Here is a 222,767-nt window from a genome sequence, read left to right as displayed (position 1 = left end):
CACGGCATGGGGCAGGATGATCGTGTGCGTCTCGGCATGCGGCAGGTCGAACGTGCCGCCGAGCGTGTGGCAGAGCTTATGATGCAGCCCCATGCCGACGGCGTTGAGGCAGGTGCCGCTCAGCCAGGCACCGTAGAGCGCCTCCGCACGCGCGGGCGTGTCGAGCGGCTCGGCCGTGAGAACGGGCAGTGCCCGGGCGAGCGAGCGGACGGCCTGCTCCGCCATCATGGATGTGACCGGGTTGCGATCGGCGGCATAGAGCGCCTCGACCGCATGGGCGATCGCGTTCATGCCCGACACCGCGGTCAGTCCGGGCGGCAGGGTCAGGGTCAGGTCGACGTCGTAAAGGATGACCTCCGGCAGCACTTTTGGGCTCCTGAGCGTCGTCTTCGCGCCGTCCGCGGTCTGCCCCAGGATCGAGGTCGCCTCCGACCCGGCATAGGTCGTCGGCACGACGATCTGCGGCAGGTCGGTACGGAGCGCCACCGCCTTGCCGAGCCCGATCGTCGACCCGCCGCCGACGGCGACCAGGCAGTCGGCATCGACCGCCTTCGCATGGGCCACGGCCGCTTCGCTCACCTCGACCGGCGTGTGCATCACGGCGCCGGCGAACAGGCCGGCGAAGTGCTGGCCGAGCGCGGCGCCCAGGCGCTCCGCCTCTGCCGCCTGCTGCGGCGTCGACAAGAGCAGCGGGCGGCTGCAGCCGAGCCGGGCGATCTCGTCGGCGAGAGCCGTGCGCGTGCCGTGGCCGAACACGATGCGCACGGCACTGGCGTTATAGGTGAAGGGCTCCATCCTCAGCCCGCCGTCGCTGCTTCGGTCTCGACCGCGGGAGCGGCCGCGTGGGCGCCGAGCGATGCGATCGCCAGCGCCGCCACGATCGCGGCCCCGCCGATCGCCCAGAACACCGCGTCCGGCCCGCCGGTCGCCTGCTGCAGCAAGCCGGCCGCGAACGGCCCCAGGATGGCACCGAGCCGGCCGACGCCCAGCATCATGCCGACGCCGCTCGCGCGCACGTCGGTGTCATAGGCACTGGCCGTGACGTTGTTGAAGACGTGCTGCGCGCCGACGATGCAGAAGCCGGCGAGCGCCACGATGACCAGGTTCAGCACATGGCCGCTGGCCACGACCAGGGTCACGACCGCAAGGCCGCCGACCGCCCACCAGGCCGCGAGATAGCGCGATGCCCGCGCCTGCGGCCGGTCGGCGAAGCGCGCCAGCGTCAGCCCGCCGATGAACGACATCGCCTGCATCAGCGCGCCGAAGCCAAACGACGCCGCGAAACTCTCGCCGCGCTGCATCATCACGGTCGGGATCCAGCCGGTCAGGCCGAAGATGGCGAACAAGCTCATGAAGGCGGTGAGCCAGATGGTGACCGACGGCCGCCGGTAGCGGGCGCTCAGCAGGACGGCGACCGGATTGCCCTTTGCCGCCGCCTCATGGGAGACGAAGACGGCATCCGCGTAGAGCGCCCGTCGTTCGGGCCGGAGCCGGCCCAGCAAGGCCGAAAGCTCGCCCGACCGACCGCGCTGGGCGAGGAAGCGCGGGCTTTCCGGCAGCACGCGCTGGATCACCAGGGTGAGCGGCAGGGAGAGCGCACCGACGTAATAGAGCGCCGGCCAGCCGTAGACGGGCGTCAGGAACACGCCGGCGAGCCCGGCCAGCATGCCGCCCAGCGACCAGCCGAGTGTCACGCCCCAGAGCGAGAAGCGGTTGCTGATCCGGCGCGGCGCCAACTCGTTGATGTAGGTGGCGCCGAGCGGCAGCAGCACGCCCAGGCCCAGGCCGGTCAGGAAGCGCAGCCCGCAGTAGCTCCAGAAGCTATCGGCGAACAAGGCCGTCGCGAGCGTGAAGAGGTTCACGATCCACAGGCCGCCGATGAGCGTCACCCGCCGGCCGATCCGGTCAGCGATCATGCCCTGGCCGACGGCGCCGACCAGGAAGCCGATGAGCCCGAAGCTGACGAGCAGGCCGGCCTGGCCCGGTGCCAGGCCCCACGGCTTCATCACGTAATGGATGACATAGGCCGGATTGAACGTGTCGTAGCCGTCGAACAGTGTCACCAGCGTGATGAGCATGCCCAACGTCTTGTGGAACGGGCCGAGGTCGGCCGTCGCCAGTTCCTCATGCACGTCGATCTCGGGGGTGATCGCCATGGTTTCCTCCCGGGTTGTGCCTCTCTGCCGCTTGGCCGCGGGCTTATCGGGCAGGCGTGTCGAGCTTGAAGAGCGACCAGGCGTTCGTGCGCCCGATCTTGAGCCGGTCGGCCTCGGCGATCGCGACCGTGTCGAACCATTGGGCCGCGTGATCGATGTTCTCGAACGGCCAGTCGGCGGAGAACAGGATGCGGTCGGCGCCGACCTCCAGCATCGCGTCGATCAGCGTCTGGGTCCGGAAGTTGCCGGACGTCGTGATGTAGAAATTCTCGCGGAAATAGTCGGCGATCTTCCGCTTGGCCGGATAGCGGTTCTGCTCGCTCATCCATTTGTTGCGGTTGTCGATGCGCCAGAGCGAGTAGGGCAGGCCCTCGCCCAGGTGGCCGATGACGACCTGGATCGCCGGATGCGCGTCGAACAGGCCGGAGCCCATGAGGCGGAGCGCATGGACCGCCGTCTCCTGGCCGAACGCCCAGGTCGGGCCCAGGAGCCAGGGATGGCCGTCATAGATCGGCGCGTCCTCCGGCCGGGGATTGCGCGGGTGCAGGTAGAACGGCACGCCCAGCCGTTCGAGCTCCGCCCAGAACGGCCAGAACGGCTTCGTGTCGTAGTAGATCGCCCGGGGTAGCCCATGCGCCTCGCTGAAGCCGTTGACGAGCGCGCCGCGGAATCCCAGCTCGGTCACGGCCCGGACGAGCTCGTGCGTCGCCGCGTCCGGGTCCTGCATCGGCAGGGCCGCCAGGCCCTGGAACCGATCGGGCCGGCGCTGGACCTGCTCGGCCAGGAAATCATTGGCGCGCCGGGCGAGCTCGATCGCGTCGCGCAGCACCGGCACGGCCTGCACGGCGGGTGCGTTCAGCGACAGCAGCATCATCTCGATGCCGTGCGCGTCCATCTCGCGGAGCCGCCGGTCCTGGATATCGATCAGCCGCGCCTTGAGCTCCGGCCAGTCGGCCTCGGGCGCGAAACGTGCGCTGTCCCAAAGCGTCTCCGTCAGCGCGAAATGCTCCTCGAGCGCCACCTTGCCCTGCATCGCCTCGTTCCTCGTCACCGTGATTGCCTGCTTGACAGCATCAGAGCGATCGGTGGATAACTTGTCAACGGTAATATTGCAAATGCAAGTGATGCTGATGCAAGAGTTGCGATCGGAGCGGTGCATGGTAAGCCTGGGCGGTCCCCTGTCGCCGGGAACCAAGCGCCGGAACCAACCCCATGTATCGATTGTCAGATTCCTTCCCCTACCTGATCGCTCGCCTCGGCATCCGGATGGGCGACCTGTTCGTCCAGGTCATCAAGCGCGACGGCCTGTCGCTGCAGATGTACCGGGTGCTGGCGGCGCTCGCGGAGGAGGCGCGGCCGCTGAAGCTCGGCGAGCTTGCGGCGCTCACCTCGACCGATCTTTCGACCCTGTCGCGCATCGTCGCCGGCATGCACAAGCGCGGCGTGCTCACGCGCCAGCGGCCGGAGAACGACCAGCGGAGCCTGCAGGTGACGCTGACCGAGGCGGGGCGGGCGCTGGCCGACCGCTACATGCCGGTGGCGGCGCACTACGAAGAGGTCGTGACCAGCAGCCTGACGACCGCTGAGGCGCTGTCGCTCAAGGCAACGCTGATCCAGCTCTACGAGAACCTGGATCAGCTGGAGGCGGAGATCGCCCGCGGCGAGATCGACACGCTGATCCAGACCGCGGGCAAGAAGTTCCCGGCGAGCCGGCGTACGAGCGCGGCGCCGGAACCCGGTGCGGAGAAGCAGCGGGAATAGCGAACGATCATGGAGGAGGGGACGTGGCTGAAGATCGGATCGTCGTCGCCGGTGGCGGCATAGGCGGCTTGGCCGCGGCACTGGCGCTCGCACACAAGGGCTTCGCGGTCACGGTGCTCGAACGGGCCGGCCGGTTTGCCGAGATCGGCGCCGGCATCCAGCTCGGGCCCAATGCATTCCACGCCCTCGATCGTCTCGGGATCGGCAAGATTGCCCGCGCGAAGGCGGTCTTCATCGACAAGCTGCGCCTGATGGATGCGATGTCGGGCGAGGAGATCACCCATATCGACGTCATGGGCGCGTTCCGCACGCGCTTTGGCAACCCCTATGCCGTCGTGCATCGCGGCGAGCTGCACAGCGGGCTCGTGGCCGCCTGCGAGCGGGAGGCCGCTGTCGAGCTCCGGACCGGCTGCGACGTGGTCGGCTACGAAGCGGTCGCGGACGGTGCGGCGGCGGTGCTGCGCTCGGGCGATCGCATCGCGGGCCGGGTCCTCGTCGGCGCCGACGGGCTGCGCTCGGCGATCCGGGCGCAGATGGTCGGCGACGGCGCGCCCCGGATCGAGGGGCACACGACCTATCGCTCGGTCATCCCGGTCGACCAGATGCCGGAAGACCTGCGCTGGAACGCGGCGACACTCTGGGCCGGCGCCAAGTGCCATCTCGTGCACTATCCACTCGCCGGTTGGAAGCTGTTCAACCTGGCGATCACGACCCATAACGACGCGACCGAGCTCGTTGCCGGCAAGCCGGTGAGCCATGACGAGGTCATGGCCGGCTTCCAGGGCATCCATCCGCGCGCCCAGGCGATCATCCGCCACGGCCGCGACTGGAAGGCCTGGGTAATTTGCGATCGGGACCCGGTCGACCGCTGGGTCGACGGCCGGACGGTGCTCCTGGGCGATGCCGCGCACCCGATGCTGCAATATTTCGCGCAAGGCGCCTGCATGGCGCTGGAGGACGCGGTCTGCCTCGCCGACCGGCTGGCCGACGGCGGGGCCGATCCGTCCGCGGCGCTCGACGCCTACACTGCGGCGCGCCTGCTGCGCACGGCCCGCGTCCAGCTGCAGTCGCGCGAGCTCGGCCGCCACGTCTATCACCCGGCGGGCGTGCACGCCCGGCTGCGCGACCAGATGATGCGGGACCTCGATACCGAGCGGTTCTGCCAGAGCCTCGACTGGCTCTACGGCGCCGGCCGGCGATCCGCGGCGTAGGTGGACGTCACGCCTGGGGCGGGCGCCGCGTCAGCACCTGCCCGGCCTTGGCGCCGCAATGCGCCCCCTGCCACCAGGTCAAGGCGCCGTTGACGATGACGGCCTCGATGCCTTGGGCCGGCTCGCACGGCGTGTCGTAGGTCGCCGCGTCATGCACCGTGGCCGCGTCGAAGAGGACGATGTCGGCATGGTTGCCGACGGCAATCGTGCCGCGTTCGGCGATGCCGAAATTCTTCGCGGTCAGGCCACTCATCTTCCAGACCGCGGTTTCGAGCGGGAAGAGCTTCAGGTCGCGGCTGTAGTGGCCGAGCACGCGCGGGAAGGTGCCCCACAGCCGCGGATGCGGCTTCTCGCCGAGCGGCAGGCCGTCGGAGCCGATCATGGTCTCCTCGAACGCCAGGATGGCCTGCACGTCGCCTTCGTCCATGCTGAAATAGATGGCGCTCGCCGGCTGCAGACGCTGCGCGGCCTCGACGCGATCGACGCCCCATTCGGCCGCGATGTCGGCCAGATCCCGGCCGGCGCATTCCGGATGCGGCTTGCTGGTCGCGATGCGCACCCGGCCTTCGAGCTTTTCCGCTTCCGTGTGCAGCATGGTCGAGCTGGCGTTGTACGGGTAGCAATCGAGCGCCACGCACTGGCACTCCATCGCCGCGCGGATCAGCGGCAGGGTCAGCTTCGATTTGCCGAAATTCGCCTCGCGATTCAGCTTGTGGTGCGAGATCACGACCGGGACGTCCAGCGCGCGGCCGATCTCGAACGTCTCGTTCAGCGACTCGATGCAGCCTTCCGCCTCGTTGCGCATGTGGGTGACGTAGACGGCCCCCGAGCCCTTGAGCGGTCGGCAGACCTCGATCACCTCCTCGGTCGGTGCGGCCGCCGCCGGCGGATAATAGGTGCCGGTCGAGATGCCGACGGCGCCGGCCTCGAGCGCCTCCTGGAGCATGCCCTGCATGGCCGCGATCTCGTCCGGCGTCGCGGCCCGGTCGAGGTCGGCCACGGCGCTGATCCGGAGCGTCGTGTGTCCGACCATCGGCGCCACGTTGACCGACGCTGGCGCTTGGCGCAGCGCCGCCACATAGTCGGCGAAGCGCGCGAATTCGGCTGCCGTGCCGTCTTCGTTGGCGAGCAGGGTCAGGGGCATCGGCCGCGCCGAGCCAGGCAGCAGCGGGGCGACGCTGATGCCGCAGTTGCCGGTGACGACCGTGGTGACGCCCTGCGAAACCTTGGGGATCATGTCGGGTGCCGAGAGCACGGCGCCGTCGTCATGGGTGTGGGAATCGATGAAGCCGGGCGCCACGATCTTGCCCGCGGCGTCGAGCGTCCGCCGGGAGGCCTGGCCGGTCAGATCGCCGACGGCCGCGATCCGCCCGGCCCGGATGCCGACATCGGCCTTGAAGCGCGGCGCGCGCGTGCCGTCGATCACGGTGCCGCCCAGGATGAGCAGGTCGAAGGGAAGCGTCGTCTCGTCGGTCATCGAAGGCCTCGCGGGAAAAGGTGATTACAGCGCGGGCGGCGTGGGGCCTGTCTGCGCACAGATCCGGCCGTAATGCTCGATGCGGCGGTGCCGCGCGAAATCGAAGATCGTCGTCTTGCCGAAGGTGGTCGCGTCGAGGTCGCAGGCATGGACGACAAGCTCGTCCCCCTCGGTCTTCGCCTCGGCCATGATCTCGCCGTCCGGATTGACGATCAGGCTGCCGCCGATCATGGGGAACCCGTCCTCGATGCCGGCCTTGGCGACGGCGACGACCCAGGTCGAATTCTGATAGGCGCCGGCCTGCACCGAGAGGCGGTTGTGAAACAGCCGCTGCTCGGGCCCCTCGGCGCTCTTCTGCGAATTGATCGACGGCGTGTTGTAGCCAACAAGCACCATCTCGACACCCTGCAGGCCCATGACGCGATAGGTCTCCGGCCAGCGGCGGTCGTTGCAGATGCACATGCCGAAGATGCCGCCCATGGTCCGCCATACGGGGAAGCCCAGGTCGCCCGGCTCGAAATAGCGCTTCTCCAGATGCTGGAACGCGCGCTCGGGGTCGAACTCGGCATGGCCCGGCAGATGGACCTTGCGGTACTTGCCGACGATGGCGCCGGTGCGGTCGGCGAGGACTGAACTGTTGAAGTGGCGCCCGTCCGGCGTCAGTTCGGCATAGCCCAGATACATGCCCATGCCGTATTCGGCCGCGCGCTCGAACAGCGGGCGCGTCGCGGCACTAGGCATCTCCCGCTCGAACCATTGGTCGATCTCGGCCGGATCCTCCATGTACCAGCGCGGGAAGAAGGTGGTGAGCGCCAGCTCGGGAAACACGATGAGATCGGCTTCAGCGCGCTTGGCTTCGTCCATGAGCGCCAGCATGCGGCGCACGACGTCGGTGCGCGGCTCGTTCTTCTGGATCGGCCCCAACTGGGCAGCCGCAACGGTGACCAGGCGCATGGGTGGAAACTCCTTAGTCGGGGATTTCGAAGGCGGGATTGCCGTAGGGATAGTAGGCCTGGAGATCGACGGTCTCGTACGGCAGCCCTTCGAGGCGCACCGTGCCGAGGAACGGCTCGTCGGGCTCGACCAGGAGGATGGTCCGGGCGAAGCCGGTGTCGTCGAAGCCACGCCGGAAATGGACGCGCGACTTGAGCGCGATCACGTCGAAGGCGTCGGGATCGAGCCCGGCCTCGATGAGCGACCGGGTTTCGATCACCTGGGCCAGATAGCGGCTCAGCAACAGCACGTTGCCGTCGCCGAAGCCGACGTGGATCCAATGGTCGCCGTCGTTGCGGCCGAGCCCCTTGGTCACGCGCAGCACTGTGCCCCGGATGCGCACCGGTGCGCCGGCCGAGACGTCGGCGCGCCCGCCGATCGCCCGGTCGAACGGATCGCCGGGTTTGACGCCGGCAGCCAGCAGCGCATCGACCGCCTCGGCATCCGTCACGGTCGCGATGAGCGTCTTCGACAGCGGCCGCTCGACGATCGCGCGGAGCAGCCAGGTGGCGTAGCCGGACCGGTCGCTATGGTCGGCGAGGACCACCGGCGTCCGGCCGTTGGCGACGGCTTGGGCGGCGAGCACAACGCCATACGCGATCTGGTGGATCTTCGTCGTGTGGACGAGCGCCTCCCGCTTGCGCCAGGCGGCTTCCGCCATGTCGCGGGCGATCTTGCGCGCAAGCTCCGGCTGGCCGTTGGTCTGGACCTGGAAGGTCATGCCCACGTCGGGCACGTCGGCCCAGGGAAAGCCGAAGAAGAAATTGACGTAGACATCGGGCTCGCGCGCCTCCCAGGTGAGTGCCCGCTGCACCAGATCCATCCAGGGCGAGGCGCCGGTCCATTGCAGGACGGTCGGCGAAATGATCGGCACCTTGATCGTGACGGTCGCCGGCCGGTAATCGCCGCGGATCGCCCGCACCAGAGTGCGCGCCGCTCGCTCGCCCTGCAGATAGTCGTCATAGTGCGGGAAATATTTCACGGTGAATGCCAGGTTGGCGTGGCGGAGGAACTCCGCGTCCTCGTTGCCGTGCGGATCGAAGGTCGCCGCGATGAAGGCCTCGGGTCCGACGATTGCCCGCACGCGCCGGGCGAGCTCCGCTTCCGGACGCGGCACGCCGCGCACCGCCATGGCGCCGTGCAGCGCCATGTAGACGCCGTCGAACGGGCCGTCCGCCACGATGCCCGCAATCATCCGGGCGACGAAATGCTCGTAGGTGTCGCGCGTCAGCCAGCCCGAGCCGGAGCCGGTCTTGGCCTCGAGCGGCGATTCGATGCCGATGAGCTCCACCCCGTCGAACTCGCGCGCGACCTTGACGAAGCCGCCGAGATAGGAACGTGGCTCCGCGGCCAGCAGCGCCTCGCCCTTGGCCGGCGAGCCTTCGAACGTGAAGTCGGCCTCAGTCGTGTCATAGGGCAGGAAGGTGACGGTCTCGTGCGAGAACTTGAGCACGGCGATGCGGATCGGCTTGGCCGCCATGATGGGCTTTCCTCAACGCGTCGGATCAGGCCGGGATGATATCCAGATGGCAGGCCGCCGTCTGGCCCGGTGCGGCGGTCGGCCGCAGCTCCGGCTCCTCGCGGCGGCATCGGTCGAAGGCATAGGGGCAGCGCGTCTGGAAGCGGCAGCCGGCGGGCGGGTCGATCGGGCTCGGCACGTCGCCCTTGAGGATGATGCGGCTGCGCTTCTCCGTCGGGTCCGGCACCGGCACGGCGGAGAGCAACGCCCGCGTATAGGGATGGTGCGGCTGCGCGAACAAGGTCCGCCGGTCGGCCAACTCCACGATCTTGCCCAGATACATGACCGCGACCCGATGGGTCAGGTGCTCGACGATCGCGAGATCATGGCTGATGAATAGGAGTGCCAGGCCCAGCTCGTCCTGCAGGTCCGACAGCAGATTAACGATCTGCGCCTTGACCGAGACGTCCAGGGCCGAGACCGCCTCGTCGCAGATGATGAGGTCGGCGCCCGGGGCCAATGCCCGGGCGATGCCGATGCGCTGGCGCTGCCCGCCTGAGAATTCATGCGGGAAGCGGTTCATGGCGTCGCGCGGCAGCCGCACCTTGTCGATCAAGGCCGCGACACGCTCGTCCAGTTCCTTGCCGCGGGCGAGGCCGAAATTCACGATCGGCTCGGCGATGATGTCGCGCACGCGCTGACGCGGGTTGAGGCTGGAGAACGGGTCCTGGAACACGACCTGCACCCGGCGGCGGAAGTCGCCGAGGCTCGAGCGCGGCACATTGTCGACCCGCTTGCCGTCGAGCATGACGGCACCATCCGTCGGCTCGAGCAGGCGCAGGATGGTCTTGCCCAGCGTCGACTTGCCGCAACCCGACTCGCCGACGATCGACAGGGTCTCGCCGCGGTCGAGATTGAAGCTGATGCCGTCGAGCGCATAGACGACACTTTTGCGCTGGCCGAAGAGGCCCCCTTTCAAGGGGAAATGCTTCTTCAGCGCGTGGACTTCGAGCAGGGGCCGCCCATTCGTGGAGACGGCGCTCATGCGGCCAGCTCCCGGACGGCGTGGTGACAGGCGACAAGATGGCCCGGCCGTTTCTCCTCCACCGCCGGCGCCATGCTGCGGCAGACGTCGGTCGCCTGCGCGCAGCGGGCGGCGAACGGGCAGCCGACGATGGGCTGGCGCAGCGACGGCACCTGGCCGCCGATCTCGGTCAGCTTCGTCCGCTTCGTGGTCTCGAGCGAGGAGCCGAGCTTCGGCACGGCGCCCAGGAGGCCGTGCGTGTAGGGATGGAGCGGGCGGGCGAAGATGTCGCGCACGGGGCCCTCTTCGACCTTGCGGCCGGCATACATCACGACGACCCGCTCGGCCATTTCGGCGACCACGCCCAGGTCGTGGGTGATCAGCATGATGGCGGAGCCGAGCCGGCGCTGCAGGTCGCGCATCAGGTCGAGGATCTGCGCCTGGATGGTGACGTCGAGCGCCGTCGTCGGCTCGTCGGCGATCAAGAGCTTGGGATTGCAGGCGAGTGCGATTGCGATCATCACGCGCTGGCGCATGCCGCCCGACAGTTGGTGCGGGTACTCCTTGACCCGCCGTTCCGGCGCCGGAATGCCGACGAGCGACAGAATCTCGACCGCGCGCGCCTCAGCCGCCTTCTTCGACAGGCCTTCGTGCAGCCTGAGGCTTTCGCCGATCTGCCGGCCGATGGTGAGCACCGGATTGAGGCTCGTCATCGGCTCCTGGAAGATCATACTGATGTCCTTGCCGCGGATGGCCCGCATCTCGACATCGGAGCAGGCGAGCAGGTCGCGGCCCTCAAACAGGATGCGCCCCGCCATCTTGGCCGGCGGCGTCGGCAGCAGCTGCAGGATCGACATGGAGGTCACCGACTTGCCGCAGCCGGACTCGCCGACGATGGCGACCGTCTCTCCGGCGTTGACGGTGAACGACAGGCCCTCGACGGCGCGCACCACGCCGTCGAGGGTCGCGAAATGGGTCTGCAGGCTTTCGACCGAAAGCAGGGCTGATGCGGCCATGGCTCAGATCCGCTTGGCGAGACGCGGGTCGAGCGCGTCGCGCAGCCCATCGCCCAGCATGTTGACCGCGAGCACGGTGATGGAGAGGAACAGCGCCGGGAAGAACACGATGAACGGCTTCACCTGCCAGAGCGCCCGGCCTTCGGACATGATGTTGCCCCAGGACGGGATGTCGGGCGGCGTGCCGGCGCCGATGAACGAGAGCGTCGCCTCGGTCAGCATCGCGGATGCGCAGACGAAGGTCGCCTGGACGATGATCGGTGCCAGCGTATTGGGCAGGATATGGCGCCAGATGATCTTGAGCGTGCGGGTGCCGGACGTGACCGCCGCCTCGACGTAGGGCTGCTCGCGCAGCGACAACACGACGCCGCGCACGAGACGCGCGACCCGCGGGATCTCGGCGATCGAAATGGTGATGACTACGTTCGGGACCGAGGCGCCCAGGAGCGCCATGAAGGCGATGGCGAGCAGGATCGATGGCACGGACATGAGCCCGTCCATCACCCGCATCACCACGGCATCGAGCGCGCGGATGAAGCCGGAGCAAAGGCCGATCGCCGTGCCGATGACCGACGACACCGCCGAGACGGCGAAGCCCACGAACAGCGAGATCCGCGCGCCATAGACGACGCGGGAATAGATGTCGCGCCCCAGCATGTCGGTGCCGAACCAATATTGCGCCGATGGTGCCCGCGTACGCCGGGCCGGCGACAGCGCGGTCGGGTCCATGGTGAAGAGATAGGGGGCGAGCACCGCCACCAGCACGATCAGCGCCAGCAGCAGGCCGCCCAGCACGATCGAGGGATGGCGGCGGACGAACCGCATCGCCCGGCTGCGCGCCTTGCGCGGCGGCAACACGTCCGGCAGGGCCGGCGCCGCCAGATAGGTCGGTTCGACGGGCAGGCTCAATAGCGGATCCTCGGATCGAACAGGGTATAGAGCAGGTCCACGCCCAGGTTGATCAGCACATAGACGAAGCTGAACATGAGGACGACGCCCTGGATGATCGGGTAGTCGCGCCGGGTGATCGCGTCGACGGTCAAGCGACCCAGGCCCGGGATGGCGAACACGCTCTCGGTCACGACCGCGCCGCCGATGAGCGTCGCGAAGCCGATGCCGACGACGGTGACGATCGGCACGGCCGCGTTCTTGAGCGCATGCACGAACAGGATCGAGCCCTGGCCCGCACCCTTGGCGCGTGCGGTCCGGACATAGTCCTGGCTCAGCACCTCCAGCATGGTGGCGCGCGTGATGCGCGCGATGAGCGCCATATAGACGAGGCCGAGGGCGATCGACGGCAGCAACAGGTTCATGAACCAGGGGCCGATGCCGTCCTCGATCGGCGTGTAGCCCTGCACCGGGAAAACGCCGATGCCGAGATCGAACCCGTCGAGCGCGAAGACGTAGGCCAGCACGTAGCCCACCACGTAGACCGGCACGGAGAAGCCGGCGGTCGAGATCAGCATGGCGAAGCGGTCGATCGCCGAGCCCTGCTTCCAGGCCGCCGCGACGCCGAGCGGGATGGCGGTCACGAGCGAGAACACGAGCGTCACCGCCATCAGCGACAGCGTCGGCTGAATCCGCTGGGCGATCATGGTCGTGACCGGCAGGTTGGTGAAGACCGAGTTGCCGAGGTTGCCGCGCAGCACGTCCCAGGCCCAGCTGCTGAAGCGGACCAGGAACGGCCGGTCGAGGCCGAGTGCCACGCGGATGCGCTCGATATCGGCCGGCGACGCCTGGTCGCCGGCGATGATCGCGGCCGGGTCGCCCGGCGCCAGGTAGAGCAGCGAGAACACGAGCAGGCCCACCACCACCATGATCGGGATGGTGGCCAGCACGCGGCGCAGAATATAGGCGAACATCGCGCCTAGGCCTTCTCGACCCCCCAGAACACCGGGAACGGCGCCTTGACGATGCCCGAGACGTTCTTGCGCCAGGCGGTGTGCATCAGGAAGAAGCCGGTCGGGATGTAGCTGACGTTCTCGAACGACGCCCGGTTGATCGCCTCGGCCGCGGCCTTTTCGGCAGCAGGGTCGGCGGCGCTGTACCATTGGGCGATGCCGGCCTGCACCGCGTCCGACTTCGGCCAGCCGAACCAGGCGCTGTCGCCGCCGGCGTCGAGCGCCGTATAGGGCGCCGGATTGATGCAGTCGGCGCCGGCGTGCCAGGTGTGGAAGATGTTCCAGCCGCCCTTGTCGACCGGATCCTTCTTGGCCCGGCGGGTGCCGACCGTGCCCCAGTCGGCGGCGACGTAGTTCACGTCCATGCCGATCTTCTTCAAGAGGTCGGCCGTGACCTCACCCTCCGCCTTGGTGATCGGCACGTCGACCGGCACCAGGAGCTCGATGCGCTCGCCGTTGTAGCCGCCTTCGTGGAGCGCGCGCTTCGCTCCTTCGATGTCGCGCGGCCCCTTCAGCAACTCGCCGCCCACTTCGGTATAGAGCGCCGTGCCGGGGGTAAAGAAGCTCGGACACGGTTTCCACAGCGACGGGTCGTCGCCCATGACCGCCTGCATGTAGTCGGCCTGCGACAGCGCCATCATGACCGCGCGCCGGACGGCCACCTTGTCGAACGGCGGGTTCAGGTGGTTCATGCGGAAGCTGCCGATATTGCCGAGCGGATCGCCGATATCGACGCTGATGTTGCGGTTCTTCTTCAGGAGCGGCACCACGTCGGCGATGGGATTCTCCCACCAGTCGACCTCGCCGTTCTGGAGGGCAGCACTCGCCGTGGCACTGTCGGGCAGGATGATCCATTCGATGCGGTCGAAGTTCATCTTCTTGCCGCCGGCATTCCAGGACGCCGGCTCCTGGCGCAGCGCATAGCCGTCGAACCGCTCGAACACGGCGCGCGCACCCGGGACCCACTCGTCGGCTTTGAACTTCATGGGCCCCGAGCCGACATATTCCTTGATGAGCTGGAACGGGTCGGTCTTCGCGATGCGCTCCGGCATCATCAGCGCCACCGGGGCGTTGGTCTTGCCGAGCGCGAACAGCATCTTCGGGAACGGCTTGTTGAGCCGGAAGCGGAACGTCCGGTCGTCGACCGCTTCGAGCGCGTCCATCGAGGCCTTGATGCGCTGGCCCATGGTGTCGCGCACCATCCAGCGCTGGAGGCTCGCGATCACGTCGCGCGTCGTGACCTTCTCGCCGTCATGCCATTTGAGGCCGTCCCTGAGCTTGAACGTCCATTGGGTGAAGTCGGCGTTGACCTCGTGGCCTTCGCACATCTGCGGCTTCGGCGTGACCGTGCTGTCCACGCCATAGAGCGTGTCCCACACCATCATGGCGGCGTTGCGCACGACATATTGGGTGCCGGCCACCGCGTCCATCGACGAGAGGTTGGCCTGCGGCACGAACTTCAGGACCCGCGTATTCTGGGCAAGACTGAGCCGTGGTGCTGCGAGAGCGGCGCCGGCGGCGGCGGCAGTGGTCAGGAACGAGCGACGTTTCATGGTGTGGCTTCCTCACCGCGATGTTCTGTTCGACGAGTGACCAAGCAATCTGCGTGCCTGAGCGGACCGGCGGGTTGGCGCAGCGCATTGAGCCGCTGCCGATTTCACGGGAACCCGGGACATTTCGATGAAAAGCGTGCCAGCCCCGGGCCGTGCGCCCCGGGACAAGGGCGTGGGCTCGGTCCGCGCGATCATGGAACGATTTGGCGCCGTTGTCTCTGGGCTCGTCGCCTCATGCTTGGGCAGAAGCCCCGTTTGCCGTCGCCTTCCTCGCCTCCGGCGCGGCGCGCTCGGTCACCGGCGACACGCTCAGGGTCGACGGCGCCGGCTAGAACCGCACCACCGCCTTCGCATAGAAGAACCGGCCAATGACGTCGTAGGTGTATTCGCTCGTGTTGACCGTGCCGTCGTCATAGAACGGCGGGTTCTTGTCGAACAGGTTGTCGATGCCGGCGATGAGCGTGACCCGGCCCAGCTGATAGCTGCCGACGATGTCGTGGTAGAACACGGCGGCCGTCCGGTTGCCGGTCTCGGCCAGGTCGGCACCCAGCGCGTGGACGCCGCCGATGAAGCGGGTGGTCCAGGCGAAGCGTGCGGGCCCGAGCTCGTATGACAGGGTCCCGGTCGAGCGGAAATGCGGGATCGAGCCCGGGTTGGTGGCGCTGGTCGGCTGATCGACGGTGCCGGCCAATTGGACGAACTTGCCGCCGGCGCCGGCTTGGGCGAGATAGCTGAAGGTGAAGGTCGAGGCGTCGGTCAGCTCGATATGGCCGTTGTCGCCGAGGCCGAGCGCCTTCACGTCGAAGCCATAGTCGACGGCGACGTCGAGGCCGTTGGTCTTGACCGCCCCCTGGTTCGCCTCGATGTCGTTGACGGTCGTAAGGTTGCCGGCGCCGCCGCGCGGGCTGATCAGCCGGCAGAGCGGGTCGCTCAAGCCCGCGCTCTCATAGCAGGTCTGGACGATGGTCGTGGCGCTCAGCGCCGAAATCGCATTGCGCACATAGATATTGAAATAGTCGGCCGTGATCGACAGGCCGGGAATGAAGCGCGGCGTCAGCACCGTGCCGAACGTCCAGTTCTGTGACGTCTCCGGCTGGAGCTTCGGGTTGCCGCCCAGAAGCGTGTTGTAGTTGTTGGTCGGCTGCGCGTAATTCGCCGGCAGGCCTTGCGCCCGGCAGTTCGCGGCCACGACCGGGTTCGCGGTCAGGCCGGCGCCGGCGTCGCAGGGATCGTTGAACGCGTTCGAGACCGACGTCCGGCCAAGGTAAAGCTCGCTGATCGACGGCGCGCGGAAGCCGGTCGAGCGGGCGCCGCGCAGGCGAATGTCCGGTGTCAGCTGCCAGTCGAGGCCGGCCTTCCAGGTGACCGCGTCGCCGAAGTTCGAATAGTTCGAATAGCGCATGGAGCCGCTCGCGTCGAACTCATGGACGAGCGGCAGATCGGCAAGGAGCGGCGCCTTGAACTCGAGAAATCCTTCACGCACGCTGTAGCCGCCGGCGGTTGGTTCCGTGTCGGCGCCCTGCTGGTTGCCCGCGAGCGTCACGGCGTCCGGCGTGTAGGCGCCGCTCAAGCGCCGGTAGGCGCCGCCGATGGCGAGGCTGAGCGGGCCCGCCGGCAGGTTGGCGACATCGCCCGTGATCGTGCCGTCGACCGTGTGCTGCTCGAAATCGGCCGACGATTGCGAGGTATAACGCAGATAGTCGATGGCGCCCTGCGTCAGGCTGTGCGGGCCGAACATGTTGGCGAGCCCGCAGCCGGCGGCGACATCCGCGGCGGAGCAGGGGACGAGCCCCACCTCCTGCTCCGCATGGGTGAAGTTGAGCGCGTTGGTCGTCTTGAACTGCTCGCTCGCCCGGCCATAGCCATAGGAGACGTCCCAGTCGTAGCGGCCCCAGATCGTGCCGCGCAGTCCGGAGAGGATGCGATAGGTCGTGGCGTCGACATTGCCGATCTCGTTGCCGACCTGCGAGAAGAGCTTGCTCAACACAATGTTCTCGCCGAACGGATTGCCGGGGGCGCTCGCCGGCACGACGAAGCCATTCGGGTACTTGAGCGTGACCGGCGTCAGCCCGAGCGTCGCCGGGCCCTTCTGCGTTTCAGACTGGCGGTCGGTGAACAGGATCTCGCCATAGGCGGTCACGTCGGGCGTCAGGTCCCACTGGCCGAGCGCATTGGCGCTGACGCGCGACTGGCCGATGGTGAGGCCGTTGTTGGTCGAGAGATCGTAGCGGTCGGCGGCCGAATAGGGGTGGAACGCGCCGTCGTCGCCGAACACCCATTGCTTCGAGCTGAGCCCGGTCGCGGGATCGGTGATTTTCTTGGGCAGCACGGCGATGCCGCCCGCGTTGCGGAACACGGTCAGGCTGCCGTTGGGCTCGATCGGCAGGAACTGGTCGCGCGCCCAGGTGCGCGTGCGCTGCAGGATCGGGTCGGTCTCCTGCCCTTCGACGTTCAGCATCAGGTTGCCGCGGTCGAACGTGTGGCCGACCGTCGAGCTCAGGTCCCAGCTCGTGCCGTCGGCATGGGTCGAGGTGCCGGTCTCGGCGGAGGCCTCGACGCCATCGAAATTCTTCTTCAGCACGATGTTGATGACGCCGCCGATCGCGTCGGAGCCATAGATGGTGGAGGCCCCGTCGCGCAGGATCTCGACATGGTCGATGAGCGAGAGCGGGATATTGCCGAGGTCGACCGCCTCGGACGTGCCGGTGCTGCTCGGCGGGAAGCGCTTGCCGTCGACGAGGACCAGCGTGCGCGCCGGCCCGAGGTTGCGCAGATCGACGAAGTTATTGCCCGAGCCACCGGCGGTGCCGACGGAGTTTTGCGCGCTCGTCAGGCCCTGGAAGCCCAAGGCCGGCACCTTGTCCAGATACTGCTGCAGCGTGATGGCGCTCGACTGCTGCAATTCTTCGGCGGTGACGACGGTCACCGGCTGTTCGCTCGATAGGTCCGCGGATTTGATCGCCGATCCGGTGACGACGATCGTCTCGTTGACGATCGCTTCGGCCGGCTCATCCGCGTGGCCCGGCGCTGCCGCGCCCAGGACCAGGGTTGCGGACAAGGCAATGCGAATGCGAAAGCCGTTGAGGCGCATGGGCGATCTTCCAGCATGGGGATTTTGGGAGGAATGGGCTGCGAAGATGCGTGCGCCCCGGAACGGTCGCGGGACTAAAGCACCGATTCTTTACGCTTTTTCGATGCGGGCTGTGTCTTGCCGGGGCGATCTCCTGCCCCGGTCGGGCCGGGTCCGCGCGGCGCTCAGGCCGTCCGCATGATCTCGCCGGAAATGGCGCGCGGGTCGCGCGGCAGCCAGCGGCCGGCCTCGACCTGGGCGATGAATTCGGCGAGCTGGGCGTTGAAGGCGGCCGGCTCTTCGAGATTAAGCGTATGGCCGGTCTTCGGGAAGATTGCGAGGCCTGAGGCCGGGATCGTCTTCTTGAGGAAGAGACCCGGCTGCAGGCAATGATCGTCCTCGTCGCCGACCATGACCAGGGTCGGCACCGTCATGCGTTTCAGCTCGTCCTCCAGGTCCCAGAGCGACGGCCGGCGCGCCTGCACACCGCGCATGGTGAGCGCGGCGCCCAGGTCCGAGTGGGTCGCGAGCCGGTCGGCGAACTCCTGCCAGCCGCGCGGGTCCTTGTTCTGGAATTGCACGCGGCTGGCGCCGACGGCGTAGGTCTTGGCGAAGACTTCAGCCCCCAGGCGCTCGAAATTATCCGCGACCTCGCGCGAGTTGCTGCGGAAATGCGCCTCGTACGCCTTCTCGGCACCGTAGCCGGCACCGGCGACCGTGAGCGACAGGGCCCGCTCGGGCGTGCGCAGGCCGAAATGCACGGTCGCGAAGCCGCCCATCGACAGGCCGACAATATGCGCCTTCGGGATGCCGAGGCCGTCGAGCACGGCCACAGCATCGTCGGCCGCTATCGCCTGGGAATAGGCCTCCGGATCCGTCGGGATGTCGGACGGGGCGTAGCCCCGGGCAGCGTAGACGATGCAGCGATGGCGGCGGGCGAAGAAACGCAGCTGCGGCTCCCAACTGCCGTGATTGCCGGCGAACTCGTGAATGAACAGGATGGGCGTGCCGGCGCCGGCCGCCTCCACATGCAGGCGGACGCCGTCCTTCGCGGTGACGAACATGGCGGAACTCCTCGGCGTTGCGGGGGAATTCGTTGAAGCTGCGGGGCTCCACAATGCGGGCCGGCAGCAGGCCACGGAATTGTTCCATCCAGGCGGGCGGCATGGAAGGGCTGATCTTCCCGAAAAGCCGTTCGCGATCGACGATCCGGGCGGCATGATCGGGCGCGAAATGCACCCCTGGGGCTCCATCATGGCCGCCATCGAGCGAGCCGGCGACATCATCATGGATTTCGAGCCGGCGGAGGGCGTGCCGTGAGCCCCGAAGCGCCCGGTGCTGCGGCGCCGCTCCCCAATCGCGCCGCGGCCGACGGCCTGCCGATTCCGCAGCGCTACTGGTCGGTTCTTACCATCTGGATCGGCCTCGTCATGGCCGTGCTCGATTCCGCGATCGCCAATGTGGCGCTGCCGACGATCGCGCGCGACCTCGCGGCGGAGCCGGCCGAGTCCGTCTGGGTCGTCAGCGCCTATCAGCTGACCATCGTCGTTTCGCTGCTGCCGCTCGCGGCGCTCGGCGGCGCCATTACCTATCGCCGGGTTTATTTGAGCGGCGTCGTCGCTTTCACGATCGCGTCGCTTGGCTGCTCGCTCGTCCATTCGCTGCCGGCGCTGGCGCTGATGCGGGCGCTGCAGGGCTTCGGCGCGGCCGGCGTCATGAGCGTGAACGGCGCGCTGCTGCGCTTCACCTATCCGGCCGCACGGCTCGGGCGGGGCGTGGGATTCAACGCGCTCGTCGTGTCGATCTCGGCCGCGGTCGGGCCGAGCGTGGCCTCGGCCATCCTGGCGGTCGGGCCCTGGCAATGGCTCTTCGCGGTGAACGTGCCGTTCGGCATCCTGGCGTTCCTGCTCGGCCGCGCGGCGCTGCCGGTGAGCCCGACGGCCGGGCGGCTCGACAAGCGCGGCACGCTGCTCAATATGGCGACCTTCGGCCTCTTGTTCACCGGCGTCGACGTGCTGACGCGCGGCGGCGTTGCCTGGGTCGGCGCCGTGGAGATCGCGGCCGCGCTCGGCGTCGGCGTGCTCCTGGTGCAATGGTCGCGCAAGCAGCCGCACCCGCTGGTACCGATCGATCTGCTCAAGAGCCGCATCTTCACGCTGTCGGTCGCGACCTCGATCGCATCCTTCACGGCTCAGATGCTGGCCTTCGTCTCCATGCCCTTCTTCCTGCAGGGCGTGATGCACCGCGACCAGGTCGAAACCGGCCTGCTCATGACGCCCTGGCCGTGCGCGGTCGGCGTCAGCGCCACGCTGGCAGGCCGCCTGTCCGATCGCTATCCGGCCGCCATCCTCAGCAGCGCCGGCCTGGCGTTGCTGTGCATCGGCCTGGCGTCGCTTGCCCTGCTGCCGGCCGATGCAGGCTCCCAGGACGTGATCTGGCGCATGGCGCTCTGCGGCTTCGGGTTCGGCTTCTTCCAGGCACCGAACAACCGCACCCTCTTGGCCTCGGCGCCGATCCACCGCAGCGGGGCGGCCGGCGGCATGCTGGCGACGGCGCGCCTCATCGGCCAGACGACCGGCGCCACGGTGACCGCGATCTGCTTCCGGGTCGTGGCCGACGCCGAGGGCGTGGCGCTCGCCATCGCGGCGGTCTCGGCAGGACTGGCGGCCGTCGCGAGCCTGTCGCGCCTGACGGCCAAGCCGAGGCGATCCGCCTGACGGCCCGTCGCCCCGGCATGACGTCAGCTGGCCGAACCCTGCCGCCCACCGTCCGGGGGCGTGGCGTCCGGGCCATCGGGGAAATGGCGCCGCGCCCGGTCGAGCAGCTGCAGCACCTCGTCGTCCGATACCTGATCGAAATTCCGATAGAAATGGCCGACGGCATAGAACGGCTCGGGTGTCGCGAGGCAGACGAGCTCGTCGCAGAGGTCGCGCAGTTCCCGTGTTGTTGACGGCGGGGCGACCGGTACGGCCAGGACAAGCCGTGCCGGCTGGCTCTGCGCGATGCCGGCGAGCGCCGCCTTTGCCGTGGCGCCGGTCGCAATCCCGTCATCGACGAGGATGACGAGGCGTCCGGCGGTCTCGAGCGCCGGCGCATCGCCCAGATAGAGCCGGCGCCGCCGTTCGATCTCCTCGAGCGCGCGTTCCTTCGATCCGGCGATGAACTCGGCCGGCGGTTCCAGAAGCTGCACCAGCTTCTCGTTCAGCACCAGGTGCGGATGGGGGCCGCCAACGACCGCGCCCAGCGCCAGCTCCCGATTTCCAGGCGCGCCGATCTTGCGGACGAGCACGAGACCGAGCACGCCGTCGAGCGCTGCCGCGATCTCGTAGGCGACGGGCACGCCGCCGCGGGGCAATGCCAGCACGGCCGGTGCTTCGCCTGGCGTGTTCTGCTGATCAGGCGACTTCAAATGGCTGAGCGCCTTCAAATGGCTAAGCGACCGGGCAAGTTGCCGCCCCGCATCGCGCCGGTCCTCGAAGAGGGGCTCGTCGAAGGCCATGGCATCACCTCGTCCTTCGGGTTCGTGACTTCCGGGTCACCCGCCTGCTCCCCATAATGCACCCTATCGCCGCTTTGCGGGACCCTGGGAGCGCGGCCGATCAGGCCGGGAGCCGCTGCCGGGGTTCGCGACGATGACGCGAGCCTATGGAATAGATTGCGCTATTTTACCGTCCAAGAGCGGAAGGGACCGCGATTGGTTGCGGTCGGTTTCCAGGGTGCCGAGTATGTCGATCTGTCGCGGGGCCGAGGCATGATCTATCGTTTCCCGGGCCGTCGGCGGAGCAACGGCGATGCCGCGCCCGGTATTGGCCCAGGTACTGGCCCAGGTACAGGCAATGGGGCTGACGATGGTCGAGGCGACGGGGAGGCGATGGACTTTCCCGCCCGGCTGCTGAAGGAGCTGCCGCGCCTCCATCGCTATGCAATCGCACTGGTCGGCAATCGGGCGATGGCGGAGGATCTGGTCCAGGATTGCGCGGAACGCGCGCTGCGCTACAGCGGGACGTTGCAGGATCGTTCACGGATTTTCGGCTGGCTGCGGACGATTCTCTATAATCTCTATATGAGCGCGCTCAATGAGCAGCGCAGCCGCGGCACGATGGTCGAACTGGAGCAGACGGCGAATTCGCTCGCCATGAGCCTGCCGCCCGGCGAACGGACCGCGGCCATGGATTTCGTGCGGGCGATGAACGAGCTCAGTGTCGAGCATCGCGAGGTGCTGCTGCTGGTCGGGCTCGAGGGCCTCAGCTATCGCGAGGTTGCAGCGACGCTCGACATCCCGGTCGGCACGGTCATGTCGAGGCTCGCGCGGGCGCGCGCCCAGCTGCGCGGCCGGCTCGAGCTGGCGGACGGTCGGCCACCGTCTCCGTCCAACGGAGTCCCGGCCGGTCCCTCCCATTCCGTCGAAACGGCGGAGGATTGATGATGCAGGAACAGATGATTCCGGACGAGGATCTGAACGCGTTCATTGACGGCGAGCTCGACCCGGCGCGCGCGGCCGACATCGCGGCTGCGCTGGCCGCTCGGCCGGTGCTCGCGGCGCGGGTCGCGGCCCTCCGGGCGGACAAGGCGCAGATCGCACGCATCTATGGGCGGCTTGCGGAAGAACCCCTGCCGGCGGCGCTCGGCGAGGCGATAGCGCGGACCACCATCCGGCAACAGCCGCAGGTCCGGCAGAGAGGCTGGCTACGGCCCGCCGCGTGGGCGATCGCTGCCGCCGCGGTGCTGGCCGCTCTCGGCTGGTTTGGCGCGCCGCTGCTCCGGAGTGCTCCCGCCGACCGGCTGGTCGCCGAGGCGATCGCCGCGCGGGACGGCGCCGAGCGGCCGGCCGAGACGCTCGCCGGCTCGACCTTGCCGCCTCCGGCGGCCCGGGATCAGCTCCTCAGCGCGGCGCTCAAGGTGCCGGTCAAGACACCGAACCTCGAGAAGGCGGGGTTCGCGCTCGATGCGGTCGGCATCTATGGCGACCCGCAGGCCCGGCGCGCCCTCGAGCTCAGCTATCGCGACGGGCGCGGCCGGCGCTTCACGGTCTATCTGCACGGGCCGACCGGCGCCGATGGCTTCGAGCTCCGCCAGTCCGGGGCGACCCGGATCTGCATCTGGCAGAACGACGACCTGAGCGCGGTCATGGTCGGCGAAATGTCGTCGGAGGAGATCCTGCGCGTCGCGAGCCTGACCTATGCGGACCTCAATTTCTAATCTCGCTCACCGCTCGCCGGTCACCGCGAGCGTCTCGGGCGTGAAGTCGCTGGGTGGGTGCGCTGCCGTCTCCTTGAACTGGACCGGCTCGTCGTTGAAGGTGAAGCTCAAGAGATAGCCGCCGCCCAGGAGGTCGTAGATGAACTCGCTGCCGAGCACGACGGCGGGCAGGTCCGGTACGAGATACATGGTCCCGTGACTGAATTTCCACAGCCGTCCGTCGGCGTCCCACGCATCGCAATAGACGGCGAACCAGGTGTCCTCATCCAGATAGAAGCGGCGATGGGGCGCGACGTGGCGATGGCCCGGCGCCAGTACCGCATCGACGACCCAGACGCGATGCAGCTCGTAGCGCAGCGCGTCGGGGGCCGCGTGCTGGGGACCGGCGACCGCGGCCACCGGCTTCAGATAGAAGCGGTTGTTGTTGTAGGGGATGTACATTTCCCGCTTGCCGATGAGCCGGAACTGGTAGCGGTCCGGACTGCCGCTGAAGACGTAATAATCGTCGAAGCTCTCGATGCCCGCCCCGTCTGGCGTCGGCGTGTCGTAGGCGAGCGAGGGCGACTTCCGCACGCGCCGCTCGCCGGGCAGGTATTGCCAGGCCTGCAGGTGATCGCGCGCCATGTTGTTCGGCTGCAGGAGCAGATAACCGCGGCCCGCGAGATCGGCCGGCGCGTTCGTGAGCTCGCGGCGCTTGAAATAGTAAGGGCCGAAGCTATCCGGGGTGGCGCCGGGATAGTAGTATGGGAAATCAACGATCTCCCGATATTGGTTGGTCAGTTCCCGCGTGCCGCCTGCCGCCACGAAGTAGTTGCGTATGCTGTCCTCCCGCGCGGCACCCCAAAAGGCGAGAAGATGGTTCCAGATCGCCTCGAAGCCGTCCTTCGGGATCGGAAAGGGAATGCCGCCCGCGGCCCCCTCCACGCCATAGGCGATGCCTTCCGGTGCGGCATGGGCGCGCGTCGCGTTGGCGAAGATCGCGTCATAGACCGCGCTCGGCGCCGCTGCCGTACGATGGGTCGGATAGACCTCCATGCGATAGTCCGGGAACTTCTCGAAGAGGGCTTTCTGCCCTTCCGGCAGTGCTTCGGCATGGTCCTTGTAGTTCGCTGCGGTGATCGTGAGAATTGGCCGCTCGTCAGCGAAAGGATCGGGCCGCGGCGCCCCTTCGACATAGCCGGGCGGCACGGTCGTGTAGCCGCCGGTCCAGGCCGGGATCTGGCCGTCGGCACTCCCCGCCCGCTCGGCGCCCATGGGTGTCAGCGTCGAGTGCAGCGCCGCCGCCTCCTCCGCGCTGACGGCGGCGTATCCGCGGCTGCCGCAGACGAGCAGCAGGCTCAGCGCCGCTGCGGCAAGAACGGCGGATGTCGCCATGGATCGTCCTCGATGCGGGCCCGGCCGGCGTGCGGGCGGGACACTATAGAGGCCGGCGGTCCCGTAAACTATTGTGCACACTATCGCTCGCGAGCTGCAGCATGACCGCTCGGCTCGGCACCGGTCTCGCGGCACTCGGGCTGCTCGTGACGGCGCCGCTCGCCGCGGCTGAGATCGACACCGGCACGGCCGTCGATCTCAGCTGGGACAATTCGCTGGTGCTGGGCACGATGTTCCAGCCGAATTCCGGGGACGCCAGTGACGGCGGCGGCTGTTATCTGGCGAGCGCCTATGCCCGGGCGTTCGGGACGGGGGAGGCGGGCTGCGGCCGGCGGTACGGCTTCACGTCCGCGCGCGCGACCTGGCAGTCGGAACTCGACGTCGCCTATCGCGGCTTCGGGCTCAGGGCGAGCGGTGATGCCTGGTACGACCCGGTCTACGATCGTTTCGCGACCGAATACGCGCCCGAGACGGCGCCCGAGACGGCGCAGTCGGCGGCGGCCCCTGCGCACCAGTATTTCATCCTGCGCGACGGTTATGCGCGCGACCATGAGGTGGCGCTGCGCGACGCCTTCCTCTACGGCACGATCGCGCGGGACGAGGATCAGCTCCTGTCGTTCCGCCTGGGCCGGCACACGCTGCTCTGGGGCGAAAGCCTGTTCTTCCCGGAAAACGGCATCGCGGCGGGGCAGGCGCCCGTCGACACGTATCTCTACCAGCCGAGCGGCTACGATCGGGCGAACAGTCCGTTCCTGCCGGTCGGCCAGGGCTCGGTGAGCTGGCAGCCCGCGCCCGGGGTGGCACTCGCCGCGTTCTACCAATTCGAATGGCGCCGCAGCCTGATCGCCCCTTACGGCGCCTATGCGAGCGCCGCCCAGATCCTGACCCAGCGCGACGCTGAGACGATCGGGCTCACCGTCCCGGGCGCAGGGCCGCAGCTCTTCCGCCGCGCCCAGGACCAGACGCCGGGCTCCAGCGACCAATTCGGCGTCACGGTCAAATGGACTCACGGCGAATTCGACTACGCGCTCGCCGCCTTGAGCTACAATGCGAAGGAGCCGGAGCTCTACGTCGATCCTTCGGCCGGGCGCTATCGCTTGGCATACCCGAAGGGCATCGAAAGCTTCGGTGCGAGCATCGCGGGGCCGCTCGGCGACGGCAATTTCGCCGCCGAACTATCGGCCCGGCGCGGCATGCCGCTGGTCAACGGCGGCATCCTGGTCCCGCCCGGCGTCGCGGCCGACAACAACGCCCATGCGCTCTATCCGCTGGGTGATACGCTGCATGCCCAGCTCTCCTGGACCACCGAGACGCCGCCCTTGCCCGGCATTCCGGGCGGCGCGCGCTGGAGCACCGAGATCGCGGCCAATCGCCTGCTCGAGGTCACGGCCAATTCCACCCGGCTCATCCCTGGCCGCACGGCGGATGCCGCGGCATTCCGCACAATGTTCGCGCCGCGGTTCTTCCAGGTGCTGCCCGGCCTCGACCTCACGGTGCCGGTCCAGGTCGGCTACAATTTCCTGGGCTTGTCGGAGACCGACCCGGCGATGAACCGCGGCACGGGCGACGTCGGCATTGCCGTCACGGCGACGCTCCGGCAGAGCTGGAAAGCGTCCCTGGGCTTCACCCACTATTTCGGTCACAGCAAGAACGACTTCACGCCGTTCGATCCGGTCGGCGCCCGGCGACGGCTGTCCTACTATGATTTCTTCGCGCTCACCATCGAGCGGAGCTTCTGAGGATCGCATGGCGAAACGATTGATCGCACGACGGGCGCTGATCGGCCTGATGCTGCTTGTTGCGGCCTGCTCCTCGGAACCGTCCACCGGGCCGGTCGGCCCGCAAGCCACGGCGGCGTCAGACGTCGACTGGAGCCGTGCCCAGACGATCCCGGTCCTCATGACCGATTTCGCCTTCTCGCCCGCCAAGCTTGCCCTGCAGGAGCGGACGCCGGTGCGGCTGCGCCTGGTCAACAACGGCAGCGGCGCGCATGATTTCTCGGCGCCGGCGTTTTTCGCCGCGGCCGCCTATCCGGCCGGCGGCCGCGCGCCCGACGGGGGCAAGGTCAACCTCGCCAAGGGCGAAACGGCGGATCTCCTGCTCCTGCCGACGACGCCCGGGACCTATAGCCTGGAATGCACGCACTTCCTGCATGCGCTGTTCGGCATGACGGGCAAGATCGACGTGGCGCCCGCGCGTTAGGCCGCCCCGTTATATCGCCACATCCTGCTCGAAGGCCTCGAGGTGCCGGCGCGCCTCTTCCGCCGTCTCGTAGATGTGCGGGGCGACATGCCGGCGGCTCAGCGCGTCGCCGAGCTTGACGCGCAGGAAGCCGCTCGTCGTGTAGCGCGTGACGTTCGAATAGAACCGGTCCGTCAGGTCCTTGACCATCGCGGAATAGAGGTCGAGCACGTCCGGCAGGATGCTGCAATTGTCGTAATTCACGACGGCGTAGACCTTGTGGCCGAACGGCTCGATCCGCTCTGCCACGATCGCCCGGATCCGCTCGACCTCGGCGGCCGTGCGCACTGTCAGCCCCTCGAAATTGATGAAGAACAGGTTCTGCTGCGGGTCGTAGATGAAGCGCTCTTCGAGCGGCACGGCGAGCAGCGTCTCGCGCAGCCCCATGGGCGCGTCGCGGAAGAGGTACGGGTCCATGAGGCGCGGCGCCACCGGCATCCCCGGGACGAAATCCATGTGCGCCAGGATATCCCGTTCGAGGTCGATGCCCGGCGCGATCTCGACCAGTTCCAGCCCTGCGTCGCCGAGCGTGAAGACGCAGCGCTCCGTCACGTAGAAGACCGGCTGCTGCCGCTCGCGGGCATAGGCGCCGCTGAAGGTGCGATGCTCGACCTCGCGCACGAACTTGCGGTCGCGGCCTTCCGCCAGGATGCGGATCTCACCGTCCTCGATCGCGATGCGCAGGCCGCCCGCGGTGAACGTGCCGACGAACACGACCTTCTTGGCGTTCTGGCTGATGTTGATGAAGCCGCCGGCGCCGGCGAGCTTGCGGCCGAAGCGCGAGACGTTGAGGTTGCCGGCCTGGTCGGCTTGCGCCAAGCCCAGGAAGGCGAGGTCGAGGCCGCCACCGTCGTAGAAATCGAACTGGTAGGGCTGGTCGATCACCGCCTCAGTGTTGACGGCGGCGCCGAAATTGAGGCCGCCGGCCGGAATGCCGCCGATCACGCCCGGCTCGGCCGTGAGCGTGATCAGGTCGATGATCTTTTCCTCATGCGCCACGGTCGCGACCCCCTCGGGCATGCCGATGCCGAGGTTGACGACGCTGTTCGGCAGCAGCTCGAGACTGGCGCGCCGGGCGATGATCTTGCGCTCGTCGAGCGGGGCGGATGCTGCATGGCCCGCAGCCCCCACGAGCGGCGCCTTGATCTCGCCGCTGAAGGCCGGGTTGTAGGCGACGGCGAAGGTCTGCCAATGGTGTTCCGGCTTCTCCGCCACCACCACGCAATCGACGAGGACGCCCGGCACCTTGACCTGGCGCGGGTTGAGTGAGCCGCTGTCGGCGATGCGCTCGACCTGGGCGATGACCACGCCGCCGGAATTATGCGCCGCCATGGCGATCGCCAGCACCTCGAGCGTCAACGCCTCGCGCTCCATGGTGAGGTTGCCCTGCAGGTCGGCCGTGGTCGCCCGGATGACGCCGACGTCGATCGGGAAGCATTTGTAGAGCAGCGCCTCCTGGCCGCCGAGGTTCACGAGCTCGACCAGGTCCTCGGTCGTCCGCTCGTTCATCTTGCCGCCGCCGAAGCGCGGGTCGACGAAGGTGCCGAGGCCGACCCGCGTCAGGTGCCCCGGTCGGTGCGCCGCAATATCGCGGAACAGGTGCGAGATGACGCCTTGCGGCAGGTTGTAGGCCTCGATCTGGTTCGAGATGGCGAGGCGCTGCAGCTGCGGCACCAGCCCCCAATGGCCGCCGATCACCCGCCTGACCAGCCCCTCGTGGCCCCAATGGTTGAGGCCGCGCTCCTTGCCGTCGCCCTGGCCCGCGGCATAGACGAGCGTCAGGTTCTTGGGCTTGCCGGTTGCCTGGAGGTGATGCTCCTCGGTCGAGAGATAGAGCTCCTCGAGGGCGATCGCGATGCCTTCGGCAAAGCCGATGCCGACGAAGCCGCCGGTCGCGATCGTGTCGCCATCGCGGATGAGGCGCACCGCGTCATGGGCGGCGACGAGCTTGCCGCGATCCGCGCCGCGCAGCGCCGGCAACAGGGGATGGATGGGCCTGTGCATGGATGCCTCCCCTCGTCGGGCCGTCGCCCGATCTGTTTATGGTTCAGTTGGTCAGACGATGCCGGTCACATAGTAGGTCAGGATCACGACGAAGACGGCCATCGTCTTCAAGCAGGTGACGGCGAAGATGTCCTTGTAGGACTGGCGATGCGTCAGGCCGGTGACCGCCAGCAGCGTGATGACGGCGCCGTTGTGCGGCAGCGTATCCATGCCGCCCGACGCCATGGAGGCGACGCGGTGCAGCACTTCCATCGGGATATGGGCCGCTTGCGCTGCGGCGATGAACTGCTCCGACATGGCGGCGAGCGCGATGCTCATGCCGCCCGAGGCCGACCCGGTGATGCCGGCGAGCGAGGTGACGGAGATCGCCTCGTTGACGAGCGGGTTCGGGATCGCCTTCAGCGCGTCCGAGATCGCAAGGAAGCCCGGGAGCGCCGCGATGACCGCGCCGAAGCCGTATTCCGACGCCGTGTTCATGGCGGCGAGCAGCGCGCCCGCGACCGCCGCCTTGCTGCCCTCGGCGAAGCGCCCGGCCACCTGGCGATAGGCAGTTGCGAGCACGAGCAGGATGCCGATGAGGAGCGCCCCTTCGACGGCCCAGATCGCCGTCACCTGCGAGACCTGCTGCGTCACCGGATGGGCGCCCGGCGTCAGCGTCACGTCGGCCGACGCGCCATACGCATGCGGGATGAAGTCGGTGAACTGCTTGTTGAAGAGGCCGACCGCGATGAGCGGCAGGATGGCCAAGGCGGGGTTGGCGAGCCGTTCCTGGGGCAGTGCCTCCGGCTCGTTGGTGTGGCCGGTGCCGTAGCCCTCGCCGGCGCGGACCGCGGCGCGGCGGCGCCATTCGAGATAGCTCAAGCCTGCGCCCAGGATGAACAGCGTGCCGATGACGCCCAGCGTCGGCGCCGCCCAGGTGTTGGTCTTGAAAAAGGTGGTCGGGATGATGTTCTGGATCTGCGGCGTGCCGGGCAGCGAATCCATGGTGAAGCTGAAGGATCCGAGCGCGATGGTGCCGGGGATGAGGCGCTTCGGGATGTCGCTCTGGCGGAACATCTCGGCGGCGAAGGGATAAACCGCGAACACCACGACGAACAGCGAGACGCCGCCGTAGGTCAAGACGGCGCAGACCAGCACGATCGACAGCATGGCGCGCGAGCGGCCGACGAGGCTGATGACCGACGAGACGATCGATTGCGAGAAGCCCGATAGTTCGATCACCTTGCCGAACACGGCGCCGAGCAGGAAGACCGGGAAATAGAGCTTCACGAACCCGACCATCTTTTCCATGAACAGGCCGGTGAAGATCGGCGCCACGGCCGAGGGATCGGTCAGGAGGACGGCGCCCAGTGCCGCGACGGGCGCGAACAGGATGACGCTGTAGCCTCGATAGGCGACGAACATCAGAAAGGCGAGGGCCGCCAGGCAAATGACGAGGCTCACGTTGATCTCCTCCCAGTTCCTCGGATCCGCGCTTGACGGCAGACCTTGTCCTCCCGTCTCCGGGAGCGTATCGCCGCCAAGGCAAAGGGTGCGCCAAGTGGTTATAGTGCTTTGATATCGCGCGACAATTCTCGACGGGCAGGCATGAGCGGCGAGCATAAGTGGCCGTTCGGTCTCGAAACGGAGACACCCCGGAACGGTAAACGGCCTCTTGCGCCGGGGACGCCGTTGCAGTTCTGCCGTCTCATGTGCGAGACGACAGTCTCAATATTGAGACAGGCCGAGCTTGGCCAGCTTCTTGTAGAAATTCGCCCGGGACATGCCGAGCAGCTTCGCCGCCTCGGCGGCCTTGCCGCCCGCCGCGGCAAGCGCGGTGGAGAGCGTTGTGCGCTCGAACAGGGCGAGCGCCTCGTCGTAGGACGGCAGGGATGCCGGCGGGGCCGCCCCGTCGGCCTGCTTCGGCAGGATGCCGCGGAAGTCCTCCTCCGTCAGCAGCTGGTTGTCGGAGAGGGCGGCGGCGCGCTCCATGGTGTTGCGCAATTCCCGCATATTGCCGGGCCAATGGTGCCCCGAGAGGGCGACCAGCCCACCGGGCGAGATGCTTCGCACGGCCGTGCCGGTCCGGGCAGCGATCTGGTCGAGGAAGGTCTCGCACAGCGCTTCGAGGTCCGGCTTGATCAGGCGCAGCGGCGGCAGCTCGATGCGGAGCACGTCGAGCCGGTAGTAGAGGTCGGGGCGGAAGCGGCCCTGCTCGACCAGCCGTTCGAGGTCGACATGGGTTGCCGCGATGATCCGGACGTCGATCCGGATCACCTTGTTGGCGCCGAGCGGCTCGATCTCCTGCTCCTGGAGCGCGCGCAAGAGCTTCGCCTGCACGTCGAGCGGCATGTCGCCGATCTCGTCCAGGAACAGCGTGCCGCCGTCGGCGACCTTGAGCTTGCCGTCGCGTCCCTTGCGGTCGGCGCCGGTGTAGGCGCCGGGTGCCGTGCCGAAGAATTCGGCCTCGAGCAGCGCCTCGGGCACGGCCGCGACATTGACCGCGACGAACGGCTTGTCCTTGCGCAGCGACGAGCCGTGGATCGCCTGGGCGAGCAGTTCCTTGCCGGTGCCGGTCTCGCCGGTCAGGAGCACGGTCGCGTCCTGCTGGGCCGCGCGCCGGGCGAGCCGCTTCACCTCCAGCACGGCCGGACTGTTGCCGATATAGTCGGCGAGCGAATAGCGCGGCCGGCGCTCGGCTGCCAGCCGCCGGCGCGCCTCGGCCAGCTCGTTCTGCAACTGCATGAATTTCGCGACCATGGGCTTCAGCGCATGGATCCGGTCGTAGAGCACGAAGCCCACGGCGCCGATCACCCGGCCGGCCTCGTCCTCGAGCGGCATGCGCGTCACGACCAGGGGCTGACTGCCGAACTCCATGATGTCGAGCAGGATCGGCTGGCCGGTCTGCACCACCTGGCGCATCAGGCTGTTCGGGATGATCTCCTCGACGTCGCGCCCGACCGGCGCCTCGGCGCTGGGCAGGCCCAGGAGCGTCGCGTATTTCTCGTTGACCCAGACGACCCGCGCGTGCCGGTCGACGGCGATCGCCCCTTCGCACAGGCGGTCGAGCCGGTCGAACAGCGACTGCATGGCCCGGCGATGGATCGCCGACGCGTCCTGGAAGAACTCTTCACTGGCTTTCGTCGGGTCATGGCTCGGCATGGCGCCATGGTCGGGCCCGCGCCGCCGGCAGGCAAGCAACTTCTGGATGCCGCCCCTCGCTCGTCGAGCAGGCCATGCTGACGCGCCAACACGTAAGCAATATCCAGAATTCTGGGCTGCTGCATTTTAATATAGAGTAAAAACGTAAGAGTTGTGGGGGAATTCTTCCAAGAAATTCCCGACCATATTCCTTTGCTCGGCGTCGACAATTGGCCGAATTTCGCCGAGATGACAGAGTTTGTCGAAATGCTGAACAAGCTGTTCGTGCCGATGTTCGCGGCCACGCTGGCGCTGCAGGGGGCGTTCGTGGGCGCGGTCCTTGCCGGTACGAACGATATGAATGCGAACGGCGGGAGCGGGCCGCGCGCGGCGGGGATGGATATGTCCCTTCCACCATCGCTCGGCGCGACGGCGACAAGAGAACCCGGCGCAAGCATAGGCGTGGGCGCGAGTGCCGACGCCGGCCGCCGGCCGCATTGCCTCACGGCACTCCCGGAAGCGGCCGGCGGCTCCCTCACCGCGGCCGCCGAATCACCGCGCGCGGGATATCCGGGGCGCGGCCGTGGGCGCGACATCGGATCGGTCGCGTTCGAACGCAGCAGCGAACAATTCTGACGAGGCGCATCATGTCGATCAAATTCCTGGCGGCCGTCGTTGCCCTGGCGGCCATTGCCGGCGCCGCGCGCGCCGGCGATCGCGCGGTGCTCGACGCAAACGCGCTCGATGGCGTGACGGCAGGTGCCTTTGCCGGCTTCACGTCTCCCGAACCGCCGTTCTCTCCGGTGCTCGACCCACTCCCGTTCCGCTTGCCCTCGCCGGAGGGGGGTGGCTCGGGGACGCCCGTCACAGGCGTGTCGATCCCCATGCAGACACCGCATGCGATCGTGCCGCTGCCCGTCGGCCTGACATGGTACTGATGCGGCCCCGCGGCGTCCGCGCTCTAACTATTTGATTAGAGACGGATTCACGGGATGAGCGGATCGCCAAGCGATTCCGCTCGTTCCGATGCGGCTCCTAGCTCGCCCGGACGGCTTCCATGCGGATGATCGGCGTCGCCGCGGCCGTCGACGGGTCGAAATCGGCCTCGTGGATGAGGGTGGCGTGATCGAGGATTTCCAAGGTCCCGGCACTCAAGCGCAGGATGCCCTCCTCGCGAAACCGCCGCAGCAGCCGACAGGTATGGACATGGGTTATCGCCAGCGCGTCTGCGAGCTGGACCTGGCTCAGCGGCAGTGGCATACGGTCGCCGTCCCGGTCGGGCAGGCGCCCGCGCAGCCGGTGGAAGACGGCGACGACAAAATGCGCAAGGCGACTGCGTGCCGGCCGGCAGGCGATGTTCAGGATGTGATCATGCGCGCGGCCGAGCCGGATCGACTGGATGTCGGCCATCTTGGCGAACATCGACCGGTTGGCGTCCCCCAGCTGCCATAGGTTGGCCGGAGAAATGACGCACAGCGTCGTCTCGGTCAGGCATTCCGCAGAATGGTCGGAGATGGTCTCGTGCCCCGGCCATCCACCCAAGAGATCGCCCGGCAATGCCAGATCGAAAATATGGCGGGCCGCATTCTCCAGCGTCATCTCGAGCGCCACCCATCCGGCGAGAACGAGGAAGGCATCCTGGAGCCGCTGCCCCTGGCGGTAGATCTCCGCATGCGTGCGCAACAGCTTCGTCGCGGCGCCCGCGGCCAGGAGCGACTGCCGTGCCGGCGTGTCGACGACCAACTCTTTCTCTGCCGCTTTTATGGCGCGGGACTGCAAAAACTGCTGCGCGCCGCAAGATGGCTTCGGCATGACACGCCTTCCTACGGGCGGTGGGGCAGGATGCGAAGGTGCGGCTGCAGCATCGGCGATGCCTGTGGCCTCCGGAAGACACCGGCTGAATGCCTGGGTGTCCGCGGAGGCCGTCAAGGTACCAATAGGGCGACCTGCCCAACCAAGACGCTCAACCAGCCTCAAGATCAGAGCCCCCCGCAACCGGGAACCGCGCGGCCGGGAAACCGCGCGACAGGAAACCGCGCGACAGGAAACCACGAGCGAGCGGTCCCCGATCGCAAACATGCGTGCCTGCCGGATCCGCAGCTTCGGATCCGAATGGTCTTTCCGTCCGGTTCGCTTCTTGGTCGCGATGTCAATTATCAGTCAAATTACAGTATATCAAAATCCGGAAAAATACGTAGGGTATTCTACTGCAACTCAGTACTGAATTGATTCGAAGAAAATCGCCGAAACAACTGGAAATTGCTGCGGCCTGTTCGAATAGGTTGTGTCTCTATTTCAGCAGTGCGATGCCGAGGGCGGTGCAGTTGCAGATTGCGATGGTCCCTGTCGTCGTTTTCGAGTTGAGCGACTGGACGTAATCCGCCTGGACTTCAATCTGCGCGTTGCAGTCGGCGCCACCGCTGCCCGAGGCGGAGGCGCCCGCATGGGCGAGGCCGATCACGCCATTGAAGGTCTCGACGTCGGCGGCCCATTCGATGCCGCGCACCGGTTTGGCCCAGCGGACTTTCAGGACCTGGCCTTCGGCCGTCCGCGCCTCGATCGCCTCCGACGCGACCGCGTTGGCGCCGAAGGCGATGGCGCTGGCCCTCGGCACGAGCGTAAGGCCGGCGGCCGTGATGCCGTCGAGCTGGTCCTCGGCGAGCGGATGCACCCGGGCCGGCCCATCGGCGCTCGCGATCGACGTGCCCCCAATCGATGTGCTGGGGGGATTCGTCTGGCAGCCCGCAATGACGCAAAGAAATGGGACAACGAAAATGCCGCAGCGGGCGGAACCTTGGACTCTCGATCGTCTCGAGACCGGCGGAAAAAAGCGCCGGAACATGCTGTTCATGCCAATCTCCGCAAAATGCGATGATTGCCGGAAAGCTACGCACGAAATATGCCGCGCACGGCCGTCGGCCCCGGCGGGGCGCGGCGTCGGACTGAAACATCGTCTGATAATGATGCCACGAGCGGGATGTCGGGTCGATAGCCGGGAAGCGGCAGCACCTTTGGAGGTGAGCCGATCGCAGCGCGGCTTCGTTCGCGGTCTTTGGACGTTATGGCGGTAGAATTATGCCCGTCGGTCGGGACCGCACCATGGCTTGGTGACGGTGCTCCGTCGTTCCGGTGCGGTCCGGCCGTCGATGGTGCGTTCCGCGAAGATCGAGCCGAACCTGCCCGCCCAAAGGGCATAGACGACGGCCGCGATGCCGGCGAGCCCGCACCAGGTCAACAAAATGAGCAACAGGGTCAGCATTTCGGGGGGCCTCGTCGTGACGCGATCTCGCCGCGTTGGGGGCAGGGCCCCTCGCAACCCGCCGTCTTCCGCTCAGATCGCTTGGTGTCCGCTCGCTTGATGCCCTGTTGCCGGGGCCGCGCGGCTGGGCGTCGGCCGTGATGCGCCGGCGGGTCTTGCGGCGAGCGCCAGCTTGACGAGCTGCGGCAGGCTGTTGGCCTGCAGCTTGTGCTTGATGCGCACCCGATAGGTCTCGACCGTGCGCGGGCTGATGCCGAGCTGCAGCGCGATCTTCTTGTTCGGCAAGCCGGCGACGATCCCGTCAAGCACCGCGAGCTCCCGCGGCGTCAGGCGCGCCAGGCGCTCGTCCGCGCTCTCGATCGGCTCAAGCGGCTCCGGTTCCGGCATCAGGTGGGCCTGCAGGTTTTCGATACAGGCGGCGAGCGCCTCTTCCGAGATCGGCTTTTGCACCAGATCCACAGCCCCGGCCTGGATGGCGGCGATCGCCGTGGGCAGATCCGACTGGCCCGACATGAGCGCAGCCGGGAAGCGGGCGCTCAGGCCGTTGATCCGGCGGATCAGCACCATGCCGGCCATGTCGAGCAGGACGTCGTCGACGAGAACGCCACCCGGTGCCAGCCGGGGCAGTGCCTCCAGAAAGGCCGTGCCGCTCGCGAAGCTGCGCGTCGATATGCCGAGCGTTGCGAGCTGGTCGGCGCAGTGCGCGCGATGGCTCTCGTCGCCGTCGACAATATAGGCGCGATGGCCTGCGCTTTCGCCAAGTCGGGCCATGATCCCCCCTCCCATAACCGGTCCCCCGGGCGGGATGGCGTTGGGGGCCACGGCTCGGAGAACTCAAGGCTGGTTCGATGTGCTCGCCGCCATGATGCGGGGGGACTCTCCCTCTGTCATTAACTTGAGTTAACTCGACAGTACAACAATTCCCCTACGGGCAACCACTGACGGCCTAATACTGTCAGTGTCTAACTTGGCTTCTCATCTGAAAATCGCCGTGCAATGTATTATGTGTCGCAGGGATTGAGCAGACCCCAGCGAAAACGGCTCAATAATTCACCGGCGCATTCTCAGTATATCAAGATTATCTCTTGGGCTGAGCCGCGAGTGCCCGACAGCGCCCGGAATTGGGTGACCGAAGGGAGACAGAATGATGCAACGACCTTTACGCACGGTTCCGGCGGCGGTGGCCATGATTTCGTCGCTGGCATTCGGTCAGGTTGCCATGGCCCAACCGCGCTCGCTGAGCAACGCCGAACTCGATGGCGTCACGGCGGGCGTCACGCTGAATCAGCTCAGCGCCGCCGTCGCCCTCGGCAGTCTCTACGCGGAAGCGCAGACCAATGCGGGCGGATCCACATCCTACACGCCGCTCACCGGCGGTGGCTTCGTGGAAAGCGGGGCGATCGGCGGCACGGCCTCCGCGACCTCCAATACTGGCCAGACCGCGACACAGGCGACGACGAGTGGCTCGGTCAACGGCTATCCGCTGGTCAACACCACGGTTGGCGGCAGCGTCTCGAGTCCGACGGCGCAGGCCAGTGTCAGCTTCACTTACGTTGCCGGCGGCACTTTTTTCCTGCCTCTGTAATGCCCAAGCAAAACTCCGCCGGATAACCGGGCATTACTTGGTGAGTGAAAGTATCAACCCTGAAATGAGGAAGATCATCATGAAGAAGCTCTTTGCTGCTGCCGCGGTCTTGCCGTTCCTGTCCGGCGTCGCGCTCGCCGGTCAGCCTCAGGCCCTGAGCGCCGCGCAGATGGACGAGGTCACGGCCGGCGCGGCCGGCGGCATTCTCGTGACACTGGCAGCTTCCGCGGCCGGCTCGCTCAACGCACTCGCCGACACGGCGCTCATCGCCAGCATCGTGCAGACCCCGGTCGTCATCATGGACACGTTCGGCTCCGTCACCCTGAACAAGGGCACGGCGATGGTCACGTTCTCGTCGACCTCGTCGAACTGACGCCGGTGCAAGTCGAGACCCACAACGACACGTCGTCTCCGACGACGATGCTCACCGATAAGGACATCGCAACATGATCACGAAATTTCACTCCCTCGTCGCCGCCGGTGCGCTGCTGCTCGCGGCGGGCGCCGCCAACGCCCAGCCAGCCCAGCTGAACGACAGCCAGATGGACAACGTCACCGCCGGTGCGACCTCCATCGTCGTCGGCCTGGGCGGCGCCTTCGGCACGCTGTCGGCCGGCACTGTCGCCACGGCGATCACCCAGGTCATCGGCTCCTCGGCCTATGCGGCGGCCGAAGCCACTTCGATCGGCGCATCGCTGGGGCTCGGCGGCGGTGCAGCGGCGGTCAGCCAACTGCAGGCCGTTCTGACCAGCCCGTAAGGTCAGCCCGCGAGAAATGCTAACCCCCCTCGCGCCCCGCACTCCCCTCGTGCGGGGCGCATTTTTTTCAAAGACGCCCATCCGATCGCGCCTTGTGTGTGTATGATGCTTGCGCTTGATCTGCCTCAATACCTCCCCAAGGGCCTCGGCGCCCAAAAGAAGTGAGCAGCGGGATTTCGAGCCTGAGATGAACGGGACGGCGCAAATATCAATCGATAGGCAGCCCGCGTCGGTCGGCGCGCGCCTAGTTTCGGGCGCGCGATCCATCCTTCGGGCGATCCTGGGTGTCGGCCTGAGCTTGCTCGCCGGCACGGCTGCCGCACAGGAGATCGGCCAGGGGCCGGTCCGTTCCGTCCTCGAGATGCGGCAGCAGAGTGCGGTCGTCCAGAAGTTCGACCTGAGCTGCGGGGCGGCGGCGCTGGCTACCATCCTGCGCTATCAATTCGGCGACCCGGTCACTGAGCGCGAGGTTGCCGCCGGCCTCATCCGTCGCAAGGAATATATCGAGCATCCCGAGCTCGTGCGTGCCCGCGAGGGTTTCTCGCTGCTCGACATGAAACGCTACGTCGACGGGCGCGGCTATCGCGGCATCGGCTATGGCGGCCTCGATTTCTCGGATTTGGTCACCATGGCGCCGGTCATCGTGCCCATCAGCCCGATCGGCTACAATCATTTCGTGGTATTTCGTGGCACACTTGGTGACAAAGTATTGCTGGCCGACCCGGCATTCGGCAATCGCACCATGCCGGTCGAGAAATTCCAGCGCGTCTGGATCGATTTTCCCAAAATAGGACACGTCGGGTTCGTCGTCACGATTGCGGGAATGCCGTTCCCGCCCGGCGAACTGGCGCCACATGCAGAGGAATATATTGCTCCGGCCGACGATGCCGTGCGCGAAATTCTTTTTCATCACTGACGGGATGCCTGCCGTGCGGATCAGCATTTTCCCTTCGGATTTCCGTCTTCGTTCAGATCGCCGGGCAGGCAGGCAGGGGGCGACCGCCGCCCTGCTGCTCGGCCCCTGCGCGCTTGCCGCCTGGGCGCCCGCCGCCCGGGCGGACGATGCGACGCCGGCCAATGGGAAGAAACAACCGACGATCGAGGAACTGCAGAAGCGGCTGGACGAGCGCGATGCCGTGATCCAGGAACTGCTGCTGCGGGTGATGAAGCTCGAGCGCGCGCAGGCGCAGGCCCAGGCACAGGCCCAGGTACAGGCACAAGCGACGGGACGTGTGGCGGGTGCGGCATCGGCGCCGCCGCCGTCGCGTGCGGCGAGCGCTCCGGCTGCGGTGGCGCCAATCCCGCCCAGGCCGGCCGAAGCGGCCGCCGCCGCGCAAACGGCCGTCGAGGCGCAAGCGAGCCCGCCGCCCGCCGCTCCTGCCGCCCCGCCAACGACTGCCTCGTCGCCTCCTTCGTCGCCTCCTTCGTCGTCAGGCACTTTCGAGGTCGATCCGGAGGCGGCGGAGCATGCGCTCGAGCGCGCGCTGGTCCAGACCGGCGCGCTCCTGCTGCCGACCGGCGTCTACCAGATCGTGCCGACCGTCACCTACACGCGGCGGGAGCAGACGGTGCCCGGTCCACTCGTGCTGACGACCGACGGCCGGGCGCTGACGTCCGACATCTTCACGCAGCAGGACCAGCTCGAGACCTCTCTGCTGTTCCGCGCAGGCCTGCCGTGGGACGCGCAGGTCGACATCAATCTGCCGTACGACTATCTCACGACCTCGAACACGACCCGGGCGCTCGGCGTCGGTCTCAAGGAACAGTCGGCCACGTCATGGCTGCTGGGACAGCCGAGCATCACGCTCGACAAGTTCCTCGTGCGCGAGGGCTCGTGGCGGCCGAACCTCGTAGCCAGCGTCGGCTGGCTGTCCAACATCGGCCGGCAGAGCAACAGCACCGCGATCGGCGGCGGCTTCAACCAGGTGGCGGTCACGCTGAATGCCTCGAAGCGGCAGGATCCGCTCGTCTTTACGGGATCGTTCCGCTACGCCCATTCCTTCCCCGAAAGCAGCATCGCGCCCGGCGACACCTATACCGCCGCTACCTCGGTGCTGTTCGCGGTCAGCCCGGAAACCTCGCTGAGCGTCGGGCCGCAGCTCGAGTTCCTCGGCAAGACCGAGGCGTCGGGCGTCCGCGTGCCGGGGTCCGAGGCGGCGGTCAGCCTGTTCCAGGCCGGCCTCTTCACCAACCTGGCGCCGGGCATGGCGCTCGACATGACCGCCGGCATCGGCGCCGGCAGCCGGGCGCCGCGCTACGTGTTCCAGGTGGCCCTGCCGATCCAGTTCTGACCGCGCCTGTCCAGCCCCTTCATACCTTGCCCGCGCTCAAGGTGCGGGCGGGATGGTTCGGGCCTGTCACTTATTTTCTGGTGTTTCGCTCAAGTAAAATCGCGTATAAATTGGGGTGTATGTTTGGAAAAGAATTGCTATTACATCTCTGACGCTAAGTATTTATTGGCGACGCAATTCAGGGGTGATTGAAGAAGCGCGGATCGGCGCGACGGATATGCTCGGAAAGCGCGTTGGACAACAAGGGTTTCTCGATGATCGGCACGCCGATTGCGGCAGCGCGCTGGCGCACGGAACGTCGCGGCTGCGTGGTGATCAGCACGGCCGGCAAGCGGATCTGCCGACGCCGCAACTGGTCGAGCGCGTCGAGGCCGTTCATACCAGGCAGCCGGTAGTCCACCACCAGGCAGCCGATTTCGGGAAATTCGGCCTGCTGCACCAACTCCTCGCCGGTCGCGAACGTCTCGACAGTGAACCCGTCCAGCTCCAGGGAGAATTGCAGCGCGGCGCGCAGATCGGCGTCGTCGTCCAGGATGAACACTTTGAACGGAGGCGAGCCTGGCAAGGGAGTGGAGCCTGGACTGGACATGCTCGAGACCCCGAACAGCTGCCCCGAAGCAATGAGCCCGCCGCCCGATCGGCGGGCGCGGTTCGCGGCCACTCGAGCAACGGCGCTGCACTCCCAATCCAACCTATTGCGAAGACGAAGGAAACACAAATCCGGTATTTCCCCTAAGTACTATTCCGAAGCGCGCGCGGCGCCGAAAAAACTTATGCAGTTCAAGGCGTAGCGATGGCTTCGCGACGGCGGAGCGCGACAGTGAAATGAGCCGATGGGTGCAGGACTGGCGGATCTGGTTCGGCTACGCGATCGCCGTCCTCGGCGTCATCGCCGGCCTGGCGCTGTACCTGCTGCTCGAGCTCGCGTTCGGCGAGCGGTCGGTCTATTTGTTCCTGATCCCGGCCATCGTCGCCGCGTCGGCCCTGGGCGGCTTCCGGCCTGGACTGCTCGCGACCCTGCTCTCGCTGATCGCCGTAGTCGAGACGACCTTTCCGGCGGACCAGCCGGTCGTCATGGGCGACGTGGCGAGCGTCGCCGTGTTTGCCGGCATCAGCAGCGCCATCATGGGCGTCGGATCCTGGCTGCAGCGGACCCGGCAGCAACTGATCGTCATCAACCGGTCGCTCAGGGAAAGCGAGATGCATCTGCAGACGCTCCTGCAGACGATACCGGTCGCGATGATCGTGACCGACGAGCGCGGGCTGATCCGTTCCTTCAGCCATGCGGCCGAGGACCTGTTCGGCTGGGCCGCCGGCGAAGTCCTCGGCCGTAACGCCAACCTGCTGATGCCGGCACGGGACCGCGAGACCCACGACGGCTATCTCGACCAGTACGAGCGTTCGGACGACCGACGGACGACCGGCACCGACCGTATCGTCATGGGCGAGCGCAAGAACGGCTCGACCTTCCCCATGGAGCTGACGATCAGCGAAGCGCTGACGGACAAGGGGCGCTTCTTTACCGGGTTCGTGCGCGACCTGACGGAACGGCATCGCTCGGAAGCCCGCCTGCAGGAACTGCAGTCCGAGCTCGTTCGCGTATCGCGCGTGACCGCCATGGGCGAGATGGCCTCGGCTATCGCCCACGAGCTGAACCAACCGCTGTCGGCGATCGCCAATTATCTGAAGGGTGCGGCACACCTGCTCAGCGAGCCGGACATACCGCGTGAGCGGCTCGCGGGCGCGCTCGAGAAGGCGGGGGCGCAGGCGCTCAGGGCCGGGCATATCATCCGCCGCCTGCGCGAATTCCTGGCCCGCGGCGAAACGGAGCGGCGGATCGAGAGCCTCTCGCAACTGATAGATGACGTCGGCGAGCTCGCCTTGGTCGGCGCCAAGGAGCGCGGTATAACGGTAAGGCGAAACTACGATCCCTCCACCGATCTCGTGCTCGCCGACCGGGTCCAGATCCAGCAGGTGGTGACCAATCTGCTGCGGAATTCCTTCGATGCGATGGAGGGGAGCCTGAACAAGGAATTGACGATCTCGGTCGAGCGCGTCGGCCCGGAACTGGCCCAGGTCAGCGTCGCGGATACCGGCCCCGGCATCGACTCGGAGGTGATCGACACCCTGTTCCAACCCTTCGTCACGACGAAGGCCAACGGCATGGGCGTCGGCCTCTCCATTTCGCGGACGATCGTCGAAAGCCACGGCGGCCGCATCTGGGCGGAGGCGACGCCCGGGGGCGGTGCCACATTCCGCTTCACGTTGCGAAGCGTCGAGAGGGAGGAAGACGGACGTGATTGACGGTGTGGTCCACGTGATCGACGACGACGAGGCCGTCAGGGATTCGCTTCGGTTCATGCTGGAGGCGGCGCGCTTCGACGTCCATACCTACGAGTCGGCGACCGCCTTTCTCGAGCTGCTGCCGATGCCTGCCACCGGTTGCATCGTAACCGACGTGCGAATGGCCGACACGAACGGGCTCGAGCTGATCCGGCATTTGAAGCGACGAGGCGCCGGCCGGCCGGTGATCGTCATCACCGGCCATGCCGACGTGCCGCTGGCGGTGGAAGCGATGAAGGCCGGCGTCGTCGATTTCATCGAAAAGCCGTTCGACGAGGAGCGGCTCATCGGCTCCATCCGGTCGGCCTTGAACGGTGAGGGCCGTCTCGTCGAGACCGATTCGCCTGAGGCGATCCGCGCTCGCCTCGTCGCCCTTTCCGCCCGCGAACGGGACGTGCTCGACGGCGTGGTCAGCGGGCGCTCGAACAAGGTGATCGCGTTCCAGCTCGGCATCAGCCCGCGCACTGTCGAGGTCTATCGGGCGAACCTGATGAGCAAGATGCAGGCGGGCAGCCTGTCCGAACTTGTCCGGATGGCGCTGCTCGCCGAACGGCATTGAGCCGTCTTCGTTCCTATAACGAGTACACGGTCGCACTGGCGGTGCCCAGCCAATGCGACCGTGCTCGAGGACCACGTCCGCAGCCTCGTCGCGCAAGGCGACGAGTCCGCGGACGCCCCCCTCCCCCTTAGAACGCGCCCGTGACGCCGGCGCGGATGGCACCGGTGAGCTGCGGGTCGGACAGGGTATCCTCGGCGAAGTACCACCAGAAGCCACCGCCGACGCCGAACGAATAGCCGAGGCTCGCCGAGTAGTACTGGTTCGCGACCGCGCGGCGGGTCGAGGTCGTCGGGTTGTTCGGCGAGATCGCCCACCAGGCCTGCGACGTGTCGGGCGACCAGTAGCCGAGCTCACCCAGACCGATCTTCTGGTTCGGGAATTCCGTGTGCAGCTCGTTCATGATCTGGTCGAATGCCAGGCCCATGGGCGCATCCTCGACATAGGTCGACAGCAGCACGACGTTGATCAGGTTGCGCGTCGAGGCCGGCAGGTTGGCGCGGGCCCAGTTGAACGTCGACCACTCGGGCGCGTCGGTGCCGATCTGCCAGTAGAGCGTCAGGACACGCTGGGCCTTGGGTGCGGCGGCTGCGACGTAGGACGCGGTGGCGGCGATCTTCTGGCCCATGCCCGAGCCCAGCCAGCTGCCGTTGACCTCGTTGCCGATCTCCCACGCATCCATATTCGGGAATGCCTGGATGTAGGTCTGGAAGCGGGCGACATAGGCCGACTGCGAGAAGCTGGCGGCTTCCGAGGAATCGATCGGCTGGCCGAGGACCTTCAGGCCCGCGGCATGGGCCGCGTTGACAGCCTCGGTGTAGTCGGACGGCTGAGCGCTCGGATCGAACACCATGCGGACCCAGCCGTGCGGCGTCGCCACGGTGGCGTTCGACACCGTGGTCGAGACGTTGTCGGTCGTGTCGAACGTGGTGCCGAGCCAGGTGGCGCTCCGCCCCGTCATGGCGTGGCCGTACTCGGACAGCATCAGGTCGTTGGCGATATGCGCCTGGTCGAGCGCCAGCTGGCCGTACTTGCCGCGCGTCGACTGCGCGGACGACGCGGTCGCCTGCTGCAGATCGGCGCTCATTGCGCTGTAGGCGGTCTTGAACGCGGCCGACGGCTGATAGGTCGGCCGGGCGGCCAGTGCTGCCACGAGCCGGCGCGAGGAGTCGAGGGCGGCCTGATAGGTGAAGTTCACCGTCCCGCCGTTGGAGAAGCCCTTGCCGCCGTTGTCGACGATCAGCGTCGAGTAACCGCGCGTGGTCGGCCAGTTGAGCGAGAGGGCTGCCGGCTCAGAGATCGTGTCGAAGGCCAGGCCCTGGTTCGTGTCATAGAGCGGCGTTTCTTCGAGGTCCTGCAGGTTGGTCGGATTGACCAGCGCGTCGCCGTCCCAGCCGGCATTGTTGTTGTTGAGGATGTTGCGCACGCTCGCCGACGACAGCGCGTTGCCGTTCCGGTCGAAGAACAGAAACGTGACGGTGCCGGAGGCGAAAGCCGTGCTGGCCTGAGCGAACGTCAGTGCCGTCGCGCCAATGAATAAAAATTTAGATAAATTTAATTTTAATTTCTTTTTCTCAGATAATACTTGCGAACCACCCAAGATTGTGCGAAATCGTGTAAGTAACATAGCGAGATTTCCTCCACGAGAAGACGAAAGCGCGCCGTTTATACGGAATATATTCTGGAACCGTGTGGCATTTTTGGTCTAAAAAGCGAAGTATTTGTATATAATGATATTTTATGCTGATTCTATGCTTAGAATCAGTGGGATGCGCCGTAGCGGGGTATGGGCGATTTGAGCCCGAATCGGCCGGGAGGGGGAACGAGCGATCCGGTTGAAGGCGATCGCCCTCGGAAAATGATGGGTCTGGCGGCCCCGCGATGTAGCATGATCGACCGGCGCGAGCCGAAGCGCCGGTCGAGGAGCATGTGAGGTGACCGTTCGCGGGGAATCGATGCTGAGCCGTCGGCGATTCACGCTGTGGCTGGCGCTTGCGGCGGCCGGACTGGCGAGCCGCGACGCGCCGGTTGCCGACTGGCTGCCCGCGCGGCTCGACGGTTCCTTCTTCCAGCCGTGGCGCGCCGATTTCGACGACCTGGCGATCTGGCCTGCACGGTTCGACCTGCTGCGGCACCTCGGCTGTCAGCAGCTGATCCTGCAATGGGTGGATTACGTGGACGGCACCGACCGGTTCGCCGCCTCAGCCGATACTCTCGACCGTCTGCTGGATCTGGCGGCGGCTCGGGGCCTAGCCCTCAGGATCGGCTTGCCGTTCGACAATGGATATTGGGCGGCCGCCGCTGCCGACGAGCCGAAGATGGACGCCCATCTCAAGGCGGTGCTGACCCGCCAGACGCGGCATATCGAAACTGCGTCCTATGCCCAGCACCCGGCATTCGCCGGCTGGTACCTGCCGCAAGAGCTCGACGACTATACCTGGCGGCGGTCCGGCTTCCTCGACCGTCTGCTCGACTACCTGTCGACGATCACGGCCGCGGTCGCCGGTCACGACGACCGCCTGCTGGCGGTTTCGACCTTCCATTCGGCCTTCGCGGCCAGCGGGGTCTGGCCGGACCTGTGGTCCGCGATCCTCCAGCGGGTGGCCCTCGTACCGCTGATCCAGGACGGTGCCGGTGTCGCAGCACCGACAGGTGAGGAGCACTCGGCCGCATCGGCGCAACTCGCGGAGCGGCTTCGGGCGGATGCCAAGCCGTTTGAGCTCATCATCGAACTGTTCGAGCAGTTGGATCGGGACGACGGCCGCGCCCAACAGCCGTTCACCGCCCGCGCGGCGTCGTTCGCCCGCGTGCGGACGCAGCTCGAGCGCGCGGTGGACCTGGGTCCCGGCCGCATCCTGGGCTTTGCCGTTGATCCCTACATGACCGACCGTGTCGCGGGCGGGAAGGCGCTGCGCCGGGCCTATCTCCTCGCCGCCCGCGATCCGCGGACCGCCCGCGTCGAAGACGGCTCAGAACGACAGCGTCAGCTGCAGCACGATGCCGCCAAGCCGGCCTGAGCCCGTCGCGTTGAAGCGGTACGCGAGATCGAGTTCGGCGAAGCTCGCCGGCGCGCGATAGGTCGTCTCGCGGAACCAGTAGCGCACGCCGATGCCGGGCCCGGCAGCCACCGCGGTCCGGCGATATTGCGCGCCGTCGTATTCGGCCGCGAGATCGAGGAAGCCCGTGCCGATGAGATTGGGCGAGGTGTCGAGCAGCGAGGTCGCCTCGCCGTAGCGCCCCTCGCCGTTGGCCGCGAAGCGGCGCTGGTGGAGGTAGTAGTCGGTCTCGACGTAGTATTGCGACGTCGGCCAGTAACGGCGCACCGGCTCGACCTCGAGGCCGAAGCCGCCGGATGTGGCGCCGCGGAACAGCCAGTCCTTGAGCGCGCCGTGCTCGACCGGCACGAGCTTCTCCGCCGCGATCACGATGTTCTCGGTCGAGAACGGCTTCACCCGCGTGCCGAATGCGGCCTGGGTCGAGGTGGTGGACGAGGTGCCCGCAGACGTCTGGTCGACCGCGTTGACGCCGATGCGCGCGTAGACCTGCAGGCTGTTGTTCAGGATCGGCGGTTGCCAATAGGCTTCCGTGATGGCCTGGCCCACCGTGCCATTGTCGGCGTTGTCGCGGCCGCCGCGAAAGGTGAAGCTGCCGTTGACGCCCCAGCTGCGCGAGAGCGTGTCGACTTCGCGCCGGAGGCCGAAGATGGTCCTTGTATCCGTCTCGGACTGCGTGCCGCTCGCAAGGCGCTCCTCGAGCCCGCGCTGGAAGAAATTGATCGCTTCCTCGTTCCGGCCGAGCCGCTTCGCCGCATAGCCGAAATCGACCGCGTTGGCCGGCTTGAGATCGGCGCCGCACGGGCCCTCGACATAGGTGAGCGCGTCGGCATCGTCGCCGACACGCATCATGAGATAGGCGATGTCGATGTCGCACGGTGCGCCGGCGACGTTGAGCGCCGGCAACAGCCGCTTGACCGAGTCGAGATCGCCGCGCTCGGAGTCGGCTTCCGCCTGGCCCTTCAGCGCCTGAAGCCGGTTCTCGTCGTTGGGCGCGGTCCGGGCAGCGATCGCGAAGGCGGCCGAGGCGTCGTCGTTGCGCTTGAGGCTGAACAGCGCGTAGCCGCGGCGGATCGCGACCGGGTAGCTCGCCTCACCCGCGAGCGGCTCGAGTGCGTCCAGCACCTTTTGCGGCTGTTTGCCGGCTGACGCCGCGTCGGCCTCGGCAAGGCGCAGCTTGCGCACGTCCTCGTCTGACTGGCCGGGGACGGCGAGGGCGCGGGCGAAATCGGCGACGGCCGCGTCATAGTCGTTGAGCGCATTGTCGAGATAGCCGCGGGTCGTCAAGGCGCCGGCATCCGGCGGCGCCCCGGCGAGCGACGCGTCGAGGACGCGCCGGGCCTCGTCGAGCTTGTTCTCGCGGCGCAGCACCTCCACCAGCAGGAGCGCCGTGCTGCGGCTGTCGGGGCGCAAGCCATAGGCGAGGCGCGCCTCGCGCTCGGCCGTAGGCAGGTCCTTGGCGTCGAGGGCCTTATAGACCGCGGCCGCATGCTGATAGGCTTCGCCGGTCAAGGGGGGCTCTGAGCCGAGCGCTGTGCCGGCAAGCAGAGGCAGGAGGAGCAGCATTCCCACCCCGCGTCGAACCAGGTGCTTCATGCCGCTGTGCTCTCCGGGTTGTTGACCAACTCTGGCGCGAAGCCGTTTTGTCGTTCGAGCGCTGCTTGAAGATCTTCGGCGTCAATTCTGCCGTGTGCAATCAAAAACTGGCCGAAGCGGCCGTCGCGCGCCGGCTCGTACCGGTCGAGCGCCTCCGACAGGTCCTGGCGACGGAGCGCGCCCATCTCGATGAGCAGGTCGCCCAGCAACGGCGGGGCGGCCGTGGGTTCTAGCGCCGGCTGCTGGACGATCCCGGTCACGAGCCTGAGGCCGTCGGCGATGTCGCTCTCTCGCACGATGGAGACAAGCGGCGGCTGACCGGCCTGCGCGGCCGCCGCCTCCAGCACCGCGGTGTCGGGCGGACCGGCGGCCAACAGGTGCAGGCCACCGGTCGGCGCGTCACCAGCCACCAGTACGCGGTGGCGGATGACGAGTGGCAGCGGCAGCCGCTCGCTATGGGCGAGCACGGCATCCTGATCGAATTCCGCTCGCGGCAGGCCGTGCTGGTAGGCGAGCGCGTCGGCCAGCGCATCCTCGCGCAGCCATCCCTCGCGCAGCAGCACCCGGCCGAGCGGTTCGCCCAACTCCGTCTGCCGGGCGAGCGCCTCGTCGATCTGCGCCTGGTCGATCGCCTTCCAGGCGAGCAGCACCTCGCCCAGGCGCTTGCGCGTCTCTTGCAGCTGCTCCATCGACGGATAGGCGTGGTCGGTCTTGTCCCAGGTCAGTTTCCGCCCGCCGATGACATGCACGACGAAGAGTTTCCAGGCGCGCATCGTGGCATTGAAATTGATGAGGTTATTGACCAGCAGGCGCGGCACGGTCATGACGCCCTGCCACAAACCGTAGAAGCGCGAGACGAAATAGAAGCGCTGGCCGATCCGATTGCACAGCAAGAGAAAATTGAAGGCGAGCAGCATCTGGATCCATTCGTGCGACGCGATCATGCTCGAATAGGTCATGAGGTTTGGGTCGTACCAACGGACGAGCCCGATCAGCACGAAATTGAGCAGGATGAAATAGGCGAGGATCGTGACGACAGACGTGACGACGCCCTTGCGGTCGCGGACCAGCATGTAGCGGCTGCGCCAGTCGCCCTTCCAGGCCATCTCCAGCCAGCCCTGGAACACGATGCCGACAATCCAGCGCGCGCGCTGGCGATAGGCGGCGCGATATTTGTCGGGAAAGAATTCGCGCACGGCCACATAGCTGTCGACCGACACCTCGCGCTCCCGGCCGGTCAGGAAATGGCGGCGGCGCACCTTGTATTCGATCGGGAAGCGCACGAAGACCTGGCTCATGTGGAGCTTGGCGAGGCGGTAGCTGAAGTCGTAGTCCTCGGTCAGGGTGTCGGTGTTGAACGGCTGGTTGTTGGTCTCCGCCGAGAGCGCCGCCATCGCGCGGTGGCTGAAGCAGGTGCCGACGCCGGCGCTCGGCACCTGGCCGGTGAAGCTTTCGCGGACGACCAGGTCCTTGGAATGCCACTCGGCGAAATCGTCCATGTAGGTGCCGGCCACCAGCTCGTGCCACTGGCGGTCGAGCGACAGGACGGGCAGCTGGATCAGGTCCTTGCGCGGCAGCAGGTAGTTGTAGAGCTTGAGCTCGAGCGGATCGATCACGTCCTCGCTGTCGTGCAGGACGATGCCGGCGAATTCGATCGCATGGGTGCGCTCGTTCAGAAAGATCGCCTGGATGATCCAGTTGAGGCAGTCGGCCTTGCAGGTCGGGCCGTCGTGCGGCACGGAGACGTGCACGACCTGCTTGTAGCGCCGCGCCATGCGGTCGACGATCTCGCCGGTCGCCGGGTCGTTCGGATAGGTGCCGCAGAAGATCTTGAAGTTCGAATATTCCAGCGTCGCGACGCTGTTCTCGATCATCTGCGCGATGACGGCGGATTCCTGCCAGGCCGGCACCATGATCGCGATCGCCTGCTCCGGCGGCCTTCTCAGCGCCTCGATCGGCAGCGGCTTGATGCGCCGGGCGAGAAAGGTCGCGCGATAGGCTTCGCGCACCCAGAAATAGGCGTCGATGAATGCGTCGTCGATGCCGCTCACGATGATGATGATGGCGGTCAGCACCGTCAGCCATTCAAGCGCCGCGACGTAATGGGCGAGAAGGAAGCCGTTCGAGAACATGGCGAGGGCGCCCCGCCTAGCCGCCGGACTTCCGCCGCTTGCGATGCACGACCACCGCCCGGATGAGCCGCATCACGATGAGCGCCGACAGCAGGCCGAGCCCGGACAGGATCCAGGGCTGGTAGCGGAAGAACACGGCTGACGGCGCATAGATCGCCTGGCGCAGCGCGGCCTGGTACTGGTCGGTGCCGCCGAGCTCGGCGATCAGGCCCTGGCGGTCGACGAGCGCAAGGTCGCCGTTCGACAGGCTCGGCAGCTGGATCTCGGGCAGGGCGCCCGAGGGGGGGGTGTCGACGGCGACGCCCGGCTGGTTCGCATAGTCGACGATCTGGGCCAGGACCATGTCGGCGGTTCCGGCGGCGCTCACGACAGGCTTGCCGTCGCTCGTCGCGACCGCGAGGCCGTGGCTGTCGAGCGTCGCACGCTTCACCACGCCCATAAGCTCGTGGTCGAACGCGACGAAGGCGTCGTCGGGCTGAAAGAGCGTGTTCTCGTCCAGCACTGCGAGCCGGATGGATTGCGGCGTGAAGCCGAGGGCGACCAGGAATTTCTCGACGAGCGGCAGGCTGGCCAGCGGATGGGTCAGGTAGCGCTGAGGAACGGCGACGATGCCACGCCGGGCGAAACGAGGTTCGAGCGCGAAGAACTGGTTCTTGATCTGGCGCTCGCTCAGCACGAGCCGGCTGGTCGGCAGCATCTGGGCGGGAAAGCCGCGCGGCGCCAGGCGGCAGTCGCCGGCGGCGCCGGCGCGCTGGATCGAGACCTTGAGCGTGTTGTTGGCCCGCAGCACATAGGGCGGGATCTGGGCGATCATGCGCGTGACGCCGCCGCTTGCGACCTTCTCCGCGCGCAGCAGCGTGTCGTTCAGGCTGACGCTCGCGACCGGCGCCGTGTCGGCGGGATCCGGCGCCACCGTCATCTCGAGCTCGACGGCACTGGGCCAGCGGTCGGTCGGCAATTGAGCCGTGGTGAACGACACCTGCCAGTCGCCGCGATCGACGATGTCCTGGCGTGCCAGCGCGCTGCCCAACTGGGTGAGCGGAATCCAGTTGGCCCCGGTGTCGCTGCCGCCGACACTCCGGATGTCGAGGCTGCTTGACCGGGCGAGCCGGGTCCAGGGGCTGCCGAGGAGCGCGGCGGCGACCGGCGCCGTGTCGGCGTCGAGGGCGATGACCGGCTGGCCCAGCACCTGGTGCAGGCTCAGGTTCTCGCCCGGCTCGCGCACCGTCGGATCGGCGTTGACGGCCTTGAGCCACGCGTCGAGCGCCCTGGCGGCCGCCGGGTTCTCTGGCTGCAGGCTGGCCTTGAGCTCGTCGAGGTCGGTCGCGACGAGTGCTCCGAACCAGCCGTCGCCGACCACCAGATCGGCAAGCTGCTGGTTGGCGAGGACGCGCAGGATCATGTAGGCGCCGCGCGTCGCCGGGGCGTCGAGCCGCACGGTGCCGATGGCGTTGGCGAACTTGCGGAAGACCGGAAGTGCTGCGAGCGCCGGCGGTACCGAAAGTCCGGCGACGGAGACGCTGTCGCCGATGGCCGGCAGATTGGCGAAGACGGCGTCCCGGCCGGCGGCACGGAGCGCCAGCGCGATCCGGATTGCGGCGTCATACTGCACCGGCCCCATCTCGCCCGGGGGCAGCAGCACGACGGGGCGATTCGGCAGGACGCTCCAGGCGGTCCGCACGTCGCGGATCTCGGACAGGGCCAGATGATATGTCAGCGCGGTTTCGGGCGCGATGCTGGCGCCGTTGCCGATCGCGCGCTCGTCGGTGCAGCGGTCCGTCGTCACGACCGAGGCGAAGCGCATGTCGACCTGCACGAAGCCGTCCGAATGGGTCCCAAGGGAAATCGGGATATGCTCGCTGATGACACCGCTTCCGGCGTCGAGCGGGCGGGCGACGACCGGGTTGCCGTCGATATCGACGACGAACGTCGTCCGGCCCGGTGTCGGCTGCAGATATTGGCCGACCAGGTCGAGGACCGCCGCCTCGATATGGGCGCCGCGCGGCACCGGCAAGAAGAACTGCCGCTCGGCACTGCTGCCTGTGAGGTCGATGGCCGAGGTGAAACCGAGATCGGCGAGCGCCACCCGCCGCACGATCTCCGGCCCTGCCACGCGCGGCAGGAAGAAGTCGGCCGCCGAGGCGGCCTCGGCTGGCGGTCGGGCGGCGGATGGCCCGGCCGCGGCGGCGAGCAAAGGCGCAATGCTTGCGATGAGCAGGAAGCGCCGAATGCGCGCTGACGGAATGGTGCCCAGGGTCATTGGAACGTTCCCCGCAAGAGGCTCATCGTGCAAGCCGCCTCAGAGATGCGCCGTCACGACAGCATCGGCGATGCGCGGGGCGGCATGCCCATCGCCGAACGGATTGTGCGCGCGCGCCATGGCGTCGTAGGCGCACGGATCGTCGAGCAGTTCCGACACGGCGTCGACCAGGCGGTCGGCATCGCTACCGATGAGGCGCGCGGTGCCGGCGGCGACCGCTTCGGGCCGTTCCGTCACGTCCCGCGTCACGAGCACGGGGCGGCCGAGTGCCGGGGCTTCCTCCTGGATGCCGCCGGAGTCGGTCACGATGAGCGAGGCCCGCTGCATCAGATAGACGAACTGGTGGTACTCGAGCGGGTCGATCAGGAACACGTTCGACAGGTCGCCGAGGATGCGCCGCGCCGGCTCCTGGACGTTCGGGTTCAGATGAACCGGATAGACGACCTGGATGTCGGGGCGGGTGGCGATCCGCGCCAGGCCCTCGAAGGTCGATACCATCCGCGTGCCGAAATTCTCGCGGCGATGGCCGGTCACGACGATGAGTCGCTTGTTCGAATTGAGGAACGGGAAGGCGCTCGCGCATTCGTCCCGGAAGGCGGGATCGCGATCGAAGCGCTGGGTCACCTCCAGAAGCGCGTCGATGCCGGTGTTGCCGGTCACGAAGACGCGGTCTTGCGGCACCCCTTCGCTGAGCAGGTTCTCTCTCGACGTGGTCGTGGGCGCGAAATGCAGGTCGGAGAGGACGGTCGTCATCCGCCGGTTGGCCTCTTCCGGCCACGGCGCCATGATGTCGCCCGTGCGCAGGCCTGCCTCGATGTGGCCGACCGCGACCTTGCGGTAGAAGGCGGCGAGTGCGCCGGCAAGGGTCGTGGTCGTGTCGCCCTGGACGAGGATGCGGTGCGGGGCGAAATCGGCGATGACCCGGTCGAGCGCGCCCAGCGCCCTCGCCGTCAGTTCCTGAAGGTTGGGCTTGCCGTTGATCAGGCCCAGGTCATAGTCCGGTTCCATGTCGAACAGGTGCAGGACCTGGTCGAGCATTTCCCGGTGCTGGCCGGTGACGCAGATGCGCGTCTCGACATCGGGGACGGCGCGAAACGCTCGGACGACGGGAGCCATTTTGATCGCTTCCGGTCGGGTTCCGAAGACAATTAGCGTGCGTAATTTCATGGCTCACCTGTACGAACTGCGTTTATTCGTGTGGTTGCCTAAATAACGGGGCGCAAAAGATGCCCTTCGCCCAGTTTTGGACGATGAAAATCTCTATCCAGAATTGTTATTCTCTCCCACTTATAATGTTCTGGCTGCGCTCCCGTTGTTTCTGTTATACGCGTCTGCCGTAAAGGTGCTTGCCAGCAGAGGTTGCCTGAACGCTTTACAGGCTGCCGGGCGCCACGAAGGTGTAGCCCATGTCCTTCAGGCCCGTGACGGTGTCCTGGAGGTAGCTGAGGCTGTCGGACGGGTGATAGAAGAAGCTCGCAAACCCGTCGCGCACGACCAGGTTGCGCTGCGCATCCGCCAGGATGTCCGCGGGCTGGCGCGCCGGGAAGATCTCGAACGCCTGGGGCTCGATGCCGCCGAGATTGTCGGGCAGGACCTTGCCGCCGTAGACGTCGCGGACGACGTAGGGGAAATACTGGCCGACGATCCGGGTATAGTCGGTCGGCGCTCCGGTCAAGAGGCCGCTGAAATAGAGCGACCGCTCGGCGCGCGCCTTGAAGATCGAGTTCGCCACCTCATAGTCGGTCGCCGAGGCGGCATAGCCGGGGAACGTGACGAACGACGGGAAAGCGAGCCCTGCGTTCCTCAGATCCGTTGCCGCCGATGAGAAGCGGCCCATGGCCCAGGCCTTGGAATCCGGCGGCAGCGGCCCCTGGTAGTTGAGCGTGAGATCCGAATTCTGTGTCACCCGATAGAATTCGAAATCGTCGCCCGTCACCGCGGTGAAGGGGTTCGCGATATTCGAATATTGGTGGGTCCAGCCATGGTTGATCATGGCCCCGCCCTTGGTCAGCATGTATTTGAACGCGCTGGCCACGGCCGGCATGGAGGCGAGCGGAATATTCTGCGGCACGCCGCCGGTGTAGGCGCCGTTCGGGTCGAGGTAGCGCGGAATGACCTGGAAGCCGAACGGCACGCCCTGGCTCGCGAGATAATCGGCGGCGGCGCGCAGCTGAGTGGGGTCGTAGGTCGGATCGATGTCCTCGAGCCGCACGAGGGCCCGATGCTGGGTCGGCGTGGCTGGCGCCAGCGCGTCGAACAGCAGGTCGCAGAACGCGATGTACCGGTCGCCCTCCGAGATATAGACGAGCGGGTTCTCGCCGATATAGGTGAGGTTGCCGGAACGGAGCGCCCACGGGAACGTCGTGCTGTCGGAGCGCACGCAGGTCGCGAGCACGCTCACGTTCGAGCCGACCACGGCGTAGTTCATGATGCCGGCGCCGTTCGGAGAATAGCGCTTCAGCTGCTGGCCCTTGTAGTTGACCTGCGCCACCGTCGAGAAATCGAAGCCGGACCAGTTCCAGCCGTATTGCGCCGTGAAGTTCGCGGCCTGTGCAGTCAATTGCCAGATATTGTCATAAGCCCAGATGACCGGCTGGGTCGTTGCCAGCACGTCATTCAGGAATGCAGTTGGGATCGGTTCGCCGTAAGTCGAGCCGATGTAGATCGTGCAGGAATATTGGTTGAGCATGCCGGACGTGTATTTGACGACCGGGACGGCGGTCCAAGTGCCGAAATGGCTCGCCAGGTTGGCGACCATGATGGCGTAGAGCTCGCCGAGCCAACCCCATGTATTCGTCGTGTCATAGAGGATGAGCGTCGACGGCGTCGTGCCGGCGGCCGTCGTGGCGAGCGGTGCTGCGAGGGTCGACAAGGTCGACCTGGTCGACTGCACCGTGTTCGTGACGAGAGCCGCACCGCTGCGCACGGTGTTGCTTACCGGCCGCGGACTCGAGAGCGGTCCGCCGATCGGCCGCAGGAAGGGGTTGTGCTTGTAGTCGAGCGCGGCATAGGTCGGCCGCGTCCGCGGCCTGCTCCCTTGCTTCGCCGCCTCGGCGACGCCGTGCGGCAATGCGGCTCCGGCGAGGGTTGCCCCACCGGATAAAAGCACGAAGCGTCGGGAAAGAGACTTGTCTCGTGCCATGAATTTTCTCCCCATGTGCTGTTGCTTCAATGGGAATGGCGGGCGAGACGACCACCAAACGCCAGCGGGTGCTTGTCCCGCTGGAAAGCTGCTTCGGCTTACCGCTAGAGTTCGGCTTTGCGATACCCTGCGAATTATTGTAATCGCCTTCCGTACCTTTTGTCTCAAATAAATTTTTCCCAATCAACTAGTAATTGCTCGTATATATGTCGAGACCATTGCGCGTTGTTCAAATTATTTATACGTAAGTATTTTGCGCATATTTACTTTTCGCGGAAAATTTGGTACAATTTTCTGCCAGTTATATTTGTTTTAATCTTTTATTAAGCAATTTATACGAGCGCTTCCGGCGCAAATACGGGTTGAGCTGCGACGTTGCTGATGCGTGCGCGGCCCGCTTGGTTGGGTCGACAGGTTCTTGGCCCTTGGTCCATGGCGCGTTTCGGACGCGCCGGGCGGAAGCGGCAAGCAATCGTCACACGTGCGGTGCGGGTCAGTCGGGTTTCGACGACAATGAGTGTGCGTATTTCCATGGCGCACCTGAATGAACGCAGTTGATTTGGGTCGAGGCCCAAGTAACGCGCGCAAACGCCGTCGTTCGCCCGCCTTGGGCCAACAAAACTCCCTTCCATCGATTTTGTTTTGCTGTCTGAGATAATGTTCTGGCCGCTTACCCCCTCATGTTCGTCAAGGCATCCGAGAGATGCCAAAGCGCTTGCTGGCAGGCGATTGGGCAGCCTAGAGGCTGCCCGGCGCCACGAAGGTGTAGCCCATGTCCTTCAGGCCCGAGACAACGGTCTCGAGGTAGCTGAGGCTGTCGGACGGGTGATAGAAGAAGCTCGCGAACCCGTCGCGCACGACCAGGTTGCGCTGCGCGTCGGCGAGGATGTCCGCCGGCAGGCGTTTCGGGAAGATCTCGAACGCCAGGGGCTCGATGCCGCCCAGATTGTCGGGCAGGACCTTGGTGCCGTAGACGTCGCGGACGACGTAGGGGAAATACTGGCCGACGATCCGGGTATAGTCGGTCGGCGCCCCGGTCAGCAGGCCGCTGAAATAGAGCGACCGTTCGGCGCGCGCCTTGAAGATCCCTGCCGCCACCTCGTAATCGGTCGCCGTCGCGGCATAGCCGGGGAACGTGACGAACGATGGGAAGGCGAGCCCTGCGGCCCTCAGATCGGTTGCCGCCGAGGTGAAGCGGCCCATGGCCCAGGCCTTGGAATCCGGTGGCAGCGGCCCCTGGTAGTTGAGCGTGAGATCCGAATTCTGCGTCACCCGATAGAATTCGAAATCGTCGCCCGTCACGGCGGTGAAGGGGTTGATGATATTGGAATATTGGTGGGTCCAGCCATGATTGATCATGGCCCCGCCTTTGGTCAGCATGTATTTGAACGCACTGGCCACGGCCGGCATGGAGGCGAGCGGAATATTCTGCGCCACGCCGCCGGTGTAGTAGCCGTTCGGGTCGAGATAGCGCGGAATGACCTGGAAGCCGAACGGCACGCCCTGGCTTGCGAGATAGTTCGCGACGGCGCGCAGCTGAGTGGGGTCGTAGGTCGGGTCGATGTCCTCGAGCCGCACAAGTGCCCGATGCCGGGTCGGTGTGGCCGGGGCGAGCGCATCGAACAGCAGGTCGCAGAACGCGATGTACCGGTCGCCCTCGGAGATGTAGACGAGCGGGTTCTCGCCGATATAGGTGAGGTTGCCGGAGCGCAGCGCCCACGGGAATGTCGTGCCGTCGGAGCGGACGCAGGTCGCGAGCACGCTCACGTTCGAGCCGACCACGGCGTAGTTCATGATGCCGGCGCCGTTCGCGGAATAGCGCTTCAGCTGCTGGCCCTTGTAGTCGACCTGTGCCACCGTCGAGAAATCGAAGCTGGACCAGTTCCAGCCGTATTGCGCCGTGAAGTTCGCGGCCTGCGCGGTCAATTGCCAGATATTGTCATAGGCCCAGATGACCGGCCGGGTTCCGGCTAGCACGTCATTGAGGAACGCGGTCGGGATCGGTTCGCCGTAAGTCGAGCCGATGTAGATCGTGCAGGAATATTGGTTGAGCATGCCGGACGTGTATTTGACGACCGGGACGGCGGTCCAGGTGCCGAAATGGCTCGCCAGGTTGGCGACCATGATGGCGTAGAGTTCGCCGAGCCAGCCCCATGTATTCGTCGTGTCGTAGAGGATGAGCGTCGACGGCGTCGTGCCGGCGGCCGTCGTGGCGAGCGGCGCCGCCAAGGTCGACATCGTCGAATTGGGGGTCGACGGGGCGCTGTTCGTAAGGAGAGCGGCGCCGGTCTTCGCGGTGTTGGGCGTCGGCCGCGGGCCGGGGAGCGGACCGCCCTGCGGCCGCAGGTAGGGATTGGTCGGATAGTCGTGGACCGCGTAGGTCGACACCGACCGCGCTTGTCTCGTCGGCTTTGCGGCGGCGGCCGTCCCGCGCGGCAATGCGGTTCCGGCGAGGGCCGCCCCGCCGGACAAAAGCACGAAGCGCCGGGAAAGGGGCTTGTCTCGTGCCATCAGTTTTCTCCCATGCGCTCTTGCTTCGACGGGAATGGCGGGCCGGACGACCGCCAGGGGCCGGCGGGCACTTGTCCCGCGGGAAAACTGCTTCGGCTTGCTGCGAGAGCTCTGCTGTATGGAACCCCGCTGATTAGTGTAATCGCGTTTGATCGGTTTTGTCTCAAATAAATTTGCTATACCAACTACTAATTGTCGACTTATATGCTGATTTCTATTGTCCGTTGCTCAAGTTATTTTTACGTAAGTATTTTGATCGTATTTACCTTGTTCGGAAAGTTTGTTATAATCTGTTGCTATTTATGTTTGTCTTAATCTTTTATTAAGCAATTTATACGGGCGTCGCACGCGCAAATACGGGTTGAGCGGCCGCGTTATAGTCATCGGCGCCATTCTCTTGATTCGATGATGGATTCTGGATCCACCGGACGATCCGGGCGCGAGCGACGCGTAATCGTCGCTCGCCCCCGGCCCCGGATCAGTTCCTTGGATCAGTTCCCCGGATCAGCCCTTGATCGGGAGGACGATAAGGAACGTGCGCTGCGGTTCCCTGGTCGGCACGCCGTTGCGGATCGCCCGCGTGCACGTGCCTCAAGGAACGGCCTTCCCCCTTACCTCGTGCTCCGGCAAAGCGCATGGGCTGCGAAGGTACTTGCCATCAAATGATTGCGCAGCGCCGTTAGAGGGTGTCGGGTGCCACGAAGGTGTAGCCCATGTTCTTCAGCCCCGTGACGGTCTCCTGGAGGTAGCTCAGGCTATCGGACGGGTGATAGAAGAAGCTTGCGAACCCGTCGCGCACGACCAGGTTGCGCTGCGCATCCGCCAGGATGTCCGCGGGCAGGCGTTTCGGGAAGATCTCGAACGCCAGGGGTTCGATGCCGCCCAGATTGTCAGGCAGGGTCGTGCCGCCGTAGACGTCGTAGACGACATAGGGGAAGTACTGGCCGACGAGCCGGGTGTAGTCGATCTTCGCGCCGTCCGTCAGTTGCCCGCTGAAATAGAGCGACCGCTCGGCGCGCGCATTGAAGATTCCGGCCGCCACTGCGTAGTCGGTTGCCGTGGCGGCATAGCCGGGGAACGTGACGAGCGCCGGCAAGGAGAACCCCGCGGCCTGGAGATCCGCTTGTGCTGATTGGAAGCGGCCGGTTGCCCAGGCCGTGGAGTCCCCCGGCAGCGGCCCCTGGTAATTGAGGGTCAGGTCGGAGTTCTGCGTCACGCGATAGAATTCGAAATCGTCGCCGGTCACGGCGGTGAAGGGGTTTTTGACATTGGAATATTGATGGGTCCAGCCGTGATTGATCATGACCCCGCCAGCGTCCAGCATGTACTGGACCGCGCTGGCGAAGGTGGGCACGGAGGCGATCGGAATATTCTGTGCTACGCCGCCGGTGTAGAAGCCATTCGGATCCAGGTAGCGCGGGATGATCTGGAAGCCGAACGGCACGTTCTGGCTTGTGAGATAGTCCGTGACCGCTTGCAACTGCGTGGGGTTGTAGGTCGGGTCGATGTCCTCGAGCCGGACGAGGGCTCGATGCTGGGTCGGCGTGGTGGGGGCCAACGCGTCGAACAGGAAGTCGCAGAACGCCAGGTACCGGTCGCCCTCCGAGATATAGACGAGCGGGTTCTCGCCGATATAGGTGAGGTTGCGCGAACGCAGCGCCCAGGGGAACGTTGTGCCGTTGGAGCGGACTGCAGTCGCGAGCACGGTCACGTTCGAGCCTACGACGGAATAAGTCATGATGCCGGCGCCGTTGGGGGCATAGCGCTTCAGCTGCTGGCCCTTGTAGTTGACCTGTGCCACCGTCGAGAAATCGAACTGCGCCCAGTTCCAGCCATAGAGTGCCGTGAAGTTCGCGGCGCGCGCGGTCAATTGCCAGATGTTGTCATAGGCCCAGATCACCGGCCGGGTCCCGGTCAGCACGTCGTCAAGGAACGCGGTCGGAATCGGTTCGCCATAGGTCGAGCCGATATAGATCACGCAGGTATATTGGTTGATCTCGCCAGTTTCGTACTGGACGACCGGCATGGCGGTCCAGTCGGCGAAATGGCTCGCCAGGTTGACGGACATGATGGCGTAGAGCTCGCCGAGCCAGCCAAATTGGTTGGTCGTGTCGTAGAGGACGAGCGCCGAGGGTACCGCGGGCGCGGCCACCGTGGCGAGCGGTGCCGCGGCAAGTGGCGCCGCGAGGTGTGGCGCGGCAGACCTCGTCGTCGCCGGCTTATGGCGCCGGATGAGCGCCGGGCCTTTCTTCGGGGTCCTGGACGTCTGCCACGGGTGCGAGAGTGGTCCGCCCTGCGGTCGCAGGTAGGGGTTGCCGGGATAGTCGAGGACAGTATAGGTCGGCAGCACCTGCCGCGACTTCCCGGCCAGCAGCGTCGCCGCGGCTGTGCTGCGCGGCAGCGCTGTGCTGGCGAGTGTGGCGCCGCCGGACAGCAGCATGAAGCGTCGAGTCAGGGATTTATCATGTGCCATTCGTTCTCTCCCCACCTGCTCGCGCGCCGGCGGGAATGGCGGACGTGACGACCACCATGTGCCAGCGGGCGCATGTCCCACCGGAAACTACATTGGCTTCCCACTAAAATTCGACTTTACGAATTTTCGCTGTGCAGTGTAACAGTCTTTCGCCTAGTTTTCTTCAAATAAATTTGAACATACAATCGGTAATTGCTTATTCATATATTGCGGTATACTGTTCGTTGCTTGTGATAAATATACGTAAGTATTCTGGTCGTATTTACATTTCCTTGGAATTTTGCTAGGATTTTGTGGTGTCTGCGTGTGTCGTAGTGATCTTCCGAGCAATCTATGAAAAAAGCGGAGCGCAAACGAGGGTTGCGCAACGGCATTATTGAAAATCGCCTTACTTCATTGATTCGATTGAGCGGTTTGTGACTGGGCGCGCGATCGAGTGCGCTGGGTGTACAAGCGACAAGTAATCCTCGCTTGTACACCGCCTTCGGATCAGTCCTTGATCGAGAAGATGATGTGGAACGTGTGGTGCGGTTCCTTGATCGGCACGCCGTTGCGGATCGCCGGCTTGTAGCGCGCCCGCTCGACATAGGCTAACGCGGCCTCGGAGAAGGCGCTGCCGCCCTGGGCGCTTGTGACCGCGCAGTTGCGGGTCGTGCCGTCCGCGTCCACATCACAGCTGATGTCGACCTTGCCTTCGCGCTGGGCTTCGAGCATGCGCGGCGGATAGGCAAGCGGCGGCCCGGCGATCGGCTTGGCACTCACCTCGCTGTCCGGGACCGCCGGCGCCGGCGTCGGTGCTGGCGCCGGTGGCGCCACGACCATCGGGATCGGCGCCGGCGGTGCTGCCGTGGTGACGACGGCGATCGGCCGTTGCGGCGGCGGTTGCGCGATCTGGACTTCCGGCGGCGGGATATAGGGCGGCGTCGGCGGTGTCACCAGCTGCGGCGGCGGCGGTGGCGGCTGTTCCGGCGGCGGCGGTTTCGTGTCCTGGATGATCTTCGTCATGACCGGCGGCCGCACGATCTCGACAACGCCTTTGCCGAGGCCGGTGACAAGGACATAGAGCAGGGCCAGGTGCACAAGTGCCGCGAAGACGATCCCCGCCGCATAGCGGCCGGGGGTCGCCGGGTTCCACGTCTGGTGCCATTGCCCGTGGGTGTAGGTCACCCCATTTCACACGCCTCCTGCCCAGTCAGCCCCCCGGTCAGCCGCCTGCGCGGTATTCCCTGTGGTCTTGTGGGCGGTCTTCCCCCTGGTCTTGCGGGCTGTTGCCGCCCGCCGGCGGCGCATTGATCAGCGGCACCAGGGACGGGTTGAGCGCCTTCAGCAGCTGGACCGCAAGCGCGCTCGTGAAATGATAGTCGGCCGCCTGGGCGCCCGGCACATAGGCGGTGATCGTGCCGTAGAACCGGTCGCCCAGGAAAAACACGAAGGTGGCGGTCCGGTCGACCACGCGGGAATCGATCAGGCGGCCGCCGCCGGCGAAACTCTCGAAGCGATTGTCGCCGGTGCCCGTCTTGCCGCCGACCGGCAGCGGCTTGCCGTCGGCCATCAGATAGGTGCCGCGGACGCGCATGCCGGTGCCCTGGGCGACGACACCCATCAACGCCCGCCGGACCGTCTGCGCCACCTCCGGCGGGAAGACCCGACGCGGCGTCTTTGGCGCCATCGTCAGCGTGGTCTCATAGGGCGTGCCCGCCGCGAAATCCAGCCGGTCGAGATCGGTCGTCGGCAGCTCCACGCCGTCGTTCAGGATGATGCCCATGAGATGGGCGAGCGCGTCCGGCCGGTCGCCGGAACTGCCGATGGCGCTCGCGTATGACGGCACCATCTGGCCGAACGGATAGCCTTGCGCGCGCCAGTCCTGCAGGATCTGGTTGAACGCGTCCTCCTCGCGCAGGATCTGGATCCTGACATCCTGCTTGCGTGCGTTGCGCGTCTTGAACAGCCAGGCATAGACCTCCTGCCGGACCGCGGCACTCGCCTTCATGACCTCGCTGCGCGAGGCACCCGGATGCCGGTGCAGATAGGCCACGAGCCAGAGCTCGAGCGGGTGGACGCCTGCCAGGTAGCCCCGGTCGTTGAGCGAGAACTGGTCCTCGCCGTACTTGGCATAGAGCGCATTCGCCGTCGCTTCGTCGACGGCAAGGTTGCGGGCGCGCGCGGCGAGGAACTCCTGGAGGGCCGCGACCGATGCTCGCGGCCGGGCGGAGCGGAACGCGACCGCCAGGCGATAATCGACCGGCCGCGTCCGGCTGGCGAGCAGCGCCATGGCCTCCTCGTCGTTGAGCCCGTGGTAGTCGCCGTAGAAGTGATTGAGGTAGGTGCGCCCTTCCTGGTCGGCGAAGCGCCGGAGGTAGGCCTCGCGCTCGGCGCCGTGTGCGTTGTCGGCCAGCTGCTTCAGGGTGCCGTTTTGCGCCTCGTAATAATGCACGATGTCGCGCATCAGCCGGATGAAGGCGAGGTTGACCGACTTCTCGATCCCCTGCTCGACAGTGAACACCTGGTAGTTTTCCGACTTCTCGAAATTGTGGAAGACATGCCGCCCACTGCCGGTGAAGAAGCTCTCGCCCGGGTTGCCGGAATAGTGCCGCTGCATCGCCGCATCCAGCATCGGCTGCAGGCTGCGGTCCTTGGTGCCGGCCAGGTACGAGGCGGCCCAGCGGCTCAGCACATCCGGTCCTTGGACTGCTTCCGCCTCCAGCTCGTGCGCCGGCCGGTCGGCATAGCGGTCGTGCAGCGTCACCATGATGTCGAGATATGTGACGAGCGTCCGCAGCTTGGCGGTCGAGCCCAGAATCAGCTTGGCGCCGGAATTGATGTCGAATGGCTCGTCCAGGCTGTCGGCATGGACGCGGACATAGTTGCGGTCGGCGCCGCGCTCGTAGAGCACGACGCTGTAGTTCACGTGCGACGGATCCTCGGTGCCGAGCAAGTCGTGGCCGACCAGGCCCAGCGCCTTGACCGCGTCGGGCTGGCCGAGCGTGGCGAGGATGCTGTTAATGCGGTCCTGCGTCGCCGCGTCGATGGTCGTGCGGACGGAGAGATCGAGCCGGTCGAGGTTGTAGAGATTCTGGGTGCGCAGCAGGGCCAGGAGCTCCGTGCGGACCGAATCGCTCGCCTTGCGGCCGGCGAAGGCGACGCGCATCGGCGCCGGCGCCTCGGCCTGGAAGCGCAGCTTGGCCTCGAGGGCCGCATCGCGCAGTGCCGGCGCAATCACGCCGGCATTGCCGAGCGCACGGAGATAGCGGTCGGTCAACTCTGCCAGCGCATCCGGGTCGACCGTCAGATAATAGGACGGCCGTCGCTGGGCCAGGAGCAGGCTCAGCACTTGCTTATAGATCGTCCCCTTGCGGGCAATGGCCTGCGGCGTCTCGGCGGCGGTCGCGAGCACGCGGTTCGCCTCGTCGAAATCCGTGCCGTACCAGACCCGGAGCCCGTCGCCGATACCAATGATCTCGCCATAGCCGGGGCGCGAGCCGAGCGGCGTCGCGTTCAGATAGTCCGCGAGCAGGTGCCGGCGCGCCGCCATCGTGTCGGGACCGCCGAGATAGGCCCGCATCGCGGCGCTCACCATCTGCCGGAGCTTCTCGGCGGCGTTGCCGGTGCGGCCGCCGGGCGAGTGCTGGAACTTCTCGATCTGGGTGGCAAGCGTGCTGGCGCCGCCCTGACGCAGCGAGGGATCGGCCCAGCCGAGCACACGGCCGCCGATGGCGAGCACGAAACGGTTCCATTCGACCGCCGGATCGCGCCGCGGCTGGTCGGTCGAGAGCAGGTCGCGGTCTTCGATGAACAGCAGGCTGTTGGTGACGATCGGGGGGACGGCCTGGAAATCGGCATAGGTCCAGCCGGGATAGCGGACCTGGTAGAGCGGGGTGCCCGTGCGGTCGACGAGCGTCAGGCCGGCCTCGGCCTTCTCGGCATAGGGAGCATAGAAGCCGGCGCCGGCGAACTGGTCGAGCCGGGGCGACAGGCGGGCCTGACGCTCGACGCGGAATTGCCGGCCGGCGAGCTCGTCGATGAACGACGGCAGGTCGACGTAGCCCAGCCGCTCGTCATAGGGGCCAGAGTGGGGGAAACGGATACTACCGCTCGGTCCAGGCTCGACCGCGACGTGCATCTCGCTGGCCAGCCGGGAGAACACGGCGGACTGCAGGAACGAACTGCGTGCTTCGAGGACGGCCAGCCAGCCGATCAAGGTTACGGTCGCGAGGCGCAGGCCCCAATGCAACACAACAAGCCCGCGGAGCCGAAATCTGACTGGTTTCGGCGCTGTTTTGCCCGGCGGGCCGGGCGGGGCGCTGGGTCTCGAAAGTACTGCAGCCATGGCTACGTACTCGGCTATGCACTTATTATATGGAGATTTTTATCTCCGTAACAGGGGCAGGGATCCCTTCCGGGTGCATGAGGGGCTGCCGAGGCATGCGGTTCGAGAGGCTTGACTCCTCGGCAGCCCGCTGCGGCGTGCCTTATTGCCGTGCGACCAGGGGCGACGCCCCGGCCGTGGCCGGCGCTGGGGCCTCCGCCAGTTTGTCCCGCAGATGCCGGGCGCCGATGCGCACGCCTTCCCGGGCCGCGTCGAGGGTGCCGAAGCTCGCCGTGACGTCGAGCGCGTCGGGCGTCTGCCGCGTGACATAGGCGTAGAGCAATTGCCCGCTCGATGCGTCGGTGAGCTCGACGGCATAGGTGACGGAACCGAGGAACGTGCCGTTACGGTCGGACGCCTCGAGCCCGGTGTTGACGACGAGGCCGACCGGCATCAGGTGCGTGACCGTGGAGAGCACGGGCGTCGACCGCTCGATCCCGGTCAAGGTCAGATGCAGCCGCAGCGTACCCGGCTCGGGTGCCGCGACGATCTGGTGCTTGGTGCCGAGGCTCTCGCGGAACTGCTGCTGCATATAGTCGGCGATGATCTGCCGGTCTTCCGCCGAGACCGAGCCGAACTGACCGTCCGCGCCCGTGTAGAGCTCGACCGGGTCGATCATCAGCTTGCCGTAGCCGCCGAGATCCGCGGCCGGCGCGCGGTACTGGAACGGCGCCTCGGCATCCGCGGCCGGCGTGAGCCGGTCGGCCGACGACAGGCCCCGATAGGCGACCGGCGCCGAGGACGCGCACCCGGCGAGGGCTGCCGCCAGAACCACCGAAATGAACGCCATCGAGCAAGCGGCCAGGTGCAGCCGACGAGGCCGCGGGGGAAGTCGCAAACGGGCGGGCACGGGAACGCGATCCATCGGAGCGATCTCCTCTCAGCCAAGGGGGGCTTGGAAATTTTATATGATCATTGATTAGTGATCATTGATCATATATCTCTGAAGCCAAGGCCCGTCAAGGCCGGCTCGGCGCCGCGGGTCTTGCACCCACTTCCGAGAGGGGATCGACGATGTTCACGAGACGACAGACGATCGGCCTGCTGGGCGGCGGCGGCGCCACGCTGGCCCTCGGCACCTGTGCCGCTGAAACTGCGGCACAGTCGGCGGCAGCGCCGCTTGCCGACGATCGGCGATGGCTGGCGAAGCTCGGGGAAGGGCTTCGACAGGAGTACGACTATGCGCCCGACGTCGAAGGCCGGCTGCCGGACGGGCTAGCCGGCACGCTCTACCGCAACGGCCCTGGCCTGTTCGAGCGCGATGGGGCCAAGAAGCGCAACCTGCTCGACGGCGACGGCATGATCCGGGCGACCAGCTTTGAGAGCGGCCGGGTGCGCTTTCGCACCCGCTTCGTCCGCACGCGCAAGTATCTGGCCGAGGAGGAGGCCGGCGCGTTCCGCTATCCGACCTGGACGACGCCGGCGCCCGGCTTCCTCGACAATATCCCGTGCATCCCGAGCCGCAGCCAGGCCGGCATTACGCCGGTGGTCAAGGACGGCGTGCTCTATGCCTTCGACGAGGTCGGCGGCCCGTACGGCCTCGACCCGGCGACACTCGAGACCCGGCGCGAGATCGATCCCTACGAGGGGGCGGCGGACAGCGGTCCCGCCAACTACAAGGCGCACACCAAGACCGATGGGGCGACCGGTCGCTGGGTCCTGGTCGGCCAGCGTGGCCGTGTCAGCCCTGAGCTGCACATCATGGTCAAGGACCGCGCCGGCCGGCAGGAGCGGCACGTCGCCCAGCCCAACCCGCGCGGTGCAGCCTATTTCCACGATTTTTTCTGGGCCGAGCCCTATGTCGTCTTCTACCTGCAGCCGGCCTTGCTGTCGCCGCTGCCGATGCTGGCCGGCTTTCGGCCGTTCGCCGAAAGCCTGGATTGGCGGCCGGACGAGGGCGGCCTGCTGTTTGTCGTGGATACGACAGGGGCGCGCCCACCGCTCACGGTCGAGGTGCCGGCCGTGTGGATGTGGCACGCGCTCAACGCCTACACGGCGGGCGACACGATTGTTGCCGATTTCGTCGGCTATGACGCGCCAGACCATTTCCTCGGGCCCAACGCCGCCCTCCACGCGATCATGCAGGGGCGCGAAGGCACGGCCGAGGCGCCCGGTACACTCCGGCGCCTCACGATCGATCTCACGGGCCGGCGGGCACGGCTCGAGACGGTTGCCGCGGGCCGCTACGAGTTTCCTGTCGTGCCGCCCGCGCGGGCGGGCCGGAAGCACCGCTACGGCTACGTCGCCTCGCTCGACTCGGGCCAGGGCTGGTTCCACGACGGACTCGCGCGCATCGACACGGCGACGGGTGCCATCGCGGCGTTCCACTTCGGACCCGGTCATTACGTGAGCGAACCGGTCTTCGTGCCGGATCCGGCTGGTGCCGCATCGACGGCGGCGGAAGATCGCGGCTGGCTGCTCGCAGAAGTGCTCGACGGGGCGAGCGGGACGAGTGCTCTCGCTGTGTTCGACGCTGCCGGGCTCAAGGCGGGGCCGATCGCCAAGGTCCGGCTCAGCCACCACCTGCCCATGAGCTTCCACGGCTGGTGGCAGGCTGCGTAAGTTGGAAGACGGGGGCGCCGGCGACGGCGCCCCATTCCACCGATATACTGCCCGGGATCAGCCGCACCTTGGCGGCCGCATGCCCCTGGACCCGATGCCGAACAATCCGAAACCAGACAAGAAGACGAAGCTGGACCGCACCTACACGATTTCGCTGGCCAACAGGAAGGCGCGAGGCTCTGGCCACGAGCGCCTGGGCGAGATCCTCGTCGCCGCCAAGGCGCTCTTCCTCGAGCAGGGTGTCGAGAATGTCACCACGCGCCGGATCGCCGAGCGCGTCGGCATCTCGCAGGCGGCACTCTTCACCTATTACAAGACCAAGGACGACATCCTGGGTCAGCTGATGCTGAACGCGTTCCAGGAACTGGCGCGGGCGATTGCCGAGGTCGATCGCACGGCTGCCGACACGCTCGACTGGCTCCGGCGCGGCATCGCGGGCTACATCGCCTTCGGCCTCCAGCATCCGGACGAGTACCGGCTCGCCTTCATGGTCATGAAGCAGCACAAGAACGCCCCGGACGATGAGCCGGGCGAAGGCCACCGGGTGGGATTCCCTGTCTTCCTGCAGCTGGAGCGACGGGTCGCCGACGCCATGGCCGAAGGCTTGGTGCGGCGCGATCTTGGACCCTCCATGCTGGTGACGCAGGCGCTCTGGGCCTCGATCCACGGGCTCGTCGCCATTCTCATCGCGCGTCCGCGCCCCCATTTCCCCTGGGAAGATCACGACGCCCTCATCAAGGTCCAGACCGAGCTGCTGCTCACCGGGCTGCTGCAGGGCGCCCAATCCCAGGGCGCCCAACCCTGAGATGGCTGAGCGCCGGGTGCCCGACTGTGGACTCATGCCGGAGATGCCGATGCCGCTCGTCCTGCTCACCAACTGCCACCAGTACACCGGGCCCGGCGCGCTCGCCGCCCTCATCGAAGAGGGCCATACGGTGCTCTGCCAGGACGCGGCCTTTGCCGATGCCGCCGTCCGCGCGGCGTTCGACCGGCAGCACGGCACGGCGCTGGCGCTTGCGGCCCAGACGCCGGAGGCGATCCACGAAGAGGTCGTCCAAAGGTGGGGCGTGCCCGACGCGATCGTGCTGAACGACGTGTATCCGAACGCCCCGACCGACATCGAGGCGATCCCGCCCGACGACTTCCGCCGGACGTTCGAGGCGGTCGTGATGATCCCGATACGCCTCACGCAGCTGTTCCTGCCGGCCATGAAGGCGCGCCGCCGCGGTGCGTTCGTCTTCGTCACCTCGGCGCGCGAGGCGCGGCCGGAGCCGGGCTTCGCGGTGGCGACGACATTGCGTGCCGCGACGACCGCCTTCGCCAAGGCGCTGGCCAAGGAAGCGGCACCATTCGGCATCCAGGCCAACGTCGTGGCGCCGAACTATCTCTACAGCGAGATGTACTACCCGCGCGCCCGCTTCATGGACGACCCGGCCGGACGCGAAGCAATCGCGCGCCTTGTGCCGTTCGGTCGCCTGGGCGAGCCCGCGGAAGTGGGCGCGCTGATTGCATTCCTCGCGTCCGGCAAGTCGCCGTTCACGACCGGGCAGGTGATCCATTTCACCGGCGGCTGGCCGTGAGCGCGGGGCTCCGCGTCCGGCCGGATTAAACACGTCGATCAGCGAGAAAGCACCCGGCATCACGGCCGGATCTCGACCGGCGTGCCGTCGTCGACCGCGTTCCAGATTTCCTCGATCGCGATATTGCCGACCGCGATGCAGCCGTTGGTCCAGTCGCGGAAGAAGCGGACCGGATCGGTTCGGCCGAAGCGCGCGGGCATGCCATGGATGAAGATTTCGCCGCCGGGGGGAAAGCCGGATGCGGCGGCCTGCTCCCGGTCGATCGGGTCGGGATACGATATGTGAAGCGCCAGATGATAAGGTGTATGATCTAGACGGCTGTCGATGACATAGACGCCCTCTGGCGTCCTGCCGTCGCCGAGCCGGCGTTTGGCGCCGTGTGGATGGCGGCCGAGCGCGATCGGGTAGGCCTTGAGCACGACGCCGTCGCGAAGCAGATCGAGCTCGCGCTGGGCCTTGAGCACGATGATGCGATCGGCCTTGCCGTCCGGCGCCCCGGCGTATGTGGCGGGGGCATACGTGCCGGGTGCCACGCCGATGAAAACAATTGCGATTGAGAAGCAGGCGCAGCGGCGAAATGACACGTGGCGGCCTCCTCCGGCGAATCCCCATCTCCGTTTCCATCGGTGCGGGCATCTCATGCATTGACCGAAATCAATGACCGCGCCCTGGCCGTGATCTTCCGTCAGAGACGGCCTTTCCAAGGTGCGAGACCGGCGTGAGACGGATGGTACATATCGCCGTCGCGGCGATGATCGCGGGGAGCCAGCCGGCGTCGGCTCAGCCCGTGAGGCATGACGACGTGATCGGCATCCCGGCAGTTTACCGGACGCGATCTTCGGATACGCTACTCGACATCGCGCGCACCTACGACCTTGGCTACGTCGAGATCCGCGCGGCCAATCCCGGCGTCGATCCGTGGCTCCCGGGCGAGGGGACGCCCATCGTGCTGCCGACGTGGCACGTGCTGCCCGACGCGCCGCACCGCGGTCTCGTCATCAACCTGCCGGAGCTCCGGATCTATTATTTCCCGCCCGGCGACGCGCCCGTGAGCTTCCCGATCGGCATCGGCGGCGAGGGCAAGGAAACGCCGGTCGGCCAGACCCGGATCGCTGCCAAACGGACGCACCCCACATGGGTTCCAACGGCGTCCGAGCATGCGGAGGAGCCGGATCTTCCGGCCGTCGTCGGTCCGGGTCCCGACAATCCGATGGGCGACTACGCGCTCTATCTCGGCTGGTCGGGCTATGCGATCCACGGCTCGAACAAGCCCTACAGCATCGGCCGGCGCGACAGCCATGGCTGCATCCGCCTCTACCCCGAAGACATCGAGCGATTATACCGCAGCATCGCCGTTGGCGTGCCGGTCACGGTGGTCAATCAGCAGGCAAAGGTCGGCTGGTCGGGCAACGAACTCTATCTCGAAGTCCATCCGACCCAGTCGGATGCCGACGCGCTCGAGACGACCGGCGCGCCCCGATCGACCACGCCGGTCGATGCCGACGACCTCGTGCGGCGCAAGGCCGGCTTCGAGCTGGAACGGGTCGACTGGACGGTGGTCCACGAGGCGGAGGCGCGCCGCGACGGCGTCCCGGTCCAGGTGACGCGGGCGCTGGGCGATTGATCTGCTTCGAAGAATACCCGGCTGGACGACGGTGGCTTCGTCCAAAAAAACGTGAAGGAGGAAGAAATGACGCGGATCAAGATGCTTTCGCTGGTCGTGCCCCCGCTCCTGGCGCTCGGTGCTTGCAACTCGCTCAGCGATCAGGATCGTGCTTTGTTGAACTCCGCGAGTCAGAATGCCGAAGCGGCGAAGCAGCAGGCGGCACAGGCGGCCGCCACGGCCCAGCAAGCGCTCGCCGCTGCGCAGGCCGCTGAGGCCGACGCCAAGTCCGCCAACGAGAAGGCGGACCGCATGTTCCAGCGGTCGCTGCGCAAATAGATGGGCCGATATCGGGAGGACTAGGCCGATGATTAAGCGCAAGGTGACTTGGTTCGTGCTGGCCGATGGCGCGCACGCCCGGGTGCTGACGCGGTCGCGGACGAGTTCCGGATACGATGTCGTCGCGGAATATGCATCGCCCACGGCGCAGCCCCTCGAGCACCTGCTCGAGGCTGATCATCCGGCGCGCGCGCACGAAAATGCCGCCGTCGACCATCACACGATGGTGCTCCGTCACGATGGGCAGCGTCTGCGCAAGGCCGCGTTCGCGCATGAGGTTGCAGCTCATTTGAACGAGGCGAACAACGCCCACCGGTTCGACAAGCTGGTGCTGTTCGCGGCGCCGCGGTCCTTGCCGGATTATCTGGCGGCCCTCGACGAGGCGACCCGCGCCAAGCTCGCGGCCGAGGTGCCGAAGGACCTGACCAGGTTGCCGGTCGCGGAGCTGCCGCGGCACTTCGCGGCGTTTCGGTAACAGGCGCCGGGCGAGCGGTGATACCGCTCGCCCGGCGATGGGAGGCGGGTCATGACGATGTTCGACGACCGCGAGCGGGCGGAGGAACACCGGTTTATCCAGCAGCGGGAGTTGCCGTTCAGGATCGCCGCGCGGCGCAACCGGCTGCTCGGCCTCTGGGCCGCCGAGCGGTTGGGTCTGACCGGCGAGGCTGCGACCGGTTATGCCCAACGCCTGGTCGTGGCGGAAGCGACGTCACCGGGCGAGGACGCCCTTGTCCAGAAGGTTGCATGCGATCTGGAGGCCCATGGCTACTGGCCGGCGGCGGCAGAGGTGGCGGAGCATCTTCGGCACTATGCCGCTGAGGCGGCCCGGGAGCTGGGCGAGGAGATCGCGTCAGCCTAAAGGGCGCGGGTTCGCCGCCCTGCTCAAGCGAATTGCAGCCGCATGCCGCACATCGCGAGGATGATGAGCGCCGCGACGAGGCCGCCGGTCGCAGCACCGCCAATCATCACCCTGTCGGCAGTTTCTTTGCGCATGCCGTGCGCGAGGAGCACGACCCGCAGCCCTGCGGCCAAATGGGCGAGGACGAAGAACACGCCCAGCGCGCAGTGCGGGACGAGGCGGATGTTCCAAGCGTCCTTCACGAGCCCGGTTGGGGCACCCGTGGCGAAGCCCCAGCCCGTATCGATGCCGAGATAGGTCCGCGCGAAGATGAAGACCGAATCCATGTGGCCGACGACATAGAACGCGAGATACATGCCCGACGCGACCTGGAATGCGCGGAAGCGATCCATCGGTTTCGCCATGTGACGAAAGGCGAAATAGAGCCCCGATCCGACCTGGAAGAAGAACAGCGCTACCAGCAAAGGCTCGACGATCCTGGCGCGGTACACGTGGCGCACCACCTTCTGGAACGCGGTGTGCGCCTCGGGTCCGGAAAGGCCGGCGAGGTGGTTCGTGAGGTGGAAGCCCAGAAAGATGAGGATGATCGCCAGTGCCGCGATGCCGTGCGCGACGCGCAGCGCCGCCGCGATCGGCTTTGCCTCCAAGATGGCCGGCGCACCATTGTCAGCACGAAGCACCAACAACGTGAGCACAGCCCAGAAGGCGACCCACGCCCAGGTATCGGGGATCGGGTCGCCGGCCATGTAGAGCAGCACGCCGATAAAGACAAAGATTGTCGGCGCGGCGACCGAAAAGATCGCAATCCGCTTGGCGCGCAGCTGTGCCGCCGTGGGCATCTCCAGCTCGGCAAGGCGCGTCGCGGATACGAGGGTCGCGGCCGGCAGCGCGAAGGAGAGAAACAGCGCGAACGCAGCGAGCGCAACGTCGCTTGCGGAACCGTCCGAGGCCGCGCGGGCGGTGACCGCAAAATTGAAGAGCTTGAGTGTGAAGGGATAGATCAGCGCCGCTACCGGGGCGATGCACAGGGCCGCGCGGTTTCTGAGGCCATAGGAGCCGGATCGGCGGGTTGAGATGGCGATGGTCATGCTTCCTCCTGCGCGACGGCTGCGGGCGATCGCTGTGCTGCTCGTGGGTGGATCGAACTGGCCGGCCGGGCGAGCCTTCCAGCACATTGTCCGCCGCGCGCGAGGAGGAACAAGCAATATATTGCACTATGAGCGATCGGAACCACTATTTCGCTCGGACAGGAGGCCACTTTTCACGCGGTATCTCGCATGAAATCGCGAGCTTCGGTCCACGAGCCGTGGATAAAGTAGTACTATATTGCATATTTCCGATGTGGCCGTGCGTTGGCAGGCTTACGAGGTCGCTTTCATCGCGCCATGACCTGCGGCTCGCACTTCGCCGCTTTCTGCCAGGAGGGCGGCAAGACGGCCAAGGCCGTCTCGGATGAGGGCTACAGGCAGGTTGCCGAAGCCGAAGAGAAATCCGGGCGGGCGAACGGCGATCCCGAAGCCCGACAGGGGATAGAGCCCGACGCCGACCTCGCGCGCCCGGGCGGCGAGATCGGTCTCATCGAGAGCGTCGGCAAGCAGGGCCGTGAGGTGCAGCCCGGCGTGGGAGGGGATGACGCGGAGCGCCCTTGGAGCGATGCGCGCCAGCCCTTCCGACAGGATCGCGTGCCGTTCCGCATAGATCCGGCGCATGTGACGAAGGTAGCTAGCAAAGGACCCGTCCGACATGAACTCGGCCAATGCCATTTGCGCCAGACTTGGAACGTGACGGTCGCTGATCCATTTGGCTGCCAGCAGGGGGCCTCGCAGATCGGGCGGTGCTACGAGATAGCCGAGGCGGAAACCCGGGAGCAGGGTCTTCGAGAAGGTCCCGACATAGGCAACTGAGGAACTCCCGTCCAGCCCCTGGAGCGCTTCCAGAGGCCGCTCGCTGTAGCGGTACTCGCTGTCGTAGTCGTCTTCGATGATGAGCGCGTTGCGGGCTCGCGCCCAATCGAGCAGGGCCAGGCGCCGCGTCAGAGACATCGTGTAGCCCAGCGGGAACTGGTGCGAGGGCGTCACGTAGACGATCGCCGCATCGTCGGGGAGCCGCGATACGATCAGCCCTTCCTCGTCGACGGGAACGGGGACCAGCCGCGCCCCCGCGGCCTTGAGCGCAACCACGGCACCCGGGTAGCAGGGGTCCTCGACGGCGACGCAAAGACCCGGACAGACGAGAAGCCGTGCAAGCAGATCAAAGGCTTGCTGTGCCCCATTGGTGATGATCACGTCGCGCGCGGTCGCCTTCAGGCCGCGCGACAGGGCAAGGTGCTGCGCCAGCTCCTCGCGCAGGATGCTGTCGCCGGCCGGGTCGCCGTAGAAGCCGATCTGCCGGCGTGCGTCCTGCAGTTTGCGTGCTGAAGCGCGCCGCCACGCCTCCGCCGGAAACGACTTGAGATCGGGCAGTCCGGGACGGAAATCGATCGGCGCATCGAGGGCGCTGGCGATGGTGGGAATTGCGGGCAAGGCTTCCGCCCAGGGGCTGAGGCGGCGCGATCTCACCACGGGCGACTTCGGCGCCGCCAAATCGTTCGGTTCGATGGCCACAAAGGTGCCGGATCCGTGGCGGGTGGCCAGATATCCCTCCGCCGTGAGCCGGGCGATCGCCTCGAGCACCGTCTTGCGCGATAGCCTGAGCGTCAGGGCGAGATCCCGGCTCGAGGGCAGTTTCTCGCCATGGCGAAGGCGCCCTTCGAGAATGAGCCGGCGCAGCTCGCGATAGAGCTGGGCTCCAAGGGCGGCATCCCCCTTGATACGAATAGCCAGTTCGAAGGCACGCATGGCAGCCGGCCGCGGCTCGTGAGAGGGATTGCGGAATTGAGGAGACAGCAGAAAACGCTAGGCTGCTGCCGGGGGCTTAGCAAGCGGCCTTGACGTCACAGCATGCGGGACCAGCCTACCGCGGGACCAGCACCGCGGCGCCGGTCAGGTCGCCCCTGCGCAGGGCGGCGAGCGCCTCGTTCGCGTCGTCAAGCGCGAACGGCTGGGTCGTCGTCCGCACCGGAACCTTGGGGGCGAGCGCCAGGAACGCCTCGCCGTCCTGCCGCGTGAGGTTGGCGACGGAGCGGATTGTCCGCTCGCCCCACAGCCATTCATAGGGGAAGGACGGAATGTCCGACATGTGGATGCCGGCGCAGACGACCGTGCCGCCCTTGGCAGTCGCGCGCAGGGCCTGCGGCACCAAGGGGCCGGCGGGCGCGAAGATGAGCGCCGCGTCGAGCGGCACCGGCGCCGGCGCATCGGAGGGGCCCGCCCAGGCGGCGCCGAGCGACCGCGCGAAGCGCTGCGCCGCCGTATCGCCGGGGCGGGTGAAGGCGAACACCTCGCGCCCCTCGAAACGCGCCACCTGCGCCACGATATGGGCGGCGGCGCCGAAGCCGTAGATGCCGATGCGGCCGACGTCGCCTGCCATCCGGAGCGCCCGGTGGCCGATCAGGCCGGCGCAGAGCAGCGGCGCCGCCTCGACGTCCTGGTAGCTCTCGGGCATCGCGAAGCAGAAGCGCGCGTCGGCCACCGTGTATTCCGCATAGCCGCCGTCGATCTGATAGCCGGTGAAGCGCGCCTGGTCGCACAGGTTCTCGCGCCCCGACCGGCAATAGCCGCAGGTGCCGCAGGTCCAGCCGAGCCAGGGCACGCCCACGCGATCGCCCGGCCCGAACCGTTCGACGCCCTGACCGGTCGCGATCACGATGCCGACGATCTCGTGCCCCGGCACGACATGGGGCTTGGGTGCCGCAAGCTCGCCGTCGACCACGTGGAGGTCGGTCCGGCAGACCGCGCAGGCCCTGACCTCGATCAAGACCTGTCCCGGCCCGGGCGCCGGCGTCGGCAGCGTCGTGGCGACGAGGGGGGACCGCGGTTTCTCCAGGGTCATGGCGCGCATCGACGGCTCCTTCGCTCTCGGCCGGCCAAAAATGATCCCGTGCGCAGTTGCCGGTATTGATCTAGGTCAAGGCACGCGCGCCGATCGGACCTTATCCTCGATGGCGGGGAGGACCGCCATGGCGGACGAGGACCAGACCCGCACCATTGCATTGCTGGGCGATCCCGCCACCCACGGCGGGCATCCGGTCACCCGCGTCGAAACCCATGCCTCGATCATCTTCCTGGCCGGCGATCGTGCCTACAAGCTGAAGCGCGCCGTTCGCTATTCCTATCTCGACTATTCGTCCGAACGGCTGCGCCGCATCGCCTGCCGGGACGAATATGCGCTCAACCGCCGCTTCGCGCCGGCCCTCTATCTCGACGTCCGGCCCGTGACCGAAGGCGACGACGGCCGGCTCTCGCTCGGCGGCGATGGCACGCCGGTCGACTGGGTCGTCGTCATGCGCCGGTTCGACGAGGCCGATCTGTTCGACCGGATGGCCGAGGCCGGCAGGCTCACGCCCGACCTGCTCGTGGCGCTCGCCGAACGGGTGGCCGACGTGCATCGTGCCGCCGCGCCCGTGGCCGACCAGGGTGGTGCCGCCGGCATCGCCGAGGCGATCGAGACGACGCGGATCAACTTGCGGCCGGGCGCGGCCTTCTCGCTCGCCGAGATCGCATCGTGGCGCCGGGCGGTCGATGCGGCGCTCGCGGCCCAGCGCGAACTGCTCGAACGGCGCCGTCTCGCGGGCAAGGTGCGCGAGTGCCACGGCGATCTGCACCTGCGCAACATCTGCCTCCTTGATGGCCGGCCGACCCTGTTCGACGGCATCGAGTTCAGCCGCTCGATCGCCTGTATCGACATCGTGTTCGATCTCGCCTTTCTGCTGATGGATCTGCATCATCGCGGCCTCGATCACCTCGGCAACCGGGTGTTCAACCGCTATTTCGACCTGATGGACGAGGAGGACGCGCTGCCGCTTCTGCCGCTGTTCCTGTCGCTCCGGGCCGCGATCCGGGCCCAGGTGACCGAGACGGCGGCCCGGCGCGAGCCGGACGAGGCGTTGCGCGCCGCGGCGATGGCCGAGGCCAGCGCCTATCTGGCGCTTGCGACCGAGGCCCTGCGGCCTGAGCGCCCGCGGCTGGTCGCCGTCGGCGGCTTCAGCGGCACCGGCAAGACGACGCTGGCGCGCGAGCTGGCGCCGCTCATGCTGCCGGCGCCCGGCGCGCGCGTCTTGCGCAGCGACGTGATCCGCAAGCGGATGTGGGACGTGGCGGAGACGCAGCACCTGCCCGAAGGTGCCTATGGCTTGAACAACGCGCGTGCCGTCTACGGCCGTCTCGCCGACGAGACGGCCGTGACGCTCGCTGCCGGCTGCAGCGTGATCGCCGATGCCGTCTTCGCGCAGCCGGAGGAGCGCCGGGCGATGGCCGAGCTCGCCCGGCGCGCGGGCGTCAGCTTCCACGGGCTCTGGCTGACGGCGCCGGTCGAGACGCTCGTGGCGCGCGTCGCCGGACGGTCGGGCGACGCGTCCGACGCAACGCCCGCCGTCGTGCGCCGGCAGGTGGCGCTGCACATCGGTCCGCTCGACTGGGAGACCGTCGACGCCGCGGGCGACGTGTCGATGAGCCTCGCCTCGGCACTGGCCGCCATCGGCGTCGACCGACCGCCGCGGGCTTGATGGGGCGAGGTTGAAAGCCTTATCGGGGCGATTGAGTGGGGTGGTAAGCGGACTGACGGCTTTGGGGTGAGGGTTTACCTAACAGGCCGCTGAAAAACCCTCGCTTGTGAGGTCGGATCGTGATTCGCTGAGCCTGCAAGGGCGGGGGCAGGGAATGCGTGGGTCTGACGAACAAACGGGCTGCGCCAAGCCAAGCATCGCGGTCGCGACCGGGTCGTTTGACGTGCCCGACGACCTGCGCAATTGGCTGGTGTTCATGGAACGCCCGCTTGCGGCCTGAGCCGCCGCGCCGGCAGCGCGAGTTCGCTAAACTTGTTCGCTCACTCCAGCAGTAGGACACCACCATGAGCATTCGCGTCGGCATTGTCGGGATCAGCGGTTTTGGCGGCGGTGAGGCGATGCGCCTGGTCGCGAGCCACCCGTCATTCGAGCTAATTTACGCCGCGGGCGAGGGCAGCGCCGGCAGCCGGTTGGTGGACCGCTTCCCCGGTGTGCCGGCCAAGCTGGCCGAGCTGGTGATCGAGAAGTGGGACCCTGTGACCCTGCCGAAGCTCGACGTGCTGTTCGCGTCGCTGCCCACGGGCGCCTCGGCCGAGGCGCTGGCGCGCGTCCCCAAGGACGTGAAAATCGTCGACATCGGCGGCGACCACCGCTACGTCGAGGGTTGGGCGTACGGCCTGGCCGACGTCTGGCCAGCCCAGATCGAGGGTCAGATCCGCGTTGCCAACCCCGGCTGCTTCCCCGCGGCGACGCTGAACGCGCTGGCGCCGCTGCTGGTCAACAAGCTGATCGAGCCTGGCAACATCGTGGTCGACGTCAAGACCGGCATCTCCGGTGCCGGCCGGGGCGGCGCCGACAGCAAGTTCGGCTACGCCGAGAGCAACGAGAACTTGCTGCCCTACGGTCTGCTCAAGCATGTCCACATGCCCGAGATTGCCAAGACGATCGAGCGGCTGAGTGGCGGGAGCGCGGCCGGGCTGGTATTCACGCCACACTTGGTGCCGATGACCCGCGGCGTACTCGCCACCATTTACTGCCGCGGCCGCGCCACCACGGGCGAGTGCTTGGACGCGGCCCGGCGCTTCTACGCCGGACGGGCGTTCGTCCGCGTGACCGACAAGCCGCCACAGACCAAATGGGCTACCGGCTCGAACCTCGCGTTCGTCAGCTATGCGGCCGATCCAGAGCGCAACTTGGTGATCGCGATGGGCGTGGTCGACAATCTCGGCAAGGGAGCGGCCGGTCAGGCGGTGCAGAATGCGAACCTGATCTGCGGCCTGCCAGAAACCGCGGGGCTGGACGGCGTACCTGTTTGGCCATGAAATCTTTTGCGAGTCCGTAACTTACCGAATATGGGCTTCATAGTCGTCCGTGATCAATGCGCTATCGATTGATCACGGACGACTCGAAGGCGGCCGCAGCCAATTGGATTTTCAACTCAAGCCGCCGCCATTTCGAAGGCGCGGAGGGCGGCGGCGCCTGCTGTGGCGCAGCGGTCGAGCGCGTCGATCGTCTCGGCGCAGCCGGGGATGTCCGGGCCGGCCGACTGCTGCTCGAGCGTCGCCGCTGTTTCGACGATGGATCTGAGGCCGAGCGATGCGGCGGCGCCTTTCAGCGAATGGGCCTCGCGGGTGAGCGCCGCCCAGTCCCGCTTGGACGCGGCCGTCCGGATCCGCGACAGGTGCTGCGGCAGGTCTCTCAGAAACCGGTCCCTGATCCGGCCGGCGGTCTCCATGCCGAGATTGGCGATCAGCGCCGCCATGACGGGCTCGTCGAAATGCATGGGCCCAGCATGCGTGGGCGCAGCATGCATGACCCCTGCAAGCATGACCCCGGCCCGTTGCGCCGGCGGCTCGGGCACTGCGTCGACCGGGCGCGGGGTGGCGAGGCGTTCCGTCACGGCCAAGAGGGCATCGAACCGGATGGGCTTCGTCAGGTAGCCGTCGGCGCCGGCCTTGCGATAGCGCTCGCCATCCTCCTTGAAGGCGTTGGCCGTGAAGGCGTAGATCGACACTTGGCCGCGCTCGCCCGGCAGCGCGCGGATCGCCCGGGTGGCGGTCAGCCCGTCCATGACCGGCATCATCATGTCCATCAGGATCAGGTCGAAGTGCGCCGTCGTGGCCGCTTCGACGGCGGCGGCGCCGTCCTCGACCCAGGCGACACGATGGCCCATCCGTTCGAGCATGGCGATCGCGACCATGGCGTTGATGGAATCGTCCTCGGCCAGCAGGACCGACAAGGCGCAGAATTGCCGCTCCGACGGCAGGGCGGGCGCTTCCTCAAGGGCCGTAAGCGGCACCGCGCTCAAGGGCAGCGTCACGCTGACCTCGAACACGCTGCCGCGCGCGATCTCGCTCGAGATCGTGATGGTGCCGCCCATGCGCTCGACGAGCCGTTTGGAGATGGCGAGGCCGAGGCCGCTGCCGCCGAACCGGCGGGCGATCGAGCCGTCGACCTGCGTGAATTCGTGGAACAGCCGCGGCAGCGCGTCGGCGGCGATGCCGATGCCCGTATCCTGGACCAGGAAGTGCCAGGTGGCCTCGTGCTCGCCGATCTCGGGCGGCAGGACGAGCAGGCGTACCGAACCGTCCTGGGTGAACTTGACCGCGTTGCCCAGCAGGTTGATCAGCACCTGGCGCAGGCGCGCCGGGTCGCCCTCGACGACGCAGGACGTCTCCGGCTCGATGATCGCATGGGCGAGGCCCTTCTTCGCCGCGTGGGCCTCGATGCATAGGAAGGCTTCGCGCGCGATGGCGACCGGGTCGAACGGCACGCGCTCGAACTCGATCCCGTCGACGTTGAGCCGGGTGAATTCCAGGATGTCGTCGATCAGGCGCAAGAGATGGTCGGCCGATGCCCTGAGCGTGTCGACCCAGCGCTTCTGCTCGTCGGTCATTTCGGTCCGCTGCAGCAGTTCGGCGAGGCCGATGACGCCGTTCATCGGGGTCCGGATCTCATGGCTGACGACGGCGAGGAAGCGCGCCCGCGCCTCGCTCGCCTGTTCGGCCGCGTCGCGCGCCTCGGCCAACGCCCGCTCCGACTGGCGAAATTGCGTGACGTCCGTATAGGTGCGGACGGCGGAGCCGTCCGGCAGCACGCGCGTGCGGATCTCGATGTGCCGTCCGTTCGGCCGCTCGCGCTCGTAGACGTTTTCGCCGAGCGCGATGCCGCCCGCCTCGATGAATTCGCGCAGGGCGCTCTTCGGCGTGGCGGGACCGAACTCGCCGGCTTCGATCTGCCAGGCGGTCAGGTCGTCGAAGGTGGGATTGCCCGCGAGCAGTTCCGGCGGCAGGCCTAAGAGCTCGGCCACCTTCGGGTTCATGACCTTGATGCTGCGGTCGGGCCCGATCATGAGCACGCCTTGCGCCACGTTGTTGAGCGTGGCGTCGAGCGCGTCCTTGGCGGCCCGGTGCCGCCGGCGGTGGTGCGCAGAGACCGCGAGCGCACACAGCACGGCCGCCGACAGCGCGAAACAGACGACGAGATACGACAAGAGGTCCTGCAGGAACGGCCGCAGCACATCGGCCTCGCTGAGCCCGACCAGCACGACGACAGGCAGGCCCGTCACCCGCTGGAACGCGACGATGCGGCGCGTGCCGTCGAGTTCGCTCCCAGCGGTGTAGACCCCGTCATCCGCGGCCGCTACCGCCGCGATGAATGATGCGCCGGCCATCTGGTGGCCGAGCACGCCGTCCGCGAGCGGCGCGCGGGCGCGGACGACGCCGTCGAGGCCGACGAGCGCAATCGCGCCGTGGCGTCCGACGCGGATCGACTCGTAGAAGCGCGACAATTGCAGGGCGTCGATGGAGCCGACGACGACGCCGGCGAAGGCGCCGCTGCGGTCGAGGAGCCGGCGGGTGAACTGGATCGTCCATTTGCCCGAGGCGCGCCCCAGCACCGGCTGGCTGATGAAGAGTGCATCCGTGCTGGCATCGCGCTGCACCTTGAAATGCTCGCGATCGGACAGGTCGATCGGCGCGGTGCGGCCGACGTTGGTCTGCAGCAAGGTGCCGGTCGGGCCGACGAGCGACAGCTGGATCGCGAGCTCGTCGATCGATTGGGTTGCGGCGGCCCAGTCTGCGAGCTGGAAGCTGTCGGGATCGCGCGACCAGTCCCGGCGCAGCAGGAGCAAGGTCTGATCGACCGACCGGATCTCGCCCAGGATATGTTCGGAAAAGGCTTGGCTCAGGTTTCGCGCGTTGTCGCGCGCCGCATGCAGGAACAGCTGGCGTTCCTGGGTCAGATGAATCACCGCGGCGCACCAGATGATCGCGAGCGCACCCAACGCCAGCAGCGCGTCGCCGCGCGAAACCGACCGTATCACGCGCGCGATCCGGGCGTTCATGGCCACGCCATCCCGCATGCGGGCCGGGCCGACTCGACGACCAGAAGACGTTGACGGCGCGTGAGCGCCAATACGGCCGCTTGAACTGCGCGCATTTTGGTCCCGTTCTCGAAGTCGCCGGGCACGTAAAGGTCCTCAAAACCGGCTCGATCCGCCGTCTCGGCAACTCGCCGTCACGGCGCACCCCTGGATTTACGACCTGGGGCGGTAGTCGTCTTGGACTATGATTTGGAATCCTAACCGCTCTGTGAAGAACAGGCCATATAATGAGCGGTTGTGGTCGAGCGTTCTAGGTTGAATCCGGTGGCGCCTCACGATCTGGCCGCCGCCCTATTGGCAGCGCCGAGGAGGTGCTCGCCGGCGTCCGCCGGAGCCAGACCGCCTGAACAAGCAAAACGCCAACGGGAGAAACGTCGATGAGCCTCAAGGATCTGTTGGTCGTGCTCGATGCCGGGCCGGCGAACGACGACCGCCTGGCGCTCGCGATCGGGCTCGCCAAGCGGTTCGACGCCCATTTGGTCGGGTTGCACCCCTCGTCGACGGCCGAGGGCAGCCTTCATTCGGCCGGCTTCGACACGACGCTGTTCGACGCGGCCTTGCGCGAGACGCTCGCCCGACTCGAAGCCCGCTCGACGAAGGTGCGCGCGGGCTTCGAGGCTGCGACCCAGCGCGAGGCCGTCTCGGCCGAATGGCGCGTGGCGCGCGGCTATCCGGGGCCGGAGACCGTGCTCCATGCCCGCTATGCCGACCTGGTGATCCTGGGCCAGCGCCGGCCGGACGACAGTCCGCTCGACGCGCCCGACCCGGCCGATGTCGTGCTCGATGCCGGCTGCCCGGCGCTGATCGTGCCCTATGCCGGCCGGTTCGAGCGGATCGAGCGGCACGCGCTCATCGCCTGGAACGCCAGCAGCCAGGCGGCGCGCGCCGTGCGCGACGCGCTGCCGCTCTTGAAGGCCTGCCGGGCGGTCACCGTGCTCGCGGTCAACCCAAAGCAGGGCGTGGATGCGCACGGCCAGGAGCCGGGTGCCGATATCGCGCGGCATCTGGCGCGCCACGGCATCCCGGTCGAGACCGGCCGCAGCTTCACCGCGGCAACCGATCCGGCCGACGAGATCCTGTCGCGCGCCGCGGACTTCGGCAGCGATCTCATCGTCATGGGCGCCTATGGCCATTCCCGCGTGCGCGAGATGGTGCTGGGCGGCGTCACCCGATCGATCCTGCAGCAGATGACCGTGCCCGTCCTGATGTCGCACTGAGAGGGCGACGCCCCTCAGCCGACCGCTGCTTGCGCCGCCATGCGGGGCGCCCGCATGCGGCCATAGGCGAGCAGCGACAGGCCGCCCAGGATGACGAGCCCGCCCAGGATCACGAAGCCCGGCATGTAGGAGCCGGTGCTGTTGTAGAGCAGGCCCACGAGGAAGCCCGCGATCGTGCCGCCGCCGCCGGCGCCGAGCCCGTTCATGATGCCTGACGCCGGGCCGATCGCCTCGGGTGCCACGCTCGACTGCAGGATCGACCAGATGTTGGGCGTGAAGCTGCCGGCATAGAGGCCGAGCGCCACCGTGATGAGCGCAAGCTTCGCCGCGGGGGCGTCGACCAGCGGCAGGAGCAGCAGCAGGGCGCCCGGGATGAGCAGGCCCAGCGATGCGATCAGGACGCGCTTGTTGGTCCGGTCGCTCACCAGCGCGATCGGGATGGCGCAAAGGACGGCGGCGGCATAGGGCAGCGCGCTTGCGACCGCCTGTGCCCAGCCGGTGAAGCCCAGCGACTTCACGACGAGCGGGATCCACAGCGTGATGCCCCAGAACAGCATGCCCTGGGTCACGTAGCTGAACACCAGGAACACGAAGGAGAGCCCGCCGAGCGCCTCGAAAGTGAGCGGCGCGTTCGGCCGGCCGCCTTCCGTCTCGCGATAAGGCGCCTCGGTCCCGGGCCGGAGCGCCTTCAAATAAAGCGGCACGATGAAGACGAGGCCCAAGCCCCCGGTCAGGAAGAACAGCGGGCGCCAGCCGAACGCCTGATAGATCGGCGTCAGGATCATGAAGCCCAGCGCCAGCGCCAGGTACTGGCCGTAATACTGGATAAGGCTGTTCGCCTTGGTGAGCTCGTGGCTGGCGAACCAGCTGCGGGCGAAGCGCGACTGCTGCGGCCAATAGATGCCTTCGGCGACGCCGAGGATCGCCCGGCAGACGAGCAGCACGGTCAAGGACGAGCTGAAGCCGATCACCACCGTCGCGATGGACCAGATGGCGAAGCTCCAGGTGACGACCGTCTTCGGGTCCATGCGCCGGGTCAGGATGCCGCCCAGGATGTTGGCGAGCGCGTAGCCGATGAGGAAGATGGTGAGCGCGAAGCTCGACGTGACGGCGAACCGGTCACCGGCGAAGCCCATATCCTGGGCCACCGTCGGCAGGCCGACCGACAGGTTGCTGCGGTCGAGATAGGCGACAAACAGGCCGATCATCAACGAGCCGCCGATACGCCACCAATGCGAACCCATGTGCGTTTCCTTCCCCATTAGGCCCGCGTTTGGGCGGTGCTTTTTGTTGCTTAGCCGCATACCCTCGCCCGCTTGCGGGTGAGGGTGCTTCAGCCGCTCGACCCTCACCCTCCCCGGCCGATGGCCGGGTCCCCTCCCTCTCCCACTCGCGCGGGCGAGGGGCGTTTCCTCAGCGCCCCTTTTCCTTCCGCCAGGTCTCGAACGCGGCGAGGTTCGCTTCGTCCGTTGCCGGATAGAGGCCGAGGATCGATTGGCCGCCCTGCACCCGCTCGGTCACGAAATCCTCGTAAGCGGTCATCTCGACCGCTTCGTCGGCGATCTCGTCGGCCAGCGCCGCCGGCACGATGATGACGCCGTCGGCATCGCCCACGACGACGTCCCCCGGCCAGACCGCCACATCGCCGCAGCCGATCGGCACGTTGATGTCGATCGCCTGGTGCAAGGTCAGGTTCGTCGGCGCCGATGGCCGGCTGTGATAGGACGGCATGTCGAGCGCCGCGATCTCGGCCGAATCGCGGAAGCCGCCGTCGGTCACGATGCCGGCAGCGCCACGCACCATGAGGCGCGTCACCAGGATCGAGCCGGCGGAGGCGGCGCGCGGGTCCTTGCGGCTGTCGATCACCATGACGGCGCCCTGCGGGCATTGCTCGACCGCCTGGCGCTGCGGATGCTGCCGGTCGCGGAAGACGGTGATCGGGTTCAGGTCCTCGCGCGCCGGGATGTAGCGGAGCGTGAAGGCCTCGCCGACCATGGTTTCCTTGCGCGCTCGCAAGGGCTGGACGTCCTGGATGAACTGGTTGCGCAGGCCCCGCTTGAAGAGGGCCGTCGCGAGCGTCGCCGTGCTGACCTTCTTCAGCTTGTCGCGCGTCTCGGGCTTGAGCGTGGTCATGATCGGAGCGCCTTTCGTCAATAGATGACCGGTTCGGACACCGGAGCGCCGAAGTCGGTGCGCAGGAAGTCGAAGTCGCAGCCTTCGCTCGCCTGCTGGATATGCTTGGTGAAGACCCAGCCGTAGCCGCGCTCGAAGCGGACGGGCGGCGGCACCCACTCGGCGCGGCGGCGCGCCAGCTCCTCGTCCGACACTTCCATGCGGATGCTGCGGGCCGCGACGTCGATCGACACGATGTCGCCGGTCTTGAGCAGGGCCAGCGGCCCGCCGATGTAGGATTCCGGCGCCACATGCAGGACGCAGGCGCCATAGCTGGTGCCGCTCATGCGCGCGTCCGACAGGCGCAGCATGTCGCGGTGGCCTTCTTTGAGGAGCTTCTTCGGCATCGGCAGCATGCCCCATTCCGGCATGCCCGGGCCGCCCTGGGGGCCGGCGTTCCGGAGCACCAGCACATGGTCGGCCGTGATGTCGAGATTCTCGTCGTCGACCGCCTTCTTCATCGAGGGATAGTCGTCGAACACGAGCGCCGGGCCGGAATGCTTCAGGAACCGCTGGTCCATGGCGGCCGGCTTGATGACGCAGCCGTCGGGTGCCAGGTTGCCCTTCAGGACCGCGAGCGAGCCCTCGCCGTAGATCGGGTTGTCGGTCGTGCGGATGACGTCGTCGTTGAAGACTTTGGCGCCTTCGATGTTTTCGCCCAGGGTCTTGCCGCTCACGGTCAGGCAATCGAGACGGAGATGCTGGCGGATCCGGTCCATCAGGCCGCGGATGCCGCCGGCATAGAAGAAATCCTCCATCAGATAGGCGGTGCCGCTCGGCCGTACGTTGCCGATGACCGGCACCTTGCGGCTCGCGCGCTCGAAATCATCAAGGCCGATGTCCTGGCCGGCGCGGCGTGCCATGGCGATCAGGTGGATGATCGCATTGGTCGAGCAGCCCATCGCCATGGCGACGGCGATCGCATTCTCGAACGCCGGCCGCGTCTGGATCTTCTGCGGCGTCAGGTCTTCCCAGACCATCTCGACGATGCGCCGGCCGGACTCGGAGGCGAGGCGGATATGGCCCGAGTCGGCGGCCGGGATCGAGGAGCCGCCGGGCAGCACCATGCCCGCCGCCTCGGCGATCGCCGTCATGGTCGAGGCCGTGCCCATGGTCATGCAGGTGCCGTAGGAGCGCGCGATGCCGCCCTCGACGCCGTGCCAGTCTTCCTCGGTGATCTTGCCGGCGCGGAGCTCGTCCCAGTATTTCCAGCTGTCGGAGCCCGAGCCCAGGTATTTGCCCTGGAAATTGCCGCGCAGCATGGGGCCGGCCGGCACGAAGATCGCCGGAATGTTCATGCTGGTGGCGCCCAGCAACAGGCCGGGCGTGGTCTTGTCGCAGCCGCCCATCAGCACCGCGCCGTCAACCGGGTGGGAGCGCAGCAGCTCCTCCGTCTCCATGGCCAGCATGTTGCGGTACATCATGGTCGTGGGCTTGACGTAGCTCTCCGACACCGAGAGCGCCGGCAGCTCGACCGGGAAGCCGCCGGCCATCAGGATGCCGCGCTTCACGTCCTCGACGCGGGTCTTGAAATGGGCGTGGCAGGGCTGCAGGTCGGACCAGGTGTTGACGATCGCGATGATCGGCTTGCCCTGCCACTCCTCGGGCGAATAGCCCATCTGCATCGCCCGTGAGCGATGGCCGAACGAGCGGAGGTCGGCCGGCCCGAACCAGCGGGCGGAGCGCAGGTCCTTGGCCTGTTTTCGCGCAGCCGGCTTCGGTGAACTGTCGCTTGCCATTGTCCGATGATCCTCGATGCGTTTCCTCGCCACCCGGCCGCGGGCGACCCTTCTGATTGTGGACCGCGGGGACGCGGGCCGGCCGTGAAAATGCGTCTGGTGCATTCGTCTTAATATGCTAGGGTACTTGCATGCAAGCGGCAAAATCCGAGCGACGAAGCGGTGGCGGGAGCATGGACGCGCCCATCGATGTCCAGTTGACGAGCGGTCGCCGCGCCACGATCGCGGTGCAGATCTACCGCCATCTGCGCCGGCAGATCGTGGCCGGCGACTATGTGCCACTGCAGTCCTTGTCCGAGAACGAGCTGGCGGCGCTCTTCCGTGTCAGCCGCACGCCGATCCGCGAGGCCTTGGGCAAGCTCGAGGAGGAGAAGCTCGTTTCGATCCTGCCGCAATACGGCACCTTCGTGGCGCCCATCGTGATCGACCGGGTGTTCAGCGACCAGTTCGTGCGCGAGGCGATCGAATGCGCGGCGATCGGCGAGGCCGCCGCACGCTGCACGGCTGAGGACGCCGCGGCGCTGCGCGCCATCATCGCGGAGCAACGCTCGGCCCCGTCCGAACGCGAATTCTTCGCCGCCGACGAGACGATGCATCGCACGCTCATCACCGTCGCCGGCCAGGAGGCGGCCTGGCAGGTCGTCGATGCCGCCAAGGTCAATCTCGATCGCATCCGCCATCTGGCGGCCCGGCACACGTTCAAGCGGCGCTCGATCCTGACCGAGCACGAACGGATCATCGAGGCCGTGATCGCTCACGACCGCGAGGGCGCCGTCGTCGCGATGCGCACGCATCTGCGCGGCGTCTTCGCGTCGAGCCAGCAGATGATGCGCATGCATCCGGAATTCTTTCAGGGCGCGGCCGACCCGCCGCGCCCGGTACGGCGCAAGCGGCCGTCGCCGGGGGGCGCGGCCGACGAGGCGCCCTGACCCGCTCACGCGATCTCAAGAACATAATCGGGAGGAACGATGAACGAACAGGAAGACCGTGCCGTCAAGAAGGCGGCCTGGCACCTCTTGCCGCTGCTGATCCTGCTTTATCTGGTCGCCTACATCGACCGGCAGAACGTCAGCTTCGCCAAGCTGCAGATGCTGGGCAGCCTCGGCATGAGCGAGGTCGCCTACGGCCTTGGCGCGTCGCTGTTCTTCATCGGCTACCTGATCTTCGAGATCCCGAGCAACATGGCACTGCACCGGTTCGGCGCGCGCCGCTGGATCGCGCGCATCATGCTGACCTGGGGCCTCGTCACCCTGGCGCTCGCCTGGACCAGCTCGGCCACGATGTTCTACGTGCTGCGCTTCCTCTTGGGCGCCGCCGAGGCCGGGCTCTATCCGGGCGTGCTCTATTACATGACGCTGTGGTTTCCGGAGCGCTACCGGGTGCAGGTCGTGGGCTATTTCACGCTCGGCAGCAGCCTCGGCAACATGGTGGGCGCGCTTATCAACGGCGTGCTGCTTGACATGGACGGCATGCTCGGGCTCGAGGGCTGGCGCTGGGTATTCCTCGTCACCGGCATCGTGCCGGTCGCCTTGACCTTCGTTACCTGGAAGCTGCTGCCGGACGGGCCGCGCGATGCGAAGTTCCTCGACCAGTCCGAGCAGGCAGCAATCCTGCTCGCGGTCCAGCGCGACCAGCCGCGGGCGCCGCGGCACGGCAACCCGCTTGCGGTGTTGACCCAGGGCCGCATCTTCGTACTCGCCTTCTTCTACATGATGGTCTCGACCTCGATCTACGGCATCAGCTATTGGCTGCCGACCGTGGTCAAGGGCTTCGGTGTCAGCAGCACGGTGAACGGGCTCCTGAACATGATCCCGTGGGCCTTGACCTCGCTCATGCTGCTGTGGCTGCCGGGCCGGCTTCGCACGCCATCTCAGACGCTGCGCTGCGTCGGCGTCGCCGTCGTGGTCGGCGTGCTCTGCTTCGTGGTCAGCACGGTCGCGGCGGCACCGGCGCTACGCTTGGCGGCGCTCGCGCTCGGCGGCCCGTGCCTCTACATCATGCTGCCGTGCTTCTGGTCGGTACCGCCGCGGCTCCTCTCCGGCGCCCAGGCGGCGGCCGGCATCGCTGCGATCAACTCGCTCGGCAACATCGGCGGCTTCGTCGGCCAGAACATCATGCCCTGGGTCAAGGAGGCGACCGGCAGCACGGCCGCCCCCATGCTGGTGCCGGCCGTCTGCCTCGTCGTGCTCGGCCTGGGCGCATTCATCGCCTCGCGCCAGCCCGGCCTCGCGTCCCCGCCGGCGCTGGCGCCGCGCTGAGGCTTCAGCCGACCTCGTCAATGAGCCAGCGGCGCAGCGCCACGATCGCCGGATCGGTAGCAAGCGCCGGCCGGTGCATGAGCGCGAAGGCGCGGCGGGAGCGGCGGACCCGGTCGAGCGGCATCACGACCCGGCCGAGCGCCAGGTCGCGATCGATCAGGCAGCGGATGGCGAGGGCCACGCCCAGCCCCTCCGCCGCCGCATCGATCGCCAGCGCGATGCTCTCGAACATGAGACCGGCCGTCGGATCGATGCCGGCGAGGCCGACTGCGTCCAGATAGCGGCGCCAGTCGTCGGGCCTCAAGCGGGAATGCAGCAGGCGATGCCGGGCGAGATCGAAGCCGGGACCGGCCAGCGTCGGTACGCAGACCGGTACCAGCTCGATCGGCAGCAGTGGCGTGATGACAAGGTCTGCCGCCGTCTCGTCCGGCGCCGCGGGCCCGACGCCGATCACCGCGTCGAACCGGTCGAGCGAGAGTTCTTCCACCTGCGCGGTCGTGGTGAGCTCGATCGCGATGCCCGGATGCCGGTCGAGGAAATGGCCCCAGCGCGGGATGAGCCAGCCGCTCGCGAAATGGGTATAGGCGCCGACGGCGAGCGGCCGCGCCATCGTCCGCCGGACCTGGCGCACGCCGGCCGCAATCCGGTCGAGCCCGTCGCGCGCCGCCGCAAACAGCACCTCGCCAGCCGTGGTCAGCACGAGCCCATTCGGCGTGCGCGTGAACAGCGCCACGGCGAGATCGCGTTCCAGCTCGCGGATCTGTTGGCTAACCGCTCCGGGGGTGACGCCCAAGGCCTCGGCCGCCCGCGTGACGCTTGAATGCGCCGCGGCCGCTTCGAATGCCTTGAGCGCGGTCAGCGAGGGCAGGGGGCGGGTCGCCATCGCCTTTAGTTTATCTAAAGACAGGCGCAAATCAAATCGTTTGCCTGGACCGGCCGGGCGGCGTCATTTCGGCGGTCAAAGACAGGAATAGGGGAGGACGCCATGGCGCCGGATACGGGCTCCATGAACCTGGCCGCCGCGGTGCCCGACAGCCGCGGGCTCAATCTCTATCGGGCCGATCCCGATCTTGCCCGGTTGATCGGGCTCTATCTGCCTGCCGACCTCGCCCGGCACCTGGCGCCGCATCTCGACCGCCTGGGCGCACTCGCCGGCGGCGTGCTCGATGAATGGGCGGGCATCGCCGATCACCATCCGCCCGTCCTGCACCACCGGGATCGGCGTGGCGCCGATGTGCAGTCAGTCGAGAAGCACCCAGCCTATCGCCGCATGGAGGAACTGGCGTTCGGCGAGTACGGGCTCGCGGCGCTCTCCCACCGCGGCGGTGTGCTCGGCTGGTCCGAACCCATGCCGCCGATCGCCAAGTATTTGATCACCTATCTGTTCGCCCAGGCGGAGTTCGGCTTGCTCTGCCCGGTCAGCATGACCGACAGCCTGACCCGGACCTTGCGCAAGTTCGGCGATCGGGATCTCGTCGAACGCCACCTGCCGGCGTTGACCAGCCAGGATCTGGACCAGCTCGCGCAGGGCGCCATGTTCATGACCGAGCAGGGCGCCGGCTCCGACGTCGGCGCCACGGCTGTCACCGCCCGGCCGCGGCCTGACGGCACCTGGGCGCTCCATGGCGAGAAATGGTTCTGCTCCAATGCCGACGCCGACCTCGCCATGGTGCTGGCCCGGCCCGAGGGCGCGCCGCCGGGCTTGAAGGGCGTCGGCCTGTTCCTGCTGCCGCGCGTGCTCGCCGACGGTGCGCCCAACGCCTATCGGATCGTGCGGCTCAAGGACAAGCTCGGCACCCGCTCCATGGCGAGCGGCGAGATCCGGCTCGACGGTGCCGTCGCTTGGGCCGTGGGCGATCTCTCGGCCGGCTTCCGCCAGATGGCCGACATGATCAACAACTCGCGCCTGTCGAACGGCGTGCGTGCGGCCGGCCTGATGCGCCGGGCCGCGACCGAGGCGCTGTTCGTGGCACACAACCGGGTTGCCTTCGGCCGGAAGATCGCCGACATGCCGCTGATGCGCCGGCAATTGCAGAAGATCCTGGTCCCGGCCGAGCAGGCGCGCAGCATGATGTTCCAGACGGCGGACGCGCTGCGCCGGGCGGATGCCGGCGAGGCGGGTGCCTATGCGCTGCTGCGCGTACTCACGCCGCTCATCAAGTTCCGCGCCTGCCGCGACGCGCGCAAGGTCGCGGGCGACGCCATGGAGGTGCGCGGCGGCTGCGGCTACATCGAGGAATTCTCCGACGCGCGCATCCTGCGCGACGCCCATCTGGGCTCGATCTGGGAAGGCACCAGCAACGTGGTGGCGCTCGATGTGCTGCGCGCGATCGACCGGGAAGGGGCGCTCGATGCGCTGGGGCGTCTCGTCCGCGGCCTCGCCGTGCCGGGCCTGCCGGAGTTGGTGCCGGCGCTCGCCCGGGCCGAGGCGCTGGCCCGGCGGGCAGGAGAGGACGGCGGCACGGCGTCGGCACGCCAGGCGGCGTCCGCGCTCTACCACGTGACGTCTGCCGCAGCACTCGCTTGGGAGGCGGACCGGCTCGACCACCCGCGGCGCCTGGCCCTCGCACGCCTGGTGCTGCGTCACCGCGTGCTGCCGCGCGACCCGCTCGAAGCCGACGAGAGCGATGCGGCGGACGGCGTGATCTACGATCCGAGCGACTTCTAAGAAGACCGATCAGGGAGGAAGAACATGACATCGATCATGAGCCGCCGGACGGTGCTGGCCGGCGCCGCGGCGTTGGCGGCCGTGCCGCTCCGCCGGGCCCGGGCGGCGACGCCGATCCGCATCGGCGTCTTGACCGACATGGCTGGGCCCTATGCCGAGGACAGCGGCCAGGGCTCGGTCGTCGCGACCAAGCTCGCCATCGAGGATTTCGCCAAGCTGCACCCGGACATCGCCGTCGAGATGGTGAGTGCCGACATGCAGGCGAAGCCTGACGTGGCGGCGAGCCTGGCTGGTGCCTGGTTCGACCGCGACGGCGTCGACATGATCATCGACGTGCCGGTGTCCTCGGCGGCGCTTGCGGTCGCGACCGTGGCGAGGCAGCGCAACAAGGTGGCGATCCTCAACCCGGGCACGTCGGACCTCTCGGGTGCTGCGTGCAGCCCCAACCATATTCATTGGGCGTTCGACACCTATTCGCTCGCGGCCTCGACCGGCGCCGCCATCCTGGCCGAGGGCGGCGACAGCTGGTTCTTCGTCCAGGCCGACTATGCCTTCGGCGCCTCACTTGTCGCCGACACGCGCCGCGTGCTCGAGGCGCACGGCGGCAAGGTGCTGGGCACGGTGAAATACGCCTTCCCGGGGACGACCGACTTCTCGTCCTACCTGCTGCAGGCCCAGGGGAGCGGCGCCAAGGTCATCGCCTTCGCCAATGCCGGCGCCGACGCAGCCAACAGCATCAAGCAGGCGGGCGAGTTCGCGCTCACCGCCAACGGCACGCGGCTCGCAGCACTCCTGTGCTTCATCCCGCAGATCCACGGCATCGGCTTGAAGACGGCGCAGGGCCTGCTCTTGACCGAGGCGTTCTATTGGGACCTGAACGATGCGACGCGGGCGTTCTCCGCGCGCTATTCGGCCGAGATGAAGGGGGCGAAGCCCTGCACGATCCAGGTCGGCTGCTATTCCGGCACGCTGCATTACCTGAAGGCGGTGGCGGCCATGGGCATCGACAAGGCCAAGGCGAGCGGCGCCGACACGGTCGCCATGATGAAGCAGCTGCCGACCGACGACGCGGTGTTCGGCCAGGGCCGGGTGCGCGAGGACGGTCGCAAGATCCACGACATGCACCTGTTCCAGGTGAAGTCGCCGGCCGAGTCCAACGGCGACTGGGACTATTTCCGCCTCGTGCGCACCATCCCGGGCGAGGCGGCGTTCCGGCCATTGGCCGACGGCGGCTGTCCCATGGTCCGTGCCTGACGCTGGCGTTACGGGTCGAAGATCAGTTTCTCCTTCAAGCGCGGCACGACGAAGTCGATGAACGCCTTGAGCTTGCGCGGGACGAGCCGGCCGTTCGGGTAGACCAGGCTCACCGGCAGCGGTTCGGGCTCGTTCTGGCGCAGGACGAGCGTCAGCTGCTTGTCGGCGATCGCCTGCGAAACCTGGTAGCAGAGGAGCCGCGTCAACCCGATGCCGGCCGCCGCGGCACTCGCGGCCGCTGCCGCCGAGGTCACCGACAGGCGGGATTTGACCGGCACCCGCGTCGTGCCGCCCTTCTCGCGGAACGTCCATTCCCTGGGAGCACCCAGTGCGGTGAAGGTCACGCACTGGTGCCGCGAGAGATCCGCGACTGTGCGGGGTGTTCCGTGGGCAGCCAGATAGGCCGCGCTCGCACACACGACATGGCTGATTTCGCCGAGCTTGACGGCGATCAGGCTGCTGTCGGGCAGGTGCTGGACGCGGAGCGCCACGTCGACCTGATCCTCCAGCAGATTGACGATCCGGTCGGTCAGCCGCAGGTCGATGTCGATCTCCGGATATGCCACGAGGAATTCGGTCACGATCGGGCCCAGATAGAGGCTGCCGAGCCCGTGCGGCGCCGACACGACGAGCTCGCCGCGCGGCGCCTCATATTCGCCTGAGGCGAGACGCTCCGCCTCGCCGAGTTCGTCGAGCACGCGCCGACATGCCGCCAGGAACTGCTGGCCGATCTCGGTCAGCGCCACCTTGCGCGTGCTGCGGGTCAGAAGCTGGGCGCCGAGATGCGCCTCGAGCTCGGACACCTTCCGGCTGACGGTCGCGAGCGGCACGCCGAGCCGGCGCGAGGCCGCCGAGAAGCCGCCGGCCTCGGCGACCGCGGCGAAGGTCGAGATCGCTTCGAGCCGGTCCATGAAACCATTCCATCCGACGAGATAATGTTTCCCGATTTTGCCGGATACCCGATTTTCGTGGAAGGGGGCATGTCTTGCGCCGTCGGTCCTGCCGACGCGGCCCGCCCCTGTTACCAGCGAGGAAGACGCCCATGTCCCGCATCAAGACCATCCCTTCGATCGAAGCGGCCCCCACCGCGGCCCAACCGTTGCTCGAGGGTGTCCACAAGCAGCTCGGTTCCGTCCCGAACCTGTTCCGGGTGATCGCGAACAGTCCTGCTGCGCTCGAAGGCTACTTGAGCCTGAACGGCGCGCTCGGCAAAGGCACGCTCGACGCCAGGACGCGCGAGCGCATCGCCCTCGCGGTTGCCGAGCTCAACGCCTGCGGCTACTGCCTGTCGGCGCACACCTATCTCGGCAAGAACCTGGCGAAGCTCGATGACGCGGAGATCGCCGCCAACCGCGGCGGCACGTCCAATGATCCGAAGGCCGACGCCGCGCTGCGCTTCGCGACCAAGGTCGTGCGGGAGCGCGGCCACGTGTCGGACGCCGACGTCGCGGCCGTGAAGGCGGCCGGTTTCGACGAGGCGCAGATCGTCGAGATCGTCCTGCATGTGGCGCTCAATACGCTCACGAACTACGTGAACGAGGTCGCCAAGACGTCGATCGACTTTCCCATGGTGGCACCGCGCGACGCGGCGTGACGGCAGGATGGGGGTGCCGCGGCCCGTCCGCGGCGCCCCTGTCGTCGCGACCGCCGGCGGCTATTGCCGCAGTTCGCCCAGCATGGTCGGGATCAGTTCCGAGACCGTCGGATGGATGTGCACGGTCTGCTGCAGCGTCGTATAGGGCGCTTTCGCGGCCATGACGTCGAGGATGGCGTGGATCGCCTCGTCGCCCTCGACGCCGAGGATCGCAGCACCCAGGATCCGATCGCTCTCGGCATCGACGACGACCTTCATGAAGCCCTGCGTCTCGCCCTTCTCGACCGCGCGGCCGACCCGCGTCATCGGCCGCATGCCGATGCGCACCCGGCGCCCGCCCGTCCGGGCCTCGCGCTCAGTCAGGCCGGCGCGGCCGAGTGGCGGATCGATGAACAGGCCGTAGCAGGGAATGCGGTCGCTGACCCGACGGCTGCCGCCGTCGAGCAGGTTGGCCGCGACGATCTCGAAATCATTGTAGGACGTGTGGGTGAAGGCGCCCCGGCCGTTGCAGTCGCCGAGCGCCCAGATGCCCGGCACGTTGGTCCTGAGCTCGTCGTCGACCGTGATATAGCCCCGCTCGTCCCGCGCCACGCCGGCCTTGTCGAGATCCAGATCGTCCGTATTCGGCCGCCGCCCGACCGCCATCAGCACGTGGGAGCCGACGATCTCGGGCGCGCCGGCCGTGCAATCGACGCCGACGGCGACGTCCTGGCCGTGTGGTGCCAGCCGGATGCAGTCGGCGCCCGTGCGCACCGCAATGCCCTCGCTCTCGAGGATCGTCTGGATCGCGGCCGAGATGTCCTCGTCCTCGCGCTGGATCAGGCGCGGTCCCTTCTCGATCACCGTCACCTCGCTGCCGAAGCGCCGGTACATCTGCGCAAACTCGAGGCCGATATAGCTGCCGCCGACGATGACGAGATGCCGCGGCAGGGTGTCGAGCTCGAGGATCGACGTGTTCGTGAGATAGGGCACTTTGTCGATGCCGGGCAGGTTCGGCACGAATGCGCGGCCGCCGACGTTGAGGAAGATCCGCTCGGCCTCGATCGTCGCGTCGCCGATGCTGAGTTCGCGCGGCGACACGAAGCGCGCATGGCCGCGATAGAGGGCGCAGCCCTTCATGCCGCCCAGCCATTTCTCGACATTGCCGCGGGCCGTGGTCGCGACCACGTCCTTGCGCGCCTTGACGGCCCGCATGTCGACCGTGACGGCGGAGCCCAGCATGACGCCATAGTCGGCCGCGCGCCGCGCCTGGTGGGCGACCTTGGCGCTCGCGACCAGCGCCTTGGTCGGCATGCAGCCTGTATTGACGCAGGTGCCGCCGAACAGGTGGCGTTCGGCCAGTGCCACCTTCATGCCGGCGCCGGTCAGCCGTCCGGCCAGCGATGGGCCGGCCTGACCCGCCCCGATGATGATCGCGTCGAACTTCTCGTTCATTGCTTTCTCTCCCGGTGTTGCGTGTGCGCTACCGGTCGAGCCCTTCCGGCGCCGGCCAGCCCCATTCGGTATAGGATTCGATGATGATCCGCGCCAGGAGCGCCAGCTGCGGCGAACGGTCGTCGGCGCGCCGGCTCATGATGATCGGCGAGGTGATCGAGGGATCGTCGAGCTCGCGATAGATCACATCGTCGCGGCGCATGCGCTGGACCGAGGTCGGCACGATCGCGATGCCGACCTCGGCCGCGACCAGGCCGACCGCGGTCTGCAGCTCGCGCGCCTCATGCGCGACCTGCGGTTCGAGCCCGCGGTCGTGGAACAGCGAGATCACCTGGTCGGCGTAGCTCGGCCGCGGCTGGCGCGGATAGATGATGAGCGGCTCCCGGGCCAGGCGCGCGAGGCTCAGGGGCCCCTCGTGCTGCAGCAGCGGGTGGCTGAACGGCAGTGCCGCGACCAGCCGCTCCTCGCGCAGCACGTCGCGCCTGACCGCCGGATCGTCGAACCGGATGCGGCCGAAGCCGACGTCGATCCGCCCGTCCTTCAAGGCGGCGATCTGCTCGAGCGTCATCATCTCGACCAGGTTGACGTCGACCTCGGGTGCGGCTGCCCGGTACCGGCGGATCAGGTTCGGCAAGGCCGCATAGATGGATGAGGCGACAAAACCGATGACCATGCGCGGCCGCTCGGCGTTCTTGAGCCGTCGCATCATCGCGCGCATGCCCTCGACCCGCTCCAATACCTGGGTTGCATGCTCGAAGAACAGCCGGCCGGCCTCGGTCGTCTTCAAGGGCCGGGCGTCGCGATCGATGAGCGCCAGGCCCAGCTCCTCCTCGAGCTGCTGGATCTGCCGGCTCAAGGGTGGTTGCGCGATATGCAGCCGCTCGGCGGCACGGGTGAAGTTCCGCTCCTGCACGACCGCCACGTAATAGCGCAGGTGGCGCAGCTCCATCCGGTTCGCTCCCTGATCGTCGATACCTCGTGGGTATCGATCGAGACAAACATGATCTTTTACAGCTTCAAGAACAAGCGGCACTTTCCCCAGCAAGCAAACAAGTTTTTCGGGGTTGGGACGCCATGCTGCGCATCGAACGGATCGATACCTATCTGGTGGATCTTCCGACCATTCGGCCGCATGTGCTGTCGATGGCGACGATGCATCGGCAGACGGTCACACTGGTCAAGATCCGCTGCGCCGACGGCCTTACCGGCATCGGCGAGGGCACGACGATCGGCGGCATGAGCTATGGCGACGAGAGCCCCGAGAGCATCAAGCTCGCGATCGACACCTATATCGCGCCGATCCTGCTCGCATCTGACCCGTCACGGGTCGCTGTGACCATGGCCGCGGTCGGCCGCTCGGTCGTCGGCAATCATTTCGCCAAGGCGGCGGTCGAGATGGCGCTGCTCGATGCGCAAGGCAAGCGCGTCGGCCTGCCGGTCTCCGAACTGCTCGGCGGCCGCCAGCGCGACAGCCTGCCGGTCGCCTGGACGCTGGCCAGCGGCGATACGGGCCGCGACATCGAAGAGGCGGAGCAGATGCTGGCCCGGCGCCGGCACAATATCTTCAAGCTCAAGATCGGCAAGCGGGCGGTCGAGGACGACGTCGCCCATGTGGCCGCGATCAAGCGGGCGCTCGGCGACCGGGCGAGCGTCAGGGTCGATATCAACCAGGCCTGGGACGAGACGGCGGCCGCGCGCGGCATGGCCCTCCTGGAAGAGGCCGGCGTCGACCTCGTCGAGCAGCCGATCGCCCGTGGCAACCGGCCGGGCATGGCCCGGCTCGCTGCACGCTTCATCGTGCCGATCATGGCCGACGAGGCGCTGCGCGGACCGGAGGACGCGTTCGACATCGCGGCGCGCGCCGCGGCCGACGTGTTCGCGGTCAAGGTCGCCCAGTCGGGCGGCTTGCAGGCCGCGGGCCGGGTCGGCGCCATCGCGGATGCCGCCGGCATCGGGCTCTACGGCGGCACCATGCTGGAGGCGGCGGTCGGCACGGCGGCCTCCGCCCATCTCTTCGCGACCTTTCCGCGGCTTGCCTGGGGCACGGAGCTGTTCGGCCCGCTGCTGCTCACCGAGGAGATCCTGGCCGAGCCGCTCACTTACGGCGATTTCGTGCTCCAAGTGCCGGACCGGCCGGGCCTGGGCATCGAGCTCGACGACGCGCGCGTCGAACATTTCCGGCGCGACCGGCGCTAGGCCGATTGGGAGATTTACCATGCTGTTTCAGGTCGAGATGGACGTTCACCTGCCGCACGACATGCCGGCCGAGCGCGCCGACGAATTGAAGCGGGTCGAGAAGGCACGGTGCCAGCAGCTGATGCGCGACGGCACTTGGCGCCACCTGTGGCGCATCGCCGGCCGCTACGCGAACGTCAGCGTCTTCGACGTCACGAGCCACGACGCGCTGCACGAGATCCTGACGTCGCTGCCGCTCTTTCCCTTCATGACCATGAAGGTGACGGCGCTCTGCCGCCACCCCTCGTCAATCCGCGACGACGATCGTTAACCCCCACCACCAAAAAGAAAAATACGGCTCAAGGAGAGGACAATGCACAAGAAGCAGATCGAGGAACTGGCCGTCCGCATCAGCGGCACGCAGAGCAAGCCCGCCGACGCGCGCGTCAAGGCGATCGTCGACCGCCTGCTGGTCGACATCTTCACGGTGATCGACGATTTCGATGTGACGCCCGAGGAATTCTGGTCGGCCCTGAGCTATCTGACCGAGCTCGGCCAGTCGAACGAATACGCGCTGCTCGCGGCCGGCCTCGGCATCGAGCATTACTTCGACATCCGGCTCGACGAGAAGGAAGCGGCGGCCGGCATCGAGACCGGCGGCACGCCGCGCACGATCGAGGGGCCGCTCTATGTCGGCGGCGCGCCGGTCTCGACCGGCGAAGCGCGGCTCGACGACGACCCAGACGTCGGTGAGATCCTGTTCATGGAGGGCCAGGTGACCGACACGGCCGGCCGGCCGCTCGCCGGCGCCACGGTCGAGGTCTGGCACGCCAATACCAAGGGCAACTATTCGTTCTTCGACAAGAGCCAGAGCCCGTTCAACCTGCGCCGGACGATCAAGACCGACGCCGAAGGCCGCTATCGCTTCCGCAGCATCATGCCGTCCGGCTACGGCTGCCCGCCGACAGGACCGACGCAGCATCTGCTCGACCGCTTGGGCCGCCACGGCCAGCGCCCGGCGCACATCCATTTCATGGTGTCGGCCGACGGCTACCGGCAGCTCACGACCCAGATCAACATCGAGGGCGACGCCTACCTGCATGACGATTTCGCCTTCGCCACCCGCGACGGCCTGATCCCGGCGGTGACCCATCACACGGACCCGAGCGCGCTCAAGGATCGGGGCGTCAACGGGCCGTTCGCGACCATCACGTTCGATTTCACCTTGCCCCATGCGGTTGCCGGCGTGCCGGCGACGCTGATCGATCGACCGCGCGCCCAAGTGGGCTGAAGGCCGGGGCGGCTCACGCCCCTAAACGACAACCCGTGGCCCAACGCCACCTTGAGAGAATGGAGGAAACGCCATGTCGACCGACCTGCTGGAGCGGCTCGAGACAGCCGTCGTCGAGGACGAAACCAACGGCATCTATCGCTGCCGGCGCGACATCTTCACCGATCCGGAGCTCTTCGAGCTCGAGATGAAGCACATCTTCGAGGGTAACTGGATCTTCCTTGCCCATGAGAGCCAGATCCCGAACAAGAACGACTATTTCACGACCTACATGGGTCGCACGCCGATCTTCATTGCCCGCAACAAGGACGGCGTGCTCAACGCCTTCATCAACGCCTGCAGCCATCGCGGCGCCATGCTGTGCCGGCACAAGCGGGCGAACAAGGCGACTTATACCTGCCCGTTCCACGGCTGGACCTTCAACACGTCGGGCAAGCTCTTGAAGGTCAAGGATCCGGACGGCGCGGGATATCCGGAGGGCTTCAACTGCGAGGGCTCGCACGACCTGACCAAGGTGGCGCGCTTCGAATCCTATCGCGGCTTCCTGTACGGCAGCCTCAATCCCGACGTCGTGCCGCTCGAGGAGTATTTGGGCGAGGCGGCGAAGATGATCGACCTGATCGTCGATCAGGCGCCGGAAGGGCTCGAGGTCCTGAACGGCTCATCGACCTACGTCTATGATGGGAACTGGAAGCTGCAGATTGAGAACGGCGCGGACGGCTATCACGTCAGCACCGTGCACTGGAACTATGTCGCGACCACGGGTCAGCGCAAGGCCTGCGCCGAGAAGGTCGAGGTCGCGGACACAGGCTCCTGGGCCAAGCACGGCGGCGGCTTCTATTCGTTCGACCACGGCCACCTGCTGCTCTGGACCAAGTTCGCCAATCCCGACTTTCGGCCGAACTTCCATCGGCGCGCCGACTACGTGAGCCAGTTCGGCGAGGCGCGCGCGGACTGGATGCTCGTCAACTCGCGCAACCTCTGCCTTTATCCGAACCTCTATCTGATGGACCAGTTCTCGACGCAGATCCGCGTCGTCCGTCCGATCTCGCTCACCCAGACCGAGGTTACGATCTACTGCTTCGGCCACAAGGGCGAGAGCCAGGCCGACCGCGAGAAGCGCATCCGCCAGTACGAGGACTTCTTCAACGTCAGCGGCATGGGCACGCCGGACGATCTGGAGGAATTCCGGAATTGCCAGTTGTCGTTCCACGGCGGGGACGCGAAATGGAATGACTTGAGCCGCGGTGCCACCCACTGGGTCAGGGGCGCCGACGAGCATGCCGAGGCGATCGGCTTGAAGCCGCTGCTCTCCGGCGTGCGCGCCGAGGACGAGGGCCTGTTCGTCATTCAGCACGAGCATTGGCGCGACACGATGCGTCGTGCCGTCGTGGCCGACACCGAGCGCGCGTAAGGAGGCCGCCATGACGATTTCCTACGAAACGCTTCAGGCGTTCCTCTATCGCGAGGCCCGTCTGCTCGACGACAAGCAGTGGGACGAATGGCTGACGCTCTATCGCCCGGATGCCGAGTTCTGGATGCCGGCCTGGGACGATGACGGCGAGCTGGTCAATGACCCGCACCGCGAGATCTCGTTGATCTATTACGCGAACCGCAACGGCATCGAAGACCGTGTGTTCCGGATCAAGACCGAGCGGTCGAGCGCGACCAGCCTGCCCGAGGCCAGGACCTCGCACAACATCAGCAATATCGAGATCCTCGACCGGGAGCCCGGCAGCTGCCGCGTTCGGTTCAACTGGGTGACGTTCAGCTTCAAATACAAGACCGCGGATACTTACTTCGGCACGTCGTTCTACACGCTCGACACCACGGGCGAGACCCCGCTGATCGCGAAGAAGAAGGTCGTGCTCAAGAACGATTACATCCGCCACGTCATCGACATCTATCACATCTGACCGATCGGCCGCGGGCGACCGCGGCCGAGGAGGTGTCCCATGGGCTTCAAGATTGCGCTCAATTTCGAAGACGGTGTCACCCGTTTCGTCGAGAGCGCTCAGGGCGAGAGCGTGGCCGATGCCGCCTATCGCCAGGGCATCAACATCCCGATCGACTGCCGCGACGGCGCCTGCGGCACCTGCAAGAGCTTCTGCGAGGCCGGCGAATACGACGGCGGATCCTACATTGAGGACGCGCTCAGCGACGATGAGGCGGCGGAGGGCTATTGCCTGACCTGCCAGATGCGCCCCAAGACCGACTGCGTCGTGCGCATCGCGGCCTCGTCGGAGGTGTGCAAGACCAAGGCGAGCGACATCGAAGGCGAGGTCATCTCAGTCGAGCGCCTGTCGGCGAGCACGATCAGCCTGTCCCTGAAGCTGCCGGACGTGAGCCGGCTCGCCTTCCTGCCCGGGCAATACGTCAGCATCCGCGTGCCGGGCACGATGGAGACGCGCGCCTATTCCTTCAGCTCGCCGCCGGGGGCGGAGACCGCGACCTTCCTGATCCGCAACGTGCCGGGTGGGGTGATGAGCGGCTATCTGACCGAGGCGGCCAAGCCCGGCGACCGGCTCGTGCTGCGCGGGCCGCTCGGCGGCTTCTACCTGCGCGACGTCAAGCGGCCGGTCCTGATGCTGGCCGGCGGCACGGGCCTGGCACCGTTCCTGTCCATGCTGGGTCAGCTCGCGGCGACCGGCAGCGCTCAGCCGATCCACCTGATCTATGGTGTCACGACCGACGCCGACCTGGTCGAGATCCCGGCACTCGAGCAGCTCGCCCGTGCTATTCCAAACTTCACCTTCGCGACCTGCGTCGCCGACGCCGGCAGCAACCATCCGCTCAAGGGCTATGTCACCCATCACCTGACGGCGGAGCATCTGAACGCCGGCGAGGTCGACGTCTATCTGTGCGGGCCCCCGCCGATGGTCGAGGCCGTGCGCATCTATTTCCGCGACCAGGGCGTCTCGCCCGTGAACTTCCATTACGAGAAGTTCGCGCCCAGCGCCGAAGCGAGCGCGCCATGACCCGCCGGTTCGACGACAAGGTCATGGTGGTGACCGGTGCCGCCCAAGGCATCGGCCATCGGGTCGCCGAGCGTGCCGCGGCGGAAGGTGCCGCCGTTGTGCTGGCCGACCGGGCCCAATTCCTCCCCGAGGTCGCGGCGGAGCTCGCGAAGGCCGGCGGCACCGTGCTCGCGGTCACGGCCGATCTCGAGACCTATGCCGGCGCGGTCGAGGTGATGGCCCGGGCAGCCGAGCGGTTCGGCCGGATCGACATCCTGGTCAACAATGTCGGCGGCACGATCTGGGCCAAGCCCTATGCCGAGTACCGGGAGCCGGAGATCGAGGCCGAGGTGCGCCGCTCGCTGTTCCCGACGCTCTGGGGCTGCCATGCGGTGCTGCCGCACATGCTCCGACGCGGGCATGGCGTCATCGTCAACGTGTCGTCGGTCGCGACGCGCGGCGTCCATCGTGTGCCCTATGCGGCGGCCAAGGGCGGGGTCAACGCCGTCACCGCGTCGCTCGCCTTCGAATATGCCGAGCACGGCATCCGCGTCGTCGGCACGGCGCCAGGCGGCACCGAGGCGCCGCCACGCCGCGTGCCGCGCAACCCGGCGGACCAGAGCGAGGATGAGGCGCGCTGGTACCGGCGCATCGTCGAGCAGACGACGGAGTCGAGCCTGATGAAGCGGTACGGTACACTCGACGAACAGGCGGCCGCGATTCTATTCCTGGCCTCCGACGAGGCCTCCTACATCACCGGCACGATCCTGCCGGTGGCGGGCGGCGACCTCGGCTGAGCCGGATAGTCAATAAAGGGAGGAAAACGCCGATGCGACCCGTGCCCATCACCGTCGCCATCACCGGCTCCGTGCCGCGCAAGAAGGACAATCCCGCGGTGCCGGTCACCGTCGCCGAGCAGATCGAGTCGACGCACGAAGCGTTCGAGGCCGGCGCCACGATCGTGCATATCCATGTCCGCAATCCGGACGAAAGCTCGTCGTCGGACCCGGCGTTGTTCGCGGCCGTGCAGGACGGCGTGCGCAAGCATTGCCCGGGCATGATCGTGCAATTCTCGACCGGCGGCCGCGGCCGGGATCCGGCCGCCCGGGCAAGCGCCCTCTCGCTCGCTCCCGACATGGCCTCGCTCGCCACCGGCTCGGTCAATTTCCCGAGCATCATCTACGAGAACCAGCCGGCGCTGATCGACACGCTCGCGAGCGAGATGAAGAAGTACGGCACGCGGCCGGAGATCGAGGCGTTCGACCTCTCGCATCTGCACGGTGCGCGCCGGCTCATCGAGGCCGGCCTCATCGACGAGCGGCCGCATGTGCAGTTCGTCATGGGCATCAAGAACGCGCTGCCGGCCGAGGAGCCGATCATCGACCTGATGCTGAACGAGCTCAGGCGTGTGCTGCCGCGCGCGACCTGGACCGCGGCCGGCATCGGGCGCCATCAGGCCGAGGTGATGGAATGGGTGCTGGCGCGCCGCGGCGACGCCGTGCGCACCGGGCTCGAGGACAATATCCGCATCACCAAGGACCGGCTTGCCCGCAGCAATGCCGAACTGGTCGAGGCCGCAGCGGCACTCTGCGCCCGCTACGACGCCAGGCCGGCGACCCCGGCGGAGGCGCGAGCGCTGTTGGGTCTGCCGGCCTGACGAAGCCTTATTTGCCGAACAGGCGCCACCAGGGCCGGCGCTGCTGCGGCGCCTGCCCGCCGAGCTTCTCGGCCAGTTGCTCGATCGCCTTGGCCGCCGGCCCGCGGCGGGTCAGAAGCGGGATGCCGGCATTGGCCGCGAACATGACGCTCTTCGCGTCGAACGGCACGATCGTGTCGAACCGGGCGCGCAGCACCTCTTCCATCTCCTTGGTCGGGATGCCGACCTTGCCCGACTCGCCGAACCGGTTGAGCACCATCAGGTTACGGCCGTCGTCCTGGGTCAGGTTGTAAGACTTGCGCAGCGCCAGCGTGTCGCGGATGGCATGCGTGGTCTGGTCGACGACCAGGACGCGCGCGCTTGCGAGTTCGAGCGCCTGGGCCAGCATCGCGCTGTTTCCGCGCGGCGCGTCCAGCACGACATAGTGGAATTCCCGGCGCAGCAGGTCGACCAGCCGGGGCAGTGCTGCGGGATCGACGGTGATCGGGTCGTTGACACTTTCCAGGCAGGTCAAGAGCGACAGGCGGTCGCCGCACTGAATCGTGGCCCGCTGGATGAACTGCTCGTCGACGCGCACCGGCCGCTCGAGCGCCTCGCGCAAGCCGCTTTCGGCCTTGACGCCCAGCATGAGGCCGCAGGCGCCGAACTTGAGGTCGAGATCGACGAGCGCTACCCGGCGATGCCGCTTGTTGGCGAAGCCCCAGGCGAGATTGGTCGCGAGCATCGAGGCGCCGACGCCGCCGCGCATGCCGACCACGCTGATGACCTTGCCGAGTTTCTGGCCGAGCGGCGTATGGCCGACGTCGGCGATGCCGAGCAGCCCATTCATCGCTTTTTGCAGCAGCACGAGCGGAATGGGCTTCACGATATAGTCGCTGATGCCGACGCCCAGCAGGTCGCGATAAAGCCCGACGTCGTTGCGGTCGCCGATGGCGACGACCGAGACGCCCGGCTCGCACACTTCCGCCAGCTGCTGGATCCGGGTCAGCGCCGGCTCGGCGCCCGTGAGATCGACGATCAGCGATTTCGGCGAGCGGGTCTTCTCCAGATACGCGATCGCCGCACCGATGTCGCCGCGATGCACCGCGTTCGCCGGCAGCCCCATGTCGCCGGCGCACTGGCGAATAAGCTCGATGCTCGCCTCATCGGTCACGAACGCCGCGAAACGTTCCCGCGCTGCCGAATCCTCGAGTTCTTTTCGCTCCGCCGCTATCTGCATCCGCCAGCTCGCCAATGATTGGGCACGCGCCAAAAATAGTTAGGATTTGTTTATCTTGAGTAAACATCGAGATTTATGAGGAATATTCAGGCGCGGACTTACGCGGAACTCGGATAGCATGCGCTGGCACTGAGCACGATGCTGCTCAGGAAGGGCGAGACGTTCCACAAGCCCGATGCCGAGGAGGCAACTGTCACCTGCACATATCCGCCGGACGTGGCGCCGCACGAGGAAGCGGATTGAACGCTCACCTGGACCGGGGGAAGGAGCGAGCTCGCACCCCAGGATTGCAGGATGGTCGACGCATATTGGGACGGGCTCGTGCAGTCGGTCGAACCGATCGCGACACATCGTGCCGTCTGGAACGCGCTCAGTTCGAGAGCGCTGCGCGCCCAGCCGAGCACGCTCAAGCCGATCACGAAGAAGACAATGCTGAAAAAGAGTGCGGCGACCGCGGCGAACTCGGCCGTGACGGTGCCGCGCTTATCGCGCGCAAGGCTTTTGAGGGCGCGACTCATCTCAGTCGCACGAAAGCCGTTTCTTGAAACGTCGGATTCACGAGATGGCTCAAGGCCGGCAGCTGCGTCGTGTAGGTGTAGGTCGCGGCGATATTGAGGTAGAGGCCTGGCGACGAGCCGTCGGAGCAGATGCTCGAACAGGCGATGGGGGTCGTCGCGGCCGGCGTGCCCGTGACGCAATAGCAGCTCGGGCCGCTGACGGTGACATTGCCGCTCGGCAGGCTCAGCTTCTGGGCGACGATTGTTGTGACCTGCGTGGTCGATACGTTGGTGCTCGCGAGCGTCGCATACTGCATGCCCGCCGCGACCGACTCGGCCAGCTCGGCCTTTGCGCGAAAGGCGAAGCCGAAATCGCACAGGATGCCGACCACGAGCAATAGGAGGGGGGCGATGAGGGCAAATTCGACCGCCGCGGTGCCGGCCGCCTCGCCGCATATCCGATGTCGATGGGCAATCATCTGACGAGGCCTATCAAGGGTGATCTGTCGCCGAATATCGGGGTGCCGTAGGCCGAGCAGTTCGTTGCCATCTGGCTGTTGCCGGAGAGCGTGATCGCGGCCGCAACCACTTGGAGGCAGCCGGATGAACCGCCCTGGGCGTCGCCCTGGAAGAAAAGCGTGCCGTTGGGGTAATAAACGACGCCCGTTATGCTTGGCGAATTGTTGCCGCTCAAGGACGAGCTCGCCGTTGAGTTTCCGGCGAAGACGATGCCCGGGATCGCGCCGTTCGTCGCATCGGCTGTCGTGGCGGCGGACAAGGAGAGCGATGCGCCGCCCGTCCCGCTGACCGAGCCGCTGGTAACGATCGTGACGCCGTTGCCCGAGACGCTGGCCTGCGAGCCGAACGAGATCGAGCCATTTACGTAATAGATGCCCGGATCGAGCGTGACCGTCCCCTTGATGTTCCAGCTGGAATAGGAGCCCGGGGACAACGTGTCGACGCCCTTCGGGCTATCGGAGAATGACGGGCCGCTGCTGGAAGCAACCTGGCTGAACGCCGCTTGGATCGCCGCGTTCGATGCGTAGGGGTCGGCGATGGTGCCCGAATTGGGGTAAGCCGACCCGTCGATGCCCGAGCCGGTGATCGTCCCGTTGGCAAACAGGTAGGGCGCGGAGATAATGGCGCTTCCGCCTGCCGATATGTTGCTATTCGAGCGCAGGCTACATCCGGTCAGAGACAGGTCCGGATTGCCTTGCCCGGTAATCCCCGTGCTGCTGGTCTTGAGCGCCAGGATGCAGGCCGGGACGGACATATACTCCGCCGCACTTGTCGCACTGACCGTCACGCTGGCCGCAGAGGTGAGCAATTTGGTCAGGATGAGCGGCACCGTCTCTGTGACCGTCACCGTCACGAGCGTGTCGGCGGCGTTGCGAATGCCGCCGCCGATCGTGACGGTGATGTCGTTGTCGGTGAGCGTCGCGGTCGACGCGTTCCAGGTGCGGCTGGCAGCGCCCGTGACGCCGTTGAGCTCGGCGAGCGAAGCTGCGGCATTAGCTGCGGCATTCGAGGCGTTTGCTGCAGCGAACTGCGCTGTCCCGGCGAGGGCGGCCAAGTCGGCCGTCCGCTGCAATTCCCGGCGGATGGCCGTCCAATTCGTCAGTTCGACAGCGAGGCCAACCAGCATCAGGAGCAGCGGCAGGCATATCGCCGTCAGGACGGCGACGGAGCCGCGCGTCTCGGCGACCACGCGCGTCAGGGCCTCTCGAGCGGGAGCGCGCGCGGCCATCTGACTATTCTCGGGCGGGCGGCGTCGTGCCGGCGGCAGCGCCACTCGAAGCGATCCGCACAGCCTCGTAGAACTTGAGGTTCGATTCGACCGCGTCCGGCCCCAGGTCTTGCTGGGCCACGAGGCGGGCCGCTTCCGTATCGCCTTTCAGCCCCAGCACCAATGCCAAGTTCTGCCGATTCCGCACTGTCGCCTGGGCGTCCTGGGCGAGCGGCACCAATTGTGACAGCGCGCCGTCGTAGTCGCCCGACAGGGCCAGCGACAGGCCGTAGTTGCTGTGCAGTACCCGGTCCTGAGGCGCGTCCTTCAGCCCGTCCCGATAGGCCTGCTGCGCTGCTGCGTGATCGTTCTGCCAGTCGAGCGCCAGACCCCGGCCGTTGAGCGCTGCCGCGCGGGAGCCGCCCTTGTTGAGCGCAGCGTCGAAGGCGGTCAGCGCCTCCGCCGGACGGTGACCCGCGAGCAGCAGCCGCCCGAGACCGAGCTCCGGCTCCGGCTTGTTGGGTGCGATTGCGATGGCCGCCGTATATTCCTCTGCCGCCTTATCGAGCACGCCGGCAGCAAGCAGGCTGTCGGCGAGGCCGAGATGGGCGATCAACGGGTCGCCGCCGGCCTCAAGCATCTTGCGATAGAGATCGATCGCGCCGGCATAGTCACCGCCCTTGCGCGCCGTCTCGGCAAGCTGCTGCGACACCCGTGCCTTCTCGGCGTTGCTGGTCAGCTCCGGGACCCGGTCAGGCGCGGGCTCGGCGGCGCAGCCGGCGAGGCCGAGTGCCAGGACGAGGGCGAGCGCCGCTCCGCGGCGGGTGCTGCGGCCGAACAGCGGAGCGGAGATAGGGGGGACGTGCGGCAATTCCGTCTATCCCTTGAAAGTGGCAAGGACCTGGAGGGCGGCGGGGCCGCCCACCACGAAGAACATGCAGGGCAGAATGAAGACGATGAGCGGGATCGTGAGCAGCACCGGCAGCCGGGCCGCGCGCTCCTCGATCTCGAGCATGCGGTGCGCGCGCATGTCGGCCGACAGCACGCGCAGCGACTGGGCGAGCGGCGTGCCGTACTGAATGGTCTGGATGAGCGTCGTCATGACGCTTTTCACCGCGGGCAGTCCCGAGCGCTTGGCGAAATTGTCGAACGCGTCGCGCATCTGCGGCAGCACGCGGATCTCGGCGACCGTCTTCGCCAGCTCCTCGGCGATGACCGGGTTCGCTTGGGCGATATCATGGCTGACCCGGTCGAGGGCCTGCTCGAGGCCGAGGCCGGTTTCAACGCAGATCACAAGCAGATCGAGCGCGTCGGCGATGCCGCTGCGCAGCATGTCGCGCCGGCGCGCCGCGATGCGCAGGACGATCATGTCGGGCAGCCGCCAGCCCGCGAGCGTCGCCCCGATCTCGATCGCGATCCGCATGATCGGCGTCGCCGGCAGCATGCCGATTTCCTGCAGCCCGAACCAGCAGCCGAATGCCGCGACAAGCGCCAGCGTCGCTTTCGTCGCGATGAAGACGCCGAGCTTGTCGGCACCGCGGATGCCCGCGTCGGCGAGGGCTGCTGCGACCTTGGTCCGCTCACCGGATCCCACGAGCGGGGTGGCCGCGAGCTTGCGGCCGAGCGCGCCGAAGCGCTTGCCGCCGGAGACGAGCGCCGAGCGGTTGGCGGTCTCCGGCTTGAAGGCCGTGAGCCGGTCGCTGACGCGGCGCGCCGGGTTCCGGTTGATGAGCGTGACCAGCAGCGACACGATCAACGTCGCGAAAATGGCGAACAGCACCGTCAGCGAGAACAGGAACTGGACAAGCGCGCTCATGCCAACGCCTTCTGGATCAGGACGCGCATCGACAGGATGCCGAGCGTCAGGCTCGCAAGCGTGCCGCCGATCACGTAGGCCCCTTTGGGATCGGTAAGCATGATGCTGAAGTAGCTGGGGTTGAGGAACAGGATCGCGAGACCGCAGAAGACCGGCAGGCACGCGAGCACGACGGCCGACATGCGCGCCTCCGAGGTTATGGCCTTGGTCTTGGAGCGCAGTTCCTCGCGCTTGCGCAGCACGGACGACAGGACCGCCAGCGTCTCCGACAGGTTGCCGCCGCTCTTGCGTTGCAGCACCAGGCTCGCGACGAAGAAGTCGAAATCGACGAGACGGATGCGCTGGGCAGCGCGGGCGAGCGCCTCGTCGAGATCGAGACCGATGCGCATATCGGCGATGATGTAGCTGAACTCGCTGCCGACCGGCTCCGGCGTCTCCTTGCCCGCCGCGTCGAGTGCCACCGAGACCGGCAAGCCTGCGCGCACGGCGCGCACGATGAGGTCGATCGCGTCGGGGAACAGCCGCAGGAAGTTCGCCCTGTGCTTCGCCTTGAGCGAGCGCAGCAGGAACCACGGAAAGCCGGTCGCGGTCACGACGACGGCGATCGCGGTGACGGCGAGCGAGATCCCGAGCACCGCCCCGAGGGTCGCCGTGACCGCGCCGGACACAAGGGCAACCAGCGCCAGTCCGCCGAACGACAGCTTGTTCCCGGTCGCAGCGAGGGCGCCGCGCATCCGCCGCTGCAGGCCGGACGGCAGCAGGGCCAAAAGATGCTCTTTGGGCTGCGTCTCGTCCGGCTGCTCGAGCTTCGAGTCTTTGTCCGGCAGCAGCGATTGCAGGCGCTTCACCGCGACGCTCTTCTTCTTGCTGCTGCTCGACAGCAGGATCACGGCGGCGACAAGGCCGCAGAAGGCGAGTGCGCTGATGAGCAGCCAGGGATCGATGCGCATCGATCAGCCCTCGATGCCCATGATTTCCAAGAGCCGGCGCTCGAGGCCGAACTGCGCGACCTTGTCGAGAAATTGCGGCCGGTATCCGGTGCACACGAAGCTGCCGCGCAACATGCCTTCGCGCGTCTCGCCTTCGTAGCGGAAGGCGAACAGCTCCTGGGTCGTGATCACTTCGGACTCGAGACCGATGACCTCCATGATGCTCACGATCCGGCGGATGCCGTCGCGCATGCGCTCGATCTGCACGATCAGATCGACGGCGCTTACGATCTGGGTCTTGATGGCCCGTGATGGCAGGCCGACGCTGGCCATCAGCACCATGTTCTCGACGCGGGAGAGCGCATCGCGCGGCGTGTTGGCATGGACGGTCGACATCGAGCCGTCATGGCCGGTGTTCATGGCCTGCAGCATGTCGAACGCCTCGGCGCCGCGCGTCTCGCCGACGATGATCCGGTCGGGCCGCATACGCAGCGCGTTCTTCAAGAGGTCCCGCTGGTTGATCTCGCCGTTGCCCTCGAGATTGGCCGGGCGCGTCTCCATCGGCACGACATGGGGCTGCTGCAGCCTGAGCTCCGCCGCGTCCTCGATCGTGACGATGCGCTCGCCATGGTCGATCGCGCGCGACATGGCGTTCATGAGCGTGGTCTTGCCCGAGCCGGTGCCGCCCGAGACCAGGATGTTGAGCCGCGCCTTCGCCGCGATCTCGAGGAAGCGCGCCATCGCTTCGGAGAGATTGCCCTGGCGCGCCATCATGTCGAACGTGATGGCCCGGCGCGAGAACTTGCGGATCGACAGCGTGGGGCCGCACAGCGCCAGGGGCGGCAGCAGGATGTTGACGCGGCTGCCGTCGGCGAGGCGTGCATCGCAGATCGGGCTCGCCTCGTCGACGCGCCGGCCGACCGAGGCCGCGATGCGCTGGGCGATGTTGGCGACATGCTGATTGTCGCGGAAGCGCACCGGCACGAGCTCGAGCTTGCCGCGCCGCTCGACCCATACGTTGTTGGGACCGTTCACCATGATGTCGGTGATCGCCTCGTCTGCGAGCAGCGGCTCGAGCGGGCCGAGGCCGACCATGTCGTCCAGCAGTTCCTGGACGAGGCGTTCCTCCTCGCGCGCGTTCAGCTGGATGCGCTGCTCGTTGCAGATCTCGCTGGCCAGCCGGCTGATCTCGGCGCGCAGGCCGTCGGCGGAGAGACGGATCGCCGCGGTCGGCTCGATGCGCGTGAAGAGCACGTCGCGGATCTGGCGGCGCGTCTCGTCCATCACCGGGACCTGGAACTGGTCCTCCGCCGGCTTCGCGGGCTGTTCCGGCGGCGGCGCGATCGCCGTCGTGTCGGTCTCGACGTAGCGGCGGCCGAACGAGCTCTTCATCATCTGAAGCAAGTCCCTCGCGAACGCGGCGATGCCGCAGGCCGCTCCGGTCTCGCGCTCATGGCGAACCCCCGCCGCCCGATCCGCCACCCGATCCGCCACTGCCCCCGCCGCTGGACCCGCCACTCCCGACGGAAGAGATGTTGTGGAGGTCGAGCGGCTTGACCTTGTCCTGCATCAGCCGGTCGATGGCGGCGTTGGTCAACGCGCCGTCGGTCTCGCCACCTTCTTCGCCCCTGACGAGGTCATGCGGATCCTCGACCTGGGCCGCGAGGCTGCTGTTCACCGAGCAGCCGAAATCGCTCCACGCCGGGTTCTGGCTGTTGGAGAAAGTATCGACCGAGCGGCGCGCGCAGCTCGGCATGACCAACTGGTAGGTCGCGGCGACGGCCGTGGTCTGAAGCGCCGTGCTCGCGGCGGCGGCGCCTGTTGCTGCGACCGGGCGGATCGTGATCTTGGCCGGGTTGAGCCCGTCGGCAATCGCCGCTTGGCGCAGCAGGGCGGCGGTTTCGGGCGCGCCGCCGAACAGGGTCAGGTGCACAAGCTGCGGCCGACCCGCTGCGGCCTCGGCCAGGAACTGGTCGAAGCCGCGCCGATAGGCGGCCGAAAGCCCGGCCTTGCCGGCCGAGGCCGGCACGATGAACTGCTGCTCGTGCCGTTCGACCTGCGCCTGGTTCGTCTGGCTGAGCTCGGTCACCGGCTGCTCGTCGGAATTGCGGCTGCAGGCGGCGAGCCCCACGGCGAGACCAAGGACGGCGGCGAGCGGCAGAACGGCGGCGGTGGCTCGTTTCAGGGTGGTCGGTGTCATGGGCGCGGATCTCCCATCATTCCAGCTCGAAGCCGGCATCGCCCTGCAGGCGCGGCCCCTTGAGGCGCTCGATCGCGAGCTGCCCGTCGTATTCGCTGGGTTGCCCGCGGATGCCCTCGATCCGGCCGAGCAGCATCCGTTCGAGGTCGCTCGGCGGCCGGAGCCCGTCCGTCGGCAGGCGGATCGTCTTCGGATCGGCGATCGGCTGCGCGACATAGGGCGTCACGATGATGATGAGCTCGCTCTCGTTCCGCGTAAAATTCGTCGAACGGAAGAGCGCGCCCAGGATCGGCAGGTCGCCCAGTCCCGGATAGCGGCTGACCGTCGAGGTCATGTTGTTCTGCAGCAGGCCGCCGATCGCGAAGCTCTCGCCGCTGCCGAGCTCGATCGTCGTGTCGGCGCGCCGTACCTGCAGGCCCGGCACCGTGGTGCCGTTGATCGTGATGGCGCCGGCGTTGGTGAGCTCGCTCACCTCGGGCCGGACATGCATGCTGATGCGGTTCGACGACAGCACGGTCGGCACGAAATCGAGCGACACGCCGTATTGCTTGAACTCGATGGTGATCGCGTTCTGGTATTGGGAGACCGGGATCGGGAACTCGCCGCCGGCGAGGAAGCTCGCCTTCTCGCCCGAGAGCGCGGTCAGGTTCGGCTCGGCCAGCACAGTGATCAGCCCTTCCTGGGCCAGCGCGTCGATGACCGCATCGCCGCTGATGTGCTTGGTGCTGATGGAGCTGATGATGGAGCCGGCGCCGGTCGGGTCGGGCTGGAACGGGCCGGGTACGAATGTGCCGCCGGACACCTGGACCGCCGGATACGGCACGCGCCCCGTGAACAGGCCGAACTTGAACGCGCCGGTGTTCAAGAACGAGTTCCAGTTGATGCCGAGCTCCTTGGTGACCGTGCGCGAGACCTCGGCGATGCGGACGCGGATCGTGACCTGCGCCGAGCTCTTGATCTTCGTCCGGTCGTCGAGGGTGTCGCTGTCCTTTTGGCTGCTGGCGACGATCTTGCTGGCGCGGTAGGCCGCGGCCGGATCGCGGGCGGCACCCTCGAGCGCCAGGCCGTTGTTGGTGCCGGTGACCTTGACGTCGCGGGTGGCGGGATCGGCCTCGATCGCCTTCTGCACGGCATCGCTGCCGTTGCGTACCTCGACGTCCATGGCTGCGATCTGCTGGCCGTCGGCGCCAAGCGCATAGAGCGTGGTGCGGCCGGCCTTGCGGCCGAGCACGAAGACGCGCGTCGGCATCGGCACCTGCACGTCCGCGATCGTCGGGTCCGCGATGAACACGCTTGCCGCCGGTGTTGCCAGCGAGATCAGCCGGCCCTGGGATACGTCGATTACGATCGGCGCACCGGCCGCCCAGCCCCGGTGGCCGCCGGCGGCAGTGCCCAGCACCAGAAGCATGACGATGACTATTTTTTTTAAGAATTCTCGCATCGCTTTGCTCGGTTACGGCCCCTGTTTCCTTGTCGGTCGGCTCGGTTATTGCTGTGCGGACTGTTGTTGTGCGGGCGCGTCGGTCTTCTCGGCCCCCCGATAGACCACGACCGCCCTCGCGACGGCGGGCGGCTTCTGCGGGGGGATCAACCGGCGAAGCGCCGGAGACACGTCCTCCGCCCAGATCGGGCTGTTGCCGGCCGCGGCCGGGGTTCCGGCGTTCGCCGCAGGCTCCAGACTGCGGATCGTAAGCGACAGGTCGCCGAGCTTGCCCGCGACCACGATTTTCTCGGCCTGCTGCGGATCGACCTCTAGCGTCACCGTCTGGGCGAGCTTGCCCTCGGGGCCGCTCTGGGTCGCCTTGGCCTGCAGCTGCTGATCGATCGCGAGAACGCGAACGTCCTGGGCGATCGTTTCTGCAACGGAACGATGTGTCAAGGACACATCCTGAATGTTGAGGATTTGGGTCAGGATGACGTCGACCCGGTCGCCCGGATAGATCAGGCCCGCAGCCCCCGATACGGCGGTGACGCCGATCGTGATCGCCCGTTGCCCGGGGGCGAGGACCGCGGCGAGGAAACCGCTCTCGCCGGGTTTCACGACGCCGCCGCGCGGGATCGGGTCGCCGGCTTCGATCCGGCGCCGGGCGACTGCACCCGTCACCTCGTCGAAGAGCTTGTGGTCGGCCGCCGACTGCTCCGCCGTGTCGCCCGCGAGTGGCCGTGCGAACACGCTGTCCTGTGTCATGCCGTCCGGCATCGGCGCGAACTGCAGGTCCTGCTGCTTGACCAGGGTGCCGACGGGCAGGGTCGTGGTCGCGACGATCATCATGGCGTGGGGCGCCGTCTTCGCTTCCACCGGCGCCGGATCGTTGAACAAGGCGAGCTTGGCCACGATCGCGCCCGAGACGAGCAGAAGCAGGACGAGGATGATTCTCAAGCCCATGGCATGCGCCTAAAGCTGATGAAATTGTGAAAACAGGGCCAGGACCGCCGACAGCGAAATCGCGATGCCATAGGGCACCGAGACCGGCGGGGTCGCGGGCGGATTGGCCAAAGGCGTATCGGCGACGGGCGTATCGGCAAGGGTGGGGCCGGATGCGGCCGCTCGATGCCGGGTGCGCCATCGCTCGGCACCGGCCCACAGGAGCACCAACACCGACAGAATGCCGCCGGCGATCGCCATGCAGATGAGGAAAGGCAAGGAGTCGCGGGCGCCAATGAGCAGAATCGTCGCGGTCAAAAGCTTGACGTCGCCGCCGCCGAGCCAGCCGCGCGCGAAGCACAGGAGGGCGACCGCGAATACGATAAGAGCGATGACGACGGCCCAGAGTGCGCCGCCGGGCGGTACGGCAAGCGCCATGCGGAGCACCGCGAGCCCCGCAATCCCGAACGACAGGAAATTAGGGATCGACCGGTGGAACAGGTCGTTCCAGGCCACCGCAAGGTAGATCAGGAACGAGGCCCCGAGGATGAGCGGTAGCAACGATCCCTCCCCCTATAGCCTCTCAGCCGGCAGTTGCCCGCCGTGCTGAGAGGATATTCTGGGAACCCTGCGGACTAGGCGTCGGCCGGACGGTTAGATGCTGCCGCCAACCTTCGTGAAGATGCCGCTGAGATTGGTGCCGAAGGTCGTGACGGCGCCGATGATGGCGAGCGCGATCAGCGCGGCGAGCAGGGCGTATTCCACGGCGCTGACGCCACGCTTGTCACGGCCGAGGTTGCACAGGAGATGGTGAGCAGTCGCAATATACTTCATCGTAAGCTCCTCGAATGCTCTTGAGAGCGGGGCTAGATTTACGCCGGAGACGCAGTACGCACGGTCCCCGTTATTGAGTGCTCTCACATCAATCCGAACACTCTCGGCGGGCCGCATTTGACAGTCTAGATCAAGACAGTTAATGCGCGGTTAAAGGCCGGCGTGTTCCGGAATATGACTTAATTCGTGCGGTTTTGGAATGTGAATATCGCTATATTTTTACGGATAGCTTCTGATAATTTTAAGATTATCCTACGTTTACACGGAACTCATTGATAAACTTTTAATGAGTTTGGTTGTTTTTTTCGGTGCGGCTTGGCGAAGTGCCGGAAATTAGAATGAAATCTTGTGCGGTGCAAAAGAAAGGCTCGCCCGAGGATGCAAGCGAAGTCAACGACTAGCGCAAAGGACTTTGGAGCCATGGTCCTCGGCCAGTTGCGCAGCGGGGCGTGGCTCGATGCGGCGCGCGTCGCGGGCTATGGCCGCCTGCTGCTCGTGCTGGAAATCATCGCGATGATCGTGCTCGCGGCGGGCACCTACGGTCTCATCGTGCCGCTCGACCGCCCCGCCTCGACGGATTTCATCAGCTTCTATGCAGCGGGACATCTTGCGGACCAGGGAACGCCGGCGCTGGCCTACGACCAGCCGAGCCATCGGCTGGCCGAGCGCACCGTGTTCGGCGACGCGGATCTGCCCTATGACTACTGGTTCTTCTATCCGCCGACCTATCTCGTCTATTGCGCGCTCGCGGCGCACCTGCCCTATCTCGTCGGTTTCTTTGCCTGGGGTGCCGTGACCGGCGCGCTTTATGTTTTCGCTTTGCGGCCGATCTTGCCGCGGCGCGAGATGCTCGTCGCCTTTCTGTCTTTCCCATCGGCGATCATCGCCTTTGGCATCGGGCAGAATTCCTTTGCGACCAGCGCGATCTTCGCGGCGGCAACCTATTTCATCGATCGGCGGCCGATCCTGGCCGGGGCCATCCTGGGTGCGCTCTGCTACAAGCCGCATTTCCTCTTGGTGGCACCGGTGGCGCTGCTTGCCGGGGCACGCTGGCGAGCGCTTGGCGCCATGGCCGCGACGGTGGCGCTCTGCATCGCCCTGTCGCTGCTCCTCTATGGCTGGGAGACCTGGGCGGCCTTCCTGCAGCTGTCGCGGACGGCGACGACGCTGACCTTCGAGACCGGCAAGGTCGGCTTCGCCGGGCTGGTGAGCCTGTTCGGCGCCGTGCGCATCCTGGGCGGCGCCGTGCCGCTCGCCTATGCCGTCCAGGGCGTGGCCGCCGTCGCGGGCTGCGCCTTGGCCGCCGTTGCCTGGCGCCAGGCGCTCAGCCAGCCGGTGCGCGCGATGGCGCTCATCGTGGGCTCGCTCTTCGCGGCACCCATCATCCTGTTCTACGACCTGCTACCGATGACGGTGGCGATCGCGTGGCTCTGGCAGGATGCGCGCAAGACCGGGTTCCTGCCGTGGGAAAAGACCGTGCTCGCCGTCGTCTGGCTGGTGCCGCTGGCATCGCGCAGCATCGGCATCGGGGCCGGCATCCCGCTCGGCCCGATCGCGACCATCGGCCTCCTGGTGCTCGTCGCGCGGCGCGTCATGCGGGAATGGGCGGAGATGCGATCGGCAGCGGCCGGCCCAGTCCTCGAGTCCGTTGCCGAGGCCACTTCCGATTCGAGATAGAGTGCGCGCTTATTATACTGCGTCGCATCCTGCCGGCCGATCGGTCGCCGAGCGATGAGAGGGCCTTACGCCGCCGCCAGGCCTTCCGCCCATGGTGCCTTGGACAGGCGGGCGGCCAGGAACTCGATGAGTGCCGTGACGCGCGGCGGTCGCAAGCCGCCCGGCGGCGTCACGATGTTGAGTGCGATCGGCGGCAGCGACCAGTCGGGCATCACCGCCTCCAGCCGGCCGGCGGCCAGGTCCTGCCAGATGACGAAGTCGGGCTGGATCGCGAGACCCAGGCCAGCCAGCACGGTCGCAGTCAGCGCGTCGGCGTTGTTCGCCTTGAGCGGCCCGGTCGGCGTCACCGTCTCCTCCTCGCCGGAGGCATGCTGGAAATGCCAGCGATCGCGTGTCGGCAGATAGGCGTAGCCGAGGCAGACATGCCGCTCGAGCTCGCTTGGATGCGTCGGGCGGCCATGGCGGTCGAGATAGGCGGGTGAGCCGACCAGCCGGCGTTGCACCTGGCAGAGCCGCCGCGTCTTCAGCGTCGAGTCGGCGAGTGCCGCGATGCGCAGCGCCAGGTCGAAGCCGCCGTCGATCAGGTCGACCAAGGCGTCGCTCAGATGCAGGTCGACCGAGACCTCGGGATAGGCTGAGAAGAACGCCGGCAGGATCGGTGCCACATGCTGGATGCCGAACGACATGGGGGCGGCGAAGCGGACGGTGCCGCGCGGTGTGGCGGTCTGGGCGATCGCGTCGGCCTCGGCGGCGACACCGGCGCTGAGGATCCGCTCGGCGCTGGCGGCCGCGGTCCGCCCGGCTTCGGTCAGCGACAGGCGGCGCGTCGTGCGGTGGAACAGCGGCGCGCCGATGCGCGTCTCGAGCCGGCTCACCGCCTTCGATACGGTCGCCTTGGAAAAGCCGAGCTCGGCGGCGGCACGGCCGAACGATTGCCGCTCCGCAACCTTCGCGAAGATTGCCCAGGCTTCGAAATCGGGCAGAGGCATGTGGGACAGGTCCGGAAACGAAGATGCGTCATTGTTTCCGATCCTGCGACGGATGCAAGCGCTCTTGGCGGCATCCTGCGTGCTGGCGATGATTCAGGGGGGCGCGAGCGGAGGAACCATGACCCAGCCGATCACTATCGGGCTGATCTCGGATACGCATGGGCTGCTGAGGCCGGAGGCACTGGCCGCACTCCGCGGCAGCGATTTCATCATCCATGCGGGCGACGTCGGCGACCCGGCAGTGCTGGACGCCCTGGCACGCCTGGCGCCCGTCACCGCCGTGCGCGGCAATGTCGACCGCGGGGCCTGGGCGGAGGCGCTACCGCTGTCCACGGTGCTCACCTGCGGCGGCGCATCGATCTACGTCATCCATAATATCGCGGAGCTCGACCTCGACCCGGCGGCCGCCGGGTTTCAGGCGGTGGTCTACGGCCATTCCCACCAGCCGCGCCGGTATGACAAGGATGGCGTCGTCTACATCAATCCCGGCAGTGCCGGGCCGCGCCGCTTTTCCCTGCCGATCGCCGCCGGCCGGATGGTATTGCAGCCCGCAGGCCCGTCGGTCGAGCTCTTCGACCTCGTGCCGCGCTAGCCCCTTCAGGCCTTCGGCAACAGGATCTCGAACGCGCTGCCGGCCCGGCTTGGCACGAGGCGGATGCCGCCGCGGTGGGCGCGCAGCATCGAGCACACGATGCTGAGCCCCATGCCGGTGCCGCCGTTTTCCCGGCGCGTGGTGAAATGGGCATCGAAGATGCGTGCGCGGTTGCCCTCCGAAATACCGGTGCCGTCGTCGGACACCGTGATGCGCACGCGGTCCGCCGCCGGCTCGACATGGACATGCAAGCCGGTGGCGCCATGCTGGGCCGCATTGTCGGCGAGATGGGACAGCACGATGGCCGCATTCTCCTCGGAGATGCCGATCGCGGCCGTTGCGTCCCCCGTGGTCGCGATCGCGAGCGGTATCCGCACCTCGCGCAGCCGTGCGATCACGGCGCCGATATTGGTCGTGCCGCCGAGCTCGGGATTGTCCGCCTTCGCGAGTTCGCGCAGGCGGCGGACCAGGGTCGCGAGCCGCTGGGCATCGCCCATGATGTTGCGGAGGAACTTGCGCCGCTCGGCCTCGGTCATGCGCTCGGCATTGTCGTAAAGCAGCTCGGCCGCCCCCTGGATCGAGGTCAGCGGCGACTTCAGCTCATGGGAGACATGGGCGGTGAAGGTCGCGATATAGTCCGACCGGTCGAACAGGCTCTCTGCCATGTCGAGGAAGCTCTGCGACAGGAGCGCGATCTCGCGCGTGCCATGGTGGACGAGCGGCCGGAGGGCGCTGCGGTCGCCGCTCTGGATCTCGGCGGTGCGGCGGATGAGCTCGTGGATCGGCCGCGTCAGGATGCGGAGGAACACATAGCCGATCGCCATGGTGACGAGCAGGATGGTGAGGGCGGCGACCAGCACGCTCCGCCGCTCGGCATAGAGGCTCTCGAGGATGTTGCTGGGCGTGCGCGAGAGATAGACGACGCCCGCGACCCGGTCGTCGACGAATACGGGCATTGCGGCGAACACCCGGACATGCGCGCCGCGGCTGATCGACGACAAGGCCGGCTCCGGTCCGTTCGGGATGCGCTGCCGGAGCACGCTCTTGTAGCGGCCGGCCAGCGCCGCCGCGACCTCGTCGACCCCGGCCAGCGACCGGCCCATCTCCTCGCGCCCGCCGATGACGACGCCTTGCGGATCGAGGATGCGGAAACCGGTGAGCGTCGTCTTCTGCGTCTCCGCGGCGAGCGCTGCCAGGTGCTGGCCGATCTCGGCCAGCCGGGGGTCCGGCGCCGTAGTCGCGGCCACCGCATCCGGCCGAGGCGGCAGCCGATCGTCACGGGCGAGGTCGAGCGTGGCCGGCACGGGGTGATAGCGCCCGGCCGGATCGGCGGTGGCGTCCGGCGGCGGTTCCGGGGCGCCGAGCGCGAGCGGCGTCCGCCCGCTCTCGGCCGCGATCTTCGCCTCAACCTCGGCCGCGAACAGCGCCGAAAGCGTGGCGCCCTGGGCGATCAGCTCCTGCTCCGTCTGGCGGATCAGCTGGTTGTCGTAGAGCCGGAACAGGAACAGCCCGACGAGCGGCATCGCCATGACCGCCGAGAAAACGGCGAAGACGACGAGGCCCAGCGACGGCCGCCACTTGGGTTTCATCCCAGCATCCCGGATTTGGGCGGCTCGCAGCGGCCGATGCGGAAGCCCACGCCATGGACGGTATCGATCGCGCTCTCGCAGCCGGCGGCGGCGAATTTCGCGCGGATATTGCGGATATGGCTGTCGATGGTGCGGTCCGAGACATGGATGTTCGTCGGATATGCCAGCGCCATGATCTGCTCCCGGCTGAACACCATCTCCGGCCGCGAGGCGAGCGCGCGCACGATCTCGAACTCGGTCGCGGTGAGCGGCAGTTCGCTCGCCTCGAACGCGGCGACATGCCGGGCGGCGTCGATGCGCAGGCCCCGGCGGACAACCTCGGCCGCTTGCATCTCGGGGACCAGGCGACGCGGTGCCGAGCGCCTGAGGATGACGTTGACGCGCGCCACCAGCTCGCGCGGGCTGAACGGCTTCGTCACATAATCATCGCCGCCGATCTCGAGGCCCAGCACGCGGTCGATCTCTTCGTCGCGCGCCGAAAGGAACAGGATCGGCACGTCCGAGACCTTGCGCACCTGGCGGCAGACCTCGAGCCCGTCTGTCTCCGGCATGCCGATGTCGAGCACGATCAGGTCCGGCGGCATCTCGCTGAAGCGCTTCAGCGCCTCGGCTCCGTCGCGCGCCGTCTCGGTCGTCATGCCGGCGCCGTCGAGCGCGAAGCAGATGACCTCCCGGATATGCGGCTCGTCGTCGACGACCAGGATGCGGTGCGGCACGGAAACCTCTCCTTTGGGGCGTCCGGTTCAGGGGATTTGGGCGCAGGTACGACCCGCTCCGCCGGTCGCAGCATCCGCCAGATAGCGGTCGAGACGCCAGCGATTCAAGCTCCAGCTGCGCCAGCCCGTCGGTTCCACGGCGTATGAGGCGGCGAGGCTGTTCCGTACCGCGCAGGCTCCGGCCGCAGCGCTTGCCGGCAGCTGCCGGATATAGCCGTCGAGCGCCGGTAGCGTGCGGGGGCCGAGCCGCTGCAGGTAGTCCAGGTCCAGCGAGACGCCGCTCCTGGTCATCTCCCGGCTGTGCCGCACGTTGTAGTCGGCGATCACACCCGGGAAATCGATGAAGCTCGAGGCATAGAGCACCGCCGTCAAGGCCGCGAAGTTGCTGGCGACGAGCCAGGCGTTCGACCGGTCGAGCGTCATGCGGACGAGGATCAGCACAAGGCCGGTGGCTGTCAGCAGCATCCAGATGAAGGCGGCGAAGCGCAGGAAGGTCAGCGAATAGGCCGCGACATAGAGGTCGAGGCGCAGGATCGAGGAGGCGACGAGCAGCAGGTTCTGTGCCGTCCAGAGATGGATGAGCAGGCGGATCGGCCGCGAGCGCGCGGCGGCGCTGCCGTCGCGCGTCGCCGCGATCAGGAAGCCGCCGGCCAGGAGCGCCGTCACGACGAGCGGATAGGCGCCGCGATGGGCATAGGCGGCGTAGCTGAGATCGCTCGGCAGGGCGGTGCCGTGCCAGAGATAGACGACATCGAGCCCGCTCTCGATCGCGAACAGGCCGTTGAACAGCACGAGCGAGCGGAGGATCGCCATCGGCCCGAAGATTGCCCTGCGCCACGCCTCGGGCAGGATCGGCTCGACCGTGACGGTCACCGGCGGTGCGCCACCGATCCGGCGCCGGAGTCTCGGCCGGACGAACGGCCAGGTGAGGACGCCCATGCCGAGCCAGAAGAACGCCCGCCACCCGTCGATCGCCCTCAGCAGCGCTGTCGGATCGAGCAGGCGGAGCCATTGCTCGATCAGCGGATTGGCATTGGAGAAGAGCCCGAGGAAGATGCTGCCCAGCGCCGCCGGCAGCAGCCATGACAGAAGCCAGGCGCCGAACCGTCGCCGGGTCCCCGGGCCGCGACAGGCTTTGACCGCGACGGCAAGATCGCGGAACAGCCGGAAGAAGCCGGTCGCGCCGAACCACAAGAGATCGGCGAGCGCGCGGCCGGCCCGCGTCTCGAACCAGCCGGCGGCCAACAGGGCAAAGAGTGTCAGCCCCGCGAGGGCGAACAGGACCGGCAGCGGCCCGATGCCGTCGATGAGCGGGCAGAGGCTCGCGGCCAGGATGCCGGCGCCGGCGGCGGTGCGGACGTGGAGCGCGCGCGGGCCGGCGGCGATGAGGGCCGCAAGCGCCACGATCAGCACGAACAGTACCAGCGCCAGGACCGGATACCGGCGGAACAGGAGATAATCGGCGGCCGGCATCAGGGGCGCCCAAGCGGCGAGCCGGCGCCAGAAACTGCCGAAGGGTGGGGTGCGGGACGGAGCGGGCGCTCCGACGGATGGGCTGCAGGCTTCGGTCATTCGCTCGCGTCCTTGTCGGTCGGCGGAAAAGCGCCGGCCCTGGGGCTGGCCGATGCGGATGCTGGCCGGACGAACGGCAGGATCACGCAGGCCGGCGCTACAGGTTCGGTCGAGAGCCACCAGCCGTCGTGCGTCACGCCGCGCGGCAGACGGAGCGGGAAGGCCAGCACCGGGGTCGATCGCTTTTCCATGCGACCGGTTATGCGGCGGCGGTTTGCAGAACCCGCGCCAATGGTCTGCAGTTTCTCAGGCTTTTCGTGCAGATTTCGTGCAGAGCGCGCGCCTCGCCGCCCCGGCGGTCTGGATATGACAGTCTGGATATTCGAGGCGTCTTTCACCATGATATGAGACAGATGGTATAAGGATCGGCCGGCGTCGGCCGATCGGACAAGTGTGACGGACACCCCATGCAGCGTAAGAGTTTCGGTGACATGCCCTGCCCGATCGCCCGCAGCCTCGAGCGCGTCGGCGAATGGTGGAGCATCCTGATCCTGCGCGACGCCTTTCACGGCCTGACGCGGTTCGACCAGTTCCAGAAGAGCCTCGATATCGCGCCGAACATGCTGACGCGCCGGCTCAACGCGCTCGTCGAGTCGGGCCTGCTGGAACGTCGGCGCTACAGCGAGCGGCCGCCGCGCGACGAATATGTCCTGACCGAGATGGGGCGGGACTTCCGGCCGGTGCTCTGGTCGCTGCTCGCCTATGGCAACAAGCATTTCGCGCCGGAGGGCGCCAGCGTCGTGATCGTCGACCGCGAGACCGGTGCCGAGGCCGAGCCGGTGCTGGTCGACCGGACGACCGGCCGGCCCCTGACCGAGGGCAGCTATCGCGTCACGGCCGGGCCCGCGGCCGACGAGAGCGTGCGCCGCCGCTACGCGGTGAAGCGCGAGCCGGCGATGCTGGCGGAATAGACGCTGGCGCGATGGATCCCGGCGCAATAGATCCGGGCGGTGCCGCGGCGGGCGCTCACCAGCCGCCGCCCAGCGCCCGGTAGGATCCGACGGCGGCGCGCGCCGCGTCGGCCCGGGTGCGCGCGAGATCGTCCTGCGCCACGAGCAGCTGCCGGTCGGCGTCCAGCACGTCGGTCAAGGTGATGGCGCCGCCGCGATAAGCCTCCTCTGATGTATCGCGCGCCTTGGTCAGCGCCGCGGTCTCACGGCTCAGTTCCTGGTTCTGCGCCTCAAGCTGGACGAGGGAGGTGAAGGCGTCCTCGACGTCCTCGGTCGCACGCAGCACGGTCTTGCGGTACTGGGCCAGCGCTTCGGCGTTGCCGCCCTTGGCGCCGGCGACTTCGGCGTCGACCTTGCCGAAATCGAACAGGCGCCAGCGCAGGCCGGCGGTCGCCTGCGGCTGGAACGCACCGCCGGTGAAGAGATGGCCGGCGGTCAGGCTCTCGAAGCCGAGCAGGCCCGAGAGCGAGACCTTGGGGTAATAGTCCGAGATCGCCTCGCCGATGCGGGCGTTTGACGCGGCGAGCTTGCGCTCGGCGGCGATGATGTCGGGCCGCCGGCGCAGCAGCGCCGCGGCGTCGCCGCCCGACACCGCCGGCACGGCCGCGATCGCCGTCTCGTCCGAGAGATCGAGCCCGTCGGTGCCGGGCTGCACGCCCATCAGCACGTCGAGCCGATTGTGCTGGGCCTCGAGGGTCGTCTTGAGCGGCGGGATGGTCGCGCGCGCCTGCGACAGCAGCGCCTCGGCCTGGGCGGTCTCCCGGTCGGTCGCCGTCCCCTGCTTCTGACGGAGCTGGATGAGATCGAGCAGATGCTCGTCGGTTGCGACCTGGTCTGCCGCGACCTTGAGACGGGCCTGGGCGCCGCGGATCTGGAAATAGGCGTCGGCCGCTTCGGCCACGACGGAGACGCGCACGCCGGCATGCTCGGCCTCGGCCGCCTCGGCCTCGGCATCGGCCGCCTCGACGCCGCGCTGCAGGCCGCCGAACAGGTCGATCTCCCAGCTGGCGCCGACGCCGACGTTGTAGTCGCTCTGGTCGCGGTCATAGCCCGGCAGGTGGCGCGCAATGCTGCCGAGCGGCCCTTCGGTCGACTGGTGGATCGGGCTGATGCTCGCCTCGAGCGAGCCTTGCGGGTAGAGGCGGGACCCCGCCTCCTCGGCCGCGGCGCGCGCCTGCCGGACCCGGGCGACGGAGGCCTCGAGATCGAGGTTCTGGGCGAGCGTGCGCTCGACGATCCTGGTCAGCACCGGATCGTTGAAGCCGGCCCACCATTGGTCGAGCGCCGGCGCCGGCGTTGCCGTCTGCCGCGCCTCGACGGAGGCCGCGTTTTGGAGCGGCGCGAGCTTCGTCTCAGGCGCCTGGTAGTCGGGGCCGACCACCGTGCAGCCGGCAACGCCGGCCGCCAGGGCCAGGCCCACCCCGAAGGCAGCGGCCCTGCTTAACACCGGAAAAGGGTGCGCCCGTCCTCGGCTCTCTGCTCCTGCCATCTCCCACCCCTCCATCCCGCGACAATGATTTTGATACTTGCATAAAGATAGTTACTGCATTAAATGACTTTCACAATGATAGCAACAAGAGCGTAGCAGGTATGCAGCACAAGAGCTTCGGCGAGATGCAGTGCGCGATCGCTCGCAGCCTCGAGCGCGTTGGCGAATGGTGGAGCATCCTGATATTGCGCGATGCGTTCCACGGCCTGACGCGCTTCAACCAGTTCCAGGAAAGCCTCGGCATCGCGCCGAACATGCTGGCGCGCCGCCTCAACTCGCTGGTCGATGCCGGGCTGCTCGAACGGCGGCGCTACTGCGAGCGGCCGCCGCGTGACGAGTATTTCCTGACCGAGCGGGGGCGCGACTTCCGGCCGGTGCTGTGGGCGCTCGTCGCCTGGGGCAACCGGCATTTCTCACCCGACGGCCACACGCTCGACATCGTCGACGCCAAGACCGGGGCAGTGGCCGATCCTGTGCTGGTCGACCGGCTCTCCGGCCGCCCGCTGGAGGCGCCGGCGTTCCGCGTCGTGGCGGGGCCGGCCGCCGCCGACCCTTTGCGCGCGCGTTACGCTGCGCGCTCCGCACAATCTGAAGAAGGAAGCAGGGCATGACCAGTCAGTCCATCGACGGGGGCGTCGTCGCCCTGCCGGGCAAGGCGGCCAAGGCGTCGCGCAAGCGCCTGGCGCTCACTGCGGCGGCGCTCCTCGCCGGTGTCGCGGCGGTCTGGTACGGCTACGACTGGTGGACGGTCGGCCGGTTCATCGAGACGACCGACGACGCCTATGTCGGCGGCGACGTGACGGTGATCGCGCCCAAGGTCGCGGGCTTCATCGCCGAGGTCGCGGTCACCGACAACCAGGCGGTCCATGCCGGCGACCTGCTGATCCGGCTCGACGACCGCGACTATCGCGCGGCGCTCGCCAAGGCCGATGCGGCCGTCGCCGGCGCGCAGGCGACGCTCGCCAATCTCGACGCCCAGCGCCGGTTGCAGCAGTCGCGCATCGCTGAAGCGGAGGCCGACATCGCCGCGGCGGAGGCCGAGATCGTCCGAGCGCATGACGACCAGGTGCGCTTCCGCGAGCTCGCGGCCCATGCCGCGGCCTCGGTCCAGACCTCGCAGAAGGCCGATGCCGATTACAAGCAGGCGCTCGCCGCCGGCGACCGGACACGCGCCGCCGCCGAGGCGGCGAAGCGCCAGCTCGACGTGATCGACACCCAGAAGCACCAGACCGAGGCGGCGCTCGCCGGTGCGCTCGCCGAGCAGGAGACCGCGCGGCTCAACCTGTCCTATACGGAGCTGCGCGCGCCGATCGACGGCACCGTCGGCAACCGCAGCGCGCGCACTGGTGCCTATGCCACGATCGGGGCTCAGCTGATCTCGCTCGTGCCGGCGCAAGGCCTGTGGGTCGACGCGAATTTCAAGGAGAACCAGCTCGCCGGCTTCAAGCCCGGCCAGCCCGCGACCGTCACGGCCGATGTGCTGCCGGGCGAGACGTTCCATGGCCATGTGCTGAGCCTGGCGCCGGCGACCGGTGCCCAGTTCAGCGTGCTGCCGCCGGAGAACGCGACCGGCAACTTCACCAAGATCGTCCAGCGCGTGCCGGTTCGCATTCTGCTCGACGGCGACGGGGCGCTCCTGGGTCGGCTCCGGCCGGGCCTGTCAGTCACCGCTGATGTCGACGAGCGCGTCCAGAAGGCAGCGCCGTGAGTGCCGTCGCCGCGGCGCGCCCGGCACCGGCCATTCCGGTCTCGCCGGCAGAGCTCCCGATGCCCGCCAAGGTGCTGGCCTTTGCCACCATGTGCGTCGGCTTCTTCATTGCGACGCTCGACATCCAGATCGTCTCGGCTTCGCTCCGGGACATCGGCGGCGGCCTCTCGGCCGGCGCGGACGAGACCGCCTGGGTCCAGACCAGCTATCTCATCGCCGAGATCATCGTGATCCCGCTGTCGGGCTGGCTGTCGCGCGTGATGTCGACGCGCTGGCTGTTCTGCGCGTCCGCCGTTGGCTTCACGCTCACCAGCCTCTTGTGCGGCTGGGCCTGGGACATCCAGAGCATGATCGTGTTCCGGGCGCTGCAGGGCTTCCTCGGCGGCTCGATGATCCCGACCGTGTTCACGACGGCGTTCTTCTATTTTGCCGGGCATCAGCGAGTGATCGCCGCCGCCGTCATCGGCTCGATCGCCTCGCTCGCCCCGACGCTCGGGCCCACGATCGGCGGCTGGATCACCGACAATTATTCCTGGCACTGGCTGTTCTTCATCAATCTGGTGCCGGGCATCTTCGTCGCCGTCGTCGTGCCGATCCTGGTCCGCATCGACAAGCCGGACCTGTCGCTGCTCAAGGGCGGCGACTATCCGGGCATGCTGCTGATGGCGGGCTTCCTCGGTTGTCTCGAATACACGCTCGAGGAAGGGCCGCGCTGGAACTGGTTCGAGGACCAGACGATCACGACGACCGCCTGGATCTCCGGCATTTGCGGCGTGCTGTTCGTCTGGCGTAGCCTGACCTACGAGCATCCCGTCGTCGATCTCCGGGCGCTCAAGAGCAGCAATTTTGCGCTCGGCTGCTTCTTCTCCTTCGTGACCGGCATCGGCATCTTCTCGACGATCTACCTCACGCCGGTGTTCCTCGGCCGGGTGCGCGGCTTCAGTGCGCTCGAGATCGGCACCGCCATCTTCTCGACCGGCCTGTTCCAGGTCTCGGCGATCCCGGTCTACACGTTTCTCGCCCGGCGCATCGATCTGCGCTGGCTCCTGATGTTCGGCCTGGCGCTCTTCACCCTCAGCATGTGGAACTTCGCGCCGATCACCCATGACTGGGGCTGGCGCGAGTTGCTGTTGCCGCAGGCGCTGCGCGGCTTCGCCCAGCAGTTCGCCGTGGCCCCGACCGTGACGCTCACGTTGGGCGGCCTGGCGCCGAACCGGCTCAAGCTCGCCTCGGGCCTGTTCAACCTCATGCGCAACCTGGGCGGCGCCATCGGCATCGCCGGCTGCGCCACGATCCTGAACGACCGGACCAACCTGCATTTCCTGCGGCTGGCCGAGCATCTGAATGCGACCAACCCGATGATGCTCGGCCTCATCGGGCGGACGAGCGCCGCCGACACGAGCGTCGTGGGCGGCAACGCCGTGTTGGCCCATGAGATGGCGCTGAAGCAGCTTTGGGCGCTGACGCTGCGCGAGGCGCTGACGCTCACCTTCTCCGACGCGTTCCTCGTCATCCTGGTCTGCTTCGCCATCGCGACCGTCATGGTGCCGCTGATGCGCAAGGTGGCACCGCCGGCCGCCCCGCCAGCCGACGCCCATTGATCCCCTCCTGATCAGGAGCCCCTGCATGACCCGGCAGAACCCAGCAACGCATTTTGGCCTCGTGCCGCGCGAGGAGGCGGCACGCTTGAGCGGTCTCGACTTCCTGCGCGGCCTCTTGGAGCAGCGCCTGCCGGCGCCGCCGTTCGCCGAGGCCGCGGATGTCTGGCCCGTGTCGGTCGAGCCCGGCCGCATCGTGTTCGAAGGGGCCCCCTCGGCGCGCTTCTACAACCCGATGGGCATCGTCCATGGCGGCTGGATCGCGCTGTTGCTCGACACGGCGATGGGCTGCGCCATCCATTCGGCACTGACCGCCGGCCAGAGCTTCGCCACGACCGACATGCACACGAGCTTCGTGCGCGCGGTGACCGAGCGAACGGGCACGCTGCGCTGCGAGGGCACGCTCCTGCACCTGGGCGGCCGGGTCGCGAGCGCCGAGGGCAAGCTGTTCGACGGCGAGGGGCGCCTCATCGCCCATGGCACGGAAACCTGCTCGATCATGGACCTGGGCGGCGGGCGATGACCACGCCCGGCGCTCAGCACAGCCCCGCCCAGCACAGCCCGCGCACCCGCCTGCTGCTCGAAGGGCCGATCGCCCGCACACTGCTCAAGCTCGCCTGGCCGAACGTGCTGGTGATGCTGGCCCAGGCCTCGACCGGCCTGATCGAGACCTGGTGGGTCTCGCGCCTCGGCAACGACGCGCTTGCCGGCATGGCGCTGGTCTTCCCGGGCGTCATGCTGATGCAGATGATCTCCGGCGGCGCCATGGGTGGCGGCATCTCCTCGGCGATCGCCCGTGCGCTCGGCGCCGGCCGGCACGACGAGGCCAATGCGCTGGTGCTGCACGCGCTCGTCATCAACATCGTGCTGGGCGCCGTCTGCGCGGCACTCGTCCTGCTGTTCGGCCCGACGCTCTATCGCGCCTTGGGCGGCGAGGGCGCCTCGCTCGACGCGGCGCTGCGCTATTCCAATGTCGTGTTCGCCGGCAACATCCTGCTCTGGGTCATGAATGCGCTGGCGAGCGTCATCCGCGGCACCGGCAACATGCTGGTGCCGGCGCTGGTCATCTGCGGCGGCACCGTGCTGCTGGTACCACTGTCGCCCTGCCTCATCTTCGGCGTCGGGCCGTTCCCGGCGCTGGGCGTCGCCGGCGGCGGCGCGGCCCTGCTGGTCTATTACGCCGGCGGCCTGGCGGTGCTCGCCTGGTACATCGCGAGCGGCCGCAATCTCGTCCATTTCCGCCTGGTGCCGCTCCGCTGGCCGCTGTTCCGCACCATCTTGGGCGTGGGGGCCGTCGCGGCGATCTCGTCGCTGCAGACCAACCTGACGGTGGCGCTCACCACGGCGCTCGTCGGCCACGGCGGCGGGCCGGACGCCGTTGCCGGCTACGGCACGGGCGCGCGGCTCGAATATCTCCTGGTGCCGCTCGTGTTCGGCTTCGGCGCGCCATTGGTCGCCCTCGTCGGCACGAACATCGGCGCCGGCCAGCAGGAGCGCGCGCTGCGCGTGGCGCTCGTCGGCGGCGCCATCGCCTTCGCCGCGACCGAAGCGATCGGCCTCGCGGCGGCGCTCTTTCCCGAAGCCTGGCTGGGATTGTTCGGCGCCGAGCCGCGCATGCTCGCGACTGGGGCGGCCTATCTGCGCAGTGTCGGCCCGGCCTACGGCTTCTTCGGGCTGGGCCTGGCGCTCTATTTCGCGTCGCAGGGCGCCGGGCGCCTGTTCTGGCCGCTCGCGGCGGGCATGACGCGCATGCTCATCGCGGTTGCGGGCGGCTGGCTCATGCTACGCTTGACCGGCTCGCTCGGCTGGATGTTCGCAGCACTCGCCGTGGGCCTCGTCGTCTACGGGCTCACGCTTGCGGTGGTCGTTGCGCGCGGCGCCTGGTTCAAGCCCGCGGCCGTTCGTGCGACACGGGCGCCCTCGACCCGGGCCGCCTGATCGGCGAAGATCGGGCGCCGATTCGCGCGAGAGGTGCGTCCCATGTCCCAGTCGGAAAGCTTATTGGCGGAAAGCTTGCTGCCCGGCTTCGCGCGGCGCCGGATCGTGACGCCTGGCGCCACGATCCATACCGCGGTCGGCGGCCACGGGCCGCCGCTGCTGCTGCTCCACGGGCACCCGCAGACCCATCTCACCTGGTACCGGGTGGCACCGCGGCTCGCCGAACGCTTCACCGTGGTCACGGCCGACTTGCGCGGCTACGGCGACAGCTCGAAGCCGGCGGGCGGGGCCGAGCATGTGAATTATTCGAAGCGCGCCATGGCGGCGGACCAGGTCGAGGTCATGCGCCAGCTGGGCTTCGAGCGCTTCGCCCTTGTCGGCCACGACCGCGGCGGCCGGGTCGCCCATCGGATGGCGCTCGACCATCCGGGCGCGGTCGAGCGCATCGCCGTGCTCGATATCGCGCCGACCGCCACCATGTACGCGCGGACCGACCGGGAATTCGCGACGCGCTATTTCTGGTGGTTCTTCCTGATCCAACCGTTCGACCTGCCGGAGCGGCTGATCGCCGCCGATCCGGAATATTTCTTGCGCAAGCATCTCCTCGGTCAGTCGAAGACGCCGGGCGTGCCCGAAGAGGCGCTCGTCCAGGAATATCTGCGCTGCTACAGCGACCCCGCGACGCGCCACGCGATCTGCGAGGATTATCGCGCCGCCGCCGGCATTGATCTCGCCCACGATGCCGCCGACGCGGACGCCCGGATCACGGCACCGCTCCTGGCGCTCTGGGGCGCCCGGGGCACGGTCGGAGCGCTTTATGACGTGCTCGCGACCTGGCGCGAGAAGGCGGTCGACGTCCGCGGCCACGCGATCGACTGCGGCCACACGCTCCAGGAGGAAGCGCCGGAAGCGACCCTGGCGGCGCTCCTGGCGTTCCTCGCGGGCTAAGGGGCGTGTCCGTCAGAGGCAGCTGGTGATGCCGCCGTCGACGTAGAGGATATGGCCGTTGACGAAGTCCGAGGCGGCGGAGGCGAGGAACACGGCGGCGCCGTTCAGCTCCTCGACCGTGCCCCAGCGCCGGGCTGGGGTCCGGCCCTTCAGCCACGCGGTGAAGGTCTCGTCCTCGACGAGCGGCTTCGTCAGCTCCGTCTCGAAATAGCCCGGCGCCAGCCCGTTCACTTGCAGGCCGAACGGCGCCCAGTCCGTACACATGCCCTTGGTCAGCATCTTGAGCGCGCCCTTGGAGGCGGCATAGGGCGCGATGCCCGGCCGGGCGAGCTCGCTCTGCACCGAGCAGACGTTGATGATCTTGCCGCGCCCGCGCTGGATCATGTGCCGGGCGACCGCTTGGCCGACCAGGAATACGCTGTCGAGATTGGTGCGCATCAGCTCCGCCCAGGTCTCTTGCGCGAAATCCTGCAGTGGTGCCCGGCGCTGGATGCCGGCATTGTTGACCAGGATGTCGATCGGGCCGATTTCGCGCTCGATCCGGTCGATTGCCTCGCGGACCGCGGGGCCATGGGTGACGTCGAACGCGGCGGTCTTGATACGATGGCCTTCGGCCTCGAGCGTCGCCTTCGCCGCCTCCAGCTTCGTCGTGTCCCGGCCGTTCAGGATCACCGCGGCGCCAGCGGCGGCGAGGCCGCGGGCCAGGCTGAAGCCGATCCCCTGGCTCGATCCGGTGATGAGGGCGGTCCGGCCTTCGAGGCTGAACGGGTTAGGCATCGGCATGGCTCCCTTCGCGTATGCGTATACGTATGAGTTAACGGCTGTGGTATCGGTAGCATGGATGCCGACGATGCGGCATCCGCGTTTCCGGACTGGGAGGGTCGAGTATGAAAGCCTGCGTCATCCACGCGCCCCACGATCTCAGGATCGAGGAGGTCGAGGTTCCGGCCCTGGGGCCGACCTCGGTCAAGCTGCGCATCGGCGCCGGCGGCATCTGCGGCTCGGACCTGCACTATTACCACGATGGCGGCTTCGGCACGGTCCGGATCAAGGAGCCGATGATCTTGGGCCATGAGGTGGCGGGCACGGTCGTCGAGGTCGGCAGCGCCGTCACCAGCGTGAAGGTCGGCGACCGGGCGGCGATCAATCCGAACCAGCCGTGCGGCGCCTGCAAGCAGTGCCTGGCCGGTCGCGCCAACCTGTGCCTCGACGTGCGCTTCTACGGCAGCGCCATGCGCTTTCCCCATGTCCAGGGCGCCTTCCGCGAGGTCCTGGTCGCCGATGAGCGGCAGATCTTCACGATCCCCGATCATGTGACGCTGGGCCAGGCGGCCTTCGCCGAGCCGCTCGCCGTCTGCCTGCATGCGGTAACCCGCGCCTCCTCGGTCGCGGGGCGCCGCGTGCTCGTGACCGGCGTCGGGCCGATCGGCGCCTTGACCATTCTCGCCGCCCGCTGCTTCGGTGCGCGCGAGATCGTCGCGACCGACGTGGCGCCGCTGCCGCTCGAGACCGCGAAGGCGATCGGCGCCGACCGGGTGATCAACGTGGCGGAGCGAGCCGAAGACCTCGCGGCCTACGGTGCCAACAAGGGCACGTTCGACGTCCTCCTGGAATGCTCGGGCAACGCGCGGGCGATCGCCGCCGGCCTCGACGTGGTGCGGCCGGGCGGCACCGTGGTCCAGTTGGGCCTCGGCGGGGCGATGGATCTCGCGATCAACACGATCGTGACCAAGGAGCTGGAGCTGCGCGGCAGCTTCCGCTTCCACGAGGAATTCGGCTGGGCGGTCGACTATATCAGCCGCGGCTTGATCGACGTGCGGCCGCTCCTGACCGACACCATCCCGCTCGGCGAGGCGGGCCGCGCGTTCGAGCTCGCCTCCGACCGCGGCAGGGCGATGAAGGTGCAGTTGGGCTTCTAGCACCTCTCTGCCGAACGATCGTTTGGTAAACCGGTTGCTGGTGCGGCCGGCTTTGCCCATACTCCCGGATCTGAGAAGAAAAAGATCCGAGGGAGGGCGGCATGGCCACGCATTACCGCGCCTGCAACCTGTGCGAGGCGATCTGCGGCCTCACGATCGAGGTAGAGGATGATGAGGTCGAGGGGGGCCGGGTCGTCTCGATCAAGGGCGACGCGGACGACCCGTTCAGCCGAGGCCATATCTGCCCCAAAGCGGTGGCGCTCAAGGACATCCAGGACGATCCGGATCGCCTGCGTGCACCGGTGCGGCGCGACGGCAACGGCTGGCGCGAGATCGGCTGGGACGAGGCCTTCGCCTTTGCGGCCGAGGGCATCGCCGCGGTTGTGCGCGCCCATGGCGCCGATGCAGTTGCGACCTACCAGGGCAACCCGACCGTCCATAACTGGGGGCTGATGACCCATGCGGCCGCCTATCTCGGGCTGATCAAGACCAAGAACCGCTATTCGGCGACCTCCGTCGACCAGCTGCCGTTCCAGCTCGCGGCCTACTGGATGTACGGGCATCAACTGCTGCTGCCGATCCCGGACATCGACCGGACCGACTATTTCCTGATGCTGGGCGCCAATCCGCTCGTGTCGAACGGCAGCCTGATGACCGTGCCGGACGTGGCGAAGCGGCTCAAGGCCTTGAAGGCGCGCGGTGGCCAATTGATCGTGGTCGATCCGCGCCGGACCGAGACGGCGGAGGTCGCGAGCGCCCATCACTTCATCCGCCCCGGTACGGACGCCGCTTTCCTGCTCGCCCTGCTGTCGACGCTCTGGACCGAGGGGCTGGCCCGGCCCGGGCGGCTCGCCGATCATCTCGACGGGTTCGAGGCGGCGATGGCTCGGATCGCCCCGTTCACCGCCGAGCGTGCCGCACCGGTCACCGGCATTCCGGCCGACGAGATCCGCCGCATCGCGCGCGACTTCGCGGCGGCGTCGCGCGCCGTCTGCTACGGCCGGATGGGCGTGTCGACCCAGGCGCACGGCACGCTCTGCCACTGGCTGATCCAGCTCCTCAACATCGCGACCGGCAACCTGGACCGGGTCGGCGGCGCGCTCGTCACCAAGCCCGCGTTCGACATCGTTGGTGCACCCGGCTCGCGCCCCGGCAGCTACGGCCGCTGGGCGAGCCGGGTCGGCGGCCGGGCCGAGGTGTTGGGCGAATTGCCGGTCGCAGCCCTCGCGGAGGAGATGCTGACGCCGGGGCCGGGCCAGGTGCGGGCGCTCATCACGATCGCCGGCAACCCGGTGCTGTCGACGCCGAACGGCCGACAGCTCGAGCGCGGCCTGGCCGGGCTCGATTTCATGGTGTCGCTCGATCCCTACCTCAACGAGACGACGCGCCATGCCAGCGTGATCCTGCCGCCGACTACGGCGCTCGAGCACGATCACTACGACATGACCTTCAACTTGTTCGCCGTGCGCAACGTCGCGCGCTGGAACCCGCCGGTCCTGCCCAAGCCGGCGGGCGCGCTCGACGACTGGCAGATCCTCGAAGGCCTGGGCACCGCCCTCGCCACGGCGCTGGGGCTGGAGCCGAGACGCACGCCGGCGCCGGCGCAGATGCTCGACGTGGCACTCCGGGCCGGGCCCTATGGGCTCACGCTCGCCGAGCTCGAGGCGGCACCCCATGGGCTCGACCTCGGGCCGCTCGAGCCGTCCTTCCCCGATCGGCTGGCGACGGCGGACAAGCGCATCCAATGCGCGCCGCCGCCGGTGCTGGCGGCGCTCGACCGGCTGGACGAGACCCTGTTCGGCGGCCCGGCGCCGGACCTGGTGCTGATCGGCCGGCGGCACATCCGCAGCAACAATTCCTGGATGCATAATTTTGAGCGGCTGGTGAAGGGCAAGCCGCGCTGCCAGCTCCTCATGCATCCGGACGATCTCGGCCGCTACGGCTTCGCCGACGGGCAGCGGGTGCGCGTGACCTCGCGGGTCGGCAGCCTCGACGTCGAGGTCGCCGGCACGACCGAGCTCATGCCGGGCGTGGTCAGCCTGCCGCACGGCTGGGGCCACGGCCGCGACGGCGTGGCGCTTGGCGTCGCCCGCGCCCATGCCGGCGTCAGCATCAACGACCTGACCGACGACGCCTTCGTCGATCCGGTATCCGGCAACGCGGCCTTGAACGGCCTGCCGGTCTGGGTGGCGGCGATCTCAGGCTGAATGCCTAATCGGCACGGCCGCTTATAACCCCAAGCCGCCGCAGGATTCAGACACGAGGCCGATCCGGCCTCGTGTCATCTTGCTCTAGGCGGCACCGCCCTTGCCTGGCCGCGGATCGCGGCCCGCCACGCTGGAGCGGGTGACCGCGACAGTCACGGGTTCGCCGGCGTGCGAGCCTCCGCCGAAGCCCACGCCGGGCCCGCCCGCCGCCAGGGCCGCGGTCGCCGGGGCCGCAGCCAGGGCCTGGACGTGTTCCGGTCCGCCGCCGACGCCCTCGACGGCATGTGGGTGGGTAGCGGTGTCAGCGCCGCCCCCGATCCCGCTGGCGCCGTGTCCGGTCGCGCGGGACCCCGCCTGCGGCCCGGGCCCGAACCCGGTCATCGCGTCCCTCCCGGTCATTTCAGAGGTATAGACCCCGGCTTCCGCGGCCCCAGCGGCGGCGCTGGTGTCCGTCGCCCCGCCCGTCGAACCGCCGGCCGCCCCGGCGAGGGCGGTCACCTCGAGATCGATGAGGCGAAGGTTCTGTCCCTGCAGCTGTGACCACTTGGCCAGGAAGTTGCCCTCGCTGACATTGGCCCAGAAGTAGTATGCGTCGCTGCCGCTGCGCCAGGCGCCGGCCCAGAGGCCATTATAGTTGCGCACGGCCACGAGCCGTAGATTCTCCGACGCGAGTTGCGCCCATTTGGCGGTGAAGTGCGCCCAGTCGGCGCCGACCCAGAGGTAGTAGCCGTCGTTCCCCTCGCGCCAGACCCCGGCCCAGAGCTCCTGGCCATTGACCGTGTAGACGTCGAAGTCGACCAGCCGCAGGTTCTGACCCGCTAGCTGGCTCCACTTGGCGATGAAGTGGGACTGGTCGGCGTCCTGCCAGAGGTAGTAGCCGTCGGTGCCGCTGCGCCAGGCGCCGGCCCACAACCCGTCATAGTGGCTGAGGCTGACCAGCCGCAGGTTCTGCTGGGCGAGCTGGGCCCACTTGGCCTGGAAGTGGGGCGTGTCGGCGTCCATCCACAGGTAGTAGCCGTCCGTCCCGCCCTCCCAGATGCCCGAGAACAGGTTCTGGCCGTTGACGTTCGTCACCTCGATATCGGTGAGACGCAGGTTCTCGGCTGCCAAGGTGGACCATTTGCTGGTGAAATGGCTCTCGTCGGCGTTGACCCATAGGTAGTAGGCGTCCGTCCCCGAGCGCCACACGCCTGTGAAGGCGTCCTCGGCGAGGGGCCAGGGATCATCGAAATTGGGGCCGGGCACGGCGGAGCTGGTCGTCGACGGGAACCACAGGTCCAGGGTGGCCTTGAACAGCGGGAAGGGGTCGGCGGAATTGCCGGTGAGGTTCTGGTAGACGCCCGCGAGTGTCGAGGCGCCTGCGCCGACGATCTGGCTGATGCTGTAGCCCAGTTGCGAGAAGAGGTAGTAGATGAACAGAGTCGTGCAGCCGTTGGTGGCATCGTAGCCGTTGTCATCGGGAGCGTTGTTGACGAAGTCCTGGCGCGCACTGTTGAGCCATAGATCCGCCACAGCGTAGCTGGCATCGATACCAAGCCCGAGGGCGTTATGCTGGGACAGGAATTGGCCGCTGAGGAAGCGCGACAGACCCTCGCCCTTGCTGCCCTCGTTGCCGCTCTGGAACCACCCGATGTTCTGGCCGAGCATAAAGATCTCGACGACCTCGGCGATCAGCAGGTATCGCAGGTAGATGGGGTTCTTGCTGTAGCTGGCGCCCTGGGCTTTGAGCAGGATGGTCGCTCCTCCCGTGCCGCCGTTCCAGCTTGCGCCGTTGCTTTGGGTGGTGACCTGCACCGTTAGATTGCTCAGGTTCACGCCGCCGCCGAACCAGCCATGCATCAGGTTATAGTCGGCCTCGCAGGCCGCGATCACCGCGTTGGTGCGGGCCGGCTCCACGCCGCCGTTCCCGCCCAGGGCGGTGTCGTAGGAGAAGCGATAATGGGTCGTGACGCCGCCATTGGTCAGACCAGCGGTTGTATAGGCCATGGTCGTTTCCTCCTGGCACAATAGGCAATGATGGAACCGGCCCTCGGTTGCTGGGCCGGCGACTTTGCGCGGCACCATGCAGACCTAAGCGGCCGGTTATATTCTTTGAACGAAATCACATTTATTGTAACAGGCCATCGATATCATTGTGAGATGATGGCCCGTCACTGCCAGACTACTGCATTTTGCCGCTGTTCTCAGCGATCGATGCTCGACCCAAGGCGGAGCCTTCTGGATCGAGTGGAGCCAGAGGTGCGCAAAATATGGCAATCCGTGTGTGTATAATTTAACATACCACCTATTAGTGTAATGTCAATATATACTTGCGGTCTATTCTCAGGAGCCTGTTAGTCTTACTGACTCACAAAGCCGCAGCATGTTGCAGTATTTTGGCTTGATCCATCAGGATATGGTGCCCTGGGGGCATTTCCCGGCCGTATCCGAAGCTGTGATGGACCGTCTACCCAGTGACGAGAGCGAATCTCGCTTTTCGGCGTATGTCGCGGGTTTTGCTGACGCGATTGGCCATGCTGCCGTTCCTGCAGCATGCGATGCTGTGGACCCTCGCCCACCAGTTCGTGCTGCCGACGCGGCTCGGGAGGTGAGCTTGCCGCGGACCCTTGACGGCGGAGACGAGTTCGTCCTTCTGGCGCAGGCCCTTCGGGTAGAACACGCCGCGCCAGGGCGCGTAGCGCCCGCCGGAAATGCCGATCCTGATTTCGCCGGGCGTCACCATGACCGCCTGCTGCCTTGTGGAGGCTAACCCTGGCGGTGCTGCTCAGATCCGGCGGCTGAACGGTCGCTTGGGGCCGGGGCCGAGCAGGTACCAGAGCACGAAGCCTGCCAGCGGCAGGATCAGGATGATCAGCACCCAGATCAGTTTGGTCGCGCCGTCGGCCGGGCTCTGCAGCGTCCCGACGATCGCCCACAGGGCGAGCAGGAGCACGATGAGGCCGACGAGGTCATGGCCGAAGGTGAACATACCGATCTCGCTTCCCGTGGCAGCTATCGAGATAACCGTGTCTCTCGGCGTTTGGTTGCGCGCTGGGCGGGAGATCAATTGATGGGCGGCGGCATTACCAGGTCGGCGTAGTGCTGCGAGATCGCCGCGAGCTTGCCGTCTGCCCGCATGGCGTCGAGCGCGCGGCGCAGCAGCTCGATCGTGTCCCGACGGACCGCGGGATTGCAGGCGAGATAGGTCTCGACGTTGCGGAACACGAGCACCGGCTTGATGCCGGTAACACCTTTCGCCGCCGCCTTCATCCGGGCGGTATCGAGGCCGGTCACCCAGAGGTCGATCCGGCCCTCGGCAAGCCGGCGCGGATTGAGGTCGTCGTCCGGCAGCGTGTCGACCGCGAGGCCCAGCTGCTTGAGATAGAGCGCCTTCGCCTCCTGCAGCTGGCCGCCGATGACGAGGCCACGGGCGGCGTCCAGGTTCGGCACGGCACGGTCGAAGTCGCGACGCGCGAAGAGCGCCCAGCTGTTCGCGGCGATCGGCCCGATCCACTGGAACAGCGCCTCCCGGTCGGCGGAGCGTGAGGTGGAAAAGATGCAGGCGTCCGCCTCGTTCAGCGCCATCTCGTAGGCGCGGGGCCAGGGATAGTGCTCGATCGTCGCCGGCACTTGGGCGCGCCGCGCCATCTCGACCACGACGTCGGCCGAGATGCCGGAGACATGCTGACCGGCGTCGATGATGCTGAACGGCGGATTGTCGTTGGTCAGCATCCGTAGCGGCTCGGCGCACGGTGCCTGGCCCGGCGTAGTCGACGCCAGGAGCAGGAGGCCGGCCAGGAGCAGGCGAAGGCGGCCGCGGCGCTGGGAATATTGAACGGACAAAGCTCAGGTTCCACCGTGCCGGGTAGAGTCCAAGCCCGACAATCACACCAGGCCAGAATCGCGTGCGATCGCTTTATAAAGGATGAAATAACGGTCGGCGGAGCGGATGACCCGGACGCGTCCGCCGCCCGGGTCATCGAGCGGCCTCAGACGTGCTGCGCCATCTTGGAGTGCTTCTTCGTGTCCGGGATCAAGAGATAGAAGATCAGCGAGACGAAGATGCAGCCGGTCGCGTACCAGTAGAAGCCCTGTTCCCAGCCGGCATTCTTGAACGACAGGGCGACGGCGTCGACCGAGCCGCCGAAGATGGCCGCGGTCAGCGCATAGGGGATGCCGACGCCCATGGCCCTGACCGAGGTCGGGAACATCTCCGCCTTCACGGTTGCGGTGAGGGCCGTATAGCCGCTGACGATCGCCCAGGCGATGCAGATGAGCAGGAAGGCCACGAGTGGGCTCTTCGTCCCCTGCAGCGTGGTCAGCAGCGGATATGTCCCGAGCGTGCCGAGCACGCCGAAGGCGATGAGCAGCGGCTTGCGGCCGATCTTGTCCGAGAGGGCGCCATAGAGCGGCTGCAGCATGATCGCGAACAGCAGCGCGCCGCCGGTGACGGTCGTGGTCTGGTCGTCCGTGAGGCCGACCGACAGTTTCAGGAACTTCTGCATGTAGGTCGTGTAGGTATAGAAGGCCGAGGTGCCGCCGACCGTGATGCCGACGACCAGCAGCATGGTCTTCCAGTTGTTGGCGAGCATGACCCAGAGGCTGTCCTTCTTGACGATCTTCTCGGATTCCTTGAACAGCTCCGTCTCGTGCATGTCGCGGCGCATGGTGAAGGCGTAGACCGAGATGATGGCACCGATCACGAAGGGGATGCGCCAGCCCCAGGCCTTGAGCTCGGCCGGCGTCAGGAACAGCTTCTGCAGCACCAGGAGCACCAGGATCGCGGTTAGCTGGCCGCCGATCAGCGTCACGTACCAGACGCCGGAATAGAAGCCGCGCCGGTTCGGGTGCGAGACCTCGCTCAAATAGGTGGCGCTGGTGCCGTACTCGCCGCCCTGGCTCAGGCCCTGCAGGATGCGGGCGAGCGCCAGGAGGGCGGGCGCGCCGACGCCGATGGTGGCGTAGGTTGGCGTCACCGCGATCAGGAGCGAGCCGAAGCACATGAGCAGGACCGATGCGGTGAGCGCGTTCCGCCGGCCGTACTTGTCGGCGAGATAGCCGAAGATGACACTGCCGATCGGCCGGACCAGGAAGGCGACGGCGAAGAGCGAGGCGGCCGCCAGTTGCTGCGCTGTCGGATCGCTTGCCGGGAAGAAGGCGCCGGCGAAATAGAGCGCGAAGGCCGAATAGGCGTAGACGTCGTACCACTCGATCAGGTTGCCGATCGAGCCGACCAGGATCGCCTTCACCCGCTTGCGCATGTCGGCCGCATCGTAGCCGTCGGTCGTGACGGCAAAGTCCACCGGTTTCACACTCATGTCGTCCTCTGTCCCCTCCCGAAGGCCGCGGCCGAAACGCCGCTCGTTTACCGTCCCCACGTCGCTTGCAGGCCCCACGTCGCTTGCTGGATGCGAGCTTTTCAGCCCGAACCCCTTCTGCCAAGCGGGAATTTTCCGGCTGGCGAAAATGCCCCGCGGCATCGCGCCTCGCCTGCCAAAATGGCAACAAATCCCGTGACAAGCCGGCGCCGCGTGCCGTTATAGTTGGAAAAAAGCGTCAGGTTAAAAAGAACCGACCGAACGCATACGAGGGGGAGGAACAATGCAGGCAGCGCGCCAGGGCTCACCGCCCATCCGCTCCAGATGCTGCGCGCTGGCGCCGGCGGTAGCCGGCTCCGCCATGGCCCTCTCGAGCCTCCTCGCCCTGGGTTCGGCCCAGGCGGCGGAGCCGATCAAGATCGGCGTCATTGCCGAGGCGGCCTCGATCTCCGGCGCCGCGATCCCGAACGCCGCGCAGATGGCGGCCGACGAGATCAACGCCAAGGGCGGCGTCGACGGCCGCATGATCCAGATCGTAACCTACGACGACCACAGCTCGTCCTCGGATGCCGTGCGCGCGTTCCAGCGTGCGGTGTCCGACGACAAGGTGAATGCGGTTATCGCGAGCTATGTGAGCGAGGTCGTGCTGGCGCTCGAGCCCTGGGCCGCCCGCCTGCACATGCCGATGATCACGCCGGGGGCCGCATCCAACGAGATCAGCCAGGTCATCAAGAAGGACTACGAGCACAACAAATATACCTTCCACGGCTACCTGACGTCGGCCTTCCTCGCGGCCTCCGTGTGCGACGCGGCCAAGGACCTGCTGGTCAACAACCTGCATATGAAGTCGGCCGTGGTCATGAGCGAGGACGCGGCCTGGACCACGCCGCTCGACGCGGGCTATCTCGAGTGCCTGCCGAAGGCCGGCCTCAAGGTGCTCGACCATATCCGCTTCTCGCCGGACACGACCGACTTCACGCCGATCTTCAACAAGATCGAGAGCGAGAAGCCCGACGTCATCGTGACCGGCATCGCCCATGTCGGCGTGCAGCCGACCGTGCAATGGCAGAGCCAGCAGGTGCCGATCCCGATGTTCGGCATTTCGGCGCAGGCGACATCCAGCACCTTCTGGAAAGACACGAACGGTTCGGCCGACGGCGTGCTGTTCCAGACCGTGTCGGCGCCCGGCGTGGCGCTGACGCCGACGGCGGTGCCCTTCACCGACAATTATACGAAGCGCTACGGCATCACGCCGGCCTATTGCGGCAACACGGCCTATGACGAGGTCTACTACATTGCCGAAGCCGTGAAGCGGGCGGGCTCGACCGATCCCGACAAGCTGGTGGCGGCGCTCGAGAAGACCGACTATGTCGGCACGATCGGCCGCGTGCAGTTCTACGGCAAGGACGATGCTTTCCCGCATGCCATGAAGCAGGGCGCCGATTTCGTGACGGGCCTGCTCGTGCAGTGGCAGAACGGCAAGCAGGTGACCGTCTGGCCGACCAGCGTCGCCAACGCCAAGCTCGCCTTCCCGAAGTTCATCAAGCTGCAGCAGGCCAGCAACTAGCCGCCCGCACCCGGGCGGTCGCCGCCCCCGGTCCATCGGCCGGGGGATCGCCCATCCTTCGTGTCTTTTACGCCAATGAAAACGGCCGGTTCTCCCGGTCATCAGTATCTTCGGCATCAGTATCTTCGCCATCGGTATCTTCGCGGGGCCCATGCTCGGACTTCAAATCCTGATCGACGGTTTCGCCATCAGTGCGCTCTATGCGCTGGGTGCGACCGGTTTCACCCTCATGTTCGGCGTCTCGGGCGTGCTCAACCTGTCGCACGGCGCCATCATGGTCGTGGCCGCGGTGGCCGCCTGGGTCATCGCCGGTGATGTCGGCGGCGGGCCCTATTGGGGGGCGGCCGGCGGCGTCGGCATCGGCCTCATCGCGGCCTATGCGACCTATTTCACCGTCGTCCGGCCGATCCAGCGCTCGCGCGCCATCCCCAAGGAAGAGACGGAGATCTTCGTGCTCACCGGCACGCTGCTCTGGGGCATCATGATCCAGGAGGCGATCGCCTATTTCTACACGAGCAATCCCAAGACGGTCCGGCCGCTGGTGCCGGGCGTGCTCAACATCCTGGGTGTGCGCACGCCCTTGAACGAGGTCGCGACCGCGGTCGTCTGCTGGGCGGTGATCGGGCTGCTGTGGCTGCTCGTCAACCGCACCCGCGCCGGCAAGGTGCTGCTCGCCGCCTCGATCAACCCGCGCGGCGTGACGCTCTTGGGATTCGAGCTGTCGCGCGTCTACATCCTGGTCTGGACGATCTACGGCGTGCTTGCCGGCATCGCGGGCGTGCTGCTCGCCATGTTCCTCGGCGTCAGCTCCGACGGCGTCGGGCCCTTGACCGCCAGCGCCTTCTCGATCGTCGTGCTGGGCGGCCTCGGCAGCGTCTCGGGCTCGCTTATCGCCGCCTATGTGGTGGGGTATCTCGAAACCGTGACGGCCTATCTGATCTCGCCCGCCTACCGCACCATTCCCGTCCTCTTGCTGCTTGTGCTGGTGGTCTACATCCGCCCACAGGGCCTGCTCGGCCGGCGCTAGGGAGGGGACGATGAAGCTAACCCGCTTGTTCACCGCCCGCCTGTTCTGGATCGCCCTTGTCGTGCTGATCGGGGCTGCGACGCTGCCGCTCTATGTCACGGGCTATATCCTCGGCATCCTGACGCTCGCCTATTATTTCGGCGTCTTCGCCATGGCCTGGGACCTCTTGTTCGGCTTCGCCGGCGAGGTCAATTTTGGCCCGACCTTCCTCGTGGGCCTGGGCGCCTATACCGCCGGCATCATCAATGCCGACTGGGGCTGGCCCATGGCCGCCTGCGTGCTCGCCGGCGCGCTCATGGCGGTCCTGGGCGGCGTGCTGCTGGCACTGCCGGCCTTGAAGCTGCGCGGGCCCTATTTCGGTCTCATCACGCTTGTGGCCGTGCTGCTGCTGCAGAATTTCATCGTGATCTTCGCCGGCGTTACCGGCGGCGAGATCGGGCTCACCGTGCCCGACGTGCTGTTCATCGATGACGCCAGCAACTACGAATTCGCGCTTACGTTCATGGCGGTGAGCGGCGCCATCCTCTTCGGCCTGTCGCGCTCGCCGATCGGCCTCATCCTGCAGGCAAGCGGCCAGGACGCGGTCGAGACGGCGGCGCTCGGCTTCAATGTCGCCAAGCACAAGCTCGCCGCCTTCTGCATCAGCGCTTTCTTCTCGGGCACGGCCGGAGCCCTCATGATCTTCTATCTCGGCACCGCCTCCGTCGGTACGGTCATCGACATCGCGGTCGGTGTGCAGGTCATCATCGCGGCCGTGCTCGGCGGCCGGCGCACCATTCTCGGCGCCGCGGTCGGCGCCGTGTTCCTCATCCTGTTCGGCGAGGTGCTCAGGCCCTTAGGCGAACTCAGCACCTTCGTCGTGTCGGCGGTGGCGCTTGCCGTCATCCTGTTCTTCCCGAACGGGCTCATCGGTGCGCTGCTGCGGACGGGAGAGCGGGCATGAGCTTGACCCCCCTGCTCGAGGTCTCTCGCCTCACCAAGCGGTTCGGCGGCCTCGTCGCGGTCAAGGACATCTCGCTCGAGATCCGGCCGGGCGAGATCCTGGGCCTGATCGGCCCGAACGGCTCCGGCAAGTCGACCGTGATGAAGCTCATCATGGGCATCGAGCGGCCCAATGCCGGCATCGTCAAGGTCGAGGGCACGGACGTCGCCGGCTGGCCGTCGCACAAGATCGCGCGGCACGGCGTCGGCATCGTGTTCCAGCATTCACGGCCGCTGCATCGCCAGACCGTGCTCGAGAACATCAAGCTCGCCCTGCTGCCCGACAGCCTGGTGCGGCTCTTCGCCGATCCGGAGGTCGACGGCCGCGCCCGTGCCATTGCCGAGCGCGTCGGCCTCGGCGCCGTGCTCGACCGGCGGCCGGCGACCCTGCCGTTCGCCGATTTGCGCCGCATGGAGCTCGCCAAGGCGATGGCGCGCGATCCCAGGATCGTGCTGGTCGACGAGCCGTTCGCGGGCCTGACGTCCGGCGAGGTCGAGGATTTCTCGAACCTGATCCGCAGCTTCCGCGAGGAGGGGCGGGCGGTGCTGCTGGTCGACCACAACGTGAAGAGCGTGTCGGCGCTGGTCGACCGGGTGAAGGCCATGTACCTGGGCGAGCATATCGCCGAAGGGACCGCCGAGGAGGTGATGCGCGACGAGACGGTCCGACGCGTCTATCTGGGCGGCGCCATCACCACGGCGGCGCGCCCGGAATCAAGCTTCAAGGACGCGGAGCCGCTGCTGCAGGTCGAGACCATCGGCGTGCATTACGGCAAGGCCCAGGCGCTGCAGCAGGTGTCGATCCATGTGCACGAGGGCGAGTTCGTCTCGGTCGTGGGCTTGAACGGCGCCGGCAAGACGACGCTGTTCAATGCGATCTCCGGCCTCGTGCCCTATTCGGGTGAGATCCGCTGGGCCGGCGCCTCGCTTGCCGGCCACAGCCCGGCCGCGATCGCGCGCAACGCCGGCATCGTGCAGTGCCCCGAGACGCGCGAGCTGTTCGGCGACATGAGCGTGCGCGAGAATCTCGATCTCGGCGGCCAGCATCTGCCCAAGGCCGAGCGGCTCGAGCGCACGGAATGGCTGTTCGAGCTCTTCCCGATCATCAAGGCGCGCCAGCCCCAGGCGGCCCGGACCTTGAGCGGCGGCGAGCAACAGATGCTGGCGATCGCCCGCGCGCTCATGATGAAGCCGCGCCTCCTCATCCTGGACGAGCCGACGCTCGGCCTGGCGCCGGTCATCCTCGAGCAATTGTCGAAGGCGCTCGAAAAGCTCCGGCAGACGACCTCGATCACCGTGCTCCTGGGTGAGCAGAACGTGACCTTCGCGCTCCCGCACGCCGACCGGGTCTATGTGCTGGAACACGCCCGCATCGTCTGGGAAGGCGACCCCGGCCGCTTCGCCAAGGAGGCAGGGGCGGGGCTGCTGTAGAACGAAGACGCGGCGCGCCCCTCAATCGCCCCGGAACAAGTACCCCGCGCCATAGACCGTCTTGATGATCTCCGGCTGGCGCGGGTCGCGTTCGATCTTGCGGCGCAGCTGGACGATATGGGCGTCGATGCTGCGGTCGAACGGCTCGCCGCCGCGGTCGGCGAGGTCGAGGATCTGGTCGCGCGAGAGGACCCGGTTCGGGTGGGTCGCGAGCACGGACAGGATGGCGAATTGCGCCGTCGTGAGTGCCACCGGCCGGCTGTCGGCGTCGACAAGGATGCGGGCGTCGAGGTCGAGCTTCCAGGCGCCGAAGGCGAGCAGGCGGTTCGCGGCCGGCGCTGCCGTTCGGCTCATGCGGCGCAGCACCGTGCGGACGCGGGCGACGAGCTCGCGCGGCTCGAACGGTTTCGCCACATAGTCGTCGGCGCCCAGTTCCAGGCCGAGCGCCCGGTCGATCGGCTCGCCGCGTCCGGTCAGGATGATGACAGGCAGGTCGCGCTCGCGTCGGAGCGCCTTCAGATGGTCGAGCCCGTCTTCGCCCTTGAGGTTGAGGTCGAGGACGATGAGATCGATCGGCTGGTCCTGGATGAGCCGGCGCAGGTCGGCGCCGGTTGCGGCCGTCACGACGTTGAAGCCGGCCGGCTCCAGGCAGCGCCGCACGAGCGTGCGGATGGCCGCATCATCGTCCAGCACCAGGATCTGGCCGCTGCCACTCATGATGCCGCCCGGCCGAGCCGGTCGCGTATCGCTTCGGCGAGCTCGCGCGGGCCGAACGGCTTCGACAGCACCGGCCGGTCGCGCCAATCGGCCCGCGCCATCGCCCGGTCGGGATAGCCCGACATCAAGAGGATGCGCGTGCCGGGCACGTGGTCCTCGACCCGGGCCGCAAGCTCGAGGCCGCTGACGCCGCCCGGCATCTCGATGTCCGACAGCACCAGGTCATAGGTACCGCCGCTCGCGAGCAGGGCCAGCGCCTGCTGGCCGTCCGTCGCCTCGCTGATGCGGTAGCCGAGCCCTTCGAGCGTTCGCCGAACGAAGCCGCGCACGCGGATGTCGTCCTCGACCAGCAGGATATGCTCGCTGCCGCCGAGCGGTCGGCCGGGCGCTGCCGGCGCGTCGGCGGGCGCCTCGGCCGGATGATGGCGCGGCAGGACGAGCTCGATCGTCGTGCCCTGGCCGACCGTGCTCAGGATGCGGGCGACACCGCCCGAACGGCGCACGAAGCCATAGACCATGCTGAGCCCCAGGCCCGTGCCGCCGCCGTCCGATTTCTTCGCCGTGAAGAACGGCTCGAACGCGCGCTCGCGCACGTCGGGCGGCATGCCGCAGCCGGTATCGGTCACGGTCACGACCAGATGATCGCCCGGCGCCAGGTCGGGGCGCGCGGTCGCATCATGGGGGCGCGTCTCGACCCGGATGGTGAGCCGTCCGCCGTCGGGCATGGCGTCGCGGCTGTTGTTCGCCATGTTCAACAGTGCGTTCTCGAACTCGCTGCGGTCGGCCTCGATCAGCCAATCCTCGCCGGCGAACTCGATCGCAAGCTCGATGTCGTCGCCGAGCGCGCGCGACAGCAGCGGCTCGATGTCGGCGACGACCCGTTTCGGGTCGTAGGTCGCGGGCGACAGGGGCTGGCGGCGCGAGAAGGAGAGCAGGCGCCGCACCAGGTCCGCGCCGCGCCGGCTCGCGTCCAGCGCCTCGCCGATCATGGCGCCCGCCTCGCCCGGCAGCGGGCCCAGGTCCTCGACCAGCGCCAGATTGCCCATGACGATGGTAAGCAAGTTGTTGAAGTCGTGGGCGAGCCCGCCGGTCAAGGCGCCGATCGCCTCCATCTTCTGGGCATGGCGCAGCGTCGCCTCGGCCTTGTTGCGCTCGGCCACCTCCGCCTGCATGCGCCGGTTGGCCGCTTCGAGCTCCGTCATGCGCTCGCGCACCCGGTGCTCGAGATGGTCGACGCTCTCCTGCAGCTGGCGCTCGACCTGCTTGCGCTCGCTGATGTCGTTGTAGACCGTGACGAAGCCCAGGCCGGGAATCGGGTTGCCGCGCACTTCGAGCACGGTGCCGTTCGGCCGGACCCGTTCGAAACGATGCGGCACGAACTGCAACGCCAGCTCGACGTGCTCGGCCACATAGCTTTCGACGTCGACCGGGCCATATTCGCCGCGCGCCGCGTTCCAGCGCAGGAAATCCTCGAGCGGGGCGCCGATATATGCCAGCGAACGCGGCAGCTCGAGCAGGTCGAAGAAGCGCTGGTTCCAGGCGAGGAGGTTCAAGTCCGCGTCATAGACCGTGAAGCCTTCGCCCATATATTCGAGTGCGGCCTGCAGCACCGCGATCCGGTCGTCGACCGGAAAGCCGGAGCTCGTCTGCCTCGACCGCATCGGCCGCGCCTTCAGTCGGCGCGGAACTGCGCGACCAGCCGCCGGGCGATCGTCTCCGGGCTGTCGCCGTTGCTCTTGTACCAGGCGAGCGACCAGTTGAGCGCGCCCAGCAGCGCCAGGCGCAGGAACTGCCGGTCCTGATGGGGGCCGAGCGGCAAGTCGGCGACCAGCTCGCGGAACGTCTCCTCGTAGCGGTCGCGCTGGCGCACCAGCTGGTCGCGGACGGAGCCGGCCGGGCTCGGCCAGTCGGCGACGACGGCCGCCGCGTAGCCGCTCGTGTCGAGCAGGGTCGAAAGATGGGCGGCGGCGGCGGCTTCGAGCCGCTTCCAAGGGTCGCTCTCGCGCGCGACCGCGGCCAGCACCGCCTCCTGCATCTGGTCGATGCCGATCGTGTAGACCGCGACGAGCAGGTCTTCCTTGGACGGGAAATGATAGTAGAGCGAGCCCGGCAGCATGCCGACGGCGGTCGCGATGTCGCGCATCGAGGTGCTGTCGTAGCCGCGCGCGCCGAACAGGCGGGCGGCCTCGTCGAGCAGCAGGGTCCGGCGGTTGTCCGAACGGGCGAACCCGTCCGAGGACGGCAAGGTGGCGCTCTTGGGGCGTCTTGACATGGGGCGTTGGGTCCGAACCAGGCTCTCGAGGTGATGTGACGCCGCCGATCCTAAAGGAACAGGCGGCGTTCCGCACGAGCCGTGATACGGCCGGTCTATCCGGCGGCAGTCACGCGCTTCACGATGTCGATCGCGCGGCGGATGAGCGTCTCCGACGCTTCCGGCGTGCGGAAGGCGGCATGGGATGTCAGCGTGACGTTCGGCAGCCGGGTCAGCGGATGGTCGGCCGCGAGCGGCTCGTTCGCGAACACGTCCAAGCCTGCATGGCGCAGGTGGCCGCTTTCGAGCGCTTGGATCAGTGCCGCCTCGTCGACGAGCGCACCGCGCGCCGTGTTGATCAGGATGGCGCCGGGCTTGAGCTTGGCCAGCTCCGTGGCACCCAACATGCCGCGCGTCTCGTCGTTCAAGGCAATATGCAGCGACAGGATGTCGGCCCTGGCCAGCACCTCGTCTCGGCTGACGAGCGGGACGGGGGCGTCCGGCACCGGCGAGCGGTTCCAGGCAATGACTTCCATCCCGATGCCCTTGGCGATGCGTGCCACCTCGAGGCCGATGCCGCCCAGGCCGATCAGGCCCAGCACCTTGCCGTCGAGCTGCATGCCGCCCTGCGGCCGCCAAGTGCCGGCGCGAAGCTCCCGATCCATGCCCGCGACCGACCGTGCGGAGGCGAACAGCAGTGCCACCGTATGCTCGGCCACGGCCCGGTCGCCGTAGCCCTTGATGGTATGGACCGTGACGCCGAGTTCTTTGAGCTCGGCCACGTTCATGTAGCTGGCGGCCCCCACGCCCAGGAACACGACATGGCGCAGGTCCGGGCACTGCTTCACCACGTCCGTCGGCAGATGGGAATGATCGTCGATCACCACCTGATAGCCCGCGACCAGCGGCGGGATGGCGCCCGGCGCCTGGGCCAGGTTGACGGTGATGGCCGGGTCGTCGGCCCGGTGCACGCGCCGGAACACCGGCTCCATCTGCGGATTGCAGTCGATGAAGATCGTTTTCATGAGGGCTGGGTCCGGTTCAGGCTGTGGAGCGTTCGGAAATGATGCAAATCATGGCGCTGCGGCAGCAATATTACAAAACCGCATTGCAGACATCCCGCTTGTTTTGAGTGAAACCGAATGCCGCGGTTGACAAGGAAACCGGGATCGTGGAATCGCTAGACTCATGACTGACCGGATCGCCAGCCTGCTTCGACTTTAAGACCCGACCTCTCGCGAGGGGTCGGGCCGTTGGTATGTCGTCTGCTGGTTTCGAAGAGTTCCGGGTACCCGTCATGTCTATGTCCAAGATCACGTTTGTCGACCGATCTCGCCCGGGGCGAGGTGATGGTTGGATTTCGATCGAGCTCGTTCTGCGACTTCGTGGCGGCCGCCGGGCCTGACGGCTGCCCGCCGGCTGTAACGCTGCCGCGTCAATTCCTGTCGATCTGAACTGAAGAGCTCGTCCAATGCTGACCAACCCCTCGACCAAGTACCGCGCGTTCACCCCCGTCTCGCTGCCGGATCGCACCTGGCCCAACAAGACCATCACCAAGCCGCCCATCTGGTTGTCGACCGATCTCCGCGACGGCAATCAGGCGCTGATCGAGCCGATGGACGGCGAGCGCAAGCGCCGCTTCTTCGATCTCCTGGTCAAGTCCGGCTTCAAAGAGATCGAGATCGGTTTCCCGTCGGCCTCGCAGACCGAGTTCGATTTCGTGCGCGAGCTGATCGAGGCGAAGCGCATCCCGGACGATGTCTGGGTCCAGGTGCTGACCCAGGCCCGGCCGGAGCTGATCGAGCGCACGTTCGAAGCCTTGAAGGGCGTGCCGCGCGCGATCGTGCATTTCTATGGTGCCACCGCGCCCAACTTCCGGCGCATCGTGTTCGGCCAGGACAAGGCAGGCACCGTGGCGCTCGCCGTGGCGGCTGCGAAGCAGATCAAGGAGCTGGCCCGGAGCCGGCCCGAGACCGAGTGGCGCTTCGAATATTCGCCGGAAGTGTTCAGCGGCACCGAGCTCGATTTCGCCGTCGAGATCTGCAACGCGGTGCTCGACGTCTATCAGCCGACGCCGGAGAAGAAGGTCATCCTCAATCTGCCGGCGACCGTCGAGATGTCGACGCCCAACATCTATGCCGACCAGATCGAATGGTTCGGCCGGCATGTGAGCCGGCGCGACAGCGTCATCATCAGCGTGCACCCGCACAACGACCGCGGCACCGGCGTCGCCGCAACCGAGCTCGCGGTCATGGCCGGCGCCGACCGGGTCGAGGGCTGCCTGTTCGGCAATGGCGAGCGCACCGGCAACGTCGATATCGTGACCCTGGCGCTCAACATGTACAGCCAGGGGATTTCGCCGGCGCTCGACTTCTCCGACATGCGCGAGGTCGTGAAGACCGTCGAGTATTGCAACCAGCTGCCGGTGCCGGCACGCCATCCCTATGCGGGCGACCTGGTGTTCACCGCCTTCTCCGGCTCGCACCAGGACGCGATCAAGAAGGGCTTCGCCGACCGCGAGGGCAAGAACGACGAGTTCTGGGAGCTGCCCTACCTGCCGATCGACCCGGCCGACATCGGCTGCACCTACGAGGCGGTCATTCGCGTCAACAGCCAGTCGGGCAAGGGCGGCGTCGCCTGGCTCTTGGAGCAGGACCGCGGGCTCAAGCTGCCGCGCCGGCTGCAGATGGCGTTCAGCAAGGTAGTGCAGGACATCTCCGATCGCACCGGCAAGGAGCAGACCGCGGCCGACATCTGGGATGCGTTCCGCCGGACCTACCACCTGGACGGCGAGCCGCGCATCCAGCTGATCGAGCATCAGGAGAGCGGCACGGGCAAACAGCGCCAGATCACGGCGCGCATCCTCATCGACGGGCGCGAGCGCACGGTGACCGGCCAGGGCAATGGCCCGATCTCGGCCTTCATCGATGCGATCCGCCAGGCCTGCGGGGTCCAGCTCGACCTGGTCGACTATCAGGAGCACACGCTCCGCGCTAGCGCCGATGCACAGGCCGCGTCCTATATCGAGTTCCGTGGGGCCGACGGCGCCACGATCTTCGGCGTCGGCCTCGACGAGGACATCTCGACAAGCTCGCTCAAGGCGGTGGCGAGCGCCGCCAACACGGCGCTGGGCTGAGGCGAAAAGGAGTGGGCCGCATTTGAATAATGCTGGCCCACTCTCTTGTCTGCTGCCGTTATTTGCAGGTTAGTGAGTTCTTGCTGTTTCTATCTGACTTGAATGTGCAGGTGTTTACTTTTGGCGCCTTCAGAACGATAGACGGGACTTTGGATCCGTATTGGCATTCGACGTATAGCTGTCGCCCGGCTTCGAATATATAAGCGACATCCCAATCAGATTTGCCGCCACCCGTTTTTTCCTTTTTGAAAGTATCGGGCATCAAATCTGCGTGCTCGTCCGGCGGGCCATCGAATAAGGTCACCGTCGACAGGTGCGTTCCGGCCTGCGCGTCGGGGCACTTGATCTCTTCTGCCGAAGCAAGTGTAGGAATTAGCACCAACAATGCGAGCGCAATTCTATTCAATGACATAAAAATTGTCCCCATTGTTGGAATTCCCGTGGGCGCCAAATTTTAAGGTTCTTCTGTGGATGGGTTTTGCGGGGGGAGTTACCCACTGGTCGACAACGTTTATCCCAGAAGCGGTCTGACTTTCATAGATCGCGGCATGTCCGGAATATTGGCCGTTTGAGTCGAAGGTGGCGATCGCAGTCCCTGCCAATATTTTCGTGTCGCCCTTCACGAGCGTCCCTTTCTTCCATCGCTTCGTATCAACGGGAATTGTCGGGCATACGGTGGTAACAAATGAAACGCATTGCCCGCAGTAATCCGGGTTGTGGGTTTTATTCGCGGGCGGTGCTGCGTCATAGGGCTGGTTCGAGGAAATTCGGGTGCATACCCATTTCCCCAACGGCGCATTCGGGTTATTTGCGTAATTTGATGAAACATAAGGCATAAACGGTGCTCCTGAACGGGAATATAAGTGCGCCCTCCAGTTGCGGGAGGCTATTAATGTGCGTGCTTCAGCAATGATCCCACGATGCATCTCTGGAATATGAAGGTGCGAATTTGCTCTGATGTCCTGCGATCACCTAAAGCGGTGACAAAGAAGGCGCTGTCGGCGTTCCAACGCTGAGGGCTTCGCTCTCTCAGCAGCTCTTGGCCCTCACGCAGGCCTGAACTTCCGCAAGCTTCTTCAAATAGCCCTGGACATAGAGCGCCGGGATCGTCGTGGTCGTGTAGGCGTTGCGGCCTTCCACCCGAATGTCGATGCCCGAGGCCGCATGGGCTTCGAGATAGCCCGGCGGCAGGTAGACGGCGACCTCCTCGTAGGTATCCTCGTCCTTGTGGGGGCGGTCGTGGCCGAGCGATTGAACGCGCAGCAGTTGCGCCTGGTCATCATGGGCGGCAAAGTACAGGGCGACGAAGCCCTCGGATTTCTCGGTCAGATCAATCCAGGTCGTATTCCCTCCGCCGCCATCGAGACTCGTCACCAGGTACCGGGTCTGATTGAGCCCGTACGTGACATGCATTAGCGGCTTGCCAGTGACGACCGTTCGTGCCGAGTACTTGTCGTAGGCGAAATACGTGCCGTCATAGGCTTCCTGCGGTGAGTCGATCTGTGTCGCGCACCCGGTCAGCAACAACAGTCCACATACCGCCACGAGGTGGCGGAAGGTTCTCGTGCCCATGAAACGCTCTTCGGCTTAGGCTGGGGGAGGCCGAAGCCGGAGCGGCATCGGCGCGATGAGGTGGCGCGATACTACCTCACCGTGCAGATGTTCCGCAATCGTTCTCTTATGGATTGCCGTCGGAGAGCAGGTCGGCGAGGGTCAGCGCCACGACCTTCGTCGCCTTGCGCAGGTCCTCCAGCACCAGGTTCTCGTCGGCGCGGTGGCCGTTCGCCTCGAGCAGCGTGCGCGGGCCGGCACCGTAGAGCACGGCCGGAATGCCGGCGCCGCTGTAGAGCCGGGCGTCGGTATAGATCGGCACGCCGTCGGCCGGGATCGTCTCGCCCAGCACCGTCGCGGCATGGCGCTGGAGGGCGGCGACCAGCTTCTCCTGGCCCGGCAGCGGCTGCAGCGGCCGGGCGAGCAGCACGCGGCGGATCTTGACCCGGACGCCGGACATCTGGGCCGCCACCGCCTCGATCGCGGCCACAAGGTCGCGCTCGACCACCTCCGGCGTCTCCTCCGGGATCATGCGCCGATCGAGGCGGAAGGTGACGAGATCAGGCACGACATTCGTGTTGATGCCGCCCTCGATCAGGCCCACGACCAGCGTCGGGTGGCCGATGCCGGGTACGTTGGAACGGGTCGCCTGATAGCCCTCGCGGAGCGCGTAGAGGCTGGTGAGCAGCCTGGTTGCGGCCTCGAGCGCGTCGATGCCGGTGTCGGGGCGCGCCGCGTGGGCCGACTTGCCCTCGACCCGCACCTCCAGGTGCAGGCAGCCGTTGTGCGCGATCACGACGTTATAGGCGAAGCCGGCGCTGATGACGTAGTCGGGCTTGCTCAGGCCCGTCTCGATGATCCGGCCGGGGCCGATCTGGCCGCCCACCTCCTCGTCGTAGGTGAAATGCAGCTCGACCGTGCCCTCGAGCGGGGCGCCGCTCGCGATCAGCGCCTTGAGCGCGAAGGCGTATGTGGCGAAATCCGACTTCGAGACGGCGACGCCGCGGCCGACCATGCGGCCGTCGCGGATCTCGGCGCCATAGGGATCGCTCGTCCAACCCTCGCCCGGCGCCACCACATCGCCGTGGGCGTTGAGCGCAACGGTGGGGCCTGACGTGGGATCGGCGCCGAAACGGTGACGCACGATCAGGTTGGTGGCGCTCACCATGCCGTTGGCGGCGACCGCGTCGGCCGGCACGGGGTGGCGCTCGACCGTGAAGCCCAGGCCTTCAAGCAGCTCGGCCGCGCGGGCGCCATGCGGTGCGCAGTCGCCGGGCGGGTTGTCGGACGGCACCTTGACGAGCTCGGCCAGGAAGGCGACCGCGTCCTGGTGGTGCCGGTCGATGTGGGCGGCGAGCCCTAGGGCGAGATCGGATGTCACAGCGGGCTCCTCGGCTGGAAGTCACGGATGAAGCGGGCGAGCACGCGGGCGCCGGCCTCGGCGTCCGCCGCGCTGATCGCCTCGGCGGGATTGTGGCTGATGCCGCCCTGGCAGCGGACGAAGATCATGGCGATATCGGTCAGTGCCGCGATCGCCATGCCGTCGTGGCCGGCGCCGCTCGGCAGGCTGCGGAGCGCATGGCCCTCATGCTCGATCGCGTCGCGGATCTGGTCGGCGAGCCAGGGCGCGCAGGGCGCCGAGGCGGCATCGTGGGTCTTGGCGGCCGTGATCGTGACGCCGCGGTGCCGTGCGATCGCCTCGAAACCGGCGATGAGGTCAGCGAGCGCCGCCGCGCGCCGTGCGTCGGCGGGCGCCCGCAGGTCAACCGTGAAGCGGGCGCTGCCCGGGACTACGTTGACGGCGCCTGGCCCGGCCTCGATCCGGCCGACCGTGCCGACCAGGTCCGGCTCGGCCGCGGCCCGCCGCTCGACCAGCAGCACGCATTCCGCCGCGGCGGCGAGCGCGTCGCGCCGGCCGGCCATCGGCACGGTGCCGGCGTGGCCGGCCATACCCTCGACCGTGACAGCGAGCCGTGTGGCACCGCTGATCGCCGTGACGCAGCCGACGGCGAGCCCCTCGGCCTCGAGCACCGGTCCCTGCTCGATATGCAGCTCGACATAGCCAAGCAGTTCGTCCGGCCGGCGTGCCGCGGCGTCGATGGCCGCCGGATCGAGCCCGAAGCGGGAGAGGGCTTCCGCCATGGTGATGCCGTCGCCGTCGGCTCGGTCGAGCACCGTCCGGTCGAACGTGCCGGCGAGCGCCCGGCTGCCGAGCAGGGTCGCGCCGAAGCGCGTGCCCTCCTCGTCGGCGAAGCCCACGACCTCGATCGCGAAGGGCAGGCAGATGCCGTTCTGGGCGAGGTCGGCGACGCAGGCGATGGATGTCACCACGCCCAGCATGCCGTCGTAGCGGCCTGCGTCGACCACCGTGTCGAGATGGGAGCCCAGCAGCAGGGCTGGCTGGCCCGGCGTCGCCGCCTCATAGCGGCCGATGACGTTGCCGATCGCGTCGGTGCGCACGCTCATGCCCGCGTCGCGCATCCATTCCCGGACCAGTGCGTTGGCGCGGGCGTGTTCGGGCGTCAGGAAGCGGCGCACGAGCATGCCCGGCTGCTCGCTGATCGCTGCCAGTTGATCGAGCCGGTCCATCAGGCCGGCTCCGTCGAGCGCGCTCGTCATCGTTCGTCCAGATCCTCATGCAGCGCTTCGATAGGGGCGAGGCCGCGCCGGCCGCCCCCATTCGGTCGAGCAGGCCGGCGTTCAACAAGTGCAGCAGTGCCATTAGTGCCAGGTGGTTGTCGAGCGGTGACTGGCTCATGGTCTCGCACGCGTGGCGCCGCGTCGCCTTGTCCGTGCACGCTGGCTTGCGGTGGACGGGCTGAACTGCCACCGTGCGTTGCCTGTTATCGGGCGAAAGATCGGTCGGAGCGTTCGGGTGTCGTTCATGGGGATGAGGATTGCGTTGCTGCTGGCGGGGCTGCTGCTGCTCGACCAGGTGGCGTTTGCCGATGACGCGGTCGATCCGCGCTTCGTTGCCTTCATCAAGAGCGACGCCCATCGCGCGGCCGTGCTCAAGGTTGCTGCCGCGCAGGCCCAGGGATTGCCGGCGCCCTGCGCCGCGGCGCGCTATCGGCCGGCCGGCGATGTCGACCTCTATCGGCCGCCCCAGTTCGACGGCGGCGGCCGGATCATTCACGGCCTGTGGCGGGAGCAGGTGCTGGCCGAGGGCTGCGGCACGATGGAGCTGCTCAATATCTTCTCGCTCGCAACAGCGAGCGGCGAGCCGGAGCTCTTGGGCGGCCTGCCGGGCACGACGCGCGCCGACCTGGTCATCCAGAAGCAGGCCTTGCCGCTTGCGGCGAAGGGCCTGCCGCCCGAAGCGGCACAATGCCGCGACGTCCACGTCGTCGACACGGTGCTGGCGCCCGACGCGCCGGCCGACCGGCACATGCCTTGGCACGAGACCTGGACGGTGCTCGCCTGCGACAAGGCCTATCCCGTGCCGCTAAACTTCACGCCGAGCAGCGATGGTGCGACCATCGCGCTCGACACGCCGCCGCCGCATTCCTGAGCGCGGCCAAAGGGAGGTCCCATGCCCGCCATCGCCATGGATCATTTCACCATCCTGACCGAAGACGTCTCGGCCACCGTTGCCTTCTATGGCGACATCCTCGGGCTCGAGCCGGGGCCGCGCCCGCCATTCGACTTCCCCGGCGCCTGGCTCTACGGCGACGGCCGGCCGATCCTGCATGTCGTCGGCGGGCGGCCGCTGCCGCAAGATCCGCAAGGCGTGCTCGACCACATGGCCTTCACCGCGACCGGTCTCAAAGAGACCCTGCGCCGGCTCGACGCCCGCGGCGTCTCCTATGACTTGCGCCAGCTGCCGGGCGGCGGCCTCTGGCAGCTGTTTTTCCTCGACCCGAGCGGCGCCCGCGTCGAGCTCGATTTCCGCGGCGAGGAAACCGCGCCCGAGGGGTGGCAGGAGTAGGAGCTAAAGCTCCAGTTCCCAGTTCTCGCCGACGAGGTCCTGGCCGAAGCTGTGGTGGCGCTCGCTTGCGACCAGGCGGAAGCCGGCGCGGGCGTAGATCGCGCGGGCGGCGGTCAGAATGTCGTTGGTCCAGAGCGTGATTTTCCCGTAGCCACGCGCGCGGGCGAAAGCGATGCATTCCTCGGTCAAGCGCCGGCCGAGGCCGAGGCCGCGCGCCGACGGCTCGACCAGCAGCAGGCGCAGCTTCGCGACCGTGTCGGTCTCGCGCACCAGGAACACGCAGCCCACGACCTCGTCGCCGCGCTCGGCGATCCAGGCCCGCTCGCGCGCCGGGTCGAAATTGTTGATGAACTGCACGCCGATCTCGGCGACCAGCGCCTCGAACCGCTCGTCCCAGCCATATTCCTGGTGATAAAGCACGCCGTGCCGATGGACGACCCAGCCGATGTCGCCCGGGCGATGCGGTCGTAGCGTATAGGGCTCGGCCGCCGTGGTCCCGGCCGGTTCCGGCCGCGGGTCGAGCAGCGCCTCGATCTCGGCCATGGCCCGGATGAGCCGCGCCTGGGCCGGCGGATCGAGCTTGGCCAGCATGGTGGCAACATCGGCGGTCGAGCGCTCGTCGAGCGGTGCGAAGGCGGCGCGGCCGGCGTCGGTCAGTGCCAGATGGCTCTGCCGCCCGTCCTCGGCCGAGCGGTGCTTCCCGACCAGGCCTTGCGTCTCGAAACCGCGGATCATGCGGCTCAGGTACCCGGCGTCGAGGCCCAGGTCCTGCCCAAGCGCGCTCGCGGTCACATGGGTCCGGTGCGCCAGTTCGTAGAGCACGCGTGACTGGGTGAGCGAGAACGGCGTCGCGAGCAGCCCTTCCTGCAGCACGCCGATCTGGCGCGTGTAGAACCGGTTGAAGCGCCGGATGGCGCCGATGCGGGTCGCGAGCTCGTCCATGATCCTGGCCTCCGATGACGGACCGCCAGGATCGATAATATGCTTGACTGAGTCAACTATCCTGGCTGCGGGCTCAGATCTCCAGCCGGAAGCCGACCTCGATCACCTGCTTTTGCGTCAGCGAAAAACAGGAAGAAAATGGCGGATTTCTGCGGAGTAGTTCTTGTGGATTGTCCCCCAATTTATGTATGGGGGACAATTTTTGGAATTTTGAAAGCGGAGCCGGGTTCCGCGAAATACCCCGGCCGGCCCTTCCATGGCAGCCGGCGGACCAGCACGGCATGCCCGCCCAGCCAGGTTAATCTACAGCCATAGCAAGAGCGCTGTGAACTTTCACTCAATCGGGCCGTTAGCCCATCCGGGTAAGAGCGGAGCCGCAACGTGGATCAGCCATACGTCAACATGCTCGCCGACAGCATCGGCGTGCCGGATGCCTACCTCGGCGATGTCAACCAGCAAGAAGCTGGCAACGTCATGCTGGCTCTGACCGGCTTTCGGTGCATCAACGTCAGCGCGCGCCTGGCGCTGGAGAACCTGTTGCGCAGCCGGACCCGCGGCGCGCAGCGGGGTTTCTACCAGCATCTGACCATCGTCAAGAGCTGGGCTGAAGGATCACCTTACGAACGACCGTGGTGCCTCTCGCCCGACGAATTCGCTTGGGCCGCACCGCAGATCGTCAAGGGTAAGATCCCAAATCCTGCTGGCAAGGACTGGTTCGAACGAAATGTTTCCCACGCATATTCGGCGATCGGCATTGTCGCGTTGGCCGGCCTCTTTTTCCCTGAGTCCGCGGTCGTCGCCGCTGCTGGCACAGCCGCAAGGGTCCTCGGAGGCGTTGCCGGCTCGGTAGACCTCGCGCACCTTATCGGCAGCACCGCCGGGCCAACCGTCACACGCGCCTATGAGGTTGAAGCGAGGCGACGTTCCTACTCTCAGAGCATCTAATGGTCGAACAATCGCCGTTGCCTTACCGGCTGACCATGTACACGAGCGCGGTGGTCGGCTTGCTGCTCGGCCTTTATGGCAACTGGCTCCCCTCGGCGCCGCTGCTGTTTATCGCGCTGATCATGCAGTGGCGGCGCGTCCTACCGCCGAAGTTCGAATGGACGCGCTGGACTACCGTGATCGCGTTAGCGCTTCTGATCGCGATCGACATCTACGGGATGGTCGATCCGCAGGTTGAGCCGTTCTTCGGGCAGTAGGTGGGCGGGAAGGTAGCTATGCCGTGCCCCAGATGAAACCCTCGTTGAGCCCGTGGTCGCGCTCGTAGGCTGCGATGGCGTCGAGCACGAGATAGAACCGGGCCGCCTTGTCGCTGTCCTCTCGGGCATGGTGGCGTAGGTCATGAGCAAGGGCATGGGCCAGCTCGTAGTCGGCTGGCGTGCCGAGGATCATCTCGCCGTCGACACCCTCATAGACCACGGCGACCTCCTATCTCGGGGGTGACGGCCGGCGCGGATTGCGAGACGCGCCGGCCATCTTCAGCGCGGCGGCCCATGCCTGCGTCGCCGCGCCGATCTGGATAAGGGCGGCGACCGACACGCGGGCAAGGACGTGCCGGCCGCCTGGCGACACGACGGCAGCAGGACGTCGTGCCGATCGGATAGGGTGGCGAGACGACCATGGAATTCGCTCCCGTTGGGCAACGGGCACGGTCGTCTCGCCTGTCGAGCCCGCTCCCTACGGCCAAGTTGAGGACGGGCTCGATCTCTCGCGATCAGGTGATGAGGATCATCGACCCGATCAGGGTCATGAGGGCACGGATGGGTGCCCGTAACGTTCGTCTCGGCCGGCGCTGCATGCGCGCCCGGACGGCAAGGTGCACGATCACAGCTTCCGGCCCATCCGGGCCTTCTGGTATTCGGACGGCATGGCCTGGCACGCCTTCGTGAAGGCTGCCGCCTTCCGCAGTCCGGATTTTTCGAACTCGGCGGCGCGAGCGTTGATCGCGTCGGCCGCTTCCTGCGCGCCGTCGCCGTCATCGCCGTCATCGGCCTTGGCGATCTGCTGGGCGCTGGCGCCGCGGTTCCGATACGTGCTGTAGCTCGACGGGTCTTCGGCGCAGGCCTGGCCGAACGCCTTCGCGAAACTGGTCTTGCCGCCGCTGGACTTCTGGATCTGCTGGGCGCGCTTGTTCAGGACGTCCAAGGCGGCATCCGCCGCGGACGTGTCGTTCTGGGCAGCCCTCAGCGTCGCGTACATCTCGGGGTTACGCGTCGCGGCCCTCGTGAACGCCTTGGCGAACGTCGTGCGCTCGGCCTTCTGGATCTCCTCCGCCTTGCGAGCAAGGCCCCGTTCGGCCTTGGTGACCGTCAGATGGTCGACCCTGCCGTTACGCAGCGCGTCACGGTGATGCTTGACCAGTGCGGCCAGTGCCTGGCGCTCATCGCCGTACAGCGCATCGGCGCCCTGGCCGAAAATCCGAGCGAGCCAGCCCTCGAACTTCTCGCCCGAGGACGGCAGGTTCTGGGCGGCGTGTTCAAGCACGGCCTGCATCTCGGCGGCCTTCTGTTCTTCGGACCGGGCATCCTGCGCGCCGACCATGTCGCCGTCGTCTCGGCCGTCGAAGCTTTTGCGGACGTCAGCGAGGAGATTGCGATAGTGCTGTTCGTAACCCGACATGCTCGTGTGCTCCTGTGATTTCCCAAAACGGGCGGCGCCGTGCATGAGGCCGGCGGCGAACCCCAGACCAAGCGCGCGGCCTGCTTTCCCAGCGCCCGCCGCGGCGGTTGCGGCGGCGAACGCGGCTGCCGCCGCTTTCTGGCCAGAGGGCGACCTTGCGGCCTCCCCGGCGCGGCGCAGGGCGTCCTGCGTTGCGGGATGCCTGAGACCGGCGTCAATCGCGCGCATCAGTGCCTGGCGGTTCGCCGGATGTGCTGCTACGGCGCCGACCGCTACGCCGGCAGCCGCAGCGGCGCCGTGGGTGGCGACCGATCGGCCGCTGATGTTGCTGAACAAGCTGCCGCGACTGGCAGGCGTGCTGGAACCGCCGCCATCGGCCGAGACGAACCGGCCGGTCGACGCGTCGTGGTGCTCGTTGAACTTCAGGATGCGCGCCTCGGGATACATCGTGAACTCGCCGAGGATTTCCGGGGTCAGGAAGTCGGGGCCGAACAGCTCGCCGGTCCCGTCCGCGTGCTTCATGATGATGCCGTTCGGGCCGTTCTCGTCACCGACCAGGAGGAAATCATCGCCGGCATGCGCCTGGCCGATCGCGAGGCTCTGGCCGCCTCTGGATTTCATCAAGATCACATCAGCGTCGGGGGATGCCGGCCGGTCGACCAAGCTGATTTCCCGGATGCGGAGCTTCTTCAAATTCGCCGGCATAGTCCCGAAGTCCTCGTTGTGCTTGTTGAACAGGGCCGCCCGGCCGAGCCTGGAACGTCGCTTGCCGCCGGCCCGCAGGTGACCCTCGCCCGGCGTGTGGACCAGGGATGGAGCGCCTGCGATGCCTTTGGCGACGGTCATGGCTTAGGCGGCCCGCTTCAGGACTTCGTCGTGACGGACCAACAGGCCACGGAGCACGCGCCTGGTGCGATCGCTAAGCCGCTGACATGCGGGGAGTGCCTTCAGTCGCTCCAGGCCAAGGCCGAAGCCAAGCGCTTGGCCGGCCGCATGGGCGGCTTCGGCGATGAAGCCCTTGTGCCAGAGCATGGCCGGCGCGACACGTGCCACGCCGAGCTTGTCGTTCAGCCCGACGAGGCGGACATGCAGGTTGTGCAGAAGGTCGATGTCGGCGCCCAGCTCGTCGAGCCTGACGTCGATCCGCTCGGCGACGACCATGTACGCGGCAGCCCACTCGGCGCCTTTGTCGAGCGCCGCCTCATACTCGGCGTTGGCGAGCACGGTCTGGGCTTTGACGCGCTGCGCATCGACAGCTTCAATGGCGGCTTGGGTCTCGACCTTGTCGTGGCTCATGCCGTCCAGCTCGGCGCGGATCGCCAGCAGGCGAACACGGGACGCGTCGTCGCCGCTCAGGATCGCGGCCGGGGCAAGGTCGCGCTGTTCGGCCGTCAGCTTCTCGGTACGGGCGTCGACCGCGGACAGGCGCTCGGCCAGCTCGTTGCGCAAGGTGTCGATCGTGTCGAGCGCGTGCTTGGCGTCGGCGACGGGATCGACGGTCGCGACGGGGGCGGGGGACTTGGCCACGGCTTAGGCCTCCTTCTTGGCGGGATAGTTCCCGATCCGAAGTTCCAGCGCTTCGACCTCCGGAAGAACCTTCTTGACCGCGGCGATCTCCGACCGGACTTCCTCCAGTCGGACGACGTGCGCGCGGGAACCGTGTTCGACGGTCAGGTCTTCCTCGCGGGCCTCAAGGTCCGCAAGGTGTCGTGCCAAGGCGGCAGTCGGAACGCACGCTGCGTTGCGCAGGTGGTATTCGGTGTCGACGGCGGCGGGGATGGGGGACTTGGTCATAGGGTGCACTCCGAAATCTGTTATCGGAGCGCATCATAGCACATAGAGATGAGTTTTGGCGCCTATGGCGCCAACCGAGGGTAAATCCGCCGGCCGGGCGGTGTCAAGCCTTTGTTTCGGACCGTCGAAGCGAAAGCTTCAGCGGAACCGCTTACCCCAAGCGTCAGAAGCCAAGGTATCGTCGAGCGCCGTTACGTCGTGCAGTTGCACGGCGGCCTTCTCCATCTGCTCTTTGATGTTTGTCAGGGCGGTTTTGGGAGCGAAGATCCACAGCCCGATCCGCCAGTCTGCGGGAGCGCCCCCAGCAGGCACGACCTTGTGCCTAGCAAGTCCCTCCCTGATCCGCGGAGCGTAGTCACTCTCGAACCCCTTGATCTTCGAGTACAGGGCGGGCCTCGGGGCCTTCGTGACTTCGACCATCCAAGCGATCCGCTCAGGAAAGGCTAGCGCCAGAAAGTCCGCACTCGCCTCCCACTCACCAGGCGTTCCGATCACGTATTGCGGGTTGAGGAACAGCCCGCGGTCCATGGTGAGATATTCCTCGACCGCCATCTCCCAGATGTCGCCTGCCATGGTCGCCTCGTCGAAAAGTTTTCACTCGGGCAGGTTACGGCGTTCAAGCGGAGATTGCAGCCCCAATTACCCTCGGGCACGCCATGAACCAACACCTGGACAGACCTCGGGCGTGGCCATCGACGATGTCCAATCCCATCCGGCCGTTGACGATGCACCCTGCGCAGGTTCTGCGGCCTCGATCGTCGGCACCTTGGCGCCCAGGGTCGGCAGTTGGCGCATATAGGTCCGCGCGCCGCCGAGATGGCAGCGGAACTGGAACATCGAATGCCCGGTCGCGTCATTGCGTGACATCCCGCCGGCCTGGAGCGCGGATGGCGCAGTCCTGATCGTGACCGCGTTCAAGATCACGTCGAGGCGGATCAGGAGATCGACGAGGCTCATGCTCTCGACACCCTGGCGCGTCTTGGCCAGCGCTCGGCGCAGCTCGGCGATGATCTCGTCCTTCTCGGCGATCTCGGCGGCACGGTCGGCGAGCGCCTGGCGCAAGGCCGCATCGGCGCCTGTCGACGTGCTTGCGCCGGCTCTCTTCTGGCGCTCCATCTCCTTCAGCAGTGCGAGAGCCTGACCAGCCACATGCTTCTCAGCCTTCGCCGGCCGGGTCGCGATCGTCACCGGAGGCGCTACGGCGAGGCTGGAGCGGCCTTCCGCGTTCCGGCTGTCGACGTCCGTCTCAAGGGCGACGTGTGCAGCGGGCGGCGGCGCGGCGGGCGCGTCGCCGAAGTCGGGGTGGGTCGCCGGCCCTTGGATCGAAGCGAGCCGGGCTTGGAGCTTCGTTGCGATCATCTCGCCGAATGACTGCGGCTTGGGCGCAGGTGCAGGTGATGGGTCGCTTGTTGCCTCGGCGGCGCGCGCCGCTTCTCGGGCCGCAATCTGGTTCTTGCCGGTGCCGGGAGGACGCCCGGCCCGCCGGCGGGGCGGGGCTCCGGGGTGCGGAGATGGGACCTGATAGACCAGCAGATTGTCGACATCGGTCCCGAGCGCCACGGCCAGGCGTTCGCGGGCGGCCGGGAGTTGCTGGTTAGCTCCGGAGCGCTGGCGCGCATCGGTCGAATGCTGGGCGAGGTGCTGGAGCCGGGCAATGGTGGCTCGACGATCGGGCACGGGGTCAGGCTCGCCTGCGGCGCGCGACTTGGCGCGGATGTCCTGTGCTACGCGGTTGGCCTCGGCGGCATGCTTGGCAGGCGTCATGACCTGTACCCCTGGAGCGATTTCGTAGGGACCAGGATAACACGGTGGCGGGGTGGGTCTGACGAAGGGGCGGAAACGGACCCAGGGGGCTATTGGGGAGGTCGGCTAGTAAGAGGCGCTTAAAATCGAAAATAATAGAAATCGGGGTGTCGGCTTTTGGTTGGATCGCCGAAGTGGCTGTTCGGTGGATAGGACGATAAGGGAAACCTAATCGGGACGTGGCTTGTAGCCGCGGCGGTCGTTTGACGCGGCGAAAGCCTGCGGCGAGGAAGCCGGAGGGTCGCATAGGCGCCTCGCCGACGCCCCTCTCCGACCCATTCGGCCCCCTTGTCCCCCAATCGCGTCCCCCAATAGGCATAACCGACGTCGGAAGCGGCTGAACGCCGCAGGAACGCTAGCGCTGAAGGCTAGATCGCACCTGATGCTTGATCAGATGGTGCGGTTTGGCGGGCGTTTTGGGCAGGTTGTGGCGTCGCGTCTATTGGGGCTCGAAACGTCGATCCGGCGCTTGGCGGACATATCGGCTCATCGACCAAATCGCCTCACCAAACGATCGTTTGGCTTGTTTCGTACTGACAGCATGCCTGCCCTCGCCACCTTGATCATCTCGATCTCATCGATCATCTGGCGCTCGCCGGTCGCGTCGCTCGTCTCAGGCGGCCCCCTCAAGAACGTCTTGGGCAGGGGTTGCACGATTACGTCTCTTCACTCTGATCGCTCGGGGGCTCCCTAGGGCCGGTCGCCCAGAGCACCGCGTCGGGTTAGACCGGCCCCCGTAGGGGGTGGAAAGACTGGAAAGCTGGAAAGCGCAGAAACCCTCACTTTTTTCGAGCCATTTTCGCTTTCCAAAAATCGGCCGACTGGAAAGCTCCGGAAAGCCGCCGAAAAGCCTAAAAAAGTGAGCATTTCTGCGCTTTCCAGCCTTTCCACTGGAAAGATTGGAAAGACTGGAAAGGCCCAAAATCGGGGTGCTTTCCAATGGTTGCGATTGCAAACATTGGAAAGCTCGGTCGGTGTGCTTACGTTCGCGTGCTAGGTCGTATTTGTTAACGTTTGTATGGCTTTATAGGCAAAAAAGCCTGCTATACCCCAAGCTGGCCGTCTTCATGGTCCTCACGCGGATAAAAACTGGAGGCGACGCGTGCCCAGATTTAGGATTTTCCAATCCCCGCTTCGGTCTGCCAACCCTATTAGCTTCGATGAGTTCATTAGGATTTCTAAGGGGCTCTCGATCAGCAGTGCTGCCGCGTCTGAAAGCGGCAGCCGAGGACCAGACTTTCTAGAAATAGGCTTAAGTCAGACCTTCAATCTACGTCTACAGGCCGATGGGGATACGCTTGTCGTGTCACTGGTTTCCACGCTCAGTCCAGGTGAATTTGCTCCCGTCAGGCTTGAGATCATAGGCAAAGACGAGGCGGTAACGGCAGAGTTACTGGAGCGGCGCCTTCATCATCTTCGGCAAGTCTATGCGGTGGCACTTCTGGTCGATGATGGCCGAGAGGATGATCTCGCGAGTGTGCTTCGCGATAATCCACTCGCTGACCTCGAACGTGAGTTGATAGCTGAGGAAGACAAGCTTGTCGTTCGCGAGGCTAGCCCCGGCTCGCTCTGGCTCTCTCTTATCGCCAAATCAAAGCAAGCCCGTCGGGCTCTTGTCTATGCCTGTGCAGTGCCTTTTGCGAAGGGGCGAGAGGCGCTCCTACGACGGGTTGTGGCAGGAACAGCGCTCATGGAATTAGAGGTTCTGGCGAAGGCGCAGGATTTGCGCCTGAAGGGAGCCCATGGTCTTATCGACCTTGCGAAGAAGATCGACAAAATCAAGGACAAAGATACGCGCGAGTTGATCAGGCAGCGCCTTCTTGCAGATATGATGGGGCTCACGCCTACCGGGTTGGCGTCTTCAAATACTCCTGCCCTTGATTATAGCCCCCCTTTGAGGGCCGCGTTCACTTCAGATGATACTCCCGTGTTGGCGGAACTGGAGAATAAACAAAAGAAAACGGGCGCCGGGAAGAAGCGGGGGTCTGCCAAGCGCTTGAACTCGTCCAATAGTTAGCTCGCGCCACCACCCTCGGCCGGCCGTCGACTTATTGACCGGCCGCCGCAGGAAGCGCGCCGGCCTTCCGGCACCGTACCGTCTGCGGCGACGTCGCACTCGCCTTCGTCCTGGTCAGCCACAGCTCGTAGGTGGTGCCGGCGACAATGATCTCTGCCGGGATGCCTTCCGTCGCGTTGGGCGGAAGGTACAGAGCATTGGCGATATCCGCGCGGGTCTGGCTATCCTTCAGATCGGCGGCTTTCCCGACCAGCGGGACCAGCCGGTTCAACAGCTCCGCCTCCCGGCCGCCCAGCGCGTCGAAGACACGCCGCAGCGTCGCCTGGCGCTCGTTCTCGGCGGCGTCCGCCTCTGCCTGCATGGCTCTCGGATCGCCGCGTAGCCGCTCCTCCATTGTGATCTGGCGGTAGACGGCAACGCGGTCGCTGTCGGCGGCGCCGCCCTCTACCTCGGGATCGGGAGTGCTATTGCCGCAGTCGAAGTCGACGAGCTCATACAGCAGCTCATCGCTCGCGCCGGACTTGTCGGGCGAATAGTTCGCCTTAGCGCCTTCGACCATCACGACGCTGCCGGTCAGGCCGCGGTCTTTCTTCTCCTTGGCCGTCAGCTTCATCACGGTCAGGGTGATGCGGCTGTCGTTGACGATCGCAGCCGTCCCGCTCACCGCATTGGCGCTGCCGTGGTCGCCCGAGCCGCTCTTGTTCGTGTGCGCGATCAGGTCGACGCTGATGCCCAGCCGCCGCGCCATTGAGGCAAGCTCGCTCGACAGGATGCCGCCCTCCATGGCCGAGTTGCCGTCGAGGCCGATCGACAACTTGCTGAGGGTGTCGAGCACGAGATGCTTGTAGCCGCCTTCGACGATGATCTGTTCGAGCCGGTCGAAATCCGGCGTGCGCTCTGGGCGCCCATGGTCGCCCTTGATCATGAGGGACCGGCGCTCGCCCGCTGTGTCGACGTAGGTGACGAACGGCGCGACGTCGTTGAAGTAGTCCAGCTCGTACCGCTCGCAGAACGCCATCACGCGCTTGGTGATGATGGCCATCTCGTCTTCCGCGCACCAGATCAGCACCCGGCCCCGGCGGACGACCTTCTCGCCCAGCAGTGGCATTCCCGAGGCGATGCAGACGGAGCGCGCGAGCGCATACGACGTCTTCGAGGCGCCCCCAGGACCAGCAATGACTGTCATGACGCCACGGATGGCCGTCCGGCCCATGACCCATGGCGTCGGCGGCTGCTGGGCCAGCGCGGGCGCGTTCTCGGCGGTATGATTGACCAGACAGAAGCCACCGCTGCCCAGCATGGCTTTCCGGCGCTCCTCAAACTCGCGCCTCGCCTTCTGGGCAGCCGTCTCGGGCTCGGTGACGGGCTCGAAGTCGTCGGCGGCCGGCTCGGGATGGGGATTTTTCCAGCCGTGCTTCAGCGCAAGCTCTCGGACCCTGATCCAGCCGATGGAGCTTGTATCCTGGCTATCCCACCGGCCGCGCGTCATCTCCTCTGTGTTCTCACCGCACTGCGCCGACCACGCGGCTACCACCGGATAGAACTCCTCCCGGCCGCCGCATGCCGCCTTCGCCGCGCGAACAAGCGGCTCCCACTCGTTGTAATCAGGCGTCACGTTCGGGATCGCGAAGAGCGCACTCCTCAAGCGCTCCCAATCCTCAGCGGCGACCTCTTCCGCCTCGAAGCCAGGTGCCAGGAACCGCGCATCGCCGATCTCCTTTCGCTCGGCAGACGACGTGCCGCTACTCGACGTGATCACGCCGACGATGCGGCCGGTGCCCTGCACGAACGTCGCATAACGGCACTGGATCTCCGCTACCTGCGCCGGGGTGGCGGCCGGGATGTCCGCCTCGTGCAGTGCGTAGGATGGGTCCGTGTCGCCGAAACCGATGTCAAAGCCGTACCAGCTCCCGCTCTCGTGGCGACCGTGCAGCAGCGCCTGCTGCCCCTTCGCCAAGGTCTCCAGCTTGCCATGGTCGACCTTGGCCGTTGGGTCGGTTGCTGGACTGTGGAATGGTATCGCCGTCTTCCTCAGCGGCGCCTCGCCTTCGGCCAGAACAACCCGCAGGAAGAGGGCGCAGCGGTTCGTGCCCGGGCGGCCGCGAACCGGCGGAGCGCATTCCAGCACGTCGCGCACGATGTCCACCAGGCCGTCACGAAGCGCCGCGTCGCGCTCCTCTGCCCCGTAGGTGTCGAGATCCAACGCGACGATCTCACCAAGGCGGATGCCGACCGCGCAGTCCCAGGTGTCCCACTCGGCCAGGTCGGCGGCGGTCGCCTCGCGGTCCTGCCACCCTTTCGTGCGGCTCCATATCCCGGTGCCCTTATCCAGCGTTGAAGGCGCTTTCTGGCCAGGCTCGACGGGCAGCAGGTACTTGGCGAACCACATGCCGACGTAGCGGCTGAAGCGGCCTTTGCCGGGCAGGTGCAGGACGTCGGCGGTGCGCTCGCGCATCTCGGCCGTCGATTTGGCGGAACGCTCGGCGTGTGGTAGGTTGGACGGGTTCAACATATTCTTCTCGCCTCCCGAACCCGCCAGCGCTGCACCGCTCGGCGGGTTCTCCTTTCTCAGCTCAGTCATGACCCTGCCCTCCCTCTCATGCCGCAGCGCTGGCGACGTCGGCGACGAACGGCGCCAGGCCATCCTCGTCAGCGGCCGGCAGCACCAGGACGGCACCCAGTCCCGCATGGCGCCTGCACTGCACGCGGCATGGGTCGACACGGTGCAGCCGCGGCTTGTTCAGCGCTGCACCGGCAAAGACCAGCAGCAGCTCGGTATCGCTCGCGCGATGGGCCAGGACCGGCTCGCCCAGCGCCCGCCGGGTGAAACGATCTGCCAGTTCAAGGGCCTCGATCGGGCCGCTGATCTCGAAGGCGGTCAGGCCAGCGTCGGCCAGGTCGAGACGAACGTCGCCGCTGGCATCCGGCGCAGAAAGCGCATAGCCCAAGGCCGAGAGATGATTGATCAGATCCATGGTGGTCGAGCCTCCCTGTGGTGCTTCGACAGGCGCCATCGCCGGCCGAAAGAATGAAAAAATCCCGCGGGCTGTCCTTCCCAGGACGGCCGGCGGGGTGGTGTCTGGATACGATGCGCCTCAGTGGCGCTCCTGTCAAATCGGCCTCCCCCGACGCACCGTGATCGCGGTGAATAGCTGGACAAGGTCGTCCAGGGTCCGGAGCGGCCCGTACCAGTGCCCAGGACGATCGCCGACCGGGAGCGGCTTCCTTGCAGGGTCATGTGGGAACAGGTCGCCGACCTCGCCGTCACCCGCGATCAGGCGGTAGCTCTTGCCGTCCTCGACGTGGCAAAGGCATAGGCCGCGGATCTCCGCGTAATCGTTCGCGCGCTGGAACAGGTACAGGCCGGCCTCAGTCGGCGGTTCCTTACTCGCGATCAGGCCGTAGCGCTCAAGCGGCTGGAAGTGCCGCCAGCGCTCCGCGGCCTCCGTCTCGCGTACTTCTTCGAGGGTCGGCACGTCGGCCGCCTCGTTGACATGCATCTCGTTTCCGAACATGATCGCGTCCTCGTGAAAGCAGACGCGCGACATCGCCCCGTGCAACCAGTCGGTGCCGCGCGTCGTTGGTGAAATGCTGTATAGTCGCAGGTGACACGGTGTTTCCTTCCGCTGTGTCCAAGCGCTGTGGGTCCGACCAACCCGACATCGCCTAGAAGCCCGTCCGACCACCGGACGGGCTTCTGTCATTCTACAGGAAAAATTAGACCCTGGTTCGCAGGGAATATGCTCAAAACGAGCACAAACGCGAAGCGACCGCTCGGGCACGGAAGCTGTTCGCCGGCACGGACTAGACGCGCCTGCGATATAAGAAATAAAATTACGCGTTATTTTATTGCGTTATACGACATCCCTGCGATTACAGTATTGCGCGTTGTTTTTACTTGTCGCCATAGTTGATGCGGCGTATGGTCATCACCAAAGCACCTTATATTCCAACCTTTATGAGCGAGGAGAATTTTCATGACCCGAGCACTCACGGAAGAAGAGAAGTCCGCCCGCCGCGATCAGAAGCAACGCGACCTTGACGAACTGGCGGGTCGCGGCGTCCACGCGAAGGACCGGAAGAACGCCCGCCGAGCCGTCGCTCGCCTGGCCAAGAAGGATGCGGCTGATGCGGGGGCGCGCACGTCATGAAGACCGCGGCACCTGACGTCACGACCTGGCGTGGGCTTCTTGCCGGCATGCTGATCGCGGCTGGGACGGCAGCCGCCGATTACATCGCCGAGGAATGGCCGAAGGTGCGCAAGGAGATCGCGACCTCAGAGCGGCCCCGCGTCAAGCCAGGTCCAAAGCGCCGGCAAGTCCAGTAGCGCGCCGGCCGGAGCGTCCGACACGACGAACGCCTTGCGTCGGACGTGCAGGACGCTCCCCAGCCGCGCGCACTTGACGAGAACCCGGACACCCGCCGGGATGCGCTCATTGTCGCTCGGTCGACCATCTCGAACGCGATACTCGGCGCTTGGGCGACCTCTGAAGAAGATGTCGTCGGAGATCGGCTCGGCCGGCTCGATCGGAGCCACGGCGGCGGGCGCTGGCGCGCATGGCGTCTCCGACGTCCCGATGCCAGGCTCGGGCGCGACCTCTACGTCAGCGGTGCGGCGCTGGGCAGCCGGTGCGGGTTCCAGTGGCTCGACTGGCTCGACCCGGTCGACCGGGCGGGCGCCGCTACGGGCGAGAAGACCTTGCTTCACCCGCTCGGCCGCATCGCCGGCCGGCTCGACCTTCAACTTCTGAACCGTGCCCAACGTGATCTTCGGCAGTGCCACCGCCGCCGCCCGCTCCTGGGCGGTCGGCTCACGCCGAGGTTTGGTATCGATCGGTTTCGGCCGTGACCAGCCGGCCGGCGCCTTCAGCTCGGGGCGCGGGCTCCCGATACTTTCGACGTTCCGCGCCGGCACAGTGCGATGAACGGGAGCGACATCGGCCTCCGCCGCCTCGACGTCAGCGACGTAGTAGACCTTCCGGCCGTTCTGAACGCCGGCAGGCTTCAGGGCCGCCAATTCCTCCGGTGTCCAACCACGTTCGAGCAGTGTATCTGCTCGAATAACCGGCGCGGCGAATACGGCGCGATCCGCCTTCAGCGCCGAGGCGAGAGCGCCGTCCGCCTTGTCCTGGTATGACTTGAATTTCAGCCCACGCTTCGCTGCGGCGCGACGCTGGGCGGTCGACCGCGCCATGAAACCGACGCTCATCGTTGGCCGTTGACCAGGATATCGGCGACGCGCTTGCGCGCGAGTTCGAGCTTCGCCTCAAGGTCTTCGACACGGCGCTGGGCGACGATCAGGGATGGGCTGCGGGCGGATCGGGTTTTGGCGAATGCGCCCATCGCCTGCCGCTTGGTCGCGGCTTCCTCGGCGGCACCGGCTGCGCGCTGTTCGAGCCATTCGACGATCGCGGATCGCAACCAGTGCCGCTTGGCCTGCGGCTGGCCAGTCAGCGTGAAGCTTCCCGGGAAGGCGCCGCTGCGCTCGGCCTTGTCAATCTGCACGCGGCTCAGCTCAATGCCGATCTGGCGTAGGTCTTCGAGGTCGTAGAGAAGTTTCGTGGGCTCGGCCATGGCGGGTGTCCCGGCAAAATCTCGAGTTTCGACGGAGCAGTGTACCGCATATTTCGTAGGGTGGTTTTGGACGGCCAGGACGTGGAAAGGGCCGCACGGTGGCGGCCCTCTCGATCGTCGGGACGGTGCGGTCGGATCAGGCTTCGGCCGGGGGAGTGTCGTCGCCGAATGTGTCCTCAGTCAGGATTTCCTCGAACGCCTCCGCGAACAACTTTAAGGCGGCTCTCTTCTCCGGCAAATATGACCACCGATTGTAAACCTTCGCCGTGACGCCGACCTCCGTATGCGACAAGACGCGGCCAATGATCGCGTTGGAGATGCCAAGCTCGCCAAGCTGTGTCGCTAGCGTCCGCCTCAAATCATGGAAGTGCCAGCCCGCCATCGGCGGAAAGCCGTACTCCTCTCGAACCTCCGCGATCTTGGCGTCCAACTCGCGCTTCATCTGGGAATAATTCGTAATCGGCTTCTTTGCATCGCGGATGCTCGGGAACACGTAACCCACTTTGGTCGGGCACGCTTTCAGGACTTGCACAGCCATCAAGCTCAGCGGCACGACATGAACGCGCCCGTTCTTCATTCGGCTGCCCGGAATTGTGATCGTTGGGCCGCCGTCGCTGCCCGCCGCCTGCATACCGCGTCCCCGACCCCAGGCGAGCCGCTTGCGGCCGTCCTGCGGCCCGGCGCTGGCCTGGGACTTCGTGCCCTCCAGGTCGATCTCAGACCAGGAGAGGGCGCAAATCTCCTCGCGTCGGCAGCCGGTCAGCCCGAGCAACTGGACGGCTCGCGCCCAATCCTCACCATCGGCGGCCAGCCGCTCGCACGCGCGCCAAATGTTGACGACCTCATCGCCGTCAAGCGTCCGCTCGCGTGCCTTCTCGTCCGCCTCGCGCTTGACCTTCATCGCGGGGTTCTCGGCGATGATGCCCTCTCCCACGGCATAGGTAAAAAGCCGCTTCGTCGTGCTCAAGAGCCTGTTCGAGGTGACCGGGTGTGTGTCGAACACCCGCCGGACCATAGCTCGGATCTCCTGGTCCGTGATGGTCGATATCAGGCGGGCGTCGCCCAGCTTGCAGATGTACTTCTCGAAATACTGGCGGGCGCCATCGACGTAACTCTTCGCGTGCGCCTTCTTGTGGGGATGTTCCAGGTCGGCGATGTACCGCTCCGCCACAGCGCGCAAGGTGTGCAGCGGCGCAGCTTCGCCGGGTTCGCCCGGGTCGGCCGCTACCAGCAGGGCAGGGCGGGGGTCGATCCCGTCGCGGACGTTGCCCAGGATCACGCCCGCCGCGGTTCGTGCCTTGTCGACCCGCACTTCATCGATCCCCTGGCGCCGCTTCTCGCCGTCGAACCGGAACACGACGCTGAAGCTCGGACCCCGCTTGCCGACGCGGCAGACCAGCCCCTTGACCTTGCTGTCGAAGACCTCGATCCGGTCGGCGCCATCCTTCGCGCTCGCGACCCATTCCGCGATCTTGGCATCGGTCAAGCTGATCGTGTTGCCGCTGCGCTTGGCGCGCTCGACCTTTTGCCGAAGGCCGGCGATCCGCTTCGGCCGCGCGGCAGGCTTCGGGTTCTCGTAAGCGAGGGTCAGGTGCTCGGTTCTCGACATGCCGCTCTCCCAAATCCGGGGGACAATTGGGGGACAATTCGCGGCGTCGAAGGTGGTTGGCGTCGGACGATCCCGACGCCAACAATGTGCTAAAAATGGCGGAAATGCAAGGGGTGCGCGGCTGTCGTGCCGTCAGATCTCCAGCCGGAAGCCCACCTCGATCACCTGCTTTTGCGGCAGGTGGAAATAGTCGGCGGCGCGCATCGACATGCGGTGCATGAAATTATAGGCCTCCCAGACCGGCGGGCTCAGCGTCGACGCCTTGGTCCGGCGCACCAGGCTCTCGTGGCCGACGTAGTAGTGCAGCTTATCCTTGCAGAAATCGAGGCCCATCTTGTGGCAGGCCCTGAGTGCTGCCGGGATGTCGGCGCGCTGCATGAAGCCGATGCGCACGGTCACCCGGTGGAAGCCATGGCCGAGTTCGTGGATCTCGAGCCGCTCCGACACCGGCACGCGCGGCCGGCGCGTCGGCACTACGGTCAGCAGGATGACGTTCTCGTGCAGCACGCGGTTGTGCTCGATGTGATGCAGGATCATCGGCGAGCAGCGGTCGGACGAGCGCGTCACGAACACGCCGCAACCGGGCAGGCGGGCGACGAGCATGCCGTCGACCTGCTCCAAGAAGTCCGAGAAGGGCATGGACACTTCGGCGAGGCGCTTCTGCACCTCGATATTGCCCAAGCGCCAGGACAGCATGATGAAGCAGACGAAGGCGCCGATCGCGAGCGGCAGCCAGCCGCCTTCGACGAGCTTGGTCGCGTTCGCGGCGAAGAAGGTCGCGTCGATCGCTGCGAAGACGGCGATGAGCGGCCAGGCGGCGAGCGGTGGCCAGTGCCATTTGTCGCGGATGACCCGATAGAGCAGGATCGTCGTGATCAGCATCGTGCCCGACACGGCGATGCCATAGGCCGACGCCAGCGCGTCGGAGCTCTTGAACATCACGACGACGGCGAGCGTCGCGATCATCAAGAGCCAATTGACAAGCGCGATATAGATCTGTCCGTAGGCATGGACCGAGGTCGGGATCACCGGCATGCGCGGCGACAGCCGCATCTGGATCGCCTGGCGCGTCAGCGAGAACACGCCGGAGATGAGCGCCTGGCTCGCGATCACCGTCGCCATGGCGGCGAGCGCGATCATCGGCGTCAGCGCCCAGTCGGGCACCGTCTTGTAGAACGGATTATCGGCTGCCTCCGGATGGCGGAGGATGAGCGCGCCCTGGCCGAAGTAGCACAGCACCAGCGCCGGCATGACCAGGCCGAACCAGGCGCGCCGGATCGAGGTGGCGCCCACATGGCCCATGTCGGCATAGAGCGCCTCGCCGCCGGTCAGCGCCAGGAACACGGCACCGAACACGGCGAAGGAAATGAGCGGATCGTCGGCGAGGAAATGCGCGGCTTCGATCGGGTTGAGCGCGCGCAGCACTTGGGGGCTCTTGATGATGCTGATGAGCCCGAAGACGGCGATCGCGATGAACCACAGGCACATGATCGGTCCGAACAGCCGGCCGATCTCGGCGGTGCCGCGGCGCTGGATCAGGAACAGGGCCACCAGGATCGCGAGCGTCAGCGGAATGACCCAGGGCTCGAGTGCCGGCTCCACGACCTTGATGCCTTCGAGGGCCGAGAGCACGGAAATGGCCGGGGTGATGACGCCGTCGCCGTAGAGCAGTGCCGCACCCGCGACGCCCAGCAGCACCAGGATAGGCAGGCGCCGCTTGACGTCGCCCTTGGCGATGACCAGCGACAGGAGCGCCAGGATGCCGCCCTCGCCCTCGTTATCGGCCCGCAGCACGAGGGCGACATATTTGAACGCGACGATGAGTGTCAGCGCCCAGAACACCAGGCTCACGATGCCGAGGACATCCTCGGTCGTGGGCGCGGCGTGGCCGGTCGCCTTCAGGGCGACTTGCAGCGCATAGAGCGGCGAGGTGCCGATGTCGCCGAACACGATGCCGAGGGCGGTCAAGGCCGCGAGCCACCAGGGCCCGTGATGCGCCTGGGCCTCGCCGTCGATCGCATGAAGCTCGGTGGCCGCTTGGGATTGGCCGGCTAGGGTATCAGTGCTCATAGTGGATTCGCGATCCTCGGGACGCGCGGAAAGTGCAGGCCCGCCGGCACCCTAGCGCCGGTGGGCAGTGCATCATAGTCCGTTCACGTCGCTGTTTCATTGCCCGTAACGGGCCTGTGCGGGTTCTTTTCTTGCAAAAACGCGGGATCTGCCCTGGCGGCAGCCCCAACCTGTGCTCAGCGACGCCGGACCAGCGTCAGGCCATCGCCGATCGGCAACAGGCTCATGTCAACCCGATCATCCGCTTGTATCTTGGCGTTGAGCGCGCGCAGCGCCACCGTATCCGGTTGCATGTCCGACATGTCGGCGACGGTTCCGCTCCACAGCATGTTGTCGAGCGCTATGACGCCTCCCGGCCGGACAAGTTCCAGGCAGGCCTCGTAGTAGGCGTCGTAGTTCGTCTTGTCGGCGTCGATGAAGGCGAGATCGAAGCTCGCGGGCGCGAAACCGGCAAGCGTGTCGAGCGCCGAGGCCAGATGCAGCGTGATCCTATCCGCAACACCGGCTTCGGTCCAATAGCGCCGGCCGATGTCGGTCCATTCGCGGCTGATGTCGCAGGCGTCGAGCCGTCCGTCGACTGGGAGTGCCTGGGCCATGGCAAGTGCCGAATAACCGGTGAAAGTGCCGATCTCCAGTACGCGCCTCGCGCCGAGCAGGCTGACGAGGAAGCCCAGGAACTGGCCCTGGTCCGGGCCGATCTGCATGCCGCTGCGCCCGGTCGCGAGCGTCTCGTCGCGCAGCCGCGCCTGCAGTGCCGTCTCGCGCGTGCCGTTCCGGACGATGTAGGCGCTGACCGCCTCGCTCCACCCGGTGATTTCGTGCGCCATCCCCTGACCCTCCATGTTGGCGATGCGGAGCCTAGAGCGCGGTCGCATTGGCTGGAACCAGCCAATGCGTGAATCGCGCTCTAAATATTTGATTAGAGACGGATTCACGGAATGAGTGGATCGCCAAGCGATTCCACTCATTCCGTGAATCCGTCTCTAGTCGATGAGGACTCCATTCTCGAAGAACGGAAACGGCCCGGGGAAATCGCCGATCGCGGCGGTATGGCTGATGAGGCCGGCCGTGGGCTCGTACCAATGCAACTGGAAGCCCGACGGCTCCAGGCTGAAGGCGGACGGCGCGTCCGGGCTGATGTTGAGTGCCACCGCATGGGCGGTCGACGGTGCGGTCGACGCAAGGGTGCCGGCGAAGCGGGTCTGGATCGACCGGTGCAGGTGGCCGGACAGCACGCGCTCGACCTGGCCGTGCTTGCGGATGACTTCCGCCAGGCCGGCCGCATCCTCGAGCCCGATCTTGTCCATATGGCCGATGCCGGTCGCGAACGGCGGGTGATGCGCGGCGACGACGGTCGGCCGCTCCGGCTGCTCGGCCAAGCGCCGGTCGAGCCAGTCGAGCTGGGCGGCACCGAGCTGGCCGCCGCCCTGGCCGTCGACCAGGCTGTCGAGTGCTATGAGGCGCAGCGGAAATTCCTCGACCGTGTACTGGATCGGACCGTCGCTGCCGAGATAGCGATGGTCGGCAAACACCGCGCGCAGCGGCCCGCGCGCGTCGTGGTTGCCGGGCATCAGGAACAGCGGCAGCCGGATCGGCGACAGGATCTCCTTCAAGAGACCGTATTCCTCGGGCCGGCCGGCATCGACCAGGTCGCCGGTCACCAGCACCGCGTCCGGCGCCTGCGGCACCGCGAGCAGCGCCTCGACCGCCTTTTCCAGGCATTGGGCGGTATCGACCGTGCGATAGGCGAGCCGGCCGCGCGGCTTGATGTGCAGGTCGGTGATCTGGGCAAGCAGCATGGGCTTAACTCCGGGCGAGCACGATGAGGGCGGCGGGATCGAGTGCCAGCGCCACGGCGGTGCCGGGCTCAGGCGCCTCGCGTGCGCCGACGTCGATCGTCAGCAGCCGGTCGCCTGCGAGCGCGACGGCGAGGCGCGTCCGGTCGCCGAGGAATTGCGCTGCCTGCACCGTCGCGGTCAAGCGGCCGGGACCGGCGGCATCCGAAACCAGCGTTGCAGCATCGGGCCGGATCGCGACGTCGACCGGGCCGTCGGCGCCGGGCCAGGCGAGCGCGGCGCCGGCGACCGTGAGCACGCCGCCCGCGATCTCGCCCGGCAGCGGGCTGGTCGTGCCGATGAATTCGGCAACGAAACGATCGGCCGGCGCGAACCAGATGTCGCGCGGCCGGCCGATCTGGGCGATGCGGCCCTTGCTCATGACCACGATCCGGTCGCCCAAGGCCATGGCCTCGGCCTGGTCGTGCGTGACATAGACGGTGGTGATGCCGAGCCCGCGCAGCAGCCGGTCGATCTCGACGCGCAGCGCCTCGCGCAGCTTCGCGTCGAGCGCCGTCAGCGGCTCGTCCAGCAGCAATACCTCCGGCTCGACCGCGATGGCGCGGGCCAAGGCGACACGCTGGCGCTGGCCGCCCGACAATTGCCCGATGGCGCGGCCGGCCAGATCGCCGATCCGCATCATCTCCAGCATCTCCGACACCCGCCGGCGCCGCTCGGGTGCCGGCACGCCGCGGATCTTCAGGCCATAGCCGACATTCTCGGCGACCGTCATGTTCGGGAAGAGGGCGTAGGACTGGAACACCATGCCGACGTTGCGCCGCTCGATCGGCAGGTGGGTGACGTCGCGCTCGCCGAAGCGTACACGCCCACCCGCGTCCGGCGTCTCGAGCCCGGCGATGAGCCGGAGCGTCGTGGTCTTGCCGCAGCCCGACGGGCCCAGGAGCACGATGGTCTCGCCGGCCGTGATCTCGAGGTCGATCGGCTCCAGCACCCGGGTCGCCCCGTAATGCTTGGCGCAGGCGTCGAGACGGACGGGCACGGTCATTTCTGTTCCTCAGGCATTTTTATTCTTCGGGCATGGGCCTGGCCGCGCGCGGCCGGGCCAAAAGTTGCAGCGCCACCAGCAGGGGCACGATCAGGACGAAGAAGACGAGCGTATAGGCGCTGCCGATCTCGAGCCTGAGCGAGGCATAGGCGTCGGCGAGGCCGACCGGCAGGGTCTTGGTCAAGGGCGTGTGCAAGAGCCAGGTCAGGTTGAACTCGCCGATCGACAGCGTCACGACCGTGAGCGCGCCGGCCAGGATGCCGGAGCGGCAGTTAGGCAGCACCACGTCGAAGAAACGGCGGACGAAGCCGGCGCCGAGGCTGGCCGCCCCCTCCTCGAGCGTCGCCAAGTCGCTGGACGCCATCACCGCCAGCACGGCGCGCACCATGAAGGGGAGCGTGAACAGCACGTGCCCGGCCAGGATGAAGAAGGCGCTCTGGCGGAAGCCGCCCCAGCCGTTATAGGCGACGACGAGCGCCAGCGCAGTCGCAAGGCCAGGGACTGCGACCGGCAGCACCAGCGCCTCCTCCATGAGGCGCGCGAGCCGGCCCGGCGCACGGGCGAGCCCGTAGGCGGCCGGTACGCCGATCACCAGCGTCACCGCGAGGCAGCCGAGCGCCAGCTCGATCGACAGCAGGATTGCTGGCCAGTAGAGCGCCAGCACCTGGTCGATCCAGTCGACCGTCAGGCCGCTCTTCAAGCCCACAAAGATGTTGCGCGTGACGCCGGCCAGCATGGACTGCACGATCGGCACGCCCAGGAAGGCCGAGACGAGGAGGGTCAGGGCGAGCTGCAGCCAGAAGCCCAGGGAGCGCTTGCGCATCGCGTCAGCCCGCCGCCGCGACGCCGGCACCGGCGGCCGAGCGGGCGAGCGCCAAGGCCGCCCAGGTGACGGCGCCCAGGAGCAGGCTCAAGCCTGCGGCCGCGGCCAGGTTCACGCCGAGCGTGAATTCCGTGTAGATGACCATGGGCAGCACGTCGATGCGGGTTGCGAGCGTGAAGGCTGTACCGAAGGCGCCCATGGAGGTCGCGAAGGTGATGGCACCGGCCGAGATGAGCGCAGGTTTGAGACCCGGCAGGATCACGTCCTGGAACACGCGCCAGGGCGAGGCGCCGAGGCTGCGCGCGGCCTCCTCAAGCTGCGGATCGAGCTTCTCGGCCGACGCCATGACGGTCAGCACGACGCGCGGGATCGAGAAATAGATGTAGCCCAGGAACAGGCCGGCCATGGAATAGGCGAACACGATCCGCTCGCCGCCGAGCAACTGCGAGACCTGACCGATCAGGCCCTGCCGGCCGGCAAGCAAGATCACCATGAAGCCCACGACCACGCCCGGAAAGGCCAAGGGCAGGGTCAGGACCGAGACCAGGAAGGTGCGGCCCGGAAAGCGGTTGCGGGCCAGGAACAGGCCGGGAATGCCGCCCAGCACCAAGGTGGCGAGCGTCGTTGCGATCGACAGCACGAGCGTTTCCATGAGGCTTGCGAGATGCCGCGTGTCGGCAAGGGCGGTGCCGTAGCCGGCCCAGCCGTCCGGCCCGGCACCACCGGCCACGACCAGGCGGACGAGTGGCAGGACGAAGAAGGCCAGGAACAGGAGCGCCGCGGGCAGGATCATCAGTCCTGCGATCACCCGGCCGCGCGGCGCCCCCATTGTCAGTGGACCTCGGCCTGATAGCGTTCGATGAACGCCTTCTGTGCGGTCGCGAGTGCTGCGAGGTCGAGCGGCTTCGCCCGGGCATAGTCGCTCGCCGGCAGGAACTTGGCGGCGAGATCGGGCGTCAAGGCCGAGGCCATGACCGGGCGCAGGTAGGCGCCGGCCCAGATCTGCTGACCCTTCTCCGACAGCACGAAGTCCAGCACCTTCTTGGCATTGGCCTCGTGCGGGTCGTGGGCGACCAGCGCCATGACATAGGGGAAGGTCACCGAGCCCTCGGCCGGGATCACGAACTCGATCGGCGCCTTGTCCTTGTACTTGGCGCGATAGGCGTCGAAGTCATAGTCGAACAGGATCGGGATCTCGCCCGACAGCACGCGGGCATAGGCCGTCTGCTTCGGCACGATCGGGTCGTTCTTGGCCAGTTCCTTGAAGAACTGGATGGCGGGGCTGTAGTCCTTGTAGTTGCCGCCGAGCGCCTCGTTGACCGCGGTGGCGCCGACGAAGCCGACGGCGGCGCTGGTAGGATCGAGATATCCCACCATGCCCTTGTATTCGGGCTTCAAGAGGTCCTTCCACGACTTCGGCATCGGCTTGCCGCCGAGCGCGTCCTTGTTGACCATGAGGCCCAAGGTACCGCTGTGGATGGTGAACCAGTAGCCGTCCGGATCCTTGAGGTCGGCCGGGATCGCGTCGAAGCCCGTGGGCTTGTAGGGCTGGGTCAGGCCCTGATCCTTCGCCTGGATGCCGACCTGGCCGCCCAGATAGAGCACGTCGGCGACCGGATTCGCTTTCTCGGCGATGACGGCGGCGATCGCCTGGCCGCTGTTCTTGTTGTCGAACGGCACGGTGATGCCGGTCGCATCCTTGATCGCCTTGATCTGCGCCGCCCAGTCGGCCCATTCCGGCGGGCAGTTGTAGCAGATGGCCGTCTCCTCGGCCCGGGCGGCGCCCGCGACCAGGCTCGCGAGAGCGCCGGCGATGGCCAGCGCGCGCAGGTTCTTCGTCAGCATGTCGATCATTCCCCTTGAGGTGCGTTGGCGGTGCCGCCGAGCGAGCCGCCCGGCCGGAATTCATAGGGCAACAGGATCTGCTCGGGTGCTGCACCCTCGAGCCGGGCCAGGAGGTGCTGGAATGCGCGCCGGCCCATCTCGCGGCTCGGCTGCACGATCGTGGCGAGGCTCGGCGCCATCAGCCGGCCGACCGCGATGCCGTCGAAGCCGACGATGCCGACCTCGCCCGGGACGGCGACGTGGGCTTCGCGTAAGAGCGCCATGATGCGGAGCGCCAGCAGGTCGGTGGAACAGAATAGGCCGGTCGGCCGGTTCGGGCCGGTCAGCACGGCCCGGATCATCGGATCGAAGGCGGCGACCGCGTCGAAGTCCAGTTCGATGAGCGCCACCTGCTCGAGCCGTGCCTCGGCGAGCGCCTCTGAGAAGCCGCGATGGCGCTGCTTCGAGCGGTCCGAGGCGACGAAGCGGCCGGCGACCATGGCGAGCCGGCGGTGTCCGGCCGCGATCAGCGCGCGCGTCGCGTCGCGGCCGGCCGCGACATTGTCGATGGTCGCGGTCGCCCGGTCGTCCCGGTCGGGCTGGTTGTAGAGCAGGACGTAAGGCGTCTGCTCGCGGTCGAGCGTGTCGAGCGTCGCACTACGGTCCGCATCGGCGACCGTCAGCAGCAGGCCGCCGACGCGATGGGACAGAAGATTGCCGATCGCCTCGTTTTCGCGCTCGACGTCGTAGCCGCTGGAGGCGATCAGCACCGACCAGCCGGCGTCGCGCGCTGCCTCCTGGATGCCGGTGACGCTCTCGGCGAACACGGGATTGTCGAGGCTCGGCACCAGCACGCCGACGGTCCGGCTGATGCCGGCGCGCAGCTCGCGCCCGGTGCGGTTGGCGCGGAAGCCCAGGCGCTCGACCGCGGCCCGGACCTTGGCGGCCGTTTCGGGCGCGATCGGCGCGCGGCCGTTCAGCACGCGCGAAACCGTGGCGATCGAGACGCCAGCCTCGGCGGCGACGTCCCGAATGGTCAGTTTGGAATATGCTGCCCGGTTCCGCATGGCACGGCACTCTAAGAGCGGGCGGTGACGCTTCGATGACGAGCTGAAAACGTTTACATGACGATGCGCCGCAGCATCAAGAAGGTCCTGCAACTGCCGGTTTCCGGTCGCGGGCCGTATAGCTATCGATGAGTTTTATAAAACTTATAGATTTGAACATTCAAATTTTATCATCGATCGAAGGCGCCTATCTTACGGTTGTCGGCGGCGCCGTCCCCGGCCGTCGCTTTAGCGAGAAGGATCCATCATGCCGCTCGTTCGCATCTCGTTTCAAACCGGCAAGACCCAGGCCTGGCGCCAGGCGGTCTCGGATGCCGTGCAGCAGGCGATGGTCGAGACCATCGGCGTGCCGCCGGCCGATCGCTTCCATGTCCTGAGCGAGCACGCGCCGGGCTTCCTCATGATCGATCCGACCTTCTTCGACGTGGCGCGGTCGGACGATCCGCTGATCGTGCAGATCACGCTCCGGGCGGGCCGCACGGACGATCAGAAGCGCGCGCTCTATCGCCGCATCACCGACCGGCTGGCCGACAATCCGGGCGTCCGGCCGCAGGATGTCATGATCTCGCTGGTCGAGAACGCGCTCGTCGACTGGTCGTTCGGCGAGGGCGTCGCCCATTACGTCCCGGCCTGAGCCCGGCCCGTTCGCCGCGAAGCGCCGCGATTCATAAAATTCGCGACGATTTGCGAAGACTTGCCCTCGCCGCCGATGTCTGGTTTCAATCGGCCGAGCGCTCGCGCCGAAACGGCAGGGCGCGCGAGGGCAAGCAGATGTCGGACCGGATGTTCCCCCAAGAGATCGACAGCGAAACCATCTTTGCCGTCTGGCGGATCGACGGCCAGACGCAGCAGCTGCTGGAAAACGCGCGCGCCGCCACTGTCCGGGCGCTCGACGAATTCGACGCGCGCGCGGCCAGGCTCGACAAGGGCGAGGCGACCGTCGCCGCCGTGCTCGCCAACCCGGCGGAGCGCGTGAACGTGCTCACGGCGCTGAAGCAGCATTGGCGCGACCTCTTCTGCCAGGGCCCGTCGTCGGCCGGCCTGCAGCGGTCGGCACAGATCGGCCGCCGGCATTTCGAGGTGGGCGTCAAGCCGCGCCATTATCTGGCGCTCTGCCAGCTGCTCTCGAAGATCATGACCGACGCGCTCATCGGCGAGACGAAGATCGACGCGACGTTCGCGGTCGACGCGGTCGGCCGTGTCGTCATGATGGATGCCGAGGTCGTGCTCGGCTCCTACTACGGCAGCCTTGCCGACCTCGTCAGCTACGAGGCGCAGTCCGAGACGCGCAGCCTCAAGGACCGCCTGAGCGTGCTCGAGGACATGGCGTTCCTCGATCCCGTCACCGGCCTGTTCAACCGGCGCTATTTCGACCGCTCGATCGCCGTCGAGATCGCGCGCGCCAGTCGCGAGCGCGCGCCGCTCAGCCTGCTGATCTGCGACATCGACCGGTTCAAGGAAGTGAACGACACCTGGGGCCACGCCGCCGGCGACAAGGTGCTGAACGATCTCGCTGGCGTGCTGGCCGACATGGGCCGCAAGACCGACATCGTGACCCGCTTCGGCGGCGAGGAATTCTGCCTGCTCCTGCCCAATACCAAGCCGGAATGGGGGAAGCTGGTGGCGGAGCGGGTGCGCGCGCGGGTCGAGGGCGTGTTGATCAAGCTCGACAATGGCGAGGTGCTGAAGGTGACGGTCAGCATCGGCATCGGCTCCTACCGCGCCGGCGACACGCCGGCCCAGCTGGCCCAGCGGGCCGACGAGGCGCTCTATCGCGCCAAAGGCCAGGGGCGCAACTGCATCTCGGACTAACCCGCCCCTAGCGGGTCTTGAGCACGATCAGCCGGTCGAGCGCGGATTCGGCGCCCCAGACTTCGCCCGGTCGGCCCAGCAGCTGGCGCACGTCGGCGCCTGCGCTCTTGAACGGAAAGGCCTGGAACCGCTCGGTTGCCGGATCGAACCGCACGATGGCGTTGGCGCCCCAATCGCTGAGCCAGACCACGTCCCGGTCGTCGACGAACACCGCATAGGCCTGCGGATGGGCGCCCGGCAGATGCCAGCTGCGCCATTGGCCGTTCGCCGGGTCGTAGCGGGCGACATTGCCGGCGTTCCATTCGCTGATCCATATCAGCCCGTGCGAATCCGCCCAGGCCCGGCGCGGGCCGGCGCGCGGCGTCGGCGGCTCGAGCACGGTCGCCGTCCCGGTCGCCGGATCGATGCGGCCGAGATAATTGCCGGCGAGCGAGGCGAAGAACACGCCCGCCGCCGTCCGCGTGATGCCATAGGGGCCGGGACCGCGCGGCGCTTCCCAGAGTTTCATCGCGCCGCTCTTCGGCTCGAGCCGGCCATAGACGCCGTCCTGGCCGGTGAACCACAGGATGCCCGCGGGATCGAGCACGGCCGTGTTGAGGTTGGCGTAGTTGCGGCCGGATGGCAGCGGGAAGCGGGATATCGCGCGCGTCGTGCCGTCGACGCGCAGGATGGCGTTGCTGCCGCCGTCGGTAACCCAGGCGGCGCCGTCGGGCCCGACGATGACGCCGTGCGGTGCCGAGTCCTTGCCGAGCGGCAAGAGCTCGACATGACCCGTCGCCGGATCGAGCCGGCCGAGCGCCCCCTGCATCTGCGCCGTGAACCAGACGGCACCGACCGCCGCCGGTGCCACGTCATGCGCGCCCACGCCGGCCGGCAACGGGTATTCCGCGGCCGTGATCTCGGCCCGCGCCGACCTGTCGACCGACAACAGGCCGGCCAGCAGGACAACGGCAAGGAGAATCGCTCGAGCGCCCATCATCGCCGGCTCCTCCGCAACGGCAAAGCGAGCCAGTCTAAACCGCTCAGGTGCGTTCTCACACAGCCTCGGTGGATTCCGGTCCGGCAGCTTTGCTGCCAGCGGCGATAGCAGAGGACATTCGCCCGTGGTCTCGGACACATCGCCGCCCAAGCCGATATCGCCCTAAGTGTTTCCTCGACCATCACCCGCCGATGACCTCTGTCATGGAGGCAGGTGCCGGTTCCGGCAAGACGATGTCGCTGGTCAAGGCACTGGCGCATCTCGTGGCGCCCCACAGCCAAGATCTGCACATGCGCGGCCAACAGATCGCCCGCGTCATCCACACTAAAGTAACGACGAATGAGATCGGGAGCTCGGTCCGAGAGACATCGCCTCAAGTTCGGCTGCGCAAATTCTGCTTGACAGCTTTGATGATAATCATCATCAATTAATTATGATGATTATCATCATTAAAGCGATCGGATGATCGAAGCTGGCGTGCTTCTGCCGCATCGGTCGACGGACCGCATACGAGAAGTCGAGACAATGGCGATGGTTGGGGCGAAGGCGCAGCAGAAGACGGCGTTTCTCACCGGGGCGTCGAGCGGCATCGGCAAGGCGGCCGCTTCAGCGTTGCTGAATGCAGGCTACCGTGTGATCGGCACAAGCCGTAATGCCGGAACTGGTGAAATGCGCGACGGCATTTGGATGGCTGCCTGCGATGTCACATCCGATGAATCAGTCGCGGCAGCTGTCGCTCTGGCACATGCCGAGTTCGGCCATATCGACCTGCTCGTCAACAATGCTGGGATCGGGGTCACGGGCGCGGCCGAAGAAAGCTCGATCCCGCAAGTCCGCTCGCTGTTCGAGACCAATTTTCACGGCGTCGTCCGGGTGACCAATGCGGTCCTGCCGATCATGCGAGCGCAGGGTAGAGGCCGCATTCTCAACGTTGGCTCCGGGTTGGGGCTCATTCCGGCGCCCTACAACGCCTACTACTCGGCGACCAAGCATGCGCTCGAGGGCTATTCCGAATCTCTCGATCATGAGGTGCGTGAGTTCGGTGTGCGCGTCGCGGTCATTGAGCCCGCCGCCACGCAGACCTCGTTTGAATCCAGCACCGTCCGTGCCGATACACCGATCGCCGCCTACGCCGTGAGCCGAGCGAAATATCTCGAGGCGTATGAACGTGCGATGGCCGTGGCGGACACCGCCGAAAGCGTGGCCGAAACCATCGTGCGAGCGGCTTCCGAAAGAACGCCGCGGCTGCGTTACCCTTCCGGCAAGGTCGCGCGGCAGGTCGCATTTGCTCGGCGTTTTCTCCCGCGGTCTCTCTTCGACAAGATCCTGCGCTCGCAATTCGGCCTGGCGTAGCCAGCCGACCGCGTAGGCGTGGAGCCATGCCCTTCGAACTGGTGCCCTCCCGTCTCAAGATTTTCGGTCCAAGCCGGACAATGGATCACCAATGACAATGCCGCTCATCAAGCTCGGATCAGGTGCGCGCTACGCCGAGGCGCCCAATCTTTCCATCAGCGTCAACGGGACGGCCTTCGCCTATCGAGACCTGGGCCCGAGGGGCGGAGTGCCGCTCGTTCTCCTCAATCACTGGGGCGCGGTGCTGGACAATTTCGATCCGCGGATTGTCGATGGCTTCGCCTGCAAGCGTCGCGTCATCGCGACCAACTACCGGGGCATCGGTGCGTCGGGCGGAACGGCGCCTGTGACCGTCGATGAAATGGCGCGCGACGCGATTGCCCTGATCGAAGCACTCGGCTTCGAGAAAGTCGATCTGCTCGGCTTTTCGCTCGGTGGATTCGTGGCGCAGGACATCACCCTGAAGGCCCCCCATCTCGTACGGAAACTCATCCTGACCGGCACCGGTCCGGCAGGCGGCATCGGCATTGAGAGGGTGGGAGCGGTGTCCTGGCCGCTCATCCTCAAAGGCCTGCTGACGTTTCGAGACCCGAAATCCTATCTGTTTTTCCCATCCACGGCCCATGGTCGCCGAGCCGCGAAAGCCTTTCTGAACCGGCTGAAGGAACGTAGTGCGGCCAGGGACAAGGGCCCAATTCCCGGTGCTTTCCTGCGGCAGCTCAAGGCGATCAAGGCCTGGGGCCGTCAGGCACCGCAAGACCTCGGCAGGATCAAGATCCCGGTTCTGATCGCCAACGGCGACGACGACGTCATGGTCCCGACCGTAAACAGCACCGACATCGCTCGCCGCATTCCTGAAGCGGAACTGGTGATCTACCAGGACGCCGGGCATGGCGGGATTTTCCAGTACCACGCCGATTTCGTGTCGAAGGCTCTTTCCTTCCTTGGCGCCTAATACCGCTCTTAACCTGAGATTGGAGAAAGCCTGTGAAGGCATTCGTCGTTGCCAGATACCAAAAGAAGGGCACTCTACACTTGGCCGACGTGCCGGAGCCGGAAGTGCAGGACAATGATGTCTTGGTCCGGATACACGCAACGGCCGTGAACCTTCTGGACTCCAAGGTCAGGAGCGGAGAGTTCAAACTTCTCCTTCCCTATCGTCCGCCCTTCGTCCTAGGGCATGACGTCGCCGGAACAGTCGTCAGGACAGGAAGCAAGGTCAGGCGGTTCAAGGTGGGCGACGAGATCTATGCCCGCCCGCGCGATCATCGGGTCGGTACCTTCGCCGAATTCATTGCCATCAATGAAGCCGACGTCGCGCTGAAGCCTAAAAACCTCGACATGGCCGAGGCGGCGTCGGTTCCCTTGGTGGGACTAACCGCGTGGCAGGCGCTGGTCGAGGTGGGCAAGGTGAAGCGCGGCCAGAAGGTGTTCATTCAGGCCGGTTCCGGCGGCGTCGGGACTTTTGCCATCCAGCTCGCCAAGCATCTCGGCGCTACCGTCGCGACGACGACGAGCGCCAAGAATGCCGATCTGGTCAGAAGTCTAGGGGCGGATGTAGTCATCGATTACAAGACGCAGGACTTCGAGAAGATCCTGTCGGGCTACGATCTTGTGCTGAACAGTCAGGATCCCAAGACGCTCAAGAAATCTTTGCGCGTGCTGAAGCCGGGCGGCCGGCTCATTTCCATTTCCGGGCCGCCCGATCCCGCTTTTGCCAAAGCACTCGGCCTGAATCTGTTCCTGAAACTGGTATTGCACCTGCTGAGCCGAGGCGTTCGGAAGAAAGCCAAAAGCCTCGGTATAAATTATTCGTTCCTGTTCATGCGCGCGCAGGGGCGGCAGTTGGGCGAGATTACGTCCCTGGTCGAAGCTGGCGTGATCCAACCAGTCATCGACAAGGTGTTCCCATTTGAGAAGACGGGGGAGGCGCTAGCCTATGTCGAAACCGGACGCGCGAAGGGCAAGGTCGTCGTCACGGTTGCAGGCTAGAACTTGACGCTCGTCCGGATTTGTCGAGCGTCTGAAACCCGGCACACTCCCGCGTCAGTCCAGCGGAGCGCTAGGCGTGGCCCTATTGCTTGTGGGCTCGATTTTCGATGGCGTCGCGGCAATCGGCCCGGCAGGCGTCAAGTATTTCATCGGCCAGGGAAGAATCGTCAGGACAGGCTCTTGAAAGGATGACGGCTCCGACGGCCTGAGCAAGGACGCTGATGGCTTGCGCTCGCATGCCGCCTCTGGGAGCGGAATTTCGGGCTATGCCGTCCTCAAGCGCGCACACGAGCTTCTCGATGCCTGCGGCAAAAACGGACTTCGTTTCATCGGGCTGCCGAGCAGCATCGCAACTCAGCGCGGCGGCCGTACACCCTTGCCCGGGCGCGTCCCGGTGTTCGCGCGAGATATAGAGTTCCATGACCGCGACGGCATCTTGACCTGCATAGCGCTCCAAGGTCTCGCGTAAACCTTTCTCGGCCGTCTCGGCAATCAGGTCCTCCTTGGACCGGAAGTGGTTGTAGAAGCCGCCATGCGTGAGCCCGGCACGCTCCATCAGCTCCGCTACTCCGACGCCATCGAAGCCATGCTCGCGAAACAGCTCGGACGCGATAGCGACGATCCGCTCGTGGTTTTCCCGCTTTTTTTCTTTCGTGATGCGCACTTCGCGACCCTTTCGGTGGCCATATCCAAGCCTATGATGACGATCGCCATTATAGCCTGACCTTTCGATTGTGATCATCATTATAGAGGCCCCAATAGGCAGCCTCATGCCTCAGGTACCGGGCGCCGGTCTTGGAGAATGTCGCAAGGACTAGAGATGGCTATGCTGGGCGCGCTGCCGCCCCCTCGGTAGGGGGCCGAACGTCCGTTTTCGGGATCGCCCGCTCGGAGGCCTTGCGACCTACTTGGGTCGTCACCGGCCAAGCCCTTGCAATCGATAGAAATTGCCGATTTCTCTTGCTGATCCGAGCCTGATCTTGGGGAGTTTGATCCCGTCGAACATCTCGTCGTAACGCTTGCGGTTGTCGCGGGTTGTGGCCGCGATGTAGTGGAGCATCTCCCACTTGACGCTGTCTTTGCCTCCGTCGAGCCCGCCGATCCGGTTCCGCTCGAACCAGCATCGGCGCAGATATCGTACGAGGCTGGTTGCCGTGGACGTATCCAACAGGATGAAGCCGGTCGCGCGTTCGAGCCGCTGCGGCAGGCATCGGGTGTAATTGCCCTCCATGACCCAGCTCGCCCCTGCGATCGCTTGATCATGCAGGGCGATGAACTCGTCGCCGGGGCGAGGTTCCCAATCGGTATTCGGCAGATGGTAGAGCTGGTCCAGATGAACTGGCGCCAGACCGCGCGCGGCCCCGATGGCGTTTGCCAAGGTGGATTTGCCGCTATTCGACGGTCCCATGATGCAAATGCGAGGGCCGAGGGCATCGAGTCTCATCTGCGGGATTGTAGGTCCGCTTGTGAGGGCACTGCAATGTTGCCACAACGGCTTAGACGGCTCGTGCGCGGAAATTCAAACTGAGACACTACCGCCGGGAAGGGTGACGGTGACCCGGAGCCCGCCGTCGTTGGACTGCCCCAGCGCGACGCTGGCGCCGAGCCGGTCGGCGATCGTCTTGACGATGGAGAGGCCGAGCCCGGACCCGATCTCGCCGCTGCCGAGCACCCGATAGAACGGGTCGAACACCCGCGCGCGTTCGGCGGGCGGGATGCCGGGCCCGGTGTCGTCCACCCGCAGGATCGTGCCGCCGGGCGTCGTCTCGACCGCCAGATCGATCCGCCCGCCTTCCGGCGTGTAGCGGATCGCGTTCTCGACCAGGTTCTTCACCAGGATCATGAGGTCCGGCTCGTTCGCCTGCACGACCACGTCGCTGCGGCTCACCACGCCGATGTCGAGGCGTTTCGCTTCGGCGAGCGGCATCAGGTCTTCCAGGACCTGCCGGAACACCTGATCGAGGGACACGGGTCCCGTTTCGCCCGTCTCCCGCTGCGTCCGGGCGAGCGTCAGGAGCTGGTCGAGCAGCGCGCGGGTCCGCCGGATGCCGGCGCGGAGGGCGGCGAGGCGCTCGCGCGCCTCGTCCGACATTGCTGCCTCCTCCAGCCGTTCGGCCTGGAGCGAGAGCGCCGTCAGCGGCGTGCGCAGCTCGTGCGCCGCGTCGGCGACAAACCGGCGCTGGGCCGAGAGCGACTGCGCGACGCGGGCCAAGAGCCGCTTGATCGCGACCACGAACGGGCGGATCTCCGACGGCACGCCGTCGTCGGCGATGTCCTGCCAGTCTCGCTCCGAGCGGAACTCGAGCTCGGCCGCCATCCGTTTCAGCGGCCGCAGCATGTTGCGGACGATATAGCCCGCCAGCAGCGGCAGCAGCAGCACGAGGCTGAGGAGCGGCGCCACCGTTCTGAGCGCACTGCTGCGCGCGATCTCGTCGCGCACGGCCGTCTGCTGGCCGACGAGGATGCGGGCGCCGGGGTCGAGCGTCTTGACGAACAGCCGCCACGGCACGCCGGCGATGGTGACGGTCTGCAGCCCGTCCGGCAGGTCAGCATCCACGCCGGGCAGCTCGCCATCGGGCGCCCAGGCCCCCAGCGGCTGCTGGCGCAGCACGACCAGGCGCGACTCCGGCTCGATGTCCGTCACGTCGGGCGCCATGTTGGGGCCTTCGGCCGGCGGAACCGAAAAGCGATGGCGGCCGATCAGGGAGGCGGTCAGCCGGAGCTGATCGTCCTGCAACTCGATCGCCTCGTCGAATGCGGAGGCGAAGGAAATGACACCCGCGGCGACCGCGACCCCGATGATGGTCAGCGACAGCCATAGCGACAGGCGGAATTGCAGCGACCGCGTCAATCGCCCTTTGGCACCATCCATCCCACGCCCCTGACGTTCTTGATCTTGTCGGTGCCGAGCTTCTTGCGCAGGGCGTGGATCAGGAACTCGACCGCATTGCTCTCGACCTCCTCGCCCCAGCCGTAGATCCGGTCTTCGAGGTCGCTGCGCGACAGGATGGCGCCCGGACGGACCAGCAGTGCCCGCAGCAGGGCGAATTCACGTGCCGTGAGGCGCGTCGCCGTGCCGTCCGCCTTGGCCTCGTGCGTTGCCGGGTCGAGCGACAGGATGCCGTTGGTGAGGACCGGGCCCGAGCTGCCGCCCTTGCGCCGGATCACCGCCCGCATCCGCGCCAGCAGCTCCCGCATGTCGAACGGTTTCACGACATAGTCGTCGGCGCCATGGTCGAGGCCCAGGATGCGATCCTCGACCGCATCCCGGGCCGTGATGACCACGACGGGGACCGCATTGCCGCGCGAGCGGGTCGTGCGCAGGATGGCGACGCCGTCCTTCTCGGGCAGCCCCAGGTCGAGCAGCACGACGTCGTAGGCCTGGCTGTCGAGCGCCGTGGTGGCGCCGCCGCCGTCGCGCACCCAGTCGACGGCATAGCTCGCGTCCTTCAAGGCACTCGCGACGGCGCCGCCGATCATGCCGTCATCCTCCACCAGCAGCACCCGCATGCTCGACCTTCCGGCTGCTCGACGTTCCGGGTCAGACCACCCCGCTCACATGATCCATGGTCGTGAGCAGATCGGCCAGGGACTGCTTGCAGGTTGCCGCATCCGGCTTGCTGGCGCGGAGCGCCTCGAGCGCCCGGTCGATCGCCTTGTCGACCGTATGCCAGTCGGACGGCGCCCGGGGCTTCAAGCCGGCTTCGGCATCGTCCCAGGCCTCCTCGAGATCCTTGATGCGCGTCTTCGCGGCGGCGAGGTCGTCCTTGTCGGCCAAGGCCTTGGTATCGACGACGATGGTGCGGAAGGACGTGAGGTCGCCGAGCTTCGAAGCAGTCGCCGCCTCCGCTTGCGTGCTGAGCGGCGTCGCGGGCAGGAGCGGCCCGCCGATCAGCAGGGCCAGTGCGGGGACGAGGAATGCGGCGTTGGTGAACTTCATGATCAGTCTCTATCTGCGTTGGGTGAGAGGGGTGATCGGCCGGACTTAATCGTCCTGCGTCGTGACCGGCTGGATTTTCGCGGATCCTCGGCCGGTGCTGAGCAAGGCCACGAGGGCGGTGATGACGGTCAGGAAGACGAGGCTGGTCTTGACGGTGCCGAGACCGAGCCCACCGTAGGTCTGGGCCTGGGACAGGAGGTCGCCGAGCGAGGCGCCGAGCGGCCGGGTCAGGATATAGGCAAGCCAGAATGTCAGGACCGCGTTGGCGCCCCTGTAGTAGGCGAGCGTGATGAGCGCGATCAGCGCACCGAACACCAGGACGCCGACATTGAAGCCGAGGCTGAGCGCCTCCGTCGCGAGATCGCCCGCGGCCGTGCCGAGCGCGAAGGTGCAAAGGATCGCGGCCCAGTAGAAGAGCTCACGCCGGCGGGTGACGATCGTATGGATCGACAGGGTCCGCTCGACGCCGTACCAGACGGCGAAGGTGAGGGCGAGCAGGATGGAGAAGGCCGTCGTGCTGACATAGAGGCTGATGCCGAGCCGGTCGGTCAGCGCGTCGGTGATCTGGGTCCCGACGATGCTGACCAGAACGACGGTCAGCCAGTAGATCCACGGCACATAGCGGTTCTTGCCGAGCTGCGTGACCAGGGCGGCCACCAGCAGGGCGAACATGATTCCGCCCGTGATCGCGGTGCCGAGCCCGACATGCACCGCCAGGTAATCGGCGCCGGTCTCGCCGACGGTCGTCGACATGATCTTGATGATCCAGAAGACGAGCGTGACTTCCGGAACCTTGTTGAAGCTGAATTTCGGCCGTTCGGCCAGGGCCAATGCCATGTTCATGGGCGGCCATCCTGTCGCAAGTCAAAGGGAGGGCGTGACGCGCAGGATCATCGGCGACGAGACTTAGGCGAAGCTTAGGGGGCGAAACTTAGGTTCAGCGCAGCGTAACCTCGGCCGAGAGCCCGCCGCCCGCCCGGTTGCTTAAGGTCAGCGAGCCGCCGATCGCGAGCGCCAGCTGGTGGGCGATCGCGAGGCCGAGCCCGGTGCCGCCGGTGCCCCGGTTGCGCGACTGCTCGAGGCGGAAGAACGGCTGCAGCACGGCCTGAAGCTGGTCCGCCGGAATGCCCGGCCCGCGATCGAGCACCTTGATGGTGATCGCCTTGTCGTCGATCCGCTCGATCAGGACCTCGGCAGTGCCGCCGAACTTGAGGGCGTTGTCGATCAGGTTGGTCAGGATCCGGCGCAGCGCATGGGGGCGGGTGAGCATGGCGGCGTCGATGCCGCGGCCGAACGTCACGGCGGCTCCCGTGTCCTGGTAATCGAACACCAGGCTTTCGACGAACGAGCCGACGTCGATGCGCGACGGTTTCTCGGCACTGCCGTGGGCGCTCTTGGCATAGGTGACGCCCTCGCGCACCAGCCGCTCGATCTCCGTCAGGTCCTGGACGAGCTTGTCCTTCTCCGGGCTGTCGTCGGCCATCTCGGCGCGCAGCTTCATGCGGGTGATCGGCGTCTGCAGGTCGTGCGAGATGGCGGCCAGGATCTGGACGCGTTCCTCGAGGTAATGGGCGATGCGGTCGCGCATCGAATTGAACGCGGTCGCGGCATAGCGAACCTCGGCCGGGCCGCTCTCGTTGAGCCGCGGCACCTCCTTGCTCGGGTCGAGCGTGTCGACGGCGCGCGCGAGATTGACGAGCGGGCGGATCGCGAGGCGGACCGCGAACCAGCTGCACAGCACGAGCAGGACCAGCTGGGCAGCCAGCACGTACGGCAGCCAGGACGCGATCGGCATTATCCCGGGTTTGACGTCGATCGTGAGCGGCGCACCGTCGGTCAAGGTCAGATGAGCCTGCAGGCGCTCGCCCCCGCCCGGAACCGCGTCGACCGTGACGGGGATAGCTGGGCCCGCGGCCCTGCGGATGGTCGCGGCGATGAGCGCGCCGCGATCCGTGAGCTCCGGCACGCCGGCGCGGCCGGGACCCAGGACATAGCGATAGGTGCCGCGGTCGAGCCGATCGAGCCACTGGGCGCGCTCGTTCGCCGGCAGCCGGTCCAGGATGGCGATCGAGGTCCCGACATCCTGAGTGAGCGTGCCCAGCATCACGGTCTTGGCCGCCTGCATGCGCTCCTGATAAAGCGCGCTGAAGGACAGGCCGTAGGCGACCAGCAGGCCGGCAAGCAGGATCAGGAACAGCCGCGATCCCAAGGTGCGCGGCCACAGCCGGAGGCGCGGCGCTGTCAAGGCGATGCTCACGCCCGGGCCTCGGCGACCTCGACGGGCATCGAGAAGACGTAGCCTTCGCTGCGCACCGTCTTGATGTAGGTGGGCTCGCGCGCATCGTCGCCGAGCCGCTGGCGCAGCCGGCTCACGAGCAGGTCGATCGAGCGGTCGAACAGCTCCGCCTCGCGGCCCTGGGTCAGGTTGAGCAGCTGGTCGCGATTGAGCACGCGCTGCGGATGATCGAGGAACACGCGCAGCAGCCGATATTCGGCGCCGCTCAGCGCAACGGCCGTGCCGTCGGGCGTCAGCAGGTGGCGCTCGACCGTGTCGAGCCGCCATTGGCCGAACGCCAGCAGCTGGCCCATCTCCGTCACCTGCAGATTGGGCGGCAGCATGCGGGTCCGGCGCAAGACGGCCTTGATCCGGGCGAGCAGCTCGCGGGCGACGAAGGGCTTCGCCAGATAATCGTCGGCGCCCATTTCGAGGCCGAGAATGCGGTCCGTGTCGTCGTTGCGCGCCGTCAGCATCAGGATCGGCGTCGCGCGATGCTTGCCCGAGCGGAGCTCGCGGCAGAGCGTCAAGCCGTCGTCGCCCGGCATCATGACGTCGAGCACGATAAGATCGACCGTGTTCGCCTCGATGAATTGCCACATCTGCCGGCCGTCGGCCACGATCGTGGCGCGCAGGCCGTTCTTCTTCAGGTAATTCGAGACCAGCTGACGGATCTCGCGATCGTCATCGACGATGAGGATATGATCGACGTGATCCACGGGCCCACTTCCATTCCGGCTGCTGGACGAGACATTTACGCTCTATCCGGAAAATAGCGAGGGGGTACGGCCGGGCAGTTTGTACCGGAATGTACAGAGGTGCCGCTTTACGACGCTTCGTTACAGTTTCGCCCGGGACGGGACACATGCGGGATACAGGCATCGGGCCTGATGCAGCGACCGGCCGAGGCCGGCCGATGCGCGCCGGCGCACCGGGTCTGTTCGAGGGAACTACCGATGGCCCTTCTCGTCATTGCCTATCTGGGCGGTGTGCTGACGATCCTCAGCCCGTGCATCCTGCCCGTCCTGCCTTTCGTCTTCGCGCGCGTGGGACACGGGTTCGCCCGCAGCACGTTGCCGATGCTTGCCGGGATGGCGCTCACCTTCTCGGCCGTCGCGACGCTGGCGGCCGTCGGCGGCGGCTGGGCGGTCGAGGCCAACGAATACGGCCGGTCCGTGGCGCTGGGCGTGCTCGCCGCCTTCGGCCTGGCCCTGGTCTCGCCGCGGCTGGCGGCCGTTCTGACAAGGCCGCTCGTCGCGTCCGGCAACGGGCTGCTCGATCGGGTCGGCCAACCGGGTGGCGCGCCCACGGATGCTGCGCCGACAGTCGGGCGCTCCCTGCTGCTCGGCATCGCGACCGGCCTCGTCTGGGCGCCCTGCGCCGGCCCCGTCCTCGGCCTGGTGCTGACCGGGGCGGCCCTCCATGGCGCCAACGCCCGGACGAGCCTGCTGCTGCTCGCCTATGCAGCGGGGGCGGTCACCTCGCTTGGCCTGGCGCTCCTGATCGGCGGGCGGGTCCTTGCGGTCATGAAGCGGGCGATTGGTCCTGGCGAATGGCTCCGCCGTGGCCTGGGAGCTGCCGTGCTTGCGGGCGTCGCTGCGACGGCGATCGGTGCCGACACCGGCCTCATCGCGCGCTTCTCCGCGTCCGGCCCGGCGCATCTCGAGCAAGCGCTCATCGACCGTGTCGCTCCGGACAAGCCGCAGCCGGCGACGGACCGGGGCGGCCGCATGATCCTGGCCGCGGCGACCGCGCGCCCGACGCCCCATCTCGACCTGCCGGTCGAAGGCGAGTTGCCGCCGCTCGACGGCGCGGTCGCCTGGCTGAACTCGGCGCCGCTCTCGCCCGGAGCGCTGCGCGGCAAGGTCGTACTGGTCGATTTCTGGACCTATTCCTGCATCAACTGCATCCGCACCATCCCCTACGTCCGCGCCTGGGCCGAGAAGTACAAGGACCAGGGCTTGGTGGTGATCGGCGTCCATACGCCGGAATTCGCCTTCGAGCGGAAGATCGACAATATCAAGCAGGCGATCGGCGATTTCCGGATCGACTACCCGGTCGCGGTCGACAGCGACTACAAGATCTGGCAGGCGTTCGAGAACAACTACTGGCCGGCGCTCTACTTCATCGATGCCAAGGGGCAGATCCGCTATCACCAGTTCGGTGAAGGCGGCTCCGCCAAGGCCGAAAAGGTCATCCAGTCGCTGCTGGCCGAGGCCGGCGCGCCGGTGGCTGGCGGGTTGGCGGCGGCGAGCGAGCCCGTGACGCCGGATGCGCATGGCGCCGAGGCGGCACCGGATCTCCGCCACATCCGGTCGCGTGAGACCTATCTGGGCTTCGACAAGGCGTCGAACTTCGCCTCGCCCCAGGGGGCCCGGGCGAATGCGGCGCGCGACTATACGGTGTCGGCGCTCGGCCTCAACGAATGGGGGCTCACCGGCAACTGGACCGTGGGAGCAGAACGGGCCACGCTCAATCGGCCGGATGGCGGCATCGCCTTCCGCTTCAGCGCCCGCGACCTGCATCTCGTGCTCGGACCCGGCGCCACCGGAAAGCCGGTCCGTTTCCGGGTGACGATCGACGGCACGGCGCCGGGCGAAAGCCATGGCGCCGACATCGACGCCGACGGCAACGGCACCGTCACGGAAACCCGCCTCTATCAGCTCGTGCGCCAAGCGGGCGACGTCGGCGAGCGGACCTTCGAGATCCGCTTCCTCGACCCCGGCGTCGACGCGTTCGTCTTCACTTTTGGATGAGCGGTCTCATCCCGTCTCTGCCAATAATTCCCCTCAAGGAGATCGACGATGAAATTCTATGAGAACGAAGTTTCCTCCGCCGCCGCCCGCGTACGCATCGCACTGGCATTGAAGGGCCTCAAGGTCGAGCGGCAGCTGATCAACATCTTCGGCGCCGATGCCGAAAGCCGGCAACCCGGCTATCGCGAGGTCAATCCGCAGGGCCTGGTGCCGGCACTCTTGACCGACAGCGGCGTGCTGCTGACGCAGTCGCTGGCGATCATCGAATACCTGGACGAGCTTCAGCCCGAGCCGCCGCTCCTGCCCAAGGACCTCGAGGCCCGGGCGTTCTCGCGCTCGGTCGCTCTCGCGATCGCGGCCGAGATCCATCCCCTGCTGCCGCCCCGCATCGGGCTTCATCTCAGCACGATCCCCGGCATGGACGCGAACGGCATCGCCGAGTGGAACCGGCACTGGATCCGGGAAGGGATGACGGCGATCGAAACGCTCATCGCCGGCCGCCGGACCGGTCCGTTCGTCGTCGGTGACCGGCCGTCGATCGGCGATATCTTCCTGTTCCCGCAATCCATCGGCACCGAGCGCTTCGGCTTCGATCTCGGCCAGTGGCCGAACATCGCCGAGATCGTCGCCAACCTGCGGGCGATCCCGACCTTTGTCGAGAACGGGCCCCAGCCGAGGAAATAGAAACGACAAATGCGCACACGCGGTGCTTCGACGAGGCGCCGCGTGTGTGCCAATCACCGCGCGCTGTCGATGATCGAGCCGCCGTCGGGGGTGAGACTATAGCCCGTCAGAAACTGCGCATCCTTGCTCGCGAGGAACAGGACGACCGGCGCCACATCCTCCCCCGGCGACCCGAAGCGGGCGAGTGCGTTGGTCGGCGGAGGCATATCGGCGGCCGCGCCCCATGTGTCCGCGACCGGCAGAACGTTGTTCACGGTGATCTTGTCGGCACCCCATTCTCGCGCGGCGGTCCGGGTAAGGGCGCGCACCGCCTCCTTTGCCATGTTGTAGGGGCCATAACCCACCAAGCCGATGACGCCGGCCATCGAGCCGAAGTTGACGACGCGGCCCTCGCCGCTCGCTTTGAGGTAGGGATAACAGGCCTGCATCATTCGCAGATAGGCGATCGGCCCCATTTCGAAATTGCGCTGCAACTGCTCCACCGAGAGATCGATGATGGACGAGAAAGGCGCGGACGGATCGAAGGCGTTGTTCACAAGGATGTCGATCCCGCCATAAGCTGTGGCCACCTTGTCCACCGCCGCCCTGATCTGATCGGCATCGCCGATGTCGCAAACGACGCCGAGCGCGGTGCCGCCAGTGGCTTCAATATTCGCGACGACCGCGTTCACATTCGCGGGCGTGAGCGAAAGGACGGCGACTTTCGCCCCTTCCGCCGCGAACAGCTTTGCGGTGGCGCGACCAATGCCGCGACCGGCGCCCGTGATAATGGCGACCTTTCCGGTAAGGCGACCCATATTCACCTCCATTCGATAGTGTGTTGATTGTTTCACGGCGCGTCAGAGCATCGCCGCCTGCCCGTAGGGCGACGGGGCTTCGCGAGCGGCGTTCTGCGTAGCGAAAGAGACGGCCAGCAATGCGAGACCGATCATCGCCGGCAGAGCGCCGCGGGGCTTGCGGACACCGAGGTGCGCCAAACCGGACAGCAGCAGGTGATAGAAGATGCCGGCATAGGCGAGATCGCTCAGCGCCAGGCTGAAGCGCGACAGGATCGCCGCCACGCCTAGAACTTTCACGGCGATCATGACCGGCACAAGGTAGGCGGGGTAACCGAGACCGGCGAGAACCTGACGAACCCAGTCCCCTTTAGTTACGTACATATAGGCGGAGGTCAGATACAGCAGGGACAAAAGCGCCGTGCTGATCCAATACATGAAGATTGCGGCCATGAGCTCTTCCTGATTGCCGTTTCGGCAGCAACGGCTCTCTTATCAACTTCGCTGATTGGTCTGGGCGCGTGTTTTAATCTGCGCGCCTGCAGCACGCATTGAAAATGTCGGCTAAGATCAATGTTCGCAAGTAGGATGAAATACTTGCTGTTAGTATGGAAAACCAGACCATGGCCGATAAAGAGATCAACATGCACGAGGAGATGCGGCGCGCATTCGCGCTGCTCTCCGGCAAATGGAAGCTGGAGATCATGTGGCTGCTCAATCAGCGGGTCTACCGCTTCGGGGAGCTGAGAAAGGCAATCCCCGGTATCACCCAGCACATGCTGACGGCGCAATTGCGCGAGCTCGAAGCGGATGGTCTGGTTTCGCGCACCGTGTTCGCGGAAGTACCGCCTCGCGTCGAGTATGAGATCACACCAAAGGCGCGCGGGCTTGGTCCCACGATGGAAGCGCTGACTGCCTGGTGGAACGAGTATGGAAAGAGCGTGCCGGCAAAACCGGCCACGCGCGGCCGCAAAACCAAGGGCGGCTGAATCTTGCGGCGAGCCGGCACCGGGACCGATATGCGCAGCCGGCCGGGCGGCTGCGCGCGGTGCCTCGCCGAGGCACCGCGTCCTTACTAAGGGGGATGGGCCGCAGGCTTACGCGACCTCGGCGACCCGCTCCTCCGCGACGGCCGTGCGCTCAGCCTTCGGCTGCGTGCTGCGATCATGGATGATGAGGGCGGGCGTCCGATCGATCTGCAGGCTCAGCAGTTCGGGGCGGCCGTAATGACCGCGTGCATCCATTATTTGCTTGCGCCGGTCGATCTCGGCGAAGTCGAGATCGGCGATCACTTCGCCTTCGCCGGCCGTGAGCGGCTCGCCGATGATCTGGCCTTGCGGATCAACAATGGCGGTGAAGCAGCCGCCGGAAATCGGCCCAATGGCGCAACCCGTATCCTTCATGATCCGGGCCTGTTGACCGGCATCGAGCCACGCCGTGGCGTTGACCACGAAGCAGGCGGACTCGAGCGCGTGCTGGCGGATGCTGACCTCCATCTTGTCCGCGAACGGCTGGCCGTACGCCGATCCGGGATACATGGCCGAGTGAATCTGTTCGCCGTCGGCGATGAGGGCGTAGCGCGCCAGCGGCATGAAATGCTCCCAGCAGGCGAGCTGCCCGATGCGCCCGACGGCGCTGTCGACGGCGCGCAGGCCCGAGGCGTCGCCCTGGCCCCAGATCATGCGCTCGTGGAAGGTGGGCGTGAGCTTCCGGCGACGCTGGATCAGCGTGCCGTCCGCGTCGAAGAGCAGCTGCGTGTTGTAGATCGTCCCGCCGTCGCGCTCATTGACGCCGATCGAGACGACCATGTTCGCCGCCTTCGCGGCCTCGCCGATGGCGTGCGTCTCGGCGGACGGGACCGTAACCGCCTCTTCGAGCAGACGCAGGTGCTCCTTCCCGGTCATCAATTCGAGCGGCGTCTGCACGAAGGAGAAATAGGGATAGTAGGGGACGAGCGTCTCGGGGAAAGTCGCGAACTGGACGCCCTTTTCGCCCAGCTCCCGGATCTTCTTCACGACTTTCTCGACCGTGCCCTGCCGGTTGTACAGTACGGGGCTGATCTGCACGGCGGCGGCCTTAACGATGGTGCTCATGGCATGTTCCTTTCAGGTTGATGTGTGTGAAACCGCCATGCCGTTTGTTGTAGATACAACATGGTGGGTTGCTTACTCCTCGAGCGGGATACTGTCGGCCACGCCGACGATGGCGGCGGCGCCCTCGCGGCCGAGCAGCTGCCGCGCCGTCACCTGCGCGGATCGCCACGCCGGTGCCGCCGAAATCAGGAGTTCCCGGCCGGCGTCAGATATGACGAGGGGGCGGCGCCGGGCGCCTCCTTCGGAAACCATCTCCTCGACCCAGCCCTCCGCCAGGAGGAGCGCGAGATTGCGCGTCAGGGTCGAGCGCTCCTGGTAGTTGGCGCGCCCGATCTCGGCGCGACTGGCGCCGCCGAGCTTCGAGATGAGGACCAGCAGCGAGAATTGCGGCGCATTCACGCCGTAAGGCCGCAGCGCCTGGTCATAAATGTTGGTGATGATGCGCGATATTCGGCGCGTGCGGGTCAGCAGGCAATCACGTGTGATCTCGCCAACCACGCCGGCATCGGCCGTCCCAGTCTTCGTGCTCATCATGGTTTCCATAGGGACCGGCGCGGTGGCCGGCGGGAAGGCGCTTTCGCCCTCCCATTGGCCTTAATCGTCTGCCGCCGTCACATCGGGCCCGGCCGGCTTACCAGAGAGGCGAAGTGCTGCGTCGTCGTCTCGGGCGTAACAGTGCTGCAGGCGACGAGCGTCGTCGCGACGAAGACGAGGCCGAGCAGCGCGGCCAGACGAGGCATCGTTTTCATTTCCATCCATCCTTCGTTTTCTGATCGTCCGCCATGGGGGTGGCGGCTGCCGCTCATGCGGCCGAGAACGGCGGCTCGGTGCCGCGCGCCGCACCATCCCGGTCGCCGGTGGTGTGGGTCTTGCCCGTGTAAAGCACCTTGTCGATTTTGCTCATGATGTTCGCTTTCCCGAGCTTGCCACCGGGCGCCTCCGGCCCGGTTGCCAATGGAATGGGGAGCGAAGAGCCGAAGCGGGATAGGTCGGCGGTGGGTGAATTGTACCGGAATGTATCCGGCTCGCCGGTTTCTACATCCGCTTTCAAATTCGCCACCGAGCGACACACGAGAGATACACGGCGACCGTCTTCTCCTTCCCGGAAGACGCCAGTCAGCTGAAGCGAAAAAAGGACCCATCCCATGTCTCAAGAGATCAATCTGCCGCGCCGCCGCTTCTTCGGGGCCGCTGCCGCAACCCTCGCCGCAACCCAGCTGGGCCTGATCGGCGTGGCCGAGGCCGAGACTGCGACGGCGAAGCCGACGCGCCTGCCGGCGGTCAAGCCGGGGGCGCACACATCGTTCGGGCCGCTGAAGCAGATCGATGCCGGCGTGCTCAACATCGGCTATGCCGAGGCCGGCCTCGTCGGCGCGCCCGCCGTCATTCTGCTGCACGGCTGGCCCTACGACATCCACAGCTATGTCGACGTCGCCCCGCTGCTGGCAGCGGCCGGCTATCGGGTGATCGTGCCCTATCTGCGCGGCTACGGCACGACGCGCTTCCTCGCGACCGATACGGTCCGGAACGGCCAGCAGGCGGCCCTGGCGACCGACATCATTGCCCTCATGGATGCGCTCAAGATCGAGAAGGCGATCGTCGCCGGCTACGACTGGGGCGCGCGCACGGCGGATATCATGGCCGTGCTCTGGCCGGAGCGTGTGAAGGGCCTGGTCTCGGTCAGCGGCTATCTCATCGGCAGCGTCAAGGCCAACGAGCAGCCGCTGCCGCCCAAGGCCGAGCTCGCCTGGTGGTACCAGTTCTACTTTGCGACCGAGCGCGGCCAGCTCGGCTATGACAAGTACCGGCGCGATTTCGCCAAGCTCATCTGGCAGCTCGCCTCGCCGAAATGGCACTTCGACGATGCCACGTTCGAGCGTTCGGCCACGGCGTTCGACAACCCCGACCATGTCGCGATCACGATCCATAACTACCGGTGGCGGATCGGCCTCGCCAATGGCGAGCCGAAATATGACGACTTGGAAGCGAAGCTCGCCGCCATGCCGCCGATCGCCGTGCCGACGATCACGCTCGAGGGCGATGCCAACGGCGCGCCGCACCCGGAACCGGCGGCCTATGCCAATAAATTCTCCGGCAAGTACACGCACCGGACCCTCACGGGCGGCATTGGCCATAATTTGCCACAGGAGGCACCGCAGGCTTTCGCCCAGGCGGTCGTCGACGTCGACCGTCTCTGACCAAACCCATCCTGGCCTTCCAGGTTGGGCTGGCGTACCGTGGTCCGGACCTCAACTTTCAGGCGAGGTTCGGCATGGGTAAGCAGCTCGGTACGACGGGTGCGGCGCGGGTGAGTCGGCTCTGCCGGGGGCCGATCATCCCGACGTTGCTGGCACTCGCCGCCCCGATGGTGCTGGTGCTGAGCGTCCAGGCGTCCATCAACCTGGTCGAGACTCACTTCATCGGCGTGCTCGGCACCGATGCGCTCGCCGGTGCGGCGCTCGTGTTCCCGGTCGCCCTCCTGATGCAGATGGTGGCGTCGGGCGGGCTCGGCGGCGGCATCGCGTCTGCAGTCGCGCGCGCGGTCGGTGCCGGCGAACGGGGCCGGGCGGCGGCGCTCACCGCCCATGGGCTGGTGCTCGCGACCGTGGCCGGGCTCGCCTCGTGCTTGCTCGGGCTTCTGGCCGGCCCGGCGCTCTATCGCACGCTCGGCGGCAGCGGTCCGACGCTCGCGGCGGCGCTCGCCTATTCCAATACGATCTTTGCCGGCATCGTGCTCATCTGGTGGTCGAACGCGCTCGTCTCGGCGCTTCGTGGCAGCGGCGACATGGCGACGCCGGCGCTCGTCATCCTGCTGTCGGCGGGTGTCGCCATGGCGCTCTCGCCGTGCCTCATCCAGGGGCTGGGGCCGTTTCCGCGCCTGGGCCTGGTCGGCGCCGGCCTCGCGTTCCTGTCCTACTACGCGTTGTGCACGCTGGGCTTCCTGGCCGTGCTGGTGTTCGGCGACGGCGGGCTCGTGCCGGGCCGGCCAGCACGGTTCGACCGATTGCGGTTCGATCGGGCGCTCTTCGGCGACATCCTGTCGGTCGGGGGGCTTTCGACCGTGATGACCCTGCAATCGAGCCTGTCGACCGTCGTGGTGACCGGCCTCGCCGGCGGCTTCGGCAGCCTGCTGCTCGCCGGCTACGGCATCGGCTCCCGGCTCGATGCGCTGCTGGTGCCGCCGCTGTTCGGGCTGGGATCAGCCACCGTCACCATGGTCGGCATCAATGTCGGCGCCGGCGAGACGCAACGGGCGGAGCGGATCGCCTGGCTGGGGGCGCTCGTCGCAGCCCTCGCCATGGAGGCGATCGGCCTCCTCGTCACCGTGAAGCCGCGGCTCTGGCTTGGCCTGTTCAGCGACGACGCCGCCGTGCTCGCGGCCGGCGCGCGCTATCTGCGCGCGGTGGCGCCGTTCTACGGCTGCCTCGGCGTCGGCACGATCCTGCATTTCGCCGCCCTTGGCGCCGGCCGGCCGCGGGGTCCGCTGGTCGCGATCAGCGCGCGCATGCTGGTCGCGGCCGGCGGCGGGTTCATCGTCGTCCACCTCTTCGCCGGCGGTCCGCACCGGCTCTTCGTCATGGTCGCGGGCGGCCTCGTCGCCTTTGCCGTCGTCAATGCCGCCGCCGTGCTCAACGGCTCGCTGCGCCGAGGCGGGCGCCCGATCGGCTCTGCGCAGCCGGCGCGCCCGCCCAAGATGCCGGCTTAAGACGGCAGCAGCCCGCCCGCCATGAAGCCGCCGTCGATGACCAGGACATGGCCGGTGACGAAGCCGGCCTCGTCGCCGGCAAGATATGTGGCGGCGGCCGCGACCTCGTCGGTCGTGCCGTAGCGGCCGAGCGGCGTGCGCTCGGTCCAGCCGGCGCGCTCGGCGCCCGTATGCATGGTAGCGGACAGCGGCGTCTCGATCGGCCCCGGCGCCAGCGCATTGACGCGGATGCCGTGGTGCGCCAGCTCGACCGCCATCACCTCGGTCAAGGCGACGATGCCGCCCTTGGAGGCGCCATAGGCGGCGCGGCCGACGTTGCCGCGCAGGCCCGAGACGGACGCGATGTTGAGGATGGCGCCGCCACGCCCGGCCGCGATCATGGCGCGAGCCGCCGCCTGGCCCATGAGGAAGGTGCCGCGCAGGTTGATCGCGAGGATACGGTCGAAGAGCGACGCCGGCGTGTCGAGGAACGACCGGCTCTGGCCGATGCCGGCGGAATTGACCACGAGATCGAGCCGGCCGTGGAGCGTCACCGTCGCATCGACCAGCCGATGGATCGAGGCCTCGTCGCCGACGTCGGTCTCGTGGAACAGGCCGGGTAGAGGGTCGAGCGGGGACTTCAAGTCGGCGATGGTGACGCGGGCGCCCTCGGCCGCGAAGCGGCGCACGATGGCGGCGCCGATGCCGCTTGCCCCGCCGGTGATGACCGCGACTTTGCCGTCGAGCCGCATGGCTTCCTCCCTTCAAGCGGTTTTCTTGCCGCTATTGAACGGCTCATACTGCCGTCAAGCAAGCGAATGGGAGGGGGCGCAGATGCCCAAAGTGATGAATCTTGGCCGGCTCTTGACCCAGGCCGCGGAGCGCTGGCCGGAGCGCGCCGGCCTCGTGCAGGGCGAGCGGAGCTGGTCCTGGGCCGAGCTCGAACGGCGCACCAACGCGATGGTTGCGGCGCTGCGCCGGCGCGGGATCGCACCCGGCGACCGGGTGATGATCCATGCCCGCAACGGCCTCGTCATGTTCGAGAGCCTGTGGGTCGCCTTCAAGCTGGGCGCTGTCTGGGTCCCGACGAATTTCCGCCTGACCGCGACGGAAGTGGCCTACCTGGCCGAGGCGAGCGGTGCCAAGGCGATGATCTACGACCGCGGCTTCGAGGACCATGCCGATGCGGCGCGCGTAGCACAGCGGGACCTCGGCCTCGTGCTGGCGATCGGCACGCCCAGGCCCGGTGAGGCCGCTTACGAGGCGCTTGTGGCCGAGCCGTTCGAGGCGGCGGAGGCCGAGCCGGCCGAGGTCGATTACGACGATACGCTCTGGTTCTTCTACACCTCGGGCACGACCGGCCGGCCCAAGGCGGCGATGCTGACCCACGGCCAGATGGCGTTCGTCGTGACCAACCACCTGGCCGACCTGATGCCGGGGGTGGACGACAGCCACGCGTCGCTGGTGATCGCGCCCTTGAGCCATGGCGCCGGCATCCATGCGCTGGCCCAGGTCGCGCGCGGCGCCAAGAGCGTGCTGCTCTCGACCGAGCGCTTCGACGGTGCCGAGGCCTGGGAACTCGTCGAACGGCATCGGATCACCAACATGTTCACGGTGCCGAGCCTGCTCACCATGCTGGTCGACCATCCAGCCGTGGATACGGTCGATCATTCCTCGCTGCGCCATGTGATCTATGCCGGCTCGCCCATGTACCGGGTCGATCAGAAGCGCGCTTTGGAAAAGCTCGGACCCGTTATCGTACAATATTACGGGCTGGGCGAGGTGACCGGGAACATCACCGTGCTGGCGCCGACGCTGCATTCGCTCGACGATGCGACGTCACCGGCGCCGATCGCTAGCTGCGGCGTCGCGCGCACGGGCACGGAGATCGCGATCCTCGACATTGACGGCAAGCGCCTGCCTGCCGGGGAGAGCGGCGAGATCTGCGTGCGCGGGCCGGCCGTGTTCAAGGGCTATTTCAACAACCCGGCAGCCAACGAGAAGGCGTTCGCCCACGGCTGGTTCCACACCGGCGACCTGGGCTTCCTGGATGCGCGCGGCTTCCTCACCATCACCGGCCGGGCGTCGGACATGTATATCTCCGGCGGCTCGAACGTCTATCCGCGCGAGATCGAGGAGGTGCTGCTCGCCCACCCGGCCGTGGCCGAGGCGGCGGTCGTGGGATTGCCGCATCCGAAATGGGGCGAGGCCGGCATCGCGGTGCTGGTGCTGCGCCCCGGTGCCGCGGCGGACGCGGCCGAGATCCTGGCATTCCTCGACGGCAGGATCGCCCGCTACAAGCGGCCGGCACGCATCGTCATCTGGCCGGAGCTGCCGAAATCCGGCTACGGCAAGGTGCCGAAAGCGCTCGTGAAGCAGCATCTGGCCGAGCGCGGCGAGGATCAACTGGCGTAGAGAAAAGAGGAAAGGGCCCGGTGTCCGATCCCGGGCCCTTTCCGGACGCCGCTGCCGAGGCGTCCTTTCGTCCTCCGGGCCGCCGTCTGCTAGAGCGGCCCGGTGAACGATCCTGGGTCAGAAGTGAACGATCGCGTCGGCCGCGACCAACACCGTGTAGTTCTTGTCGGGCGCGATGCCGGCGTTCGAGTTGCCGTTGAACGCCTTGGCGTCGATCGAGCGGTCCCAGTCGATCTCCGGGCGGAGCTCGATCTGCGGCGACAGCCAGTGCTGCCAGCCCAGGCCGAAGTTGAGGTAGCGGGCCTTGGTGCCGGTACGCTGGCCCTGGGCGTCGTCATAGAACTCCGGCCGGAACGAGATATTGTCGAGCGGCGAGGCCTGATAGTTGATGTAGGCGACGGCGCCGTAGGCCTCGGCCCGGCAGGTGAGCGCGTTCGGGTTGTGGCAGTTCGCCAGGTTGGGCGCGTTGAACGGCGTGTATTGCGGCGAGAACGGCGTGCCGCCGTTGGCGACCGCGGTCTGGACGATCGGGTTGTTCAGGTTCGGCACGCCGGTCTGGTGAATGTCGTAGGTCTCGAACGACAGGTGCCACTTGTCATTGAACTTATGATAATACGTGAAGCCATACCACTGCAGGTTGTTATAGCCCCAGCTGCCGTTGTTGATGCCGTCCATGCACGGGTAGACCGTGTCGTCGCCGTTGTTCCAGGTATAGCGGATGCAGGCGGTGAACGACGGCTTGGCGCCCGGGTCCTTGAGGAAGTTGCGGCCGGGATAGAGCGGGTTCGGGAACGGGTTAGGCACCTTCTCGCCGACGTGCCAGAACGTCGATTCCGTACCGACGTTGAAGCCCGCCTGCAGCAACAGGTTCGGCGTCACGGCGAGCGTCGCCTGGATGCCCTCGTTCGTATAATTGTCGAACGTGTACATCATCGAATGCGTGTACATGTAATTGTTGGGCGCCAGCTGCGCCTCGATGTCGGGCACCGAGATGTAGCGGCCGACCCGGAGCATCAGCCCCTCGGCAACCTGCGGCACGAACATCTCGGCATAGAGCATCGGGAAGTCGTAGCCGTTGACCTTGTTGTCCTTGAGCAGCTGGTAGCTCGCGAGCCCGTAGGAGGTCGTGTAGCGATAGTTCTCGCCGTAGATCGCCGAGACCCGGAAGCCCCAGTCGATATGATCGGTCTGCACCGTATCGGGTGTGCGCTCGAGATAGGCCACGAGCTGGTCGAGCTGGACCGTATTCGGCGTGTAGGCATAGGCGATCGGCGCATTGCCGCCCGGCCGGACCGTGTTGCTGCTGACGTTGCCGCCGACGTTGAGCCAGCCGTAGAACTGGATGTTATTGTCCTGCATCCACTGGCCGAGCGAGGTGTTGCTGATCGCCGCCATGAACGGGCTGTCGACCGAGTTGGGCCGGTTCACACCCAGCGACGTGGTGCCGCCGTAGGGCCATTCGGTGAACGGCATGGGCGGGGTCGACTGAGGCGTCGCCGGCCAATAGTCCCGACGGGACGGTGGTGCGCTCGGGTCGCTCGGCGCTGCCGCCTGGCCCCATTCGAGCTTGTAATAATTAAGGAAGCGCGTGCCGAAATCCTCACCGAGATAAGTATCGAGGCACTTGTAGTCCTTATAGGGATCGCAGCTCGCCTCATCGGCTCGCGCGCCCATCGGCGACAGGCCAAACGACAACACGGGAACCAGTGCCAGTGCCAGCGGCACTGCACGGCCCCAATTAGATAAAGACATGAAAATCACTCGCGCGACTTGCTTGACTGAGGCCCGAAATCCAGCATGCCGCCGCATCAAATTTCCATATATGCCTGCTGGGGCATGCGTAAATATAGTGCATGGCGATTGTGGTGTTGCTTCTATGCCGCAGGTATTTTTACGCATTCTTTATTTTGTGCGGCAAATTTATGCTTGATTTTCTATGCGGTGTGGGGTGGCTGCAGAGCGTTGATGAGATATGAAGGTAAGCTTTGTAGTTTTCCTTCATATATGCTAAACGACCGATATGAACGAGCAATCGAACGGTGCCGGCACCGACCGGGCGCCGGCCTTGGCGAGTGAGCTTCGCGTCCTCGTCGGGCGGCTGAAGCGGCGGCTGCGCGAGCAGGCGAGTCTCGGCGACCTGACCGGGTCCCAGGCCGCCGTCATTCGTCACCTGGAGAGCCATGGCCCGGCGACCGTGACGGCGCTCGCCCGGGCGGAAGGCGTGCGCCCGCAATCCATGGGTGCCACGGTCGCCGTGCTCGAGGCGGCCGGGCTCGTCGATGGCGCGCCGGATCCGCAGGACCGGCGGCAGACCATCCTGTCGCTGACAGCGGCATGCCAGGAGCGGATCAAGCTCGGCCGTGCGGCCCGGGAGGACTGGCTCGGCCGCGAGATCCGGACGAAGCTAACCCCCGGCGAACAGGACGAGCTCGCGCAGGCGCTCCGGCTGCTGCAGCGGCTCGTCGCCCGATGACGATCATGAAGGGCAGGGGTGCCTTCCGTTCGCTCCGCAGCCGCAACTACCGGATTTGGGCGGCCGGTTCGCTGGTGTCCAACATCGGCACCTGGATGCAGCGGACCGCCCAGAACTGGCTGGTGCTGACCCAGCTGACCCACAACAACGCAAGTGCCGTCGGCCTGATCATGGCGCTGCAGTTCGGGCCCCAGCTCGTGCTGCTGCCCTGGACCGGCTTCGCGGCCGACCATCTCGATCGGCGCAAGCTGCTGCTCGCGACCCAGGCAGCCATGGGCGCACTGGCGTTCGGCCTGGGTCTTCTCACCATCGCCGGATGGGTCGAACTGTGGCACGTCTCAGTGTTTGCCTGCCTGTTCGGCTGCGTGTCGGCGTTCGATGCCCCGGCGCGCCAGACCTTCGTCGCCGAGCTGGTCGGCGATGCCGACCTGTCGAACGCGGTCGCGTTGAATTCGACCTCGTTCAACGCCGGGCGCATGATCGGCCCGGCGATTGCCGGTCTGTGCATCGCGGGCCTGGGCTCCGGCTGGGCGTTCCTTATCAACGGCCTCTCTTTTGTTGCCGTGCTCGTCTCGCTCGGCTTTCTCAGGATCGCCGATCTGCATCGGCACGATCGGCCGGCCCGCAGCCGCGGCAGCCTCACGGAGGGGTTCCGCTATGTCTGGAAGCGGCCCGACCTGAAGGCGATCCTGGTCATGCTGTTCCTGATCGGCACGTTCGGCCTCAACTTCCAGATCTTCATCTCGGCCATGGCGGTCACGGCGTTCCACGTCGGCGCCGGGGAATACGGGCTGCTGACCTCGACCATGGCGGTCGGCACGATCGCGGGCGCCCTGCTGGCCGCCGGGCGTGAACGGCCGCACTTCCCGCTGCTGCTGACCAGCGCCGCAGTGTTCGGCATCGGTTGCGCGCTTGCGGCGCTGACGCCCACCACCTGGCTGTTCGGTGCTGCTCTGGTCGTGATCGGCGTTTCGGCGCTGACCTTTACCAACTCGACCAACAGCCTGATGCAGCTCGCGACCGAGCCGTTCATGCGCGGGCGGGTGATGGCGATCCGCCTTGCCATCGCGCTCGGCTGCACGCCGCTGGGCGCCCCTATGGTCGGCTGGGTCGCCGACCGGTTCGACCCGCGCTGGGCGCTCGCCGTGGGGGCGGCTTCCGGCTTCGCCGCGGCGCTGGTGGCGCTGCGCCATCTGGCGAAGCAGCCGGCCGGTCATCCCACCTCGGGCCCCGAGGCGGCACCAGGCGATTAGGCGGCGAGATCGCCGTCCCAAGTGCCGGTCCAGGACCGCCAGTCGTCGATCGCCTGAAGCACCTGCGCCGGCTCGACGCCGGGCAGGGCGGCGTGCTCGAACCGCTGCTCGATCCGGTCGGCGAGCCGGCAGCCGGCAAGCGTCGCCAGATGCGGCGACGCGTCAGGCGCGTGTGCTGCGAGCAGCAACCAGCCGATCGACCGGTCGAGATGCTCGGTCGGATCGACGCCGCATTCAAGCGCCAGGACCTGCCCGGCGAGATGGTCCCGGTCGGCCGCGATCAGGCCGAACCGCCAGGAATCGCCCGGCGCCAGCTCCGGCGTCAGCGCGGCGAGACCGGCGTGAAGCGCCCGCAGCCGTTCGTGCGCAATCGGCAAGGGACCGATGGCAAGACGGCAGGAGTATTCGAAACGTGACATGCCTGATCTCCGCGGTACGCAGTTCAGCGCAGGACGAAGTCACGGCGCCGCCTGAAAAATCCATGTGATTCTTGAGAGATTGGCGTAAAGCGGTCGGCCGGCGCCGGTAATTCCGCCTTCGATATTTCATGCGAATTTGATGCGGCCGGCGAGAGAGCCGTCTCGATTTTTCGTGGGGGGCGAAACTACCTGTCGAGCCGCGCAGCATCTTGGGACTCATCCCGGCATGCCGACGCTCGATTCGATCAAACACATGGAACATCGATAGAATGCGCAAATTGCTCTTGGGAAGCGCCGGGCTGCTGGCGCTTGCGACGCCGATGCTGGCGCTGGCGGCGCCGAACGCGGCGTGCGACGCGGTCGCGGGTGAATGGCGGGCGGCCGGGTTCGCAGCACCGGCCAAGCCTGCACAATTCCGGGTATTGGGCCGGGCCGGCCGCGAGACGAGCGGGCCCGAGCTCCTCACGATCGCCCAGGCGATCCACGCGGCCTGCAGCGCTACCGACCCGGCCGTGGCGAACCGGGAGGCGGCCTTGGCGGAGGCACTGCTTCAGCACGGCAAGGCCGGCCTCTGACCGCGCTCGCAGCGGCACCAAGTCAGGCCGGCAGTCGCGTTTTTATGGAGTTTTGATTCCGGCCGTCGGAAGCCCGTCTCGATTTTTCATGGCGCGCACGCCTACTTCCTGACGCTGGCTTTTCATGACCGCCAACCGGTGGTCGCGCGCCAAGGCGGAGTCCTCGGAAGACATGTTCGATGCAATTTGGCTGGTCCTGACCTTGGGCCTTTTCGGCGTTGGCCTCGCCTATCTCGCGGCCTGCGATCGCGTCTAGGAGCAAGGGCCCATGCTGTTCGACTACATCCTTGGCGGCGTCGTCTCGGTCGGCCTCTTGGGCTACCTGGTCTACGCGCTGATCCATCCCGAGCGCTTCTGAGGCGGTCCCCATGACCTTCAACGGCATTTTTCAGATCGCGCTCTTCTGTGTCGCGATCCTCGCGCTGACGCGGCCCTTGGGCGGCTACATGACGCGCGTGTTCAAGGGCGAGAAGACTTTTCTCTCGCCGATCTTCCGCCCGGTTGAGGCGGTGCTCTACAAAATTGCCGGCGTCGATCCGGAGACCGAGCAGGACTGGCTCGTCTATGGCGCGGCCATGCTGCTGTTCAGCCTCGCGGGTGCGCTGTCGCTCTATGCGCTGATGCGCTTCCAGGACGTGCTGCCGCTGAACCCGCAGGGCTTTTCGGCGCTCACCCCGGACCTCTCGCTCAATACGGCGATCAGCTTCATCACCAACACGAACTGGCAGAGCTATTCCGGCGAAAGCACCATGAGCTACCTGACCCAGATGCTGGGTCTGACGGTGCATAATTTCGTCTCGGCCGCGACCGGCATCGCACTGGCGCTGGCGCTCATCCGTGGCTTCGCCCGGCGCTCGTCCAAGACGCTCGGCAATTTCTGGGTCGACCTCACGCGCTGCACGCTCTACGTGCTGCTGCCGATCTCGTTCGTCTACGCGCTCTTCCTGGTCTGGCAGGGCGTGCCGCAGACCTTGGGCGCCTATGTCGATGCGACGACGCTCGAGGGCGCCAAGCAGTCGATCGCGATCGGTCCTGTCGCCTCGCAGGAGGCGATCAAGATGCTGGGCACGAACGGTGGCGGCTTCTTCAACGCCAACTCGGCGCATCCGTTCGAGAACCCGACGGCGCTCACCAACTTCATCCAGATGATCTCGATCTTCTCGATCGGTGCCGCGCTCACGAATGTGTTCGGCCGCATGGTTGGTGCCGAGAAGCAGGGCTGGGCGATCTTCGGCGTCATGGGACTTCTGTTCCTGGCTGGCGTCGCGGTCGTCTATCCGGTCGAGGCCGGCGGCAACCCGGCGATTGCGGCTCTGGGCGTCGACCAGCACGCGAGCCTCTTGCAGGCCGGCGGCAACATGGAAGGCAAGGAGGTCCGCTTCGGCATCGCCAACTCGGCGCTCTTCGCCACGGTCACGACCGACGCGTCGTGTGGTGCCGTCAACTCGATGCATGACAGTTTCATGCCCTTGGCCGGCATGATCCCGATGATCAACATCCAGCTGGGCGAGATCATCTTCGGCGGTGTCGGCTCGGGCCTCTACGGCATGCTGATGTTCGCGATCGTGGCCGTGTTCGTGGCCGGCCTCATGGTCGGACGCACGCCGGAATATCTCGGCAAGAAGCTCGAGTCCCGCGAGGTCAAGATGGCGATGCTCGCGATCCTGATCCTGCCCTTGTCGATCCTCGGCTTCTCGGCGGTCGCCGCCGTCCTGCCGGATACGGCGCTGGGCGCGCTCAACAACGCCGGCCCGCACGGCTTCTCCGAGGTGCTCTACGCCTACACATCGGCCACCGGCAACAACGGCAGCGCGTTCGCGGGCCTCTCGGCCAACACGATCTTCTGGAACGTGACGCTGGCGATCGCGATGTTCGTGGGCCGCTTCCTGTTCATCGTGCCGATGCTGGCGGTGGCAGGCTCGCTCGGCGCCAAGAAGATCGTGCCGCCCTCGGTCGGCACCTTCCCGACCGACGGGCCACTGTTCGTGGGTCTCCTGATCGCCGTCATCCTCATCGTCGGCGGCCTGACCTTCTTCCCGGCCTTGGCACTCGGGCCGATCGTCGAGCATCTGGCCCTGGCGGCCGGCAGCCTCTACTAGCCCGGAATTGGGATCCCATCATGACTGAAACCGTATTTGCCCCCGGCGACGCCGTCCGCAATACGCGCACATCCTCGCTGTTCGACTCCAAGATCCTGGTTCCGGCGATCGGCGAATCGTTCAAGAAGCTCGATCCGCGGACGCTCGTCCGCAACCCGGTGATGTTCGTGGTCGAGGTGGTGGCGGCGCTCACCACCGTCCTTCTCGCCCGCGACATCGTCATGGGCACCGGCCATATCCTGTTCGAGAGCCAGATCGCGATCTGGCTCTGGTTCACGGTCGTATTCGCCAATTTCGCCGAGGCAGTGGCCGAGGGCCGCGGCAAGGCCCAGGCCGATGCGCTCCGCAAGACGCGGACCGAGACCATGGCGAAGAAGCTCGCGGCCGCCGACGCCACGACCTTCGTCACCGTGCCGGGCCTGAGCCTCAGGGCGGGCGACCTGGTGCTGGTCGACGCCGGCGATCTCATCCCGTCCGACGGCGAGGTGATCGAAGGCGTCGCCTCGGTCGACGAGAGCGCCATCACCGGTGAATCCGCACCGGTCATCCGCGAGTCCGGCGGCGACCGCTCGGCGGTCACCGGCGGCACGCGGGTGCTCTCCGACCATATCAAGGTGCGCATCACGGCGAGCCCAGGCTCGACCTTCCTCGACCGCATGATCGCGCTGGTCGAGGGCGCCCAGCGCCAGAAGACGCCGAACGAGATCGCCCTCAACATCCTGCTCATCGGCATGACGATCATCTTCGTGCTGGCGACGGTGACGATCCCGAGCTTCGCGACCTATGGCGGCGGCGCCGTCTCGGTCGTGATCCTGGTGGCACTGTTCGTGACGCTCATCCCGACCACGATCGGTGCGCTCCTGTCGGCGATCGGCATCGCCGGCATGGATCGGCTGGTCAAGTTCAACGTGCTCGCCATGTCCGGCCGCGCCGTCGAGGCGGCGGGCGACGTCGACACGCTGCTCCTGGACAAGACCGGCACCATCACGCTCGGCAACCGTGTGGCGACCGAGCTTATCGCCATGCCCGGCGTGTCTGAGCGGGACCTGGCCGACGCGGCGCAGCTCTCCTCGCTCTCGGACGAGACGCCGGAAGGCCGTTCGGTCGTGGTGCTGGCCAAGGAGAAATACGGCATCCGGGCGCGCGAGATGGGGCCGCTCAACGCCGTCTTCATCCCGTTCACCGCGCAGACCCGCATGAGCGGTGTCGACATCGGCGGCAGCTCGATCCGCAAGGGTGCCGTCGACGCGATCGTCGCCCACGTGCGCGATGTCAACCGCAACCCCAACCTCGCCTTCCCGCGCGAGCTCACCGAGACGACCGAGCGGATCGCCAAGGCCGGCGGCACGCCGCTCGCCGTCGCCAAGGACGGCCGCGTGCTGGGCGTCATCCACCTCAAGGACGTGGTCAAGGGCGGCATCCGCGAGCGCTTCGCGGAACTCCGCCAGATGGGCATCCGCACGGTGATGATCACCGGCGACAATCCGCTGACGGCGGCTGCGATCGCGGCGGAATCGGGCGTGGACGACTTCCTGGCCCAGGCGACGCCGGAGGCGAAGCTGAAACTGATCCGCGACGAGCAGGCCAAGGGCAAGCTGGTCGCCATGTGCGGCGACGGCACCAACGACGCCCCGGCCCTGGCCCAGGCCGACGTCGGCGTCGCCATGCAGACCGGCACGGTTGCGGCTCGCGAGGCCGGCAACATGGTCGATCTCGACAGCGACCCGACCAAGCTCATCGAGATCGTCGGCATCGGCAAGCAGTTGCTGATGACGCGCGGCGCGCTCACGACCTTCTCGATCGCGAACGACGTGGCGAAGTACTTCGCCATTATCCCGGCCATGTTCCTCGCCTTCTACCCGCAGCTGCAGGCGCTGAACATCATGCAGCTGAAGACGCCGGAAAGCGCCATCCTGTCGGCAATCATCTTCAACGCGCTCATCATCATCGCGCTCATTCCGCTGTCGCTGAAGGGCGTGCGCTACCGGCCGCAGTCGGCCTCCCGCCTGCTCGCCCGCAACCTGCTGATCTATGGGCTGGGCGGTGTCATCGTCCCGTTCATCGGCATCAAGATCATCGACGTGCTCGTCACCTCGATCGGTCTCATCTGAGGAACTGCCGAAATGTTGAAGGAAATCCGCCCGGCCATCGTGATGCTCCTGTTGCTGAGCGCCATCACGGGCCTGGTCTATCCCTACGCGGTGACCGGCGTCGCCCGGGTGCTGTTCCCGCACCAGGCCGAGGGCAGCCTGATCGAGCGGGACGGCAAGGTCGTGGGCTCGGCGCTCATCGGCCAGAACTTCACAGGCGATCAGTATTTCCACGGCCGCCCGTCGGCGACGACCGATGCGGACCCGAACGACGCGACCAAGCAGGTCCCCGTGCCCTACAAGGCCGATGCCTCGACCGGTTCGAACTATGGGCCGACGTCGAAGGCGCTCATCGACCGGGTCAAGGGCGACGTCGAGACGCTGAAGGCCGGCTCCGATGCGCCGGTGCCGGTCGACCTGGTCACGACCTCGGCCTCCGGCCTCGACCCGGACATCACGCCGGCCGGGGCACTCTTCCAGGTCGAGCGCGTCGCGAAGGCACGTAACCTGCCGGCCGACAAGGTCAAGGCGCTGGTCGAGACCCATATCGAGGGCCGCGCCGGTGGCGTGTTGGGCGAGGCGCATGTGAACGTGCTCGAGCTCAACCTGGCGCTCGACGCGATGAAGTGACGGTAATGAGATGAGGGCGGGCCGGATCACAACAATCGCGGGAACGTGATTCGTTTTCCGGCCCGTCCGGCCTAAATCTACGCTTCGTCTTCTGGCCCGAACGGCGCGTCCGGTCTTTCCCCGGCGCGCCGTCCTTCTTGGATGAAGCATGACAGCAGCGCCGATCCCAGCGACCAGGCCGGCTAAGGTCCGCGATCCGCGGCTCGATTTCTTCCGCGGCATCGCACTGTTCGTCATCCTGGTGAGCCACACCCGGGGCAACTGGCTCTCGGACTGGATCCCGGCGCGCTTCGGCCTGTCGGACGCGGCCGCGATGTTCGTGTTCGTGTCGGGTTATGCCGGCGGCCTCGCGTTCGGGGGCGTCTACAAGCGGGCAGGCTGGCTCCTGGGCTCGGCGCGCATCGGGCTCCGGGTCTGGCAGCTCTATATCGCGCAGCTCGCGATCGTGCTGGTCGTGGCGGCGCTGGCGGTGGCGGCGAACCGGCTCCTCCCGGGCCAGGACGACTATCGCTCGGTCCTGCAGCTCGACCATCTGTTCGCCGATCCTGCCGATGCGCTCTTGGGCATCGTCACGCTGACCTATGTGCCGCATTACCTCGACATCCTGCCGGTCTACATGGTCGTGCTGGCGATGGTGCCGGTCGCGGTGGCGCTGGCGCGTCTTGTCCATCCGCTGGCCGTGCTCGCGGCCTCGGCGGCGCTCTGGGCGCTCGCCAACGCCTATGACTGGAACCTGCCTAGCCCCAGCGATCCGCGCGGCTGGTTCTTCAACCCCTTCTGCTGGCAGCTGCTGTTCTTCACCGGCTTCTCGCTGTCGATGAAGTGGCTCACGCCCCCGCCGGCCGACCGGCGCATCTTCCGTGCGGCGGTCGCCTATATCCTGTTCGGCGTCGCGGTCACCGTGCCGGCGATCTACGAGACCGTGCCGGGGCTCGATCTGGTCCAGGCCTGGATCCTGGGCCATGCCGACAAGACCTTCCTCGACCCGCTGCAGATCCTGCATTTCTTCGCGACCGCCTATGTCGCGGTCTATCTGCTGACGGGCCGCCTGCACCTGATCCAGGGCCAGACGGTCCGGCCACTCGTCAAATGCGGTCAGCAGGCACTGTCGATCTTCCTGGCCGGCATCCTGCTCGCCGACCTGGCCGGCATGGCGTTCGACCTGCTTGGCACCGGCTTCGTGGCACAGGTGCTGGTGAATGGCGTCTGCTTCGCCGTGCTGTTCGCCGTCGCCTATGGCGTCGCCTGGATCAAGTCGGCGCCATGGGCCAAGCCTGCCACAACGCCCGCGCCGGCGCCCGCCGCAGCGAACCAGCCGGCGGAACCGGTCCGCGCGCCGACATCGGCCCGGCCGCGGACGGGAATAGCGCCTTCGATTTCGACGCGCTGATCGCTACACTCCCCATCCTCTGGCGCAGGCGGAGCGGATCCATGGGCGCAGCGCGGATCATCGTCGCGGGTGTCGAGCTTTACGGCGCCGTCGGTCTCGTCGTGGGCCTGGGCTTCGTGACCCTGGGCGTGCTCCGCGCCATGCCCGATGCGGGACACGTGACCTGGGGCGCGCGGGTCCTGCTGCTGCCTGGTGCCGCTGTGCTCTGGCCCTGGGTGCTTGGACGCTGGGTGCTCGGCCGCGGGCTCTCTGGCGGGCCCCTCTCTGGCGGGCCCCTCACTGGCGGGACTGGGCCGTGAGGCGGCCGCATCGCCGCTGGCACCGGCGGGTCTGGCAGATTCTTCCCTGGCTCGTCGGCGGCCTGCTGGTAGCCGCTCTGGTGCTGCGGCCGCCTGCTGTGCTCGATAAGGCCCCGCTGGGCGACGGGCCGCTGGTGAGCGGTGCCGTGCGATGAGTGCCGGCTTCCGCGCCGTCCAGTGGAACCGGCACAAGCAGGTCTACGACCTGCTGCTGTTGGCCGGCGTCGCCCTCTATCTCGCGGGCTTCCTGGCGCTCGGGCCCCGACTGCTGCCGTCGGATCACCCGGTGACCTGGGAGACGCTGCGCACCCGCGCGCTCGGCAGCTGCGGCCTCGTGATGCTGACCGGCATCCTCGCGATCGGGCCGCTCGCCCGGCTCGACCGCCGCTTCCTGCCGCTGCTCTACAACCGGCGGCATTTCGGCGTGCTGACCTGCCTCGTAGCCCTCGCCCATGCCTGGTCGGCGATCGACTGGTACCATGGCGCGGGCAAGCTCGACCCGCTCGTATCCCTGCTGGTGAGCAATCCGAACTACGGCAGTTTCCTCGGTTTCCCGTTCGAGGCGCTGGGCGTGGCGGCGCTCCTGATCCTGGTCGTGATGGCGGTCACCAGTCACGATTTCTGGCTCGCCTTCCTGACACCGCCGGTGTGGAAGGCGATCCATATGGCGGTCTACGCCGCCTTCGGTCTGCTCATCCTGCATGTGGCGCTGGGCGTCATGCAGGCGGAGCGTTCAGCCGTGGTGCCGGTGCTGCTCGGCGGCGCCGTTGTACTGCTGGGCGCGCTGCATGGCGCCGCGGCACGGGTCGAGCGGCGACGCGACGAGACGCCCGACGCGGCGGATGCGGCCGGCTGGCTCGCGGTCGGCACGGTCGGCGAGCTCCGCGCGAACCTCGCCGATGGACGGGCGCGCATCGTGGTGCCGCCTCAAGGCGAGCGCATCGCCGTGTTCCGCAATGGCGGCAGACTTTCGGCCGTCGTCAACGTCTGTGCCCATCAGAACGGGCCGCTCGGCGAGGGACGGATCATCGACGGCTGCATCACCTGCCCCTGGCACGGCTTCCAGTTCCGCCCGGAGAACGGCCGGAGCCCGCCGCCCTTCACCGACAAGATCGCCACATATCGGCTGAAACGCGAGGGCGATATCGTGCTGGTCGATCCCCGGCCGCTGCCGCCGGGCACGCCGGTCGCCCCGCTGCCGTTGGAAGAGGCCCATGGCTGAGCCCGATCCGCCGTTTTACGTCGGTTACCTGAAGCTGCCGCGCGGCCTCAGGGGCTTCCTGGCGGGGGTGCTGGTGCTCCTGGTGATCCTCGATGTCGGCCTCGCACTCCTGCTGTTCGGCGGGCAGAAGCCGCACGCGAGCGGCGCCTGGGGCACGGAGGGCGAGGTCGCCTATACGGGGCAGTTCCAGGCGCGGCCTTATCCGCTGCTGCGCCTCGCCGCGACGCGCGACCGGCCGGCCGGGGCGGTGCTGCTGGCCGACGAAGGCAAGATCGGCGCCCCTGACGGGCTCGATGAGCTGGATGGTGCCATGGTCGAGGCACGCGGCTATCCGATCCTGCGCGGCGACCTTACCGTGCTGCAGCTGGACCAGGCGCCCGTGCGTCAGGATGCCTCGGTCATGGCGCCGCTGCCGGCCGCGGCCCCCGAGGCGGCGATGCTCGAGGGCGAGATCGTCGATGCCAAATGCTATGCCGGCGCCATGAACCCGGGCGAGGGCAAGGCGCACGAGGCCTGTGGCTCGTTCTGTCTCTACGGCGGCATCCCGGCCCTGTTCGTGACCAGGGCCGACGACGGCAGCCTGCGCTGGTACCTGATGGCGGCATCCGACGGCGGCCCGGTGGGCGAGGCGGCGCGCGCCCTGGTCGGCCGCCCGGTCAGGCTCGCCGGCACGATTTCGCGCGGCGCGGGGCTCGCGATCTTCTCGGTTACCCCCGACCAGCTTGCCGAGGTGCAATCCGTCGAGCGGCGGATGGCGGCCGAATGATGCGCTGGCTCCTCGCCCTGCTGTTCGCCCTTGCCGCCGGGAGTGCCTCGGCCGAGCCGTCGCAGATCCTGCGGGCCGAGGAAGCGCCGAGCGCCGCACTCGGCCATCCGCTGGGCTTCGTCCTCTACCTGCCGGCCGATTATGCGGCGATGCGTGACCGGCTGCCGGTCATCTACCTGCTGCACGGTGCTGAGGCTTCCGCTGTCGACTGGGTCGAGCAAGGCCACCTTCAGGAGATCGCCGACCGGCTGATCGCTGACCGGCGCCTGCCGCCGACGCTTATCGTCATGCCGGAGGGAGGGCCCAATTCCTGGTACATGGACGCGCCGGGCGACGGCTCGGGCAATGTCGCGACCGCGATCGAGCAGGACCTGCCAACCTATGTCGAGCGGACCTGGCGGGCGCGGACCGATCGGCGCGGTCGAGCCATCGCCGGTTATTCGATGGGTGGCTTCGGCGCGCTGCGCTTCGCACTGATGGCGCCCGACCGCTATGCGGCGGCGGCGGCGATGAGCGGCGCGTTCTGGACGCGGGTGACGCCCGAGACGCAGTTCGACGAGCATATCCAGCGCATCTTCCAGGGGGCGTTCGGCCGGCCGTTCGACGCGCACCGCTTCGTCGCCGCAAGCCCGATGACGCTGGCCGGCACACTGTCGCCATCGGGGCCGGTGCCGTCGATCTATCTCACCTGCGGCACGGGCGACCGCTATCACCTGGACCGGGAGCAAGCGGTCATGGCGGCGCGCCTTGCCGCCATGAAGATCCCGGTCGAGACGGCGCTGACGCCCGGCGATCATGATTGGGACACTTGGTCGGCGGCGCTCCCGGCCGTGCTGCAGTTCCTCGCGCGCTCCTTCACCCCGACACCCAAAAGTTAGGGCGCCGCGGAGTTAGCCGGGCGTTGCTAGCCGGGCGTTGTGTGGGCGCGCCTTCGCCGCTATGACGAGTATCCCCAAACCCCGCCTCTGATCCTGCCCCCTGACCCAGCAATGGACCCCGCGCATCCCGTTTCCTCAACCCAGCCGATCGGCGTGTTCGACTCCGGCGTCGGCGGCTTGACCGTGCTCGCAGCACTGCGCCGCCGGTTGCCGCAGGAATCGATGATTTATCTAGGCGACACAGCGCGCGTGCCCTATGGGCCGAAGAGTCCGGAGACGGTCGCGGCCTATACGGCCGAGGCGGTCGCCTATCTGGCGGCCCAGGGCATCAAGCTGCTCGTCGTCGCCTGCAATACGGCGACGGTCCATGCGCTGCCGACGCTCGAGCGGCTCTATCCCGCCTTGCCGATCCTGGGCGTGGTCGAGCCGGGCGCGGCCGCGGCGGTGGCCGGGTCGCGCAGCGGCCGCATCGCGGTGATCGCAACCGAAGGCACGGTGCGCTCAGGCGCCTACGAGGCGGCGATCCACCGGCTCCGTCCCGAGGCGGCGGTCCAGGCGCGAGCCTGCGGCCTGCTGGTGGCGCTGGCCGAGGAGGGCTGGGCAGAGGACGTGCTGGCCGAGGCTGTGCTGCGCCGCTATCTCGGGCCGATGTTCGAGCGCGATCCGCGCGCGGCGCCGGATTGCCTCGTGCTGGGCTGCACCCATTTCCCGCTGTTCACGCCGGCGATCCGCACCATGTTCGGCCCCTGGGTGACGTTGGTCGACAGCTCGGAAACGGTCGCTGCGGCGGCGGCCGACTTGCTGGCCGAGCGTCATCTCGCGCGGGCGGATGGTGCGGCGCCCTCGATCCGGTATCTCGCGACCGACGGGCCGGACCGGTTCGCGCGCATCGCCTCGCGCTTCCTGGGCGAGCGGATCGAGCCGGCCGCGGTCGAATGGGTGACGCTGCCAGCGTTGCCGACCGGCACCTGATGGCGGCGGAGCGCCGGCCTGCCGTCGGGCCCATCGCTGGGTCCGATGGGTTCGCCGTCCTGCTGCTGATCGTGACGCCGGTGCTCTTTGCGGCCAATCAGCTGACGGCGCGGGTGGTCGACGGCGCGGTGCCGCCGATCACGCTCGCCGTCGGCCGGTGGACCTGCACGTTCTTGATCCTGCTGCCCCTGGTCGGCCGGCCACTCTGGGCGGCACGGGCCGAGCTCGCGCGCGAGTGGGGGCGCCTTGCGATCCTAGGCGGCCTCGGCATGGGGCTCTGCGGCGCGCCGGTCTATATCGCGGGCCAGACGACGACCGCGACCAACATGGGGCTGCTCTATGCGCTGTCGCCGATCCTGATCCTCGGCCTCGCGGCCGCGATCTGGCGCCATCGGATCACCGCCCGCCAGGCCCTGGGCGCGCTGCTGGCGTTCGCGGGCGTCATCGTGATCGTCACCAAGGGCGACCTCGGGCGGCTCTTGTCGCTGAGCTTCATCCCGGGCGATCTCTGGGTTCTGCTCGCGGTCCTGTCCTGGTCGCTCTATTCGGTGCTGCTGCGGCTCTGGCCGTCGCCGCTGCCGCTCATGGTGCGCTTCGCCGCGATCGTGTTGGCGGGCGTGGTCGTCAGCCTGCCGTGCGCGATTGCCGAGCTGATGCTGGACGGCGTGATTCTGGGCGATGGGCCGCGGCTCACCATGTCCGCCTTCGGCTACATGGCGTTCCTGGGACTGGTGCCCGGGTTCGGCGCCTACAGCTGCTATGGCAAGCTGGTGGCTCTCAAGGGCCCGGCCTGGGCCGGGCTCATGCTCTATCTGGGACCGCTCTACAACGGCGTGCTGGGCTATCTGCTGCTCGCCGAACAGCCCGGCTTCTACCATCTCTGGGGCAGCGTCCTGATCCTGCCCGGGCTCTATTTCTCGACCGCCCGCCCCGGCGTTTGAGGCAGCCGGGCCGGGCGTCGAGATTATTGCCGCCGAGATTACTTCAGCAGGTTCAGGATCGACTGATTCTGCTGGCCCGAGACCGACAGCGACTGGATGCCGATCTGCTGGCGCAGCGTCAGGGCCTGGGAGTTCGCCGCCTCGGTGTTGAGGTCGGCCAGCGTCAGCTTGTCACCGCCCTGCGAGAGCGTCGTCGCATAGTTGGCGGTGAAGGTCGAACGGGCCTGCAGGATCGAGACGTTGATGCCGAGCGAGGCGCTGATCGCCTGGTTCTGGGCGATGGCCGCGTCGATGCGGTTGTCCGACGCCGAGAAGATCGCCTCGGCCCGCGACACGGCGATGGTGACGCCGCCGATGGTCTGCGCGCTCGTGAGGTTCAGGGCCGAGAAGCCGAACACGCCCGTGCCGCCCGCACCGGAGA

The 222,767-nt window shown here is 67.0% G+C and carries 211 protein-coding genes (2 of these 211 cut by a window edge); 92 read left to right on the top strand and 119 right to left on the bottom strand.

All coding sequences use genetic code 11. From position 1 onward, the window contains the following. The 3 genes in view from IEY58_RS13870 to IEY58_RS13860 are tightly spaced (at most 43 nt apart) and all read right to left on the bottom strand, a layout consistent with a single transcriptional unit that may run on beyond the window. Positions 1-795, bottom strand: the 5' portion of a protein-coding gene (locus tag IEY58_RS13870; protein ID WP_189046660.1) for a maleylacetate reductase. It extends 282 nt beyond the left edge of the window; only the first 795 of its 1,077 coding nucleotides appear in the window; the start codon lies at positions 793-795; the stop codon falls past the left edge of the window. Between the two features lie 2 nt (positions 796-797). Continuing rightward, positions 798-2,156, bottom strand: a complete 1,359-nt coding sequence (locus tag IEY58_RS13865) for an MFS transporter (protein ID WP_189046659.1) — start codon at positions 2,154-2,156, stop codon at positions 798-800. A gap of 43 nt (positions 2,157-2,199) precedes the next feature. Beyond that, positions 2,200-3,207 (bottom strand): amidohydrolase family protein, encoded by a 1,008-nt coding sequence (locus tag IEY58_RS13860; RefSeq protein WP_308422423.1) that lies wholly within the window; start codon positions 3,205-3,207, stop codon positions 2,200-2,202. 161 nt (positions 3,208-3,368) lie between these two features. Here IEY58_RS13860 and IEY58_RS13855 point away from each other — a divergent pair, with 161 nt between their 5' ends. Both IEY58_RS13855 and IEY58_RS13850 read left to right on the top strand, forming a co-directional pair. Continuing rightward, a complete protein-coding gene (locus tag IEY58_RS13855) occupies positions 3,369-3,917 on the top strand; it encodes a MarR family winged helix-turn-helix transcriptional regulator (RefSeq protein ID WP_189046657.1) in 549 nt (182 codons plus the stop codon). 23 nt (positions 3,918-3,940) lie between these two features. Then, positions 3,941-5,128: a 3-hydroxybenzoate 6-monooxygenase gene (locus tag IEY58_RS13850; protein ID WP_189046655.1), complete on the top strand. Its 1,188-nt coding sequence runs from the start codon at positions 3,941-3,943 to the stop codon at positions 5,126-5,128. Positions 5,129-5,135: 7 nt separating this feature from the next. On the opposite strand, the gene IEY58_RS13845 is transcribed toward IEY58_RS13850, so the two are convergent. From IEY58_RS13845 to IEY58_RS13810, 8 genes are read right to left on the bottom strand one after another with little or no spacing between them, the layout of a single operon-like run. Next, a complete protein-coding gene (locus IEY58_RS13845) occupies positions 5,136-6,605 on the bottom strand; it encodes an N-acyl-D-amino-acid deacylase family protein (protein ID WP_189046653.1) in 1,470 nt (489 codons plus the stop codon). A 24-nt stretch (positions 6,606-6,629) separates the two neighbouring features. Next, positions 6,630-7,559 (bottom strand): N-carbamoyl-D-amino-acid hydrolase, encoded by a 930-nt coding sequence (locus IEY58_RS13840; protein ID WP_189046651.1) that lies wholly within the window; start codon positions 7,557-7,559, stop codon positions 6,630-6,632. Positions 7,560-7,572: 13 nt separating this feature from the next. After that, positions 7,573-9,078, bottom strand: coding sequence for a M81 family metallopeptidase (locus IEY58_RS13835; protein ID WP_229743713.1), 1,506 nt, complete (start codon positions 9,076-9,078; stop codon positions 7,573-7,575). A 25-nt stretch (positions 9,079-9,103) separates the two neighbouring features. Beyond that, a complete protein-coding gene (locus IEY58_RS13830) occupies positions 9,104-10,102 on the bottom strand; it encodes an ABC transporter ATP-binding protein (RefSeq protein WP_189046649.1) in 999 nt (332 codons plus the stop codon). Next, positions 10,099-11,097: an ABC transporter ATP-binding protein gene (locus IEY58_RS13825; RefSeq protein WP_189046647.1), complete on the bottom strand. Its 999-nt coding sequence runs from the start codon at positions 11,095-11,097 to the stop codon at positions 10,099-10,101. The genes IEY58_RS13830 and IEY58_RS13825 overlap by 4 nt, the downstream gene beginning before the upstream one ends. Positions 11,098-11,100: 3 nt before the next feature. Further along, a complete protein-coding gene (locus IEY58_RS13820; protein ID WP_407648394.1) occupies positions 11,101-12,006 on the bottom strand; it encodes an ABC transporter permease in 906 nt (301 codons plus the stop codon). Further along, positions 12,003-12,959 (bottom strand): ABC transporter permease, encoded by a 957-nt coding sequence (locus tag IEY58_RS13815; RefSeq protein ID WP_189046645.1) that lies wholly within the window; start codon positions 12,957-12,959, stop codon positions 12,003-12,005. The genes IEY58_RS13820 and IEY58_RS13815 overlap by 4 nt, the downstream gene beginning before the upstream one ends. Before the next feature lie 5 nt (positions 12,960-12,964). Continuing rightward, a complete protein-coding gene (locus IEY58_RS13810; RefSeq protein WP_189046643.1) occupies positions 12,965-14,551 on the bottom strand; it encodes an ABC transporter substrate-binding protein in 1,587 nt (528 codons plus the stop codon). A gap of 203 nt (positions 14,552-14,754) precedes the next feature. Between IEY58_RS13810 and IEY58_RS34625 the strand changes: the two genes are divergently transcribed. Beyond that, positions 14,755-14,883: a hypothetical protein gene (locus IEY58_RS34625; protein WP_268237572.1), complete on the top strand. Its 129-nt coding sequence runs from the start codon at positions 14,755-14,757 to the stop codon at positions 14,881-14,883. Here IEY58_RS34625 and IEY58_RS13805 read toward each other — a convergent pair. Beyond that, positions 14,880-17,642, bottom strand: a complete 2,763-nt coding sequence (locus IEY58_RS13805) for a TonB-dependent receptor (protein ID WP_189046641.1) — start codon at positions 17,640-17,642, stop codon at positions 14,880-14,882. The genes IEY58_RS34625 and IEY58_RS13805 overlap by 4 nt on opposite strands. Positions 17,643-17,806: 164 nt before the next feature. Next, positions 17,807-18,685, bottom strand: a complete 879-nt coding sequence (locus IEY58_RS13800) for an alpha/beta fold hydrolase (RefSeq protein WP_189046639.1) — start codon at positions 18,683-18,685, stop codon at positions 17,807-17,809. On the opposite strand from IEY58_RS13800, the gene IEY58_RS13795 reads away from it, so the two are divergent. Both IEY58_RS13795 and IEY58_RS13790 read left to right on the top strand, forming a co-directional pair. Further along, the gene (locus IEY58_RS13795) at positions 18,684-18,941 is read left to right on the top strand and encodes a bifunctional DNA primase/polymerase (protein WP_189046637.1); all 258 of its coding nucleotides are present in this window, start codon (positions 18,684-18,686) and stop codon (positions 18,939-18,941) included. The two genes, IEY58_RS13800 and IEY58_RS13795, sit on opposite strands and share 2 nt — an antisense overlap. Then, a complete protein-coding gene (locus IEY58_RS13790; RefSeq protein WP_229743712.1) occupies positions 18,938-20,338 on the top strand; it encodes an MFS transporter in 1,401 nt (466 codons plus the stop codon). The genes IEY58_RS13795 and IEY58_RS13790 overlap by 4 nt, the downstream gene beginning before the upstream one ends. Positions 20,339-20,361: 23 nt before the next feature. Here IEY58_RS13790 and IEY58_RS13785 read toward each other — a convergent pair whose 3' ends face one another. After that, on the bottom strand, positions 20,362-21,120 hold the full coding sequence (locus IEY58_RS13785) for a phosphoribosyltransferase (protein ID WP_189046635.1): 759 nt from the start codon (positions 21,118-21,120) through the stop codon (positions 20,362-20,364). A gap of 372 nt (positions 21,121-21,492) precedes the next feature. Here IEY58_RS13785 and IEY58_RS13780 point away from each other — a divergent pair, with 372 nt between their 5' ends. Further along, positions 21,493-22,044 (top strand): RNA polymerase sigma factor, encoded by a 552-nt coding sequence (locus IEY58_RS13780; RefSeq protein WP_189046633.1) that lies wholly within the window; start codon positions 21,493-21,495, stop codon positions 22,042-22,044. Next, positions 22,044-22,820, top strand: coding sequence for a hypothetical protein (locus IEY58_RS13775; RefSeq protein WP_189046631.1), 777 nt, complete (start codon positions 22,044-22,046; stop codon positions 22,818-22,820). The genes IEY58_RS13780 and IEY58_RS13775 overlap by 1 nt, the downstream gene beginning before the upstream one ends. A 6-nt stretch (positions 22,821-22,826) precedes the next feature. On the opposite strand, the gene IEY58_RS13770 is transcribed toward IEY58_RS13775, so the two are convergent. After that, complete coding sequence (locus IEY58_RS13770; RefSeq protein ID WP_189046629.1) at positions 22,827-24,194, bottom strand: DUF1329 domain-containing protein; 1,368 nt, start codon at positions 24,192-24,194, stop codon at positions 22,827-22,829. Positions 24,195-24,295: 101 nt separating this feature from the next. On the opposite strand from IEY58_RS13770, the gene IEY58_RS13765 reads away from it, so the two are divergent. Continuing rightward, positions 24,296-25,933 carry a DUF1302 domain-containing protein gene (locus IEY58_RS13765; RefSeq protein WP_189046627.1) on the top strand — a complete coding sequence of 546 codons (1,638 nt, stop codon included), beginning with the start codon at positions 24,296-24,298 and terminating at the stop codon, positions 25,931-25,933. Positions 25,934-25,940: 7 nt separating this feature from the next. Next, a complete protein-coding gene (locus IEY58_RS13760) occupies positions 25,941-26,396 on the top strand; it encodes a cupredoxin domain-containing protein (protein ID WP_189046625.1) in 456 nt (151 codons plus the stop codon). A gap of 9 nt (positions 26,397-26,405) precedes the next feature. On the opposite strand, the gene IEY58_RS13755 is transcribed toward IEY58_RS13760, so the two are convergent. The 3 genes from IEY58_RS13755 to IEY58_RS13745 form a co-directional block, all read right to left on the bottom strand. Continuing rightward, a complete protein-coding gene (locus tag IEY58_RS13755; protein WP_189046623.1) occupies positions 26,406-28,439 on the bottom strand; it encodes an acyl CoA:acetate/3-ketoacid CoA transferase in 2,034 nt (677 codons plus the stop codon). Between the two features lie 51 nt (positions 28,440-28,490). Continuing rightward, positions 28,491-29,882, bottom strand: a complete 1,392-nt coding sequence (locus IEY58_RS13750) for a GntP family permease (RefSeq protein ID WP_189046621.1) — start codon at positions 29,880-29,882, stop codon at positions 28,491-28,493. Between the two features lie 264 nt (positions 29,883-30,146). Then, positions 30,147-31,580, bottom strand: coding sequence for a sigma-54 interaction domain-containing protein (locus IEY58_RS13745; protein WP_189046619.1), 1,434 nt, complete (start codon positions 31,578-31,580; stop codon positions 30,147-30,149). Between the two features lie 153 nt (positions 31,581-31,733). Between IEY58_RS13745 and IEY58_RS13740 the strand changes: the two genes are divergently transcribed. Together IEY58_RS13740 and IEY58_RS13735 are read left to right on the top strand one after the other, a co-directional pair. Continuing rightward, positions 31,734-32,195, top strand: a complete 462-nt coding sequence (locus IEY58_RS13740) for a hypothetical protein (RefSeq protein WP_189046617.1) — start codon at positions 31,734-31,736, stop codon at positions 32,193-32,195. Between the two features lie 11 nt (positions 32,196-32,206). Beyond that, positions 32,207-32,497, top strand: a complete 291-nt coding sequence (locus IEY58_RS13735; RefSeq protein ID WP_189046615.1) for a hypothetical protein — start codon at positions 32,207-32,209, stop codon at positions 32,495-32,497. Positions 32,498-32,594: 97 nt separating this feature from the next. Here IEY58_RS13735 and IEY58_RS13730 read toward each other — a convergent pair whose 3' ends face one another. From IEY58_RS13730 to IEY58_RS13715, 4 genes are all read right to left on the bottom strand, one after another. Continuing rightward, entirely contained in the window at positions 32,595-33,371 is a 777-nt protein-coding gene (locus tag IEY58_RS13730; RefSeq protein WP_189046613.1) for a Crp/Fnr family transcriptional regulator, read from the bottom strand. Positions 33,372-33,849: 478 nt separating this feature from the next. Next, positions 33,850-34,230, bottom strand: a complete 381-nt coding sequence (locus IEY58_RS13725; RefSeq protein ID WP_189046611.1) for a hypothetical protein — start codon at positions 34,228-34,230, stop codon at positions 33,850-33,852. 402 nt (positions 34,231-34,632) lie between these two features. Then, on the bottom strand, positions 34,633-34,818 hold the full coding sequence (locus IEY58_RS13720; protein ID WP_189046609.1) for a hypothetical protein: 186 nt from the start codon (positions 34,816-34,818) through the stop codon (positions 34,633-34,635). Positions 34,819-34,890: 72 nt separating this feature from the next. Further along, on the bottom strand, positions 34,891-35,589 hold the full coding sequence (locus tag IEY58_RS13715; RefSeq protein WP_189046607.1) for a response regulator transcription factor: 699 nt from the start codon (positions 35,587-35,589) through the stop codon (positions 34,891-34,893). A 373-nt stretch (positions 35,590-35,962) separates the two neighbouring features. Here IEY58_RS13715 and IEY58_RS13710 point away from each other — a divergent pair, with 373 nt between their 5' ends. The 5 genes from IEY58_RS13710 to IEY58_RS13690 all read left to right on the top strand — a co-directional run bounded on the left by IEY58_RS13710 (position 35,963) and on the right by IEY58_RS13690 (position 39,452). Continuing rightward, positions 35,963-36,403: a hypothetical protein gene (locus IEY58_RS13710; RefSeq protein ID WP_189046605.1), complete on the top strand. Its 441-nt coding sequence runs from the start codon at positions 35,963-35,965 to the stop codon at positions 36,401-36,403. A gap of 79 nt (positions 36,404-36,482) precedes the next feature. Continuing rightward, the gene (locus tag IEY58_RS13705) at positions 36,483-36,776 is read left to right on the top strand and encodes a hypothetical protein (RefSeq protein WP_189046603.1); all 294 of its coding nucleotides are present in this window, start codon (positions 36,483-36,485) and stop codon (positions 36,774-36,776) included. A gap of 73 nt (positions 36,777-36,849) precedes the next feature. Beyond that, complete coding sequence (locus IEY58_RS13700) at positions 36,850-37,161, top strand: hypothetical protein (RefSeq protein ID WP_189046601.1); 312 nt, start codon at positions 36,850-36,852, stop codon at positions 37,159-37,161. Positions 37,162-37,348: 187 nt separating this feature from the next. Continuing rightward, the gene (locus tag IEY58_RS13695; protein ID WP_229743711.1) at positions 37,349-38,077 is read left to right on the top strand and encodes a C39 family peptidase; all 729 of its coding nucleotides are present in this window, start codon (positions 37,349-37,351) and stop codon (positions 38,075-38,077) included. A gap of 13 nt (positions 38,078-38,090) precedes the next feature. Continuing rightward, on the top strand, positions 38,091-39,452 hold the full coding sequence (locus tag IEY58_RS13690; RefSeq protein ID WP_189046599.1) for a hypothetical protein: 1,362 nt from the start codon (positions 38,091-38,093) through the stop codon (positions 39,450-39,452). A 178-nt stretch (positions 39,453-39,630) separates the two neighbouring features. Here the strand turns inward: IEY58_RS13690 and IEY58_RS13685 are convergent, their stop codons facing one another. Continuing rightward, on the bottom strand, positions 39,631-40,041 hold the full coding sequence (locus IEY58_RS13685; RefSeq protein WP_189046597.1) for a response regulator transcription factor: 411 nt from the start codon (positions 40,039-40,041) through the stop codon (positions 39,631-39,633). Between the two features lie 236 nt (positions 40,042-40,277). On the opposite strand from IEY58_RS13685, the gene IEY58_RS13680 reads away from it, so the two are divergent. Next, entirely contained in the window at positions 40,278-41,756 is a 1,479-nt protein-coding gene (locus IEY58_RS13680) for a PAS domain-containing sensor histidine kinase (RefSeq protein WP_189046579.1), read from the top strand. Then, positions 41,749-42,354, top strand: a complete 606-nt coding sequence (gene fixJ, locus IEY58_RS13675; protein WP_189046577.1) for a response regulator FixJ — start codon at positions 41,749-41,751, stop codon at positions 42,352-42,354. The genes IEY58_RS13680 and fixJ overlap by 8 nt, the downstream gene beginning before the upstream one ends. Before the next feature lie 127 nt (positions 42,355-42,481). Here the strand turns inward: fixJ and IEY58_RS13670 are convergent, their stop codons facing one another. Next, positions 42,482-43,777 (bottom strand): hypothetical protein, encoded by a 1,296-nt coding sequence (locus IEY58_RS13670; RefSeq protein ID WP_189046575.1) that lies wholly within the window; start codon positions 43,775-43,777, stop codon positions 42,482-42,484. Positions 43,778-44,285: 508 nt separating this feature from the next. Between IEY58_RS13670 and IEY58_RS13665 the strand changes: the two genes are divergently transcribed. Continuing rightward, a complete protein-coding gene (locus tag IEY58_RS13665; protein WP_189046573.1) occupies positions 44,286-45,368 on the top strand; it encodes a DUF4434 domain-containing protein in 1,083 nt (360 codons plus the stop codon). On the opposite strand, the gene IEY58_RS13660 is transcribed toward IEY58_RS13665, so the two are convergent. The 10 genes from IEY58_RS13660 to IEY58_RS13615 all read right to left on the bottom strand — a co-directional run bounded on the left by IEY58_RS13660 (position 45,321) and on the right by IEY58_RS13615 (position 64,674). Beyond that, complete coding sequence (locus IEY58_RS13660) at positions 45,321-46,970, bottom strand: NfrA family protein (RefSeq protein WP_189046571.1); 1,650 nt, start codon at positions 46,968-46,970, stop codon at positions 45,321-45,323. The two genes, IEY58_RS13665 and IEY58_RS13660, sit on opposite strands and share 48 nt — an antisense overlap. Before the next feature lie 26 nt (positions 46,971-46,996). Then, positions 46,997-49,132, bottom strand: a complete 2,136-nt coding sequence (locus IEY58_RS13655; protein ID WP_189046569.1) for a glycosyl transferase family protein — start codon at positions 49,130-49,132, stop codon at positions 46,997-46,999. A gap of 16 nt (positions 49,133-49,148) precedes the next feature. Next, positions 49,149-51,392 (bottom strand): cellulose biosynthesis cyclic di-GMP-binding regulatory protein BcsB, encoded by a 2,244-nt coding sequence (locus IEY58_RS13650; RefSeq protein ID WP_189046567.1) that lies wholly within the window; start codon positions 51,390-51,392, stop codon positions 49,149-49,151. Positions 51,393-51,431: 39 nt separating this feature from the next. Continuing rightward, on the bottom strand, positions 51,432-52,559 hold the full coding sequence (gene wecB, locus IEY58_RS13645) for a non-hydrolyzing UDP-N-acetylglucosamine 2-epimerase (RefSeq protein ID WP_189046565.1): 1,128 nt from the start codon (positions 52,557-52,559) through the stop codon (positions 51,432-51,434). Between the two features lie 205 nt (positions 52,560-52,764). Further along, positions 52,765-54,534 (bottom strand): DUF2334 domain-containing protein, encoded by a 1,770-nt coding sequence (locus IEY58_RS13640; RefSeq protein ID WP_229743710.1) that lies wholly within the window; start codon positions 54,532-54,534, stop codon positions 52,765-52,767. 738 nt (positions 54,535-55,272) lie between these two features. Continuing rightward, entirely contained in the window at positions 55,273-57,045 is a 1,773-nt protein-coding gene (locus tag IEY58_RS13635) for a DUF2334 domain-containing protein (RefSeq protein ID WP_229743709.1), read from the bottom strand. 679 nt (positions 57,046-57,724) lie between these two features. Then, positions 57,725-59,518, bottom strand: a complete 1,794-nt coding sequence (locus IEY58_RS13630) for a DUF2334 domain-containing protein (protein WP_229743708.1) — start codon at positions 59,516-59,518, stop codon at positions 57,725-57,727. A 489-nt stretch (positions 59,519-60,007) separates the two neighbouring features. Next, the gene (locus IEY58_RS13625) at positions 60,008-60,685 is read right to left on the bottom strand and encodes an energy transducer TonB (RefSeq protein WP_189046563.1); all 678 of its coding nucleotides are present in this window, start codon (positions 60,683-60,685) and stop codon (positions 60,008-60,010) included. A 37-nt stretch (positions 60,686-60,722) separates the two neighbouring features. Further along, positions 60,723-63,752, bottom strand: a complete 3,030-nt coding sequence (locus IEY58_RS13620) for a transglycosylase domain-containing protein (RefSeq protein WP_229743707.1) — start codon at positions 63,750-63,752, stop codon at positions 60,723-60,725. A gap of 235 nt (positions 63,753-63,987) precedes the next feature. After that, on the bottom strand, positions 63,988-64,674 hold the full coding sequence (locus IEY58_RS13615; RefSeq protein ID WP_189046559.1) for a DUF3313 domain-containing protein: 687 nt from the start codon (positions 64,672-64,674) through the stop codon (positions 63,988-63,990). Positions 64,675-64,898: 224 nt separating this feature from the next. On the opposite strand from IEY58_RS13615, the gene IEY58_RS13610 reads away from it, so the two are divergent. From IEY58_RS13610 to IEY58_RS13600, 3 genes are all read left to right on the top strand, one after another. Beyond that, on the top strand, positions 64,899-66,446 hold the full coding sequence (locus IEY58_RS13610; protein ID WP_189046557.1) for a carotenoid oxygenase family protein: 1,548 nt from the start codon (positions 64,899-64,901) through the stop codon (positions 66,444-66,446). A 79-nt stretch (positions 66,447-66,525) separates the two neighbouring features. Further along, positions 66,526-67,251 (top strand): TetR/AcrR family transcriptional regulator, encoded by a 726-nt coding sequence (locus tag IEY58_RS13605; protein ID WP_229743706.1) that lies wholly within the window; start codon positions 66,526-66,528, stop codon positions 67,249-67,251. A gap of 49 nt (positions 67,252-67,300) precedes the next feature. Then, positions 67,301-68,026 carry an SDR family oxidoreductase gene (locus IEY58_RS13600; protein WP_189046555.1) on the top strand — a complete coding sequence of 242 codons (726 nt, stop codon included), beginning with the start codon at positions 67,301-67,303 and terminating at the stop codon, positions 68,024-68,026. 59 nt (positions 68,027-68,085) lie between these two features. Here the strand turns inward: IEY58_RS13600 and IEY58_RS13595 are convergent, their stop codons facing one another. Further along, positions 68,086-68,610 carry a L,D-transpeptidase family protein gene (locus IEY58_RS13595; RefSeq protein ID WP_229743705.1) on the bottom strand — a complete coding sequence of 175 codons (525 nt, stop codon included), beginning with the start codon at positions 68,608-68,610 and terminating at the stop codon, positions 68,086-68,088. 143 nt (positions 68,611-68,753) lie between these two features. Here IEY58_RS13595 and IEY58_RS13590 point away from each other — a divergent pair, with 143 nt between their 5' ends. The 4 genes from IEY58_RS13590 to IEY58_RS13575 all read left to right on the top strand — a co-directional run bounded on the left by IEY58_RS13590 (position 68,754) and on the right by IEY58_RS13575 (position 70,827). Then, positions 68,754-69,650, top strand: a complete 897-nt coding sequence (locus IEY58_RS13590; RefSeq protein ID WP_229743721.1) for a L,D-transpeptidase family protein — start codon at positions 68,754-68,756, stop codon at positions 69,648-69,650. A gap of 66 nt (positions 69,651-69,716) precedes the next feature. Then, positions 69,717-69,968 (top strand): alanine-zipper protein, encoded by a 252-nt coding sequence (locus IEY58_RS13585; RefSeq protein WP_189046549.1) that lies wholly within the window; start codon positions 69,717-69,719, stop codon positions 69,966-69,968. 28 nt (positions 69,969-69,996) lie between these two features. Further along, entirely contained in the window at positions 69,997-70,443 is a 447-nt protein-coding gene (locus tag IEY58_RS13580; protein ID WP_189046547.1) for a host attachment protein, read from the top strand. Positions 70,444-70,494: 51 nt separating this feature from the next. After that, a complete protein-coding gene (locus tag IEY58_RS13575; protein WP_189046545.1) occupies positions 70,495-70,827 on the top strand; it encodes a DUF1476 domain-containing protein in 333 nt (110 codons plus the stop codon). Positions 70,828-70,850: 23 nt separating this feature from the next. On the opposite strand, the gene IEY58_RS13570 is transcribed toward IEY58_RS13575, so the two are convergent. The 3 genes from IEY58_RS13570 to IEY58_RS13560 form a co-directional block, all read right to left on the bottom strand. Further along, positions 70,851-71,915 carry a hypothetical protein gene (locus IEY58_RS13570; RefSeq protein ID WP_189046544.1) on the bottom strand — a complete coding sequence of 355 codons (1,065 nt, stop codon included), beginning with the start codon at positions 71,913-71,915 and terminating at the stop codon, positions 70,851-70,853. Positions 71,916-72,188: 273 nt separating this feature from the next. Next, positions 72,189-73,664 carry a MocR-like pyridoxine biosynthesis transcription factor PdxR gene (gene pdxR, locus IEY58_RS13565; protein ID WP_189046542.1) on the bottom strand — a complete coding sequence of 492 codons (1,476 nt, stop codon included), beginning with the start codon at positions 73,662-73,664 and terminating at the stop codon, positions 72,189-72,191. A gap of 115 nt (positions 73,665-73,779) precedes the next feature. After that, positions 73,780-74,766, bottom strand: a complete 987-nt coding sequence (locus IEY58_RS13560; protein WP_189046540.1) for a zinc-dependent alcohol dehydrogenase family protein — start codon at positions 74,764-74,766, stop codon at positions 73,780-73,782. A gap of 118 nt (positions 74,767-74,884) precedes the next feature. Here IEY58_RS13560 and IEY58_RS13555 point away from each other — a divergent pair, with 118 nt between their 5' ends. The 3 genes from IEY58_RS13555 to argC all read left to right on the top strand — a co-directional run bounded on the left by IEY58_RS13555 (position 74,885) and on the right by argC (position 77,751). Next, the gene (locus tag IEY58_RS13555) at positions 74,885-76,429 is read left to right on the top strand and encodes a bifunctional aminoglycoside phosphotransferase/ATP-binding protein (protein ID WP_229743704.1); all 1,545 of its coding nucleotides are present in this window, start codon (positions 74,885-74,887) and stop codon (positions 76,427-76,429) included. Between the two features lie 154 nt (positions 76,430-76,583). Further along, positions 76,584-76,709, top strand: coding sequence for a hypothetical protein (locus IEY58_RS34620; protein WP_268237570.1), 126 nt, complete (start codon positions 76,584-76,586; stop codon positions 76,707-76,709). Between the two features lie 64 nt (positions 76,710-76,773). Then, on the top strand, positions 76,774-77,751 hold the full coding sequence (gene argC / locus IEY58_RS13550; RefSeq protein ID WP_189046536.1) for an N-acetyl-gamma-glutamyl-phosphate reductase: 978 nt from the start codon (positions 76,774-76,776) through the stop codon (positions 77,749-77,751). A 116-nt stretch (positions 77,752-77,867) separates the two neighbouring features. Here the strand turns inward: argC and IEY58_RS13545 are convergent, their stop codons facing one another. Next, the gene (locus tag IEY58_RS13545) at positions 77,868-80,774 is read right to left on the bottom strand and encodes an ATP-binding protein (RefSeq protein WP_189046534.1); all 2,907 of its coding nucleotides are present in this window, start codon (positions 80,772-80,774) and stop codon (positions 77,868-77,870) included. Between the two features lie 416 nt (positions 80,775-81,190). On the opposite strand from IEY58_RS13545, the gene IEY58_RS13540 reads away from it, so the two are divergent. Beyond that, positions 81,191-82,030: a universal stress protein gene (locus IEY58_RS13540; RefSeq protein ID WP_189046532.1), complete on the top strand. Its 840-nt coding sequence runs from the start codon at positions 81,191-81,193 to the stop codon at positions 82,028-82,030. A gap of 14 nt (positions 82,031-82,044) precedes the next feature. Here the strand turns inward: IEY58_RS13540 and IEY58_RS13535 are convergent, their stop codons facing one another. The 3 genes from IEY58_RS13535 to araD form a co-directional block, all read right to left on the bottom strand. After that, entirely contained in the window at positions 82,045-83,274 is a 1,230-nt protein-coding gene (locus IEY58_RS13535; RefSeq protein ID WP_189046530.1) for an MFS transporter, read from the bottom strand. Positions 83,275-83,443: 169 nt separating this feature from the next. Then, a complete protein-coding gene (locus IEY58_RS13530; RefSeq protein ID WP_189046528.1) occupies positions 83,444-84,163 on the bottom strand; it encodes a ribonuclease activity regulator RraA in 720 nt (239 codons plus the stop codon). Positions 84,164-84,180: 17 nt separating this feature from the next. After that, complete coding sequence (araD, locus tag IEY58_RS13525; RefSeq protein WP_189046526.1) at positions 84,181-85,941, bottom strand: L-arabinonate dehydratase; 1,761 nt, start codon at positions 85,939-85,941, stop codon at positions 84,181-84,183. A gap of 173 nt (positions 85,942-86,114) precedes the next feature. Between araD and IEY58_RS13520 the strand changes: the two genes are divergently transcribed. Both IEY58_RS13520 and IEY58_RS13515 read left to right on the top strand, forming a co-directional pair. Further along, positions 86,115-86,870: a GntR family transcriptional regulator gene (locus IEY58_RS13520; protein WP_189046524.1), complete on the top strand. Its 756-nt coding sequence runs from the start codon at positions 86,115-86,117 to the stop codon at positions 86,868-86,870. Positions 86,871-86,909: 39 nt separating this feature from the next. Next, positions 86,910-88,199: an MFS transporter gene (locus IEY58_RS13515; protein ID WP_189046522.1), complete on the top strand. Its 1,290-nt coding sequence runs from the start codon at positions 86,910-86,912 to the stop codon at positions 88,197-88,199. A 4-nt stretch (positions 88,200-88,203) separates the two neighbouring features. On the opposite strand, the gene IEY58_RS13510 is transcribed toward IEY58_RS13515, so the two are convergent. Beyond that, positions 88,204-89,082 (bottom strand): LysR substrate-binding domain-containing protein, encoded by an 879-nt coding sequence (locus IEY58_RS13510; RefSeq protein ID WP_189046520.1) that lies wholly within the window; start codon positions 89,080-89,082, stop codon positions 88,204-88,206. 102 nt (positions 89,083-89,184) lie between these two features. Between IEY58_RS13510 and IEY58_RS13505 the strand changes: the two genes are divergently transcribed. Then, positions 89,185-90,867 carry an acyl-CoA dehydrogenase family protein gene (locus tag IEY58_RS13505; protein ID WP_189046519.1) on the top strand — a complete coding sequence of 561 codons (1,683 nt, stop codon included), beginning with the start codon at positions 89,185-89,187 and terminating at the stop codon, positions 90,865-90,867. A gap of 24 nt (positions 90,868-90,891) precedes the next feature. Continuing rightward, positions 90,892-92,121, top strand: a complete 1,230-nt coding sequence (locus IEY58_RS13500) for an ABC transporter substrate-binding protein (protein ID WP_229743703.1) — start codon at positions 90,892-90,894, stop codon at positions 92,119-92,121. Positions 92,122-92,129: 8 nt separating this feature from the next. On the opposite strand, the gene IEY58_RS13495 is transcribed toward IEY58_RS13500, so the two are convergent. Continuing rightward, positions 92,130-93,032, bottom strand: coding sequence for a LysR family transcriptional regulator (locus tag IEY58_RS13495; RefSeq protein ID WP_189046517.1), 903 nt, complete (start codon positions 93,030-93,032; stop codon positions 92,130-92,132). 131 nt (positions 93,033-93,163) lie between these two features. Between IEY58_RS13495 and IEY58_RS13490 the strand changes: the two genes are divergently transcribed. Further along, positions 93,164-93,715: a carboxymuconolactone decarboxylase family protein gene (locus IEY58_RS13490; protein ID WP_189046515.1), complete on the top strand. Its 552-nt coding sequence runs from the start codon at positions 93,164-93,166 to the stop codon at positions 93,713-93,715. Positions 93,716-93,775: 60 nt separating this feature from the next. Here IEY58_RS13490 and IEY58_RS13485 read toward each other — a convergent pair whose 3' ends face one another. Both IEY58_RS13485 and IEY58_RS13480 read right to left on the bottom strand, forming a co-directional pair. Then, positions 93,776-95,149, bottom strand: coding sequence for an FAD-containing oxidoreductase (locus tag IEY58_RS13485; RefSeq protein ID WP_189046513.1), 1,374 nt, complete (start codon positions 95,147-95,149; stop codon positions 93,776-93,778). Positions 95,150-95,177: 28 nt separating this feature from the next. Further along, complete coding sequence (locus tag IEY58_RS13480) at positions 95,178-96,098, bottom strand: LysR family transcriptional regulator (protein ID WP_189046511.1); 921 nt, start codon at positions 96,096-96,098, stop codon at positions 95,178-95,180. 125 nt (positions 96,099-96,223) lie between these two features. Here IEY58_RS13480 and IEY58_RS13475 point away from each other — a divergent pair, with 125 nt between their 5' ends. From IEY58_RS13475 to IEY58_RS13440, 8 genes are all read left to right on the top strand, one after another. Then, the gene (locus IEY58_RS13475) at positions 96,224-97,345 is read left to right on the top strand and encodes a muconate/chloromuconate family cycloisomerase (RefSeq protein ID WP_189046509.1); all 1,122 of its coding nucleotides are present in this window, start codon (positions 96,224-96,226) and stop codon (positions 97,343-97,345) included. A gap of 19 nt (positions 97,346-97,364) precedes the next feature. After that, entirely contained in the window at positions 97,365-97,655 is a 291-nt protein-coding gene (catC, locus tag IEY58_RS13470) for a muconolactone Delta-isomerase (RefSeq protein ID WP_189046507.1), read from the top strand. Between the two features lie 42 nt (positions 97,656-97,697). Continuing rightward, positions 97,698-98,615, top strand: a complete 918-nt coding sequence (gene catA, locus IEY58_RS13465) for a catechol 1,2-dioxygenase (protein ID WP_189046505.1) — start codon at positions 97,698-97,700, stop codon at positions 98,613-98,615. 73 nt (positions 98,616-98,688) lie between these two features. Then, complete coding sequence (benA, locus tag IEY58_RS13460; RefSeq protein ID WP_189046503.1) at positions 98,689-100,029, top strand: benzoate 1,2-dioxygenase large subunit; 1,341 nt, start codon at positions 98,689-98,691, stop codon at positions 100,027-100,029. A 10-nt stretch (positions 100,030-100,039) separates the two neighbouring features. Beyond that, positions 100,040-100,531 (top strand): benzoate 1,2-dioxygenase small subunit, encoded by a 492-nt coding sequence (gene benB, locus IEY58_RS13455; RefSeq protein ID WP_189046501.1) that lies wholly within the window; start codon positions 100,040-100,042, stop codon positions 100,529-100,531. Between the two features lie 39 nt (positions 100,532-100,570). Then, positions 100,571-101,593 carry a benzoate 1,2-dioxygenase electron transfer component BenC gene (gene benC / locus IEY58_RS13450; protein ID WP_189046499.1) on the top strand — a complete coding sequence of 341 codons (1,023 nt, stop codon included), beginning with the start codon at positions 100,571-100,573 and terminating at the stop codon, positions 101,591-101,593. After that, positions 101,590-102,369 carry a 1,6-dihydroxycyclohexa-2,4-diene-1-carboxylate dehydrogenase gene (locus IEY58_RS13445; protein ID WP_189046497.1) on the top strand — a complete coding sequence of 260 codons (780 nt, stop codon included), beginning with the start codon at positions 101,590-101,592 and terminating at the stop codon, positions 102,367-102,369. The genes benC and IEY58_RS13445 overlap by 4 nt, the downstream gene beginning before the upstream one ends. 32 nt (positions 102,370-102,401) lie before the next feature. After that, positions 102,402-103,229, top strand: coding sequence for a BKACE family enzyme (locus IEY58_RS13440; protein WP_189046495.1), 828 nt, complete (start codon positions 102,402-102,404; stop codon positions 103,227-103,229). A 7-nt stretch (positions 103,230-103,236) separates the two neighbouring features. Here IEY58_RS13440 and IEY58_RS13435 read toward each other — a convergent pair whose 3' ends face one another. From IEY58_RS13435 to IEY58_RS13375, 13 genes are all read right to left on the bottom strand, one after another. Further along, positions 103,237-104,448, bottom strand: a complete 1,212-nt coding sequence (locus IEY58_RS13435; RefSeq protein WP_189046493.1) for an AAA family ATPase — start codon at positions 104,446-104,448, stop codon at positions 103,237-103,239. A gap of 98 nt (positions 104,449-104,546) precedes the next feature. Beyond that, positions 104,547-104,966 carry a TadE/TadG family type IV pilus assembly protein gene (locus IEY58_RS13430; protein ID WP_189046491.1) on the bottom strand — a complete coding sequence of 140 codons (420 nt, stop codon included), beginning with the start codon at positions 104,964-104,966 and terminating at the stop codon, positions 104,547-104,549. Then, positions 104,963-105,424, bottom strand: coding sequence for a TadE/TadG family type IV pilus assembly protein (locus IEY58_RS13425; protein WP_189046489.1), 462 nt, complete (start codon positions 105,422-105,424; stop codon positions 104,963-104,965). Before IEY58_RS13425 ends, IEY58_RS13430 begins: the two co-directional genes overlap by 4 nt. Further along, positions 105,421-106,692, bottom strand: coding sequence for a pilus assembly protein TadG-related protein (locus IEY58_RS13420; RefSeq protein ID WP_189046487.1), 1,272 nt, complete (start codon positions 106,690-106,692; stop codon positions 105,421-105,423). Before IEY58_RS13420 ends, IEY58_RS13425 begins: the two co-directional genes overlap by 4 nt. 4 nt (positions 106,693-106,696) lie before the next feature. Beyond that, a complete protein-coding gene (locus IEY58_RS13415; RefSeq protein ID WP_189046485.1) occupies positions 106,697-107,542 on the bottom strand; it encodes a tetratricopeptide repeat protein in 846 nt (281 codons plus the stop codon). Positions 107,543-107,548: 6 nt separating this feature from the next. Beyond that, on the bottom strand, positions 107,549-108,487 hold the full coding sequence (locus tag IEY58_RS13410) for a type II secretion system F family protein (RefSeq protein ID WP_189046483.1): 939 nt from the start codon (positions 108,485-108,487) through the stop codon (positions 107,549-107,551). Then, positions 108,484-109,437: a type II secretion system F family protein gene (locus IEY58_RS13405; protein WP_189046481.1), complete on the bottom strand. Its 954-nt coding sequence runs from the start codon at positions 109,435-109,437 to the stop codon at positions 108,484-108,486. Before IEY58_RS13405 ends, IEY58_RS13410 begins: the two co-directional genes overlap by 4 nt. A 3-nt stretch (positions 109,438-109,440) precedes the next feature. Then, the gene (locus IEY58_RS13400) at positions 109,441-110,811 is read right to left on the bottom strand and encodes a CpaF family protein (protein ID WP_189046479.1); all 1,371 of its coding nucleotides are present in this window, start codon (positions 110,809-110,811) and stop codon (positions 109,441-109,443) included. A gap of 55 nt (positions 110,812-110,866) precedes the next feature. After that, a complete protein-coding gene (locus IEY58_RS13395) occupies positions 110,867-111,616 on the bottom strand; it encodes a CpaD family pilus assembly lipoprotein (protein ID WP_189046477.1) in 750 nt (249 codons plus the stop codon). A 16-nt stretch (positions 111,617-111,632) separates the two neighbouring features. Next, positions 111,633-113,024: a type II and III secretion system protein family protein gene (locus tag IEY58_RS13390; protein WP_189046476.1), complete on the bottom strand. Its 1,392-nt coding sequence runs from the start codon at positions 113,022-113,024 to the stop codon at positions 111,633-111,635. Positions 113,025-113,102: 78 nt separating this feature from the next. Next, on the bottom strand, positions 113,103-114,002 hold the full coding sequence (gene cpaB / locus IEY58_RS13385) for a Flp pilus assembly protein CpaB (RefSeq protein ID WP_189046474.1): 900 nt from the start codon (positions 114,000-114,002) through the stop codon (positions 113,103-113,105). A 9-nt stretch (positions 114,003-114,011) separates the two neighbouring features. Further along, on the bottom strand, positions 114,012-114,542 hold the full coding sequence (locus IEY58_RS13380) for an A24 family peptidase (protein WP_268237568.1): 531 nt from the start codon (positions 114,540-114,542) through the stop codon (positions 114,012-114,014). Positions 114,543-114,635: 93 nt separating this feature from the next. After that, a complete protein-coding gene (locus IEY58_RS13375; protein WP_189046470.1) occupies positions 114,636-114,815 on the bottom strand; it encodes a Flp family type IVb pilin in 180 nt (59 codons plus the stop codon). Positions 114,816-115,235: 420 nt separating this feature from the next. Between IEY58_RS13375 and IEY58_RS13370 the strand changes: the two genes are divergently transcribed. Then, positions 115,236-116,492 (top strand): glycosyltransferase family 87 protein, encoded by a 1,257-nt coding sequence (locus IEY58_RS13370; RefSeq protein ID WP_189046468.1) that lies wholly within the window; start codon positions 115,236-115,238, stop codon positions 116,490-116,492. A gap of 65 nt (positions 116,493-116,557) precedes the next feature. Here the strand turns inward: IEY58_RS13370 and IEY58_RS13365 are convergent, their stop codons facing one another. Continuing rightward, a complete protein-coding gene (locus tag IEY58_RS13365) occupies positions 116,558-117,481 on the bottom strand; it encodes a LysR family transcriptional regulator (RefSeq protein WP_189046466.1) in 924 nt (307 codons plus the stop codon). A 118-nt stretch (positions 117,482-117,599) separates the two neighbouring features. On the opposite strand from IEY58_RS13365, the gene IEY58_RS13360 reads away from it, so the two are divergent. Then, positions 117,600-118,073 carry a metallophosphoesterase family protein gene (locus IEY58_RS13360; protein WP_189046464.1) on the top strand — a complete coding sequence of 158 codons (474 nt, stop codon included), beginning with the start codon at positions 117,600-117,602 and terminating at the stop codon, positions 118,071-118,073. 5 nt (positions 118,074-118,078) lie between these two features. Here the strand turns inward: IEY58_RS13360 and IEY58_RS13355 are convergent, their stop codons facing one another. From IEY58_RS13355 to IEY58_RS13340, 4 genes are all read right to left on the bottom strand, one after another. Continuing rightward, the gene (locus IEY58_RS13355) at positions 118,079-119,662 is read right to left on the bottom strand and encodes a sensor histidine kinase (RefSeq protein ID WP_229743702.1); all 1,584 of its coding nucleotides are present in this window, start codon (positions 119,660-119,662) and stop codon (positions 118,079-118,081) included. Next, a complete protein-coding gene (locus tag IEY58_RS13350; protein WP_189046462.1) occupies positions 119,659-120,378 on the bottom strand; it encodes a response regulator transcription factor in 720 nt (239 codons plus the stop codon). Before IEY58_RS13350 ends, IEY58_RS13355 begins: the two co-directional genes overlap by 4 nt. A gap of 27 nt (positions 120,379-120,405) precedes the next feature. Then, positions 120,406-121,851 (bottom strand): DUF4153 domain-containing protein, encoded by a 1,446-nt coding sequence (locus IEY58_RS13345; protein ID WP_189046460.1) that lies wholly within the window; start codon positions 121,849-121,851, stop codon positions 120,406-120,408. A 95-nt stretch (positions 121,852-121,946) separates the two neighbouring features. After that, positions 121,947-122,141 (bottom strand): hypothetical protein, encoded by a 195-nt coding sequence (locus IEY58_RS13340; protein ID WP_189046458.1) that lies wholly within the window; start codon positions 122,139-122,141, stop codon positions 121,947-121,949. 216 nt (positions 122,142-122,357) lie between these two features. Between IEY58_RS13340 and IEY58_RS13335 the strand changes: the two genes are divergently transcribed. Further along, positions 122,358-122,861, top strand: a complete 504-nt coding sequence (locus IEY58_RS13335) for a winged helix-turn-helix transcriptional regulator (RefSeq protein ID WP_189046456.1) — start codon at positions 122,358-122,360, stop codon at positions 122,859-122,861. A gap of 55 nt (positions 122,862-122,916) precedes the next feature. Here IEY58_RS13335 and IEY58_RS13330 read toward each other — a convergent pair whose 3' ends face one another. Next, positions 122,917-124,320, bottom strand: coding sequence for an efflux transporter outer membrane subunit (locus tag IEY58_RS13330; protein ID WP_229743701.1), 1,404 nt, complete (start codon positions 124,318-124,320; stop codon positions 122,917-122,919). A gap of 170 nt (positions 124,321-124,490) precedes the next feature. Here IEY58_RS13330 and IEY58_RS13325 point away from each other — a divergent pair, with 170 nt between their 5' ends. The 6 genes from IEY58_RS13325 to IEY58_RS13300 are packed head-to-tail and all read left to right on the top strand — an operon-like array spanning position 124,491 to position 130,581. Continuing rightward, the gene (locus IEY58_RS13325) at positions 124,491-125,000 is read left to right on the top strand and encodes a winged helix-turn-helix transcriptional regulator (RefSeq protein ID WP_189046452.1); all 510 of its coding nucleotides are present in this window, start codon (positions 124,491-124,493) and stop codon (positions 124,998-125,000) included. Then, a complete protein-coding gene (locus IEY58_RS13320) occupies positions 124,997-126,097 on the top strand; it encodes an HlyD family secretion protein (RefSeq protein WP_189046450.1) in 1,101 nt (366 codons plus the stop codon). The genes IEY58_RS13325 and IEY58_RS13320 overlap by 4 nt, the downstream gene beginning before the upstream one ends. Beyond that, entirely contained in the window at positions 126,094-127,698 is a 1,605-nt protein-coding gene (locus IEY58_RS13315; protein ID WP_229743700.1) for a DHA2 family efflux MFS transporter permease subunit, read from the top strand. Before IEY58_RS13320 ends, IEY58_RS13315 begins: the two co-directional genes overlap by 4 nt. Positions 127,699-127,723: 25 nt before the next feature. Beyond that, positions 127,724-128,218 (top strand): PaaI family thioesterase, encoded by a 495-nt coding sequence (locus tag IEY58_RS13310; protein WP_189046448.1) that lies wholly within the window; start codon positions 127,724-127,726, stop codon positions 128,216-128,218. Beyond that, positions 128,215-129,633 (top strand): MATE family efflux transporter, encoded by a 1,419-nt coding sequence (locus tag IEY58_RS13305; RefSeq protein WP_189046446.1) that lies wholly within the window; start codon positions 128,215-128,217, stop codon positions 129,631-129,633. The genes IEY58_RS13310 and IEY58_RS13305 overlap by 4 nt, the downstream gene beginning before the upstream one ends. Positions 129,634-129,675: 42 nt before the next feature. Beyond that, positions 129,676-130,581: an alpha/beta fold hydrolase gene (locus IEY58_RS13300; protein ID WP_189046444.1), complete on the top strand. Its 906-nt coding sequence runs from the start codon at positions 129,676-129,678 to the stop codon at positions 130,579-130,581. 12 nt (positions 130,582-130,593) lie between these two features. On the opposite strand, the gene IEY58_RS13295 is transcribed toward IEY58_RS13300, so the two are convergent. Then, positions 130,594-131,358, bottom strand: coding sequence for an SDR family NAD(P)-dependent oxidoreductase (locus IEY58_RS13295; protein ID WP_456057521.1), 765 nt, complete (start codon positions 131,356-131,358; stop codon positions 130,594-130,596). A gap of 110 nt (positions 131,359-131,468) precedes the next feature. Between IEY58_RS13295 and IEY58_RS13290 the strand changes: the two genes are divergently transcribed. Together IEY58_RS13290 and IEY58_RS13285 are read left to right on the top strand one after the other, a co-directional pair. Continuing rightward, on the top strand, positions 131,469-132,500 hold the full coding sequence (locus tag IEY58_RS13290) for an L-idonate 5-dehydrogenase (protein ID WP_189046441.1): 1,032 nt from the start codon (positions 131,469-131,471) through the stop codon (positions 132,498-132,500). Between the two features lie 101 nt (positions 132,501-132,601). Next, positions 132,602-134,707 carry a molybdopterin oxidoreductase family protein gene (locus tag IEY58_RS13285; RefSeq protein ID WP_189046439.1) on the top strand — a complete coding sequence of 702 codons (2,106 nt, stop codon included), beginning with the start codon at positions 132,602-132,604 and terminating at the stop codon, positions 134,705-134,707. A gap of 84 nt (positions 134,708-134,791) precedes the next feature. Here the strand turns inward: IEY58_RS13285 and IEY58_RS13280 are convergent, their stop codons facing one another. The 5 genes from IEY58_RS13280 to IEY58_RS13260 all read right to left on the bottom strand — a co-directional run bounded on the left by IEY58_RS13280 (position 134,792) and on the right by IEY58_RS13260 (position 140,004). Further along, positions 134,792-136,693 (bottom strand): hypothetical protein, encoded by a 1,902-nt coding sequence (locus IEY58_RS13280; protein WP_189046437.1) that lies wholly within the window; start codon positions 136,691-136,693, stop codon positions 134,792-134,794. Between the two features lie 460 nt (positions 136,694-137,153). Beyond that, positions 137,154-137,429 carry a hypothetical protein gene (locus tag IEY58_RS34355; RefSeq protein WP_229743699.1) on the bottom strand — a complete coding sequence of 92 codons (276 nt, stop codon included), beginning with the start codon at positions 137,427-137,429 and terminating at the stop codon, positions 137,154-137,156. Between the two features lie 42 nt (positions 137,430-137,471). Next, a complete protein-coding gene (locus tag IEY58_RS13270; protein ID WP_189046435.1) occupies positions 137,472-137,675 on the bottom strand; it encodes a PLDc N-terminal domain-containing protein in 204 nt (67 codons plus the stop codon). Positions 137,676-137,749: 74 nt separating this feature from the next. After that, complete coding sequence (locus tag IEY58_RS13265; protein ID WP_189046433.1) at positions 137,750-138,529, bottom strand: substrate-binding periplasmic protein; 780 nt, start codon at positions 138,527-138,529, stop codon at positions 137,750-137,752. Positions 138,530-138,675: 146 nt separating this feature from the next. Further along, complete coding sequence (locus IEY58_RS13260) at positions 138,676-140,004, bottom strand: MFS transporter (RefSeq protein WP_229743698.1); 1,329 nt, start codon at positions 140,002-140,004, stop codon at positions 138,676-138,678. Between the two features lie 283 nt (positions 140,005-140,287). Here IEY58_RS13260 and IEY58_RS13255 point away from each other — a divergent pair, with 283 nt between their 5' ends. The 4 genes from IEY58_RS13255 to IEY58_RS13240 all read left to right on the top strand — a co-directional run bounded on the left by IEY58_RS13255 (position 140,288) and on the right by IEY58_RS13240 (position 145,010). Further along, on the top strand, positions 140,288-141,571 hold the full coding sequence (locus IEY58_RS13255; RefSeq protein WP_229743697.1) for an ABC transporter substrate-binding protein: 1,284 nt from the start codon (positions 140,288-140,290) through the stop codon (positions 141,569-141,571). Positions 141,572-141,722: 151 nt separating this feature from the next. Continuing rightward, the gene (locus IEY58_RS13250) at positions 141,723-142,598 is read left to right on the top strand and encodes a branched-chain amino acid ABC transporter permease (protein ID WP_189046431.1); all 876 of its coding nucleotides are present in this window, start codon (positions 141,723-141,725) and stop codon (positions 142,596-142,598) included. A 10-nt stretch (positions 142,599-142,608) separates the two neighbouring features. Then, entirely contained in the window at positions 142,609-143,541 is a 933-nt protein-coding gene (locus IEY58_RS13245) for a branched-chain amino acid ABC transporter permease (protein WP_189046429.1), read from the top strand. Then, the gene (locus IEY58_RS13240; RefSeq protein ID WP_189046427.1) at positions 143,538-145,010 is read left to right on the top strand and encodes an ATP-binding cassette domain-containing protein; all 1,473 of its coding nucleotides are present in this window, start codon (positions 143,538-143,540) and stop codon (positions 145,008-145,010) included. The genes IEY58_RS13245 and IEY58_RS13240 overlap by 4 nt, the downstream gene beginning before the upstream one ends. 21 nt (positions 145,011-145,031) lie before the next feature. Here IEY58_RS13240 and IEY58_RS13235 read toward each other — a convergent pair whose 3' ends face one another. The 4 genes from IEY58_RS13235 to IEY58_RS13220 form a co-directional block, all read right to left on the bottom strand. Then, on the bottom strand, positions 145,032-145,727 hold the full coding sequence (locus tag IEY58_RS13235) for a response regulator (protein WP_229743696.1): 696 nt from the start codon (positions 145,725-145,727) through the stop codon (positions 145,032-145,034). Continuing rightward, entirely contained in the window at positions 145,724-147,388 is a 1,665-nt protein-coding gene (locus IEY58_RS13230) for a PAS-domain containing protein (RefSeq protein ID WP_189046425.1), read from the bottom strand. The genes IEY58_RS13235 and IEY58_RS13230 overlap by 4 nt, the downstream gene beginning before the upstream one ends. 11 nt (positions 147,389-147,399) lie before the next feature. Then, positions 147,400-147,999, bottom strand: a complete 600-nt coding sequence (locus IEY58_RS13225; protein WP_189046423.1) for a TetR/AcrR family transcriptional regulator — start codon at positions 147,997-147,999, stop codon at positions 147,400-147,402. A 95-nt stretch (positions 148,000-148,094) separates the two neighbouring features. Beyond that, positions 148,095-149,003: an NAD(P)-dependent oxidoreductase gene (locus tag IEY58_RS13220; protein ID WP_189046421.1), complete on the bottom strand. Its 909-nt coding sequence runs from the start codon at positions 149,001-149,003 to the stop codon at positions 148,095-148,097. Positions 149,004-149,449: 446 nt separating this feature from the next. Here IEY58_RS13220 and leuA point away from each other — a divergent pair, with 446 nt between their 5' ends. Further along, complete coding sequence (gene leuA / locus IEY58_RS13215; protein WP_189046419.1) at positions 149,450-151,114, top strand: 2-isopropylmalate synthase; 1,665 nt, start codon at positions 149,450-149,452, stop codon at positions 151,112-151,114. A 58-nt stretch (positions 151,115-151,172) separates the two neighbouring features. On the opposite strand, the gene IEY58_RS34795 is transcribed toward leuA, so the two are convergent. The 5 genes from IEY58_RS34795 to IEY58_RS13195 form a co-directional block, all read right to left on the bottom strand. After that, positions 151,173-151,526 (bottom strand): STY0301 family protein, encoded by a 354-nt coding sequence (locus IEY58_RS34795; RefSeq protein ID WP_407648397.1) that lies wholly within the window; start codon positions 151,524-151,526, stop codon positions 151,173-151,175. Then, a complete protein-coding gene (locus tag IEY58_RS13210; RefSeq protein WP_189046417.1) occupies positions 151,513-151,950 on the bottom strand; it encodes a BPSL0067 family protein in 438 nt (145 codons plus the stop codon). Before IEY58_RS13210 ends, IEY58_RS34795 begins: the two co-directional genes overlap by 14 nt. A 193-nt stretch (positions 151,951-152,143) precedes the next feature. Next, a complete protein-coding gene (locus IEY58_RS13205; RefSeq protein WP_189046415.1) occupies positions 152,144-152,686 on the bottom strand; it encodes a hypothetical protein in 543 nt (180 codons plus the stop codon). Positions 152,687-152,792: 106 nt separating this feature from the next. Beyond that, entirely contained in the window at positions 152,793-154,046 is a 1,254-nt protein-coding gene (locus IEY58_RS13200) for an ArgE/DapE family deacylase (protein ID WP_189046413.1), read from the bottom strand. Continuing rightward, entirely contained in the window at positions 154,043-155,284 is a 1,242-nt protein-coding gene (locus IEY58_RS13195; RefSeq protein ID WP_189046411.1) for an allantoate amidohydrolase, read from the bottom strand. Before IEY58_RS13195 ends, IEY58_RS13200 begins: the two co-directional genes overlap by 4 nt. A gap of 265 nt (positions 155,285-155,549) precedes the next feature. On the opposite strand from IEY58_RS13195, the gene IEY58_RS13190 reads away from it, so the two are divergent. Together IEY58_RS13190 and IEY58_RS13185 are read left to right on the top strand one after the other, a co-directional pair. Beyond that, positions 155,550-156,176, top strand: a complete 627-nt coding sequence (locus IEY58_RS13190; protein WP_189046410.1) for a hypothetical protein — start codon at positions 155,550-155,552, stop codon at positions 156,174-156,176. A 21-nt stretch (positions 156,177-156,197) separates the two neighbouring features. After that, a complete protein-coding gene (locus tag IEY58_RS13185) occupies positions 156,198-156,593 on the top strand; it encodes a VOC family protein (protein WP_189046408.1) in 396 nt (131 codons plus the stop codon). Positions 156,594-156,596: 3 nt separating this feature from the next. Here IEY58_RS13185 and IEY58_RS13180 read toward each other — a convergent pair whose 3' ends face one another. Further along, positions 156,597-157,535 (bottom strand): bifunctional helix-turn-helix transcriptional regulator/GNAT family N-acetyltransferase, encoded by a 939-nt coding sequence (locus tag IEY58_RS13180; protein WP_189046406.1) that lies wholly within the window; start codon positions 157,533-157,535, stop codon positions 156,597-156,599. Positions 157,536-157,916: 381 nt separating this feature from the next. Between IEY58_RS13180 and IEY58_RS13175 the strand changes: the two genes are divergently transcribed. Both IEY58_RS13175 and IEY58_RS13170 read left to right on the top strand, forming a co-directional pair. Further along, a complete protein-coding gene (locus IEY58_RS13175) occupies positions 157,917-158,480 on the top strand; it encodes a hypothetical protein (RefSeq protein ID WP_189046404.1) in 564 nt (187 codons plus the stop codon). Further along, the gene (locus IEY58_RS13170) at positions 158,480-158,737 is read left to right on the top strand and encodes a hypothetical protein (protein WP_189046402.1); all 258 of its coding nucleotides are present in this window, start codon (positions 158,480-158,482) and stop codon (positions 158,735-158,737) included. Before IEY58_RS13175 ends, IEY58_RS13170 begins: the two co-directional genes overlap by 1 nt. 16 nt (positions 158,738-158,753) lie before the next feature. On the opposite strand, the gene IEY58_RS13165 is transcribed toward IEY58_RS13170, so the two are convergent. The 6 genes from IEY58_RS13165 to IEY58_RS13140 all read right to left on the bottom strand — a co-directional run bounded on the left by IEY58_RS13165 (position 158,754) and on the right by IEY58_RS13140 (position 163,715). Continuing rightward, positions 158,754-158,957 carry a hypothetical protein gene (locus IEY58_RS13165; RefSeq protein ID WP_189046401.1) on the bottom strand — a complete coding sequence of 68 codons (204 nt, stop codon included), beginning with the start codon at positions 158,955-158,957 and terminating at the stop codon, positions 158,754-158,756. Positions 158,958-159,362: 405 nt separating this feature from the next. After that, positions 159,363-161,003, bottom strand: coding sequence for a hypothetical protein (locus IEY58_RS13160; protein ID WP_189046399.1), 1,641 nt, complete (start codon positions 161,001-161,003; stop codon positions 159,363-159,365). Positions 161,004-161,006: 3 nt separating this feature from the next. Then, on the bottom strand, positions 161,007-161,684 hold the full coding sequence (locus IEY58_RS13155; protein WP_189046397.1) for a hypothetical protein: 678 nt from the start codon (positions 161,682-161,684) through the stop codon (positions 161,007-161,009). 3 nt (positions 161,685-161,687) lie between these two features. Further along, the gene (locus tag IEY58_RS13150; protein WP_189046395.1) at positions 161,688-161,951 is read right to left on the bottom strand and encodes a hypothetical protein; all 264 of its coding nucleotides are present in this window, start codon (positions 161,949-161,951) and stop codon (positions 161,688-161,690) included. Positions 161,952-162,089: 138 nt separating this feature from the next. Continuing rightward, positions 162,090-162,524: a hypothetical protein gene (locus tag IEY58_RS13145; protein ID WP_189046393.1), complete on the bottom strand. Its 435-nt coding sequence runs from the start codon at positions 162,522-162,524 to the stop codon at positions 162,090-162,092. A 66-nt stretch (positions 162,525-162,590) separates the two neighbouring features. Continuing rightward, on the bottom strand, positions 162,591-163,715 hold the full coding sequence (locus IEY58_RS13140) for a hypothetical protein (RefSeq protein WP_189046391.1): 1,125 nt from the start codon (positions 163,713-163,715) through the stop codon (positions 162,591-162,593). 1,342 nt (positions 163,716-165,057) lie between these two features. Here IEY58_RS13140 and IEY58_RS13135 point away from each other — a divergent pair. Further along, on the top strand, positions 165,058-165,771 hold the full coding sequence (locus IEY58_RS13135; protein ID WP_189046389.1) for a hypothetical protein: 714 nt from the start codon (positions 165,058-165,060) through the stop codon (positions 165,769-165,771). 31 nt (positions 165,772-165,802) lie between these two features. On the opposite strand, the gene IEY58_RS13130 is transcribed toward IEY58_RS13135, so the two are convergent. The 3 genes from IEY58_RS13130 to IEY58_RS13120 form a co-directional block, all read right to left on the bottom strand. Next, on the bottom strand, positions 165,803-168,352 hold the full coding sequence (locus tag IEY58_RS13130; RefSeq protein ID WP_189046388.1) for an AAA family ATPase: 2,550 nt from the start codon (positions 168,350-168,352) through the stop codon (positions 165,803-165,805). Positions 168,353-168,368: 16 nt separating this feature from the next. Beyond that, the gene (locus tag IEY58_RS13125; RefSeq protein WP_189046386.1) at positions 168,369-168,746 is read right to left on the bottom strand and encodes a hypothetical protein; all 378 of its coding nucleotides are present in this window, start codon (positions 168,744-168,746) and stop codon (positions 168,369-168,371) included. Positions 168,747-168,881: 135 nt separating this feature from the next. Further along, complete coding sequence (locus tag IEY58_RS13120; RefSeq protein ID WP_189046384.1) at positions 168,882-169,286, bottom strand: hypothetical protein; 405 nt, start codon at positions 169,284-169,286, stop codon at positions 168,882-168,884. Positions 169,287-169,748: 462 nt separating this feature from the next. Between IEY58_RS13120 and IEY58_RS13115 the strand changes: the two genes are divergently transcribed. Continuing rightward, positions 169,749-169,922, top strand: a complete 174-nt coding sequence (locus IEY58_RS13115) for a hypothetical protein (protein WP_189046382.1) — start codon at positions 169,749-169,751, stop codon at positions 169,920-169,922. A 125-nt stretch (positions 169,923-170,047) separates the two neighbouring features. Here IEY58_RS13115 and IEY58_RS13110 read toward each other — a convergent pair whose 3' ends face one another. The 11 genes from IEY58_RS13110 to IEY58_RS13060 form a co-directional block, all read right to left on the bottom strand. After that, positions 170,048-170,980 carry a hypothetical protein gene (locus IEY58_RS13110; RefSeq protein WP_189046380.1) on the bottom strand — a complete coding sequence of 311 codons (933 nt, stop codon included), beginning with the start codon at positions 170,978-170,980 and terminating at the stop codon, positions 170,048-170,050. Next, a complete protein-coding gene (locus tag IEY58_RS13105; protein ID WP_189046378.1) occupies positions 170,977-171,345 on the bottom strand; it encodes a hypothetical protein in 369 nt (122 codons plus the stop codon). Before IEY58_RS13105 ends, IEY58_RS13110 begins: the two co-directional genes overlap by 4 nt. A gap of 136 nt (positions 171,346-171,481) precedes the next feature. Next, positions 171,482-172,954, bottom strand: coding sequence for a tyrosine-type recombinase/integrase (locus IEY58_RS13100; protein ID WP_189046377.1), 1,473 nt, complete (start codon positions 172,952-172,954; stop codon positions 171,482-171,484). Between the two features lie 132 nt (positions 172,955-173,086). Further along, positions 173,087-175,024 (bottom strand): potassium transporter Kup, encoded by a 1,938-nt coding sequence (locus tag IEY58_RS13095; RefSeq protein WP_189046375.1) that lies wholly within the window; start codon positions 175,022-175,024, stop codon positions 173,087-173,089. A gap of 176 nt (positions 175,025-175,200) precedes the next feature. Further along, complete coding sequence (locus tag IEY58_RS13090) at positions 175,201-175,851, bottom strand: O-methyltransferase (protein WP_189046373.1); 651 nt, start codon at positions 175,849-175,851, stop codon at positions 175,201-175,203. A 156-nt stretch (positions 175,852-176,007) separates the two neighbouring features. Then, positions 176,008-176,823: a phosphodiesterase gene (locus IEY58_RS13085; protein ID WP_189046371.1), complete on the bottom strand. Its 816-nt coding sequence runs from the start codon at positions 176,821-176,823 to the stop codon at positions 176,008-176,010. 4 nt (positions 176,824-176,827) lie between these two features. Beyond that, a complete protein-coding gene (locus IEY58_RS13080; RefSeq protein WP_189046369.1) occupies positions 176,828-177,865 on the bottom strand; it encodes an ABC transporter ATP-binding protein in 1,038 nt (345 codons plus the stop codon). A 19-nt stretch (positions 177,866-177,884) separates the two neighbouring features. Beyond that, positions 177,885-178,688, bottom strand: coding sequence for an ABC transporter permease (locus IEY58_RS13075; protein ID WP_189046368.1), 804 nt, complete (start codon positions 178,686-178,688; stop codon positions 177,885-177,887). A gap of 4 nt (positions 178,689-178,692) precedes the next feature. Continuing rightward, positions 178,693-179,517, bottom strand: coding sequence for an ABC transporter permease (locus IEY58_RS13070; protein ID WP_189046366.1), 825 nt, complete (start codon positions 179,515-179,517; stop codon positions 178,693-178,695). 2 nt (positions 179,518-179,519) lie between these two features. Continuing rightward, entirely contained in the window at positions 179,520-180,533 is a 1,014-nt protein-coding gene (locus IEY58_RS13065; RefSeq protein WP_229743695.1) for an ABC transporter substrate-binding protein, read from the bottom strand. 5 nt (positions 180,534-180,538) lie between these two features. Next, on the bottom strand, positions 180,539-181,579 hold the full coding sequence (locus IEY58_RS13060; protein ID WP_189046362.1) for a LacI family DNA-binding transcriptional regulator: 1,041 nt from the start codon (positions 181,577-181,579) through the stop codon (positions 180,539-180,541). Between the two features lie 247 nt (positions 181,580-181,826). Between IEY58_RS13060 and IEY58_RS13055 the strand changes: the two genes are divergently transcribed. Both IEY58_RS13055 and IEY58_RS13050 read left to right on the top strand, forming a co-directional pair. Further along, on the top strand, positions 181,827-182,213 hold the full coding sequence (locus IEY58_RS13055; protein WP_189046360.1) for a tautomerase family protein: 387 nt from the start codon (positions 181,827-181,829) through the stop codon (positions 182,211-182,213). Positions 182,214-182,350: 137 nt separating this feature from the next. Continuing rightward, positions 182,351-183,391 carry a GGDEF domain-containing protein gene (locus IEY58_RS13050; RefSeq protein WP_189046358.1) on the top strand — a complete coding sequence of 347 codons (1,041 nt, stop codon included), beginning with the start codon at positions 182,351-182,353 and terminating at the stop codon, positions 183,389-183,391. A gap of 7 nt (positions 183,392-183,398) precedes the next feature. On the opposite strand, the gene IEY58_RS13045 is transcribed toward IEY58_RS13050, so the two are convergent. After that, positions 183,399-184,370 carry a Vgb family protein gene (locus IEY58_RS13045; RefSeq protein ID WP_189046356.1) on the bottom strand — a complete coding sequence of 324 codons (972 nt, stop codon included), beginning with the start codon at positions 184,368-184,370 and terminating at the stop codon, positions 183,399-183,401. Between the two features lie 191 nt (positions 184,371-184,561). Here IEY58_RS13045 and IEY58_RS13040 point away from each other — a divergent pair, with 191 nt between their 5' ends. The 4 genes from IEY58_RS13040 (at position 184,562) to IEY58_RS13025 (ending at position 187,715) form a co-directional block, all read left to right on the top strand. Then, on the top strand, positions 184,562-184,801 hold the full coding sequence (locus IEY58_RS13040; protein WP_189046354.1) for a UvrD-helicase domain-containing protein: 240 nt from the start codon (positions 184,562-184,564) through the stop codon (positions 184,799-184,801). Between the two features lie 31 nt (positions 184,802-184,832). Then, entirely contained in the window at positions 184,833-185,723 is an 891-nt protein-coding gene (locus IEY58_RS13035) for an oxidoreductase (protein WP_229743694.1), read from the top strand. A 97-nt stretch (positions 185,724-185,820) separates the two neighbouring features. Further along, positions 185,821-186,678 (top strand): alpha/beta fold hydrolase, encoded by an 858-nt coding sequence (locus IEY58_RS13030; protein WP_229743693.1) that lies wholly within the window; start codon positions 185,821-185,823, stop codon positions 186,676-186,678. A gap of 32 nt (positions 186,679-186,710) precedes the next feature. Continuing rightward, on the top strand, positions 186,711-187,715 hold the full coding sequence (locus IEY58_RS13025; protein WP_189046350.1) for an NADP-dependent oxidoreductase: 1,005 nt from the start codon (positions 186,711-186,713) through the stop codon (positions 187,713-187,715). A gap of 82 nt (positions 187,716-187,797) precedes the next feature. Here the strand turns inward: IEY58_RS13025 and IEY58_RS13020 are convergent, their stop codons facing one another. The 8 genes from IEY58_RS13020 to IEY58_RS12985 form a co-directional block, all read right to left on the bottom strand. Further along, complete coding sequence (locus tag IEY58_RS13020; protein WP_229743692.1) at positions 187,798-188,460, bottom strand: TetR/AcrR family transcriptional regulator; 663 nt, start codon at positions 188,458-188,460, stop codon at positions 187,798-187,800. 171 nt (positions 188,461-188,631) lie between these two features. Continuing rightward, positions 188,632-189,159, bottom strand: coding sequence for a P-loop NTPase family protein (locus IEY58_RS13015; RefSeq protein WP_189046347.1), 528 nt, complete (start codon positions 189,157-189,159; stop codon positions 188,632-188,634). Between the two features lie 75 nt (positions 189,160-189,234). Beyond that, positions 189,235-190,587 (bottom strand): ATP-binding protein, encoded by a 1,353-nt coding sequence (locus IEY58_RS13010; RefSeq protein ID WP_189046345.1) that lies wholly within the window; start codon positions 190,585-190,587, stop codon positions 189,235-189,237. Further along, a complete protein-coding gene (locus IEY58_RS13005; protein WP_189046344.1) occupies positions 190,563-191,225 on the bottom strand; it encodes a response regulator in 663 nt (220 codons plus the stop codon). The genes IEY58_RS13010 and IEY58_RS13005 overlap by 25 nt, the downstream gene beginning before the upstream one ends. A 31-nt stretch (positions 191,226-191,256) precedes the next feature. After that, a complete protein-coding gene (locus tag IEY58_RS13000) occupies positions 191,257-191,655 on the bottom strand; it encodes a histidine kinase (RefSeq protein WP_189046343.1) in 399 nt (132 codons plus the stop codon). A 45-nt stretch (positions 191,656-191,700) separates the two neighbouring features. Continuing rightward, positions 191,701-192,498 carry a COG4705 family protein gene (locus IEY58_RS12995; RefSeq protein WP_229743691.1) on the bottom strand — a complete coding sequence of 266 codons (798 nt, stop codon included), beginning with the start codon at positions 192,496-192,498 and terminating at the stop codon, positions 191,701-191,703. A 94-nt stretch (positions 192,499-192,592) separates the two neighbouring features. Next, positions 192,593-193,912 carry a sensor histidine kinase gene (locus tag IEY58_RS12990; protein WP_229743690.1) on the bottom strand — a complete coding sequence of 440 codons (1,320 nt, stop codon included), beginning with the start codon at positions 193,910-193,912 and terminating at the stop codon, positions 192,593-192,595. Next, positions 193,909-194,649: a response regulator gene (locus IEY58_RS12985; RefSeq protein WP_189046341.1), complete on the bottom strand. Its 741-nt coding sequence runs from the start codon at positions 194,647-194,649 to the stop codon at positions 193,909-193,911. Before IEY58_RS12985 ends, IEY58_RS12990 begins: the two co-directional genes overlap by 4 nt. Positions 194,650-194,886: 237 nt before the next feature. Between IEY58_RS12985 and IEY58_RS12980 the strand changes: the two genes are divergently transcribed. Together IEY58_RS12980 and maiA are read left to right on the top strand one after the other, a co-directional pair. Next, positions 194,887-196,686, top strand: a complete 1,800-nt coding sequence (locus IEY58_RS12980) for a cytochrome c biogenesis protein DipZ (protein ID WP_189046339.1) — start codon at positions 194,887-194,889, stop codon at positions 196,684-196,686. Positions 196,687-196,734: 48 nt separating this feature from the next. Beyond that, positions 196,735-197,370 carry a maleylacetoacetate isomerase gene (maiA, locus tag IEY58_RS12975; protein ID WP_189046337.1) on the top strand — a complete coding sequence of 212 codons (636 nt, stop codon included), beginning with the start codon at positions 196,735-196,737 and terminating at the stop codon, positions 197,368-197,370. Between the two features lie 53 nt (positions 197,371-197,423). Here the strand turns inward: maiA and IEY58_RS12970 are convergent, their stop codons facing one another. Together IEY58_RS12970 and IEY58_RS12965 are read right to left on the bottom strand one after the other, a co-directional pair. Beyond that, positions 197,424-198,167 (bottom strand): SDR family NAD(P)-dependent oxidoreductase, encoded by a 744-nt coding sequence (locus tag IEY58_RS12970; RefSeq protein ID WP_189046335.1) that lies wholly within the window; start codon positions 198,165-198,167, stop codon positions 197,424-197,426. Positions 198,168-198,209: 42 nt separating this feature from the next. Next, positions 198,210-198,599 carry a DoxX family protein gene (locus IEY58_RS12965; RefSeq protein WP_189046333.1) on the bottom strand — a complete coding sequence of 130 codons (390 nt, stop codon included), beginning with the start codon at positions 198,597-198,599 and terminating at the stop codon, positions 198,210-198,212. 170 nt (positions 198,600-198,769) lie between these two features. Here IEY58_RS12965 and IEY58_RS12960 point away from each other — a divergent pair, with 170 nt between their 5' ends. After that, positions 198,770-199,135, top strand: coding sequence for a winged helix-turn-helix transcriptional regulator (locus tag IEY58_RS12960; protein ID WP_229743689.1), 366 nt, complete (start codon positions 198,770-198,772; stop codon positions 199,133-199,135). Positions 199,136-199,243: 108 nt separating this feature from the next. Here IEY58_RS12960 and IEY58_RS12955 read toward each other — a convergent pair whose 3' ends face one another. The 3 genes from IEY58_RS12955 to IEY58_RS12945 all read right to left on the bottom strand — a co-directional run bounded on the left by IEY58_RS12955 (position 199,244) and on the right by IEY58_RS12945 (position 200,988). Next, positions 199,244-200,239, bottom strand: coding sequence for a nitrilase-related carbon-nitrogen hydrolase (locus IEY58_RS12955; protein WP_189046330.1), 996 nt, complete (start codon positions 200,237-200,239; stop codon positions 199,244-199,246). Between the two features lie 72 nt (positions 200,240-200,311). Then, positions 200,312-200,770: a MarR family winged helix-turn-helix transcriptional regulator gene (locus tag IEY58_RS12950; RefSeq protein ID WP_189046328.1), complete on the bottom strand. Its 459-nt coding sequence runs from the start codon at positions 200,768-200,770 to the stop codon at positions 200,312-200,314. Between the two features lie 80 nt (positions 200,771-200,850). Next, positions 200,851-200,988, bottom strand: coding sequence for a hypothetical protein (locus IEY58_RS12945; protein WP_189046326.1), 138 nt, complete (start codon positions 200,986-200,988; stop codon positions 200,851-200,853). A gap of 396 nt (positions 200,989-201,384) precedes the next feature. On the opposite strand from IEY58_RS12945, the gene IEY58_RS12935 reads away from it, so the two are divergent. After that, positions 201,385-202,437: an alpha/beta fold hydrolase gene (locus tag IEY58_RS12935; RefSeq protein ID WP_189046324.1), complete on the top strand. Its 1,053-nt coding sequence runs from the start codon at positions 201,385-201,387 to the stop codon at positions 202,435-202,437. A gap of 74 nt (positions 202,438-202,511) precedes the next feature. Further along, positions 202,512-203,945, top strand: coding sequence for an MATE family efflux transporter (locus tag IEY58_RS12930; RefSeq protein ID WP_189046322.1), 1,434 nt, complete (start codon positions 202,512-202,514; stop codon positions 203,943-203,945). On the opposite strand, the gene IEY58_RS12925 is transcribed toward IEY58_RS12930, so the two are convergent. Beyond that, positions 203,942-204,676, bottom strand: coding sequence for an SDR family NAD(P)-dependent oxidoreductase (locus IEY58_RS12925; RefSeq protein WP_189046320.1), 735 nt, complete (start codon positions 204,674-204,676; stop codon positions 203,942-203,944). The genes IEY58_RS12930 and IEY58_RS12925 overlap by 4 nt on opposite strands. Positions 204,677-204,758: 82 nt before the next feature. On the opposite strand from IEY58_RS12925, the gene IEY58_RS12920 reads away from it, so the two are divergent. After that, the gene (locus tag IEY58_RS12920; RefSeq protein WP_189046318.1) at positions 204,759-206,339 is read left to right on the top strand and encodes an acyl-CoA synthetase; all 1,581 of its coding nucleotides are present in this window, start codon (positions 204,759-204,761) and stop codon (positions 206,337-206,339) included. A 117-nt stretch (positions 206,340-206,456) separates the two neighbouring features. Here IEY58_RS12920 and IEY58_RS12915 read toward each other — a convergent pair whose 3' ends face one another. After that, on the bottom strand, positions 206,457-208,091 hold the full coding sequence (locus tag IEY58_RS12915) for an outer membrane beta-barrel protein (RefSeq protein WP_229743688.1): 1,635 nt from the start codon (positions 208,089-208,091) through the stop codon (positions 206,457-206,459). A 268-nt stretch (positions 208,092-208,359) separates the two neighbouring features. Between IEY58_RS12915 and IEY58_RS12910 the strand changes: the two genes are divergently transcribed. Beyond that, positions 208,360-208,812 carry a MarR family winged helix-turn-helix transcriptional regulator gene (locus tag IEY58_RS12910; protein ID WP_189046316.1) on the top strand — a complete coding sequence of 151 codons (453 nt, stop codon included), beginning with the start codon at positions 208,360-208,362 and terminating at the stop codon, positions 208,810-208,812. Further along, complete coding sequence (locus IEY58_RS12905; protein WP_407648392.1) at positions 208,809-210,065, top strand: MFS transporter; 1,257 nt, start codon at positions 208,809-208,811, stop codon at positions 210,063-210,065. Before IEY58_RS12910 ends, IEY58_RS12905 begins: the two co-directional genes overlap by 4 nt. Here IEY58_RS12905 and IEY58_RS12900 read toward each other — a convergent pair. Continuing rightward, positions 210,062-210,484 carry a hypothetical protein gene (locus IEY58_RS12900; RefSeq protein ID WP_189046314.1) on the bottom strand — a complete coding sequence of 141 codons (423 nt, stop codon included), beginning with the start codon at positions 210,482-210,484 and terminating at the stop codon, positions 210,062-210,064. The two genes, IEY58_RS12905 and IEY58_RS12900, sit on opposite strands and share 4 nt — an antisense overlap. Before the next feature lie 269 nt (positions 210,485-210,753). Between IEY58_RS12900 and IEY58_RS12895 the strand changes: the two genes are divergently transcribed. From IEY58_RS12895 to IEY58_RS12840, 13 genes are all read left to right on the top strand, one after another. Next, complete coding sequence (locus tag IEY58_RS12895) at positions 210,754-211,059, top strand: hypothetical protein (protein WP_189046312.1); 306 nt, start codon at positions 210,754-210,756, stop codon at positions 211,057-211,059. A 124-nt stretch (positions 211,060-211,183) separates the two neighbouring features. Then, positions 211,184-211,315: a hypothetical protein gene (locus IEY58_RS34615; protein ID WP_268237567.1), complete on the top strand. Its 132-nt coding sequence runs from the start codon at positions 211,184-211,186 to the stop codon at positions 211,313-211,315. Between the two features lie 12 nt (positions 211,316-211,327). Then, positions 211,328-211,417 (top strand): K(+)-transporting ATPase subunit F, encoded by a 90-nt coding sequence (kdpF, locus tag IEY58_RS12890; RefSeq protein WP_189046310.1) that lies wholly within the window; start codon positions 211,328-211,330, stop codon positions 211,415-211,417. Between the two features lie 10 nt (positions 211,418-211,427). Continuing rightward, positions 211,428-213,158: a potassium-transporting ATPase subunit KdpA gene (gene kdpA / locus IEY58_RS12885; protein WP_189046308.1), complete on the top strand. Its 1,731-nt coding sequence runs from the start codon at positions 211,428-211,430 to the stop codon at positions 213,156-213,158. Positions 213,159-213,178: 20 nt separating this feature from the next. Further along, the gene (kdpB, locus tag IEY58_RS12880; RefSeq protein ID WP_189046306.1) at positions 213,179-215,269 is read left to right on the top strand and encodes a potassium-transporting ATPase subunit KdpB; all 2,091 of its coding nucleotides are present in this window, start codon (positions 213,179-213,181) and stop codon (positions 215,267-215,269) included. Positions 215,270-215,281: 12 nt separating this feature from the next. Next, positions 215,282-215,878 carry a K(+)-transporting ATPase subunit C gene (locus tag IEY58_RS12875; RefSeq protein WP_189046304.1) on the top strand — a complete coding sequence of 199 codons (597 nt, stop codon included), beginning with the start codon at positions 215,282-215,284 and terminating at the stop codon, positions 215,876-215,878. 148 nt (positions 215,879-216,026) lie between these two features. Beyond that, complete coding sequence (locus tag IEY58_RS12870) at positions 216,027-217,268, top strand: OpgC family protein (RefSeq protein ID WP_189046302.1); 1,242 nt, start codon at positions 216,027-216,029, stop codon at positions 217,266-217,268. A gap of 41 nt (positions 217,269-217,309) precedes the next feature. Continuing rightward, a complete protein-coding gene (locus IEY58_RS12865) occupies positions 217,310-217,567 on the top strand; it encodes a hypothetical protein (RefSeq protein ID WP_189046300.1) in 258 nt (85 codons plus the stop codon). Positions 217,568-217,718: 151 nt separating this feature from the next. Further along, positions 217,719-218,789 (top strand): Rieske 2Fe-2S domain-containing protein, encoded by a 1,071-nt coding sequence (locus tag IEY58_RS12860; protein WP_189046298.1) that lies wholly within the window; start codon positions 217,719-217,721, stop codon positions 218,787-218,789. After that, positions 218,782-219,555, top strand: coding sequence for a hypothetical protein (locus IEY58_RS12855; protein ID WP_189046296.1), 774 nt, complete (start codon positions 218,782-218,784; stop codon positions 219,553-219,555). The genes IEY58_RS12860 and IEY58_RS12855 overlap by 8 nt, the downstream gene beginning before the upstream one ends. Next, positions 219,552-220,433, top strand: coding sequence for an alpha/beta hydrolase (locus IEY58_RS12850; RefSeq protein WP_189046294.1), 882 nt, complete (start codon positions 219,552-219,554; stop codon positions 220,431-220,433). The genes IEY58_RS12855 and IEY58_RS12850 overlap by 4 nt, the downstream gene beginning before the upstream one ends. Before the next feature lie 111 nt (positions 220,434-220,544). Beyond that, complete coding sequence (gene murI, locus IEY58_RS12845) at positions 220,545-221,405, top strand: glutamate racemase (RefSeq protein ID WP_189046292.1); 861 nt, start codon at positions 220,545-220,547, stop codon at positions 221,403-221,405. Beyond that, on the top strand, positions 221,369-222,346 hold the full coding sequence (locus IEY58_RS12840) for a DMT family transporter (protein ID WP_189046290.1): 978 nt from the start codon (positions 221,369-221,371) through the stop codon (positions 222,344-222,346). Before murI ends, IEY58_RS12840 begins: the two co-directional genes overlap by 37 nt. A gap of 38 nt (positions 222,347-222,384) precedes the next feature. Here the strand turns inward: IEY58_RS12840 and IEY58_RS12835 are convergent, their stop codons facing one another. Further along, a protein-coding gene (locus tag IEY58_RS12835) for a flagellin N-terminal helical domain-containing protein (protein WP_189046288.1) crosses the window boundary here: on the bottom strand, positions 222,385-222,767 show its final stretch. 577 nt of this gene lie beyond the right edge of the window; the window shows 383 of its 960 coding nt (coding positions 578-960); the start codon falls outside the window, past its right edge; the stop codon is at positions 222,385-222,387.

Source organism: Aliidongia dinghuensis (genome assembly GCF_014643535.1).
Taxonomy (GTDB): domain Bacteria; phylum Pseudomonadota; class Alphaproteobacteria; order ATCC43930; family CGMCC-115725; genus Aliidongia; species Aliidongia dinghuensis.
Note: the sequence above shows the minus strand (reverse complement) of the source record. Positions and strands in the feature narration are given on the sequence as shown.

Excerpts from the sequence above, each read along its gene's own strand:
- IEY58_RS13715 (WP_189046607.1), bottom strand. The coding sequence starts at position 35,589 with ATGGCCCGACTTGGCGAAAGCGCAGGCCATCGCGCCTATATTGTCGAC.
- IEY58_RS12910 (WP_189046316.1), top strand. The coding sequence starts at position 208,360 with ATGAACGAGCAATCGAACGGTGCCGGCACCGACCGGGCGCCGGCCTTG.
- IEY58_RS13030 (WP_229743693.1), top strand. The coding sequence starts at position 185,821 with ATGCCGCTCATCAAGCTCGGATCAGGTGCGCGCTACGCCGAGGCGCCC.
- IEY58_RS13290 (WP_189046441.1), top strand. The coding sequence starts at position 131,469 with ATGAAAGCCTGCGTCATCCACGCGCCCCACGATCTCAGGATCGAGGAG.
- IEY58_RS34795 (WP_407648397.1), bottom strand. The coding sequence starts at position 151,526 with ATGTCATTGAATAGAATTGCGCTCGCATTGTTGGTGCTAATTCCTACA.
- IEY58_RS13745 (WP_189046619.1), bottom strand. The coding sequence starts at position 31,580 with ATGCCGAGCCATGACCCGACGAAAGCCAGTGAAGAGTTCTTCCAGGAC.
- IEY58_RS13425 (WP_189046489.1), bottom strand. The coding sequence starts at position 105,424 with ATGATTGCCCATCGACATCGGATATGCGGCGAGGCGGCCGGCACCGCG.
- IEY58_RS13635 (WP_229743709.1), bottom strand. The coding sequence starts at position 57,045 with ATGGCACGAGACAAGCCCCTTTCCCGGCGCTTCGTGCTTTTGTCCGGC.
- IEY58_RS13345 (WP_189046460.1), bottom strand. The coding sequence starts at position 121,851 with ATGCCGGCCGCCGATTATCTCCTGTTCCGCCGGTATCCGGTCCTGGCG.
- IEY58_RS13495 (WP_189046517.1), bottom strand. The coding sequence starts at position 93,032 with ATGGACCGGCTCGAAGCGATCTCGACCTTCGCCGCGGTCGCCGAGGCC.
- IEY58_RS13705 (WP_189046603.1), top strand. The coding sequence starts at position 36,483 with ATGAAGAAGCTCTTTGCTGCTGCCGCGGTCTTGCCGTTCCTGTCCGGC.
- IEY58_RS13770 (WP_189046629.1), bottom strand. The coding sequence starts at position 24,194 with ATGGCGACATCCGCCGTTCTTGCCGCAGCGGCGCTGAGCCTGCTGCTC.
- IEY58_RS13250 (WP_189046431.1), top strand. The coding sequence starts at position 141,723 with ATGCTCGGACTTCAAATCCTGATCGACGGTTTCGCCATCAGTGCGCTC.
- IEY58_RS13530 (WP_189046528.1), bottom strand. The coding sequence starts at position 84,163 with ATGACCACGCTCAAGCCCGAGACGCGCGACAAGCTGAAGAAGGTCAGC.
- catA (WP_189046505.1), top strand. The coding sequence starts at position 97,698 with ATGCACAAGAAGCAGATCGAGGAACTGGCCGTCCGCATCAGCGGCACG.
- IEY58_RS13545 (WP_189046534.1), bottom strand. The coding sequence starts at position 80,774 with ATGAACGCCCGGATCGCGCGCGTGATACGGTCGGTTTCGCGCGGCGAC.
- IEY58_RS13240 (WP_189046427.1), top strand. The coding sequence starts at position 143,538 with ATGAGCTTGACCCCCCTGCTCGAGGTCTCTCGCCTCACCAAGCGGTTC.
- IEY58_RS12935 (WP_189046324.1), top strand. The coding sequence starts at position 201,385 with ATGTCTCAAGAGATCAATCTGCCGCGCCGCCGCTTCTTCGGGGCCGCT.
- cpaB (WP_189046474.1), bottom strand. The coding sequence starts at position 114,002 with ATGGGCTTGAGAATCATCCTCGTCCTGCTTCTGCTCGTCTCGGGCGCG.
- IEY58_RS13805 (WP_189046641.1), bottom strand. The coding sequence starts at position 17,642 with ATGCGCCTCAACGGCTTTCGCATTCGCATTGCCTTGTCCGCAACCCTG.
- IEY58_RS12840 (WP_189046290.1), top strand. The coding sequence starts at position 221,369 with ATGGGTGACGCTGCCAGCGTTGCCGACCGGCACCTGATGGCGGCGGAG.
- IEY58_RS12895 (WP_189046312.1), top strand. The coding sequence starts at position 210,754 with ATGCGCAAATTGCTCTTGGGAAGCGCCGGGCTGCTGGCGCTTGCGACG.
- IEY58_RS13605 (WP_229743706.1), top strand. The coding sequence starts at position 66,526 with ATGCCCCTGGACCCGATGCCGAACAATCCGAAACCAGACAAGAAGACG.
- IEY58_RS13720 (WP_189046609.1), bottom strand. The coding sequence starts at position 34,818 with ATGCTGACCCTGTTGCTCATTTTGTTGACCTGGTGCGGGCTCGCCGGC.
- IEY58_RS13865 (WP_189046659.1), bottom strand. The coding sequence starts at position 2,156 with ATGGCGATCACCCCCGAGATCGACGTGCATGAGGAACTGGCGACGGCC.
- IEY58_RS13825 (WP_189046647.1), bottom strand. The coding sequence starts at position 11,097 with ATGGCCGCATCAGCCCTGCTTTCGGTCGAAAGCCTGCAGACCCATTTC.
- maiA (WP_189046337.1), top strand. The coding sequence starts at position 196,735 with ATGAAATTCTATGAGAACGAAGTTTCCTCCGCCGCCGCCCGCGTACGC.
- IEY58_RS13190 (WP_189046410.1), top strand. The coding sequence starts at position 155,550 with ATGGGGATGAGGATTGCGTTGCTGCTGGCGGGGCTGCTGCTGCTCGAC.
- IEY58_RS13510 (WP_189046520.1), bottom strand. The coding sequence starts at position 89,082 with ATGGCGACCCGCCCCCTGCCCTCGCTGACCGCGCTCAAGGCATTCGAA.
- IEY58_RS13855 (WP_189046657.1), top strand. The coding sequence starts at position 3,369 with ATGTATCGATTGTCAGATTCCTTCCCCTACCTGATCGCTCGCCTCGGC.
- benB (WP_189046501.1), top strand. The coding sequence starts at position 100,040 with ATGACGATTTCCTACGAAACGCTTCAGGCGTTCCTCTATCGCGAGGCC.
- IEY58_RS13060 (WP_189046362.1), bottom strand. The coding sequence starts at position 181,579 with ATGCGGAACCGGGCAGCATATTCCAAACTGACCATTCGGGACGTCGCC.
- IEY58_RS13300 (WP_189046444.1), top strand. The coding sequence starts at position 129,676 with ATGTCCCAGTCGGAAAGCTTATTGGCGGAAAGCTTGCTGCCCGGCTTC.
- IEY58_RS13320 (WP_189046450.1), top strand. The coding sequence starts at position 124,997 with ATGACCAGTCAGTCCATCGACGGGGGCGTCGTCGCCCTGCCGGGCAAG.
- IEY58_RS12925 (WP_189046320.1), bottom strand. The coding sequence starts at position 204,676 with ATGCGGCTCGACGGCAAAGTCGCGGTCATCACCGGCGGGGCAAGCGGC.
- IEY58_RS13445 (WP_189046497.1), top strand. The coding sequence starts at position 101,590 with ATGACCCGCCGGTTCGACGACAAGGTCATGGTGGTGACCGGTGCCGCC.
- IEY58_RS13230 (WP_189046425.1), bottom strand. The coding sequence starts at position 147,388 with ATGCGGTCGAGGCAGACGAGCTCCGGCTTTCCGGTCGACGACCGGATC.
- IEY58_RS34355 (WP_229743699.1), bottom strand. The coding sequence starts at position 137,429 with ATGGTGACGCCCGGCGAAATCAGGATCGGCATTTCCGGCGGGCGCTAC.
- IEY58_RS13195 (WP_189046411.1), bottom strand. The coding sequence starts at position 155,284 with ATGACGAGCGCGCTCGACGGAGCCGGCCTGATGGACCGGCTCGATCAA.
- IEY58_RS13780 (WP_189046633.1), top strand. The coding sequence starts at position 21,493 with ATGGACTTTCCCGCCCGGCTGCTGAAGGAGCTGCCGCGCCTCCATCGC.
- IEY58_RS13815 (WP_189046645.1), bottom strand. The coding sequence starts at position 12,959 with ATGTTCGCCTATATTCTGCGCCGCGTGCTGGCCACCATCCCGATCATG.
- IEY58_RS13440 (WP_189046495.1), top strand. The coding sequence starts at position 102,402 with ATGCGACCCGTGCCCATCACCGTCGCCATCACCGGCTCCGTGCCGCGC.
- IEY58_RS13610 (WP_189046557.1), top strand. The coding sequence starts at position 64,899 with ATGTTCACGAGACGACAGACGATCGGCCTGCTGGGCGGCGGCGGCGCC.
- IEY58_RS13075 (WP_189046368.1), bottom strand. The coding sequence starts at position 178,688 with ATGCGCAAGCGCTCCCTGGGCTTCTGGCTGCAGCTCGCCCTGACCCTC.
- IEY58_RS12955 (WP_189046330.1), bottom strand. The coding sequence starts at position 200,239 with ATGAGCACCATCGTTAAGGCCGCCGCCGTGCAGATCAGCCCCGTACTG.
- IEY58_RS13775 (WP_189046631.1), top strand. The coding sequence starts at position 22,044 with ATGATGCAGGAACAGATGATTCCGGACGAGGATCTGAACGCGTTCATT.
- IEY58_RS13555 (WP_229743704.1), top strand. The coding sequence starts at position 74,885 with ATGGCGGACGAGGACCAGACCCGCACCATTGCATTGCTGGGCGATCCC.
- IEY58_RS13305 (WP_189046446.1), top strand. The coding sequence starts at position 128,215 with ATGACCACGCCCGGCGCTCAGCACAGCCCCGCCCAGCACAGCCCGCGC.
- IEY58_RS13295 (WP_456057521.1), bottom strand. The coding sequence starts at position 131,358 with ATGCCTAACCCGTTCAGCCTCGAAGGCCGGACCGCCCTCATCACCGGA.
- IEY58_RS13160 (WP_189046399.1), bottom strand. The coding sequence starts at position 161,003 with ATGACCGTCGCCAAAGGCATCGCAGGCGCTCCATCCCTGGTCCACACG.
- IEY58_RS13700 (WP_189046601.1), top strand. The coding sequence starts at position 36,850 with ATGATCACGAAATTTCACTCCCTCGTCGCCGCCGGTGCGCTGCTGCTC.
- IEY58_RS13390 (WP_189046476.1), bottom strand. The coding sequence starts at position 113,024 with ATGCTTCTGGTGCTGGGCACTGCCGCCGGCGGCCACCGGGGCTGGGCG.
- IEY58_RS13095 (WP_189046375.1), bottom strand. The coding sequence starts at position 175,024 with ATGAGCACTGATACCCTAGCCGGCCAATCCCAAGCGGCCACCGAGCTT.
- argC (WP_189046536.1), top strand. The coding sequence starts at position 76,774 with ATGAGCATTCGCGTCGGCATTGTCGGGATCAGCGGTTTTGGCGGCGGT.
- leuA (WP_189046419.1), top strand. The coding sequence starts at position 149,450 with ATGCTGACCAACCCCTCGACCAAGTACCGCGCGTTCACCCCCGTCTCG.
- IEY58_RS13795 (WP_189046637.1), top strand. The coding sequence starts at position 18,684 with ATGGCGGAACTCCTCGGCGTTGCGGGGGAATTCGTTGAAGCTGCGGGG.
- IEY58_RS13505 (WP_189046519.1), top strand. The coding sequence starts at position 89,185 with ATGGCGCCGGATACGGGCTCCATGAACCTGGCCGCCGCGGTGCCCGAC.
- IEY58_RS13585 (WP_189046549.1), top strand. The coding sequence starts at position 69,717 with ATGACGCGGATCAAGATGCTTTCGCTGGTCGTGCCCCCGCTCCTGGCG.
- IEY58_RS12870 (WP_189046302.1), top strand. The coding sequence starts at position 216,027 with ATGACAGCAGCGCCGATCCCAGCGACCAGGCCGGCTAAGGTCCGCGAT.
- IEY58_RS13035 (WP_229743694.1), top strand. The coding sequence starts at position 184,833 with ATGATCGAAGCTGGCGTGCTTCTGCCGCATCGGTCGACGGACCGCATA.
- IEY58_RS13410 (WP_189046483.1), bottom strand. The coding sequence starts at position 108,487 with ATGAGCGCGCTTGTCCAGTTCCTGTTCTCGCTGACGGTGCTGTTCGCC.
- murI (WP_189046292.1), top strand. The coding sequence starts at position 220,545 with ATGGACCCCGCGCATCCCGTTTCCTCAACCCAGCCGATCGGCGTGTTC.
- IEY58_RS13600 (WP_189046555.1), top strand. The coding sequence starts at position 67,301 with ATGCCGCTCGTCCTGCTCACCAACTGCCACCAGTACACCGGGCCCGGC.
- IEY58_RS13260 (WP_229743698.1), bottom strand. The coding sequence starts at position 140,004 with ATGAGTGTGAAACCGGTGGACTTTGCCGTCACGACCGACGGCTACGAT.
- IEY58_RS13000 (WP_189046343.1), bottom strand. The coding sequence starts at position 191,655 with ATGAAGTTCACCAACGCCGCATTCCTCGTCCCCGCACTGGCCCTGCTG.
- kdpA (WP_189046308.1), top strand. The coding sequence starts at position 211,428 with ATGACCTTCAACGGCATTTTTCAGATCGCGCTCTTCTGTGTCGCGATC.
- IEY58_RS13580 (WP_189046547.1), top strand. The coding sequence starts at position 69,997 with ATGATTAAGCGCAAGGTGACTTGGTTCGTGCTGGCCGATGGCGCGCAC.
- IEY58_RS13560 (WP_189046540.1), bottom strand. The coding sequence starts at position 74,766 with ATGCGCGCCATGACCCTGGAGAAACCGCGGTCCCCCCTCGTCGCCACG.
- IEY58_RS13485 (WP_189046513.1), bottom strand. The coding sequence starts at position 95,149 with ATGAACGAGAAGTTCGACGCGATCATCATCGGGGCGGGTCAGGCCGGC.
- IEY58_RS13515 (WP_189046522.1), top strand. The coding sequence starts at position 86,910 with ATGAACGAACAGGAAGACCGTGCCGTCAAGAAGGCGGCCTGGCACCTC.
- IEY58_RS13840 (WP_189046651.1), bottom strand. The coding sequence starts at position 7,559 with ATGCGCCTGGTCACCGTTGCGGCTGCCCAGTTGGGGCCGATCCAGAAG.
- IEY58_RS13355 (WP_229743702.1), bottom strand. The coding sequence starts at position 119,662 with ATGAAACCCAAGTGGCGGCCGTCGCTGGGCCTCGTCGTCTTCGCCGTT.
- IEY58_RS12930 (WP_189046322.1), top strand. The coding sequence starts at position 202,512 with ATGGGTAAGCAGCTCGGTACGACGGGTGCGGCGCGGGTGAGTCGGCTC.
- IEY58_RS13375 (WP_189046470.1), bottom strand. The coding sequence starts at position 114,815 with ATGAAGTATATTGCGACTGCTCACCATCTCCTGTGCAACCTCGGCCGT.
- IEY58_RS13145 (WP_189046393.1), bottom strand. The coding sequence starts at position 162,524 with ATGGCAGGCGACATCTGGGAGATGGCGGTCGAGGAATATCTCACCATG.
- IEY58_RS13480 (WP_189046511.1), bottom strand. The coding sequence starts at position 96,098 with ATGGAGCTGCGCCACCTGCGCTATTACGTGGCGGTCGTGCAGGAGCGG.
- IEY58_RS13100 (WP_189046377.1), bottom strand. The coding sequence starts at position 172,954 with ATGTCGAGAACCGAGCACCTGACCCTCGCTTACGAGAACCCGAAGCCT.
- IEY58_RS13650 (WP_189046567.1), bottom strand. The coding sequence starts at position 51,392 with ATGACCCTGGGCACCATTCCGTCAGCGCGCATTCGGCGCTTCCTGCTC.
- IEY58_RS13435 (WP_189046493.1), bottom strand. The coding sequence starts at position 104,448 with ATGCAGATAGCGGCGGAGCGAAAAGAACTCGAGGATTCGGCAGCGCGG.
- IEY58_RS13070 (WP_189046366.1), bottom strand. The coding sequence starts at position 179,517 with ATGGGGGCGCCGCGCGGCCGGGTGATCGCAGGACTGATGATCCTGCCC.
- IEY58_RS13395 (WP_189046477.1), bottom strand. The coding sequence starts at position 111,616 with ATGACACCGACCACCCTGAAACGAGCCACCGCCGCCGTTCTGCCGCTC.
- araD (WP_189046526.1), bottom strand. The coding sequence starts at position 85,941 with ATGGCAAGCGACAGTTCACCGAAGCCGGCTGCGCGAAAACAGGCCAAG.
- IEY58_RS13125 (WP_189046386.1), bottom strand. The coding sequence starts at position 168,746 with ATGGATCTGATCAATCATCTCTCGGCCTTGGGCTATGCGCTTTCTGCG.
- IEY58_RS13015 (WP_189046347.1), bottom strand. The coding sequence starts at position 189,159 with ATGAGACTCGATGCCCTCGGCCCTCGCATTTGCATCATGGGACCGTCG.
- IEY58_RS13500 (WP_229743703.1), top strand. The coding sequence starts at position 90,892 with ATGACATCGATCATGAGCCGCCGGACGGTGCTGGCCGGCGCCGCGGCG.
- IEY58_RS12900 (WP_189046314.1), bottom strand. The coding sequence starts at position 210,484 with ATGTCACGTTTCGAATACTCCTGCCGTCTTGCCATCGGTCCCTTGCCG.
- IEY58_RS34620 (WP_268237570.1), top strand. The coding sequence starts at position 76,584 with ATGCGTGGGTCTGACGAACAAACGGGCTGCGCCAAGCCAAGCATCGCG.
- IEY58_RS13065 (WP_229743695.1), bottom strand. The coding sequence starts at position 180,533 with ATGCTGACGAAGAACCTGCGCGCGCTGGCCATCGCCGGCGCTCTCGCG.
- IEY58_RS13225 (WP_189046423.1), bottom strand. The coding sequence starts at position 147,999 with ATGTCAAGACGCCCCAAGAGCGCCACCTTGCCGTCCTCGGACGGGTTC.
- IEY58_RS13575 (WP_189046545.1), top strand. The coding sequence starts at position 70,495 with ATGACGATGTTCGACGACCGCGAGCGGGCGGAGGAACACCGGTTTATC.
- IEY58_RS13110 (WP_189046380.1), bottom strand. The coding sequence starts at position 170,980 with ATGAGCGTCGGTTTCATGGCGCGGTCGACCGCCCAGCGTCGCGCCGCA.
- IEY58_RS13335 (WP_189046456.1), top strand. The coding sequence starts at position 122,358 with ATGCAGCGTAAGAGTTTCGGTGACATGCCCTGCCCGATCGCCCGCAGC.
- IEY58_RS13045 (WP_189046356.1), bottom strand. The coding sequence starts at position 184,370 with ATGATGGGCGCTCGAGCGATTCTCCTTGCCGTTGTCCTGCTGGCCGGC.
- IEY58_RS13765 (WP_189046627.1), top strand. The coding sequence starts at position 24,296 with ATGACCGCTCGGCTCGGCACCGGTCTCGCGGCACTCGGGCTGCTCGTG.
- IEY58_RS13845 (WP_189046653.1), bottom strand. The coding sequence starts at position 6,605 with ATGACCGACGAGACGACGCTTCCCTTCGACCTGCTCATCCTGGGCGGC.
- IEY58_RS13185 (WP_189046408.1), top strand. The coding sequence starts at position 156,198 with ATGCCCGCCATCGCCATGGATCATTTCACCATCCTGACCGAAGACGTC.
- IEY58_RS13475 (WP_189046509.1), top strand. The coding sequence starts at position 96,224 with ATGCTGCGCATCGAACGGATCGATACCTATCTGGTGGATCTTCCGACC.
- IEY58_RS12855 (WP_189046296.1), top strand. The coding sequence starts at position 218,782 with ATGGCTGAGCCCGATCCGCCGTTTTACGTCGGTTACCTGAAGCTGCCG.
- IEY58_RS13735 (WP_189046615.1), top strand. The coding sequence starts at position 32,207 with ATGTCGATCAAATTCCTGGCGGCCGTCGTTGCCCTGGCGGCCATTGCC.
- IEY58_RS13400 (WP_189046479.1), bottom strand. The coding sequence starts at position 110,811 with ATGATGAAGAGCTCGTTCGGCCGCCGCTACGTCGAGACCGACACGACG.
- IEY58_RS13640 (WP_229743710.1), bottom strand. The coding sequence starts at position 54,534 with ATGGCACGAGACAAGTCTCTTTCCCGACGCTTCGTGCTTTTATCCGGT.
- IEY58_RS13150 (WP_189046395.1), bottom strand. The coding sequence starts at position 161,951 with ATGACCAAGTCCCCCATCCCCGCCGCCGTCGACACCGAATACCACCTG.
- IEY58_RS13090 (WP_189046373.1), bottom strand. The coding sequence starts at position 175,851 with ATGGCGCACGAAATCACCGGGTGGAGCGAGGCGGTCAGCGCCTACATC.
- IEY58_RS13360 (WP_189046464.1), top strand. The coding sequence starts at position 117,600 with ATGACCCAGCCGATCACTATCGGGCTGATCTCGGATACGCATGGGCTG.
- IEY58_RS13695 (WP_229743711.1), top strand. The coding sequence starts at position 37,349 with ATGAACGGGACGGCGCAAATATCAATCGATAGGCAGCCCGCGTCGGTC.
- kdpB (WP_189046306.1), top strand. The coding sequence starts at position 213,179 with ATGACTGAAACCGTATTTGCCCCCGGCGACGCCGTCCGCAATACGCGC.
- IEY58_RS12850 (WP_189046294.1), top strand. The coding sequence starts at position 219,552 with ATGATGCGCTGGCTCCTCGCCCTGCTGTTCGCCCTTGCCGCCGGGAGT.
- IEY58_RS13810 (WP_189046643.1), bottom strand. The coding sequence starts at position 14,551 with ATGAAACGTCGCTCGTTCCTGACCACTGCCGCCGCCGCCGGCGCCGCT.
- IEY58_RS13310 (WP_189046448.1), top strand. The coding sequence starts at position 127,724 with ATGACCCGGCAGAACCCAGCAACGCATTTTGGCCTCGTGCCGCGCGAG.
- IEY58_RS13730 (WP_189046613.1), bottom strand. The coding sequence starts at position 33,371 with ATGCCGAAGCCATCTTGCGGCGCGCAGCAGTTTTTGCAGTCCCGCGCC.
- IEY58_RS12875 (WP_189046304.1), top strand. The coding sequence starts at position 215,282 with ATGTTGAAGGAAATCCGCCCGGCCATCGTGATGCTCCTGTTGCTGAGC.
- pdxR (WP_189046542.1), bottom strand. The coding sequence starts at position 73,664 with ATGCGTGCCTTCGAACTGGCTATTCGTATCAAGGGGGATGCCGCCCTT.
- IEY58_RS13760 (WP_189046625.1), top strand. The coding sequence starts at position 25,941 with ATGGCGAAACGATTGATCGCACGACGGGCGCTGATCGGCCTGATGCTG.
- IEY58_RS13245 (WP_189046429.1), top strand. The coding sequence starts at position 142,609 with ATGAAGCTAACCCGCTTGTTCACCGCCCGCCTGTTCTGGATCGCCCTT.
- IEY58_RS13055 (WP_189046360.1), top strand. The coding sequence starts at position 181,827 with ATGCCGCTCGTTCGCATCTCGTTTCAAACCGGCAAGACCCAGGCCTGG.
- IEY58_RS13170 (WP_189046402.1), top strand. The coding sequence starts at position 158,480 with ATGGTCGAACAATCGCCGTTGCCTTACCGGCTGACCATGTACACGAGC.
- IEY58_RS13340 (WP_189046458.1), bottom strand. The coding sequence starts at position 122,141 with ATGGAAAAGCGATCGACCCCGGTGCTGGCCTTCCCGCTCCGTCTGCCG.
- IEY58_RS13105 (WP_189046378.1), bottom strand. The coding sequence starts at position 171,345 with ATGGCCGAGCCCACGAAACTTCTCTACGACCTCGAAGACCTACGCCAG.
- IEY58_RS12905 (WP_407648392.1), top strand. The coding sequence starts at position 208,809 with ATGACGATCATGAAGGGCAGGGGTGCCTTCCGTTCGCTCCGCAGCCGC.
- IEY58_RS13040 (WP_189046354.1), top strand. The coding sequence starts at position 184,562 with ATGACCTCTGTCATGGAGGCAGGTGCCGGTTCCGGCAAGACGATGTCG.
- IEY58_RS13590 (WP_229743721.1), top strand. The coding sequence starts at position 68,754 with ATGGTACATATCGCCGTCGCGGCGATGATCGCGGGGAGCCAGCCGGCG.
- IEY58_RS13660 (WP_189046571.1), bottom strand. The coding sequence starts at position 46,970 with ATGCTGCTCCTCCTGCCTCTGCTTGCCGGCACAGCGCTCGGCTCAGAG.
- IEY58_RS13085 (WP_189046371.1), bottom strand. The coding sequence starts at position 176,823 with ATGCTGCTTGCCCAGATCACCGACCTGCACATCAAGCCGCGCGGCCGG.
- IEY58_RS13365 (WP_189046466.1), bottom strand. The coding sequence starts at position 117,481 with ATGCCTCTGCCCGATTTCGAAGCCTGGGCAATCTTCGCGAAGGTTGCG.
- IEY58_RS13180 (WP_189046406.1), bottom strand. The coding sequence starts at position 157,535 with ATGGACGAGCTCGCGACCCGCATCGGCGCCATCCGGCGCTTCAACCGG.
- IEY58_RS34615 (WP_268237567.1), top strand. The coding sequence starts at position 211,184 with ATGACCGCCAACCGGTGGTCGCGCGCCAAGGCGGAGTCCTCGGAAGAC.
- IEY58_RS13800 (WP_189046639.1), bottom strand. The coding sequence starts at position 18,685 with ATGTTCGTCACCGCGAAGGACGGCGTCCGCCTGCATGTGGAGGCGGCC.
- IEY58_RS13020 (WP_229743692.1), bottom strand. The coding sequence starts at position 188,460 with ATGATGATCACAATCGAAAGGTCAGGCTATAATGGCGATCGTCATCAT.
- wecB (WP_189046565.1), bottom strand. The coding sequence starts at position 52,559 with ATGAAATTACGCACGCTAATTGTCTTCGGAACCCGACCGGAAGCGATC.
- IEY58_RS12970 (WP_189046335.1), bottom strand. The coding sequence starts at position 198,167 with ATGGGTCGCCTTACCGGAAAGGTCGCCATTATCACGGGCGCCGGTCGC.
- IEY58_RS13835 (WP_229743713.1), bottom strand. The coding sequence starts at position 9,078 with ATGGCGGCCAAGCCGATCCGCATCGCCGTGCTCAAGTTCTCGCACGAG.
- IEY58_RS13655 (WP_189046569.1), bottom strand. The coding sequence starts at position 49,132 with ATGTTCTCGAACGGCTTCCTTCTCGCCCATTACGTCGCGGCGCTTGAA.
- IEY58_RS13235 (WP_229743696.1), bottom strand. The coding sequence starts at position 145,727 with ATGAGTGGCAGCGGCCAGATCCTGGTGCTGGACGATGATGCGGCCATC.
- IEY58_RS12945 (WP_189046326.1), bottom strand. The coding sequence starts at position 200,988 with ATGAAAACGATGCCTCGTCTGGCCGCGCTGCTCGGCCTCGTCTTCGTC.
- IEY58_RS13830 (WP_189046649.1), bottom strand. The coding sequence starts at position 10,102 with ATGAGCGCCGTCTCCACGAATGGGCGGCCCCTGCTCGAAGTCCACGCG.
- IEY58_RS13490 (WP_189046515.1), top strand. The coding sequence starts at position 93,164 with ATGTCCCGCATCAAGACCATCCCTTCGATCGAAGCGGCCCCCACCGCG.
- IEY58_RS13570 (WP_189046544.1), bottom strand. The coding sequence starts at position 71,915 with ATGACCATCGCCATCTCAACCCGCCGATCCGGCTCCTATGGCCTCAGA.
- IEY58_RS13205 (WP_189046415.1), bottom strand. The coding sequence starts at position 152,686 with ATGGGCACGAGAACCTTCCGCCACCTCGTGGCGGTATGTGGACTGTTG.
- IEY58_RS13210 (WP_189046417.1), bottom strand. The coding sequence starts at position 151,950 with ATGCCTTATGTTTCATCAAATTACGCAAATAACCCGAATGCGCCGTTG.
- IEY58_RS13680 (WP_189046579.1), top strand. The coding sequence starts at position 40,278 with ATGAGCCGATGGGTGCAGGACTGGCGGATCTGGTTCGGCTACGCGATC.
- IEY58_RS13080 (WP_189046369.1), bottom strand. The coding sequence starts at position 177,865 with ATGACCGTGCCCGTCCGTCTCGACGCCTGCGCCAAGCATTACGGGGCG.
- benC (WP_189046499.1), top strand. The coding sequence starts at position 100,571 with ATGGGCTTCAAGATTGCGCTCAATTTCGAAGACGGTGTCACCCGTTTC.
- IEY58_RS13130 (WP_189046388.1), bottom strand. The coding sequence starts at position 168,352 with ATGACTGAGCTGAGAAAGGAGAACCCGCCGAGCGGTGCAGCGCTGGCG.
- benA (WP_189046503.1), top strand. The coding sequence starts at position 98,689 with ATGTCGACCGACCTGCTGGAGCGGCTCGAGACAGCCGTCGTCGAGGAC.
- IEY58_RS13115 (WP_189046382.1), top strand. The coding sequence starts at position 169,749 with ATGACCCGAGCACTCACGGAAGAAGAGAAGTCCGCCCGCCGCGATCAG.
- IEY58_RS13520 (WP_189046524.1), top strand. The coding sequence starts at position 86,115 with ATGGACGCGCCCATCGATGTCCAGTTGACGAGCGGTCGCCGCGCCACG.
- IEY58_RS12920 (WP_189046318.1), top strand. The coding sequence starts at position 204,759 with ATGCCCAAAGTGATGAATCTTGGCCGGCTCTTGACCCAGGCCGCGGAG.
- IEY58_RS12995 (WP_229743691.1), bottom strand. The coding sequence starts at position 192,498 with ATGAACATGGCATTGGCCCTGGCCGAACGGCCGAAATTCAGCTTCAAC.
- IEY58_RS13785 (WP_189046635.1), bottom strand. The coding sequence starts at position 21,120 with ATGGCCTTCGACGAGCCCCTCTTCGAGGACCGGCGCGATGCGGGGCGG.
- IEY58_RS13280 (WP_189046437.1), bottom strand. The coding sequence starts at position 136,693 with ATGGCCTATACAACCGCTGGTCTGACCAATGGCGGCGTCACGACCCAT.
- IEY58_RS13050 (WP_189046358.1), top strand. The coding sequence starts at position 182,351 with ATGTCGGACCGGATGTTCCCCCAAGAGATCGACAGCGAAACCATCTTT.
- IEY58_RS13285 (WP_189046439.1), top strand. The coding sequence starts at position 132,602 with ATGGCCACGCATTACCGCGCCTGCAACCTGTGCGAGGCGATCTGCGGC.
- catC (WP_189046507.1), top strand. The coding sequence starts at position 97,365 with ATGCTGTTTCAGGTCGAGATGGACGTTCACCTGCCGCACGACATGCCG.
- IEY58_RS13270 (WP_189046435.1), bottom strand. The coding sequence starts at position 137,675 with ATGTTCACCTTCGGCCATGACCTCGTCGGCCTCATCGTGCTCCTGCTC.
- IEY58_RS13535 (WP_189046530.1), bottom strand. The coding sequence starts at position 83,274 with ATGGGTTCGCATTGGTGGCGTATCGGCGGCTCGTTGATGATCGGCCTG.
- IEY58_RS13005 (WP_189046344.1), bottom strand. The coding sequence starts at position 191,225 with ATGCGGGTGCTGCTGGTGGAGGATGACGGCATGATCGGCGGCGCCGTC.
- IEY58_RS13120 (WP_189046384.1), bottom strand. The coding sequence starts at position 169,286 with ATGTTCGGAAACGAGATGCATGTCAACGAGGCGGCCGACGTGCCGACC.
- IEY58_RS13255 (WP_229743697.1), top strand. The coding sequence starts at position 140,288 with ATGCAGGCAGCGCGCCAGGGCTCACCGCCCATCCGCTCCAGATGCTGC.
- IEY58_RS12965 (WP_189046333.1), bottom strand. The coding sequence starts at position 198,599 with ATGGCCGCAATCTTCATGTATTGGATCAGCACGGCGCTTTTGTCCCTG.
- IEY58_RS12860 (WP_189046298.1), top strand. The coding sequence starts at position 217,719 with ATGAGTGCCGGCTTCCGCGCCGTCCAGTGGAACCGGCACAAGCAGGTC.
- IEY58_RS13615 (WP_189046559.1), bottom strand. The coding sequence starts at position 64,674 with ATGGCGTTCATTTCGGTGGTTCTGGCGGCAGCCCTCGCCGGGTGCGCG.
- IEY58_RS13430 (WP_189046491.1), bottom strand. The coding sequence starts at position 104,966 with ATGAGTCGCGCCCTCAAAAGCCTTGCGCGCGATAAGCGCGGCACCGTC.
- IEY58_RS12980 (WP_189046339.1), top strand. The coding sequence starts at position 194,887 with ATGGCCCTTCTCGTCATTGCCTATCTGGGCGGTGTGCTGACGATCCTC.
- IEY58_RS12950 (WP_189046328.1), bottom strand. The coding sequence starts at position 200,770 with ATGAGCACGAAGACTGGGACGGCCGATGCCGGCGTGGTTGGCGAGATC.
- kdpF (WP_189046310.1), top strand. The coding sequence starts at position 211,328 with ATGCTGTTCGACTACATCCTTGGCGGCGTCGTCTCGGTCGGCCTCTTG.
- IEY58_RS13540 (WP_189046532.1), top strand. The coding sequence starts at position 81,191 with ATGAGCCTCAAGGATCTGTTGGTCGTGCTCGATGCCGGGCCGGCGAAC.
- IEY58_RS13710 (WP_189046605.1), top strand. The coding sequence starts at position 35,963 with ATGATGCAACGACCTTTACGCACGGTTCCGGCGGCGGTGGCCATGATT.
- IEY58_RS13630 (WP_229743708.1), bottom strand. The coding sequence starts at position 59,518 with ATGGCACATGATAAATCCCTGACTCGACGCTTCATGCTGCTGTCCGGC.
- IEY58_RS12865 (WP_189046300.1), top strand. The coding sequence starts at position 217,310 with ATGGGCGCAGCGCGGATCATCGTCGCGGGTGTCGAGCTTTACGGCGCC.
- IEY58_RS13140 (WP_189046391.1), bottom strand. The coding sequence starts at position 163,715 with ATGACGCCTGCCAAGCATGCCGCCGAGGCCAACCGCGTAGCACAGGAC.
- IEY58_RS13405 (WP_189046481.1), bottom strand. The coding sequence starts at position 109,437 with ATGCGCATCGATCCCTGGCTGCTCATCAGCGCACTCGCCTTCTGCGGC.
- IEY58_RS12915 (WP_229743688.1), bottom strand. The coding sequence starts at position 208,091 with ATGTCTTTATCTAATTGGGGCCGTGCAGTGCCGCTGGCACTGGCACTG.
- IEY58_RS13220 (WP_189046421.1), bottom strand. The coding sequence starts at position 149,003 with ATGAAAACGATCTTCATCGACTGCAATCCGCAGATGGAGCCGGTGTTC.
- IEY58_RS13010 (WP_189046345.1), bottom strand. The coding sequence starts at position 190,587 with ATGGATGGTGCCAAAGGGCGATTGACGCGGTCGCTGCAATTCCGCCTG.
- IEY58_RS13685 (WP_189046597.1), bottom strand. The coding sequence starts at position 40,041 with ATGTCCAGTCCAGGCTCCACTCCCTTGCCAGGCTCGCCTCCGTTCAAA.
- IEY58_RS13420 (WP_189046487.1), bottom strand. The coding sequence starts at position 106,692 with ATGGCCGCGCGCGCTCCCGCTCGAGAGGCCCTGACGCGCGTGGTCGCC.
- IEY58_RS12960 (WP_229743689.1), top strand. The coding sequence starts at position 198,770 with ATGGCCGATAAAGAGATCAACATGCACGAGGAGATGCGGCGCGCATTC.
- IEY58_RS13325 (WP_189046452.1), top strand. The coding sequence starts at position 124,491 with ATGCAGCACAAGAGCTTCGGCGAGATGCAGTGCGCGATCGCTCGCAGC.
- IEY58_RS13370 (WP_189046468.1), top strand. The coding sequence starts at position 115,236 with ATGGTCCTCGGCCAGTTGCGCAGCGGGGCGTGGCTCGATGCGGCGCGC.
- IEY58_RS13755 (WP_189046623.1), bottom strand. The coding sequence starts at position 28,439 with ATGCACAGGCCCATCCATCCCCTGTTGCCGGCGCTGCGCGGCGCGGAT.